211 protein-coding genes, 1 pseudogene and 1 riboswitch (2 of these 213 only partly in view) are annotated in these 225,442 nt (G+C 63.4%); of the genes and pseudogenes, 134 read left to right on the top strand and 78 right to left on the bottom strand.

The genetic code is table 11. From position 1 onward, the window contains the following. Positions 1–547, bottom strand: the 5' end (the start) of a protein-coding gene (locus E2I15_RS18875) for a TonB-dependent receptor (protein ID WP_246668477.1). It extends 1,667 nt beyond the left edge of the window; 547 of the gene's 2,214 nt are visible here — the first part of the coding sequence; its start codon is at positions 545–547; its stop codon lies beyond the left edge, outside the window. A gap of 163 nt (positions 548–710) precedes the next feature. Further along, a riboswitch (cobalamin riboswitch) is annotated at positions 711–908 on the bottom strand. 101 nt (positions 909–1,009) lie between these two features. On the opposite strand from E2I15_RS18875, the gene E2I15_RS18870 reads away from it, so the two are divergent. From E2I15_RS18870 to E2I15_RS18850, 5 genes are all read left to right on the top strand, one after another. Beyond that, positions 1,010–2,053 carry a FecCD family ABC transporter permease gene (locus tag E2I15_RS18870; RefSeq protein ID WP_137484058.1) on the top strand — a complete coding sequence of 348 codons (1,044 nt, stop codon included), beginning with the start codon at positions 1,010–1,012 and terminating at the stop codon, positions 2,051–2,053. Beyond that, complete coding sequence (locus E2I15_RS18865) at positions 2,050–2,823, top strand: ABC transporter ATP-binding protein (protein ID WP_137484059.1); 774 nt, start codon at positions 2,050–2,052, stop codon at positions 2,821–2,823. Before E2I15_RS18870 ends, E2I15_RS18865 begins: the two co-directional genes overlap by 4 nt. A 206-nt stretch (positions 2,824–3,029) precedes the next feature. After that, on the top strand, positions 3,030–3,845 hold the full coding sequence (locus E2I15_RS18860; RefSeq protein ID WP_137484060.1) for an ABC transporter substrate-binding protein: 816 nt from the start codon (positions 3,030–3,032) through the stop codon (positions 3,843–3,845). Positions 3,846–3,948: 103 nt separating this feature from the next. Then, complete coding sequence (locus E2I15_RS18855) at positions 3,949–4,359, top strand: helix-turn-helix domain-containing protein (protein ID WP_137484197.1); 411 nt, start codon at positions 3,949–3,951, stop codon at positions 4,357–4,359. Continuing rightward, positions 4,356–5,285 (top strand): IS3 family transposase, encoded by a 930-nt coding sequence (locus E2I15_RS18850; protein WP_137484199.1) that lies wholly within the window; start codon positions 4,356–4,358, stop codon positions 5,283–5,285. The genes E2I15_RS18855 and E2I15_RS18850 overlap by 4 nt, the downstream gene beginning before the upstream one ends. A 131-nt stretch (positions 5,286–5,416) precedes the next feature. Here E2I15_RS18850 and E2I15_RS18845 read toward each other — a convergent pair whose 3' ends face one another. Continuing rightward, positions 5,417–6,199 carry an IclR family transcriptional regulator gene (locus E2I15_RS18845; RefSeq protein WP_137483794.1) on the bottom strand — a complete coding sequence of 261 codons (783 nt, stop codon included), beginning with the start codon at positions 6,197–6,199 and terminating at the stop codon, positions 5,417–5,419. Positions 6,200–6,344: 145 nt separating this feature from the next. Between E2I15_RS18845 and leuC the strand changes: the two genes are divergently transcribed. Genes leuC through E2I15_RS18815 form a run of 6 tightly spaced genes read left to right on the top strand, consistent with a single transcriptional unit; the run spans position 6,345 to position 12,292 of the window. Then, positions 6,345–7,748 (top strand): 3-isopropylmalate dehydratase large subunit, encoded by a 1,404-nt coding sequence (leuC, locus tag E2I15_RS18840; protein WP_137483795.1) that lies wholly within the window; start codon positions 6,345–6,347, stop codon positions 7,746–7,748. Between the two features lie 3 nt (positions 7,749–7,751). Continuing rightward, on the top strand, positions 7,752–8,402 hold the full coding sequence (gene leuD, locus E2I15_RS18835) for a 3-isopropylmalate dehydratase small subunit (RefSeq protein ID WP_137483796.1): 651 nt from the start codon (positions 7,752–7,754) through the stop codon (positions 8,400–8,402). After that, positions 8,399–9,532, top strand: coding sequence for a 3-isopropylmalate dehydrogenase (gene leuB, locus E2I15_RS18830; RefSeq protein WP_137483825.1), 1,134 nt, complete (start codon positions 8,399–8,401; stop codon positions 9,530–9,532). Before leuD ends, leuB begins: the two co-directional genes overlap by 4 nt. Then, positions 9,532–10,593 carry an ABC transporter substrate-binding protein gene (locus E2I15_RS18825; protein WP_137483797.1) on the top strand — a complete coding sequence of 354 codons (1,062 nt, stop codon included), beginning with the start codon at positions 9,532–9,534 and terminating at the stop codon, positions 10,591–10,593. Before leuB ends, E2I15_RS18825 begins: the two co-directional genes overlap by 1 nt. Next, a complete protein-coding gene (locus E2I15_RS18820) occupies positions 10,590–11,423 on the top strand; it encodes an ABC transporter ATP-binding protein (protein ID WP_155262425.1) in 834 nt (277 codons plus the stop codon). Before E2I15_RS18825 ends, E2I15_RS18820 begins: the two co-directional genes overlap by 4 nt. Further along, complete coding sequence (locus E2I15_RS18815; RefSeq protein ID WP_137483799.1) at positions 11,420–12,292, top strand: ABC transporter permease; 873 nt, start codon at positions 11,420–11,422, stop codon at positions 12,290–12,292. Before E2I15_RS18820 ends, E2I15_RS18815 begins: the two co-directional genes overlap by 4 nt. 48 nt (positions 12,293–12,340) lie before the next feature. Here the strand turns inward: E2I15_RS18815 and E2I15_RS38770 are convergent, their stop codons facing one another. Beyond that, entirely contained in the window at positions 12,341–12,517 is a 177-nt protein-coding gene (locus tag E2I15_RS38770) for a hypothetical protein (RefSeq protein WP_162832403.1), read from the bottom strand. 529 nt (positions 12,518–13,046) lie between these two features. On the opposite strand from E2I15_RS38770, the gene E2I15_RS18805 reads away from it, so the two are divergent. Beyond that, a complete protein-coding gene (locus tag E2I15_RS18805) occupies positions 13,047–14,552 on the top strand; it encodes a CYTH and CHAD domain-containing protein (RefSeq protein WP_137483800.1) in 1,506 nt (501 codons plus the stop codon). Between the two features lie 28 nt (positions 14,553–14,580). Here E2I15_RS18805 and E2I15_RS18800 read toward each other — a convergent pair whose 3' ends face one another. The 7 genes from E2I15_RS18800 to E2I15_RS18770 all read right to left on the bottom strand — a co-directional run bounded on the left by E2I15_RS18800 (position 14,581) and on the right by E2I15_RS18770 (position 23,104). Continuing rightward, the gene (locus E2I15_RS18800) at positions 14,581–14,754 is read right to left on the bottom strand and encodes a hypothetical protein (RefSeq protein ID WP_338134508.1); all 174 of its coding nucleotides are present in this window, start codon (positions 14,752–14,754) and stop codon (positions 14,581–14,583) included. A gap of 93 nt (positions 14,755–14,847) precedes the next feature. Then, positions 14,848–16,389: a galactarate dehydratase gene (gene garD, locus E2I15_RS18795; protein ID WP_137483802.1), complete on the bottom strand. Its 1,542-nt coding sequence runs from the start codon at positions 16,387–16,389 to the stop codon at positions 14,848–14,850. A gap of 198 nt (positions 16,390–16,587) precedes the next feature. Beyond that, positions 16,588–18,036, bottom strand: coding sequence for an aldehyde dehydrogenase family protein (locus E2I15_RS18790; protein WP_137483803.1), 1,449 nt, complete (start codon positions 18,034–18,036; stop codon positions 16,588–16,590). Between the two features lie 18 nt (positions 18,037–18,054). Continuing rightward, positions 18,055–19,410, bottom strand: a complete 1,356-nt coding sequence (gene gudD / locus E2I15_RS18785; protein ID WP_137483804.1) for a glucarate dehydratase — start codon at positions 19,408–19,410, stop codon at positions 18,055–18,057. A gap of 43 nt (positions 19,411–19,453) precedes the next feature. Continuing rightward, positions 19,454–20,395: a 5-dehydro-4-deoxyglucarate dehydratase gene (kdgD, locus tag E2I15_RS18780; protein WP_137483805.1), complete on the bottom strand. Its 942-nt coding sequence runs from the start codon at positions 20,393–20,395 to the stop codon at positions 19,454–19,456. A 126-nt stretch (positions 20,396–20,521) separates the two neighbouring features. Further along, complete coding sequence (locus tag E2I15_RS18775) at positions 20,522–21,427, bottom strand: LysR family transcriptional regulator (protein ID WP_028333278.1); 906 nt, start codon at positions 21,425–21,427, stop codon at positions 20,522–20,524. A gap of 339 nt (positions 21,428–21,766) precedes the next feature. Beyond that, positions 21,767–23,104 carry an MFS transporter gene (locus E2I15_RS18770; RefSeq protein WP_137483806.1) on the bottom strand — a complete coding sequence of 446 codons (1,338 nt, stop codon included), beginning with the start codon at positions 23,102–23,104 and terminating at the stop codon, positions 21,767–21,769. A gap of 215 nt (positions 23,105–23,319) precedes the next feature. On the opposite strand from E2I15_RS18770, the gene E2I15_RS18765 reads away from it, so the two are divergent. Next, positions 23,320–24,351: an alpha/beta fold hydrolase gene (locus E2I15_RS18765; protein ID WP_137483826.1), complete on the top strand. Its 1,032-nt coding sequence runs from the start codon at positions 23,320–23,322 to the stop codon at positions 24,349–24,351. A 14-nt stretch (positions 24,352–24,365) separates the two neighbouring features. Next, positions 24,366–25,316: a fatty acid desaturase gene (locus tag E2I15_RS18760; protein ID WP_137483807.1), complete on the top strand. Its 951-nt coding sequence runs from the start codon at positions 24,366–24,368 to the stop codon at positions 25,314–25,316. A gap of 3 nt (positions 25,317–25,319) precedes the next feature. On the opposite strand, the gene E2I15_RS18755 is transcribed toward E2I15_RS18760, so the two are convergent. After that, positions 25,320–25,931, bottom strand: coding sequence for a TetR/AcrR family transcriptional regulator (locus E2I15_RS18755; RefSeq protein ID WP_137483808.1), 612 nt, complete (start codon positions 25,929–25,931; stop codon positions 25,320–25,322). A gap of 181 nt (positions 25,932–26,112) precedes the next feature. Between E2I15_RS18755 and E2I15_RS18750 the strand changes: the two genes are divergently transcribed. The 9 genes and pseudogenes from E2I15_RS18750 (at position 26,113) to E2I15_RS18715 (ending at position 32,686) form a co-directional block, all read left to right on the top strand. Then, positions 26,113–27,138, top strand: coding sequence for a histone deacetylase family protein (locus E2I15_RS18750; protein ID WP_137483809.1), 1,026 nt, complete (start codon positions 26,113–26,115; stop codon positions 27,136–27,138). Between the two features lie 236 nt (positions 27,139–27,374). Then, complete coding sequence (locus tag E2I15_RS18745) at positions 27,375–28,304, top strand: Gfo/Idh/MocA family protein (protein ID WP_155262424.1); 930 nt, start codon at positions 27,375–27,377, stop codon at positions 28,302–28,304. A gap of 2 nt (positions 28,305–28,306) precedes the next feature. Beyond that, on the top strand, positions 28,307–29,377 hold the full coding sequence (locus E2I15_RS18740; RefSeq protein ID WP_137483811.1) for an aldose epimerase family protein: 1,071 nt from the start codon (positions 28,307–28,309) through the stop codon (positions 29,375–29,377). 35 nt (positions 29,378–29,412) lie between these two features. Further along, complete coding sequence (locus E2I15_RS18735; RefSeq protein ID WP_137483827.1) at positions 29,413–30,291, top strand: SMP-30/gluconolactonase/LRE family protein; 879 nt, start codon at positions 29,413–29,415, stop codon at positions 30,289–30,291. Between the two features lie 59 nt (positions 30,292–30,350). Then, the gene (locus E2I15_RS18730) at positions 30,351–31,088 is read left to right on the top strand and encodes a TetR/AcrR family transcriptional regulator (RefSeq protein WP_137483812.1); all 738 of its coding nucleotides are present in this window, start codon (positions 30,351–30,353) and stop codon (positions 31,086–31,088) included. Between the two features lie 19 nt (positions 31,089–31,107). Continuing rightward, positions 31,108–31,503, top strand: coding sequence for a substrate-binding domain-containing protein (locus E2I15_RS18725; protein WP_246668457.1), 396 nt, complete (start codon positions 31,108–31,110; stop codon positions 31,501–31,503). After that, the gene (locus E2I15_RS39565; RefSeq protein ID WP_276487545.1) at positions 31,461–31,592 is read left to right on the top strand and encodes a hypothetical protein; all 132 of its coding nucleotides are present in this window, start codon (positions 31,461–31,463) and stop codon (positions 31,590–31,592) included. The genes E2I15_RS18725 and E2I15_RS39565 overlap by 43 nt, the downstream gene beginning before the upstream one ends. A gap of 31 nt (positions 31,593–31,623) precedes the next feature. Next, positions 31,624–31,818 (top strand): annotated as a pseudogene (locus E2I15_RS18720) (NAD(P)-dependent oxidoreductase); the annotation flags it as partial. An 85-nt stretch (positions 31,819–31,903) separates the two neighbouring features. Then, on the top strand, positions 31,904–32,686 hold the full coding sequence (locus tag E2I15_RS18715) for an SDR family NAD(P)-dependent oxidoreductase (protein WP_028333266.1): 783 nt from the start codon (positions 31,904–31,906) through the stop codon (positions 32,684–32,686). A 285-nt stretch (positions 32,687–32,971) separates the two neighbouring features. On the opposite strand, the gene E2I15_RS18710 is transcribed toward E2I15_RS18715, so the two are convergent. Next, positions 32,972–33,784 (bottom strand): enoyl-CoA hydratase, encoded by an 813-nt coding sequence (locus tag E2I15_RS18710; RefSeq protein ID WP_137483813.1) that lies wholly within the window; start codon positions 33,782–33,784, stop codon positions 32,972–32,974. A gap of 378 nt (positions 33,785–34,162) precedes the next feature. Between E2I15_RS18710 and E2I15_RS18705 the strand changes: the two genes are divergently transcribed. Further along, positions 34,163–34,816: a PilZ domain-containing protein gene (locus tag E2I15_RS18705; RefSeq protein WP_137483814.1), complete on the top strand. Its 654-nt coding sequence runs from the start codon at positions 34,163–34,165 to the stop codon at positions 34,814–34,816. A gap of 150 nt (positions 34,817–34,966) precedes the next feature. Here the strand turns inward: E2I15_RS18705 and E2I15_RS18700 are convergent, their stop codons facing one another. Continuing rightward, positions 34,967–35,707: a phosphotransferase enzyme family protein gene (locus E2I15_RS18700; RefSeq protein ID WP_137483517.1), complete on the bottom strand. Its 741-nt coding sequence runs from the start codon at positions 35,705–35,707 to the stop codon at positions 34,967–34,969. Between the two features lie 239 nt (positions 35,708–35,946). Then, positions 35,947–36,975 (bottom strand): hypothetical protein, encoded by a 1,029-nt coding sequence (locus E2I15_RS18695; RefSeq protein WP_137483516.1) that lies wholly within the window; start codon positions 36,973–36,975, stop codon positions 35,947–35,949. Between the two features lie 287 nt (positions 36,976–37,262). Between E2I15_RS18695 and E2I15_RS39260 the strand changes: the two genes are divergently transcribed. Both E2I15_RS39260 and E2I15_RS39255 read left to right on the top strand, forming a co-directional pair. After that, positions 37,263–37,505 carry a hypothetical protein gene (locus E2I15_RS39260; protein WP_246668431.1) on the top strand — a complete coding sequence of 81 codons (243 nt, stop codon included), beginning with the start codon at positions 37,263–37,265 and terminating at the stop codon, positions 37,503–37,505. A 73-nt stretch (positions 37,506–37,578) separates the two neighbouring features. Continuing rightward, positions 37,579–38,025 carry a DUF1214 domain-containing protein gene (locus tag E2I15_RS39255; RefSeq protein WP_246668430.1) on the top strand — a complete coding sequence of 149 codons (447 nt, stop codon included), beginning with the start codon at positions 37,579–37,581 and terminating at the stop codon, positions 38,023–38,025. Positions 38,026–38,367: 342 nt separating this feature from the next. On the opposite strand, the gene E2I15_RS18685 is transcribed toward E2I15_RS39255, so the two are convergent. Next, positions 38,368–39,042, bottom strand: a complete 675-nt coding sequence (locus E2I15_RS18685; RefSeq protein ID WP_137476253.1) for a helix-turn-helix transcriptional regulator — start codon at positions 39,040–39,042, stop codon at positions 38,368–38,370. A 235-nt stretch (positions 39,043–39,277) separates the two neighbouring features. On the opposite strand from E2I15_RS18685, the gene E2I15_RS18680 reads away from it, so the two are divergent. Together E2I15_RS18680 and E2I15_RS18675 are read left to right on the top strand one after the other, a co-directional pair. Continuing rightward, the gene (locus E2I15_RS18680) at positions 39,278–40,480 is read left to right on the top strand and encodes a serine hydrolase domain-containing protein (protein ID WP_137476254.1); all 1,203 of its coding nucleotides are present in this window, start codon (positions 39,278–39,280) and stop codon (positions 40,478–40,480) included. A 22-nt stretch (positions 40,481–40,502) separates the two neighbouring features. Further along, positions 40,503–42,092: an ABC transporter substrate-binding protein gene (locus E2I15_RS18675; RefSeq protein WP_137476255.1), complete on the top strand. Its 1,590-nt coding sequence runs from the start codon at positions 40,503–40,505 to the stop codon at positions 42,090–42,092. A gap of 7 nt (positions 42,093–42,099) precedes the next feature. On the opposite strand, the gene E2I15_RS18670 is transcribed toward E2I15_RS18675, so the two are convergent. The 9 genes from E2I15_RS18670 to E2I15_RS18630 all read right to left on the bottom strand — a co-directional run bounded on the left by E2I15_RS18670 (position 42,100) and on the right by E2I15_RS18630 (position 51,572). Continuing rightward, positions 42,100–43,503 (bottom strand): amidase, encoded by a 1,404-nt coding sequence (locus tag E2I15_RS18670; protein WP_137476256.1) that lies wholly within the window; start codon positions 43,501–43,503, stop codon positions 42,100–42,102. A gap of 86 nt (positions 43,504–43,589) precedes the next feature. After that, positions 43,590–44,351, bottom strand: coding sequence for an SDR family NAD(P)-dependent oxidoreductase (locus E2I15_RS18665; RefSeq protein ID WP_137476257.1), 762 nt, complete (start codon positions 44,349–44,351; stop codon positions 43,590–43,592). A 63-nt stretch (positions 44,352–44,414) separates the two neighbouring features. Next, on the bottom strand, positions 44,415–45,125 hold the full coding sequence (locus E2I15_RS18660; RefSeq protein WP_016845725.1) for an ABC transporter ATP-binding protein: 711 nt from the start codon (positions 45,123–45,125) through the stop codon (positions 44,415–44,417). Next, on the bottom strand, positions 45,115–45,834 hold the full coding sequence (locus E2I15_RS18655; RefSeq protein ID WP_137476258.1) for an ABC transporter ATP-binding protein: 720 nt from the start codon (positions 45,832–45,834) through the stop codon (positions 45,115–45,117). Before E2I15_RS18655 ends, E2I15_RS18660 begins: the two co-directional genes overlap by 11 nt. Before the next feature lie 3 nt (positions 45,835–45,837). After that, positions 45,838–46,911 carry a branched-chain amino acid ABC transporter permease gene (locus E2I15_RS18650; protein WP_137476259.1) on the bottom strand — a complete coding sequence of 358 codons (1,074 nt, stop codon included), beginning with the start codon at positions 46,909–46,911 and terminating at the stop codon, positions 45,838–45,840. A gap of 13 nt (positions 46,912–46,924) precedes the next feature. Then, positions 46,925–47,791 (bottom strand): ABC transporter permease subunit, encoded by an 867-nt coding sequence (locus E2I15_RS18645; RefSeq protein ID WP_137476260.1) that lies wholly within the window; start codon positions 47,789–47,791, stop codon positions 46,925–46,927. A gap of 94 nt (positions 47,792–47,885) precedes the next feature. Then, positions 47,886–49,100 carry an urea ABC transporter substrate-binding protein gene (locus E2I15_RS18640; protein ID WP_137476261.1) on the bottom strand — a complete coding sequence of 405 codons (1,215 nt, stop codon included), beginning with the start codon at positions 49,098–49,100 and terminating at the stop codon, positions 47,886–47,888. Positions 49,101–49,158: 58 nt separating this feature from the next. Then, positions 49,159–50,154: an acetamidase/formamidase family protein gene (locus tag E2I15_RS18635; RefSeq protein WP_137476262.1), complete on the bottom strand. Its 996-nt coding sequence runs from the start codon at positions 50,152–50,154 to the stop codon at positions 49,159–49,161. Positions 50,155–50,171: 17 nt separating this feature from the next. Next, a complete protein-coding gene (locus tag E2I15_RS18630) occupies positions 50,172–51,572 on the bottom strand; it encodes an amidase (protein WP_137476263.1) in 1,401 nt (466 codons plus the stop codon). Between the two features lie 423 nt (positions 51,573–51,995). On the opposite strand from E2I15_RS18630, the gene E2I15_RS18625 reads away from it, so the two are divergent. Together E2I15_RS18625 and E2I15_RS18620 are read left to right on the top strand one after the other, a co-directional pair. Further along, a complete protein-coding gene (locus tag E2I15_RS18625) occupies positions 51,996–53,159 on the top strand; it encodes a transporter substrate-binding domain-containing protein (protein ID WP_038379639.1) in 1,164 nt (387 codons plus the stop codon). Continuing rightward, complete coding sequence (locus E2I15_RS18620; RefSeq protein WP_137476264.1) at positions 53,156–53,743, top strand: ANTAR domain-containing response regulator; 588 nt, start codon at positions 53,156–53,158, stop codon at positions 53,741–53,743. Before E2I15_RS18625 ends, E2I15_RS18620 begins: the two co-directional genes overlap by 4 nt. Positions 53,744–53,752: 9 nt before the next feature. Here E2I15_RS18620 and E2I15_RS39705 read toward each other — a convergent pair whose 3' ends face one another. The 15 genes from E2I15_RS39705 to hutI form a co-directional block, all read right to left on the bottom strand. Further along, a complete protein-coding gene (locus E2I15_RS39705) occupies positions 53,753–56,041 on the bottom strand; it encodes a nitric oxide reductase activation protein NorD (RefSeq protein ID WP_137476265.1) in 2,289 nt (762 codons plus the stop codon). 14 nt (positions 56,042–56,055) lie between these two features. After that, positions 56,056–56,883 carry a CbbQ/NirQ/NorQ/GpvN family protein gene (locus E2I15_RS18610; protein WP_137476266.1) on the bottom strand — a complete coding sequence of 276 codons (828 nt, stop codon included), beginning with the start codon at positions 56,881–56,883 and terminating at the stop codon, positions 56,056–56,058. Positions 56,884–56,917: 34 nt separating this feature from the next. Next, complete coding sequence (locus tag E2I15_RS18605) at positions 56,918–57,937, bottom strand: alpha/beta fold hydrolase (protein ID WP_137476267.1); 1,020 nt, start codon at positions 57,935–57,937, stop codon at positions 56,918–56,920. Between the two features lie 34 nt (positions 57,938–57,971). Further along, entirely contained in the window at positions 57,972–59,306 is a 1,335-nt protein-coding gene (locus E2I15_RS18600; protein WP_137476268.1) for a purine-cytosine permease family protein, read from the bottom strand. A 95-nt stretch (positions 59,307–59,401) separates the two neighbouring features. Further along, positions 59,402–60,439 (bottom strand): aliphatic amidase, encoded by a 1,038-nt coding sequence (locus E2I15_RS18595; RefSeq protein ID WP_137476269.1) that lies wholly within the window; start codon positions 60,437–60,439, stop codon positions 59,402–59,404. 34 nt (positions 60,440–60,473) lie between these two features. Further along, positions 60,474–61,166, bottom strand: a complete 693-nt coding sequence (gene urtE, locus E2I15_RS18590) for an urea ABC transporter ATP-binding subunit UrtE (protein WP_018270839.1) — start codon at positions 61,164–61,166, stop codon at positions 60,474–60,476. Then, positions 61,159–61,911 carry an urea ABC transporter ATP-binding protein UrtD gene (urtD, locus tag E2I15_RS18585; RefSeq protein WP_018270838.1) on the bottom strand — a complete coding sequence of 251 codons (753 nt, stop codon included), beginning with the start codon at positions 61,909–61,911 and terminating at the stop codon, positions 61,159–61,161. The genes urtE and urtD overlap by 8 nt, the downstream gene beginning before the upstream one ends. Next, on the bottom strand, positions 61,908–63,047 hold the full coding sequence (urtC, locus tag E2I15_RS18580; RefSeq protein ID WP_137476270.1) for an urea ABC transporter permease subunit UrtC: 1,140 nt from the start codon (positions 63,045–63,047) through the stop codon (positions 61,908–61,910). The genes urtD and urtC overlap by 4 nt, the downstream gene beginning before the upstream one ends. A gap of 16 nt (positions 63,048–63,063) precedes the next feature. Further along, positions 63,064–63,933 carry an urea ABC transporter permease subunit UrtB gene (gene urtB, locus E2I15_RS18575; protein WP_092080021.1) on the bottom strand — a complete coding sequence of 290 codons (870 nt, stop codon included), beginning with the start codon at positions 63,931–63,933 and terminating at the stop codon, positions 63,064–63,066. 131 nt (positions 63,934–64,064) lie between these two features. Continuing rightward, the gene (locus tag E2I15_RS18570; RefSeq protein WP_057015919.1) at positions 64,065–65,315 is read right to left on the bottom strand and encodes a transporter substrate-binding domain-containing protein; all 1,251 of its coding nucleotides are present in this window, start codon (positions 65,313–65,315) and stop codon (positions 64,065–64,067) included. 127 nt (positions 65,316–65,442) lie between these two features. Beyond that, on the bottom strand, positions 65,443–66,084 hold the full coding sequence (locus tag E2I15_RS18565) for an ANTAR domain-containing response regulator (RefSeq protein WP_137476271.1): 642 nt from the start codon (positions 66,082–66,084) through the stop codon (positions 65,443–65,445). Next, positions 66,081–67,235 (bottom strand): transporter substrate-binding domain-containing protein, encoded by a 1,155-nt coding sequence (locus E2I15_RS18560; protein ID WP_028331424.1) that lies wholly within the window; start codon positions 67,233–67,235, stop codon positions 66,081–66,083. The genes E2I15_RS18565 and E2I15_RS18560 overlap by 4 nt, the downstream gene beginning before the upstream one ends. 339 nt (positions 67,236–67,574) lie before the next feature. Further along, positions 67,575–69,242 carry a urocanate hydratase gene (gene hutU / locus E2I15_RS18555; RefSeq protein ID WP_137476272.1) on the bottom strand — a complete coding sequence of 556 codons (1,668 nt, stop codon included), beginning with the start codon at positions 69,240–69,242 and terminating at the stop codon, positions 67,575–67,577. 57 nt (positions 69,243–69,299) lie between these two features. Next, a complete protein-coding gene (gene hutH / locus E2I15_RS18550) occupies positions 69,300–70,859 on the bottom strand; it encodes a histidine ammonia-lyase (RefSeq protein WP_137476273.1) in 1,560 nt (519 codons plus the stop codon). After that, positions 70,856–72,070, bottom strand: coding sequence for an imidazolonepropionase (gene hutI, locus E2I15_RS18545; protein ID WP_137476274.1), 1,215 nt, complete (start codon positions 72,068–72,070; stop codon positions 70,856–70,858). The genes hutH and hutI overlap by 4 nt, the downstream gene beginning before the upstream one ends. Before the next feature lie 85 nt (positions 72,071–72,155). Between hutI and E2I15_RS18540 the strand changes: the two genes are divergently transcribed. From E2I15_RS18540 to E2I15_RS18520, 5 genes are all read left to right on the top strand, one after another. Further along, positions 72,156–73,514 (top strand): formimidoylglutamate deiminase, encoded by a 1,359-nt coding sequence (locus E2I15_RS18540; RefSeq protein ID WP_137476275.1) that lies wholly within the window; start codon positions 72,156–72,158, stop codon positions 73,512–73,514. Beyond that, positions 73,511–74,254, top strand: coding sequence for a histidine utilization transcriptional repressor HutC (gene hutC, locus E2I15_RS18535; RefSeq protein ID WP_137476276.1), 744 nt, complete (start codon positions 73,511–73,513; stop codon positions 74,252–74,254). Before E2I15_RS18540 ends, hutC begins: the two co-directional genes overlap by 4 nt. A 134-nt stretch (positions 74,255–74,388) precedes the next feature. Further along, on the top strand, positions 74,389–75,333 hold the full coding sequence (locus E2I15_RS18530) for an ABC transporter substrate-binding protein (protein WP_026192569.1): 945 nt from the start codon (positions 74,389–74,391) through the stop codon (positions 75,331–75,333). A gap of 78 nt (positions 75,334–75,411) precedes the next feature. Then, the gene (locus E2I15_RS18525; protein ID WP_018270830.1) at positions 75,412–76,185 is read left to right on the top strand and encodes an ABC transporter permease; all 774 of its coding nucleotides are present in this window, start codon (positions 75,412–75,414) and stop codon (positions 76,183–76,185) included. Beyond that, a complete protein-coding gene (locus E2I15_RS18520; RefSeq protein ID WP_155262452.1) occupies positions 76,182–76,967 on the top strand; it encodes an ABC transporter ATP-binding protein in 786 nt (261 codons plus the stop codon). The genes E2I15_RS18525 and E2I15_RS18520 overlap by 4 nt, the downstream gene beginning before the upstream one ends. Positions 76,968–77,234: 267 nt before the next feature. On the opposite strand, the gene E2I15_RS18515 is transcribed toward E2I15_RS18520, so the two are convergent. Continuing rightward, the gene (locus tag E2I15_RS18515; protein ID WP_016847356.1) at positions 77,235–77,420 is read right to left on the bottom strand and encodes a hypothetical protein; all 186 of its coding nucleotides are present in this window, start codon (positions 77,418–77,420) and stop codon (positions 77,235–77,237) included. Between the two features lie 25 nt (positions 77,421–77,445). Between E2I15_RS18515 and E2I15_RS18510 the strand changes: the two genes are divergently transcribed. Continuing rightward, on the top strand, positions 77,446–77,628 hold the full coding sequence (locus E2I15_RS18510) for a hypothetical protein (protein ID WP_016847357.1): 183 nt from the start codon (positions 77,446–77,448) through the stop codon (positions 77,626–77,628). A 25-nt stretch (positions 77,629–77,653) separates the two neighbouring features. On the opposite strand, the gene E2I15_RS18505 is transcribed toward E2I15_RS18510, so the two are convergent. From E2I15_RS18505 to E2I15_RS18490, 4 genes are read right to left on the bottom strand one after another with little or no spacing between them, the layout of a single operon-like run. After that, on the bottom strand, positions 77,654–77,974 hold the full coding sequence (locus tag E2I15_RS18505) for a cupin domain-containing protein (protein ID WP_038379151.1): 321 nt from the start codon (positions 77,972–77,974) through the stop codon (positions 77,654–77,656). Next, positions 77,971–78,711 (bottom strand): YqcI/YcgG family protein, encoded by a 741-nt coding sequence (locus tag E2I15_RS18500; protein ID WP_229188818.1) that lies wholly within the window; start codon positions 78,709–78,711, stop codon positions 77,971–77,973. The genes E2I15_RS18505 and E2I15_RS18500 overlap by 4 nt, the downstream gene beginning before the upstream one ends. 40 nt (positions 78,712–78,751) lie before the next feature. Further along, the gene (locus E2I15_RS18495; protein WP_137478608.1) at positions 78,752–80,044 is read right to left on the bottom strand and encodes an MFS transporter; all 1,293 of its coding nucleotides are present in this window, start codon (positions 80,042–80,044) and stop codon (positions 78,752–78,754) included. Further along, positions 80,044–80,757, bottom strand: coding sequence for a hypothetical protein (locus E2I15_RS18490; protein WP_170991489.1), 714 nt, complete (start codon positions 80,755–80,757; stop codon positions 80,044–80,046). The genes E2I15_RS18495 and E2I15_RS18490 overlap by 1 nt, the downstream gene beginning before the upstream one ends. Positions 80,758–80,820: 63 nt before the next feature. Between E2I15_RS18490 and E2I15_RS18485 the strand changes: the two genes are divergently transcribed. From E2I15_RS18485 to E2I15_RS18475, 3 genes are all read left to right on the top strand, one after another. Next, positions 80,821–81,840: a GlxA family transcriptional regulator gene (locus E2I15_RS18485; protein ID WP_018272820.1), complete on the top strand. Its 1,020-nt coding sequence runs from the start codon at positions 80,821–80,823 to the stop codon at positions 81,838–81,840. Between the two features lie 165 nt (positions 81,841–82,005). Next, the gene (locus E2I15_RS18480) at positions 82,006–83,139 is read left to right on the top strand and encodes an alpha-hydroxy acid oxidase (RefSeq protein WP_137478606.1); all 1,134 of its coding nucleotides are present in this window, start codon (positions 82,006–82,008) and stop codon (positions 83,137–83,139) included. Positions 83,140–83,282: 143 nt separating this feature from the next. Next, the gene (locus E2I15_RS18475; RefSeq protein ID WP_018272818.1) at positions 83,283–83,486 is read left to right on the top strand and encodes a hypothetical protein; all 204 of its coding nucleotides are present in this window, start codon (positions 83,283–83,285) and stop codon (positions 83,484–83,486) included. Between the two features lie 13 nt (positions 83,487–83,499). On the opposite strand, the gene E2I15_RS18470 is transcribed toward E2I15_RS18475, so the two are convergent. Further along, on the bottom strand, positions 83,500–83,685 hold the full coding sequence (locus E2I15_RS18470; protein WP_018272817.1) for a hypothetical protein: 186 nt from the start codon (positions 83,683–83,685) through the stop codon (positions 83,500–83,502). Positions 83,686–83,904: 219 nt separating this feature from the next. On the opposite strand from E2I15_RS18470, the gene E2I15_RS18465 reads away from it, so the two are divergent. After that, a complete protein-coding gene (locus E2I15_RS18465) occupies positions 83,905–84,258 on the top strand; it encodes a phasin (protein WP_016847366.1) in 354 nt (117 codons plus the stop codon). Positions 84,259–84,285: 27 nt separating this feature from the next. Here the strand turns inward: E2I15_RS18465 and E2I15_RS18460 are convergent, their stop codons facing one another. Next, complete coding sequence (locus tag E2I15_RS18460; protein WP_038379158.1) at positions 84,286–84,546, bottom strand: hypothetical protein; 261 nt, start codon at positions 84,544–84,546, stop codon at positions 84,286–84,288. 206 nt (positions 84,547–84,752) lie between these two features. Between E2I15_RS18460 and E2I15_RS18455 the strand changes: the two genes are divergently transcribed. Next, positions 84,753–85,055, top strand: coding sequence for a hypothetical protein (locus E2I15_RS18455; protein WP_137478808.1), 303 nt, complete (start codon positions 84,753–84,755; stop codon positions 85,053–85,055). A gap of 100 nt (positions 85,056–85,155) precedes the next feature. Here E2I15_RS18455 and E2I15_RS18450 read toward each other — a convergent pair whose 3' ends face one another. Further along, positions 85,156–85,341 (bottom strand): hypothetical protein, encoded by a 186-nt coding sequence (locus E2I15_RS18450; RefSeq protein ID WP_137478605.1) that lies wholly within the window; start codon positions 85,339–85,341, stop codon positions 85,156–85,158. Positions 85,342–86,217: 876 nt separating this feature from the next. Here E2I15_RS18450 and E2I15_RS18445 point away from each other — a divergent pair. The 7 genes from E2I15_RS18445 to E2I15_RS18415 all read left to right on the top strand — a co-directional run bounded on the left by E2I15_RS18445 (position 86,218) and on the right by E2I15_RS18415 (position 90,674). After that, positions 86,218–86,472, top strand: a complete 255-nt coding sequence (locus E2I15_RS18445) for a hypothetical protein (RefSeq protein WP_137478604.1) — start codon at positions 86,218–86,220, stop codon at positions 86,470–86,472. A 339-nt stretch (positions 86,473–86,811) separates the two neighbouring features. Beyond that, the gene (locus E2I15_RS18440; RefSeq protein WP_092125851.1) at positions 86,812–87,048 is read left to right on the top strand and encodes a hypothetical protein; all 237 of its coding nucleotides are present in this window, start codon (positions 86,812–86,814) and stop codon (positions 87,046–87,048) included. A 4-nt stretch (positions 87,049–87,052) separates the two neighbouring features. After that, a complete protein-coding gene (locus tag E2I15_RS18435; RefSeq protein WP_196238905.1) occupies positions 87,053–87,346 on the top strand; it encodes a hypothetical protein in 294 nt (97 codons plus the stop codon). Positions 87,347–87,427: 81 nt separating this feature from the next. Then, positions 87,428–87,856: a GNAT family N-acetyltransferase gene (locus E2I15_RS18430; RefSeq protein WP_137478603.1), complete on the top strand. Its 429-nt coding sequence runs from the start codon at positions 87,428–87,430 to the stop codon at positions 87,854–87,856. Between the two features lie 394 nt (positions 87,857–88,250). Continuing rightward, positions 88,251–89,426, top strand: a complete 1,176-nt coding sequence (locus tag E2I15_RS18425) for an acyl-CoA dehydrogenase family protein (RefSeq protein ID WP_137478807.1) — start codon at positions 88,251–88,253, stop codon at positions 89,424–89,426. 10 nt (positions 89,427–89,436) lie between these two features. Next, entirely contained in the window at positions 89,437–89,991 is a 555-nt protein-coding gene (locus E2I15_RS18420) for a flavin reductase family protein (protein ID WP_137478602.1), read from the top strand. Beyond that, positions 89,988–90,674, top strand: coding sequence for a TetR/AcrR family transcriptional regulator (locus E2I15_RS18415; protein WP_018272811.1), 687 nt, complete (start codon positions 89,988–89,990; stop codon positions 90,672–90,674). Before E2I15_RS18420 ends, E2I15_RS18415 begins: the two co-directional genes overlap by 4 nt. A gap of 6 nt (positions 90,675–90,680) precedes the next feature. Here the strand turns inward: E2I15_RS18415 and E2I15_RS18410 are convergent, their stop codons facing one another. Next, positions 90,681–91,556, bottom strand: a complete 876-nt coding sequence (locus tag E2I15_RS18410) for a polysaccharide deacetylase family protein (RefSeq protein ID WP_137478601.1) — start codon at positions 91,554–91,556, stop codon at positions 90,681–90,683. Positions 91,557–91,568: 12 nt separating this feature from the next. Beyond that, a complete protein-coding gene (locus E2I15_RS18405; protein ID WP_137478600.1) occupies positions 91,569–92,666 on the bottom strand; it encodes an LLM class flavin-dependent oxidoreductase in 1,098 nt (365 codons plus the stop codon). Positions 92,667–92,835: 169 nt separating this feature from the next. Here E2I15_RS18405 and E2I15_RS18400 point away from each other — a divergent pair, with 169 nt between their 5' ends. The 8 genes from E2I15_RS18400 to E2I15_RS18365 all read left to right on the top strand — a co-directional run bounded on the left by E2I15_RS18400 (position 92,836) and on the right by E2I15_RS18365 (position 101,317). Continuing rightward, positions 92,836–93,717 (top strand): FAD binding domain-containing protein, encoded by an 882-nt coding sequence (locus tag E2I15_RS18400; protein ID WP_137478806.1) that lies wholly within the window; start codon positions 92,836–92,838, stop codon positions 93,715–93,717. Beyond that, the gene (locus E2I15_RS18395; protein ID WP_137478599.1) at positions 93,714–94,199 is read left to right on the top strand and encodes a (2Fe-2S)-binding protein; all 486 of its coding nucleotides are present in this window, start codon (positions 93,714–93,716) and stop codon (positions 94,197–94,199) included. The genes E2I15_RS18400 and E2I15_RS18395 overlap by 4 nt, the downstream gene beginning before the upstream one ends. After that, positions 94,196–96,586, top strand: a complete 2,391-nt coding sequence (locus tag E2I15_RS18390; RefSeq protein WP_137478598.1) for a xanthine dehydrogenase family protein molybdopterin-binding subunit — start codon at positions 94,196–94,198, stop codon at positions 96,584–96,586. The genes E2I15_RS18395 and E2I15_RS18390 overlap by 4 nt, the downstream gene beginning before the upstream one ends. A gap of 67 nt (positions 96,587–96,653) precedes the next feature. Further along, a complete protein-coding gene (locus tag E2I15_RS18385) occupies positions 96,654–97,907 on the top strand; it encodes an ABC transporter substrate-binding protein (RefSeq protein WP_137478597.1) in 1,254 nt (417 codons plus the stop codon). A 54-nt stretch (positions 97,908–97,961) separates the two neighbouring features. Beyond that, complete coding sequence (locus E2I15_RS18380) at positions 97,962–98,846, top strand: branched-chain amino acid ABC transporter permease (protein ID WP_137478596.1); 885 nt, start codon at positions 97,962–97,964, stop codon at positions 98,844–98,846. A 9-nt stretch (positions 98,847–98,855) separates the two neighbouring features. Next, entirely contained in the window at positions 98,856–99,842 is a 987-nt protein-coding gene (locus E2I15_RS18375) for a branched-chain amino acid ABC transporter permease (protein ID WP_137478595.1), read from the top strand. Beyond that, positions 99,839–100,609, top strand: coding sequence for an ABC transporter ATP-binding protein (locus tag E2I15_RS18370; RefSeq protein ID WP_137478594.1), 771 nt, complete (start codon positions 99,839–99,841; stop codon positions 100,607–100,609). The genes E2I15_RS18375 and E2I15_RS18370 overlap by 4 nt, the downstream gene beginning before the upstream one ends. A gap of 3 nt (positions 100,610–100,612) precedes the next feature. Then, positions 100,613–101,317 carry an ABC transporter ATP-binding protein gene (locus E2I15_RS18365; RefSeq protein ID WP_137478593.1) on the top strand — a complete coding sequence of 235 codons (705 nt, stop codon included), beginning with the start codon at positions 100,613–100,615 and terminating at the stop codon, positions 101,315–101,317. Positions 101,318–101,353: 36 nt separating this feature from the next. Here the strand turns inward: E2I15_RS18365 and E2I15_RS18360 are convergent, their stop codons facing one another. Next, the gene (locus E2I15_RS18360; RefSeq protein WP_137478592.1) at positions 101,354–102,505 is read right to left on the bottom strand and encodes a zinc-dependent alcohol dehydrogenase; all 1,152 of its coding nucleotides are present in this window, start codon (positions 102,503–102,505) and stop codon (positions 101,354–101,356) included. Positions 102,506–102,699: 194 nt separating this feature from the next. On the opposite strand from E2I15_RS18360, the gene E2I15_RS18355 reads away from it, so the two are divergent. From E2I15_RS18355 to E2I15_RS18335, 5 genes are read left to right on the top strand one after another with little or no spacing between them, the layout of a single operon-like run. Beyond that, positions 102,700–103,707, top strand: coding sequence for an ABC transporter substrate-binding protein (locus tag E2I15_RS18355; RefSeq protein WP_137478591.1), 1,008 nt, complete (start codon positions 102,700–102,702; stop codon positions 103,705–103,707). Between the two features lie 38 nt (positions 103,708–103,745). Further along, positions 103,746–104,561, top strand: a complete 816-nt coding sequence (locus E2I15_RS18350) for an ABC transporter permease (protein ID WP_137478590.1) — start codon at positions 103,746–103,748, stop codon at positions 104,559–104,561. A gap of 4 nt (positions 104,562–104,565) precedes the next feature. Continuing rightward, positions 104,566–105,351 (top strand): ABC transporter permease, encoded by a 786-nt coding sequence (locus E2I15_RS18345; protein WP_137478589.1) that lies wholly within the window; start codon positions 104,566–104,568, stop codon positions 105,349–105,351. Continuing rightward, positions 105,348–106,412 (top strand): ABC transporter ATP-binding protein, encoded by a 1,065-nt coding sequence (locus E2I15_RS18340; RefSeq protein WP_137478588.1) that lies wholly within the window; start codon positions 105,348–105,350, stop codon positions 106,410–106,412. The genes E2I15_RS18345 and E2I15_RS18340 overlap by 4 nt, the downstream gene beginning before the upstream one ends. Positions 106,413–106,415: 3 nt before the next feature. Beyond that, a complete protein-coding gene (locus E2I15_RS18335; protein ID WP_137478587.1) occupies positions 106,416–107,255 on the top strand; it encodes a phosphodiesterase in 840 nt (279 codons plus the stop codon). A gap of 218 nt (positions 107,256–107,473) precedes the next feature. On the opposite strand, the gene E2I15_RS39245 is transcribed toward E2I15_RS18335, so the two are convergent. Next, positions 107,474–107,626, bottom strand: coding sequence for a hypothetical protein (locus E2I15_RS39245; protein ID WP_246668025.1), 153 nt, complete (start codon positions 107,624–107,626; stop codon positions 107,474–107,476). Here E2I15_RS39245 and E2I15_RS18330 point away from each other — a divergent pair. Together E2I15_RS18330 and E2I15_RS18325 are read left to right on the top strand one after the other, a co-directional pair. Beyond that, positions 107,619–108,287, top strand: coding sequence for a Crp/Fnr family transcriptional regulator (locus E2I15_RS18330; RefSeq protein WP_233285806.1), 669 nt, complete (start codon positions 107,619–107,621; stop codon positions 108,285–108,287). The two genes, E2I15_RS39245 and E2I15_RS18330, sit on opposite strands and share 8 nt — an antisense overlap. Before the next feature lie 132 nt (positions 108,288–108,419). Further along, on the top strand, positions 108,420–108,689 hold the full coding sequence (locus tag E2I15_RS18325; protein ID WP_137478586.1) for a hypothetical protein: 270 nt from the start codon (positions 108,420–108,422) through the stop codon (positions 108,687–108,689). Positions 108,690–108,753: 64 nt separating this feature from the next. Here the strand turns inward: E2I15_RS18325 and E2I15_RS18320 are convergent, their stop codons facing one another. Both E2I15_RS18320 and E2I15_RS18315 read right to left on the bottom strand, forming a co-directional pair. Next, positions 108,754–109,848, bottom strand: coding sequence for an amidohydrolase family protein (locus E2I15_RS18320; RefSeq protein WP_137478585.1), 1,095 nt, complete (start codon positions 109,846–109,848; stop codon positions 108,754–108,756). A 103-nt stretch (positions 109,849–109,951) separates the two neighbouring features. Continuing rightward, positions 109,952–110,272, bottom strand: coding sequence for a hypothetical protein (locus tag E2I15_RS18315; protein WP_155262352.1), 321 nt, complete (start codon positions 110,270–110,272; stop codon positions 109,952–109,954). 23 nt (positions 110,273–110,295) lie between these two features. On the opposite strand from E2I15_RS18315, the gene E2I15_RS18310 reads away from it, so the two are divergent. Then, entirely contained in the window at positions 110,296–111,102 is an 807-nt protein-coding gene (locus E2I15_RS18310) for an SDR family NAD(P)-dependent oxidoreductase (RefSeq protein WP_137478583.1), read from the top strand. Here the strand turns inward: E2I15_RS18310 and E2I15_RS18305 are convergent. Then, on the bottom strand, positions 111,099–111,806 hold the full coding sequence (locus tag E2I15_RS18305) for a molybdate ABC transporter substrate-binding protein (RefSeq protein ID WP_137478582.1): 708 nt from the start codon (positions 111,804–111,806) through the stop codon (positions 111,099–111,101). The genes E2I15_RS18310 and E2I15_RS18305 overlap by 4 nt on opposite strands. Positions 111,807–111,845: 39 nt before the next feature. Continuing rightward, entirely contained in the window at positions 111,846–112,766 is a 921-nt protein-coding gene (locus E2I15_RS18300; RefSeq protein WP_422109837.1) for a tripartite tricarboxylate transporter substrate binding protein, read from the bottom strand. 205 nt (positions 112,767–112,971) lie between these two features. Between E2I15_RS18300 and E2I15_RS18295 the strand changes: the two genes are divergently transcribed. The 3 genes from E2I15_RS18295 to E2I15_RS18285 all read left to right on the top strand — a co-directional run bounded on the left by E2I15_RS18295 (position 112,972) and on the right by E2I15_RS18285 (position 117,125). After that, positions 112,972–114,042, top strand: coding sequence for an ABC transporter substrate-binding protein (locus tag E2I15_RS18295; RefSeq protein WP_246668024.1), 1,071 nt, complete (start codon positions 112,972–112,974; stop codon positions 114,040–114,042). A gap of 124 nt (positions 114,043–114,166) precedes the next feature. Further along, positions 114,167–116,266, top strand: a complete 2,100-nt coding sequence (locus tag E2I15_RS18290; protein ID WP_137478580.1) for a molybdopterin oxidoreductase family protein — start codon at positions 114,167–114,169, stop codon at positions 116,264–116,266. Between the two features lie 79 nt (positions 116,267–116,345). Next, complete coding sequence (locus E2I15_RS18285) at positions 116,346–117,125, top strand: enoyl-CoA hydratase/isomerase family protein (protein WP_137478579.1); 780 nt, start codon at positions 116,346–116,348, stop codon at positions 117,123–117,125. 225 nt (positions 117,126–117,350) lie between these two features. Here E2I15_RS18285 and E2I15_RS18280 read toward each other — a convergent pair whose 3' ends face one another. From E2I15_RS18280 to E2I15_RS18270, 3 genes are all read right to left on the bottom strand, one after another. Beyond that, a complete protein-coding gene (locus E2I15_RS18280; RefSeq protein ID WP_028343121.1) occupies positions 117,351–117,779 on the bottom strand; it encodes a GlcG/HbpS family heme-binding protein in 429 nt (142 codons plus the stop codon). Then, positions 117,772–120,750 carry an FAD-binding and (Fe-S)-binding domain-containing protein gene (locus E2I15_RS18275; protein ID WP_137478578.1) on the bottom strand — a complete coding sequence of 993 codons (2,979 nt, stop codon included), beginning with the start codon at positions 120,748–120,750 and terminating at the stop codon, positions 117,772–117,774. Before E2I15_RS18275 ends, E2I15_RS18280 begins: the two co-directional genes overlap by 8 nt. Before the next feature lie 132 nt (positions 120,751–120,882). After that, on the bottom strand, positions 120,883–121,635 hold the full coding sequence (locus E2I15_RS18270; RefSeq protein ID WP_137478577.1) for a GntR family transcriptional regulator: 753 nt from the start codon (positions 121,633–121,635) through the stop codon (positions 120,883–120,885). A 132-nt stretch (positions 121,636–121,767) separates the two neighbouring features. Between E2I15_RS18270 and E2I15_RS18265 the strand changes: the two genes are divergently transcribed. The 9 genes from E2I15_RS18265 (at position 121,768) to E2I15_RS18225 (ending at position 132,823) form a co-directional block, all read left to right on the top strand. Beyond that, complete coding sequence (locus tag E2I15_RS18265; RefSeq protein WP_137478576.1) at positions 121,768–122,970, top strand: pyridoxal-phosphate-dependent aminotransferase family protein; 1,203 nt, start codon at positions 121,768–121,770, stop codon at positions 122,968–122,970. Between the two features lie 159 nt (positions 122,971–123,129). Continuing rightward, positions 123,130–124,413, top strand: coding sequence for an MFS transporter (locus E2I15_RS18260; protein ID WP_137478575.1), 1,284 nt, complete (start codon positions 123,130–123,132; stop codon positions 124,411–124,413). 129 nt (positions 124,414–124,542) lie between these two features. Further along, positions 124,543–125,739 (top strand): pyridoxal-phosphate-dependent aminotransferase family protein, encoded by a 1,197-nt coding sequence (locus tag E2I15_RS18255; protein ID WP_137478574.1) that lies wholly within the window; start codon positions 124,543–124,545, stop codon positions 125,737–125,739. Between the two features lie 47 nt (positions 125,740–125,786). Beyond that, positions 125,787–126,584, top strand: a complete 798-nt coding sequence (locus E2I15_RS18250) for an enoyl-CoA hydratase/isomerase family protein (RefSeq protein ID WP_137478573.1) — start codon at positions 125,787–125,789, stop codon at positions 126,582–126,584. Positions 126,585–127,531: 947 nt separating this feature from the next. Beyond that, positions 127,532–128,518 (top strand): Bug family tripartite tricarboxylate transporter substrate binding protein, encoded by a 987-nt coding sequence (locus tag E2I15_RS18245; RefSeq protein ID WP_137478572.1) that lies wholly within the window; start codon positions 127,532–127,534, stop codon positions 128,516–128,518. Positions 128,519–128,653: 135 nt separating this feature from the next. Continuing rightward, positions 128,654–129,529 (top strand): S-methyl-5'-thioadenosine phosphorylase, encoded by an 876-nt coding sequence (locus tag E2I15_RS18240; RefSeq protein WP_137478571.1) that lies wholly within the window; start codon positions 128,654–128,656, stop codon positions 129,527–129,529. A 40-nt stretch (positions 129,530–129,569) separates the two neighbouring features. Then, positions 129,570–130,670 carry an S-methyl-5-thioribose-1-phosphate isomerase gene (gene mtnA, locus E2I15_RS18235; RefSeq protein WP_137478570.1) on the top strand — a complete coding sequence of 367 codons (1,101 nt, stop codon included), beginning with the start codon at positions 129,570–129,572 and terminating at the stop codon, positions 130,668–130,670. 76 nt (positions 130,671–130,746) lie between these two features. Beyond that, positions 130,747–131,289, top strand: a complete 543-nt coding sequence (locus E2I15_RS18230; protein WP_137478569.1) for a tripartite tricarboxylate transporter TctB family protein — start codon at positions 130,747–130,749, stop codon at positions 131,287–131,289. 22 nt (positions 131,290–131,311) lie between these two features. Beyond that, complete coding sequence (locus tag E2I15_RS18225) at positions 131,312–132,823, top strand: tripartite tricarboxylate transporter permease (protein WP_137478568.1); 1,512 nt, start codon at positions 131,312–131,314, stop codon at positions 132,821–132,823. A 56-nt stretch (positions 132,824–132,879) separates the two neighbouring features. Here E2I15_RS18225 and E2I15_RS18220 read toward each other — a convergent pair whose 3' ends face one another. After that, positions 132,880–134,073 carry a CaiB/BaiF CoA transferase family protein gene (locus E2I15_RS18220; RefSeq protein WP_038380817.1) on the bottom strand — a complete coding sequence of 398 codons (1,194 nt, stop codon included), beginning with the start codon at positions 134,071–134,073 and terminating at the stop codon, positions 132,880–132,882. Between the two features lie 286 nt (positions 134,074–134,359). On the opposite strand from E2I15_RS18220, the gene E2I15_RS18215 reads away from it, so the two are divergent. The 35 genes from E2I15_RS18215 to E2I15_RS18045 all read left to right on the top strand — a co-directional run bounded on the left by E2I15_RS18215 (position 134,360) and on the right by E2I15_RS18045 (position 177,315). Beyond that, the gene (locus E2I15_RS18215; RefSeq protein ID WP_137478567.1) at positions 134,360–135,913 is read left to right on the top strand and encodes a lipopolysaccharide biosynthesis protein; all 1,554 of its coding nucleotides are present in this window, start codon (positions 134,360–134,362) and stop codon (positions 135,911–135,913) included. A 2-nt stretch (positions 135,914–135,915) separates the two neighbouring features. Continuing rightward, positions 135,916–137,754, top strand: a complete 1,839-nt coding sequence (gene asnB / locus E2I15_RS18210; RefSeq protein WP_137478566.1) for an asparagine synthase (glutamine-hydrolyzing) — start codon at positions 135,916–135,918, stop codon at positions 137,752–137,754. Positions 137,755–137,757: 3 nt separating this feature from the next. Further along, entirely contained in the window at positions 137,758–138,852 is a 1,095-nt protein-coding gene (locus E2I15_RS18205; RefSeq protein WP_137478565.1) for a glycosyltransferase family protein, read from the top strand. 150 nt (positions 138,853–139,002) lie between these two features. Continuing rightward, a complete protein-coding gene (locus E2I15_RS18200; RefSeq protein WP_170991487.1) occupies positions 139,003–139,842 on the top strand; it encodes a methyltransferase domain-containing protein in 840 nt (279 codons plus the stop codon). Continuing rightward, positions 139,839–140,408: an acyltransferase gene (locus E2I15_RS18195; protein ID WP_137478563.1), complete on the top strand. Its 570-nt coding sequence runs from the start codon at positions 139,839–139,841 to the stop codon at positions 140,406–140,408. The genes E2I15_RS18200 and E2I15_RS18195 overlap by 4 nt, the downstream gene beginning before the upstream one ends. Further along, positions 140,398–141,249, top strand: coding sequence for a class I SAM-dependent methyltransferase (locus tag E2I15_RS18190; protein WP_137478562.1), 852 nt, complete (start codon positions 140,398–140,400; stop codon positions 141,247–141,249). Before E2I15_RS18195 ends, E2I15_RS18190 begins: the two co-directional genes overlap by 11 nt. Positions 141,250–141,252: 3 nt before the next feature. Next, complete coding sequence (locus E2I15_RS18185) at positions 141,253–142,182, top strand: NAD-dependent epimerase/dehydratase family protein (RefSeq protein WP_137478561.1); 930 nt, start codon at positions 141,253–141,255, stop codon at positions 142,180–142,182. Beyond that, positions 142,179–143,363 (top strand): glycosyltransferase family 4 protein, encoded by a 1,185-nt coding sequence (locus E2I15_RS18180; RefSeq protein ID WP_137478560.1) that lies wholly within the window; start codon positions 142,179–142,181, stop codon positions 143,361–143,363. Before E2I15_RS18185 ends, E2I15_RS18180 begins: the two co-directional genes overlap by 4 nt. Before the next feature lie 88 nt (positions 143,364–143,451). Continuing rightward, positions 143,452–145,347 carry an asparagine synthase (glutamine-hydrolyzing) gene (asnB, locus tag E2I15_RS18175; RefSeq protein ID WP_137478559.1) on the top strand — a complete coding sequence of 632 codons (1,896 nt, stop codon included), beginning with the start codon at positions 143,452–143,454 and terminating at the stop codon, positions 145,345–145,347. 8 nt (positions 145,348–145,355) lie between these two features. After that, on the top strand, positions 145,356–146,432 hold the full coding sequence (locus E2I15_RS18170) for a glycosyltransferase (RefSeq protein ID WP_170991485.1): 1,077 nt from the start codon (positions 145,356–145,358) through the stop codon (positions 146,430–146,432). Next, positions 146,429–147,646, top strand: coding sequence for a glycosyltransferase family 4 protein (locus E2I15_RS18165; protein ID WP_137478557.1), 1,218 nt, complete (start codon positions 146,429–146,431; stop codon positions 147,644–147,646). The genes E2I15_RS18170 and E2I15_RS18165 overlap by 4 nt, the downstream gene beginning before the upstream one ends. Positions 147,647–147,784: 138 nt before the next feature. Continuing rightward, positions 147,785–148,423 carry a winged helix-turn-helix transcriptional regulator gene (locus E2I15_RS18160; RefSeq protein WP_137478556.1) on the top strand — a complete coding sequence of 213 codons (639 nt, stop codon included), beginning with the start codon at positions 147,785–147,787 and terminating at the stop codon, positions 148,421–148,423. 5 nt (positions 148,424–148,428) lie between these two features. Continuing rightward, complete coding sequence (gene nusG, locus E2I15_RS18155; protein ID WP_137478555.1) at positions 148,429–148,938, top strand: transcription termination/antitermination protein NusG; 510 nt, start codon at positions 148,429–148,431, stop codon at positions 148,936–148,938. A gap of 111 nt (positions 148,939–149,049) precedes the next feature. Continuing rightward, positions 149,050–149,988: a Gfo/Idh/MocA family oxidoreductase gene (locus tag E2I15_RS18150; protein WP_137478803.1), complete on the top strand. Its 939-nt coding sequence runs from the start codon at positions 149,050–149,052 to the stop codon at positions 149,986–149,988. Beyond that, positions 149,985–150,578 (top strand): acyltransferase, encoded by a 594-nt coding sequence (locus E2I15_RS18145; protein WP_137478554.1) that lies wholly within the window; start codon positions 149,985–149,987, stop codon positions 150,576–150,578. The genes E2I15_RS18150 and E2I15_RS18145 overlap by 4 nt, the downstream gene beginning before the upstream one ends. Positions 150,579–150,583: 5 nt before the next feature. After that, positions 150,584–151,579, top strand: coding sequence for an NAD-dependent epimerase/dehydratase family protein (locus E2I15_RS18140; protein ID WP_137478553.1), 996 nt, complete (start codon positions 150,584–150,586; stop codon positions 151,577–151,579). Positions 151,580–151,621: 42 nt separating this feature from the next. After that, positions 151,622–153,493: an asparagine synthase (glutamine-hydrolyzing) gene (gene asnB, locus E2I15_RS18135; RefSeq protein ID WP_137478552.1), complete on the top strand. Its 1,872-nt coding sequence runs from the start codon at positions 151,622–151,624 to the stop codon at positions 153,491–153,493. A 30-nt stretch (positions 153,494–153,523) separates the two neighbouring features. Continuing rightward, positions 153,524–154,387: an ABC transporter permease gene (locus E2I15_RS18130; RefSeq protein ID WP_137478551.1), complete on the top strand. Its 864-nt coding sequence runs from the start codon at positions 153,524–153,526 to the stop codon at positions 154,385–154,387. Then, positions 154,371–155,693, top strand: a complete 1,323-nt coding sequence (locus E2I15_RS18125) for an ABC transporter ATP-binding protein (RefSeq protein ID WP_137478550.1) — start codon at positions 154,371–154,373, stop codon at positions 155,691–155,693. Before E2I15_RS18130 ends, E2I15_RS18125 begins: the two co-directional genes overlap by 17 nt. A 5-nt stretch (positions 155,694–155,698) precedes the next feature. Next, positions 155,699–156,517, top strand: a complete 819-nt coding sequence (locus E2I15_RS18120; protein ID WP_137478549.1) for a class I SAM-dependent methyltransferase — start codon at positions 155,699–155,701, stop codon at positions 156,515–156,517. Next, on the top strand, positions 156,514–159,057 hold the full coding sequence (locus E2I15_RS18115) for a GNAT family N-acetyltransferase (protein WP_137478548.1): 2,544 nt from the start codon (positions 156,514–156,516) through the stop codon (positions 159,055–159,057). Before E2I15_RS18120 ends, E2I15_RS18115 begins: the two co-directional genes overlap by 4 nt. 6 nt (positions 159,058–159,063) lie before the next feature. After that, positions 159,064–159,756 (top strand): metallophosphoesterase family protein, encoded by a 693-nt coding sequence (locus tag E2I15_RS18110; RefSeq protein ID WP_137478547.1) that lies wholly within the window; start codon positions 159,064–159,066, stop codon positions 159,754–159,756. Further along, positions 159,753–160,808 carry an ATP-grasp domain-containing protein gene (locus E2I15_RS18105; protein ID WP_137478546.1) on the top strand — a complete coding sequence of 352 codons (1,056 nt, stop codon included), beginning with the start codon at positions 159,753–159,755 and terminating at the stop codon, positions 160,806–160,808. Before E2I15_RS18110 ends, E2I15_RS18105 begins: the two co-directional genes overlap by 4 nt. A 37-nt stretch (positions 160,809–160,845) precedes the next feature. Next, positions 160,846–162,000: a class I SAM-dependent methyltransferase gene (locus E2I15_RS18100; protein ID WP_170991484.1), complete on the top strand. Its 1,155-nt coding sequence runs from the start codon at positions 160,846–160,848 to the stop codon at positions 161,998–162,000. A gap of 86 nt (positions 162,001–162,086) precedes the next feature. Continuing rightward, entirely contained in the window at positions 162,087–163,220 is a 1,134-nt protein-coding gene (locus tag E2I15_RS18095) for a DegT/DnrJ/EryC1/StrS family aminotransferase (RefSeq protein WP_137478544.1), read from the top strand. A 170-nt stretch (positions 163,221–163,390) separates the two neighbouring features. Beyond that, positions 163,391–164,698, top strand: coding sequence for a glycosyltransferase (locus E2I15_RS18090; protein ID WP_137478543.1), 1,308 nt, complete (start codon positions 163,391–163,393; stop codon positions 164,696–164,698). Between the two features lie 277 nt (positions 164,699–164,975). Next, a complete protein-coding gene (locus E2I15_RS18085) occupies positions 164,976–166,253 on the top strand; it encodes a glycosyltransferase (protein WP_210253711.1) in 1,278 nt (425 codons plus the stop codon). Between the two features lie 73 nt (positions 166,254–166,326). After that, complete coding sequence (locus tag E2I15_RS18080; protein ID WP_137478541.1) at positions 166,327–167,862, top strand: glycosyltransferase; 1,536 nt, start codon at positions 166,327–166,329, stop codon at positions 167,860–167,862. A 124-nt stretch (positions 167,863–167,986) separates the two neighbouring features. Continuing rightward, positions 167,987–169,111: a glycosyltransferase gene (locus E2I15_RS18075; RefSeq protein WP_137478540.1), complete on the top strand. Its 1,125-nt coding sequence runs from the start codon at positions 167,987–167,989 to the stop codon at positions 169,109–169,111. Positions 169,112–169,134: 23 nt separating this feature from the next. Continuing rightward, positions 169,135–170,988 (top strand): asparagine synthase (glutamine-hydrolyzing), encoded by a 1,854-nt coding sequence (gene asnB / locus E2I15_RS18070; RefSeq protein ID WP_137478539.1) that lies wholly within the window; start codon positions 169,135–169,137, stop codon positions 170,986–170,988. A gap of 22 nt (positions 170,989–171,010) precedes the next feature. Continuing rightward, positions 171,011–172,135: a class I SAM-dependent methyltransferase gene (locus E2I15_RS18065; RefSeq protein ID WP_137478538.1), complete on the top strand. Its 1,125-nt coding sequence runs from the start codon at positions 171,011–171,013 to the stop codon at positions 172,133–172,135. Positions 172,136–172,142: 7 nt separating this feature from the next. Continuing rightward, positions 172,143–173,021: an NAD-dependent epimerase/dehydratase family protein gene (locus E2I15_RS18060; protein ID WP_137478537.1), complete on the top strand. Its 879-nt coding sequence runs from the start codon at positions 172,143–172,145 to the stop codon at positions 173,019–173,021. A gap of 34 nt (positions 173,022–173,055) precedes the next feature. Beyond that, a complete protein-coding gene (gene wecB / locus E2I15_RS18055; RefSeq protein WP_137478536.1) occupies positions 173,056–174,102 on the top strand; it encodes a non-hydrolyzing UDP-N-acetylglucosamine 2-epimerase in 1,047 nt (348 codons plus the stop codon). 135 nt (positions 174,103–174,237) lie between these two features. After that, entirely contained in the window at positions 174,238–175,542 is a 1,305-nt protein-coding gene (locus tag E2I15_RS18050; RefSeq protein WP_137478535.1) for a nucleotide sugar dehydrogenase, read from the top strand. 399 nt (positions 175,543–175,941) lie between these two features. Continuing rightward, the gene (locus E2I15_RS18045) at positions 175,942–177,315 is read left to right on the top strand and encodes a D-glucuronyl C5-epimerase family protein (RefSeq protein ID WP_137478534.1); all 1,374 of its coding nucleotides are present in this window, start codon (positions 175,942–175,944) and stop codon (positions 177,313–177,315) included. Between the two features lie 263 nt (positions 177,316–177,578). Here E2I15_RS18045 and E2I15_RS18040 read toward each other — a convergent pair whose 3' ends face one another. Next, on the bottom strand, positions 177,579–178,940 hold the full coding sequence (locus tag E2I15_RS18040; RefSeq protein WP_137478533.1) for a hypothetical protein: 1,362 nt from the start codon (positions 178,938–178,940) through the stop codon (positions 177,579–177,581). A 471-nt stretch (positions 178,941–179,411) separates the two neighbouring features. On the opposite strand from E2I15_RS18040, the gene E2I15_RS18035 reads away from it, so the two are divergent. The 3 genes from E2I15_RS18035 to E2I15_RS18025 are packed head-to-tail and all read left to right on the top strand — an operon-like array spanning position 179,412 to position 182,053. Continuing rightward, positions 179,412–180,473 (top strand): Gfo/Idh/MocA family protein, encoded by a 1,062-nt coding sequence (locus E2I15_RS18035; RefSeq protein ID WP_155262450.1) that lies wholly within the window; start codon positions 179,412–179,414, stop codon positions 180,471–180,473. Further along, on the top strand, positions 180,470–180,937 hold the full coding sequence (locus tag E2I15_RS18030; protein WP_018272672.1) for an acyltransferase: 468 nt from the start codon (positions 180,470–180,472) through the stop codon (positions 180,935–180,937). Before E2I15_RS18035 ends, E2I15_RS18030 begins: the two co-directional genes overlap by 4 nt. 18 nt (positions 180,938–180,955) lie before the next feature. Next, positions 180,956–182,053, top strand: a complete 1,098-nt coding sequence (locus tag E2I15_RS18025; RefSeq protein ID WP_137480262.1) for a DegT/DnrJ/EryC1/StrS family aminotransferase — start codon at positions 180,956–180,958, stop codon at positions 182,051–182,053. A gap of 133 nt (positions 182,054–182,186) precedes the next feature. On the opposite strand, the gene E2I15_RS18020 is transcribed toward E2I15_RS18025, so the two are convergent. Together E2I15_RS18020 and E2I15_RS18015 are read right to left on the bottom strand one after the other, a co-directional pair. Continuing rightward, entirely contained in the window at positions 182,187–182,717 is a 531-nt protein-coding gene (locus tag E2I15_RS18020) for an HAD family hydrolase (protein WP_137480260.1), read from the bottom strand. A gap of 104 nt (positions 182,718–182,821) precedes the next feature. Then, positions 182,822–184,045 (bottom strand): phenylacetate--CoA ligase family protein, encoded by a 1,224-nt coding sequence (locus E2I15_RS18015; RefSeq protein WP_137480258.1) that lies wholly within the window; start codon positions 184,043–184,045, stop codon positions 182,822–182,824. 95 nt (positions 184,046–184,140) lie between these two features. Between E2I15_RS18015 and E2I15_RS18010 the strand changes: the two genes are divergently transcribed. Then, positions 184,141–185,292: an AGE family epimerase/isomerase gene (locus E2I15_RS18010; RefSeq protein WP_137480256.1), complete on the top strand. Its 1,152-nt coding sequence runs from the start codon at positions 184,141–184,143 to the stop codon at positions 185,290–185,292. A gap of 64 nt (positions 185,293–185,356) precedes the next feature. Here E2I15_RS18010 and E2I15_RS18005 read toward each other — a convergent pair whose 3' ends face one another. The 6 genes from E2I15_RS18005 to E2I15_RS17980 all read right to left on the bottom strand — a co-directional run bounded on the left by E2I15_RS18005 (position 185,357) and on the right by E2I15_RS17980 (position 192,564). Then, entirely contained in the window at positions 185,357–186,196 is an 840-nt protein-coding gene (locus E2I15_RS18005) for an ABC transporter ATP-binding protein (protein WP_137480254.1), read from the bottom strand. 167 nt (positions 186,197–186,363) lie between these two features. Next, entirely contained in the window at positions 186,364–187,647 is a 1,284-nt protein-coding gene (locus E2I15_RS18000) for an ABC transporter substrate-binding protein (RefSeq protein WP_038386955.1), read from the bottom strand. A gap of 60 nt (positions 187,648–187,707) precedes the next feature. Beyond that, positions 187,708–188,781: a branched-chain amino acid ABC transporter permease gene (locus E2I15_RS17995; RefSeq protein ID WP_057020451.1), complete on the bottom strand. Its 1,074-nt coding sequence runs from the start codon at positions 188,779–188,781 to the stop codon at positions 187,708–187,710. Between the two features lie 3 nt (positions 188,782–188,784). Next, positions 188,785–189,678: a branched-chain amino acid ABC transporter permease gene (locus tag E2I15_RS17990; RefSeq protein WP_028343071.1), complete on the bottom strand. Its 894-nt coding sequence runs from the start codon at positions 189,676–189,678 to the stop codon at positions 188,785–188,787. Positions 189,679–189,817: 139 nt separating this feature from the next. Next, a complete protein-coding gene (locus tag E2I15_RS17985) occupies positions 189,818–191,746 on the bottom strand; it encodes a long-chain fatty acid--CoA ligase (RefSeq protein WP_137480252.1) in 1,929 nt (642 codons plus the stop codon). After that, on the bottom strand, positions 191,743–192,564 hold the full coding sequence (locus tag E2I15_RS17980) for an ABC transporter ATP-binding protein (protein ID WP_016847995.1): 822 nt from the start codon (positions 192,562–192,564) through the stop codon (positions 191,743–191,745). The genes E2I15_RS17985 and E2I15_RS17980 overlap by 4 nt, the downstream gene beginning before the upstream one ends. 400 nt (positions 192,565–192,964) lie before the next feature. Here E2I15_RS17980 and E2I15_RS17975 point away from each other — a divergent pair, with 400 nt between their 5' ends. From E2I15_RS17975 to E2I15_RS17960, 4 genes are all read left to right on the top strand, one after another. Further along, positions 192,965–193,639, top strand: a complete 675-nt coding sequence (locus E2I15_RS17975) for a Crp/Fnr family transcriptional regulator (RefSeq protein WP_028343069.1) — start codon at positions 192,965–192,967, stop codon at positions 193,637–193,639. A 141-nt stretch (positions 193,640–193,780) separates the two neighbouring features. After that, entirely contained in the window at positions 193,781–194,881 is a 1,101-nt protein-coding gene (gene gmd / locus E2I15_RS17970) for a GDP-mannose 4,6-dehydratase (RefSeq protein WP_137480250.1), read from the top strand. Then, on the top strand, positions 194,862–195,806 hold the full coding sequence (fcl, locus tag E2I15_RS17965) for a GDP-L-fucose synthase (protein WP_155262440.1): 945 nt from the start codon (positions 194,862–194,864) through the stop codon (positions 195,804–195,806). The genes gmd and fcl overlap by 20 nt, the downstream gene beginning before the upstream one ends. Before the next feature lie 117 nt (positions 195,807–195,923). Continuing rightward, positions 195,924–196,901, top strand: coding sequence for a tripartite tricarboxylate transporter substrate binding protein (locus tag E2I15_RS17960; protein ID WP_137480246.1), 978 nt, complete (start codon positions 195,924–195,926; stop codon positions 196,899–196,901). On the opposite strand, the gene E2I15_RS17955 is transcribed toward E2I15_RS17960, so the two are convergent. Beyond that, positions 196,898–197,743: a uroporphyrinogen-III synthase gene (locus E2I15_RS17955; protein WP_137480244.1), complete on the bottom strand. Its 846-nt coding sequence runs from the start codon at positions 197,741–197,743 to the stop codon at positions 196,898–196,900. The two genes, E2I15_RS17960 and E2I15_RS17955, sit on opposite strands and share 4 nt — an antisense overlap. A 135-nt stretch (positions 197,744–197,878) precedes the next feature. On the opposite strand from E2I15_RS17955, the gene purU reads away from it, so the two are divergent. Continuing rightward, the gene (purU, locus tag E2I15_RS17950) at positions 197,879–198,742 is read left to right on the top strand and encodes a formyltetrahydrofolate deformylase (protein WP_137480242.1); all 864 of its coding nucleotides are present in this window, start codon (positions 197,879–197,881) and stop codon (positions 198,740–198,742) included. A 59-nt stretch (positions 198,743–198,801) separates the two neighbouring features. On the opposite strand, the gene E2I15_RS17945 is transcribed toward purU, so the two are convergent. Further along, on the bottom strand, positions 198,802–199,080 hold the full coding sequence (locus E2I15_RS17945) for a hypothetical protein (RefSeq protein ID WP_137480292.1): 279 nt from the start codon (positions 199,078–199,080) through the stop codon (positions 198,802–198,804). Positions 199,081–199,459: 379 nt separating this feature from the next. Between E2I15_RS17945 and E2I15_RS17940 the strand changes: the two genes are divergently transcribed. The 6 genes from E2I15_RS17940 (at position 199,460) to E2I15_RS17915 (ending at position 205,337) form a co-directional block, all read left to right on the top strand. Further along, entirely contained in the window at positions 199,460–200,641 is a 1,182-nt protein-coding gene (locus E2I15_RS17940) for an ABC transporter substrate-binding protein (RefSeq protein ID WP_137480240.1), read from the top strand. Between the two features lie 179 nt (positions 200,642–200,820). After that, a complete protein-coding gene (locus tag E2I15_RS17935) occupies positions 200,821–201,690 on the top strand; it encodes a branched-chain amino acid ABC transporter permease (RefSeq protein ID WP_137480239.1) in 870 nt (289 codons plus the stop codon). 7 nt (positions 201,691–201,697) lie between these two features. Then, complete coding sequence (locus E2I15_RS17930; RefSeq protein ID WP_137480236.1) at positions 201,698–202,729, top strand: branched-chain amino acid ABC transporter permease; 1,032 nt, start codon at positions 201,698–201,700, stop codon at positions 202,727–202,729. After that, entirely contained in the window at positions 202,726–203,478 is a 753-nt protein-coding gene (locus tag E2I15_RS17925) for an ABC transporter ATP-binding protein (protein ID WP_137480234.1), read from the top strand. Before E2I15_RS17930 ends, E2I15_RS17925 begins: the two co-directional genes overlap by 4 nt. Beyond that, positions 203,471–204,187: an ABC transporter ATP-binding protein gene (locus tag E2I15_RS17920; protein WP_137480232.1), complete on the top strand. Its 717-nt coding sequence runs from the start codon at positions 203,471–203,473 to the stop codon at positions 204,185–204,187. Before E2I15_RS17925 ends, E2I15_RS17920 begins: the two co-directional genes overlap by 8 nt. 31 nt (positions 204,188–204,218) lie before the next feature. After that, positions 204,219–205,337 carry a cobalamin-independent methionine synthase II family protein gene (locus E2I15_RS17915; RefSeq protein ID WP_016840262.1) on the top strand — a complete coding sequence of 373 codons (1,119 nt, stop codon included), beginning with the start codon at positions 204,219–204,221 and terminating at the stop codon, positions 205,335–205,337. Between the two features lie 126 nt (positions 205,338–205,463). Here E2I15_RS17915 and E2I15_RS17910 read toward each other — a convergent pair whose 3' ends face one another. Continuing rightward, the gene (locus E2I15_RS17910) at positions 205,464–207,191 is read right to left on the bottom strand and encodes a caspase family protein (protein ID WP_137480230.1); all 1,728 of its coding nucleotides are present in this window, start codon (positions 207,189–207,191) and stop codon (positions 205,464–205,466) included. Positions 207,192–207,388: 197 nt separating this feature from the next. On the opposite strand from E2I15_RS17910, the gene E2I15_RS17905 reads away from it, so the two are divergent. From E2I15_RS17905 to ahcY, 3 genes are all read left to right on the top strand, one after another. After that, the gene (locus tag E2I15_RS17905) at positions 207,389–208,744 is read left to right on the top strand and encodes a hypothetical protein (protein ID WP_038380758.1); all 1,356 of its coding nucleotides are present in this window, start codon (positions 207,389–207,391) and stop codon (positions 208,742–208,744) included. Between the two features lie 60 nt (positions 208,745–208,804). Further along, on the top strand, positions 208,805–210,001 hold the full coding sequence (gene metK, locus E2I15_RS17900; protein ID WP_028338318.1) for a methionine adenosyltransferase: 1,197 nt from the start codon (positions 208,805–208,807) through the stop codon (positions 209,999–210,001). Between the two features lie 127 nt (positions 210,002–210,128). Continuing rightward, a complete protein-coding gene (ahcY, locus tag E2I15_RS17895; RefSeq protein WP_137480228.1) occupies positions 210,129–211,556 on the top strand; it encodes an adenosylhomocysteinase in 1,428 nt (475 codons plus the stop codon). 344 nt (positions 211,557–211,900) lie between these two features. Here the strand turns inward: ahcY and E2I15_RS17890 are convergent, their stop codons facing one another. From E2I15_RS17890 to E2I15_RS17880, 3 genes are all read right to left on the bottom strand, one after another. Continuing rightward, on the bottom strand, positions 211,901–212,707 hold the full coding sequence (locus tag E2I15_RS17890) for an IclR family transcriptional regulator (protein WP_137480226.1): 807 nt from the start codon (positions 212,705–212,707) through the stop codon (positions 211,901–211,903). A 250-nt stretch (positions 212,708–212,957) separates the two neighbouring features. Continuing rightward, complete coding sequence (locus E2I15_RS17885; RefSeq protein WP_170991619.1) at positions 212,958–214,676, bottom strand: FAD-dependent oxidoreductase; 1,719 nt, start codon at positions 214,674–214,676, stop codon at positions 212,958–212,960. Between the two features lie 10 nt (positions 214,677–214,686). Beyond that, positions 214,687–215,889, bottom strand: coding sequence for an ABC transporter substrate-binding protein (locus tag E2I15_RS17880; RefSeq protein WP_422109857.1), 1,203 nt, complete (start codon positions 215,887–215,889; stop codon positions 214,687–214,689). Positions 215,890–216,242: 353 nt separating this feature from the next. On the opposite strand from E2I15_RS17880, the gene E2I15_RS17875 reads away from it, so the two are divergent. Beyond that, entirely contained in the window at positions 216,243–217,172 is a 930-nt protein-coding gene (locus E2I15_RS17875) for an aspartyl/asparaginyl beta-hydroxylase domain-containing protein (RefSeq protein WP_137480221.1), read from the top strand. A 90-nt stretch (positions 217,173–217,262) separates the two neighbouring features. Here the strand turns inward: E2I15_RS17875 and E2I15_RS38765 are convergent, their stop codons facing one another. Next, a complete protein-coding gene (locus E2I15_RS38765; protein ID WP_170991618.1) occupies positions 217,263–217,418 on the bottom strand; it encodes a hypothetical protein in 156 nt (51 codons plus the stop codon). 429 nt (positions 217,419–217,847) lie between these two features. Between E2I15_RS38765 and E2I15_RS17870 the strand changes: the two genes are divergently transcribed. The 4 genes from E2I15_RS17870 (at position 217,848) to E2I15_RS17855 (ending at position 221,948) form a co-directional block, all read left to right on the top strand. Beyond that, complete coding sequence (locus E2I15_RS17870; RefSeq protein ID WP_137480218.1) at positions 217,848–219,545, top strand: NAD-dependent malic enzyme; 1,698 nt, start codon at positions 217,848–217,850, stop codon at positions 219,543–219,545. Positions 219,546–219,826: 281 nt separating this feature from the next. After that, positions 219,827–221,191, top strand: coding sequence for an MFS transporter (locus E2I15_RS17865; protein ID WP_246668195.1), 1,365 nt, complete (start codon positions 219,827–219,829; stop codon positions 221,189–221,191). Between the two features lie 19 nt (positions 221,192–221,210). Continuing rightward, positions 221,211–221,588 carry an SPW repeat protein gene (locus tag E2I15_RS17860; RefSeq protein WP_246668194.1) on the top strand — a complete coding sequence of 126 codons (378 nt, stop codon included), beginning with the start codon at positions 221,211–221,213 and terminating at the stop codon, positions 221,586–221,588. 135 nt (positions 221,589–221,723) lie between these two features. Beyond that, a complete protein-coding gene (locus E2I15_RS17855) occupies positions 221,724–221,948 on the top strand; it encodes a hypothetical protein (RefSeq protein ID WP_137480215.1) in 225 nt (74 codons plus the stop codon). A gap of 67 nt (positions 221,949–222,015) precedes the next feature. On the opposite strand, the gene E2I15_RS17850 is transcribed toward E2I15_RS17855, so the two are convergent. The 3 genes from E2I15_RS17850 to galE all read right to left on the bottom strand — a co-directional run. Continuing rightward, complete coding sequence (locus E2I15_RS17850; RefSeq protein ID WP_137480213.1) at positions 222,016–222,717, bottom strand: fumarylacetoacetate hydrolase family protein; 702 nt, start codon at positions 222,715–222,717, stop codon at positions 222,016–222,018. A gap of 37 nt (positions 222,718–222,754) precedes the next feature. Then, positions 222,755–224,566: an ABC transporter ATP-binding protein gene (locus E2I15_RS17845; protein WP_137480210.1), complete on the bottom strand. Its 1,812-nt coding sequence runs from the start codon at positions 224,564–224,566 to the stop codon at positions 222,755–222,757. Between the two features lie 109 nt (positions 224,567–224,675). Next, positions 224,676–225,442, bottom strand: the 3' portion of a protein-coding gene (galE, locus tag E2I15_RS17840) for a UDP-glucose 4-epimerase GalE (RefSeq protein WP_137480208.1). The gene runs 247 nt beyond the window's last position; only the last 767 of its 1,014 coding nucleotides appear in the window; its start codon lies off the right edge, out of view — the gene reads right to left on this strand; the stop codon is at positions 224,676–224,678.

The following is a 225,442-nucleotide window of genomic DNA, read 5'->3' as shown; positions in this document are numbered from 1 at the left end:
TGATCTCGATCCGCTCGATGGAATCGAGCGGGATCGTGGTGAGGTCGAAGCCGGCCTTGTCGACGTCGTTGAGGCGGCGGCCGTTGAGCAGGAAAAGGGTGTTGTCGGTCGCGAATGCGCCGAAGCCGCGCAGGTCGACCGAGGTCTTGGCGCCATTCGGCCCGCCATAGGGCGTCTGCAGCTGCACGCCCGGCACCTGCGCGAGGATCTCGGGCAGCGACTGCACCGGCGAATGCGCGATGTCGTCGGCGGTGATCACGGCCGAGGAGGAGCCGACAATGCCGGCGAACTGGCGGCCGCCGCCGGTGCCACCCGTTCCGGTGGCCACGCCGGTCCCTGTCGTGCCCGATCCGCTGCCGCTGCCCGTATTGTTGCTCTGCGCGGTGCCCGGCGCCGGGCGGCGCGGCGCCGGAGCTTCGTCGGCGGCCGGCCTGGCGCGCGTGACGTTCTGGTCACCCGGCTTGGTGACTTCGATCGCCGGCAGCTGATCGGGAGCGGGCGCCTGCTGCGCCCGCGCGGTGGAGACAAGGATTGCCGGCGCGACCATCGTCGACGCGAGCAGAAGCGCGCGGTGCCGCCGATGGCTAGGGAAGGAGAGCATAAGCGAGGCCTCGGTAACGTCGGTGGCACGTCACCGCGAACCAGTCTCACCATCGTGCTTGCAGCATCAGGTGAAGCTCATGCCTGTACTCCCCGACCGGCATCCTCGCGTGTGACCACGGCTGACGGCAGGTCTCCTGGCTCGCGGGTCGTTACCCTTCGTCGCCTTCCCAGGACCGAGATTCCCAGTGGCCTGTGACGAAGGATTCACCGCATACAGTTGCGGGGGCAGCCGCGGCGTTGGGGGAGTTTCCCCGTACCGCATTCCCTTTTCATCTCATGAAAGAACCGTCATGTTCATCTAGGGTTCGGCCGGGCAGCAAAGTCAATCCGGCGGCAGTCGGGCGGCCACGGTTTTTGTCGAGTGTCGCTTGTCTGCCACGGCGATCGCTGTAAGAGCATGGATTCAATGAGCGTGCAGGATTTTGCCTTGGCGGCCGAGGTCGCGGCGCGACGCCGGTGGGGCGCCACCGCGGCGCTGCTTGCGCTCGTAATCCTGCTGTTGGTGATCTCGCTCGGCATCGGGCCGGTGCGGCTGTCGCCGCTCGTGGTGATCGAGGCGCTGTTCGGCGGCGGCAGCGATGTGGCGCAGGTGATCGTGCGCGAGATCCGCCTGCCGCGCACCATCCTGGCATTCGCGATCGGCGCTATTCTCGGGCTGTCCGGCGCGGCGCTGCAAGGGTTGCTGCGCAATCCGCTGGCCTCGCCGTCGCTGTTCGGCGCGCCGCAATCGGCGGCCTTCGGCGCGGTGCTGGTGATCGCGCTGGGCCTCGCCGATGTGCGCTCCTACGCGCTGCCGGTCGTGGCGATCATCGCCGCCTTCGGCTCGGTGTTCGCGCTGCTTGCGATCGCCGGCCGCAATGCCGGGCTCTTGATCCTGATCCTCGCGGGGCTCGCGATCTCGAGCTTTGCCGGGGCGGCAACCGCGCTGGTGATGAACCTCTCCAGCAATCCCTTCGTGGTGCTGGAGATCGCGTTCTGGCTGCTCGGCTCGCTGGAAGACCGCAGCTTCCAGCACGTGGTGCTGGCACTGCCTTTCATCGTCGCGGGCGCCGCCATCCTGCTCAGCCAGGCGAGCGCCTTCCGCGCGCTGACGCTCGGCGAGGAGGCGGCGCAGAGCCTCGGCGTCGATGTCGGACGGTTGCGGCTACTCGTCATCACGGGCGTGGCGCTCGGCGTCGGCGGCGCGGTCGCGGTGACAGGCACGATCGGCTTCATCGGCCTCGTCGCGCCGCATCTGATGCGTCCGCTGATCGGTCACGATCCGGCGCGGCTCTTGGTGCCGAGCGCGCTCACCGGTTCGGCGCTGCTACTCGCCGCCGATATCGCGGTGCGCGTCATCCCCTCGACATCGGACATCAAGGTCGGCGTGCTGACCTCGATCATCGGCGTGCCGTTCTTCCTCTATCTGATCATGCGCGAACGCCGCGCGCTCGGCGGAGGCGTGGCATGACGCTGCTCTCCGCCGCCGCTCTCAATGCCTCGCTCGGCAGCCGCAAGGTGCTGCACGATATCTCGCTGTCGCTGCCATCGGGCCACCTGGTCGCGCTGGTCGGGCCGAACGGCGCCGGCAAGACCACGCTGCTGCGCGCGCTGGCCGGGTTGATCCCGTCGGGCGGCGAGATCCGGATCGGCGGCGATGCGCTGGCCTTGCTGCCGCTACGCGAGCGTGCGAAACGTTTTGCCTATCTGCCGCAGGGCCACATGGTGCACTGGCCGCTGCCGGCGCGCGACATCGTCGCGCTCGGCCGCTATCCGCACGGTGCGACCGATCCGGCGCGGCTGCCGCCGACGGATATGGAGGCGGTGCTCCGCGCGATGCAGGCGGTCGACGTTACGGAATTCAGCGATCGCCGCGTCACCGAACTCTCCGGCGGCGAGCGCAGCCGCGTCGCGCTGGCCCGGGTGCTCGCGGTGGAGGCGCCGGTGATCCTCGCCGACGAGCCGACCGCCTCGCTCGATCCGCGCCACCAGATCGACGTGATGCAGAAGCTGCGCAACGTCGCCGACACCGGTGTGCTGGTGATCGTGGTGACGCATGACCTCGGGCTCGCCGCACGGTTCGCCAATCATGTGCTGGTGCTCGCGGACGGGCGGCTGGCCGCGCAAGGTGCGCCTGCTGAAGCATTGTCGGAGAGTGTCCTCGCCAGCGTGTTCCGGGTCAGCGCCTATCGTGCCGAATTTCAGCGCGAAGCCGTCATCGTGCCGTGGGCGGACGTGTGATGAGGCCGCGGGCTCACCACGAGCTCAGTTCACCTCTCCCGCTTGCGCGGGAGGTTGCTGCGCTCGAAGAGCGCAGCAGGTGCGGTCTCTCTCCACTCAAGGAGTGTTCATTGCGGCACGACCCCCACCCCAACCCTTCCCCGCAAGCGGAAGAGGGGGCGCTGTCTTCGCGCGGACGCTATCTTGCGTCATCCTGCCTTGCCCTGATGTTTTCACTTCTCGTGTGGCTCGCGTCAGCCGACACCGCGTCCGCCGCCGGACCGCGCATCGTCTCGATGAATGTCTGCAGCGACCAGCTCGTGCTGTCGCTGGCTGATCCGGACCAGATCATCGGCCTCAGCCGCTTCTCGCGCGATGCCTGGCAATCCTGGGCCGCGGAGAAGGCGCGAAACTTTCCGCGTCTGTCCGGCGAGGCCGAGGACGTGCTGCTGCTCAAGCCCGACCTCGTCGTGGTCAGCCTGTTCGACAAGCGCGCGACGCGCGACCTGTTGAAGGCCAACGGGCTGCGCCTCGTCGAATTCACGGTGCCGCGCACGCTGGACGAAGTGAAGGACCAGATCCGCGCGATGGGCGATGTGGTGCAGCATCCCGATCGCGCAGAAGCCGAGATCGCGCGCCTCGATGCGGCCACCGCCCGGGCGCGGGCGGCGGCAAGCGCGCATCATTACCGCGTGCTGCCGCTGGAGCGGCGCGGGTTTGTGCCTGGCGACGGCAGCCTGGTCAGCTCGCTGCTGGCGGCAGCCGGCCTCGCCAACGCCGCCGGCGAACTCGGCTTCAGTGCGGGCGGATTTGCCTCGCTGGAGGCGATCGTAAAACTGCGGCCGGATTTCATCCTGGTGTCGGAAGCCGGCGACCGCGCCGAGGATGACGGTCGCGCCTTCCTGCTGCATCCGGCGCTGGAGCGCTTCTATCCGCAAAGCAAGCGCATCGTGCTGCCCGAGCGGCTCACCGTGTGCGGCGGCGTGATGCTGGCGGATGCGCTGGACCGGCTGACGGAAGAGTTGCAGCGAGTGACATGGTGACCTTGTAGCCGGATGAAGCGAAGCGCAATCCGGGGGCACTTAATGGAGTGCCCCCCAAAAGTGAGACACGGGAAATTAGGGACAGTTCTCTAACGGAGAACGAATGCCCAACAAATCACCCCGTGTTTTCAGCCGAGAGTTCAAGCTTGAGGCGGTTCGCCGCATTCTGGCGGGCGAGCGGATAAGGGCGCTTTCAGACGAGCTGAAGGTGCTGCGCAAGGATCTCTACGCTTGGCGCGATCTGTTTCGTGCAGGCGGGGCGGCAGCGCTGCGGCCGCTGGGTCGCCCCCGCAAGGGCGAAGCGGTTGTTCCAGCAGCAGTGAGGAAGCGTGCGCGCGATATTGCGGCGGCCGACCCGGGCGCGCCGGAGCGGATTGCCGAACTCGAGCGCAAGATCGGCCAGCAGCAGATTGAACTGGATTTTTTTCGGCAAGCCTTGCGGCGGGTCAAGGAAGCACGCCGGCCGAGCAGCGGGCCTGGCGTGACGGGGTCTACGAGGTCATCCAGGCGATGACGATCCCCCCGCGGCAAGGCGAACTGACGATCGAACGGATGTGCGCCCTGGCTGGCGTCAGCCGGGCCGGTTACTACCGACATTGGGCGGCTTGCGCCCCACGTGCCGAGGAAACCGGCGTGCGGGACGCAATCCAGCGGCTGGCGCTTGCCTATAGGCATTACGGCTATCGCCGGATCGCCGCGCAGCTGCGCCGCGAAGGCTTTGTGGTCAACCGCAAGCGCGTGCTTCGCCTGATGAGAGAGGATAATCTGCTGTGCCTGCGGCAGCAGCCGTTCGTGCCTGTTACGACCGACTCGCGCCACCCGTGGCGGGTGGTACCGAACCTGGCCCGCGGTATGGTGCCGAGTGGCCTCGATCAGCTCTGGGTGGCGGACATCACCTACATCCGCCTGCAGGAGGAGTTCGCCTATCTCGCCATCGTGCTCGATGCCTTCAGCCGGCGTGTCGTCGGCTGGGCCTTGGAGACGCACCTAGAGGCGCGCCTGGCGATCGCGGCACTCTCCATGGCGCTGGCGGCGCGCCAACCGAGGCCCGGCAGCCTGATCCATCACTCCGACCGGGGTATCCAATACGCCTGTAGCGACTACACCGAATTGCTCCAGCAGCACGACGTCGCCCCGAGCATGAGCCGGGTCGGCAATCCCTACGACAACGCCAGAGCGGAGAGCTTCATGAAGACCCTCAAGCAAGAGGAGGTCAACGGCCAGACCTATCGCGATGCGCAGCAGGCGAGAAATGCGATCGGCGCCTTCATCGAACAGGTATACAATCGTCAGCGGCTGCACTCGGCTTTGGCTTACCGGCCGCCAGCCGAGTTCGAAACAAATCTACCGCATGGCGGGGCTGCTGCGCAGCAGCCCCGCCATGCGGCCCTAACCCATCAACCCGCCCCGCCGCCTCAGGCGCTCGGCACCTGTCCCTGATTATCGTGTCTCACATCAGGGGTGCAGTTCAGTCTCGCCGCTGCACAAGTCCCCGGATTGCGCTCCGCTTCATCCGGGCTACGGCTCCGTCATTCGCACGACACGCGCTACGCGTCCTGAGAGGTCTTTTCTCAAACGAATTTTGGCCCGGCTGCGTCTGTCAGCTCCTTCAGCCGGCTCTGCATCACTTCAATGATGTGCGCGCGCTTTGCCGCGATTCGTTCGATCGGGCCGCCGATGCCGATCGCGAGCGGAGCGCGTCGCTTCGGCAGGGGAACGAGCATGCCTATTGTGTTTGCGCCCGGCGTCGTGCGGCCGCCTGTCTCGGAAAAGCCGCGGCGGCGAATGCGCTCGACCTCTTCGAGAAAGGCGGATTCGCGAACGCGCGCCGACTGACTCGGCTCCTCGGCATTGTTGCGCCGGATAATGCCACGAATTTTGGTGTTCGGCATTTGGCTCAGTAGCACATGTCCGAGCGCTGTCCGCACCATCGGTCGTATTTGACCGGCTTGTGCCGTGTACTGAAGCTGAGAGCCGCCGGGGACAACGTGCAGATATTGCATCCCGGCGGCGCCGGCCTGTTGTCCGAGCATGACGGTTTCGCCGCCCGTCGCGGTCCAGAGTTCCTCCATCAGATCGGTGAGCTTGGTATCACGGAACGGGGAACGACGGATCCAGTCACCCAGCAGATTGACCCGGTAGCTCGGGATGAAAAGCCGGGTCTTTCGCTCGTATTCCAGGTAGTTCAATTCGACGAGACATCGAAGCAACACCGACGTGCTCGATTGGGGCATCTCCAACGCGGACGATATTTCGGTCACGGAAGCAGCCCGCTTTGTTTTCCGAAAGAACTCCAGAACTGCGAACGTCCGCATGGCCGATTTGACGATGGCCGTCTTGTTCGGATTCGGCATGGCTGGCTCCTCGGCGGGTCAAGTACCTCACCTCCATCACATATGTGATGTTAGGGCAAAACTGCTTCACTTGACGACAACTTTGGCCCAGATTGGCGTCAATAAGATCAAGCCGCATGGAAACGCACAGAGCAGGGGAAGGCGGATGCCCGGCCGAAGTTTGCTCGAGAAGATCTGGGACCAGCACGTCATTGCTCGCCTCAGCGAGGACACTGACCTCCTTCATATCGACCGCCATCTGCTGCACGATCTCGGCGGGTCGCGCGGTCTGCTCGATCTCAAGAGCCGGGGCCTCAAGGTCCACAATCCCGAACTGACCTTTGCAACGCCGGATCACGCGCTGTCGACGGCGCCCGGCCGCGCCGGAACCAGTAAGATCGGAATGGAATTGCTGGCGGCGCTGCGGGTCGAGACCTCGGCGAGCGGCATCACGCTGTTCGATGTCGATCAGCCCGGCCAGGGCATCGTCCACGTCATCGGTCCGGAACTCGGCTTGAGCCTGCCGGGCGCCACGATCGTCTGCGGCGACAGCCACACCTGCACCCATGGCGGCTTGGGGGCGCTCGCCTTCGGCATAGGGTCGAGCGAGCTCACCCATGTGCTGGCGACTCAGGCGCTGATCCAGCGCCGTCCGAAGACGATGCGCGCGCGCTTCGAGGGCAAGCTGCCGCTCGGCGTCACCGCCAAGGACATGATCCTGGCGCTGATCGGCCATATCGGCGCCGCCGGCGGCACCGGCTATGCGGTCGAATATGCCGGCAGTGCGATCCGCGCGCTGCCGATCGAGGGCCGGCTCACGATCTGCAACCTCTCGATCGAGCTCGGCGCCAAGATGGGCATGGTGGCGCCGGACGAGAAGACGTTCGAATTCCTGCGCGGCCGTCCCTATGCGCCGCAAGGCGCGATGTGGGATCTCGCGGTGAAAGCGTGGCGCGAACTGCCGAGCGATCCCGACGCGGTGTTCGATCGCGAGGTCGTGATCGACGTCAAGAAGATCATTCCGCAAGTGACCTGGGGCATCAGTCCCGAGCACGTCGTCGGCGTCGACGGTGTCATTCCCGATCCGAAGGCGGTCGACGATCCGTTGCGGCGCGCCGCGATCGAGACCGCGCTGGAGTATATGGGCCTGCAGGGCGGCGCGCCGATCGCGGGCACGCCGGTCGATTGGGTGTTCATCGGCTCCTGCACCAACAGCCGGCTCAGCGACCTGCGCGCCGCGGCCGAGATCGCGCGCGGCCGCAAGGTCGCGGCCGGGGTCCGCGCCTGGGTGGTGCCGGGCTCGGAGAACGTCAAGCGCGAGGCGGTCGCCGAAGGGCTCGACAAGATCTTCATCGACGCCGGTTTCGAGTGGCGCGAGCCGGGCTGCTCGATGTGCCTTGCCGCCAATGGCGAGGTGGTGGCGCCCGGGCAGCGCTCGGTCTCGACCTCGAACCGCAATTTCGTCGGCCGGCAAGGGCCGCGCGCGCGGACGCATCTGGCGAGCCCCGCGAGTGCCGCGGCATCCGCCATTGCCGGCGCGATCGCCGATGTCAGGATGATGGGACGCTAGAGCATGCCAAAACCGTTCGACAAGCTCACCGCAACCGCCGCGCCGATCATGCGCGGCAATATCGATACCGACGTCATCATCCGCATCGAGCGCCTGGTCGGCAACTCGATCCGCGGCACGCTCGGCAAATGGGCGTTCGGCTCGCTGCGCTACCTGCCCGACGGCTCGGAGAATCCGGAGTTCATCCTGAACCGCGAGCCGTATCGCGAGGCGGAGATTTTGGTGACCGGGCCGAATTTCGGCTGCGGCTCCTCGCGCGAGGGCGCGGTGTGGTCGCTGCAGGAGCGCGGCATCCGCGCCATCATCGGCTCCGGCTTCGGCGACATCTTCTTCGCCAACTGCTTCCAGAACGGAATCCTGCCCGTCATCGTCGACAAGGCGGTGGTCGATCAGCTGGCCGCCGACATCGAGGCGACGCAGGGCGCGGGCAAGGTTTCCATCGACCTCGAGGCCCAGACCATCGTCTCGCCGTCGGGCGCGCGGCATTCGTTCGAGATCGACCCCCGGCGGCGCGAGGGGCTGCTGAAGGGGCTCGACGAGGTGGCGTTGACGCTGCAACGCGACGACGAGATCCACGCATTCCAGGCCTCCGACTGCGCGGCGCGGCCATGGATTCATTCGACAACGACACCCGCTTCAAGGACACCGGCATGAGCACGCAATCCAACATGGTCAAGGTCGCCGTCGTCGGCGGTGAGGGCATCGGCCCCGAGGTCACCGCGCAGTCGCGCCGCGTGCTCGACTGGTTCGCGGCGAAGCGCGGCGTTCCGATGACGCTGCGCGAGGCGCAGTACGGCCTGATCCCGTATCTTGCGACCGGCAAGGTGCTGCCCGAGGACACCGCCGAGGCGATGGACGAGGCCGACGCGATCCTGTGGGGTGCGACTGGCGGACCGGAGACCACCGAGGTGCCGGCCGCCGCACGCAAGGCCGGCAGCTTGCTGGGCCTGCGCAGCAAATACGATCTCTACGCCAATCTGCGGCCGATCGTAGCGAGCCCGGCACTGTCGGCCTCGGCGCCGCTCAAGGCCGAGGTGCTCGACGGCGTCGATTTCGTCATCATCCGCGAACTGACCAGCGGTATCTATTTCGGCGAGCCGCGCGGCATCGAGACACTGCCCGACGGCCAGCGCCGCGGCTTCAACACCGAGCAATACACCACGAACCAGATCCGCCGCGTGGCGCGCTCGGCCTTCGAGCTGGCGCGGACCCGGCGCAACAAGGTCTGCTCGGTCGACAAGGCCAATGTACTGGAGACCAGCGTGGTCTGGCGCGAAGAGGTGATCAAGCTGCACAAGGAGGAATTCTCCGACGTGGAGCTGACCCATCTCTATGTCGATAACGCCGCGATGCAGATCGTGCGCGAGCCGCGGCAGTTCGACGTCATGGTGACCGGCAACATCTTCGGCGACATCCTGTCGGACTGCGCGGCGATGGCTTCGGGCTCGCTCGGCATGCTGCCGTCGGCATCGCTCGGCCCGGTCGATCGCTTCGGCCGGCGCAAGGCGCTCTATGAGCCGGTGCATGGCAGCGCGCCCGACATCGCGGGCAAGGGCATCGCCAATCCGCTCGGCTCGATCCTCAGCGTCGCGATGCTGCTGCGCCTGACGCTGAATCGGCCTGAGGACGCCGACCTGCTGGAGAAGGCGGTGCAGACCGCGCTTGCCTCTGGCGCGCGCACGGCCGATATCGCCGAGGCCGGGGCAAAAAAGCTGTCGACTGTCCAGATGGGCGATGCGGTGCTCGGCGCGCTCGACAAGATCTCGGCCACGGAGCACGCGTGATGGCGCGCCTCACCATGCCCCACATTTCGCGGCGATCGGCGCTGACGGTGATCGCCGCCGGTGGCGCGGCGCTGGCGACCGGGCGTGCGTTGGCGCAGGCGGCCACGGGTCGCGCAATCTATCCGGTCGCGGTGCCGGTCTATCAAACGCAATTTGTTGCCGACCGTATCGGCTACTTCAAGGAGGCCGGGCTCGACTGCAAGCTGGTGCAAGGTGGCAGCGGTGTGAAGACCCGCGAAATCATCGCCTCGTCGCAGGGCGATATCGGCATCGGCGACGTCACCCATCCGATGCAGCTGACCAATCACGGCCGCGCCGCGCGCGTGCTGTTGCCGGTCGACACGCGATCGAACTCGGTGATGTTCATCCTGCGCAAGGATCTGAAGGACCAGGGCATCAACTCGCTGGAGGCTTTCACGCAATGGAAGCGGCCCGACGGCCGCAAGCCGATCGTCTCGGTCTCCTCGCTCGGCGGCACCAACCATGTCTGGTCGTCCTACTACATGGAAACCATGGGACTCGACGACAAGGTGACCTGGATCGGCACCGGCAATGTCGACACCATGCTGGGATCGCTGAAGTCGAAGCAGGTCGATATCCTCGTCAGTTCGCTGTCGCTGTTGAACGAGGCGCAGCAGCAGGGCTGGGGCGAATTGCTGTTCGACGGCACCGACGAGGCGATCTGGAACAAGCATATCGGCGGCAAGGTGCCGGTGACCGCGCATTTCACGCTGCAGGCCACCATCGACAAGGACCCGGCCAAGATGCAGGCCTACGTCACCGCGCTGTGGCGCGCGTCGCAGTGGATCAAGACCCACAAGCCGACCGAGGTCTACGACGCCATCGAGCCCTATGTCGGCAGCACCTCGCGCGAGGCCAATCTGCTGGAGATCACGTCGATCCAGAAGGTCGCGGACTATGAGGGCACGATCGATACCGCAAGCTTCGCGCGCGGCGAGAAAGTCTGGTTCCGCGAGATGACCGGCATCAAGCCGCTCAAGATCGCCGACGTGGTCAACTCCAACCTGATCGAAGCGGCGCGAAAGGCCTATCCGGGTTGAGCGCGCTCGAGACAAGCGCAACCGTGTCGCCGCGCGCCCCGGCCGATCGCCGCGTCGAGGTCAAGGGCCTGAGCAAGTCGTTCCAGCTTGCCAAAACCACAATCGAGGCGGTGCGTGACGTGACCTTCGACGTGCGCCGCGGCGAATTCGTCGCGCTGCTCGGGCCGTCGGGCTCCGGCAAGAGCACGGTGCTCAACATGATTGCCTCGCTGATCCGCCCCACCGGCGGCGAGATCCTGATCGACGGCAAGCGCGTCGTCGCCGGCAAGGCGACGCCCGATGTCGGCTATGTCTTCCAGCGCGACACGCTGTTTCCATGGCGGACCGTCGGCGACAATATCGGCTACGGGCTGGAGCTGTCAGGCGTGCCGGCTCACGAACGGAAGGAGCGCATCGCCGAATGCGTCGCGCAAGCGGGCCTGAAGGGATTCGAGAACGCCTATCCGTCGGCGCTGTCGGGCGGCATGCGCCAGCGCGCGGCGTTGATGCGCACTTTGATCGTCGAGCCGCAGATCCTCCTGATGGACGAGCCGTTCGGTGCGCTCGACACCCACACCAAGATCGACATGCACGAGGTGCTGCTTCGGATCTGGGAGCGCGAGCAGCAAACCGTGCTGTTCGTGACCCATGATCTCGGCGAGGCGTTGACATTGGCCGACCGCATCATCCTGTTCTCGGCGCGGCCGGGCCGCATCAAGGACATGTTCGAGGTCGACTTCGCCCGCCCGCGCGATGCGGTGAAGGTGCGCGAGACCCCGCATTATGCCGAGCTGTTCCAGCACATCTGGCATTCGCTGGGCGAGGAATTCGTCAAGGGCCGCAGCGCATGAAGAGGTACGGCACGCTCGGCACGGTCGGCTGGCAGGTCCTGATCTGCGCCGTGGTGCTGTCGGTCTGGCAATGGGGCTACGACCTCCGCACCAGACTGCCCTGGCTGGTGCCCGACCTGCTCGATCCCTACTTCATCTCGAAGCCGTCGATGATCTTCGACAACTTCCTGATCCAGAGCTGTCTGATCTCGAAGCTCGGCGTCTTCAACAGCTGGTTCAACGGCGACTTCGGAAAGTGTCTGGCGCGCAACGAGAACAACCTCTGGGCCGCGACCGCCATCACCCTGAAGAATACCTTCTTCGGCTTCGTCACCGGCGTGGTCAGCGGCTTCGTCGCCGGGCTGATCCTGGGACGATCCGACCGGCTGAGCGCGATCTTTCAGCCCTTCATCACCGCGGTGAACTCGATCCCGCGGATCGCGCTGGCGCCGATCATCGTGCTGGCATTCGGGATCGGCGACATGTCGAAGATCGTGACGTCCTGGATCGTCGTCGTATTCCTGGTGTTCTTCAACACCTTCGAGGGCGCGCGCTCGATCGACGAGGGCTTCACCAATGCCGCGCGGCTGCTCGGCGCCAGCGAATGGCAGATCACGCGGACGGTGGTGATCCCCTCGACGATGGCCTGGGTGTTCGCCTCGCTGACGCCTGCGATCTCCTTCGCACTGATCGGCGTGATCGTCGGCGAGTTCATCGGCGCCGAGCGCGGCATCGGCCGCCTCATCATCGAATCGGAGGCGCGCGGCGAGGCCTCGGGCATGATGGTTGCTGTCGTGGTGCTGATGCTGGTCGGTGTGGTGCTGTCGGCGATTATCTGGCGGTTGCAGGCCTATCTGTTGCGCTGGCAGCGGCAGCGCAGCACCGAGTAGGCCGCGGGCCGTGGCGACGTCGTATTTGTCGCCACGGCCGGGCTGGATCTAGGCTGCATTTTCCGCTGGCGAAGTCTCACCGTCGAGCCAATCCTGTTCCTTTGCCAGCGCGCGCCAGGCCGCTTCCATTCGCTTGAAGCGCTTGTGGGTCGGCTCGTCGTCGGCACGCTCGGCAAGCTGCGCGCAGTTCTCCGCATTGTCGAGGAAGTGCTGTGACTGTTTCATGGAACGTCCTCCTGTTAGTTAAGGACGTGGGACATCAATTCAGGCTATTCAACGCGTGGAACATGGGGATTTCGCCACACAGATGAATGCCTGTTCAGCGAGTTCCCCGCGCGATGTTTTGCACAGGCGCGTGAGCAACTGCAGCACGGTCGGTACAGGAACGGTAGGTCGCACGCGACGTTGGCGTGAGGACGTATCTGTTGGCTGCGGCCATGGTGACCGCGATCGCATCGTCTGTGTTCGCCGATGATGTCGGTGTCCGCGTTGGCCCCGTCGCGCGGGCGTAACGGTTGGTCGGACGCCTGAGTATCGCGATCGTGATCGCACCACCGTGATCAGGGAGCGTGAGCCGCGCCGTGACCGGACCACGGTCATCAAGAAGCAGGACGAGTTCGGCAATCGCAGCACGACCGTGATCCACAACGACGACGATTGGCGCCAACTCAGACGATCTTGTGTTAGCATGAACGTCCGCCGCTGACCTCGTCACGGCGGACGTTTGCTTGGTGCCCCAGGCCACGGAGCGACGATGGCGGCTGAGACGGAGCTCAAATTCCGCGTTCCCGCGCGCAAGCTCAAGGGACTGACGAAACCGCGGATCGCCGGCAGCAAAAGCGGCGCACCATCCGTGAGCGATCTCGTCTCGACCTATTTCGACACGGCGAAGCACAAGCTCAGGCGGCACGGACTGACGCTGCGTGTGCGGCGGGATGGCGCCAACTATGTTCAGACCATCAAGTCCGGGGCGGGCCCACAGTTTGAACGGGGCGAATGGGAGACCGACGTTGCGGATGGACACCTCGACCTCGACAAGGCCGAAGGTACACCGCTCGAAAAGCTCGCGTCTGACAGGCTGCGTCACAAGCTGAAGCCGGTGTTCGCGACGTCAGTCCGGCGCATTACCGTGCCGCTGCGGACGAAACGCAGCGAGATCGAGCTGGCGATCGATCGCGGCTACACCACGGCCGGGCACCGTTCGCGCCGAATCGACGAGGTCGAACTCGAACTCAAGAGCGGCCGCCCGCTCGACCTGTTCCGGGTCGCCAGGGCGCTGGAGCAGAAGGCGGCGGCAGAGCTCGATCTACGCTCGAAAGCCGAACATGGCTATGAGCTCGCGGGTGGTGGCGAGCAAGTCGTGGTCTCCGCCGCGAGCATCGTGATCGACGCCGGGCTTACCGCCGGCGCGGCGTTCCGGGTGATCGCGCGCGCCGCGCTTCGTCACTTCTCGTCGAATGCCGACGCTGTCCGCGAGGGCGAGGCGGAAGGCATTCACCAGATGCGGGTTGGGTTGCGGCGGCTGCGCGCCGCGATCTCGCTGTTCTCGAAGATTCTCACCGTAGCCCCGACGGAAGACATCAAGACGCAACTGAAGTGGCTCAGCAACGCGCTCGCGCCGGCGCGCGAGCTTGATGTGTTCGTCAAGGAAGATATCGAGCCTGCATCGCATGACGCGCTGCTGCAGCGAGGCGGCAAAGCGATCCGGCAGGAATTCTCCGACCGCCGCGACCGTGCATTCGCCGGCGCGCGGCAGGCGGTCAATTCGCGGCGCTATCGGTCGATGCTGATCGACACGTTGCAATGGGTCGAGGCAAGGCAGACCATTGCCGCGGAGGACGAAGGCGGTCCGATCGAGGAATTCGCCGCCGCGCTGCTGCATCGCCGCATCAGGAAGCTGCGCAGGGATGGCCGGCGTCTCGACGAACTGTCGGCCCGGGAGCGGCACAAGGTGCGCATTAGGGCCAAGAAGCTCAGATACGCGATCGACTTCTTCGAAAGCCTGTTTCCGCGCAAGGGTGAGCGCAAGCAGCTCGCGCGGCTGTCCAGGCACCTGAAGCGGGTCCAGGATGCGCTCGGCTCGCTCAACGATTTTGTCGCGCACCGCAAGCTGGCGGTCGATGCGGCGCTGAAGGCCCCGCATCGGAAGGAGCGCGCCAGCGCCTTTGCCTCGGGCGTTGTGCTTGGCCGCGAGGAACAGGCGGTCAAGCCGCTGATCAAGGTCGCCGCCAAGGAAGTGCGAGGACTCGAAAAATTTTGACAAGCGTCTGGTGGCGAACTCCGGGCATCTATGCCGCTGGTGATGCCCCCGATTGCCTCTCTCGCTCGGCGGCTGCGATCTGGCTGCGACATTCCTCCGCGTAGGCACGCAGGCGCTCGACCGTCAACAAGTCCATGCCGGTGCGTGCCAGCCGCTCGGCGCGGTCGGCCTGATCTCTGAGATCATCGGTTGTCCGGGTCATGTGTGCCTCCATGCCCAGACAATTTGAATCGAATTGCGACGTTCCCCGGCGAGTCAGGACGTGGCTAACGGGTGGTTAAGGAGCCGCGGATGCTCAGGTCACCGGCGCCGGGTTGAACAGCGTCAGATCGTTGTGGATGCCCCAGCGGTCCGACCACGGCTTGGTGCGCCCGCTCGCGACGTCGAGGATCAAGCGGAACAGGTCCCAGCCGGTTTCCTCGATGGTCCTCTCGCCGGTGGCGATGCAGCCGGCGTCGAAATCGATCAGGTCCTTCCAGCGCCGCGCCAGCTCGCTGCGGGTCGCGACCTTGATGACCGGCGCGGCGGCTAGGCCATAGGGCGTGCCGCGGCCGGTGGTGAACACCTGCAAGGTCATGCCGGAGGCGAGCTGCAGCGTGCCGCAGATGAAGTCGCTGGCGGGCGTCGCCGCAAACAGCATGCCCTTCTGCCGCGCCTTCTCGCCCGGCGACAGCACGCCCGCGATCGGGCCGGAGCCGGACTTGACGATCGAGCCCAGCGACTTCTCGACGATGTTGGCAAGGCCGCCCTTCTTGTTGCCCGGCGTGGTGTTGGCGCTGCGGTCGGCGCCGCCGCGGGCGAGATAGGCGTCATACCATTCCATCTCGCGGATCAGCGCGCGGCCGACATCCTCGTTGATGGCGCGGCGGGTCAGCAGCTGGATCGCGTCGCGCACTTCGGTGACTTCCGAGAACATCACGGTCGCACCGGCGCGCACCAAAAGATCGGCGGCAAAGCCCACCGCGGGGTTCGCGGTCACGCCGGAGAACGCGTCGCTGCCGCCGCATTGCAGGCCGATCACGAGGTCAGCGGCCGGGCAGGTCTCGCGCTTGCGGGCGTTGAGCACCTTCAGCCGGGCTTCGGCCTGGGTCATGATGGCATCGACGATGGCGCCGAAGCCGTCGAAAGCCTCGTCCTGCATCCGCACGATGGCATCGCCGACGCCCTCGGGCACCAGCCGTTCCGGCGCGAGCTTCTCGCAGCCGAGGCCGACGACGAGGATCTCGCCGCCGAAATTCGGGTTGAGCGCGAGATTTTGCAGGGTGCGGATCGGCACCACGGCGTCGGGCGCCGTGATCGCGACGCCGCAGCCATAGGCGTGGGTCAGCGGCACGACGTCGTCGACATTGGGATATTTCGGCAAGAGCTCGGCGCGGATGCGCTTGACCGCATATTCCATCGTGCCCTTGACGCATTGCACGGAGGAGGAGATGCCGAGGATGTTCTTGGTGCCGACCGAGCCGTCGGGATTGCGATAGCCCTCGAAGGTGAAGCCTTCGAGCGGCGGCAGCGCCGGCGGCACGGCGGTCGCGATCTCGAGCTGATCGAGCGGCGGCGCGTCGGGCATGCGGATGCGTGCCTCGTCGACCCACTCGCCGGCCAGGATCGGCGACAGCGCCGTGCCGATCACCTCGCCATAGCGGATAATGGGTGCACCCTCGGCGATGTCTTCCAGCGCGGTCTTGTGGCCCTGCGGCACGAAGGCGCGCAGCGTCAGGCCCGAAGCGAAGCGCGAGCCGGCGGGCAGGCCGAAATCATTCACGACGATCGCGACGTTGTCGCGCTCGTTGAGCTTGATATAGCGGGGCTGCTCCTGCGCGCCGATCGACTGGTCCATGAGGCTTCTCCTGACTTTGCGTTACCTCTCCCGCTTGCGGGGGGCGGCACGCGACGAGCGACGCGAAGCGTCGTCCGGAGCGTGACGGGTGGGGGCTCTCTCCACCGAATGACTCGTGGAGAGAGCCCACCCCGACCCTCCCCCGCAAGCGGGAGAGGGGGCGCAGCGCTTGCGCGGCTGCAACTCGTTTCAACGCTCTCAACCCGGGAAGGTGTAAGCCGTCTTCACCGTGGTGTAGAACTCGCGGGCATAGGCGCCCTGTTCGCGTGCGCCGTAGCTCGAGCCTTTGCGGCCGCCGAACGGGACGTGGTAGTCGACGCCGGCGGTCGGCAGGTTGACCATCACCATGCCGGCCTCGCTGTTGCGCTTGTAGTGCGAGGCGTATTTCAGACTGGTGGTGCAGATGCCCGAGGCGAGGCCGAACTCGGTGTCGTTGGAGATCGCCAGCGCCTCTTCATAATCCTTGGCGCGGATCACGCAGGCGACCGGGCCAAAGATCTCCTCGCGCGCGATGCGCATCTGGTTGGTCGTCTCGGTGAACAGCGCCGGCTGCAGATAGAAGCCCGGCGTCTCGCGGTTGAGCAACTCGCCGCCCCAGTGCAGGCGGGCGCCTTCGTCCTGGCCGATCTTGATGTAGCGCAGGTCCTGGTCGAGCTGGCTCTGGTCGACGACCGGGCCGACATGCACCCCGCTCTTCAGCGCGTCATCCACCGAAAGCCCCTTCATGCGCTCGGTCATCGCGGCGACGAAGCGGTCGTGAATTCCCGCGGTGACGATCAGGCGCGAGGACGCCGTGCAGCGCTGGCCGGTCGAGAAATAGGCGCCGTTGACCGCGACCTCGACCGCGACCTTCACGTCGGCGTCGTCGAGCACGACTAGCGGGTTCTTGCCGCCCATCTCGAGCTGGAACTTCTTCATGGGGTCGGAGAGCACGCAGGCCTGCGCGATCTTGCGGCCGGTCTGAACCGAGCCGGTGAAGGAGATCGCGGCGACGTCGGGATGATCGAGCAGGGTCTGGCCGACCACCGACCCCGAGCCGACCACGAGGTTGAACACGCCGGAGGGAATGCCGGAACGCGCGATGATCTCGGACAGCGCGTGCGCCGAGCCCGGCACCAGCTCGGCCGGCTTGAACACGACGGCGTTGCCGTAGCAGAGCGCCGGCGCGATCTTCCAGGCCGGGATCGCAATCGGGAAGTTCCACGGCGTGATCATACCGACGACGCCGACCGGCTCGCGAGTGATCTCGACGTCGAGGCCGGGGCGCACCGATGCGCCTTTCTCGCCCATCAGCCGCAGCGCTTCGCCGGCGAAGAACGCAAAGATCTGCCCGGCGCGCGCCACCTCGCCGATACCCTCGGGGAGCGTCTTGCCCTCCTCGCGGGCGAGCAGGCGGCCAAGCTCTTCCTTGCGGGCGAGGATTTCGACGGAAATCTTGGTCAGCGCGTCGAAGCGCTCCTGCGGCGTCGAGCGCGCCCAGGCCGGGAATGCGGTCTTCGCCGCGGCGATCGCCTTTTCGGTCTGCGCCTTGTCGGCTTTGGCGTATTCGCCGACCACATCCTTGGTGTTGGAGGGGTTGATGTCCCGCGTGATGCCTGTTCCGTCGACCCATTCGCCGGCGATGAAGTTCTTCTGGTGAGCGGTCATGTTTCCAACCTTTCTTTTTTAGCGCACGAGGCAGGGACGCTTGTCGTCGAAGGTCCACCCCTGGATCAGGAACTGCATGGCCAGCGCGTCGTCGCGGGCGCCGAGACCATGCTGCTTGTATAGCGCGTTCGCGGCCTCGATGGCACCGCGATCGAGCTCGATGCCTAGGCCCGGCCGATCCGGGATCGCGATCTTGCCGCCCTTGATCTGCAGCGGCTGGCGCGTCAACGCCTGGCCGTCCTGCCAGATCCAGTGGGTGTCGATCGCGGTCACCTTGCCGGGCGCGGCGGCGCCGACATGGGTGAACATCGCCAGCGAAATATCGAAATGGTTGTTGGAGTGCGAACCCCAGGTCAGGCCGTTGTCGCGGCAGGTCTGCGCCACCCGCACCGAGCCCTGCATGGTCCAGAAATGCGGATCGGCGAGCGGAATGTCGACCGCGCCAAGCCGCAATGCGTGCGAGAGCTGGCGCCAGTCGGTCGCGATCATGTTGGTCGCGGTCGGCATCCCGGTGGCGCGGCGGAACTCGGCCATGATTTCACGGCCGGAGAAGCCGGCCTCGGCGCCGCAGGGGTCCTCGGCATAGGCGAGCACGCCATGCATGTTGCTGCATAGCCGGATCGCCTCGTCGAGCGACCAGGCGCCGTTCGGGTCGAGCGTCACGCGCGCCTTCGGAAAGCGTTTAGCGATTGCGGTGACGGCCTCGATCTCCTCTTCGCCCCTGAGCACGCCGCCCTTGAGCTTGAAATCGGCAAAGCCGTAATGCGCCTGCGTCGCTTCGGCGAGACGCACGATCGCCTCCGGCGTCATCGCCACCTGGTGGCGCAGATCGAACCAGTCGGGCTTGCCGGTCTCGCCCTCGACGTAAGGAAGGCTGGTCTTCCGGCGATCGCCGACAAAGAAGAGATAGCCGAGCGTCTCGACGCTGGTGCGTTGCTGGCCTTCGCCGAGCAGCGCTGCGACCGGGAGATTGAGATGCTGGCCGAGCAGATCGAGCAGCGCGGATTCGACCGCGGTGACCGCATGGATGGTGACGCGGAGGTCGAAGGTCTGCTTGCCACGGCCGCCGGCGTCGCGATCGGCGAAGGCCTGGCGCATCGAGGCCAGGATGTTGTTGCAGGCGCCGATGGTCTGGCCGACGACGAGGTCGTGGGCGTCCTCGAGCGTCTTCTTGATCTTCTCGCCGCCCGGCACCTCGCCGACGCCGGTGTGGCCGGAGTTGTCGGTGAGGATAACGAGGTTGCGGGTGAAGAACGGCGCATGCGCGCCGCTCAGATTGAGCAGCATGCCGTCGCGGCCGGCGACCGGGATCACCTCCATCGCCGTGACAACAGGTGCGCCGGCAAAGCCGGTGCGGATCGTGTCCTGGATCATCTGCTCCTCCCTTCGTCCTTCGCTGTCGTCTTGGCGGTTCCGCCTATTCTGCCGCTTGCCGCACCGCGGCCTGCGGCAGCTTGGCCACCAATGCCGCGAGCTCGGCGATCTCCTGCGCGGTGAGATCAGTTAGCGGCGGCCGCACCGGGCCGGAGTAGCGGCCGATCACCTTCATGCCGGCCTTGATGATCGACACCGCATAACCCTTCTTGCGGTTGCGTATCGCGATCAGCGGCAGGATGAAATCCTTCAACCCTGCATGGATGGTCTGATGATCGCGCCGGCGCACGGCGGCGTAGAATTTGGTGGCGAATTCCGGCACGAAGTTGAACACCGCCGACGAATAGGTGGTCACGCCCATGTCGAGATAGGGCAGGGCAAAGGTCTCCGCGGTCGGCAGGCCGCCGATATAGGTCAGGCGATCGCCGAGCCGGGTATAGACGCGAGTCATCAGCTCGATGTCGCCGATGCCGTCCTTGTAGCCGACGAGGTTCGGGCAGCGCTCGCAGAGGCGCGCCAGCGTATCGGGCTGCAGGATCGCATTGTCGCGGTTGTAGACGATGACGCCGATCTTGACCGACGCGCACACCGCCTCGACATGCGCGGCGAGGCCGTCCTGCTCGGCCTGCGTGAGATAGGGCGGCAGCAAGAGCAGACCGTCGGCGCCGGCCTTCTCTGCGCCAACCGCGATCTCGCGCGCGATCGCGGTGCCGTAGCCGGTGCCGGCCAGCACGGGAACGCGGCCCTTGGTCTCGTCGACCGCGATCTTCACGACGTGGGGAACTTCGCTCGGCGTCAGCGAGAAGAACTCGCCGGTACCGCCGGCTGCGAACAGGCCGGCAACGTCATAGCCGCACAGCCAGTCCATGTTGGCGCGATAGGTCGTCTCGTCGAACGAATAGTCCGCGTTGAACGGGGTCACGGGGAAGGACAGGAGGCCGCCACCGATTCTGGCGGCCATCTCCTGAGGGGTCATCTTGCTCATGGCGCCACTCCTTGAATGTTTCTGGGAACGGGATGCGCGAGCAGCGCGCGTCCATGACGGAGTCTCTAGGAGATGGTTCGATGCGCGTCCAAGCCAAACGCGGTATCGAGCGATGCTAACTCTGCATCAATCGCCGCGCAGATGCGGCGCTGCAATTTCGGTTGCGATCTCGATCAGTGACGGCAGCAACTGGTTCTCGTGATCGCGCCGCCACACCATGAACAGCTCGACCGGCACGGGTGATCGGAGCTTCAGCGGCTTCAGCTTGACCTCCGCGATCTTCAGGCTGGCGGCTGCTTCCGGCACGATCGCAACGCCGAGCCCGGCGCGCACCATGGCGAGGATCGAATGGATCTGGCTGAGATGCTGCACATAGCGCGGCAGCACGTCGGCGCGCGTGAACATCGACACCAGCAAATCGTGGAAGTAGCGCGCCTCATAGGGCGAATACATCACGAAAGGCTGGTCGTCGAAATCCTTGATGCTGACGGTCTCGGCCGCGGCGAGCGGATGCTTCTTCGGGATCGCGGCGAGCAACGGCTCGGCCACGACGCGCCGGCTGGCGAATTCCGGCCGCGCGATCGGCGGGCGCAGCAGGCCGGCATCGATCTGCCCGGTGGTGAGCGCCTCGAACTGATCGCCGGAGACCATTTCCTTCAGGGAAAAATCGACCTCGGGCAGGCGCGAGCGGCAGGCCGCGATCAGGTCGGGCAGGAAGCCATAGGCGGCCGCGGCGGTGAAGCCGATCTTGAGCGAGCCGGTCTTGCCGAGCGCGATGCGGCGGGCAACCTGCGAAGCGGATTCCGCGAGCTTGAGGATGCGCCGCGCCTCGGGCAGGAAGCTGCGTCCGGCCGGCGTCAGCCGCACCGAGCGGCTGGTGCGTTCCAACAGCGGCGCGTCGATGATGTGCTCGAGCACCTGGATCTGCCGGCTCAGCGGCGGTTGCGTCATGTTGAGCCGCGCCGCGGCGCGGCCGAAATGCAATTCCTCGGCCACCGTGACAAAGCAGCGGAGCTGGCTCAGGTCGAACATCGATGCAAGCCCGGAATGGATCGCGCGGGGATTTGTACGTTCTAGCATCGATGCCTCCCACTGGCCAAGAAGACAAAAAGCAGACAAACAATCGGACAAAGACGGCGGCCGAAGCCGCCGTTTGGTTTTCTACTCCCTCTCCCCGTTCTTACGGGGAGAGGGTTGGGGGGAGGGGCTCTCTCTGCGTAACGGCCGCGTCAATTTGCAGGCCTGATCCGAACGAGTCGGAAGGACTGTCTTTGCGGAGATGTGTTGCTTCGCCCCTCACCCGAAATTCGCTGTGCGAATTTCGACCTCTCCCCGCGGAAGGGGGGGAGGTGAAGCGCGTTCAGGCCTGGCTCAGGCCGCCTTCAGCTGCACCCGCTTGATCTCGCCGACGATGAACAGATAGGCGATCGCCGCGACCAGCGCGTTGGCACCGACGAACACCAGCGCGCCGTTGAACGAGCCGGTGGCGGCGAGGATGTAGCCGATGATGATCGGCGTGGTGATCGAGGACAGGTTGCCGAAGGTGTTGAACAGACCGCCGGAGACCCCGCCGGCTTCCTTCGGCGAGGTGTCGGAGACAACCGCCCAGCCGAGCGCGCCGATGCCCTTGCCGAAGAAGGCGAGCGCCATGAAGCCGACCACCAGTGCCTGGCCGTCGACATAGTTGCAGGCGATGATCGACATCGACAACAGCATGCCGCCGACGATCGGGATCTTGCGCGCCATGGTCAGCGAGCCGGTGCGGCGCAGGATGTAGTCCGAGATCACGCCGCCGAGCACACCGCCGATGAAGCCGCACAGCGCCGGCAAGGTCGCGACGAAGCCGGCCTGCAGGATCGAGAGCCCGCGCTCCTTCACCAGATAGACCGGGAACCAGGTCAGGAAGAAGTAGGTCAGCGTGTTGATGCAGTACTGGCCGATATAGACGCCGAGCATCATCCGGTTGGCGAGCAGCTGGCGGATGTGGTCCCAGCGCGGGCCGCTGTCATGGGCCTTGCCGTCCTTCGTCGCGTCCATGTCGACCAGCGCGCCACCCTGCTTGATGTAGTCGAACTCGGTCTCGTTGATCGCGGGGTGCTCCTTCGGCTCGTAGATGGTCTTGATCCAGGCAATGCCCATGACGATGCCGAGCGCACCCATCACGTAGAACACATGGCGCCAGCCATACTCATGGGCGATCCAGCCCATCAGCGGCGCGAAGATCACGGTGGCGAAATACTGCCCCGAATTGAAGAAGGCCGAGGCGGTGCCGCGCTCATTGCCGGGGAACCAGGAGGCGACGATGCGGGCATTGGCCGGAAATGACGGTGCCTCGGCGATACCGACCAGAAAGCGCAGGGCGAACAGCAGGACCACGGCCGCGCCGGCGGAGAGGAACCCGACCAGGCCTTGCATCGCGGTGAATATCGACCAGACGATGATGCTGATCGCATACACCCATTTGGAGCCGAAGCGGTCGAGCAGCCAGCCGCACGGCACCTGCGCGACCACATAGGACCAGCCGAACGCCGAGAACACGTAGCCCATCGCGACGGGATCGAGATGCAGTTCCTTGGAAAGGGCGGGGCCGGCGATCGAGAGCGTGGCGCGATCGGCATAGTTCACGGTGGTGACGAGAAACAGCATCGTCACGATCAAGAGCCGGACGCGGGATCGCCGCGTGTCTGCGGCGGACACAATTGCGCTCATTAGCGCCTCCTCGAAAATTTCCTCGGGGTCTGTCCTAGAGAGATGACGACAATGGGTCCAAGCCGAAACGGGTATTGATCCATACCGATTTTGAATGGATCGGCCTTGGTGTCATTCCACCTTCGCCGCTATTGCCAGGGCTTCGTATTTACTGTACTATTAGTACAGTAATTTTGGGCGCAGCGCTGCGCCCGGCTGCTTGAGGTCGAATGCCGATGACCACGCCGCGCGACTATGAGGTGTTCGAGGCCGGTGATGTGACGCTGCAGGGCGGTGCCGTGTTTCCGCAACTGAGGCTCGCTTACAAGACCTACGGCACGCCGAGCGCGGCGCGGGACAACGTCATCCTGTATCCGACGTCGTTTGCCGCACAGCACACCGACATCGAATGGCTGGTGCAGCCGGGCGGGGCGCTCGATCCCAAGCGCTACTTCATCGTCATCGCGAATCTGTTCGGCAATGGCCTGTCCTCCTCGCCGTCGAATTCGGCCGAGGTGCTCGGCGGCGCGCCGTTTCCCGCCTTCACCTACCATGACGCGGTCGCGATCCAGCGGCGGCTGCTGGTCGAGCGGTTCGGCGTGACCAGGCTCGCGCTGGTCTATGGCTGGTCGATGGGCGGCATGCAGGCCTATCATTGGGCCGCGCGATATCCCGACATGGTCGAGCGCGCAGCCGTGGTTTGCGGCAGCGCGCGGTGCTCGCCGTATAATCATGTGTTCCTCGAAGGAGTGAAGGCCGCGCTGACCGCCGACCCGGCCTACCGGGACGGCCGCTTCGCCACCAAGCCCGCGGCGGGCCTTCGTGCGATGGGGCGCGTCTACGCCGGCTGGGCGATGTCGCATGAGTTCTATCGCGAGGAAGTCTGGCGCGAGGCCGGATTTGAATCGCTCGAGCAGTACCTCGCGGGATCCTGGGACGGTGCCTTCGCGCGGCGCGATGCGAATGATCTGCTGGCGCAGATCGCGATCTGGCAGGCCGGCGATATCAGCCGTTGCGATCAATTCGGCGGCGACTTCGACCGGGCGCTGGCCGCGATCAAGGCGCATATCCTGCTGATGCCGGGGCGTACTGATCGCTATTTCGACCCGCGCGACAACAAGGATGAACTCGGCCGCCTGGTCAACGCGCGCTCGGCCGCGCTGCACGCGATCCCGTCGATCCACGGGCACCGGGCCGGCAATCCCGCCAACAACGCCGACGACCGCGCCTTCATCAACGCCGAAATCTCGGCGTTGCTGCAACATTGACAGGTGAGACGACCATGAGCACCGCAGAGACCAGTGACGCCGGACCCCGCCTGAAGCCGCTCAGCCCGCTGACCTTGCGCGATTTGTCGATCAAGTCGAATCTTGCCGGCACGGTGCGTGCGGCAAGCCACTACGGGATGATCGTCATCGTCGGCGCGCTGATCTTCCTGGTCTCGTCGCGCCACGGCCTGCCATGGGCGCTGCCGCTGATGGCCGTGCAGGGCTACTTCGTCGCGTTCCTGTTCATGGTGGTGCATGAGACCGCGCACAAGACGGCGTTCCGCAGTCCGGCGCTCAATCTTGTCGTCGGCAATCTGTCCGCCTTCATGATCGGACTGCCCTACCAGTATTACTGCCTGTTTCACTGGGATCATCACCGCTACACGCAGGATCCCGAGAAAGACCCGGAGCTGATCGTCGGCCCCAAGCCCGCGTCGGACACCCAGCTCGCGGTCGCCTATTCGGGACTGCTGCAGGTGTTGGTTCGCATCCGCCTGATGCTTTGGCATGCACTCACCGGACAGGTGACCGTGCCGTGGATCCCGGAACACAAGCGCGCCGCGATTGTGCTGGAGGCGAGGCTCTATCTCGCCGGCTACCTGCTGTTGCTCGCGGCATCTTTCGCGCTTCACAGTGCGATCCTGCTCTGGGTGTGGATCGTGCCGCTCCTGGCCGGTCAGCTTATCCTGCGCCCCTATCTCTATGCCGAGCACACCGGTTGCGAGCGGACGCGGAGCGCGTTCGAGAACACGCGCACCACGATGACCGGCAGGATCATGAAATGGTTCGCATGGAACATGCCTTACCATGTCGAGCACCACGCCTATCCCACGGTGCCGTTCCATGCACTGCCGAAGCTGAACGCGATCGTCGATGGCCACATCGTGTATCGCGGCAGCAGTTACCGGGCCGTCACGCGCGAGACCTGGGCCTGGTTCCGCCGTCAGCGCGAGCGCTCTGCTTGATAGTCAAGCGTCCGCGCGTGGCCGCAGCACCAGATTGACGAGATTGCGGGCGTAGGGCTGCGTCAACGGCTTGATGCCGAAGACGTAGCGGTAGAACAGGCTGCCATAGATCGCGTCATAGATGTCGGCGGGGACGCCCGGCGCGCCGATGCTGCCGTCCTTCTGGCCGGCGGCGATGATCTCCAGCATCTTGCTGCGGCGCAGGCCGAGGTAACGCTCGTAGAACAGCTCCGCGGTGCCGGTCTTCGAGATGCATTCCGAGATCACGGCGAGCTGCACCCGACCGAACTCGCCCTGCAACGCCTCGACATAGGTTGCGACGTGGCGGCGGACGCGGGCCACCGGACTGCCGGTTTCGGGCAGCGGCACGGCCCGCGAGGCCTGGTCGAGGAAGGCATCGATCAGCAACGCTTCGCGCGACGGCCACCATTTGTAGATCGTCATCTTCGAGACGTTGGAATGCCTGGCGATCGCGTCGATGGTGGTCGCGGCGAGGCCGGTCGTCGCCATCAGCTGATAGGCGCCTTCCAGGATCGCGGCCGTGGTCGCGGCGGAGCGCGGCCGCCCGCGCCGCCCGGTTGCCGCTTCCTCCGTCTCCGTCTTGCCGCTGGCCATGGCCGGACTTCGCGTCCTGCGTCTTTCAATCATTGCGCTGCATGCGGGCATAGCATGAAATCGCGCTCGGTTTCAGATCGTCGCCGTCGCTGATAGTGTACAACGCGCAAGCCAAAGCTTGCGTGCGGCACATTGCCCTCGCTCTGTCCAGCTCAGCCGCCGATCAAACAGGAGTGTCCCCGTGAAGGCCGTCTACAGTGATCTGCACCGCAGCCATGATCCACAATTCTTCCTGGTCCGCGGTGTGGTCCAGCGTACCACCGAACAGCCCGAACGCGCCGACCGCCTGCTGGCGGGCCTGAAGGCCGGCAATCACACGCTGATCGAGCCGACCAGATTCGGGCAGGGGCCGCGGGCGCGCGTGCACAGTCCGGAATATCTGAGCTTTCTCGCGGGCGCCTGGGACGAATGGTCGGCGCTCGGCAATGCCGGACCCGAGATGATCGCGAACATTCACCCGGTGCGCACTGCCGGCACGTACCCAGTTCATATCGTCGGCAAGCTCGGCTGGCATACGATGGACACCGCGGCCCCGATCGGTCCCGGCACCTGGGCCGGCGCCTGCGCCGCGAGCGACGTCGCGGCCACCGCCGCGCAGATGGTGCTGGACGGCGAGGACGCCGTCTACGCGCTGTGCCGTCCGCCCGGCCATCACGCCTATCGCGACCTCGCCGGCGGCTTCTGCTTCCTCAACAACAGCGCGATTGCGGCCGAACATCTGCGCCAGAAGCATGAGCGCGTCGCGATCCTCGACGTCGACGTGCATCACGGCAATGGCACGCAAGGCATCTTCTATGAGCGGCCGGATGTCTTCACCGTCTCGATCCACGCCGATCCGTCGTTCTTCTACCCCTTCGTCTGGGGCTATGCGCATGAGCGCGGCGCCGGAGGCGGCCTCGGCACCAATCTCAACATTCCCCTCGCCAAGGGCACCGGTGACGACGACTACATGAAGGCGCTCGCAGCGGCGGAGAAGGCGATCCGCTCCTTCGCCCCGACCGCGCTCGTGGTCGCGCTCGGTCTCGACGCCTCCGAGAAGGACCCGCTTGCCGGTCTCGCCGTCACCACCGACGGCTTCCGCCGCATCGGCGAGGGGCTGGCCCGCTTCGGGCTGCCGACGGTGCTGGTGCAGGAGGGCGGCTATCTCTCCGACATCCTCGGCGCCAATCTGACGGCAGTGCTCGGCGGGTTTGAGGCCGCACGCTAGCGCAATTTCGGGCGAAGCGGTGACCGGTCCGCCTGAAGAACGCCCGTCAAAACGGGAATCTGGCGCATCGACCTTGATTGATAAAAGCCGATGCCTCGGCCGCGAGGCCGCAACAGAGCGTCGTGGACTTGCGTGTCCGCAACCAAAATCACATCATGCCGTTGGTATTCGGCGCTGGCTTATGATTCTGCCTGGCGGCTTCAGCCGGCCAGGTGGACCGCAACGCGAGGACGGCCATGAGTGACCTGCTTCGCATCGCCATCGTCGGTTATGGCGAGATCGCGTGCCGGCAGCACGTGCCTGCGATCGCGAAGGCGTCAAGCGTGGCTCTCGTTGCGGTGGCTGATCCCGTCAAGACCCCGCCCGGCTTGCCGCATTTCCGCGATTTGCAGGAGCTGTTGTGCGACGGGCCGGAGATCGACGCGGTCGCGCTGTGTACGCCAGCGCAGATGCGCCACGCGCAGGCCTCCGCCGCGCTCGCGTCGGGCAAGCACGTGCTGCTGGAGAAGCCGCCGGGCACGACGGTAAGCGAACTCACGCCGCTGATCGCGACCGCGCAGGAGGCGGGCCGGACATTGTTTGCCACATGGCATTCGCGCTATGCGGCCGCGGTCGGCCCTGCGCGGCAATTGCTCGCGAGTCGCACCATCAACAAGGTGACCATCATCTGGAAGGAAGACGTGCGCGTCTGGCACCCGGGCCAGGCCTGGATCTTCGAGGCGGGTGGCTTCGGCGTGTTCGATCCCGGCATCAACGCGCTGTCGATCCTGACCGAGATCCTGCCGCGTGCGGTCTTCATCAGAAGCGCGACGTTGGACTTTCCCTCCAATCGCGAGGCGCCGATTGCGGCAGAGATCGAACTCTCCGACGCGAGCGGCTTGCCAATCCATGCCGAATTCGATTTCCGCCAGACCGGATCGCCGAGCTGGGACATCCTGTGCGAGACTGATGCCGGACCTGTGACGCTGTCGAAAGGTGGAAGGCAGCTGCGCGATGGCAACAGGCTGGTGGTCGATGCGCCGGATGACGAATATCCCGCGCTGTACCGCCGTTTCGTCGCGCTGGCCTCGGAAGGAAAATCCGATGTCGATCTCGCACCCTTGCGGCTTGTCGCCGATAGCTTCATGCTGGGGCGACGGCGCCTCGTCGAGGCGTTCGAGGACTGACAATGACATCAGCCAGCATCGGTCGCGCCCCCTTCGGCACGTTGCACGACGGCACCGTGGTCGAGCGCGTGATCTTGCGCGGCGAACACGGTTTTGAGGCCGCCATCCTTCCCTTCGGCGCCACACTGCAGGCGCTGCTTGCGCCGGATCGTGAGGGGGATTGCGACGACATCGTGCTTGGCCACGATGAGCTCGAGGGCTATCTCGCACAGCGCAAGTTCTTCGGTGCGACGGTCGGCCGTTACGCCAACCGGATCGCCGGCGCGCGCTTCGTGCTCGATGGCGAGACCGTGCAGCTCGACGCCAACAACGGTCCAAACGCGCTGCACGGCGGCCTGCAGGGCTTTGATCGCAAGCTGTGGCGGATCGTCGAACTATCGGACGATCCGGGGCCGGTGCTGGTGCTGGCGCGCGAGAGCCCGCATGGCGAGGAGGGCTATCCCGGCAACCTTCAGACGCGGGTGACCTACAGCGTGCGCAACCCGATGGAGCTCTCGGTCACCTACGAGGCGACGACCGACCGGCCGACCTGCCTCAACCTCACCAATCACAGCTTCTTCAATCTCGAGGGTGCGCGCTCGGGCATGCAGATCCTCGATCATCGCCTGACGATCGTCTCCGACCATTTCCTCGCGGTGGACGCCACGGCGATCCCGCTCCACGAGCCGCCGCGGCAGGTCGACGGTACGCCGTTCGACTTCCGCGAGCCCACGGCCATTGGTGCGCGGATCAGGATGAATGACGAGCAGCTGCGGCTCGGGCGCGGCTATGACCACAATTTCTGCCTGGCCTCGGGGATGGACCTTCGCCTTGCTGCGCGCCTTGAGGCGCCGCACAGCGGCCGCGTGATGGAGTTGTTCACCGATCAGCCGGGATTGCAGTTCTATTCCGGCAATTTCCTCGACGGCTCGACCGCCGGCAAGGGCGGTCGTCTGTACCGGCAATCCGACGCGCTCTGTCTGGAGCCGCATGCCTGGCCTGATACGCCGAACCGGCCCGACTTCCCGTCGGCGCGGCTCGATCCGGGGCAGCTCTATCGGCGCAGCATCGTCTACCGCTTCTCAACCGCGTGAGTGACGCCATGACCGACCGTGCCGCCGGGCCGCTGATGGAAGAGGTGCCGACATCGGTGCTGTCGGCGGAGCGTTGCCATCTCGGCGAAGGCCCGACCTATGATGCGGCGACCGACACCGCCTGGTGGTTCGACATCCGCGAGCGCCGCCTGTTCGAGCATCGATTTACATGTGGCAGCACTATGATCCATGAGTTGCCGAAAATGGCGAGCGCGCTGGCGCGGATCGACGGCGAGCGGCAGCTGATCCTCACCGAGGATGGACTTTATGTACGGTACATTGCCGACGGCCGCCTGGAGCTGTTCGCCGCGCTGGAGGCCGACAATCCGCTGACGCGCTCCAACGACGCGCGTGTGCATCCGTCGGGCACGTTCTGGCTCGGCACCATGGGGCGCTATGCCGAGCAGGGCGCCGGTGCGATCTATGCGCTGCACCGCAGCCGCATCGTGCGGCTGTATCGCGGGATCACCATCCCCAATGCGATCTGCTTTTCGCCCGCGGGCGACATCGGCTATTTCGCCGATACCGCGACCAACGTGCTGCATCGCGTGCCGCTCGATCCATCAACAGGACTGCCGGTCGGCGAGGCCGCCGAATTGATCAGGCATCGAGGCCGTGGCGGGCTCGACGGCGCGATCATCGATGCCGACGGGATGATCTGGAACGCGCGCTGGGGCGGCGGTTGCGTCGACGTTTACGATCCCGCCGGCCGGCATCTGCGTTCGCTGCGCGTACCGGCGAGGCAATCGAGCTGCCCGGCATTCGTCGGCCGCGACTTCTCGCGCGTGCTGGTCACCTCGGCCTGGCAGGACATGGATGAGGCGCAGCGTGCGGCCGATCCCGAGCATGGCCGGACGTTCCTGCTCGAGGCCGCCGCGCGCGGTCGTGCCGAGCCTGACGTCAAACTATCCTGACGGATGCGCGCCGCGCGGCGTTGTTGACGCGACCGGATTATTTGGACGATAGTACAAATATGGTCCGCAAACCTGCCAGGTCTGGCGTGAAGGCCGCCGCCGGCACCCGCAAGCCGAACATGCGCGAGGCGATCCTCGCCGCGGCGGAGGAATTGTTCTCGACCTACGGCTTCAACGCCGTCTCGGTGCGCGATATCGCGCAGGCCGCCGGCGCCAATCCAGGCAGCGTGACCTATCATTTCAGGACCAAGGACGGCCTGTTGCTGGAAATCTATCGGCGCCATTGCGGCCCGATGAACCGCCGGCGCTCCGAGCTTTTGGCGGCGGCGCGGCGGGTGCGCGATCTGCAGGACCGGCTCGAGGCGATCGTGCGCGCCTATGTGCTGCCGGCCTTTACGTCCGGCAGCGATCTTGCCGGCGGCGGAACGCGGTTCACGCGGTTGCGTGCGATCATGTCGGCCGAGGGCAATGAGGTCGTGCGCAAGATCATCGCGCAGACCTTCGACGACACCAGCCATGCCTTCATCGACGCGATCCATGAAAGCCTGCCGCATATTCCGCGTACCGATCTGGTCTGGCGCAGCCACTTCCTGCTCGGCGCGCTCTACTACACGCTGGTGACGCCGGAGCGCGTCTCGCGGCTGTCGCGCGGCAGCGCCGACGGCACCGATGCTGGCCACGCCATAGAGGAACTGGTGCGTGCCACCGTCGCCGCGTTGCAGGCCGCGCCGCTCGACGCAGGGGCGCCCGCGCCGCGCATGGCGCCGGGCGCAAATCCAGGGCGAGTGGTGACCTGAGCGTCCGGAGCCTGTCGCGATGGCGAAACTTCGGCTACGCGCCGTGCTCGGCAATCATCCGCACATCCGGGCGGTGAAGAACGGTGAGCTTCGCTCCGACCTGTTCGATCTCGACTTCACCGAATTCACGCCGACCAACGCCGCGTTCAAGCCGATGGTGCGCGAGCAGGCATTCGACGTCTGCGAGATGGCGATTGTGACCTATCTGATGGCAAGGGCGCACGGCAAACCGCTGGTGCTGCTGCCGGCGACGATGGTCGGCCGCTTCCAGCACGGCCACGCGCTGTGTCGCGCCGACCGCGGCACGCTCGTGCCCGCCGAACTCGAAGGCAAGCGGGTCGGCATCCGCTCGTTCACGACCACGACCGGGGCATGGATGCGCGCGTCGCGGCAAACCGCAAGCCGCTCGAACTGATGATCGACTATTGCGTGCAGCAGGCGTTGGTCCCCCGGCGCGTCACGGTCGACGAACTGTTCGACGACACAACACGGGACCTGAACTGATGACAATCTCGGGGCTGGAGGCCATGGTGATCGAGAGGTGGCCGAGACCGTGCGCGAGGCCGGGCTGACGCCTTGGTCTGCCTCCGGCACTGCCGAGCGGCAGGGCTGGATCGCCGACCTTGCCGATGAGGGCGTGTTCGAACCCAGAGGAACGCCGGACTTCGCCCGCAGCGCCGACGACTGGCGTACCGAGGCCGACCGGATTCTCGCGCGCATGAAGTCCTGAGGTCTCGTCCGGAGAATCCGCCGCGTTCCCTGCCGACGCGCAATGCGCTATTGCTCGGTGAACAGGTTGTTCTGGAGGCACTCCCATGAAGAATTCCGGCAAGGTCGTCGCCATCACCGGCGCGGCACGCGGCATCGGCAAGGCCTGCGCGGCGCGCTTCCTGTCCGACGGCGCCAGGGTCGTCATCTCGGATGTCGACGCTGCAGGGCTCGTCCACACCGCCCAGGAACTCGGACATATCGATCAGCTGCGGGCGGTCGAGGCCGACGTCAGCAAGCGCGCCGATGTCGATCGCATTGTCGCGACCGCGGTGAAGGAGTTCGGCCGGCTCGACGTCATGGTCAACAATGCCGGCGTCGCGCGCAACCGCGACTTCCTCGATATCAGCGAAGCCGAATTCGACGACGTCATGGGGATCAATCTCAAGGGCGCCTTCTTCGGCGTCCAGGCCGCCGCGCGCCAGATGATCGCGCAGGGCGGTGGCGGCGTCGTCGTCAACATGTCCTCGGTCAACGCGCTGCTCGCGATCCCCTCGCTCGCGACCTATGCGATGTCCAAGGGCGCGATGAAGCAGCTTACCTCGGTCGCCGCCGTGGCGCTGGCGCCGCACGGCATTCGCGTCGTGGCGGTCGGACCCGGCACGATCCTGACCGAGATGGTGGCGACGGCGATCTTCTCGTCCGAGGATGCGCGGCGCAGCGTGCTGTCGCGCACGCCGGCCGGCCGCTGCGGCGAGCCGAGCGAGGTCGCCTCCGTTGTGGCATTCCTGGCCAGCGACGATGCCTCCTATATCACCGGCCAGACCATCTATCCCGACGGCGGTCGGTTGATCCTGAACTACACGGTGCCCGTCAGCGAGAAAAAGTAGCGGGCAGGTCAATCGCGAGCGCACTGCCAAAATATCGAAAACAACCCCATGCAAAGTAGCCGGCGGCGGCGGGGGTTCGACCGGGCAACTTGACGCGTCGGGCAAATCGGCGGGTAATATTCCGTTATACGGAAATAACTCAGTGACCACCCGGTGTCATCACTCGCGCATGCGCATGCGGGTGATCCGGTATTCCAGAGGTGATCATGCTTGAGCCGATGGGCCGCGGCGTACTGGATCGTCCCGGATCGAATCGGGCGATGACAGGTGCGGATGAGGACGCCGCTACCGGCCCTTGAACTGCGGCTTGCGCTTCTCCATGAAGGCGCTGCGGCCTTCGCGGAAGTCCGCGCTGTCCATGCATTCGATGCCGATCTGCCTGATCGCGGCCATGTCGCGATCGGCGGGATCCTTCAGCACCTGCGCTATGGTGATCTTGGCGGCCTTGATCGCCAGCGGCGCGTTGCCCGAAATGGTGCGCGCGATCTCCATGGTCGCGTCCCAGAGCTCGGCGTCCGGCAGCACGCGATCGACGAGGCCGATCCGCAGCGCCTCGGCGGAGTCGATCCGCATGCCGGTATACATGATCAGCCGCGCCCAGGACGGGCCGACCAGCGACACCAGGTGGCGCAGCCCGTCATAGCCATAGGCGATGCCGAGCTTGGCGGCGGGAATGCCGAACTGGCCGCTGGCGCCTGAGATGCGGATATCGGTCAGCATCGCGACCTGCATGCCGCCGCCGAGGCAGAAGCCGCGGATGCAGGCGATGGTCGGCTTCGGATAGTCGGCGAGCAGGGCGCGCTGGGCGGCGCTGCGCCGTGAATATTCCTCGGAGGCCTCGGCGTTGTGCCTGGTCTTCTCGAACTGGCTGATATCGGCACCCGATACGAAGGCCTTGTCGCCGGCGCCGACCAGGATCACGACGCGGACGGCCGGATCGTCGCGCAACGCCCTCAGCGCCTCGCCGAGCCCCTCCCACATCTCCAGCGACATCGCATTGCGCTTGTCGGGATTGTTGAAGGTGATGACGCCGACGCCGTCGACGACGTCTTGCAGGATCTTGCCGTCGGCAAGCGATTTGTTCGACATGTTTGGCATATGAGGGGTCCGGTCTGATTTCGGCGAACGCTAGCACCCGGCCGACAGCCGGGGCAGGCGGTTTGGAGCACGGCGCGATTGCATTGCAGGGCGGTAACTCTCCCGGTAGTTGTACGGTTCGCAAAATAAACGGACGCGCAACGGTTGCGCCTTAGAGTGCGCCGCCGGCGCTCCGTCCCGGTTTAACTTTTTGCTAGTTTTTCGACGGTATGGATGTACGCACCTGCGCGCCAGGACCATTCCGCCACGCGCTGGGATGCGTGCCGCGGCTCCCCGCCGCCATCGCGTCGGTAGCGGACTTCCCCACCACCGGACCGGCAGTGAAGCCGGTCAATCCAGCCCTCCGTGCACTCCCATCGCCTCGGGCGAGGTTCAGTCGTGTCCGTCGAAAAATTTCTCAAGCAACGCGCGGTCAAGATCGCCGTCAACGGCAGCTACACGTTGCCGAACTGGTACGATGCCCAGGGCAGATTGCGCACCTTCGCCTGCCGCACCACGCGCGTCTCGCCGTTCCGGATGATCGTGGACGTGCCCGTCGTCGGCAAGGTCGGCGACCGGCTGACCTCGTATTTCGAGGAGTTCGGCAAGTTCGACGGCTGCATCACCGACACCATGAGCGGCAGCTTCCTGCTCGAACTCGAGATGACGCATGCCATGCGTGAGAAGTTCGCCGACAAGCTGACCTGGATCGAGAAGAAGCAAAAGGATCCGAGTATCCGCGAGGCGCGCAATAATCCGCGCTTCGTTCCGGTCGCGCCGCACGCCATGTTGACGCTGGCGGACGGCACCATCCAGAGCTGCTTCATCATCGACATGTCGCTGTCGGGCGCGGCGGTCTCCTCCGAGGCGCAGCCGCCGGTCGGCATGCCGCTTGCGATCGGCGCCTGCGTCGGGCGGGTGGTCCGGCATTTGCCGAACGGCTTCGCCGTCAAGTTCGTCGAGACCTACAGGCAGAGCGAGCTGGCCCGCCTGATCTCGCGCAAGTCAAAGGAATTGCTACTGGCGTCCGCCGATGCGGACCCTGTCGCCTGACGGGTGGGCTCCGCCGGCTTCTCTAAAGCGCGATGTGATTAGGTTGAATCGTCGTCGCGCTTTAGCTCTTTGTTTGAGCATGATCTCCGCGCAAACGCGTCCCGCGTTTGTCGCGAGGGAAAACCGCTTCGCACTTTTCCGGATCGTGCTTTAGACCGCTCGAATCTCGGCAAGCCGCTTGATCGCGTAGGCGTCGTCCCAGCAGACGGCGGCCTCCCACGCGGCAGACGCTTGCGCGGCGATGTCGTGCGCGCCGCCGTCGAGACCGGCAGCGTTGTGGGGCAGCACCAGGTCGAGGTCGGGGACGTCGACATGCGACTCGTCCCAGTCGATCAGCGCGACCCGATCTGCGGTCACGCGGATGTTGCGCGGGTTGGGGTCGCCGTGAACGACGCAGGTCTGACGTCCGGCGAGCCGCGCCCACGCGGCTCGGCATCGGGCAACGCCCTCAGGCGGCATCGCGCCGAGGTCGATCTTCGTCCCGGTCTCGGCGTGCAGCAGGTCGGTCGACGATCGCCAGCCCGGGCGCTGCGGCCAGTGCTGCGTCAACCGATGCAGCTGGCGGAGCGTGTCGGCCGCGCGACGCCAGTCGGCCTCCGTCTCGGGCGGTCCGCCCTCCACATATGTCATCACCACCAGACCGTCCGCGAACAGCCGGCCGTCCATCGTCGGGATCGGCACCGGCACGGTCAGACCTTCACGATCGAGGTATTGGAGGAGCGCGGTCTCCCACGCGAGATCATCGTCGCGCCTCGTACCGAGACGACCGACCGCGCGGTGCCCCTGAACGCGCACGCTCCACACGTCGTTGGCGACTCCGCCAGCGAGCGGTTCGATGCGAGTTACGTCTTCACCCCACTGCCGGAGAGCCTCCCATCCCGCTGACGACATCAAAGGCATTCCTCATCGCGTTGGCCGGCAAAAGACATTAAGCGGAAGTCACCTGGCCCAGAGCAGACATCACGGCGCGGTATGATGTCCCCGTGTCAGTGCACAGGTGCTCAAACTGCGCAAGCACATTGGCTAAGTCCAACTGAGGACATCGATGAGGACGAATTTGAATGCAAAACCCAGTCATGGCGACATTCGACGCCTGGAGTGATTTCCAGCTTCTGTCGGATCTTCGGATGCTAGCCGGGGAAGTCGCGGAACTCCTTGACGAGATTGAACGGAATTTTCCACCCGGCGCCTCCCGCGCGCATCAGCATCTTGATGTCTTCCGCCCTGTTTTCTTTTCCCGTTTTCGGATCGGTCTCCAGCGTGTGGCCTTGGCTGTCCCAAGGTTTGCTCGCGCTCTTCGAGTAGGAGCCGAGAAAATGCCCGGCTTCATGGGCAGACGTGTTAGGCCCGCGTTGCGAGCAGATGAAGGCAAGGTCCAACGATCGAGCAAATGAACCATTGGGGAAGGAGCCATTGGACAAAAGTTTATCGACGCAGAAAATGGTTAGATGGGCGCCCTGAACTTTGTGTTTGACGAAGAAGCTCTTCAGCTTTTCGACCTCGATCACATCGGGGAAGGTCGCCAGGCTCGCATCCTTCATGCCAGTGGCATTGGCGAGCTCCTGCTTGACGGCAGCCTGCGAGTCGTCGATGACCAGCCAGTCGCTTGGCACCCGCTCGAAACGGATGTTGGCCTGCGGCCGCCATATATTGTTCATCGTCAGCAGTTCATCTTGCTCGTTGCAGGGCTTCTTGGCGTGAAACGCCGGAGCGCTGCCGCTCCCCGGAACCATGACATTGCGGAACGCCACCTTAATCTTGATTTCTGGCAGCACGGCGACATGGAGCTTGGCTTCGATCTTCCGGCCGGCCGACCGAGCCACCACCTCCAGGCCGGGAAAGCCAATCGGCTTAATCCGGCCACTGATTTCGAAGAACCGTGCATCGCCATTGAAGGTGGCGGGAAGTGACGCCGCCCTCGGCTGCGGATCGACATCGGGTTCGGAGAAAGTTTCTCTGGCTTGCATGACGCGTCTAAGGGTATCGGCGCCATCGATCTCCTTGATCCCGAGGGCATGAGGGTTAGGATCGACCTTGAGCTTTCTTCCGGGGTCGATCAGCGCAACGATGTTGGAGCCCCCGAACGGCACCACCATCCCCGGTGGGCTGCGGCGCTCATCGATGCCGGAGCGGCGGAAAACCTCTTGAAAGGCGGCCATGTCTGGTTCTCCTGTCCTGGTTCGGACCGTCAACGCGAAATTTTGCGCGCGGAAATGAGAGCCTCCTTCTGCGGCGGCGAGAACACATCTGGCCGGCCCCCGCGGCGAGATGCGGAGAATTTCGGCGGCGAAGTTTCATGGCCTGTCCCTCCACAACAATTGGACACGGACGGCATAGGCGTAGCCTACTCCGTTTTCCGAAGAACGCGGAAGGCCAATCAATCTCCGCCAATGGCCCAAAGCTGAACTCGAACGGTTCTTGCCGATATTCGCCTTCGGGCTTCAGCATGACCGACAAGCCGCAGACGGTCATTCTTGCCATGGGAACGGAGGGGTACTTCAATCTGATGGCCAAGCTCATGGCTTCTACGGTGCCTGCCGCCGCGGCAGATGCACCGATGCTCGCAAGCATGGCGAAGATCGGGATCGGGCCCGGCAAGCCGTTCGAGATGAGCAAGCTCGATCCGGCAGTACAGGAAGCGCTGAAAGACATCCCCAATATCGCTCTGAAGAGAATCGAGGCCAACTAAGGAGAATCTGGGTGGGATCGTCGACGGCTGGTCGATCACGAAGGGGCTCGGCACCTACGGTCCCTCCGATTACATGAAGCGTGCGGTGGTGGCGGCCTTCGGTTGGCCCGCAAATCAGGAGCGTGATGCGGTCTATCCGAATACCGAGAAGGACTCGACAGGACAAAAGCTGAGCGGTGCGAACAAATACACATTGACGTTTGCAAAGGATGCGACACCGCCCGTCAACGGCTTCTGGTCGTTCACCATGTACATGATCGACCAGGGCTGGTGGTTCGTTCCCAATCCGCTGAACAGGTTCACCGTCAGCATGCGCGACAATCCGAAGTTCAATCCGGACGGCTCGCTGACCCTCTACTTCCGGAACGAGTCGCCCGGTGCTGACAAGGAGTCGAACTGGCTGCCGGCGCCCAAGGGCGATTTTGTCCTGATGCTGCGAATGTACTGGCCCAAGGACACTGCCCCCTCGATCATCGACGGAAGCTGGAAAGTGCCGCAGGTGATCAAGGTGGGCTCATAGCCGCGAATGGGCGATTGCCTTGCTCACGAGATGACTTCGGTCGGCGGGAAGCTGCGTGCGTCGGCACCCGGCTTTCCCTGCGCCCTCTGTTTGAGGAGAGGGCGGAACGAAGAGCAAGCCCGGACAGATCATGTCGCGAGAGCGCGGATGTATGACTCGCAGCCAGTGCAACACATTCGGTGTCGTCCCGGCGAAAAGCCAGGACCCATTACCCCAAATGGGAGTTGTTGCGCGACGCTGGGGCCACGATCCCGTTCGTGATCAAATGCGGTGGTTATGGGGTCCGGGCTTTTCGCCAGGACGACGTGCTGAAAGAACCGCGGACCCTAATCGGCCCGCGCCTCAATGCGGCCGCGACATCATCGCCACCACCGCGGAGCGGGTCTCGACGCCGAGCTTCTCGAAGATATGGATCAGATGCGTCTTCACCGTCGCGAGACCGATGTTCAGGCATTCGCCGATCTCGCGGTTGGTTCGGCCGCAGCACAACAGCTCGACGACTTCCATCTCGCGCGAGGTCAGGCCAAAGCGCGCCGGCTCATCGGCATTCGACGACAGGCGGCTGGTCAGGTTGAACTCGAGATAGTCGTGGATCTTCTCGGCGATGTGCATGCTGCCCTCGGGGATCGCGCAGCCCGGCGCCCACAGCACGCTCATTCCGGCGACGATGCGGTCGTTGCGGCGGAAGAAGAACTCGATCATGTCGGCGACGCCGCATTGGCCGGCGAAGGCGCGGTAGGTCGCCGCCTCCTGGGTCGCGCATTGGTCGAGAGCTGTACTCAGCCGGGCAATCGGCCGGTTGCTCGCCGAGCGTGGATGCAGCGGATCGAGCCGGTTCATGCCGGCAAGATACTGGTCGTGGAAACTCGGCGGCACGTTGCTGCTGAGCACGAAGCGGTTGAGGGTCAAATTGCCGTCGACCTGGTAGAACGCGGTCGCCGACCCCTCGAGAATGCCGCGCGCGAACTGAATGGCCTGCGTGGTTGCCGGATCCGGTCGGCCCAGAAGCGCGATCATGACCTACCTCCCCGATGTTTCCCGATGGCGAACGTCTGCGCGTCGCATGTCCGTCACGCTGGGGCAGCCGCGGGCCATAGTCAAGCAAATTGCGGGCCAAGCGCACGAAGTGCGCATCCGGGGAAATGGTTACGCCGAAGTAACCCAGCGGCCCCCTCCACCATCCGGTTGATTGCGAGCGACGCGAGCCATGCGGAACTTTCGCACATCATCCGATGTCATTGCTGGATCAAGAATGAATTCGCGTCGCATCATGGCTGCCTTCCCGTCGGCGGCCGACGAACAGGTCACGCTCGCCAACTGGCGTCAGCATCCCTTCAGCGAGTGGGCATTCCGCAATGTCCGCGAATTGCTGCCCACCGCGAATATCGCGCGCGCCGCGGCGCCGGCGCCGCTGTCCTTTGCGCCGCGCTATCTCGACGACGTCAGCTTCGCCAACCCGCGCGGCGAGACGGTCGGCGTCGGCGAGGCGCTGCGCGCCAGCCACACCGACGGCATCGTGGTGTCGCATCGCGGACAGGTCGCGTTCGAATGGTATGCCCATGGCCTCACGCCCGATACCCCGCACCTGATCTTCTCCGTCAGCAAGTCGGTCGCCGGAACGCTCGGCGGCATCCTTGCCGATCACGGCAAGCTCGATCCGGATGCTCCGGTGACGCGCTACATCCCGGAGATGGAAGGCTCGGTCTATGGCGGCAGCTGCACGGTGCGGCATCTGCTCGACATGAGCGTCGGCATCCGCTTCGACGAGGATTACATGGCGCGCGACGGCGACGTCATGAACTACCGGCGCTCGACCGGCTGGGAGCTGCCCGATCCGGCGATTCCGCCGAGCAATCTGCGCGACTATCTGCGCACGCTGCGGCCGAACGGCGCACCGCATGGAGAGACCTTCCACTACGTGTCGACCAACACCGATGTGCTCGGCTGGGTCTATGAACGCGCCTGCGGCTTGTCCTACGCAAAAATCCTCTCGCACTATCTGTGGCAACCGATGGGCGCCGAGCACGATGCCTACATCACCGTCGATTCACGCGGCGCAGGCCGCGTCGCCGGCGGCATCTGCGCGACACTGCGCGATCTCGCCCGCTTCGGCGAGATGATGCGCAATCACGGCATCAGCAACGGACGACAGGTCGTCCCTGGCTGGTGGATCGACGACATCAGGCAGAACGGCAATGTTGAAGCCTGGTCGCGCGGCGACCTGACGAAGGTGTTTCCAAACGGCAATTACCGCAACAAGTGGTACACGCTCGACCGGCGCGAAACGGCGTTTGCGGCGGTCGGCATTCATGGCCAGTGGATCTACATCGATCCGGCCAACGAGACCGTGATCGCACGCGTCTCCTCGCAGCCGCTGCCGATGGATCTCGATCTCGATCACATGTGGATGCGCGGCTATCGCGCGATCGCGGCCAGGCTTGCCGGCAAGAGCTGACCGATTGCGACAGGGGGACACCATGGGACCATCGATCAATCGGCGCCGTCTGTTGCAGATCGGTGCGGGAGCAAGCCTCGGCGTTCCGATGCCGCGCATCGCGCGGGCCAGTTCGAAGACGATCACGGCCGTCATGCACGCGCCGCTGCGCGCAACGGACCCGATCACGACGACGGCGTGGACCGCGCGCAACCACGGCTACATGATCTACGACACGCTGTTCTCGACCAATTCGAAATTCGAGATCAAGCCGCAGATGGTCGAGGCCTGGGAGGTCTCCGCCGACGGCCTGACCTACACCTTCCGGCTGCGGCCCGGCCTCGCATTCCACGACGGCAGCGCGGTGACGTCGGCCGACGTGATCCCCTCACTGCAGCGCTGGGCCAGGCGCGACACGATGGGCCAGAAACTGTTCGAATTCGTCGCCGAGCTGAAGGCGGTCGACGAGCGGACCTTCCGCATGGTGCTGAAGGAGCCGTGCGGCTTCGTGCTGGCGGCGCTCGGCAAGCCGACCGCCAACGTGCCCTTCATCGTGCCGGCGCGGATCGCCGCGACGCCCGCCGACCAGGCCATCACCGATCACCTCGGCTCCGGACCGTTCCGCTTCGTGACGGCGGAATTCCAGCCCGGCGTCAAGGCGGCCTACGAGAGGAATCCGGACTACGTCTCGCGCGACGAGCCATCCGACGGCACCGGCGGCGGCAAGGTCGTCAAGATCGGCCGCTACGAATGGATCAGTGTGCCGGACTTCCAGATCGCGACCAACGCGCTTGTCAACGACGAGATCGACTATTTCGAGGTGCCGCCGCACGACCATCATCCGATACTCGCGCGCGCTGCGAATGTCGAGCTGACCGATTACAACACGCTGGGTTTCTCCGGCATGTGCCGGATGAACTGGCTGGTGCCGCCGTTCGATCGGCCGGAGATCCGCCAGGCCGTGCTGCACGCGGTGAACCAGAAGGACTGGCTCGACACCCAGATCGGCAATCCCGATTACTACAGGATCACGCCGGCGATCTTCGTCGCCGGCACGCCGTTCGAAAGCGCGGTCGGATGGTCGACCAAGGCGGACACCGCGAAAGCCAGGGAGCTGCTCAAGCAGGGCGGCTACAAGGGCGAACCGATCACGATCCTGCACGCGACCGACGCCCCGATCATCACCGCGCTCGGCACGGTCACCGCCGAGGCGCTGCGCTCGATCGGCATGAACGTCAACCTGCTGGCGATGGATTGGGGTTCGGTGGTGGCGCGGCGCGCCAAGCAATCGATGCCGGCCGAGGGCGGCTGGTCGCTCTACCATTCGACCTGGGCCAGCGCCGACCTCGTCAATCCGATCGGCAATGCCTGCGTCAACGGCAAAGGCAAGAACGGCGGCTTCTTCGGCTGGGTTGAGGACGCCGAGCTCGAGCGGCTGCGCGACAGCTTTGCCCGCACCGCGGCGCCGCCGGACCAGAAGGCGCTGGCCGACAATATCCAGGCACGCGCCTACGAGGTGGTCACCCACGTCCCGACCGGGCAGTACAATCAACCGGCCGCGACGCGCAAGGCGCTGAAGGACATCGTCCGCGCGCCGGTGCCGCTGTTCTGGAATGTCGACAAGACCGGTTGAGGATCCCCTATTCGATCGGCGGCCGGCGCGTATGCCAATCCGTCACCGACTGGAACGCGGCGCCGGCGCGGACCAGCACGTCTTCGGAGAGATGCGGGCCGACCAATTGCATGCTGAGCGGCATCTGGTCCGAGGCCATGCCCATCGGCAGCGTGATGGTCGGGCTGCCGGAGAAGTCGAACACCGCCGTGAAGCGCAGAATGCTCAGGAGCACGCTGGGGTCGGCGCCGTATTCGCTCATTTTGGTGAGCGTCGGGATCGGCACCGGCATCGTCGGGATCAGCAGCAGGTCGATATCTTCGAACATGGCGGCGAGGCTGCCACTGAACTTCAGCCGCTCGTGATGGATCGCGGCAATATCGACGCCGCTCGTCGCCCGGCCCTGCTCGATCAGTTGTGCGAGGTCGGGTCCGTATTCCGACTTGCGCGACGGGTAGGTGTCCAGATGCGCCTCAGCCGTCTCCACCGAGCACATCGCAATCCACTGACTGACGAGCTTCTGATAGGGTGGGAAATGCACCTCGCGGATGTCGGCGCCGAGATCGGCGAGCGTGCGCTCGGCTTGCACCAAGGCGGCGACGACCTGCCGATCGATGCCCTCCTGGGTGTATCTGCGGTCAACGCCGATCCTGAGGCCCCTGATGCCGTCGCCGATGCCGGCCAGATAGTTCGGCACCGGAGCCCGCAGGGCGGTCGGATCGTTGATATCAGCTCCCGCAATGACGCCGAGCATCGCCGCGGCATCCGCAGCGCTGCGGCACATCGGCCCGACGTGATCGAGCGAATCCGCCAGCGGGAAGATGCCGTAGCGGCTGACCCGGCCCCAGGTCGGCTTGATCCCGGTCAAACCGCAGGTCGCCGACGGAAAGCGGATCGAGCCGCCGGTGTCGCTGCCGATCGCGCCGTAGCAGAGCCCCGCCGAAGTCGCGACGCCCGATCCGGTCGACGAGGAGCCAACCCAGTAGTTCACATTCCACGGGTTGAGCGGGGCCTGGATTGCAGGATGGTGGCTGGTATAGGCCCCCTCCGTCATCTTCAGCTTGCCGAGCGTCACCGCGCCGGCGACTTCGAGCCGGTCCACGATCGTGGCATTGAAGGACGGCACGAATTTGGCGTGGATCGTGGTGCCGCCCGCAGTCGGCGCAAACGAGGTGTAGCAGAGGTCCTTCAGCCCGATCGGAACGCCATGCAGCGGGCCGCGCCAGATGCCCTTGGCGATCTCCGCATCGTACTGCTTGGCCTGGGCCATCGCCCGCTCCGCAAGGACCAGCGCATAGCCGTGAAACTGTCCGTCCAGCTTCGCAATCCGGCCCAGCATCGCCTCGGTGATCTCCGAGGGCTTCGCCTCCTTGCGGCGAATGAGCTCGGAGATCTCGGTGATGGATTTGTAGTGCAATGGATCCGCTGACATCTGACGCCCCGCTGTTATCGGAATATGCCTGCCCGGACCGCCGCCGCGGGCGGCGACCTCGCGACTCTGCTGACGGCGCGCCCCGCCTAGAACTGGACGCCGCGCGTCAACGCGCCGTCCACCACGAGGTTGGTCCCCGTGATGAAGCTCGCCGCTCTGCTCGCCAGGAACACGGCGGCGTTCGCCATCTCCTGTGGCGTGCCCATGCGGCCGGTCGGGTTGAGCGCCAGTGCGGTCTTGTACAGTTCGGGATTGCCGTCCTTGATCATGTTCCAGACGCCGCCCTCGAAATAGGTGTTGCCCGGCGACACCGAATTGGCGCGGATGCCCTTGGCCGCGAGCTGGTAGGCGAGGCCCTGCGTGTAGTGGATGATCGCGGCCTTGAACGTTCCGTAGGGACCGCTGGCAAAATCGACCTCGCGCCCGGACACGCTGGAGATGGTGACGATCGCGGCCGCCGCACTCTTCTCCAGATGCGGCATCGCCGCGTTGACGAGGCGCACCGTCCCCATCATGTCGGTGGAGAATTCCTTCTCCCAGCTCTCCTCGTCCTGCCCGATCGACAGCGCGCTGACATTGGCGACCACGACATCGATGCCGCCGAGCTTGGACGCCATGTCGGCGACCCAGGCCTTCAGGGCCGGACCGTTCGAGACGTCGACGGCACTACCGAACGCCGCAACGCCCTTGGCCTTGAGCGCTGTCACCGCAGCGTCGACGTCGCCCTGGTTGCGCGCACAGATTCCGACATTGGCGCCTTCGGCCGCAAACGTGTCGGCGATCGCCCTGCCGATACCCTTGGTGCTGCCGGTAACGAGAACCTTTGCTCCCTTGAGTTCGAGATCCATGTCCATTCCCTCCGTTATTATCAATTATGCAACGCACAGATCCTCACCGCATGGCGCGGTCGATCACAGCAACAGCTGTGCGCGAACGTTGTCCGCGTTGACCTCCTCACCGGCCAGCGATCGCGTGATCTTGCCCTTCTCCATGATGTAGCAGCGCTGCGCGATCTCCAGGATGGTGTCGAGATTCTGCTCGACGAACACGATCGTGGTCCCGAGCTCCGCTCGGAACGATTTCAGCGCCTCGCAAATGTGCTGCACGATCGACGGCTGGATGCCCTCCGACGGCTCGTCGAGGATCATCAGCGCCGGATTGCCGATCAGCGCGCGGCCGATCGCAAGCTGCTGCTGTTCCCCGCCCGACATGGTGCCCGCGATCTGGCGCCGGCGCTCCCTCAGGCGCGGAAAATACTCGTAGACCAGTTCGGGCAGCTTCTTGCCTTCGGGGCCGCCGATCAACTCGCCGACCTGCAAATTCTCCTCGACGCTCATCTGCGGAAACACGTCGCGGCCTTGCGGGATGTAGCCGAAGCCGGCACGCGCCCGCGCATCGGCCTCGAGCTGCGTGACATCCTGATCCATGAAGCTGATGGTGCCGCGCCAAGTCTGCAGCAGACCGATCAGGCACCGCATCAGGGTCGACTTTCCGACGCCGTTGCGGCCGATCACGCCGACGATCTCGCCGCGCGAGACCGACATGCTGACGCCCTGCAGGATCGGCGTCGCGCCGTAACCCGCCCAAAGTCCCGACACCTCCAGAATGCGATCAGTGGGCATGAGTCTTACCCAGGTAGATTTCAGCGACTTTCTCGTCTTCCAGGATGGCCTCGAGGCTGCCGCGCGCGAAAATCTTGCCAAGATGCAGGACGGTGACGCGCTGAGCGACCTGACGCACGAACGCCATGTCGTGCTCGACGACGAGGACGGTCATGCCCTCGGCATTGAACGACTTGATCAGCTCGCCGGTCTTGAAAGTCTCCTCGGGCGACATGCCGGCGGTCGGCTCGTCCAGCAGCAGCAGCTGCGGCTGCAGCGCCAGCGCCATCCCGATCTCCAGCCATTGCTGCTGGCCGTGCGACAGCGCACCGGCGAGCTTGCCGCCATCATCAGCCAGATTGAGCAACGCGAGCAGCCGCTCCTGCTCGGCACGGCATTCCGCGCCCGAAATGCGTTCCTGCAGCGCGATCTGGATGTTCTGCCGCACCGGCAGTTCCTTGAACACGCTCGGCGCCTGCATCTTGATGCTCATGCCGCGCTGCACCCGCGCGTAGGGCCGCTCGGCGGTGATGTCGATCGAGTCGAAAAAGATGCTCCCCGTGGTCGGCGGATAGAGCCCGACGATCAATTTGAACAGCGTGCTCTTCCCGGCCCCGTTGGGCCCGATCAGGCAGTGCACCTCGCCGGCATTGACCGTCAGGTCGACGTCGGACACGGCGGTCAATCCACCGAAACGTTTCGATACGCCTTTTACGTCGACCAACGCCATGATTCAGGTCTCATCCGATTGCAGGCGGGCGGTATCGGCCAGCGCGGGGGCCTCCTCACGGCGCCGACGCCGCGTCCACCAGTCGACCACCAGCTTGCCGATGCCGAGCACGAAGCCCTGCGGCGCCAGCATCACGGTGGCGAGCAACAGCACGCCCATCAGCACCAGCGCCGCCTGCTGGCTGTAGACCGTGATGGTCTGGAACCCGAACAGCAGCAGGAACGACCCGACCAGCGTCGCGGTCAGATCGTTGCGTCCGGAGAACGCCACCCACACGATCGGCATCGCCGCCGCCGGCAGGCCGATGCTGGATGGCGTGATGAACTGCCCCCAGGACGTGTACAGCGCACCGCTGAGGCCTGCGAGGCCGCTGCCGATCACGAAGGTCAGAAGCTGATACTTGCGGACGTCGTAGCCGAGCATCTCGGCGCGCTGCGGATTTTCCCGCGTCGCCACGATCACATTGCCGACGCTCGAGTTCACCAGCATGCGCAGCGCGATGTAGACGATCACGATCAGCGCGATCATGACGTAATAGAGCGCCGAGCCCTCGATGTCGAAGTCGCCGACCGTGAGCGGGTCCATCCCTTTCATGCCGTTGAAGCCGTTCAGCCGGGCCGGACCGATATGCCATTCGGGCCCCGCCGTCTGCCCGAGGAAGAAGGCCAGCACCAGCGTCGCCGACAGCGTCACGATGCCGAAGAAGATCCCGCTGATGCCGCCCCAGATCATGAAGTAGCCGAGGATCCCGGCCGCGATCATCGCGATGACCACGGAGAAAACGAGCGCGGCGATCGTGGCCGTTCCCCCGCCCATATTGATGGCGAGCACGCCATAGCCGTAGCCGGCGATGCCGAAGAAGAAGGTCTGGCCGAATGACAGCATGCCGCCGTAGCCCCACATCAGGCAGAGACCGAGCGCCATGAAGATCCAGATCAGGAAGTAGGCGAAATTGCCGACATCATAGGAATCAGCGAACAGCGGATAGATCAGTGCCCCCGCCAGCACGGCGAGGAAGCAGGACCAGAAGATCTTCCCGCGTCCGAGCGTCTGCGGGCCCTCGAGCAGCTTCAACATCAGAAATTCCCGTCTAGCGCCCACGACGAACCAGCACGCTGGATAGTCCCTCGGGCAGCACACGTATGATCAGAATGACAGCAAACAGCATGCCGATCTGGCCGATGATCTGCCCGTAGCTGGCATTCAATGCCATTCGGATCATCGCCAGGAACACCGCGGCCGGCGCAGTTCCGAGCAGGACATTGGCGCCGCCGATCACCACGGTGACAAAGCTCTCGACCACGAAGGTCGCGCCCATGGTCGGGATCAGCGTCATGGTCGGCGCGTAGAGCGCGCCGCAGAGCCCCGCAAGCGCGGTGCCGATGCCGAAGCTGATGGAATAGATCCGCCCGGTGCGCGCGCCGAGCGCCTTCGCCATTGCCGCGTTCTGCATCGTGGCGCGCGCGATCACGCCAAAGCGCGTCTTCATGAAGATGATGTAGAGACCGGCCAGCACGGCCACAGCACAGCCGAACAGCACAAGGCGGTAGGTCGAAAACGTGTAGCCCCCGATCGCAAAGCTTCCTTCCGGCGTGCCGATGCCGCGCACGGCGGACCCGACGATCAGCAGCATCGACTGCGTCACGATCAGGCTGAGGCCCCAGGTGGCGAGCAGCGAGTCGAGCGGACGCCTGTAGAAGCGCCGCACGACGAGATACTCGACGATCATGCCGATGATCCCCGCGGTCAGCGCGGCCAGAATCTGAGCAATCGGAAGCGGGACGCCGAGGTTGACGAGCCCCACGGTGACGTAGGCGCCGCACATGATGAACTCGCCATGCGCCATGTTGATGACGCCCATCATGCCGAACACGATGGCAAGGCCCGCCGCTGACAGGATCAGGAACGCGAAGACATCGGCGAACTGATAGAATACCGAGAAGAGTTCAGCCGACATTCCGGTCTCCCTGATCGCGGCGCCGCATCATTGCGGCGCCGGCTCGGTTCGAAGTCGTGATGCACAACACGAGCAAGATTCGTGCCTGCGCGCGTCACGATTTGCTGGGGAGATGACTCGGCGTGTACTGATCCTTGTCGTTCTTCTTGGTGAGGTCGCAGCCGATCTCGCCAAGCCAGTACGGCTGGATCGTCCCGTAGTCCTTCTCCACCGTCACCTCATGCTTGGGCCCGACCGAGATCAGGCGCATGCGGTGCGACGTATGCTGGCTCTTCGGGTCGATGCAGACCTTGCCCTCGGGAGCGTCGATGCAGGCATCACCCGTCGCGATCACCTTGCGCATGTCCTCGAGCTTGGTCGACTTCGCCTTCTCGACCAGCGTCTTGTACATGTAGAGCGCGTTGTAGGCGTTGTAGCCCATGTCGTTGATGTAAAGCTCATCGGGGAATTTGGCGTGCCAGCGCTTCTTGAAATCGTTGGCTTCGGGCGTATCGATCTCCTCGAACCAGTTCGCGGTCGCATGCATGTTGTTGAGCGCCGGCGGCTTGAACCGTTTGTGCTCGAAGCCGAGCATGATCTTGATCGAAGAGCCCATCGGCAAATTGAGGTTGGCCGCAGCCGCCTGCTCGAAGAACGAGTCTTGCGCCGCGCCGACATTGATCGTCAGCAACCAGTCCGGCTTCGCCTTCTGGATGTTCTGGATCGTCTGCGCGAACTGCGACACGCCGAGCGGGATGAATTCCTCTCCCACGACCTCGCCGCCGAGGTCTTTCATGATCTTGCGGTTCCACTCCGCGGAGATCTGGCCGAAATTGTAGTCGGCCGCGATGACATAGACCTTCTTGCCGAACTTCTGGACCATCCAGGGGATCAGGGTCGAGAACTGCTGCTCCGGCACCGCGCCCATACTGATCATGCTGGCGTCGCAGACACCGCCTTCATACTGGTTCGTATAGAAGTACGGCGTGGTGGTGCGATCGACGATCGGGCGCAACGCCTCGCGCGACGCAGAAGTGATGCCGCCGATCAGCACGTCGACCTTGTCACGATTGAGCAGCCGGCGGCCGAACTCCTGATAGCGGGCATTGTCACCCTGGGGATCAAGGTGAATCAACTCGATCTGCCGGCCGAGAATGCCGCCGCTCTTGTTGATCTCCTCGACCGCCAGCTGCGAGCCGTGCAGCTTCGGCATACCCATGAAGGCGAGATCGCCGGAGATGTCTTCCAGCAAGCCGACCTTCAGCGGCGGTTCTGCCGCCTGGGCGGCACCTATTGCTGCGGTCCCGAGCATTGCACCAAGCAAAGCCATTCCGACTATACGCCCCGAATACATCGCGATGTCCTCTGTCGTTGAAGGATGTTTGAAGTCACGCCTTGAGGTAATTCTTCAGGATCGACGCCCCCATCGTGTATTTGGGGTCGACCATGTTGCCGAGCCGCATGCGGCCGGCCTGGCTGAGCAGCATGTAGGCGTCGATTTCATCGAAGCCGTAATCGGCGCTCATCCAGCGCACGAGCTCGCGATAGGCGATGCGCGCAGCGTCTTCGAGCGGGCGTGCGCTGCCGATCGTCATGATGAAGTCGCGCGTCTCGAGCCGCGGCCAGGCGAAGCTCCAGTTCTTGATCAGATCGATCTGCAAAGTGACAGTCGCGCGCTGCTCCAGCGCGACGCCCGAGAGCTCGCCGTCGCCCTGTGTGGCGTGGCAGTCGCCGACATAGAGCAGCCCGCCTTCGGCATGCACCGGCAGATAGATAATCGCGCCCGGTGCGACGTCGGGCAGGTCCATGTTGCCGCCGTGATAATCGGGCTGCAGCGAGGAGATCGCCTCGATCTCCGGCGAGACGCCGATCGTGCCGATGAACGGCTCATAGGGCAGCGTGATCTTGTCGTTCCAGCGCACGCCGTTGCGGTCGACATGCAGCTTCTTGACGCGTTCCGGCAGCGGCGGATTGAGCAGCGCCGTGGATGCGGTCCCGACCAGGCCGCCGAATTCCGGAATGATGCAGGTCGTTCCGGCCGGCTGCGCGCCGCGGGTCTCGACGTCGCGGATATAGACGGCGAGGCAATCGCCCTTCCTGGCGCCCTTGACCGCGATCGGCCCGCATTGCGGATTCAGATAGGGGAAGTTCAGCTTCGCCGTGGGGCTGTCGCTTTCGCTGGTGAGCACGCCGCCGAAGGCGTCTTCGGTCTCGACAACGACGACCCCGCCCGGATCGATCGACAGGGTCGGCTTGGCATAGGGCCCATAGACGTAATGGAAGCCGCCCTGCTGCTCGATCGTCAGGCTATGGGTCGTACCGGTCGCGCCCTTGGCAAGGGCGCGCTTGGCCATGATGGAACTCTTCAACCAATCTTCGGACATGCGAACGGCTCCTCGATTCAGATCGCGGGATGGCGCTTGTGCCAGTCGGTGACGCGCTGGAAGGCATCGCCCGCGCGAACGAGGCTTGCTTCGTCGAAATGACGGCCGACGAACTGGAAGGCGACCGGCCCGCCGTTCGGCGCGAAGCCGCCGGGAAGCGTCACGGTCGGGCTGCCGGTCATGTCGAACGGACAGGTGAAGCGCAGCAGCCCGGTAATCAGCGACGGATCCTCACCCAGCGCCGCCATCTTGGCCAATGTCGGCGCAGCGAACGCCTGGGCCGGAACGGCGATCAGATCGACCGTCTCGAACAACAGCCGCACCGCGCCGCGGAATGCTTCGCGCCGCAGCACGATCTTCTGATAGTTCATGCCGGATTGCGCCCGGCCGAGGTCGAGCAGGCCGGCGAGCGCCGGACCATATTCATCCTTGCGGGCCGGATAGGTCTCTTCATGCGCGACCGCCACTTCGATGCCGCACAGCGGGAACCAATCCTCGATCACGGCCTTCGGATCAGGAAACGTGATGTCCTTGATCTTCGCACCCAGATCGGCGGCAACGCGCAGCCCTTCGCTGAGCACCTTACCGGCGGCCTCGTCCGTGCCCTCGCTGGTCCAGCGCCGATCGACCCCGATGGTCATGCCGCGCAAATCGCCGGACAGGCCGGCGAGATAGTTCGGCACCGGCAGCGGCACGGAGGTGGTGTCCTTGGGATCCTGGCCCGCGATCACGGCGAGGATCGCGCCGCAATCGGCCGCGCTGCGCGCCATCGGCCCGATGTGATCGAGCGTCGCCGCGAGTTCGAACGCGCCATAACGGCTCACACGTCCCCAGGTTGGCTTCAGCCCGGTGATGCCGTTGGCGGCCGACGGAAAGCGGATCGAGCCGCCCGTATCGGTGCCAAGCGAACCGAAGCAAAGCCCCGCGGCGGTGGCGACGCCGGAACCGCTCGACGATGCGCCCGACCACAAGTCCGCATTCCACGGATTCTTCGGCGGATCGATCTTCGGGTGGTGGTCGGCATAGGCGCCCTCGGTCTGCTGCAGCTTGCCGAGGATGATTGCGCCGGCATCCTTCAGCCGCGCGACGACCGTGGCGTCCTCGCTCGGCCGGAAGTCGCGATGGATCGTCATGCCATGCGCGGCTGGCGCGCCCTTCGCCCAGCACAGATCCTTGACGGCGATCGGCACGCCGTGCAGCGGTCCCTTGATCTTGCCGGACGCGATGTCCTTCTCGGCTGCCGCCGCCTCGGCCAGCGCCGCCTCGCCCATCACATAGGCGTAGCTCTTGAGCTTGCCGTCGAGCTGCTCGATACGTCCGAGCATCGCCTTGGTCACCTCGACCGGCGAAAGCTTTTTCGCCTGGATTTGCTGCCCGATCTCAATGAGCCCGAAATAGTGAAGATCCGTCGTCGGCATCGTTTCTCATCCCCGCACTTGACATGACGCAAGCGCAGGCACCGCCCATCACCGCGCACGCGCCTCCGGCTTGGCGGCACGGACGTGTCGCCAATTTGTTGAGCGGCAAAAGCAAAAAGCCACCCGCCCCTCCGAAACGAAGGTGACGAATGGCCCAAATGCCGCGGCTATGAACTATCGCACGGGTCCGGCGTCGAACGGAGCACTCTGCGCGGCGATCGGGACGTCATCGGCCAAATCGACGCACGCAAGGTTCGACAGGAAGCCCTGTAGGAGAAAATTCTAAGGAGGTGTGCAGCGCGTTGTCAACGAGGCTGGCTGCACAAATTTCGCGAGGTGCATGCGCAGCAAATCGGCATGACCTCTTGCACCGACCTCTGCCAAGATGATTTTCTTGATGCGTCGCGCCGCCGAAAGTACTCAATGACCAAGCCCTCCATTCCAGTTGGCATCATCTGCTCGCAGCACGGGCCCTATCAGGCCATGGGACGCGAGATCCTGAAGAGCGCCATGATGGCGGTCGACGAAATCAACAATCAGGACGAGTTCGACTTCGCAATATCTGCGCATGTCCGCGATCCCCGCGGAATCATTTCCGAGTATCACACGGTCTGCGACGACCTCATTCGCAACGTCGGCGTCGAGCACATCATCGGCTGCTACACCTCGGCCTCGCGCAAGCAGGTGCTGCCGATCGTCGAGCGCACCGACCGCCTGCTCTGGTATCCGGCGCGCTACGAGGGGTTCGAATGCTCCGACAACGTCATCTATGTCGGCGCCTCACCCAATCACAACGTACTGCCGCTGGTGCGTTACGTGCTCGATAATCTTTCGCGCGAAATCTTCTGTGTCGGCTCCAACTACGTCTGGACCTGGGAAACCAATCGCGTCACCCGCGAGCTCGTGACGGCGGCCAAAGGACGCATTCTCGCCGAACGCCTGCTCGAACTTGGTGAAAGCGCGGTCACGCACATCGTGGACGAGATCGTGCGGCGCCGGCCGCCGGTCGTCTTCAACACCCTGGTCGGCAGCTCGAGCTACGACTTCATCCGCGCCTTTCATGCGGCGACCGCCGCAGCCGGCCTCGACATCCCGATGCTGAGCTGCAGCCTGTGCGAGCCAGAGCTCAAGATCGCGGGTCCCGCATCGGCCGGATGCATCACCTCGTCGGCCTATTTCGAAAGCATTCGCCTGCCCGAGAACCGGGCCTTCGTGGCACGCTGGAAGGCGCGCTACGGCGAACACAGCAGCCCGTCGGTCGACGGGCAATCCGCCTATGTCGCGGTCTATCTGCTGGCCCGCGCGCTGCAGCGCGCCGGCACATCCAATATCGGCGAGGTGCGGCGCGCCGCGGCCGGCCACCGCTACAATTCGCCGCAAGGTCCGGTCTGGATCGACGGCAGCAACAACCACTGCGTCCTGACGCCGCGGCTGGCCGTCTCGAACGCCGAAGGACAATTTGACATCTTCTGGGAAGCTGAAGCGCCGGTCAGACCGGATCCTTACCTGACGCAGCTCGACATCGCCGCCAGCCCGGCAAGGGACGGAACGTTGCCGAATGCGCCGCATTTGCGGGTTGTGAAATGAGCAAACCGTCTTCATTTTCGCTGCGGGGGCGCAAGGCGCTCGTCGCCATCAAGGATGAGCGCGATGCCTCGATCGTCAGGAGGCAGTTCGAGCGCCTCGGGATCGAGATCGTCACATGGGAGCCCGGTGCCAATATCGACTGCCGTCCCGACGTGACGCTGATCGATGACGAGTTCCTGCCGCTCACCTCGCCGGCGCATCGGACGTCGTTTGGGCGAAGCCCGGTCATCGCCCTGCTCGGCACCGAGACGCCGAGCCGTCTGAAGCTGGTGCTCGACCTAGATCCGGCGTCATTTCTGGTGAAGCCGCTGCGCTCGGCCGGCATCTATGCCGCGCTGGTCCTGGCCTTCGAGCGAAGCGAGCGCACCAGCGAGCTGAAGCAGCAGGTGCTCAAGCTGGAGCAGCGGCTGCGATCCCGCCGCGTCGTGCTCGCCGCGGTCCTTCAGGTCATGCACACCCATGCGCTGGCCGAGCCGGCTGCCTTCGCGCTGATCCGGCGGGCTGCCATGGAACAGCGCAAGACGATCGAGGAACTCTCGGCGGAGATCACCGCAAAGGGCTCCCTGCCCCGGGCAACGGGCTAGCAGCACCCGCTATTTCTTCAGTTCCGCATAGAGCTGCATCACCCGTTGCGGCAACACCTCGATGCGCGGCACGCGGAGCGCATAGCGCTCGCCGAAAATCCGATCGAGCTGGGGAAATCTGTGCTCGCCGATGCCAAAGGCGAAGATATCGGTGCCACGCCGCCGCAGCTGCTGGGCGGCACGGCGGGCGTCCTCGACGAGATATTGCGCATCCGGCACGTCGACGTCGGACGGCTCGCCGTCGGTCAGAACCAGCAGCACCTTCCGGAATGCGCGTCGTTCCGCGAGGTAGCCCCCGGCATGGCGCAATGCCGCGCCCAGCCGGGTGGAATGGCTGCTACCAAGGCCCGCGAGACGCGCACGAACCACTGCGTCCATTGGCTCCGCAAAGCCCTTGATGCGCAGATAGCGCACGCGCTCGCGGCCATCGGAGCTGAAACCATGCACCGCGATCGCATCATTGGCGGCCTCTACCGCGGCTGCCATGATCGCGGCCGCCTTGCGTTCAACGTCGAGGACCTTCCGGCCGCGGCGGTCACGGTCGGCGGTCGATTGCGACAGATCCAGCAGCAGCAGGACGGCGAGATCGCGCGGTCCGGGCGCATCGCGCTGGTAGACCCTGGGCTCGCTGATATTGCCGGTGCGCCGCTCGATCGTCAGGGCGATCGCTGCGTCAATGTCGAGCGCGTCGCCGTCGCGCTGGCCCTTGTGTCGGATACGGCGGCCGATCGACGCGTCGCGGGTCAACTCCGTGATCCAGCGCATCGCCTCGGCGTCCGTCGAGGGATCGAAGGGCTGCGCGGAAACGGCGGCATCGGCTTCCAGAATCGTGGTCCAATCCGGCCGCTCGGTACGCGCCGCATAGTCCCATTCCGGGTAGGTCGCGACCGGAAACCCATCCAGCAGCGTCACCGCACTGGCCTTCGCGCGCAACGTCTCGTCCGGCTTGGCGTTGTCGTCGGCCGATTGGCCACCCGCATCGTCGCGCCGCTCGAACCGCACGGAATCGACGGCAAGTTCGATCGTCTCGGCCGGACTGTCCGGCTGGTCGCCGAAATCCCACAGCGCCAGATTGTCGTCGCGATAGGCGGGTTCGACGACGTAGCTCTTGGCGTTGAACTGCAACCGCATCTGCCCGATGTCGTTGCCGAGCAGGCCACCGATCTCGCGGCTGATGGCAGGATCGCGCCAACGGCCGGCGGCAGCGGCAAACAGCGTCCGCCCCTTGGTCACCCACGCATCCGGATCCTGATAATCGGGATCGATCAGCGCCCGCGCCAGCCGCATCATCAGTCCGGCTGCGGTTGCCTGGCCGGCTGGCGTCGCGCTGTGAAATGGCAGCCACAGCCGGCGCAGCCCGGGCATTTCGCGGAGCGCCAGCGTCTCGACCCGGCCATCCTCGATCAGCGAGACCAGCGCGATCTGCAGCGCCTTCAGTCGCCCCACCGGGAAGCGGGCGGTGGAATGCACCAGATGCGCGCCGGCGTGCGCGACCGCCGCGAGATAGACGGAGTCCGCTTCCTCGCTTTCGAAGCCGGGAAAGGTCTGCGGCAGACCGATGACCCCGGCGGCGAGCGAGGTCCGCCGCGGCACCGGCGTCGGTGCAACGGCAAGTTTGCGGAAACGCGGCTTCCTGTTCCACAACGCGATCGTGGTTGCAGCGAGGCGTTTCTCCAGCCGCGCGAAATCATCCCCGCTCCGGCCGGCTGCGAACAGCTGCGCCGAAAGCTGATCGTCGAGCGCGAAATAGGCACGGCGGCGCGATGCGCGACCGCCGCTCGCGCGCAAGCCAGCGGAAATCCACGCCGCAAAATCCTCGCCGCCGGCATGCGCCAGAAACTGCCCCAGCCGGCCGATCGCGAGGCCCGCCGACTCCGGCCCGACGGCTGCGAGTTGGTCGAGCGCGGCGAGAACCGTGGTGAGTTCTCCTGCACCCGCAAGCCGCGACAGCACCCTGGACAATTCGCTCAGCAACGCATGGGCGACGCGGCTTCCGGCGCTGCAGCCGATGTCCCGGACCGCGCGGCCGATCGCGATCAGATCATCGGCCGATCGCTGCGCCGGCCATTGCTCCGATAGACGCAGAAAGCCCTGCACCACGGCTTGACCGAGATTGGCCTCGAACAGGGCGTGCACGGCCTCGTCCCAGACCGGCAGGTGGTCGAACCAACCGGTTCGCTGCAGAGCGGTGCGCGCCGCCTGCACGGCCGCAGCTACATCGTCGTGGCCGCGCAAGAGCGCCGCGAGCCGACGTCCGGACCGGAAGCTATCGAGCGAACTGATTTGCGCGACCGCCACCTGCAAACGTCCACTTAGCCGCAGGCCGAGATCACGTCGCGCAACGTGTTCCTGGTGTCCGCATCATCGGTCAGGGGCACGACGATCGTGGTCTCGCAGGCCTTTTCGAGGCTGATGCCGCATCCGATCAAGCGGCCGGCATTGACCAGCATGCGGGTCGACGCGCCTTCGTCGAGCCCCTGCCCCTTCAGGTTGCGGCTATGCTGGGCGATCTTCACCAGGAGATCGGCGAGGTTCGGTTCGATGCCGGCTTCGCGCGACACCACCTCGGTCTCGACCGGCCGATCAGGATAGCCGAAATCCAGCGCCGCGAAGCGCTGCTTGGTGGATTCCTTGAGGTCCTTGATCGCGCTCTGGTAGCCCGGATTGTAGGAGATCACGAGCTGGAAGTCGGAATGGGCGTGGATCAATTCACCGCGCTTTTCCAGCGGCAGTACACGACGATCGTCGGTCAAGGGATGGATCACGACCGTCGTGTCCTGGCGCGCCTCGACGATCTCGTCGAGATAGCAGATCGCGCCAAGACGCACGGCGGTGGTGAGCGGCCCGTCGCTCCACACCGTTCCCTGTGCATCGAGCAGCCAGCGCCCCACCAGATCGGCCGCCGTCATGTCCTCGTGGCAGGCGACCGTGATCAGCGGGCGGCCGAGTCGCCACGCCATGTATTCGATGAAGCGGGTCTTGCCGCAGCCGGTGGGGCCTTTCAGCATCACCGGCATGCGATTGGCATAGGCTGCGCCGAACAGTTCGACCTCATCCTTGAGCGGCCGGTAATACGGCTCCTCCCGGATGCGGTACTGGTCGAGCAGCAGGGCAGGATTGGACAAGCTCACGCCTCCCATCATCGCGCAGGCAGCCGTTCGCAACCGGTCGATATCACGATGCGAGCAGTTCCTTGAGCTTGCTGTCGATGAAGGCGACATCGACCGGATTGGTCCCGGGCCCGCCGGCGAAGTGGCCCCAGATCGACGGTACCTGCACGAGCCTGGCATTCGGCATGTTCTCGACCTCGAACGCGCTGTCCTCCGGTGGGAAATACAGATCGGTCTGCCCCGGCATGACATAGGCCTTGGCCTTGATCGCCCTCAGCGCGGCCTTGAAGTCGCTGTTGTAGATTTCGTTGTCGCTGATATCGCCGTGCTGCCAGGTCCACAGCATGGTCAGCAGGTTGTTGGGATCCTTCGGCAGGAAGAAGCCTTCCCAGAACGCCACCAGGAAATCCTCCAGCGACGAATAGCCCAGCGTCTTGATGTCGAGCTGCTCGCGATAGAAGGCCTGCGAAAAGCCCCAGCCGGCATAGACGCGCGCGGCGGCGCGCAGGCCGCGGGCCGGCTTGTCGGTGTACCAGCCCTCCTTCCACGCAGCATCCGCGGTGAGTGCCGCCTTCACGCCCTCGAGGAACACGAAGTTGTGGCGCGAGCATTTGGCCGAGCCGCAGAACGGCGCCAGCAAGTCCATCATATCCGGATACAGCGCACCCCAATGGAACGTCTGCAACGCGCCCATCGACCAGCCGACGACGAGACGGATGTGCTTGATGCCGAATTTCTCGGTCACCAGCCGATGCTGGGCGCGCACATTGTCATAGGCCGTCACCTGCGGGAAACGCGGTCCGTTATACGGTTCCGGCGTGTTGCTCGGCGACGACGACAGCCCGTTGCCGAGCATGTTCGGAATGATGATGAAGTACTTTGCCGGATCGAGCGCCCTGCCCGGTCCGATCAGCCATTCATTGTCGTAGTGCTGACCCGAGTACCAGGTCGGATAGACGATGACGTTGTCCTTGGCCGCGTTCAGCTGGCCATAGGTCTTGTAGGCGAGCTTGCAGTCGCGAATGGTCGCGCCGCGCTGCAAGGTCAAATTGCCGAGATCATGGGTCTGATAGTCGACGCTCATTGATGCACCCTTCTTGCTTGATCGAGCTGATCGCTTACGCCGGACGCGCCACCTTTTCGGTCGGAGACTCCACCCGTGCGATCGCCCCGTACACGATGCCTGCGACCACCGCGGCGGAGATCGCAGTGGACAGTCCCGGCATCAGGTTTTCAACCGCAAAGGCACACAGCGACCCGATGCCCCAGGCGATGAACGGCTTCGCACGCCAGTCGACGTCCGCGCGCGCCTCGGCCCGCAGCAGGTATTGGTCGACCAGGATGATCGCGCCGATCGGCGGCACCAGGATGCCGAGCAGCGACAGCCACTGGATGAAGAACGCCCAGACATTGCCGGCAGCGACCAGGATGCCGAGCGCGCCGAGCACCACTGCCATCAGCCGCATGTTGGTCCCGAGAATGCGCGACCAGCCGGTGGCCGCATTGTACAGGCAGTGCGAGCAGACCGAGCCGAGATTGGCGTAGAGGAAGATGAAAGCGAGGATGCTGAGCCAGGTGAGCTGCTTGCCGTTCATGTAGCCGAACATGTTGTCGACACCGAACGGATTGGCGTTCGGCACGGCGAGCGCCGCCGTCATCACGCCGCCGACCAGCATCGCCGCCAGGTTGGCGAACGGAAATGCGCTGAACGTCGCGAACAGCGAGGCCCGCGCGCTCGGCGCCCAGCGGTTGAAGTCCGCCGTCACCGTGCCGGCGTCGATGAACAGCGCGAGCACCACCGTGAGGCCGACGCCCATCGACATGCTGGCGACGCCATTGTTGCCGGCATAGGCGAAGATCGCCCCTGACGTCGTGGTCGAGGCGGCATCGGCCGCGACCCAGAGGCCGAGTACGACAAACAGCGGCACCGACGCCAGCCCGATCCAGTGCAATCCCTTCACGCCGACAAAAGTAATCCCGATATAGAGCACGCCGGCGACGATGGTCATCGCCACGTAATTGAGGCCGTAGGTCGAGGAGATCAGCGCGCCGGTGATGCCGGTCTGCACCGCATACCAGCCGAGCAGCAGGGTCGACAGCAGGCCCGACGCCAGCACATAGCCCTTTTTTCCGAACACGATGCTGGCGATCAGCGCGAAATTCATGCCGCGCCTGGTGCCGATCAGCCCGAGCGCGCCCACATAGGCGAACATGATCAGGTTGCCGACGATCATCGCCACCAGTGCATTCTTGAACCCCATGCCCAGCACCAGCAGCGAACCGGTCATCGCGCCGGTGATGATCATCGGAAATCCCAGCCACACCATCGTGACCGAGAAGGCGCTGCGCCGGGCGCTCATCGGCACCGGCTCGTGCTCGAATTCATGGCCGAGAAGGTCGTCGATCTGCCCTTCGGTCTGATGAACCAGCCCGCTGTTCGATTGACCGCTCATGATGTCCCCCCTGTTTCCTCCGCGAGGAAGTGTCCGCCGTTGCATCGAACCACGCCGGCGCGAAACATCGCGCCGGCGCCGATCATCGATGTCACCTAGCGATGTGCGACTTTCTGGTTCGGAATGCCCTCGATCGGACATTCATCGGTCCCGACGGTCGGACGGGTCATGGCTTCAACCATCTCCCGCGTCCCTTCGGGGTCCGTGATCCAGTTCTTGTAGAAGGTGTACGGGCAGACCGCGTGGCCGCGATCACCGTCGCCGGAGTTGATCAGGCCGGTATAGCCGCGGTGCATCAGCTTGAAGAGATGGTTCTGCGACTGCATGTTGCGGCGGGCGTCGCGGATCAGCGACACCGAGAGTTGCGCGTACTGGATGCCATTCTCCTCGGTGCCGCACTCCCCAAGGGTCCGGCCGTCGAAGCCGATGAGCGCGGAATGGCCGAAGTAGGAATAGACGCCGTCGAAGCCGGAGGCGTTGGCGACCGCCACGTAGCAGTTGTTGGCCCAGGCCATCGACTTCGAGATCTGGATCTGCTGCTCCTTGGCCGGATACATGTAGCCCTGGCAGCGGACGATCAGTTCGGCGCCGCGCATCGCGCAGTCCCGCCAGATCTCCGGATAGTTGCCGTCGTCGCAGATGATCAGGCTGATCTTCAGTCCCTTCGGCCCGTCCGAGACGTAGGTGCAATCGCCGGGATACCAGCCCTCGATCGGCACCCACGGCATGATCTTGCGGTACTTCTGGACGATCTCGCCCTTGTCGTTCATCAGGATCAGGGTGTTGTACGGCGCCTTGTTGGGATGCTCCTCGTGGCGCTCGCCGGTCAGCGAGAACACACCCCAGACCTTCGCTCTGCGGCAGGCGTCCGCGAAGATCCGGGTCTCCTCGCCCGGCACTGACGACGCGGTCTCGTACATCTCCTTGGAATCGTACATGATGCCGTGGGTCGAGTATTCCGGGAAGATCACGAGGTCCATGCCCGGCAGGCCGAGCTTCATGCCCTCGACCATCTTGGCGATGTTGCGCGCGTTATCCAGCACCTCGGCCTTGGTGTGCAGGCGCGGCATCTTGTAATTGACCACGGCAACGCCGACCGTGTCCTTGCTGCTCGATATGTCTCCATGCAACATGTCTCGACTCCCTTTTCCTGAGCGATAAGTCCCGCTACACGGCCATGTGCAGCTGGATGAGATCATCGGTGAGCTCACCGATCGTACCCTTGGCGACGACGCGTCCCTTTTCGAGCAACGCGAAGCGGTGAGACGCACGCCGCGCAAACGCGACATTCTGTTCGACCAGCACGACCGTGATTCCGCGCTCGCGATTGAGGCTGACGATCACGTCTTCGATCTGCTCGACGATGTTCGGCTGGATACCCTCCGTCGGCTCGTCCAGCAGGATGACCTTGGGCTTGGCCAGCAGCGCACGCGCGATCGCAAGCTGCTGCTGCTGGCCGCCGGAGAGATTGCCGCCGTAGCGATTGAGAAAGTCCTTGAGGACCGGAAACAGCTCGAGAACCCACTCCTCGATGCCGTTGGCCGATTTCGCGGCGAAGGTCCCGAGCGTCAGGTTTTCCCGCACAGTGAACTTCGGCAAAATCCCGCGGCCCTGCGGCACATAGGCGATACCGGCCTTGGCGCGCTGGTAGGTCCGCAGCGGCGAGATGTCGGCACCGTCGAGCGACAGCCGTCCGGTGCACCGGTCCATCAGGCCGAGGATGCTGCGCATCAGTGTGGTCTTGCCGACGCCGTTGCGGCCGAGCACCGAGAGGAATTCGCCATTGCCAACCGTCAGGTTGATGCCCTGCAGGGCGCGGCTGTTGCCGTAGAAGGCGTCGACGTCGGTCAGCTCAAGCATGGCTGATGCCTCCCGATCCGAGATAGGCGCGGCGCACTTCCGGATGCGCCTCGACTTCAGCGGCGGTGCCCTCGGCCAGCATCTGGCCCATATGCATCACCGAGATGATGTCGCCGATCGCCTTGACGAAGCCCATGTCGTGCTCGACCACGATCAGCGTGTGCTTGCCCTTCAGCCGAGCGAACAGTTCGGCGGTCTTGCGGGTTTCCTGCGCCGTCATGCCCGCGGTGGGCTCGTCCATCAGGATCAGCTCGGCGTCCTGGGCGACCAGCATGCCGATCTCCAGCCACTGGGTCTGACCGTGCGACAGATAGGCCGCCGGCCGGTCGAGCTGCTCGGTGAGCCCGACCAGTTCAGCGAGACGCTCGACATGCTCGCGCCCCGAGTTGCCGATATTCCAGCGCAGATTGCCGAAGACGCTCGTGCGCCGGGCTCGCGCCACTTCAAGGTTCTCGGAGACCGAGAGCTCGCGGAACACGCTCGGCACCTGGAACTTGCGGCCGACGCCGGCACGGGCGATTTCGTATTCCTCGAGATCCTGCAGCGCCGTTCCGTCAAAGCTCACCGTGCCGGCACTCGGCTTGACCTTGCCGCAGATGATGTCCAGCGCCGTGGTCTTGCCGGCGCCGTTCGGCCCGATCAGGCAGCGCAGCTCGCCTTTGCGCACGCTCATGTTGAGTGAATTGAGCGCCTTGAAACCGTTGAAGCTGACGGAAACGTCGCGGAGATCGAGATGGGAGCTCATGTGCTGCCCTCCGTCTGGCCGACGCCCTGCGCAACGCCGCCACTCGCGGTTTGTCGTCGCAGCACGATCCAGCGCAGGGCAGCTTGCGCGAGACCGGCGAGCCCCTTCGGCAGGAACAGGACCACGAGCACGAACAGCGCGCCCATCACCAGCGTCCAGGTTTCCAGGAACGCTGCGGACTCCGACAGCGCGCCCTGCATGCCCGCCACCAGTACCGCGCCAAGGAACGCACCGACCAGGCTCTGCCGGCCGCCGACCGCGCACCACACCACGACCGAAAGCGAAAGCTGCACGCCGAGGAAGGTCGGCGAGGCAAACTCCATCACCACCGTGTAGAGCATGCCGGCAAGGCCCGCGATCGCCGCCGACAGCGCGAACACGAAGATCTGGTAGAGCGCGACGTCGTAGCCGAAGTAGCGCACCCGGCTCTCATGGTCGCGGATCGCCTGCACGATCAAGCCGGCCTTGGTTCTTGTGAAGGCGAAGGCGACAAGCAGGCTGAGCAGGACACAGCCGGCCACGAGATAGTAGGTTGCACGGCCATAGGCATCGAACGCGACGCCGAAGATCTCGAGCTGGGCGAGATCGGTGATGCCGTTGAAGCCGCCGGTGTAGCTCTGCTGGTCGATGATCACGAGATTGATCACCACCATGGTGGCGAGCGTGATGATCGAGACATAGACGCCGGTGACGCGCCCCCGGAACATGAACCAGCCGAGCGCCGCCGCGACCAGCGCCGGCACGATCAGGCCGGCGGCGATCGCGAAGGTCAGCGAGCGGAACGGCTCCCAGAACCACGGCAAATGCTGGACATTGTTCCAGACCATGAAGTCCGGCAGTCCGCTCGCTCCCGTGTGCACCGGCACGGTCTTGAGCTTGAGCGCCATTGCCATGGCGTAGGAGCCGAGCCCGAAGCTCATCGCCTGGCCGAGATTCAGGATGCCGCCGAATCCCCAGGACAGCCCGAGCGACACCGTGAGGATCCCCAGCACCAGATAACGCGCGACCTTGTTGAGCAGGAAGTCGTTGTTGAGCAGCACCGGCAGCGCGAACACCACAGCGCAGACGATCAACAGAGGTGCCAGCTGCGCGATCAGGCGCTGCAATCCGTTGGGGTTGGGAACATGCGACGGCATAGATGAGCGATCTGTCTCAGGCCCGCACGCGTGCGGTGAAAAGCCCCTCGGGGCGGAAACGGATGAGCACGACGATGGCGAGCAGCACGATCGCCTTGGCCACCGTGTCGTTCTGCAGGAAGGCGATGCCGCCGGAGAGCTCGCCGAGGATGAAGGCGCTCGCCACGGTGCCGGCGAGGCTCTGCACGCCGCCGAGCACGACCACCATGAAGGCATCGACCACATAGCCGGTGCCCATATCGGGCGACACGCTCTTCAGCGGCGACACCAGCGCGCCGGCCAGTCCCGCCAGTCCCGCGCCATAGGCGAAAGTCAGCGCATAGACCCGCTTGGCGTTGATGCCGAACGAGGCGGCGACCGAACGGTCCTGGATGATCGCGCGCAGCTTCATTCCGACTGTGGTGCGATTCATGAGCAACCAGGTCGCCACGAACAGCGCGATCGACACCACGAACAGGAACACCCGATAGGACGATACCGGGATGCCGAACACGTCCATGCTGTCGGACAGCGCCGGCGGCAGCTGCACGTAGCGCAGTTCGCTGCCGACCATCAGCCGCACCGCCTGCTGCAACATGATGCCGACGCCCCAGGTCGCAAGAATCGTGTCCAGCGGCCGGTTGTTGAGCAAGCTCAGGACATAACGCTCGATGACCCAGCCGAACGCGGCGACCACGAGGAAGATCGGCACCAGGCTCGCCAGCAGGCCGAGCCCGAGATAGGTGTGGAACACCCAGGCCGCGTAAGCGCCGAGCATCACGAACTCGCCATGGGCGAGATTGATGATGCCCATCGACCCGTAGATGATCGACAGGCCCAGCGCGACCAGCAGCAGGATCGATCCGATGCTGAGGCCGGTGACGATTTGTTCGATGAATTGGTCCACGTCGGGATCCGCTTTTCGATGTTCGTTTTGTGCGCCCTGCCCCTCCCACCCGTTCGTGCGAGAGGCCGCATTCGTTTTGGGGATGCAGGCCGCCGGCGCCGCACGCCGACGGCCTTCGTCAGCCCCCGTCGTCAGCTTTTCTCGACCAGGCCCTTCTCGGTGCATGACTGACCGGGATAGGCCGCGTAAGGCACCGGCTTCAGCCACTCCTTGGCCTCGACAAGAATCTCGAACTGTCCGTTCGACTTCGCCTGCGCGATCTTGGGCCACAGCCAGGTGTGCAGGTTCTCCGGCTCGATCCGGACCTTGCCCTGCGGTGCAATCACTTCCTGGCCCTTGACGGCGTCGCGGATGTTCGGCGGCGTGAGGTCGCTGGTCGCGAGCTTCTCGACCGCCTGCTTGAACAGGTAGGTCTGGAAGTAGCAGGCCTCCGACACGAAATGCGTCACCTTGTCGGCGCCCCAACGCTTCTTGTAGGCCTCGACGAACTTCTCGTTCTCCGGCGACTTGTGCACCATGAAGTAAGGCGCCGAGGTGAAATGACCGGCGGCCGCCTCGCCGCCCATCGCAGCGACCTCGTTCTCGGAGGTCGTCAGGCTCGCCATCGGCATCTTCTCGGGATCGAGGCCGGCCGCCTTGTACTGACGATGCAGTGCGACCACGGAATCGCCGACCACGGTGGAGAAGATCACGTTCGGCTGCGTCGAGCGGATCTTGTTGATGACGGAAGAGAATTCGGAATGACCGAGCGGCACATATTCTTCCGCCACGACCTCGCCGCCGAGCTTCTCAAGCAGCTTCTTGCAGTAGTTGTTCTCTTCCTTCGGATAGATGTAGTTGGAGCCGATCAGGTAGAACTTCTTGCCGAACTTCTTGACCAACCAGGGCACGAACTCATCCTGCTGCTGGTTCGGCACCGCGCCGGTGTAGATCACGTTCTTCGAGCACTCGCGGCCTTCATAGAGCGTCGGATACCAATAGAGATTGTTCTGCCGCTCGAACACCGGGAGCACCGCCTTGCGGCTTGCCGAGGTGTAGGAGCCGAACACACTGACGCATTTGTCGCCGACGACGAGCTTGCGAGCCTTCTCCGAGAAGGTCGCCGGATCGGACGCGGGGTCCTCGACGATCGGCACGATCTTGCTGCCCTTGATGCCGCCTGCAGCATTGATCTCCTCGATGGCAAGCAGCGTCGCCTTGTTGAGCGATTCCTCGATGATCGCGGTCGTTCCCGTCAGCGAGAACAGCACGCCGACCTTGATCTCGCCGCCGGCGGCGTAAGCGAGGTCGGCGTTCTTGATCCAGATGTGCGGCAGTCCGGCGCCGGCAAACGCGCCAAGCGCCGCGGTATTCCTCAGCAAAGTCCGCCGTGAAATGCTCATCCCTAGCTCCCTTCAGGACTGAAAAAACAAAAAGCCCTCCCGATGCGCGCTTACGCGAGCATTGGGAGGGCTTTGTTGCCGGTTGTGTCGAAGGCGGCGCTGTCGCCGCCGGCCCCGCTATTGGGGCTTACTGTTGATGATCGTAGCCAAGCAGTTCGAACGAGTCAACAATCGCCGCGGCGACGGCACTTGCCGACACGCGACGATCCATCGCCTGTCGTCTGATGAAGCCATAGGCCTCGGTTTCCGGCATCTGCCGCGTCGCCATCAGGATCGCCTTGGCGCGCTCCACCGTGCGCATCGAGCGCAGATTGTCGTCGAGCTTCTCGATCTTGCTGCGGAGCCGCCGTTCGTAACCAAATTGACTGCGCGCCAGCACGAGGCTGGACAGCACTGCATTTTGCGTGAACGGCCGCGGCAGAACGGCGTTCGGCGTCGCATGACACAGCGCGTCGGCGTGCACGACCTCCGTCGCCGGCAGGATCACAACCAGCGCCGAGCGTGCATCGCCGGGAATCCATGGCAGGCGCCGCGCCAGGTCAGGAGAATATTCGCAGTACACTACGTCGGCATCGGCCGGCACGCTCTCCGGCATCGGCCAGACCTGCCGCACCCGCATCCGGAACCGCTGCAACTCGCGCAGCAACATGCCGACCTGATCGTCGACCGGCGCGACCACCACCGCCGACAGATCGGCAAGTTCCTGAACCATGGTCTTGCGTCCGCCGACGTCTCGGCTCAGCGACGGCTTACGCGACATTTCGTTCATTGGACGCTTCCTGTTTGCGTTGCACGACCATATCCGATCAGGAACGGATCCGCATGCACCGGCTCCTTCGACTGGCTGACGACATCGAACTGCCCCTGGCGGTTGGCGCGCCCGATGCGGGTCCAGAGGTCGGTATGACCCGACATTGGGTTGACGGTGACCGCACCTTGCGGTGCATCGAAGCTGGTGCCGAACACCATCGAGCGGAGCACCTCGGTGTCGAGCGAATTGACCTGCTCGAGCGCCTTCGCGAACAGATGCAGCTGGAAGTACGACGCCTCGGCGCACATGTTGGTCGAGATATCGGCGCCGAACCGCTTCTTGAAGCGCTGCACAAACGCATTGTTGGCGCTGCCCTCGACGCCCTGGAAGTACGATGCCGCCGTGACGTGTCCCTCGCCGACGTCGAAGCCCATGGCGGCGATTTCGGCTTCCGTCGTGGTCAGGCTGGCGATCGGCACCTGCTTTGGATCGAGCCCGACATTCGCGTAAGCCTGATAGAGGAACACCGTGCCCTCGCCAACGACGGTCGAGAAGATCACGTCGGGCCTGACACGCTTGATATCCTGGATGATCGGCACAAAATCCTGCCAGCGCGCATAGACATTGACATAGCGCTCGCCAACGACCGAACCGCCATTGCTCTTGAGCAGCTCCCGCATCACCCGGTTGGACTCGCGCGGATAGATGTAATCCGACCCCACGAAATAGAACCGTGTTCCGAACGTATCCATCAAATAGCGGCACAGTGCGAGGCTGTTCTGATTCGGCGATGCGCCGGTGTAGATGACGTTGGGCGACGCCTCGAAGCCTTCGTAAAGCGTCGGATACCAGAGCAGACCGTTCAGCCGTTCGACCACCGGCAGCACCGCCTTGCGGCTCGACGAGGTGTAGCAGCCGAAGATCGTGCTGACCTGATCCTCGATCATCAGCCGCTTGGCGTAATGGCCATAGGCGGCCGAGTCCGATCCGGGGTCATAGGCAACGGGAACCAGCTCGCGGCCGCAGACGCCGCCCGCTTCATTCACCTCTTCGATCGCGAGTTGCGTGCCCTGATACTGGGTCTCCTCGATCACCGACATGAAGCCGGTTCGCGAGAACAGCACTCCTATCCGCCACGGAGCGGATGTCGTTTGGGTAAGGTTCGACATGATCAGGCCCTCGACAGAATTGGAGGGACGAGAGGGATTATTGTTCTTGTTGCTCTCGAACAGCATTGCCGGCTGCGGAAGATTGCATGCCATCTGCCGCGAGACAAGGACCCTGGCCGCTCATCCTGTCAGCGAAGCTGACGCGAAACCAGGCAGATTAATGTGTCACCCGCGATGGATCACAGGCGCAGCACTCCACGGACCACCTATCTCCGGTAGCCGCAGCGCCGATTTCCCGCATCAAGGCATGTCCGGCCGGTCACCTCGCGTACATCAACCGGACGGTTGAGAGCTGCGACGAGATTGCGCCACGAACAGCTCCCGATCAGGAGGGTCCCATCAGCGCAGGCTGGGCAGATCGAGCCCGTTGGCGCGGGCGCATTCGATCGCCGTGTCATAGCCGGCGTCGGCGTGGCGCATGACGCCCGTGGCCGGATCGTTCCACAGCACGCGCTCGAGCCGGCGCGCCGCCTCCGGCGTGCCGTCCGCGACGATGACCATGCCGGCGTGCTGCGAATAGCCGATGCCGACGCCGCCACCGTGATGCAGCGACACCCAGGTTGCGCCGCTCGCGCAGTTGAGCAAGGCATTGAGCAGCGGCCAGTCGGACACGGCGTCGGAGCCGTCGCGCATCGCCTCGGTCTCGCGGTTCGGGCTCGCCACCGAGCCGCTGTCGAGATGATCGCGCCCGATCACGATCGGCGCCTTGAGCTCGCCGCGCGCCACCATCTCGTTGAAGACAAGGCCAAGCCGATGACGGTCGCCGAGCCCGACCCAGCAAATCCGCGCCGGCAGCCCCTGAAACTTGATGCGCGCCTTGGCCATGTCGAGCCAATTGTGCAAGTGGCTGTCGTTGGGCATCAGCTCCTTGACCTTGGCATCGGTCTTGAAGATGTCCTCGGGATCGCCTGACAGCGCTGCCCAACGGAACGGTCCCACGCCGCGGCAGAACAGCGGGCGGATATAGGCCGGAACGAAACCCGGAAAATCGAACGCCTGCTTCAGGCCCATATCCTTGGCCATCTGGCGGATGTTGTTGCCATAATCGAGCGTCGGGATTCCCTGCGCGTGGAAATCCAGCATGGCCTGGACGTGATCGACCATCGAGGTCTTGGCTGCCGTCTCAACGGCCTTGGGGTCGGCCGCGCGTTTGGCTTCCCAATCGACGAGCGTCCATCCCTTGGGCAAATAGCCGTTGATCGGATCATGCGCGCTGGTCTGGTCGGTAACGATGTCGGGGCGCACGCCGCGGCGCACCAGCTCGGGAAAGATCTCGGCCGCATTGCCGAGCAGGCCGACCGACGCCGGCTTCTGGCTCTTGACCGCTTCAGCAATGATCGCCAGCGCTTCGTCAAGCGTCGTCGCCTGGCGGTCGAGATAACCCGTGCGTAGCCGCATCTCGATGCGGCTCGGCTGGCATTCGACCGCGAGCATCGAGGCGCCGGCCATGGTCGCGGCCAGTGGCTGGGCGCCGCCCATGCCGCCGAGACCTGCCGTCAGGATCCATTTGCCGGCGAGACTGCCACCATAGTGCCGGCGGCCGACCTCGACGAACGTCTCATAGGTCCCCTGCACGATTCCCTGGCTGCCGATATAGATCCATGAGCCTGCCGTCATCTGGCCGAACATCATCAGGCCTTGCCGGTCGAGTTCGTTGAAATGATCGAGCGTTGCCCAATGCGGCACCAGGTTGGAATTCGCGATCAGGACGCGTGGCGCATCCGCGTGGGTGCGAAAAATGCCGACCGGCTTGCCGGATTGCACCAGCAGCGTCTGGTCGCCTTCGAGCTTGCGCAAGGAGGCGGCAATCCGGTCAAAGCTCTCCCAGTCGCGCGCTGCGCGGCCGATGCCGCCATAGACCACGAGCTCGCTCGGGCGCTCGGCGACGTCAGGGTCCAGATTGTTCATCAGCATGCGCAGCGGCGCTTCCGTCAGCCAGCTCTTGGCGCTGATGTCGGTGCCGCGGGGTGCACGGATGATGCGTTCGTTGTCCAGTCGGCGGTTCATGACGGATGTCCCTGCTAAGCAAGTCTTCTAAGTCAGAGTCTTCTAAGTCAGAGTCTTCTAAGTCAGTCTTGGAAATGGATCGGTCGGAAGCACCGCGATCGCAGCGGCGGGCAACGCGTCGGCTTCGATCAGCGATGCGGCCCGCGCGAGATCGTCGGCCATGTAGCGGTCGGCGGCGAGCGCGGGAACGTGCTGCCGCAGCGCGGCGATGACTGCCGCGAGCGGTGCGCTGGTCGCATGCGGTGCGCGCAGCGTGATGCCCTGCGCCGCGACCAGCAGCTCGATGCCGAGGATGGCGGCGAGATTGTCGGCCATGTCCGACAGCCGGCGCGCGGCATGCGCGGCCATCGAGACGTGATCTTCCTGATTGGCGCTGGTCGGCGTCGAGTCGATCGAGCAAGGCAAGGCGCGCTGCTTGTTCTCGGCATAGAGCGCCGCCGCCGTCACCTCGGCGATCATGAATCCGGAGTTGATGCCAGGCTCGGGCGTCAGGAACGGCGGCAGGCCGAAGTTCAAGGCGGGATCGACGAGGGTCGCGATCCGGCGCTCGCTGGTCGCGCCGATCTCCGCGAGCGCCAGCGCGATCTGGTCGGCGGCGAACGCCACCGGTTCAGCGTGGAAATTACCGCCCGACACGATCTCGCCAGCCTCGACCAGGACGAGCGGATTGTCGGTGACGGCATTGGCCTCAACCGTCAGCCCGCGGGCGGCTTGCGCGAGCAGGTCGAGCACGGCGCCCGCGACCTGCGGCTGACAGCGCAGGCAATAGGGATCCTGCACGCGCTCGTCGCCTTCGAGATGCGATTGCCTGATGTCGCTGCCGTCGAGCAGCGCGGTCAGGGCCGCGGCCGCGGCAATCTGGCCGTCATGGCCACGCAGCGCTTGTATCTCGGGGCGAAACGGCACCGTCGACGCCATCGCCGCATCGACCGACAACGCGCCTGTCACCAGCGCGGCACACGCCAGGCGATGCGCACGCAGCAGGCCGGAGATGGCATAGGCGGTGGAAAACTGCGTGCCGTTGATCAGCGCGAGCCCCTCCTTGGGTCCGAGCGTCAACGGCGCGAGGCCGGCAGTCGCAAGGGCTTCGCGGCCCGGCACGACCTTGCCATCAAGGAATGCCTGCCCCTCCCCGATCATGACCGCGGTCATATGGGCGAGCGGCGCGAGATCGCCGGAGGCACCGACCGAGCCCTGCTGCGGCACCAGCGGAGTGACGCCGCGCGCCAGCATGCCCTGCAGCTGCTCGATCACGTCGCGGCGCACGCCGGATGCGCCGCGACCGAGCGAAATCACCTTCAACGCCATCATCAGTCGCACGATCGGCTCGGGCGTGCTCGGACCGACTCCGCAGCAATGCGACAGGATGAGGTTGCGCTGAAGCAGCGCGGTCTGGTCGGGCGCGATGCGTGTCGATGCCAGCTTCCCGAAGCCGGTATTGATGCCGTAGACGGGAACGTCAATACGCGCCGCCTTCGCCACGATCTCCGCGGCCGCCTCGACACGCGGCCAGCACGATGGATCGAGCACGATGGGCGCGCCGGCGAGCACGCGCGCCAGAACGTCGAGGCCGACGGTTCCAGGCGTCACGACGACAGGCGCATCCCGATCGTTCATCGTCCCCTCCACACCCGGTTGTGCAGCGGGTTGAAGCCGATGCGGTAGACCAGTTCAGCCGGACGCTCGATGTCCCAGATCGCCAGATCGCACCACTTGCCGGCCTCGAGCGTGCCGGTCTCGGCAAGGATGCCGAGCGCACGCGCGCCTTCTCGCGTCACCCCTGTGAGACATTCGGCGACCGTCATCCGGAACAGCGTTGCACCCATGTTCATCGCCAGCAGGAGCGAGGTGAGCGGTGAGCTGCCCGGATTGCAATCGGTCGCCAGCGCCATGTTTACACCGTGGCTACGAAACAGCTCGACCGGCGGCTTGTGCGTCTCACGAATGAAATAGAACGCGCCGGGCAGCAGGACCGCGACGGTGCCGGCCTTCCCCATCGCCGCGGCGCCGGCTTCGTCGGTGTGCTCCAGATGATCGGCTGACAGTGCCGAAAACGTTGCGGCCAGCGCCGCGCCGCCGAGATTGGACAGCTGATCGGCATGCAGCTTGACGGGCAGTCCCAACGACCGCGCCGCCTCGAATACCCGCGCCGTCTGCTCTCCGGAAAACGCGATCCCCTCCATGAAGCCGTCGACGGCATCGGCAAGGCCGGCCTTGGCCACGGCCGGCAGCATCTCGTTGCAGACCAGATCGATGTAGCGGTTCTTGTCGCCATTGGCTTCAGGCGGCAACGCATGCGCTCCGAGGAACGACGTGCGGATCGCGACCTGCCGCAGGCGGGCGAGGCTGCGTGCCGCCGCAAGCTGCCGCATCTCGGTCTCGGCATTGAGGCCATAGCCGGACTTGATCTCGACGGTGGTTGCGCCCTCGCCGATCAGCGCATCGAGCCGCGGCAGCGCGCCGGCGACAAGCTCGGCCTCGGTCGCGCTGCGCGTCGCCGCGACGGTCGAGACGATGCCGCCGCCCGCGCGCGCGATCTCCTCGTAGCTCGCGCCTTTCAGGCGCAGCTCGAACTCGTGCGCGCGATTGCCGCCGAAGACGAGATGGGTGTGGCAATCGACCAGCCCGGGCGTGATCCAGCGGCCGGCGCAATCGATCCGCTCAACGGCGTCCGCATCCACAGGAAAATCCGACTGCACGCCGGCATAGACGATGCGGCCGTCGCGCAACGCGATCAGACCCCGCTCGACCTCGCCGAGATCGGTGCGGTCGCTGCGCATCGTGGCGAGCCGGGCGTTGTGCCAGATACGGTCGAAGCGCTCTGCCATGCGATCGTCCCCTCGATGTGGGATGCTTGACTTATATGTCTAGACATATAATCGTGTCTGGGTTCTGTCCAGCCGGCGTGGAAAAATGACACGACTGCATTTCGCATTCGCGCTGCTGCCTTCGGGCTGGGCCAATGACGTGCAGGTCGTCGTTTCCGATGGCGCGATCGCGTCGGTGACGGTGGGCGTCGCGCCTGCCGCCGGCGACGAACGTCACCAACTGGCGGTTCCGGGATTGGCGAGCCTGCACAGCCACGCCTTTCAGCGCGGCATGGCCGGCCTTGCCGAACTGCGCGGCGACACGACCGATACGTTCTGGACCTGGCGCGAGACGATGTATCGCTTCGCGCTGACCATGACGCCGGACGACGTCGTCGCCGTCGCAATCCTGCTCTACGTCGAGATGCTCGAGCGGGGCTTTACCCGCGTCGGCGAGTTCCACTATCTGCATCATGATCGGGACGGCGCGCCCTACGCCAATGCCGCCGAGATGGCCGTGCGCATCGCAGAGGCCGCCAACGCCTCCGGCATCGGACTCACGCTGCTGCCAAGTTTCTACGCCCACAGCACGTTCGGCGCCGCTGCACCGCATGCCGGGCAGCGCCGCTTCATTTGCTCGGTCGATCAGTTTGCCACGCTGATGACTGCCTCGCGTGAGGCAATCCGAGACCTACCTGGCGCCAATATCGGCATCGCTCCGCATAGCCTGCGCGCCGTGGCGCCGGATGAGCTGGCGGCGATCATCCTACTTGCCGGGGCGGACCCGATCCACATCCACGCCGCCGAACAGGTGCGCGAGGTCGAGGATTGCCTCGCCTGGTCGGGACAGCGGCCGGTGCAATGGCTGCTCGAACATGCGCCCGTCGATCAACGCTGGTGCCTGATTCACGCGACCCACATGACGGAGCAGGAAGTCACAGCGCTCGCCCGCAGCGGCGCGGTTGCCGGCCTTTGCCCCGTCACCGAAGCAAGTCTCGGCGACGGCATCTTTTCCGCGCGCGAATTCCTCGCGGCGGGCGGCCGGTTCGGCATCGGAACCGATTCCAATGTGCTGGTCGGGGTCGCCGACGAGCTGCGTCAGCTCGAATACGGCCAGCGGCTGAAGCACCGCGAGCGCAACGTGTTTTCGGGGCGTCCCGGCGCATCCACCGGCCGCGCCCTGTTCGATCACGCGCTCGCGGGCGGTGCGCAAGCTCTGGCACAGACCAAGGCCGGGCTCGCGCCCGGTGCGCGCGCCGACATCGTGTCTCTCGACACCGCGCACCCGTCCCTCGCGGGACGGTCGGGCGATGCGGTTCTCGACGGCTGGCTGTTTGCAACCGGCAGCGACGCGATCGATTGCGTCTGGGCCGGCGGCGACAGGGTCGTCGCGGGCGGACGGCACCGGTTGCGCGACAAGGCGCGCGAGCAGTTCAATGCCAGCGTGCGGAGGCTCGTCGCATGAGCCTCGCCTCCGACCAGGCCAAGCCGAATGCAGCCGGCAAGCCGACGCTCTACAAGCGCATCCGGCTCGACATAGAGACCCGGATCCTGACCGGCGAATGGCCGCCCGGGCATCGCATCCCGTTCGAGCACCAATTGATGGCGCGCTACCGCTGCTCGCGCATGACGGTGAACAAGGCGTTGTCGGAGCTGGCGCAGGCCGATTTGATCGAGCGGCGGCGCCGTGCCGGCACCTTCGTGCGCCGTCCACAGCATCTGTCGGCGGTGCTCAAGATCGCCGACATCCGCGCCGAGATCACCGCGCTCGGCCGCAGCTATGGCTATCAGCTGATTGATTGCCGGCGCCGTACCGCAACATCGGCCGATCGGGCCCGGCTCGGCATGGACAAGGCCGGCAAGGTGGTCGCGATCGCCTGCCGGCACAGCGCCGACAATGTGCCGTTCGCCGTCGAGGACAGGCTGATCGATCTCTCCACGGTTCCGGAGGCTGCCAACGCGGACTTCGCGCGCGAGCCGCCCGGCTCGTGGTTGCTGCATCATGTGCCGTGGACCGAAGCCGAGCATACGATCAGTGCCGTCGTCGCCGACGATCGCACGGCCGAGGCGCTCGACATCGCGGTCGGCGCGCCCTGCCTCGTGATCGACCGCTACACTTGGCGCAGCGCGCGCACGGTGACGGCGGTGCGGTTGCATTACCCAGGCGAGACGCATCGCCTGGTCGCCCGCTTCAAGGGAGGCTGAGGACGCCTTGCGCGGCATATTTCATGCAATGCATCATGGGCCATCATCCGCCGACATGCTTCGTGCGGCAATCCGCCGCGACTGACGTGAAGACATCAACCGGGTTCAATCCATCGTTCAAGAGGTCGACAATCATGCGTTCTTTCAAGCTATTTTCCGCAATCGCAGTGCTGCTCGCGTCCACCGCCGCGTCAGCGGATGACGTCAAGGTCGGCGTCGGCATCTCCGGATGGACCGGATTCGCGCCGCTGACGCTCGCCAAGGAAGCCGGAATCTTCAAGAAGAACGGCCTCGACGTAACCTTGAAGAAGATCCCGCAGAAGGACCGGCATCTCGCGATCGCCTCGGGCGACATCCAGTGCGCGGCGACGACGGTCGAGACGTGGATCTCCTGGAATGCCAACGGCGTCGCGACCAAGCAGATCTTCCAGCTCGACAAGAGCTATGGCGCCGACGGCATGGCCGTGCGCAACGACGTCGCCGCGATCAAGGACTTGAAGGGCAAGACCGTCGCGGCATCGGCGCCGGGCACCTCGCCCTACTTCGCGCTGGCCTGGATGCTGAAGAAGAACGGCCTCTCGGTGAAGGACGTCACGGTGGTGAATCTGGAGCCCGCCGCCGCGGCGCAGGCTTTCGTCTCCGGCCAGAACGATGCCGCGATGACCTACGAGCCCTATCTGTCGACCGTGCGCGCCGCTCCCGACAAGGGCAAGATCATCGCGACCACGCTCGACTACCCGATCGTGATGGATACCTTCGGCTGCACGCCGAAATTCCTGACCGACAATCCGAAGGCGGCGCAGGCGCTGGCCGACAGCTATTTCGAGGCGCTCGACATGATCGCCAAGGATCAGGCCAAGTCCTACGAGATCATGGGCGCCGACGTGAAGCAGAGCGGCGAGCAGTTCGGCAACTCGGCAAAGTACCTGCGCTGGCAGGACAAGGCCGCCAACCAGAAATTCTTCGCCGGCGACTTCCTCACCTTCAACAAGGACGCTGCCGAGCTCCTGCTCGAGGTCGGCATCATCAAGGCCGCGCCGAAGGTCGAAGACATCTACGACGCCAGCTTCATCAAGTAACGCAGCAACCATTTCTGCCGGTGCCGCCTCGCGACGCAGCGGACGGGACCGGAGCATGAGATACGCCTGGATCAATTGATGCGTCCTCTCGAGCCCACGACATCGAAGCAGCGCGTGGCCTATGGCCTCGCCTTCTTCGTGCTGTTCGTCGCCCTCTGGTCCTGGGCCACGTTCGGCGGCCACGTGTCGAAGACTTTCCTCGCCAACCCGCTCACCATGGTGCAGGAAGGCTATGAGCTGCTCGCCAAGCAAGGCTTTCTGTTCGACATCGGGATGACGATCTGGCGCGTGATCGGCGGGTTTGTGCTTGCTGCCGTCATCGCGGTGCCGCTCGGCGTGCTGATGGGGGCCTACAAGCCAATCGAGGCCTTTCTCGAGCCGTTTGTGTCCTTTGCGCGCTATCTGCCGGCGTCGGCCTTCATCCCGCTGTTGATCCTGTGGGCCGGCATCGGCGAGTTGCAGAAGCTGCTGGTGATCTTCATCGGCGCGGTGTTTCAGATCATCCTGATGGTCGCGGTCACCGTCGGTGCCACACGGCGCGATCTGGTGGAGGCCGCCTACACGCTCGGCGCCCGCGACCGCGGCATCATCCGCCGGGTGCTGCTGCCCTCCGCCGCGCCCGAGATTGCTGAAATCCTCAGGCTGGTGCTGGGCTGGGCCTGGACCTACGTCATCGTGGCCGAACTGATCGGCTCGTCATCGGGCATCGGGCACATGATCACCGACAGCCAGGCGCTGCTCAACACCGGCCAGATCATCTTCGGCATCATCGTGATCGGGCTGATCGGCCTGATCTCCGACTTCCTGTTCAAGGCCTTCAACGCTTGGCTGTTCCCGTGGAAGCTCGCATGACCGCGCTCAGGATCGATCAGGTCTCGCGAACCTTCCCCGCCCGTGCCGGCAACGCGCCGACGAGAGCGCTCGAGCCGACCACGCTCGATGTCGGCGACAACGACTTCGTCACCATTCTCGGCCCCTCCGGCTGCGGAAAATCCACCCTGCTCCGGATCATCGCCGGGCTCGACCGGCCGACCAGCGGGCGCGTTACGCTCGACGGGCGCGAGGTCACGGGCCCCGGCGCCGACCGCGGCATGGTGTTTCAGTCCTACACCCTGTTCCCATGGCTGACGGTCCGCGAGAACATCGCCTTCGGCCTGCGCGAGCGCGGCGTGTCGCAAGCGGAGCGCCACGACATCGCCAATGCCTTCATCCGCCGGGTCGGGCTATCCGGTTTCGAGAACCACTGGCCCAAGCAGCTGTCGGGAGGCATGCAGCAGCGCACGGCGATCGCCCGCGCGCTGGCCAACGATCCGAAAATCCTGCTGCTCGACGAGCCGTTCGGTGCGCTCGACAACCAGACGCGGGCATTGATGCAGGAGATGCTGCTCGGGATCTGGGAGCGCGACCAGAAGACGGTGCTGTTCGTCACGCACGACATCGAGGAAGCGATCTTCCTCGGCAGCCGCGTCATCGTCATGAGCGCCCGGCCCGGCCGCATCAAGGCCGAGATCACGGTCGATCTGCCGCATCCCCGCTCCTACAAGATCAAGACCACGCCCGAATTCGTCGTGCTGAAGGAACGGCTCGTGGAAGAGATCCGCACCGAGGCCCTGAAAGTCGCCGAACAGGCCTGATGATCAGCCACGCTTCTAGGGCCTTTTCCGTTCCGATGGAATCGGAACGGGGCTCCATATTCTGGTTTGACGCGTTTCCTTGACGAGAACCCGTATCCGCTTCGCTCGAAAACGCTCCGGCGTGCTCGGCCTGCACAGAGGATCAACTATTCGCAAACCAGCCTGACCGCAGGCGAGAGGAAAGCCTCTCGCCTCGCGAGATGTCTTTCAGGCGTCGCAGGCCCCGGCGCGTCGCCGGCGGCCCGGGAGCTGGTCCGTTTCGGGAACTCAGTTCGGCTTGCTGCGCAGGTTGTTCCTTGGCATACTTTCAACTTCCTCGGGCTCCGCCCGATCGATCTCGAGGCGTGCCATCCGGAGGATGAGGGTTGCCGTGGTGAGGCCGAGGCGTTCGGCCTCTTGTGCTGCGGTGTCGACCTTCTGGGCCAAGCCTTCACGTTTACCTGGGTATGCCATTCGTAATCCTCACTTAAGGTGCGAGATGAAAAATCCCACATACGTTGCAGAGCTGCAGAAGAAGCTCGGAGCTCCATCGAGCGAAACACTGGAAAGCCTGCGACTGTTGAAGGCCTTCCTTCGACTTGCGCCCGACCAGCGTTCCGAGGTCATCGAGCTGGTCGAACGTTTGGCGGTTGAGCCGCCGCGCGATCCCTCTCTGTCCTGAGGTGCTCGCAAATCTTTCCTGTGCGTCAGTTGTTCATCGGCTTGGCGGGCGTTTGCGTCGCGATCACATAGATTGCGCCGCCCTCGAGCGCTTCGGATTGATGCAGCGTGCCGGCTGGCAGCAGGATGGTGTCGCCGGCGCCAACCACCCGCTCGCCGCCATCCCAGATGAAGTGCAGCCGGCCGCTGATGATCATCAGGATCTCGTCGACCGGATGGGTATGGAATTGATGCACCTTGCCGGCCGCATCATGCTGCAGCTCGACCGAACCCTGGGCCGGAAGCAGGTTCAGGATCTCCGGGTCGATGGCAAATTCAGTCTTCGTGCCTGCGATGATCTGGGTCATGCTGCCTGCTCCTTGTTCGCGATCGGTGGCGTCTTGTTCTGCGCGAGCTTGGCGAAGGGGCAGCCCGAGCTCGCATTGTTGTCGTCGTGCAGGAAGTACTGCAGATACTCGCGGCCGTCGGTCGCACCGTAGCGGCCCAGAAGCGGAGAGGGGCTCGCGCTGTCGTACGGGATCAGGCGCTTGCGCACCTCCGCGAACGCGGCGTTCGCGGCCTTCTCCGTCCCGAGGATCTTCTCGAACACCCAGCGCGGCTGGAATGTGAGCATGAAGGCGCTGGACCGGCGGCTCTGGCGCATCACATGCGCGGGCGTCGTGCAGACCACGAAGATCGGCTCGCCCGCGAACGAGAACTCCCACATCGGGTGGTCGATCTGTTCCGGAATCTCCGATGGCCACGGGTTCTTGTCCAGCCGTGCGAGCTGGTCGAGCGTCAGCCACATCTTGCGATAATAGGCATCGAGCGTCTGTACCGGGCGGGGTCGCGTGAACACGATCAACGAGGTGTTGGGACCGAACGAGCGCGCCTGCGAGACATATTGCCCGAGTTGCTCGCCCAGCACCGCCACATCATATGGGTCGAGGAACAGGTAGCGGAGCTGATCCTGGCGATGTCCGGTCACGCCGAACACGCAAGGGAACGGCCTTGCCTCGCTGCTCATCTGCGCTTCAAACTCGGAGAACATCACGCTCTGCCAGCTGCTGACCGGAAAGTTTGACGCGACTTCGCCTTTTCTCAAGAACAAGCGCTCCATAACACCCCCTACACTCATAACGACACTAACGAGCTATCAACTTGCTTCTCATCAAGAGCGGCCCGGCAATGCCCGGCAGCGACATGAGAAGCAGAATGACAATCAAGGCGCTGTAGCCGCCGTCGCCGATCGCGGCCGTGTTGTGTACGGCGTCGGTCCCCGAGGCGTTGCTGGCGGCGAGCATCGCGAAGCCGATGATGGGCTGCGAGATGCCGGCGAAGATTCCGGCGGCTGTGGTGTTCACGGATGCGCCTACGCCGATCAGATCGGCGGTGTAGAGCTTCTTGACGCATTTCAGCACCAGCGGGACGGTGCCGCCGGCGACGAGCCCCAAGACAGTAAACACGACGGTGACGTAGGCGAGACCAAATGTCTGGGCGATCGGCGGCAGCAGCATCGCGATTAGCAGCATGCGGAGCACGCAAATGCCGATCAGCGCGCGGTCAAGCGCCGCCGCGGCGCGATCGGCGGCGTGACCCAGGAAGATCGAGCCGAGCGCATTGCCGATCATGAAGGCGAGCAGGGGCGTGCCGGCCGCCGTCGGGGAGATGTGGAAGAAGTGCGCGACCATCGGAATGCCCCAGACGCCCGACAGCGTCGTCACCACCGCGAAGTGCGACGCAAACGTCATTGCGCAACCCCAGTTCCCGACATGAGCCAGCGATCGCCGCGCGGCGAGCACCACGCCCTTCAACGTCTTGTTGCTGTGCGAGGCCGGATCCGGCTTGAGCGCGAGCTTGGCGAAAGCGAGGTTGGCCAATCCAATGCACGCGATGAACAGGAAGCAGGCCCGCCAGCCAAAGCCTGAAACCGCAGCTGCAAGCGGCGTGGTCGCAATTACGCCGCCGACATAGCCCGAGACCTGCGAAATGCCCGACATCATGCCGAACCGCTCATCCGTGAAGCTTTGTGCCACGAGCTTCAGGAGTGCGGTGAAGACCAGCGCATCGCCGCAGGCGACGATCAGGCGTGCAACAAAAACGTCGAGCAGGTTCGGTGCCAGCGCGAACGCGGCGCTGCCGAGCGAGGAGGCGATCATGCTGACGAGGACGACGCGCTTGACGCCGTAACGGTCGACCAGAAGGCCTGCCGGAATTTGCATCAAGGTGTAGCCCCAGAAGTAGCTAGAGGCGAGCATCGCAACGCCGGCCGCGTCGGTGTTGAAGTCGTGCATGAAACTGAGGCTGACCGACTGCGGCGATACGCGCTGCAGGAAGGCAATGGCGTAGGCGATGGCCACCGCAGTCCACGCGAGATAGGCGCGATCGGTGAAGCGCGACGTCGGGGCATAAACAGCTTGTTGTCCGAGCATCGACATCACACCCTCGCGTAACCCACCGAGAAAAGGGCATCCGCTGAATTCGGAATCTTCCGCAACATCGCGGCATCGACCAGCGACGCGGTGCCATGATAGGCCTGCCGATGGTGCTTAATGTGGCCGTAAGCGCCACGCATGATCATGTCGGGCAGTTCGAGCGGCTTGCCCGGATAGAGCGAGGTGCACATCTCGATACAGGCCGCCTGCAGGGCGAGATCCTGCGTGTCGTCGAGCAAAGAAGGAGTCACTTTTTCGCAAATTTTAGCGTTCGCTGCCCAGACGATCGGGTTGCGGGTTCGCCAGCCGTAGATCACGTTGCCCGCGGCTCTCGCGGCGGCCCCGGAGCATTTCAGGACTTCCGATGTGAAGAAGCCGTAGAAGCCGCGGCCCTGGTGCGCCGGGAGCACTTCCGTGCCGCTGCGATAGATGCCAAGTCCGGCCGACATCTCCAGGACGCGGTAGACGGAGAAGGCAATGAGGCCAGACCGATCGTAGACAAGGATCAGGCTATACTTCTTGTCGAAGGGCGAGGAGGTTGCCGTCCAGTGCGGCTCGGTGGCCTGCCAGTTGACGGCAATGATGCCGTTCATGGCGTCCATCAGCGGCTGACGGTCGCAGGCTTCCACCCGAGAGGCATCGGGTAGACTGTAGATCGCGTAATCCGTCCAAGGCGATTTGATCGCCTCGTATCCGCTGCCCAGATTTCGCGACATGGCAGAACTCCAGAATTCCATTGCGAGCTATACAGGGCAGCCTCGAATGGCTTAAAGGACAATATGCCCTCGAAAACTGCCAAAGCGCCCCGGCCTGAGCCGCGCGACAAGAAAGCGACGCGGCGGATCGCGATCGTTGCCTTTCCGGGTGTGACCTTGCTCGACATCTCGGGACCGGCGCAGGTGTTTGCAGAACTGGAAGCGATCGAGCTGCCGGGTCCGGACTACTCGCTGTCCTACCTGTCGACCTCCGGTGGGTTGGTGCCGACCGATGTCGGCATGATGATCGACACGGCGCCGATCGACAGTATTGCGCCCGCCGAGGTCGACACGCTGGTGATCCCCGGCGGGCCCGGCATCTGGAAGATCCGCAACGACGCGAAGCTGATGAACTGGATCGCGGAGGCGCTGCCGAAGGCGCGCCGTATCGCGTCGGTTTGCCTTGGCGCATTTGCGCTGGCCTGGACCGGAATTCTGGACGGCAAGCGGGCAGCAACGCACTGGCGTTATTGTCCCCGTCTGCAGGATAGCTTTCCGAATATCCGGGTCGAGCCCAACGCGATCTTCGTCAAGGACGGACGGGTCTGGTCATCGGCCGGGGTCAGCGCCGGCATCGATCTGGCGCTCGCCATGATCGAGGAGGATTTCGGCCACACCATCGCGCTTGATGTCGCGCGCAGACTTGTGGTGTTTCTGAAACGGCCGGGCGGTCAGAGCCAATTCTCGACCGTCCTTGCCGCCCAGGCATCGGACGTCGAGGGACGATTCAGCGCGCTGCACGCCTGGATCATCGAGAACATCACGAGCGACCTCAAGGTCGAGACCCTCGCCGAAAAGGCGGGCATGACGCCGCGCACCTTTGCCCGGACCTATGTCAGCCGCACCGGCATGACGCCGGCCAGCGGCGTCGAGGCGCTGCGCGTGGAGACCGCGCGCTTGCTGCTCGAAAGCCGCCAGATCGGCGGCGTGGTCGAGGTCGCCAAGCGCGCGGGATTTGGCGATGACGAGCGAATGCGGCGGGCCTTCCTGCGCCACCTCGGCGTATCGCCGACCGAGTACCGAAACCGGTTTTCGGGCAGCTAGCTCGCCTTGGGCGAGGCCATCCGGATGCGGACCGCTTCGCGTCGAAAGCCGATCTATCTCACGAGCGAATAGCTGGCCTTCGCTGGCCGGATTCGTGGCTCAAGGTGGTAGCTTTTCCGGTTTGTCTGCGGCTAATGTGCCGGCCAAATCGGGAGAAGAAACACCATGAATGACGGGACCCCCATTCGACAGGCGCGCAATGTCGAACTCGGCGCGAGCGGCGAGGAATTCCAGAACCTGCACGAATTCGCGCGAAAGGCCCGCGCCAAGCTGAATCAGAACGCCTGGGACTACATCGTCGGCGCCTCGGAGACCGAGACCACGATGCGCCGCAACAGAATGGCGCTCGACGAGATCGCGTTCCGGCCGCGCGTCCTTCGCAACGTCATCAACGTCGATTCTTCCACCGTGGTATTCGGACGCAAGCTCCGGCTTCCCGTGATGATCGCCCCGGTCGGCGCGCTCGAGATCTTCGATCCGGATGCGGGCGCGGCCGTCGCGCGCGGAGCGGGAACGTTCGGCGCGGCGCACATGCTGAGTTCGGTGTCCGAGCCAGGGCTGGAGAACACCGCCAAGGCGGCACAGGACGCGCTTCGCATCTTCCAGCTCTATGTGCGCGGCGACGATGCCTTTGTCGAGGATGTGGTCAGCCGCAGCATCGACAACGGTTACGCCGCGTTCTGCCTCACCGTCGACACCGCCCATTACAGCCGGCGCGAGCGTGACATAGCCAAGCGCTATGTCCGCGACAGCCGCATCCGCGCCACCGGCGGCGATTTCCAGAAGGGGCTGGAATGGCGGACGGTGAAGTTGATCAAGGACAAATTCAAGATTCCACTTATCCTCAAGGGGATCGCCACCGCCGAAGACGCCAAGATCGCCCTCGACCACGGGGTCGACTGGATCTACGTCTCCAATCATGGTGGCCGACAGCTCGACCATGGCCGTGGGTCCATGCATGTCCTGCCCGAGATCGTTCAGGCGGTCGCCGGTCGTGCCAAGATCATGGTCGACGGCTCGTTCTGCCGCGGCACCGACATTGTGAAGGCTGTCATTTCGGGCGCTGATCTTGTCGGCATCGGCCGCCTGCAGTGCTGGGCGCTCGCCGCGGCCGGCGAGGCCGGCATTGTCCGGATGCTTGAACTGCTCGAGGATGAGGTGATCCGCTGCCTCGGTCTGCTCGGCGTCACCAGCTTTGCCGAACTGGACAAGTCCTACCTGCATCCGGCGATGCCGACCAATTCGCCGAGCGTGTTCAGCGCATTCCCGCTTCTCGATATCGATCCCTACCGCTACTGAGTCGCTGCGAGCGATGCATGAAGTGCTGGCGCGATCGAGGCAATGTGCGCCTCGATCACGCTAGCCGCCATCAATCTGTGGTGTCCATGAAGCCGCCGCGGCAACGACAAAGTCTGATCCAAATGCCCCACTAGTCGAGGCGGATGGCAAATAATCCATTCGCGGAATTTTCACTCGAGCGCGCGATCGGCTTGCGCTGGACCTTGCGGGATATCCAGGCCGGCAGGCTCAAATTGTCACCGGTCAGCGATGAGGATCTGCACGTCCTCGCTGAGCTCGGTCTGATCGAACTGCATGACGATGAACCCGGGTTGACGGAGGCGGGAGCCGCCGTGCTGAGCGACTGAACGGGCGTCCGGCCTAGCGCGCGTTCAGGAAGCTTTCACCGGAATTGCAGGGCGTGCACTGATAGGTCAGCACGTCGTAGACTTGGTCGCGCGGCTCGATCAAGGCAAGCCGCATTTGCGTGCCGCACTTCATGCACGGCATCTCTATGCTGGTTTTGAACCGGGTGCAGGTCGGTGTTGGACGAACGGCGCGCAGCATCGGATCCCCTTATTCCCCAGAGACGCGAACGCGACCGACGAAGAAGCCGAATCACTATGCCACAGTGCTGACATGATTGGAATCGGCTGTTAGCTGCGGCTAGGTAATTTTTCCTCGATTGGCCGGAGCGGGTGAGGTCTTTTATAGCTCGCGATCCGGCGCTGACGCCGTCACAATCTATGCTAACCTCGCCAGACGCTTATTTCAGGGGGCGCGATCATGATTGAGCCAAAGCTTGAAGTTCCCGCCGAGTTGCGCGATCTCGCGGAAAAGACCATCGACCAGGCCGAACAGGCCTTCAGCTTGTTCTTTGATGCCGCGAGCAAGTCGATGACGTCGATGCCGGGCGCCGGGACCGAGATCTCCAAACAAGCGCTGTCGTTCACCGAGCAGAACATGAAGGCAGCGTTCGAGCATGCACGCAAGCTCGTGCACGCAACGGATCTGCAGGAGGCGATGCGGATCCAGTCGGAATTCCTGCGCAGCCAGTTTACCAATGCCGGCGAACATATGCGGCAGATCAGCGGTAGCGTGATGTCGGCGACCAAGGACGCGACGAAGGGCAAGTTCTAGGGACGGCTTTCGCGGCCTATCGACGCTTTAGCGCCGGCGCGCGACGGCAACGCCGAGCAGAAACGCGACGAACAGGCTTGCGAGCGGCGCTTCGCGCGTGACCGCACTCACGGTGGCCAGGGCTCCGCCCGGTCGGCGCGAGGTCGCGATGGCGTCGCCGAGGCGATCGGCGGCCGCTCGAAGTCCGTCCGACACCTCCGTGATCGTACGCGAAACGTCCGTCGCGGTGTCGATGGCCCGCTCACCGAGTGTGGGCTGAAGCGGGGACTCAGGTATTTCGGAGCTCATGTGCGGTGCCACGATTTGATTGATGACCGACGCCAAGTGACCGCCAACTTTGCTATCCGCACGTTTTGAACGGCGGTGGCGGCCACATATCCGAGAAATTCCGCAGCGGTGGATTGGTTCCACCGACATGCCTCGCTTTCACATCCGGGAACCGGAAACTTACGCGCGCGTCGCGGCTTGTTTCCGTGGAGGAGGCGATCATGACAATGCGGGCGCATGGCATTGCGGATGGCGGTTCGGTCAAGCATCGAAACCGGCATGGTGGCACGCCGCTGTTGGTCGCGGCCGTGGTTGCGATCCTCGGCGTGCTCGGCATGCTGATCGTGGATCACGGTCCGTGGAACAAGCCGAACGTGCAGCCGGCCGCTTCGGCCAACTACTCAACGACCGGTGAGGCGGCGCGCGCGGCTGGCGCAAAGGTCATACCGACCGAGCCCAAGGCGCCGATCGAGCCTGTTCCACCGGGCCCAAAGCCCGCTCATCCGGCAAACCCGAGCACGCCGCAATAGATGCGGGCGCTCGCGGGATCGCATCCCGACCTCGGCGCAGGAATTGACTCGTCGGGCAAATCAGCGGCACAAAATCATCGTCGGAAATATCGCGGGATGATCAGCGAACGCTGACCAGCATACCCCACGCTGCTGCAAATCCTGCACCGACGAGAACCAGCACCGGACTATCGCAGAACGTGCCGCCATACTGGCACATGGTGGCACCGAGAGAGCCGATCTGATGATGACCCGCGGCGTAGAACAGGCCGGACAGGACCGCGAGCACGGCAGCAACGAAATACATCGACGCTTCCTCCTTGCAATCAAATGCGGCGCGGGTCAGTTCGACCGACGCGAGCCAAAACTGTCTTGATGTCGATACAAATATTGTGAGCTGTCCGCTTGACGCGTCGGGCAACTCAGCGGCACACTGACATCATCGCAGTAAGCATAGGCGATTGGCGCCGGCTCGCATTGCGATTCCGGATCAATGCGCAAACTTTCGCTCAAGGCGGTTGCTCATCGTCGAAGCCGACGCATCGCATTTTACCGATCGCATTCAGCCCGAAAAAGGGTTTGACACGTCGGGCAACTCAGGGGCATAATCCGAAAATCAGAAATTGTAGAGCCCGCGCGGAGCAATCCGCGGCGGGCTTTTTCTTTGCCGTTTCACCAATCGGACGGCGGCCGCACCGTCACGACGCCACATCCTCCCAGCCCGTCGCCTGAGCGTCGCAAGCGCGCCGCCGTCCGAACCCTTTGAAAAGAGCAACGAATTGGCCGGTGCGCGCGAACGTGCCGGTCCTGCGGCGCGGCGCAAGCCGGCGCCGCCCGCGGCCCCACTTGTCAGGGATAAGGTTCGCGCCCCAAAAGATCGCCGTCCGCTGCGCGATCTGCCGCACATTCATTCCATGGTCGTCTTAGCGCGCCGACGGCCCATCAACGAGGTTGCATGACCGCTTATCTGATATCGCTCGCGCTCGCGGGCTTGATCGCCATTGCATTGTCGGAGTTTGCATGAGCGCAGAGATCATACCGTTCATCCCCCGTCCGCGTCACGCACGCGAACGAACGGATTTTCCCACGATCGCATTTCGCTCGGCGTTGCCCGATCCTGACACGAGTGATGTCGACACGGCTCCGAGCGAATATCTCCCGTCCGATTGGGAGGAGAAATAGCTTGGCGAAGACGATCACCCAGATCCGCTCACTCGCGCGGAGCCATACGAGAACCACACTCAACGCACTCGTCGGCGTGATGCGATCGACCAGCGCCACCCCGGCCGCCCGCGTCTCCGCGGCCAATGCCATCCTCGATCGCGGCTGGGGCAAAGCGCCGCAGGCGATCGAAAACGGCGATGGAGCGCTCGAACTTGTGCACCGCATCGAGCGAGTCATCGTTGAGCCCGAGGAGATTGACGGCGACGATACCTGAGAGCAGCGGCCGCAGTTCACCCGACCCATGGATGGCTTGAATTGCTTTGCCGCAAGTCCTTCCGATACGTTCAATTACGTCATCGAGAACTCGGACCGCTATCGGGGCCACTCGCGGCATCGTGTGCCCGGGTCTGCTGGGCTGCTCCTACCTACGTGCTAGCCGGCATGATATCAATCATGGCGTGTCAAGCAGAGCGCCGCCACGCAAGCGGGATTGGCCTTGTCATGGCTCGCCGACTTGATCAGAGCGCGCCCTCGTCAATGACCATTCAAGCGAGATGATCACCGCTCGGCGCCAGGCGGGCGTGCGAGCCGCTTTGCCCTATCGAGAGCAGCCTTGTCGATCCTGAAAATTCCGACCGCAAAGGTGTTCGAGCCGCTGCTTCGACCGGCGCGATACAAGGGGGCGTTCGGCGGCCGCGGATCTGGGAAATGCGTCGTGTGGGACAAGGTTCTCGGTCTTGGAACGACGCCGCAACTCGCGGGAGACGTAAGCACCTGGGCTGGCATGATCATGGGTTTCTATTTTGGAAAACGCACGTTCGAGAATGTCGCACGCATCATTCGACGGTGACCGCATGCACGAAGCTGATGTCAAGGCGATCGTGATGGAAACGTTGATTGAGCAAGACCGGGTACGACGAAGCGATATCGACGCCGTGGTGGTCAAGACTATTGCGACTGTCCTCACTTCATTCGGTTTCGAAGAGGGGGACCGACGCGAGCTGCGCGCGGATTTTCAGCATCTCCGGCGGTGGCGACGAAGCGTCGAGCAGGCGCAAAGCTACACATTCAAGGCGGTGATAACTGTGATTGCCACGGGTTTTCTCGGAGCCGTTTGGTTGGGCATCAAGGCCACGCTCGGAAAGTGACTCGCAGAGCGCGGAGCGGATTGATGTCCTTGCCCTAGATCTGGGCGTCTTGGCGGACAGCAGAATTATTGAGGCGCAGAAATGTATCGGATACGCGAGGTCGAAACCCAGGACGAAGCGGTGGCGGACTCGCTCGCCGAGCTTCACCAGCTGATATTCTGCGACGGGACCCGTGCACCGGACTTCGAGCAAGGATATTGGTGGATTGCGTTCCGTGGAGCGAAGCCAATCGCATTCGCGGGTGTCGTTCCTTCAACCCATGTTACAAATGCTGGATATCTGTGCCGCGTTGGCGTCGTGATGCCACACTGCGGCCACGGCCTGCAGGTGCGGCTTACTCGCGCGTTGGAAGCGCGAGCGCGGCGTGCCGGCTGGAGGGCGATCGTTTCGGATACCACCGATAACATTTTCTCGGCCAACAATTTTATCCGGCTGGGATATCGGCTCTTCGAACCTCTCTCGCCCTGGGCATGGCAGCACACGCTGTATTGGCGGAAGGAACTCGTCTAGGTCCTACGACCTGGTTCGGGTTGTTGCGAACAATTCGATGACGTGGAGCGCCCGGTGGCCTCGGCCACCGGGCTTTTTTGCGTTTCTGGTCATGGGAAGCGCCCCTTCGGCAAGCGCCGGTCATTGCCGGCATCGAATCTTGGGCGCGGGAATGCTAGAATGGGCTTATGCAATGCGAACGAAGCATCGCTGGAGGCGTTTCCGGCGGCAGTCGCGGATTCTGAGCGTTGAATTCGCGAAATGGAGGCTTGCGCATCTTGATCTCTGGTGATCGATCGATAAACTGAGTTGACGGCTCGATCGCACGCGCAAATCTCTTGGAGATCGAGCGAAGGAAGAGACCATGGTTGAGGTTGGCCGCGGGCTCGACACGCAGGTACAGCCAGGCCCGGATATGGATCGTTATTCGGTCATGGTCGCACGGGCCGGGGCGCTCGTTCCGGCTTTGCGCGAACGGGCATCGCGGACTGAAGAGTTGCGCAGATTGCCGCCGGAGACCGAGCGGGATTTGCTTGAAAGCGGCCTTTTCCGGATCCTGCAGCCCAAGCGCGTCGGAGGCAGCGAGCTCGACTATGTTGCACTGGTCGACTGCGCCGATGCCCTCGGGCGGGGAGACGCCTCGGTGTCCTGGAATTTTGCCAACCTTGCAAGTCACCACTGGATGCTGGGTATGTTCGCCCCCGAAGCGCAGAGCGCGGTGTGGGGAGAGGATCCGGATGCGCTGATCGCGTCTTCCTTTGTCTTCCCGGCAGGTCGTGCGAGGAAGGCAGGTGGCGGATATGTTCTGAGTGGTCATTGGCCGTTTTCGTCCGGGGTGGAATCCTGCGGATGGAACATGCTCGCGAGCGTGGTCGCCTCGGATGATGAGGCCGATGGTGTCGAGTATCGTCTATTCCTGTTGAACAGGCGGGACTACAGCATCGACGACACCTGGAATGCGGCTGGTTTGCGCGGGACGGGGTCGAACGACGTGCGGGTAACCGACGCATTCGTTCCCGAGCATATGACGGTTGCCGTCAGCGATCTTGCGGGAGGTGCGACGCCGGGCAGTGTCGTCAATCCAAATGCGCTCTACATGCTTCCGGTCTTTTCGTTGTTTCCCTATGTGCTGTCCGGGGTTGGTTTGGGAAATGCACAGGCTTGCCTTGATGACTATGTCGAGATCGCGCGACACCGCGCTTCGACATATAACCGGGCCAAGATCGGGGACCTGCAAAGCACACAGATCAAGATCGCCGAAGCGTCGGCGAAGATAGATGCCGCGCGGTTGATCATGCGCACCAACTGTGTCGAGGCGCTTGCGGAGGTCCGGCGTGGCGACATCCCGGGGATGGCCGCGAAGACGAAGCTCCGGCGCGACGGTGCGTTCGCGGTCAATTTGTGCACCGAGGCGGTATCTCTTCTATTCGCGGCGGGCGGCGCACGCAGCCTGTTTACCTCGGGAGCGTTGCAGCGCCAATTCCGCGACGCGCATGCGGTGAATTCGCATCTCGCGTTCAATTTCGACGCGGCGGGCACCAATTACGGGCGGGTGGCTCTGGGACTGCCGTCCGAAAACCTGACGCTTTGAGGTTAGCCGGATGTCCGACTCGCCCAAACATCCGCTGGATCCCGCCAGTGAGCTCGCAAGCGATAGCTCGGCGATCGATCCCCGTGATTTCCGCAATGCGCTCGGCACGTTCGCAACAGGTGTGACGATAGTCACCGCGATGTCGGCTGAAGGAAGGCCGTATGGAATTACCTGTAATTCCTTTGCATCAGTGTCGCTCAACCCGCCACTGGTGCTGTGGAGCCTGGGCATGTTTTCGCAGGGGCTGCCGATCTTTCAGAATGCCAGTCATTTTACGGTCAACGTTCTAGACGCGTCGCAGCAGGCGCTGGCGATGCAGTTTGCCAGATCGTCGGGTGACAAGTTCGCGGGCGTGAGCTGGACGCCGGGTCTCGGGAATGCTCCCGTGCTTGCCGATGTGGTCGCGAATTTCCAATGCCGTGCCGCCAACCGCTACTATGGCGGGGATCACGTCATTTTCCTGGGCGCGGTGGAAGCCTACGACTATAACCGGAACAATCCGCTGTTGTTCGCGCGCGGAGGTTTTGGCCGGTTCCTGGCCGACGGTGGTGACAAGACATCATGAATCGAAAGACGCCCGTCAAGCGCGTTCGTGCCAAGCAGAGGCGACTATCAGCTGTCGATCGTCGCAGTGAATTCGTTACCAAGGCAACCGAGCTATTTGCGGAGGAGGGATTTGGCGGCGGCACGCGTGCCCTTGCTCACAAGCTCGGCGTAACGCAGCCGCTGCTTTACCGCTACTTTCCGAGCAAGGACGATCTCATCAAGGAAGTCTACCGAAAGGTATATCTCGAACCGCTTGAAATCGGCTGGGAGAAGCTGCTCTCGGATCGGTCGCGTCCGCTCCGCGTGCGGCTTCAGGAATTTTACGAAATCTATACCGACGCGATCTTCAACCGAAGATGGCTCCGTATCTATCTCTACTCCGGCCTCAAGGGCCTCGATATCAATCGCTGGTATGTTGGCATGGTCAAGGACAAGATCCTGACGCGCATTCTCAGGGAATGCCGCCACGATGCCGGCCTTGCGACGCAAGGCAGGCCCAGCGCCGCAGAACTCGAGTTGGCCTGGGTGTTTCACGGCGGCATCTTCTACTATGGCGTACGCAAGTACATCTACGAAGCGCCTGTCCTCGAGGACAAGGCGCAAATGATCAGTGACGCGCTGGATATCTTCCTCGCGGGATTTGAGAGGATGGCGGAGAGCGCGACCGATCGTCGACGGGCGCCGATCAAGGTCGTCGGCTGAGCCGCGCTACATTATCGCCATCTGACCCCGATACCAGTCTCCGATCTCGCTTGCCGTCATGAGGGCGACGCCGTCATGGCCGATAACGTAATCGAGCAGGGCCTCGAGGTACTTGATACGATGAGGCACGCCAGTGATGTAGGGGTGCACCGAGATGGCCATAATCCGCGCGTTCTCTGCGCCCTCGAGGTACAGCCGATCGAACTGGTCAGTGCAGCGCGTCAGGAACTGTTCCGACGGAAGGTGTTGCAGCGCGTGAATGACAATGTCGTTGGTCTCGACCGAATAGGGAATCGTCGTCACGGTGCCGTGCGGCGTGACGATGTCCTGGGGAAGATCGTCGATCACCCAATCGGCCACGTATTCGATCCCGTTGAGGCGCAGAAGATCGAGCGTTTCTTCGGTTTCGGTCAGGCCCGGGCTTTCCCATGATCGCGGCGGCTTGCCGGTGAATCCAACAATCGTGTCGACCGCGCGCTTGATTGCGTCCGCCTGGTTCTCGACCTTGTGCATCGGGCCCTGAACGAACCCATGTCCCATGAATTCGAAGCCCGCCTCGCGCGCCGCCGACGCCACACGCGGATAGCTGTAGCAGACGTTGGCGTTTGCAGCCAGCGTCACCGGTATCTTTCGATCGGTGAGAGCTTTGAACTGCCGCCAGAAGCCGGCGCGCATGCCGTACTCATGCCACGACCAGTTCGGCACGTCGGGCAGCAGGGGCTGCCCCATCGGCGGGCTCAGCACGGTGCGTGGCATCGCATTCTCGATGCGCCATTCCTCGACATTGAGGATGACCCACACGGCAAGCTTCTTTCCGTCAGGCAATGTCAGTTTCGGTCGGTCAACCTGCGCCTGGTACGGAATGCGATCAGTAAGGGCCATGTCGAACCTCCTTCACGTCGATGATCCGGCAGCGGCGGCATTGATCCGCGGCAGGACTTTCTCGGCCATCAGGATCATCGATTGACGGCCAAGCTCGCGATCTTTCCAGTCCTTGCCGGCGTAAAGCAGGGTTCCAAAGGTACCAATCTCTTCCTGGAACGCCAGCAGCTGGTCAGCCACGCTTTCGGGCGTGCCGTAGATGATCAATTTGTCGCAGATCGATTCCAGTGTAACCTCAGCGTCGGGTTGATCCCGTCGCGTCTTGAACAACTCGAGCCGGCCACTGCGCCTCAGCTTCGTGAACAGTTGGTGATAATAGTACACGTAGGGACTATCAGGCGGTGTGGCATAGGCCTTCGCGGTTGCTGCATCCTTTGCCACGAACACGCTTTTGGCGACACGCCAATTGCCAGGTTCGGCTGCCCGGTTCACGCGCGCACAACCCTCGACATATTTCGGCCAGTGGCTCTTCACCCAGGCAGGCATCAGGAAGTTCGCCGAAATCGGATCCCAGCCGCGCGCCGCCGCCTCCGTGACGCCCTTTGAGAATGGCGCAACCGCGGTCACCACGATTGGCGGGTGAGGGGCCTGCAAAGGGCGAGCGACGATTCCCTGGCCGATGTCCTCGATCTGAGTTCTTTTGACTGAGATGTTCCAATATTTGCCCTGCAAATCATAGGGCGGCTTACCGGCCCATATATCAAGAACCTGATTGATGGCTTCGAGGAACATCGCATTGCGGTCGGCATCGAGATTGCCGAAAACCTCCGCATCCGACAGCAATCCACCAGGACTGATTCCAAGGATGAAGCGGCCATCAAGCATGTGATCGAGCATGGCGACGGCCGCTGCGACTGCTGCCGGATGCGTGTTTGGCATGTTGATGGTGCCAGTTCCAAGCTTGATCTGCTTGGTTGCGGCTGCAAGCCAGGCAATAAAGGCGATGCTTGAGGTGATGTTCTCGGCCTTGTCGGTGACGTGCTCGCCGACATACGCTTCGGTGAACCCGAGCTCATCCGCGAGCAGAAAAGCCTCACGATCTTCCCGGAGCGATTGCCGCCAATCCTTGTCGAGAGGATGGATCGGCATCGTAAAAAAACCGAGCTTCATGATCCGCCTCCCCGCGATTTGAACTTTGGTTGGCAAGGAACCTGCGTCCTTCCCGAGGCCAAGACAAGCCCTACCGCACAAATAATCACTCGATAAACAAGCTTGACCTTTGAAGACGGCGGCCCTCTAATCGGGCAAACCAAAATTGGGCCCGGGAGGCCACGCCCACATGAAAGCTGCGGCTTTCGCCTACGCCCGCGCGACCAGCGTCGTGAATGCGCTGGAGCTGCTCGCCATGCACGGCGACAAGGCGAAGGTTCTGTCGGGAGGTCAGAGCCTGATGCCGGCGATGAACCTGCGGCTCCTGTCGCCGGACATTCTGGTCGATATCGGCGGCCTCGCCGAGTTGCGCGGCATCACCGTGAGGGGAGACGTGCTGGTCGTTGGCGCGTTGACCCGGCACGTCGATCTGCTCAGATCGCCGGAGATTGCACTGCAGGCGCGGCTGTTGCGCGATGCCGTTGCCCACGTTGCCCATCCCGCAATTCGCAATCGCGGAACGATCGGCGGTAGCCTCGCTCACGCCGATCCTGCCTCGGAGCTGCCGGCCTGTGTTGTGGCGCTTGACGCCACCATCGTTGTTCGGGGCTCGGCCGGCGAGCGCCGGATTGCTGCGACGGAGTTTTTCAGGGGAATCTACGAAACGGCGCTGTTGCCGGACGAGCTGCTTGTCGCGGTCGAGGTGCCGATCGCAGGCCAAGGCTCGACATTTTTCTTTCAGGAGTATGCCCGGCGGCATGGCGACTACGCTGTCGTTGGTCTTGCTGCCCGTGCTATTGTTGCAGCCGGCAGATTCTCAGCTCTTCGGCTCGGCTTCTTTGCTGTTGGCGATCGGCCGTTGCTCGCGGCGGCCGCCGGCAAACTGATCAATACCACGGTAACTCCCGCCTTGCTCGCAGAGGCGGCGACCGCACTGGCGGATGAACTCGATCCACACGAGGACCAGCAGGCGACCGCAGCCATGCGTCGACACCTCGCGACGGTCTTGCTCCGGCGCTGCGTGGCAGAATTGCTCGCGCGGCCGGAACTGGAAACGGGAGTCGGCAAGTGAACGCTCCGGTAGCCGTCTCGCTTCTGGTCAACGGCGAACCCATCGATGCCTTCGTCTTGCCGCGGCTCAATCTTGCTGATTTCCTTCGGGAAAATCTCAAGCTGACAGGAACCCACGTTGGGTGCGAGCACGGCGTTTGCGGCGCCTGCACGGTCCGGCTCGATGGCGAGATCGTTCGCTCCTGTCTGATGCTGACGGTCCAGGCGCAGGGCGCGTCTGTTGAGACAATCGAGGGGCTGTCTGACAGCGGTGAAATAGCCGATCTTCAGGCAGCATTTCGCGAGCGCAATGCATTGCAGTGTGGCTATTGCACGCCTGGGATGCTGATAACGGCGCAGGACCTGCTGAAGCATGTGTCCGTGCCTGATCGCCGGGCGATCCGGGAGCATCTTTCCGGCAACTATTGCCGCTGCACAGGCTATCAGGCCATCGTGGATGCGGTGGAGGCGACAGCCAAGACGCGTGCGGAGCGGGCCGTATGACGGTGACGCGGGCGCGAACAGACACGCTTTCGGTGCTTGATCGCCCGAATTCCTACATCGGCAAGACCGTGCCGCGGCCGAACCTCGACAGGTTGCTGCAGGGGCGCGGCCAATATGTGAGTGATCTCGAATTGCCGCGAATGGCGCATGTGGTTTTTCTACGGTCCCCACATGCCCACGCCAAAATCGTAGCGATCGACGCCGACGCGGCAAGGCGCATGCCGGGTGTCATTTCCATCGTCACGGGTCGTGAACTTGAAGCGGTCATCACGCCGTGGGTCGGGGTGCTCTCGCACCTGAAGGGACTGAAGTCAGCGCCGCAGCACGCGATCGCGGTCGACCGCGTGTGCTGGCAGGGTGAGGCCGTTGCAGCGATTGTGGCGACCAGCCGTGCTGCAGCCGAAGATGCCATGGAGCATATTTCGGTCGACTACGAGGAGCTCGAGCCGGTCACGGACATGCGAGCTGCGCTCGATCCGGCAGCTCCCGTCATTCATGCTGCGCTCGGCGACAATCTTGCCTTTGAGCGGATGCTCGACGCCGGCGACGTCGATCATGCATTGTCGGGGTCCGAACTCGTCGAGGCCGACTTCGTATTCGGGCGCCACACCGGCGTGACACTTGAACCGCGGGCCGTCGTTGCCGACTGGTATGCGGCCGAGGCACGGCTCACGATCTATCAGGGCACGCAGGCGCCCCACATGGTGCAGAACATTGCAGCGCTGCATCTTGGGTTGAGGGAAGCGCAGGTCCGGGTCGTCTGCAAGGATGTCGGCGGCTCGTTCGGCATCAAGGTCCATATCTACGCCGACGAAATGGCCACCTACGCGCTATCCAAGCTGTTGCGCCGGCCGGTCAAGTTCGTGGCGGACCGCGTCGAGAGTTTCAACACGGACATCCACGCCCGCGATCATCGTTGCAGGGGACGGATCGGCGTCAGGCCGGACGGTACGATCACAGCCTTCGAGATCGACGATCTGACGGGGATCGGCCCGTATTCGATGTATCCGCGCACCAGCGCCATCGAGGCAAATCAGGTGGTCAATCTGGTCGGTGGGCCCTATGTCACGGCGAACTATCGGGCACGGGCGCGCGTCGTCTTCCAGAACAAGAACATGATGTGCCAGTACCGGGCGGTCGGACACCCGATCGCCTGTTCGGTCACCGAAGGCCTGGTCGATCTGGCGGCAGCGAAGATCGGCATGGACCCTGTCGAAATCCGGCGGCGCAATCTGATCGCCGACGATGCCTATCCGTGTGCATCACCCTCGGGCATGAAGTTCGAGCAGCTCTCGCATCACGCCTCGTTGACCAAGCTACTTCAGATGATGGATTACGACGCGTTGCGCGCTGAGCAAGCGGCCTTGCGTGCCAGAAACGTGCATCGAGGCATCGGAATCGCGAGCGTCATCGAGGTGACCAATCCCAGCGCTGCCTTCTACGGCGTGGGCGGCGCGAAAATCTCATCGCAGGATGGCGTTGCGGTCCGGCTCGACGCGCAAGGGTCGGTGATCTGCCAGACCAGCATCACGGAACAGGGGCAAGGGTCGGAATCGTTGACGGCCCAGATCGTCGGCAGCGTGCTTGGCGTTTCGATGGAACGCGTTCGCGTCATCCTGGGGGACACCGACAACACGCCCTATGGCGGTGGCACCTGGGCCTCGCGCGGTGCCGGCATCGGCGGCGAAGCTGCATTGCAGGCAGCCAAGGCCCTGCGAGAGAATATTCTGAACGTCGCCGCGGCCATCCTGCAATCGACGCCGGCCGAGCTCGATATCGTCGACAACGGCATCGTCAACACTGCAGACGGCGCGCCTCGCATTGAACTGCACGAGCTTGCGCGGATCGTCTATTTTCGGCCGGACACCCTGCCTCCCGGCATACAGCCCGAATTGATGGCGACCCGGCATTTCGTTCCGCGCCAATATCCCTTTGCGTTCACCAACGGCGTTCAAGCCTCATGGCTCGAGGTCGATACCGAGACCGGGTTCGTCAAGCTGCTGAAGCATTGGGTTGTCGAAGACTGCGGCACCATCATCAACCCGCAACTGGTCGACGAGCAGATCCGGGGCGGGGTCGTGCAGGGGCTCGGCGCGGCGCTGTTCGAGAAGTGCATCTACGACGAACGCGGTCAGCTGACCAATGCCAATATGGCGGACTATCTGGTCCCGATGTCCGGAGAGATGCCCGATATCGAGGTCGGCCACGTGGTGTCTCCGACGCAGGAATCGGAGCTGGGAGCCAAAGGGGCAGGGGAGGCGGGGACGGCCGGTGCGGCAGCGGCGGTTGCCAACGCAGTCAATGACGCGCTCCGGCCGTTTGACGCAACAATTACCGAGATTCCGCTCACGCCTCAGGTTATCCTGACCGCCTTGAGACGGATCTGAGCGGAGACGTTCCGGGCAACGATAATACGATAAGCAAAACGCAGACAGTTCTTGGGGAGGAATAGTCATGACGAAGAAGGTCACCAAAGCTGGATCGATATCACGGCGTCGTCTGCTGACGACGGCAAGCGCCGGCGCCGTTCTCGCCGTCTCGCCTTTTCGCATCAATCTGCTTCAGGCCCAGGAAGCGCCCATCAAGATCGGCTTCCCGGTTCCTTTGACCGGTCCATACGGCGCCGAGGCCCAGGACCAGGTGCGGGCGGGTCAGCTTGCTGTGGCCCAGTTCAATGATGCTGGCGGTCTCAACGGCCGCAAGGCCGAGCTCGTGGTGCGCGACGACAAGCTGAATCCCGGCGAGGCGGCGACGCGGACCCTGGAATTGGTCGAGAAGGAGAAGGTGAATTTCGTCGTCGGCAGTCTGTCCGCGGCGGTTCAGCTCGCGATCAACAACGTCACCAAGGAGCGCGGCGTCATCTTCAATTCGATCAGTCAGTCCGACGCCATCAACGAGGCGGCAGATTTCAGCAAATACACGTTCCACGAAGCGCTGAACCCGCATATGACGTCAGGGGCGGTCGGTCGCTACGCCTTCACCAAATTCGGCAAGAAGGTTGCGTTTCTCACGGCGGATTATGCTTACGGTCACGAGATGGTTCGCGGCTTTCTCGAGGTCGGCAAGCAATTCAACATCGAGAATCTCGGTGACATCCGCCATCCGCTCGGGACGACTGATTTCTCGACCCTGCTGCCGCGTCTCCAGGCGCTGAAGCCCGATATTCTATGCATCAGCAATTTTGGCCGGGACCAGCAAATCGCACTGAAACAGGCAACCGACTTCGGCATCAAGAAATCGATCCAGATCATCGCGCCGCTGCTGTCGCACGCCAGTCGCGTTGCGGCGGGCCCTCAGGCATTCGAAGGCGTCGTCGGCGGCTGCTCGTTCTTCTGGGGCATCGAGGACAAGTTCGCCTCGACCAAGGCGTTCAACGACGCGTTCCGCAAGATGTATGACGGCAAGTTGCCTACCGACTACGGCGCGCTCGGCTATGGCGGTGTTCGGACGGTGCTCGAGGCGGTCAAGGGCGCGGGCAGCGTGGAGACCGACAAGGTCGTCGCGGCGTTGGAGGCCCTGAAGTACGACTACTACAAGGGGCCGCAATACTATCGCAAATGCGATCACCAGTCGGTGCAATCGGTGCTCGTGATCAAGTCGAAGTCCAAGGACATGAAGAACGAGTCGGATGTGTTCGAGGTTCTATCGACCGAGGAGCCTGACGAGAAGAACCTGCGTACCTGCGACGCGCTTGGCCACAAGAGCTGAGTCATGCGTCGGCGCGCACCGCGGGGCGGGTGCGCGCCGTGCTGAGGGGGACAAATGGCGGGCCTGAGCTTTGACCTGATTGCATTGCAATTATTCGCCGGGCTGGCGCTCGGCGCGATCTACGTGCTGTTTGCGATCGGCCTCTCGCTGATTTTCGGGATGTTGACCGTCGTCAACTTCGCCCATGGCGCGTTCTACATGGTCGGCGCCTATGTCGGGCTGTACCTGATTTCGATCGGCGGCAATTTCTGGCTCTGCTTGCTGGCGGTACCACTCCTGATCGGGCTATTCGGCCTTGCCGTCGAGCGCGTGCTGATCCGGCCGCTTTACGGCCGCGGCATCGATTATCCGCTACTGCTGACCTTCGGGCTGAGCTACGTCATGGTCGAATGCGTGCGCATTGCCTTCGGCAAGACTGGTTATCCCTTCGATACGCCCGAGCTTCTGCAGGGGGCTGTCAACATCGGTGTCGGATATTTTCCACTCTACCGCCTGTTCGTGATCGGCGCGACGGCCGTCGTCTTGTTGGCGCTCTGGCTGTTCCTGGAAAAAACCAGCTTCGGGCTCATCATCCGCGCCGGCGCGCGCGATCCGCAAATCGTCCGCGTCCTTGGGGTCGACGTTTCCAAGGTCTGGTTGATCGTGTTCGGGATAGGCACCGCGATTGCGGGCTTTGCCGGGCTGCTGGCTGCCCCGCTTCAAGGCGTCATTCCCGAGATGGGCGGCACGATTCTCGCCGAGGCGTTCGTGGTGACGGTCGTAGGAGGCATGGGTTCGATCGGTGGCGCCGTACTGGCGGGCCTCCTCGTCGGTGTGGTGGTCAGCCTGACGTCGCTGTTTGCACCCGAGATGGCCAAGGTTTCGATCTTTGCCCTGATGGCGATCGTCCTGATCGTTCGTCCCCAGGGCTTCTTCGGCCGTGCCGGATTGATGAGCTGAGAGCCAGGGATGACCGGAGCCACCGAATCCATCAAACAGCCTCGTGCCACGACGGGCAGTTGGTACGAATTCGCAACGCGGCATCGCGCCAGCATTGCGGCCGCGGTGATCCTGATCTTCCCGTTGGTGATGCCGTTCACGGCCCTCGCGGTGAACATCCTGATCTATGGATTGTACGCCGTCGGCTTCAACCTCGTCTTTGGTTATCTCGGTCTGCTGTCGTTTGGTCACGCGGCGCTGTTCGGAACCGGTGCCTACCTCGGTGGCATCGCCATCGTGCATTTTGGCTGGCCATGGTATGCGGCCATCGCGGCCGGGATCGCCGGCGGCCTGTTGATGGCATCGTTGATTGGCGTGCTCGCGATCAGAACCCGCGGCATCTACTTCGCGATGGTGACGATGGCGCTGTCGCAATGTATCTACTACCTCTTCTATCAAGCGGTTGACCTCACTGGCGGCGAAAACGGCCTCCGCGGCATCAACGTCCGCACCATCGATCTGTTCGGCTTGCGGCTCGACTTCATCAATCCGATGATCCGCTACTATGTCATCGCGGCTTTCGTGATTGCCGCTTTTTTCGTGATGTCGCGCATTCTGGCCTCGCCATTTGGCGCCGTCATTGAGGCCGTGCGGGAGAATGAGATGCGCGCGCGCGCGTCAGGCTATGACGTCACCAAGACCCGTTTGCTGACCTTCGTTTTATCTGGCGGCTTCTGCGGTCTCGCAGGAGCCTTGCAGGCGCTGCATCTGTCGATCGTTCCGATCGAGATCCTGCACTACGAGACGTCGGGCCTGGTCGTGATGATCGCATTGCTGGGCGGTATGGGGACGTTCTTCGGGCCGATGATCGGCGCCGCGGTGTTCCTGGTCCTGGAGAATATTGTCTCGGTGTGGACCGTTCACTGGCAACTGATCGTGGGAGCCATCTTCATTGCGTGCGTGCTGTTCTTCCCCGCCGGCATCTGGGGCACGCTGATCGCGCGAGGCAGGCGATGAGTGCCGCGGAAGACCAAACCAAAGAAATCATTCTGCGCACCAAGGGCGTCGGCAAGACGTTCGGGAAGTTTGTCGCGCTGAACAATATCTCGGCGGAGTTCTCCAGAGGAGCGATCACCTCCATTATTGGTCCGAACGGGGCCGGTAAGAGCACCTATTTCAACCTGCTGTGCGGTGCGTTTGCGCCCACCAAAGGCAGCGTTGAATTCGAGGGCAGAGATGTCACCGGCCTGCCGCAGCACTGCTTTGCGCATATGGGCATCGCAAAGTCCTTTCAGATAACCAGCGTGTTTCCGCAGCTCACGACCCGTGAAAATATCCGCGTTGGTCTGCAGGCGCTGGTGTCGAGATACGACATCTGGCGTCCCCGCGCGCGCCTGACCGAGCTGGTCGAGCGGGCGGACGAGCTGCTGGCCCTGGTCGGATTGTGGGAGTCCCGGGAACGTGCCGCCAAGACGCTGGCCCATGGCGAGCAGCGGGCGCTGGAAATCGGCATGGCGCTTGCCAGCCAACCCCGCTTGCTGCTGCTGGACGAGCCGACGGCCGGCATGAGCCCGGAGGAAACCCGGATCATGATGGATCTGATCGTGAAGCTCGCGAAGGAACGTACGGTCATCCTCGTCGAGCACAAGATGAAGCTGGTGCTCGGGATCAGCGATCGCATCCTCGTGCTGCACCACGGAGAACTTCTCGCCGAAGGAACGCCGCAGGAGGTCCGGCAGAACGAGGCGGTGAAGCGGGTCTATCTCGGCCAACGGGAGCATTGACGGATGCTGCAGATCAGCAAGCTCAATGCCTGGTACGGCGCAAGTCACGCGCTGCAGGACGTCACGCTCGAGGTGACCAAAGGCGAGATCGTCTGCCTCATCGGTCGCAATGGAGCCGGCAAGACGACGACGCTGAAATCGATCATGGGGTTGATGGGACGAACGCGCGGCTCGGTCACCTTCAAGGGCGTGGAGCTGCTGAGCCGGCCGCCGCATGTGCGCTTCGCGCTCGGACTTGCCTACGTTCCCGAAGAGCGGCGGATTGTGCAGGGACTGTCGGTCCGGGAAAATTTGCGGCTCGGACTGGTGGCGTCGCCGGCGAAGAAGCGGGAAGCCGAGCTGATCGACGAGATGGCAGGAGTATTCCCACGGCTGGCCGAGCGTATGGACCAGGAGGCGGTCACGATGTCCGGCGGCGAGCAGCAGATGCTGGCGATCGCGCGGGCGATGATCGCAAAGCCCGACCTGATCATGCTGGATGAGCCTTCGGAGGGCATCATGCCGGTCCTGGTCGACGAGATGTTCGAGCTGTTCCGCAACATGAAGGCGCAGGGGACGACGGTGCTGCTGGTCGAGCAGAACGTCGAGCTCGCGCTTGGCATCGCCGATCGTGCCTACGTCCTTGATCAGGGGGCAGTGGTGCACCAGGCGTCGGCGCAGACCTTGCTGGCCGACGACGAGATCAAGGAACGATATTGTTCGGTGTGAGCGGGCTTTCCGGTCTCCCGCCGGCGCGATTAGACCTTACTCCGCGGCGCGCGCGATCGCGTCGGCCTTGCGAGTGGTGACGACGACCTTGATCGCGTCATCCACGCGATCCCGTGCATATCTGAGCGCCGTCGGCAGGTCGGCCAGCGGAAACGTATGCGTGTGGATTCTTGTTGCGTCGAACCGCTTCGCTGCCATCAATTCCATGGCGCGGTGAGTAGCGCTGCGGCCCTCACCGCGGATCCCGTAAGCGTAGATGTTGTTTCGCACGAGATGCGCGATATCCAGCGTCGCGGCCTCGTGCGGGAAGGCGGCCAGACAAATCTTGCCGCCACGGTTGGTCATATGAATGGCCTGGTTGAGTGTCGCTTCGGTGCCGGCACATTCGACGACATAGTCCGCGCCGATCCCCCCTGTTTGTTGCTTCACGACCGCAACGGCGTCTTCGTCGTTGATGTTGATGACGCGGTCGGCCCCCAGTTCCTGGCCGATCGCGAGCCGCTTGTTGCGCGTGCCGGTCAGAATCACCGGGCTTGCACCAAGCGCCTTGGCCACGGCAACTGCGAGAAGCCCGATCGGCCCCGGGCCGATCACCACGACGCTCTCGCCGGCCACCAATCCCCCCAATTCCGTCAAGCCATACATCGACGTCCCGGCGGTCACCACAAGCGTCGCCTCCGCGTCGCTCATGCTGTCCGGTACGCGCGCCAGCGTGTTGATGTGGTTGACCGCGTATTCGGCGAAACCGCCGTCGGTCGTGAAGCCGTTGGCGCGGTGGCCCTTCTCGGGCTTTCCATAGTTGAGACAGGATGTGTACATGCCCTGGCGGCAGCGTTTGCACTGGCCGCAACCGGCATGGATTTCGACGCTGACCCGCTCACCGATACTGAATTCGTCAACGTCCGGCCCGAGTGCGGCGACCGTGCCCATGTACTCGTGGCCCGGCGTAAAGTTTTTGTTGAAGGGCAGGCCGCCTTGAATGCTTGCCGGCGACCCGGCATGGATAATTTCGAGATCGGTGGCGCAGATCGCAACCGCGTCGATGCGCACCAGCACCTCGGCACGCGAGGGGACCGGCGTTGGCTTTTCGCGAAGCAGGAGCTGATCGGGGTCACCAAGGACCCAGGCTGCCATCAGGTCGGGGGCGGGAAGGTCGGGCGACGTCTTGACGCCGTGCGGCTGATACATGGGCGCTTCCTCTTTTGGTTGACAGCCTAGCGCGAAACGACCGGCAGTCGCGAGCATCCGATCGTTGGCATTGGAGCCACTGCATTTGCTGCACGGCAGCAAGCGCGTCGCAAAACGTTCATACGCGGCCTATACTTGGTCGCCCGGTTGATGTTGAAATCCTCATTGCATCCACTCCCAGACCGGAGCCTCCCATGAAGACCGTCCGCCTTGTCCTTGCGTTGCTGGCGCTGACGCTGATCGCGCCGTGGCAATCCGCCAGGGCGGCCGACGTGATCTGCTACAATTGTCCGCCGGAATGGGCGGATTGGGCGTCGATGCTGAAGGCGATCAAGGCGGACCTCAACTACGATATTCCGCATGACAACAAGAATTCCGGCCAGGCGCTGGCCCAGATCCTGGCCGAGAGGAGCAATCCGGTCGGCGATATCGGCTATTTCGGCGTGACCTTCGGCATGAAGGCCAAGGCCCAGGAAGCGCTCGAGCCCTACAAGCCGGCGCATTGGGATCAGGTCCCGGCCGGCCTCAAGGACCCCGATGGCTACTGGACCACGATCCACTCCGGCACGCTCGGCCTGTTCGTGAACAAGGATGCGCTCGGCGGCAAGCCGGTGCCGGCCTGTTGGAAGGATCTCCTGAAGCCCGATTACAAGGGGATGGTCGGCTATCTCGACCCGTCGTCGGCGGCGGTCGGCTATGTCGGCGCGGTCGCCGTCAATCTGGCGCTCGGCGGCTCGCCAGGCAACTTCGACCCGGCGATCAGCTTCTTCAAGGAGCTGCGCAAGAACGATCCGATCGTACCCAAGCAGACGTCATATGCTCGCGTCGTCTCCGGTGAGATGCCGATCCTGTTCGATTACGACTTCAATGCCTATCGCGCGAAGTACTCGGAGAAGGGTAACTTCGAGTTTGTGATTCCCTGCGAGGGGTCGGTGGTGTTTCCCTATGTCGTTGGTCTCGTGAAGAACGCGCCCGACAAGGAGAAGGCCAAGAGGGTGATGGACTATCTCTTGTCCGACAAGGGGCAGGCGATCTGGACCAATGCCTATCTGCGTCCGGCCCGCCCGATCGAGCTGCCGGCTTCCGTGAAGGGGAAATTTCTCCCCGACAGCGATTATGCACGCGCCAAGAGCGTCGACTGGGGCGAGATGGAAAACGTGCAAAAAGCCTTCGTCGACCGCTATCTCGCCGAGGTTCGCTGAGGCAATATGGTGCCCTTCGCCGGGGCACCATTCTTCCGATGTCGCAAAAATCCTTCGTTTGGCTCTGCCTGCTGCCGCTCGCGGTCGTGACCACGGCATTCTTCCTGCTGCCGATGGCACGGCTGGTGGTCGCGGGTGCCGAAGGACCGCACGGGCTCGCCGGATATCTCGCCATCATGACCGAAGCTCGTTATCGCGCGACGCTGATCAATACCGTGCTCCTGGCCGCGGCAACGACGGTAGTCACGCTGATCGTGGCGACGATAGCCGGAATGTTTCTGCAGCGGCACCGCTTTCCCGGGCGGGCCGTGCTAATCGCGATGCTGACCTTTCCGCTGGCGTTTCCCGGCGTGGTGGTCGGCTTCATGATCATTCTGCTGGCGGGGCGGCAGGGGCTGATCGGCGATCTGTCGAACCGGATCTTCGGCGAGAAGTTCGTCTTCGCCTATTCGATCTACGGGTTGTTCCTCGGCTACCTCTACTTCTCGATCCCGCGCGTCATCCTCACCATCATGGCGGCCGTGCAGAAGCTCGATGTCGGTCTGGAAGAAGCCGCGCGTTCGCTCGGCGCGAGCCCCTGGGCGGTGCAGCGTGACGTCGTGCTGCCCGCGCTGGCGCCGGCCTTCGTTGCGTCCGGCGCGATCGCATTTGCGACCGCGATGGGGGCCTTCGGGACTGCGTTTACGCTGGCGACGAATATCGACGTGCTGCCGATGCTGATCTACACCGAGTTCACGCTGGCCGCGAATTTCGCGACCTCGGCCGCGCTGTCGGTGGGACTTGGCCTGATCACCTGGCTCATCCTCGCGCTCGCCCGCTCGTTCAGCGGCAGCGCGGTCGCGGCGGCCGGGTGAACGCATGCGCGATCGCTTGATCTTCACCGGTCAGTTCATCTTCACGCTGCTCGTCGCCGGCTTCCTGGTGGTTCCCGCAGGGCTGTCGATCTCCGCCGGCGTGACCGTCAATTACTTCCGGGGCATCCAGTCCGGCGTGACCCTGCAATGGGTCGCACAGGTCTGGGAGCTCTATGCCGGCACCATCCTGGTCTCCTTCGTGATCGCATTCGCGACCCTTGCCGTCACGCTGCTCGCCGGCGTTCCCGCAGCCTATGCGCTGCACGCGCGGGGAGGCCGGCTTGCGCGCATCGTCGAGGAGATCATCACGTTGCCTTTGGCGATCCCCGGGCTTGCGATTGCGCTTGCACTGCTGCTCGCTTATGGCAGCTTCGGCGACTTTCGCCGTTCCTGGCTGTTCATCCTGGTCGGACATGTGATCTTCACCATGCCGTTCATGGTGCGGTCGGTGATGGCAGTGTTCGCCACCGTGGACATCAAGACGCTGGATGAGGGGGCGGCCTCGCTCGGAGCGTCGCCATGGCGGCGATTCCGCGACGTCATCGTGCCGAACGCACTGCCGGGAATTCTCGCCGGGGCGCTGATGGTGGTCACGCTGTCGCTCGGTGAATTCAACCTGACCTGGATGCTGCATACGCCGTTGACCAAGACACTACCGATCGGGCTCGCCGACAGCTACGCTTCGATGCGGCTCGAAGTGGCCTCAGCCTATACGCTGATCTTCTTCGTGATGATCATTCCGCTGCTGGTCGCGATGCAGCTGCTGGCCGACAGGGATCACAAGCGATGAGTGCGGCCGGGCATGGCGCAGCGGTGCGGATCGAGGCGTGTGGCAAGACCTTTGCCGACGGCACGCGCGCGCTCGATCCCGCGACCCTCGACATTGCGCGCGGCGAGACGATGGTGCTGCTTGGGCCGTCTGGTTGCGGCAAGACCACGATGCTGCGCATCATCGCAGGGCTCGAGCTGCCGGATGTCGGCGGCAAGGTTCTGTTCGACGGCAAGGACATGACCTCGGTCCCGATCGAGCGGCGCAATGTCGGGATGGTGTTCCAGTCCTACGCCCTGTTCCCCAACATGACGGTCGCGGACAATATCGCCTACGGGCTGAAGATCCGCGGTGTTGCGAGGGGCGAGCGCACCGCACGCGTCGCCGAACTGGTTGCGCTGACGAACATCACGGGATTGGAGAATCGCCGCATCGACCAGCTTTCGGGCGGCCAGCGCCAGCGCGTCGCGCTGGCGCGCGCCGTCGCGATCCGGCCCGGCATCTTGCTGCTCGACGAGCCCTTGACAGCGCTCGACGCCGCGTTGCGGGACCGGCTGCGGAGCGAGCTCAACCGGCTGTTGCGTGCGCTTGGCATCACGACGATCTATGTCACCCACGATCAGGCCGAAGCCATGGAATTGGGCGACCGGATCGTCGTGATGCGGAAAGGCGCAATCGCCCAGATCGGCACGCCCCGCGAGGTCTACTTCGCGCCGAAGGACCGGTTTGTGGCGGAGTTCATCGGAGCGGCGAACATTGTGGAGGCTCCGGTCGAGAACGGCGTATTGATCCTGCCCGGCGGGCGACTGCCGATCGAGGGTGCAGCGACGACCGCGAACGAGACCGTCATGATCCGCCCAGAAACCATTCGCGTGACGGAGGCGGGGACGGGTTTGCTCTCGGGAATCGTCGATTCCGTCAGCTTCATCGGCGACCGACAGCGGCTCGTCGTGAGCGGTGCATCGAGCAAGCCGCTCAATGTCGATGCTTCCAACACGATTCAAGCCAGGATCGGCGATCGTGTCGGGCTTTCGATTGCGCCCGACGCCGTCCGTCTGCTCCCCTCCGAACCACGAGATTGATCGATGCCGTCGAAACCGGTCCTCATCGCCCAGATTTCCGACCTCCATATCAAGCCGCCGGGAGCATTGGCCTATGGCCGGGTCGATACCGCGAAGGCGCTTGAGCGCTGCGTGGCCACGCTCAGTGCATTCGAGCCGGCGCCCGATTTCGTCGTCATCTCAGGCGACCTTGTCGATACGCCGTCGGTCGAGGAATACGACCATCTCAAGCGCCTGCTCGAGCCGCTGCGCGTTCCGTTTGCCGGAATTCCCGGCAATCACGACTCGCGTGCGTGGATGCGCGCCGCGTTTCCTGCCGCACCCTATGATCACGGAACAGGCCCGCTCGACCAGCGGATCGAGGTGAATGGGCTCGATCTGCTGCTGCTTGATTCAAGCGTTGCCGGGAAGCCTCATGGCATGCTCGAACCGTCGACGCTGCAATGGCTGGACGCGACGCTGGCGGCGGCAGCCGACCGGCCCGCGCTGCTTTTCCTGCATCACCCGCCGTTCAAGGGCGGCATCTGGCACATGGACCGCCAGGACCTTTTCAATGCCGCAGAACTGGCAGCAATCGTCAGGCGTCACCCGCGGGTGCGTTTGATTGGGTGCGGGCACGTCCATCGTGCCATGCTGACCTCCTTTGCCGGGATTCCCGTCACATTGTGCCCCGCGCCGAACCATGCGGTCGACCTGGACCTTGGACAGCTCCGCGAACCATCGTTCAAGGTGGAACCGCCGGCATTTCACTTGCACACGTGGTTTCCCGGGCCGGATTTTGGACAGTTGGTCACGCACCAGGTCGCGATCGGTCAGTTTGACGGGCCGCATCCGTTCTTTGGGCCAGACGGCAAGCTGCTGTGAGTTGGCGCGTTGACCCTTCGCACAGACGGGATTTTGACAAGCGAGATTGTCGTGGATGGGCCGGGCGTGTCAAATCAAGGGCAGCCCGCAGCTTGCAATTGAGCGTTGCATCGGCGCAGATTTATTCCAAATTGTACCTTGGATGTCCTCCATCCCAATGCGCCGGCTCGGACCTTTGTTGCTGTAGACCCCCGGGGGGGCTATACTTCCGTCTGCTTTCATTGATCGATGGCTTTGTCGGCGTCCGCTGTGCTGGCGGGCCGATTGAACGCAACACAATCAGTCTGGATCACGATGACCGGTGCGTCGCCCATAGAACGAACTTCCGGCGCGCCGTTGTTTTCGAACGACAGGCTGTCGGTGTTGCGCAAGCATCCCTATTTCGCCGATCTCGAGCCCGAGGCATTCGATCAGCTCTGCCGCTACGCCAAGCACACCACGCTGAAGCGGGGGACGACGATCTTTTCCAAAGGCGATCCAGGCACCAGCCTGATTGCGGTGATCTCGGGCACGGTCAAGATCAGCATCTCGTCGCCGGATGGTCGCAATGCGATTTTGAACCTGATCGAGGCCGGTGAGATATTCGGGGAGATCGCGCTGCTCGACGGCTTGTCGCGGACGGCCGATGCCACCGCCAACACCAATTGCGAGCTGTTCGTCATTGACCGGCGCGAGTTCATTCCGTTCGTGCGCAGCCAGCCGACGCTTGCGATGAAGTTCATCGAACTGCTTTGCGAAAGGTTGCGCCGGACCAGCGACCAGGTCGAGCAGGTCATCCTGCAGAACTTGCCCGGCCGCCTGGCCAGCGCGCTGCTGCGCCTGAGCGACAAGCACAAGCCGCAAGGGCGCACCATCTCGATCACCCAGCAGGAGATCAGCGAGATGGTCGGGATGACGCGCGAGAGCATCAACAAGCAGCTCCGCGCATGGGCGATACGCGGTTGGGTCAGGCTTGAGCATGGCGCGATCGTCGTGCTGAAGCCCGAGACGCTCCAGGAGCTGGTCGACGCTGGCGCGAACGACGGCGAGTAGTCGCGTCGGCTGCCCGGTCTGTCGCGCATTTCCCGAAACGGTGAGCTGAACGGGCCTGTGAAGCCATTCACATCGGCCTTGCGTGCGCTGCGGTAAGTGACGCGTCAGGGGGAGCACAATATGGAAGAATCCATGCAGAGCTCTTTCGATAAGCGACGGCAGGATGCACAGCACAACTACCAGAGCTTCAGCATCAAGCTTGTCGCGCTGCCGCTGCTCGTCATCGTTGCGTTGATCGGGATGCTGGTCAGTCATCCCGCGGCGGTCAGATGGATATCGGATGCGGCGCAAGCCGAGTTCGTCGGAACCGACGCCGTCTACACCGATCCGATACCTAATATCGCGCAGATGGCACCAACGGTTCGGCCGGGCAACGAGATCCGCACGGTGAAGGCCTACTGATCGTTGATGCTATCGTCGCGCGGCACGGCGCGACGATAGCTGCCTGTCCAGCAGCAAGCCGTCCTCACGCGGCTACGCCGAGCAGCTTTGCTGCGGTCCGCCCGAGAATATTGGCCTTGTCATCGTCGCTCAGCGACGACGAGGCGAAGATGTGGTCGACCGGTGCCAGTTGCCATGGATAGGGATAGTCGCTTCCCAGCACGATCTGACCGACGCCGACCTGGGCGGCGAGGTGCCTGATCGCCTCAGGCGTGAAGATCAGGGAGTCGAAATAAATCTGTTTGAGATATTCAGCCGGCGCCTTCTGGAGCTTGATCTCCGGATTGCATCCCTTGGGTCCAACCAGACAGGCATGGTCCGAGCGGTCGGCGTAAGAGCCGAGATAACCGCCGCCATGCGCGGCGATGATTTTCAGTCCCGGGAAGCGATCGAGCGTGCCCTCGAAAATCAAGTGAGAAAGCGCGATCGTGGTCTCGAGCGGATTGCCGATCGTGTTGCCAAGCCACCCATTGCCGGAGAGCCGCTTGTTGAGCTCGGGCACGCCCTGCGGATGGATGAACAAAGGGACGCCGAGTTCCTCGGCCTTGGCCCATACCGGATGAAACTTCGGATTTGAGAATTCGACGCCATCGACGACACCGCCGATCGCCGCGCCCTTCAGCCCCTGCTTCTTCACCGCCGTCTCCAACTCCTGCACCGCAAGGTCCGGTGCCTGCAGCGTCAGCGAGGCGAAAGCCGCGAACCGGTCGGGCTTCGAGGCACAGAGTTCGGCGAGCTTCTCATTCTGGATTTTCACGATCTGCGCGGCAAGGTCCCGGTCGCGGTCGTACCAGAACGGATTGATCGAAAGCACTTCCATGTCGACGGCCTGCGCGTCCATCGCGGCCAGCCGCTTGTCGATCTCGATGAAGGCTTCCGCGGCCCCGTTGACCGGCGGCAGTTGATATTTTCCGGCGTCTGCGCCGAGCAGCGCGCCCGCCTCGCGGAAATGGCAATGCGAATGGATGTCGATGGTCTTGACACGTTTGCCGTTGACCGTGACCGGCAGTTGCTGGCGCGATTGCTGCGCATTTGCGTTGTGGACGAGCCCGCAGCCGCAGAACACGATGCCTGCCGCCGCCATTGCTCCCGCTTTCAGGAAATCCCGCCTTGTGGTCATGACGATCGCCTCCCCGGTTGTTTTGTTATGGACGGGGAGCCTAGGGATGCTGGCTAATGCTCGCAAGATCACACGCTGTGCGTGTCGCGCAACGTTGATCTGCTCAGACCGGCTTGATCCCCGCCTTTGCGATGATGTCGCGCCATTTCGGCACTTCGTCTGCAATACGCCTGCGCATGCCATCGGGCCCGTTCGCAAGCACCTCGAGGCCGTCGTTGCGCAGCTGTTCGGCGATCTTCGGCACGCGGCGCGATGTGGCGCAGGTCGAGACAGATGCCCGGTACAATGCACTTTTCCAGCGGATATTCAGTGCGCGGGCGCGCTTCTGCCCACAATGCAGACGCGTTTGCCGCGCTTGTGCAAGATGGCGCTTGCCCTCGGTGTCGAACCTGAAGCAAATCGGGAAAGTGTTGCATTCCGGCATGCGTCGCCGAAGGGAGGATTCACGTGACCGACTATCGCAAGTTATTCGATCTCAGCGGGAAAACCGCCGTCGTGCTGGGAGCGGCCTCGGGAATCGGTAAATCCTCGGCCGAAGCGCTGGCGTCACTCGGCGCGCGCGTGCTCTGCGCCGATCGAGCACAGGAGGGCGCGGAGGCAACGGCTGCTGCAATCCGGCAGCAGGGCGGATCGGCAACATCAGCCAGTTGCGATGCGGCCGATCGTGCCGACGTCGAGGTGCTGGCGGCGAGGGCGCTCGCGGAATTCCAGCGGATCGACATCGCGGTGACGACGCCGGGGCTGAATATCCGCAAGACCATCCTCGATTACACCGAGGAGGATCTCGACCGCGTCATCAACCTCAACGTCAAGGGCACGGTGTGGTTCTTCCAGGCGTTCGGCCGCATCATGGTCAAGCAACAGGGCGGCAGCCTGATTGCATGTTCCTCGGTGCGTGCCGTGACCATCGAGCCGGGGCTTGCAGTCTATGGATCGACCAAGGCGGCGATCGGCCTTCTGGTCAAGGGCTTCGCGTCCGAGGTCGGGCGATCCGGCGTCCGCGTCAATGCGATCGCGCCGAGCATTGCGGAGACCGCATTAACCGGTCCGTTCAAGCAGCGGCCCGATATCTACAACCTCTATGCCGGCCATACCGTGTTCAATCGCTGGAGCCGCGCCGACGAGGTCGCGACCGCCGTCGCCTACCTTGCATCGGACGCGGCGAGTTATGTCAGCGGCAGCACGCTGTTCGTCGATGGCGGCTGGACCGCGGTCGATGGGCCGCCGACGGGGCTTACGCAGCTGGCGCGCTAGGTTGCGTCGGAAGAAAAGCCAGCCTGGTTGCGGAGCTCAGACGTTTCCGACGATGTCAGTAGCGCGATCAGGCGTTGCGCCTGCAACCCAGACGAAGCCTGCGTCGCAACCGCGGCGGTGTACGTGGTGGCGAGCCCGCATCCTGGCGGCAAGCTGCCCGACAGCACGACGCCCTTGGTGCTGATGATCTCGGTCGATTGCGTACAACCGATCGGCCGCCGGTCTCCGGATTCGGCCAGATGTCGCATCGCGGTCGCACCGTTCGGAAAGATCTTCAGGCGATCCGCGACGACATCAGCGATGTCGAGCTGCGTGAGCACCTTGGCGACATGAATTCCGGCCGTCGACGCCTTCGTATCGGGCACGAAGATCGCGTCCGCCGCGAGCAACGCCGCACGCAGGCTGGCCGCGTCGTCGGCGCTGACCGACGGATCGCCGGCCCGAACGGCAAGGGCGGTTTCCACGCGGCCGATGTCCGTTATCGAGCTGCGCAAGACCAGCCCTTCGTCGGCCAACTTCGCGATCAGCGCCGCAGTCAGGATGACAATGTCGGTTGCAACGCCAGTGCGTAACTTGTCGGCCATGGCGCCCACCGCGCCAAAATCACCGGAGATGGCCAGGCCGGTATCGGCTTCAAACGCAGGCGTAAGGCTGCGCACCAGGCCCTGCGCCGCCCCGCCACTCAGGATGTTCAATGTCTTCATGAGCCCTGTTCCTTCGCTCCCGGACTCGCCGTTGCGTGCTTATTGGGGCTTGTCCAATTTCTTGACGACGTCTGCCCACTTCACGATATCGGCGCGCAGGAATGCGTCGAATGCTTCCGGCGTCATGGTCATCGGCGCCGCGCCCTGCGCGGCCCAGAGCTTCTCGACCTCCGGCCGCCTGATCGCCGCGTCCACCGCCGCGTTGAGCTTGTCGATGATCGGCTTCGGCGTGCCCGCCGGGGCCATCAGGCCGAGCCAGATCGTTGCCTCATAGCCGGACACGCCCGCCTCGATCACCGTCGGAACGTCGGGCAGCACCGTCGAACGAGTCTTGCCGGTCGTCGCGAGCGCTCGCACCTGGTTTTCGGCGACATTCGGCGCCATCGCCGGCACGGCATCGATCATCATCTGGACCTGGCCGCCGATGACGCCGCCGCGGGCTTCGCCGCTGTTGCGGTAGGGCACGTGCACGACGTCGATCCCGGCCATGGCTTTGAACAGCTCGCCCGCCATGTGATACGGCGTGCCTTGACCTGACGACGCATAGTTCAGCTTTCCGGGCTGGGTCTTTGCGAGGGCGATGAACTCCTGCAAGGTCTTTGCCTGCACGGCGGGGTGGACCACGATCACGAGATCCGAGGTGTTCAACGCCGCGATCGGTGTCAGGTCGCGCATCAACTCATATTTGCGCTGCGGTACCAGCGATTCGTTCGCGGTCTGGGTGTTCGACATCATCAGAAGGGTGTAGCCGTCGGCCGGTGCCTTTGCGACCTCGAGCGTGCCGATCACGCCGCCGGCGCCGGTGCGGTTTTCCACCACGAAGGGCTGGCCGAGGCTTTCCTGCAAGATGCCGCCGATTTGTCGCGCGACGACGTCGGCCGGACCGCCGGGACCAAAGGGAACGATGATCCTGACCGGCCGTGCAGGATAGTCTTCGGCGTCAGCGTATGAGCCTGCCATGGACACGGTCAGCAACGCCGCGACAAACACCAAGGCGTATCGCAGGCTCGCCATTGACTGAATCCCCCAACTTTAGTCTTGTTTCTTGATCAGAAGTCTAGCTGCAACTTGAAGCTTCTGTCGACGACAGACTCCGTTTTCGCGCATCGGAATAAGTGCGGGGGGACGGTGTACTCAAACTTCGCCATCGCGTGCGGGGAATCATATGAGGAAACATCCTGGGCTATCGCGCCGCGACATGCTGAAGGGCTCGAGCGCGGTGCTGGCTGGGGCCGCTCTTTCAACGCGCGTGATGGCCGCCGCGCCACCTGCGGAGCCGGTGACGCCGACGTTGATCGAGGCGGCGAAGAAAGAGGGGCAGGTCGTCTATTACACGTCGACCGATCTGCCGGTTGCCGAGAAGCTGGCAAGGGCATTTGAAGCGAAATATCCCGATATCACCGTGCGCGTCGAACGCACCGGCGCGGAGCGTGTGTTCCAGCGGATCGGCCAGGAATATTCCAGCAACATTCATGCCGTCGATGTCGTCAATTCCTCCGACGCCGCACATTTCATCGTGTGGAAGCGCGACGGCATTCTCGCGCCCTATGTTCCGGAGGAGGTCGCGAAATACTATCCCGAGGAGCATCGCGACGCGGACGGGCAATTCGCAAGCTTCCGGGTCTGGCTTTCGATCATTGCTTACAACACCAATCTCGTGAAGGCCGAGGAGGCGCCCAGGAGCTTTGCCGATCTGCTCGATCCGAAGTGGAAAGGCAAGATCGTCAAGGCGCATCCCGGCTACAGCGGCACCATCATGACCGCGACCTATCAGATGCAGCGCGATCTCGGCTGGAGCTTCTTCGAGAAGCTCGCCAAGCAGAACATCATGCAGGTGCAGTCCTCGACGGATCCACCCAAGAAGCTCGATCTCGGCGAGCGTGCTGTCATGGCCGACGGCAACGAATACAACATCTTCCAGATGAAGGAGGCCGGCCGCCCGGTCGAGCCGGTCTACGCCACCGAGGGCTCGCCGATCATCGTCGGCCCCAACGGGATCTTCAAGGACTGTCCGCATCCGAATGCCGCCAGGCTGTTCCAGTCCTTCGCGCTCGGGCGCGAGGGCCAGCAGCTCAATGTCGAGATCGGCGGCCTCAGATCCGTCCACGCGCAGGCCAAGGAGAAGGCTGGACGCAGGCCGCTAAAGGACATCAAGACGATGAAGGACGATCCGGTGGCGGTGGAGCGGGAAGGGGAATCGATCAAATCGCATTACACCCGCATCTTCCGCGTCTGATGGGGCAGCTCGGCCAATAGCTGCCCATCCGGGCGCTAGCCGCATGGCACGTGCCCGGATTTCGCGCGGACTGGGTCAATAATGCCCCTCGGCGGAGGGGGCATTTGATGTTACCAATTTGGCCATGAACCAGCATGCCAAGGTCGATATCCGCCATTCCACCTGCCCGCACGACTGCCCCTCGGCCTGTGCGCTCGACGTCGAGGTGATCGAGGGCCGCTCGATCGGTCGAGTCAGAGGCTCCAAACAGCAGACCTATACGGCCGGCGTGGTCTGCGCCAAGGTGGCGCGCTATGCCGAGCGGATTCATCATCCCGAGCGGCTGATGTATCCGCTGCGCCGGACCGGCCCGAAGGGCTCCGGCCAGTTCGCGCGGATCTCCTGGGGCGAGGCGCTGGACGAGATCGCGGCGCGATTCGATGCCGCGGAGCGGGAGTTCGGCGCCGAGTCGGTCTGGCCTTACTATTACGCTGGCACCATGGGGCTGGTGATGCGCGACGGCCTCAACCGGCTGTCGCATGTGAAGAAGTATTCACGCTTCTACGGCACGATCTGCGCGACCATCGCGCGCATCGGCTTTGCCGCCGGGACCGGCAAGATCGCCGGCGTCGATCCCCGCGAGATGGGCGTCTCCGACCTCGTCGTGATCTGGGGCACCAATCCGGTGAATACCCAGGTCAATGTGATGACGCATGCATCCCGCGCGCGCAAGGAGCGCGGCGCGAAGATTGCGGCGGTCGACGTCTACAACAACGAGACCATGAAGCAGGCCGACATCAAGATCCTGCTGCGGCCGGGCACCGACGGCGCCTTCGCCTGCGCTGTGATGCATGTGCTGTTCGGCGAGGGATTTGCCGATCGCGATTATCTTGCGCGCTATACCGACTGCCCGGACGAGCTGGAGGCGCATCTGAAGACCCGCACGCCGGAATGGGCTTCAGCGATCTCGGGCGTGCCGGTCGAGGAGATCGAGGCATTCGCGCGGCTGGTCGGAACGACCAAGCGCTCGTTCTTCCGTCTTGGCTACGGGTTCACCCGCAGCCGCAACGGCGCCGCCCAGATGCACGCTGCGTCGTGCATTCCCGCCGTGACCGGCGCCTGGCAATATGAGGGCGGCGGCGCGTTCTTCAACAATGCCGCAATCTGGCGTTTCGACGAGTCGATCATCGAAGGCCACGACGCGATCGATCCCTCGACACGCGTGCTCGATCAATCCAAGATCGGCCGTATCCTGACCGGCGATGCCGAGGCGCTGCGCGGCGGCGGGCCGGTCAAGGCGATGCTGATCCAGAACACCAACCCGATGACGGTGGCGCCCGAGCAGGCTCTGGTGCGCCAGGGCTTTGCCCGCGAGGATCTGTTCGTCGCGGTGCACGAGCAGTTCATGACCGAGACGGCCCAGATGGCCGATATCGTGCTGCCGGCGACGATGTTCATGGAGCACGACGACCTCTATTACGGCGGCGGCCATCAGCACATCTCGGTCGGCCCGAAGCTGATCGATCCGCCCGGCGAGTGCCGTTCTAATCACGAGGTGATGCAGGGGCTCGGCCGCAGGCTCAATGCCGTGCATCCCGGCTTCGACATGACGCCGCGGCAGCTGATTGATGCGACCTTGAAGAAGAGCGGTCACGGCACGATCGAGGCGCTGGAGGCCGACATTTGGCGCGATCTGCAGCCGGATTTCCGCACCTCGCATTATCTCGACGGCTTTGCCCATCCCGACAAGAAGTTTCACTTCAAGGTCGATTGGGGCAAGGTGCCGGTCGGGGCGGGCGGGCTGATGGGCGCGTGGGACAAGATGCCCTCGCTGCCCGACCACTGGACCATCATCGAGGAGGCGGACGCGCAGCATCCGTTCCGGCTCGCGACCTCGCCGTCCCGCAGCTTCCTCAACACCAGCTTCAACGAGACGCCGTCGTCGCAGGCCCGCGAGGGCGTGCCGACCGTGATGATCCATCCCGACGATGCGGCCGACCTGTCGATCGCCGATGGCGATGCGGTGACGCTCGGCAACATGCGCGGCGAGACCACGCTGACCGCGAGACTGTTCGATGGCGTTCGCCGCGGCGTGCTGATCGCCGAGTCGATCCATCCGAACAAGTCCCATATCGGCGGGCGCGGCATCAACATGCTGACCGGGGCGGAGGCCGTCGCACCGCTCGGCGGCGCCGCATTCCACGACAACAAGGTCTGGATCCGGAAGGCATCGGCCGCCGCATAAATCCTGCTTGCAGTCGGCGCCGATCCTGCCGCAAATGTCCGCTGGCAACGGCGCACGGCTAAGAAAACAGGCAGGAAACATGACCGACAACAGCGTTCTTCTCGAAAAGCGCGGGCAGGCGTTCTGGATCACCATCAACCGCCCGGACAAGCGCAACGCGCTCAATGCCGGTGTGATCGCGGGCATCGCGAAGGGCTATCGCGAAGCGCATGATGACAAGGACGTCCGCGTCATCGTGCTGACCGGCGCTGGCGACAAGGCGTTCTGCGCCGGCGCTGATCTGCAGAACAGCGGCGCGGCATTCTCGATGGATTTCTCGCGCCCCAATGTCGACTATGCCGACTTGCTGCGGCTGTCGCAGAGCGCGACCAAGCCCGCGATCGCGCGGGTCGGAGGCGTCTGCATGGCCGGCGGCATGGGACTGTTGTGCATGACCGACATGGCGGTGGCTGCCGATGGCGTGATCTTCGGCCTGCCCGAGGTGAAGGTCGGCGTGTTCCCGATGCAGGTGCTGAGCCTGCTGCAATCGATCGCCCCGCCGCGCCTCGTCAACGAATGGGCGCTGACCGGCGAGCCGTTCGATGCCAGGGCCGCGCAGGCTGCGGGTCTGCTCAACTATGTGGTGCCGGCGGCCGAACTCGACGCCAAGGTCGATTGGCTGATCGGCCGCATCGTCGACAAGTCGCCGACGGCGATCCGCCGCGGCAAATACGCGATGCGGGCGATCGCCTCGATGTCGTTCGATGAAAGCATCGCCTACACCGAAAGCCAGATCGCGCTGCTCGCGATGACCGAGGATGCCAAGGAAGGTCTCAAGGCCTTCGGCGAGAAGCGCAAGCCGACCTGGACCGGGCGCTGAACGGCGGACTCTGCTTCATCTCGCCCACGTGCGGGGAGGGCTCATTGCCAAAATATCGAAAACAACCCCATGCAAAGTAACGGGGGGCTGCCGGCGTTCGACACGGCCACTTGACACGTCGGGCAAATCAGCGGCACTGTTCTATTATTCCGAAATCGCAAGCGCGCCTCGCCCCAGCCCTCTCCCCGGGAGAATGGGGTGAGGGAGCGCGATGCACATTGCGCGTTAGCCCGCGTTGGGCTTCAGGCCGGCGGCTTCGATGCCGGCCACGGCGCAGATCTCGTCATTGTCCGAGGTGTCGCCGCTGACGCCGACGGCGCCGAGCAGGGTCGTGCCGTCCATGATCAGGACGCCGCCGGGGACCGGCACCATCCGGCCCTGCGCCAGCGTGTTCACGGCGTCGACGAAATAGGCCTGCTCCTGCGCGCGCTGAAACAGCGCCCGCGATCCCATCCCGAGCGCCAGCGCGCCATAGGCCTTGCCGTGGGCGATCTCGGCCCGCATCAGGCTGGTGCCGTCCTGCGCGGCCGTCACCTTCACCGCGCCGCGCGCGTCGAGGATGGTGACGACCAGCGGCTTGAACTTCTTCTCGACCCCCTTGGCCAGCGCGGCATCCAGAATCTTGCGGGCAATTTCGAGAGTGAGCTCAGCCATGGGCCTCTTCCTTTGTCGGTAACAATCTGTCGGAATTCGATTTCGCACGTTTCAGGCTCATCGCCAATACGCTGGCGACATGCAGCGGCGTCCGCCCGCTGCCGTCCTTGATCTGGTGCCGGCATGAGGTCCCGTCGGCCACGATCAGCGTGTCCTGATCGGCGCTGCGGACCGCGGGCAGCAGCGACAGCTCGGCCATCTCGATCGAGGCCTGATAGGTGTCCGCGCCATAGCCGAACGCGCCGGCCATGCCGCAGCAGCTCGACTCGATGGTCTTGACGTCGAGGCCCGGCACCAGGCGCAGCACCTTCTCCACCGGCTTGAACGCGCCGAAGGATTTTTGGTGGCAATGGCCGTGCACGACCGCTTTTCCGGCGACCGCGCCGAGCGGCAAAGTGAGGCGCCCGGCCTCGGCCTCGCGCACCAGGAATTCCTCGAACAGCAGCGCGTGCGCGCTGACGGTCCTGGCGGCCTCATCCGAACGCAGCGACAGCAGCTCGTCGCGCAGGGTCAGCAGGCAGCTCGGCTCGAGACCGATGATCGGCACGCCGCGGGCCGCGAACGGGACGTAGGTCGCAACCAGCCGGTCGAGCTCGGCGCGGGCCTGCTCCACCAGTCCGGCGGACAGGAACGTCCGCCCGCAGCACGGCGGCCGCCCGCCCTCCGATGGCCTCGGCAGATGCACGCGATAGCCGCCGGCGACCAGCACCTCGAGCGCGGCGTCGAGATTCTCGCGCTCGTAGCCGCGGTTGAACGTATCGGCGAACAGCACCACTTCGCGGCCATCCACCGGGCCCAGCACCTCGGCGTCGGGCCGGAACGTGTCGCTGCGAAATTCCGGCAGCGCGCGCTTGGCGCTGATCCCGGCGAGCTTCTCGAACAGCGCGCGCAGCAGCGGGCTGCGGTTGCGCCAGTTCGCGATCGGGGCAAAGCGCGAGGCGAGATCGAGATAGCGCGGCAGGTAGCCGACCAGCCGGTCGCGCAGCGACAGACCGTGCGTCGCGGCGCGCGCGGCCAGCACCTCGATCTTCATCTTGGCCATGTCGACACCGGTCGGGCATTCATGGCGGCACGCCTTGCAGGAGACGCAGAGCTTCAGCGTCTCCATCATCTCGTCGGAGGCGAGCGCGTCCGCACCCAACTGGCCCGAGATCGCGAGCCGCAGCGTATTGGCGCGGCCGCGCGTGACGTCCTTTTCATTGCGCGTAGCACGATACGACGGGCACATCACGCCGCCTTCGAGCTTCCGGCAGGCGCCATTGTTGTTGCACATCTCGACGGCGCCCTGGAAGCCGCCGCCGGCGCCGGGATAGGCCGACCAGTCGAGCACCGTCTTCAAGTCGCCGACGCGATAATCCGGCGCGAAGCGGAACAGCGAACGGTCGTCCATCTTGGGCGGATCGACGATCTTGCCCGGGTTGAGCGTGTTGGTCGGATCGAAGCGCTGCTTGACCTCGCGGAAATCGGCCACGATGCGCTGCCCGAACATCGCTTCGTGGAATTCCGAGCGCACCAGGCCGTCGCCGTGCTCGCCGGAATGCGAGCCCTTGTATTCGCGCACCATCGCGAAGGCTTCCTCGGCAATGGCGCGCATCGCCCTGACGTCCTTCTCGAGCTTGAGATTGAGCACGGGGCGCACATGCAGGCAGCCTTCGGAGGCATGCGCATACATCGTGCCGCGGGTGCCGTGCCTGGCGAACACCGCATTGAGCCGCTCGGTGTAATCGGCGAGATGCGGCAGCGGCACCGCGCAATCCTCGACGAACGAGACTGGCTTGCCTTCCTGCTTCATCGACATCATGACGTTGAGGCCGGCGGCGCGGAAATCGGCGATGCCGTTTTGCAGCGCGGGCTCGACGATCTCGACCACGCCGCCCCATTTGCGCTGCGGCTTGTCCCAGCCGAAGCCGAGGTCGGCCATCAGCTCGCCGAGCTGCTTGAGACGGGCGAGATTGTCGGCCTGGTCCTCTTCGGCGAACTCGACCACCAGGATGGCGTCCGGATCGCCGCGCACGGCCGCCGAGATGATCGGCTGGAACATCGCGATCTCGCGACCCAGCGCGATCATGGTGCGGTCGACCAGCTCCACGGCAATGGGCCGCAGCTTGACCAGATGCTGGGCCGCATCCATCGCCTCGTAGAAGCTGCCGAAATGGCAGACGCCGAGCGCCTTGTTGCGGATCACCGGCCACAGCTTCAGCTCGACCTGCGTCGTGAAGGCGAGCGTGCCCTCCGAGCCGACCAACAGATGCGCCAGATTGTTCGGCGCGTTGCGCGGTACCAGCGCGTCGAGGTTATAGCCGCCGACGCGGCGCTGCACCTTGGGGAATTTGTCCGCGATCTCGAGCGCCTCGCGCTCGCCGAGATCGAGCATGTCGCGAAACAGCTTCAGTCCGCTGTCGGACGAATTGACCCGCGTCAGGTCGCGCGGCACCTCGCCGAAATGCAGCAGCGTGCCGTCGGCGAGCGCGGCATCCATCGACAACGTGTTGTCACGCATGGTGCCGTAGCGCAGGGAGCGGCCGCCGCAGGAATTGTTGCCGGCCATGCCGCCGATCGTGGCGCGCGACGCGGTCGAGACGTCGACCGGAAACCACAGCCCGTGCTTCCTGAGTTGCCGGTTGAGATCGTCGAGCACGATGCCGGGCTCGACCACGCAGGTCCGATCCTCGACGTCGAGCGAGAGGATCCGGTTGAGATGCTTGGACAGGTCGACGACGATGCCGTCATTGACGGTCTGGCCGCATTGCGAGGTGCCGCCGCCGCGCGGGGTGACGATCCGCCCGGCGTCGCGCGCGATCGCAAGCGCCCGCAGCGCCTCGTCGACGGTTCGCGGCACCACCACGCCGGCCGGCATGATCTGGTAGAACGAGGCGTCGGTCGCATAGCGGCCGCGGTTGAAGGCGTCGAAAAACACGTCGCCGGTCAGTTCGGACCGCAGGCGCTGTTCGAGCGAGGAGGCGTTCTTCATCCCAGATCCGATGTGATCCATGACGCGACCTTGGCTGCTCATGGATTATGCATTCTCTCGACGTGAGAATTACATTATGAATTCATAATGGGCAAGGTTGGCTGCCCTCCAGCCATCCTAGTGCCGGCCCCTTTAGTCGTTCTGAGGCGTCGTCTCCAGGCCGCTGTCCGGCCCCTCCGCGAGGTGATCGATGGCGGCGGCTCGCTTGTTGCGCAGGTGCTGGAACAGGACGTCGCTGAGCTCGCTTGCCGCGCGCCGGCGCAGCGCATCGAGGATCGCCTCGTGCTCGCGCATCGCCTCGGCCCAGCGCTGCCGCTTGCGGGCGAAATTGGCGGAATAGCGGACGCGGCGGATGCGGCCGGCGAAGTTGGCGTAGGTGGCCTTCAGCGTCTCGTTGCGCGCGGCCGCAACGATGCTCTCGTGGATTTGCTGGTTGGTCTGGAAATAGCCGTGCATGTCGCGGTGCAGATAATGGCCGTACATCTCGTAATGCAGCCGCTCGATCGCGACGATTTCCTCGTCGGTGATGATCTCGCATGCCAGTCGTCCGGCGAGGCTCTCGAGCCCGGCCATGACGTCGAACAATTCCTCGAGGTCGCGTGGGCTGAGCCGGCGCACCCGCGCGCCGCGGTTGGGCAACAGCTCGATCAGACCCTCGGCGGCCAGCACCTTGAGCGCTTCGCGCAGCGGCGTCCTGGAAATGCCCAGCATTTCGCAGAGTTGCCGCTCTGGAACGCGGGCGCCCTCGGGAATGTTGCCTTCCACCACATAGTCGCGGAGCCGCAGCAGGATCTCGCCGTGAAGTGAGGCCTCCTGGCGGTCGCTGCCATTGCCGGCGGCGGGCGGGGTAATCGGAACCCCGGCTTCGGGAATCGCGGATTTCATATTCTGAACAATAATTTGCCGGCGCGGCCGCGTCGACGCTTTCAATCGAGTACCAAAATTGGATTGAAAAGACAAAAAATGAATGCAAAATAGCTCGCCGAGAAGCCGAAATCCGGCGATTGGGAGGTTCTCATGCATCAAGGGCGCCATTTTCTGCAGATTCCAGGGCCGAGCCCGGTCCCGGATCGCATTCTTCGCGCGATGGACATGCCGGTCATCGACCACCGCAGCGCCGAATTCGCCGAGCTCGGCCGGGCCGTGCTCGAAGGCAGCCAGAAGGTGTTTCAGACCAAGGGGCCGGTGGTGATCTTCCCGTCGTCCGGGACCGGCGCCTGGGAGGCCGCGATCGTCAACACACTGTCGCCGGGCGACAAGGTCCTGATGGTCGAGACCGGCCACTTCGCCACCCTGTGGCGGCAGATGGCCGGCCGCTTCGGCATCGAGGTGGATTTCATGCCCGGCGATTGGCGCCGCGGCGCCGACCCCGCCCAGATCGAAGCAAGGCTTGCCGCCGACACGGTGCACAGCATCAAGGCGGTGATGGTCGTCCACAACGAGACCTCGACCGGCGCGACCAGCCGGATCGCGGACATCCGTGCCGCGATCGACCGCACCTCGCATCCGGCGCTGTTGATGGTCGACACCATTTCCTCGTTGGGCTCGGTCGATTACCGGCATGACGAGTGGAAGGTCGACGTCAGCGTCAGCTGCTCGCAGAAGGGCTTCATGCTGCCGCCCGGCCTCGGCTTCAACGCGATTTCGGAAAAGGCCCGCGCCGAGTCGCGCACCAACCGGATGCCGCGCTCCTATTTCGACTGGGAGGAAATGCTGAAGCCGAACGCCAAGGGCTTCTTCCCCTACACGCCGGCGACGAACCTGCTCTACGGGCTACGCGAGGCCATCGCGATGCTGCTGGAGGAGGGGCTCGACAATGTGTTCGCCCGCCATCAGCGGCTGGCTGCCGCCACGCGCGCCGCCGTCAATCAGTGGGGGCTCGAGGTGTTATGCCAGGAGCCTTCGGAATTCTCGCCGGTGCTGACCGCGGTGATGATGCCGCCCGGCCATGATGCCGATCTGTTCCGCAAGGTCGTGCTCGACAATTTCAACATGTCGCTCGGTGCCGGCCTGTCGAAGGTGGCGGGCAAGGTGTTTCGCATCGGTCATCTCGGCGAGTGCAACGAGCTGACGCTGCTTGGCGCGCTGACCGGCGTCGAGATGGGGCTGTCGGTCGCCGGCGTGCCGCATCGCTCGGGCGGCGTCGAGGCCGCAATGCGGCTTCTCGAGCAGCGCGACCAGCGCAACGCGTCGTCGCATCTGAAGGTGGTCAGCACTTAGAGCGTTTTCGAGCGAAGTGGACGCCGGTTCGCGTGAAGAAAACGCGTCAACAAAAATCCAGAGCTTCGGTTCCGATTCAATCAGAACCGAAGCTCTGGCAGCCACGGCATCCGCAGCGCAACGAACTCAGAACAATCGCGGATCGGGGGAGGGGATGATATGAGGCTTCGGTTCAAGGCCACCCATGTCGTGTTGGCCATGCTCTGCGTGATGTACTTCATCACCTATGTGGACCGGGTGAACATCGGCACTGCGGCCGGCGAAATCCAGAAGGAGCTCGGCCTGTCCAACACCGAGCTCGGCCTGGTGTTCTCGGCCTTCGCCTATCCGTACCTGCTGTTCCAGGTGATCGGCGGCTGGGTCGGCGATCGCTTCGGGCCGCGCCAGACCCTGTTCTGGTGCGGCATGATCTGGGCGGCCGCGACCATCATGACCGGCTTTGTCCATGGTCTTGCCGCGCTGTTCGTCGCGCGTTTCGCGCTGGGGTTCGGCGAAGGCGCGACGTTTCCGACCGCGACGCGCGCGATGCAGTACTGGACGCCGGCGAACCGCCGCGGCTTCGCACAGGGCCTGACGCATTCATTCGCGCGGCTCGGCAATGCCATCACCCCGCCGGTGGTCGCGCTCCTGATCCTCTGGCTGACCTGGCGCGGCGCATTCGTCGTGCTCGGCGTTGTCAGCCTGATCTGGGGCATTGCGTGGGTCTGGTACTTCCGCAACGAGCCGAGGGACCATGGCTCGATCACCGCGGCAGAGCTTGCGACATTGCCGCCGCGTCCGCAGGGCGAGCGGCCGAAGGTGCCGTGGGGACCGCTGCTGCAGCGGATGTGGCCGGTGACGCTGACCTATTTCTGCTACGGCTGGTGCCTGTGGCTCTATCTCAACTGGCTGCCGCTGTTCTTCAAGAACAACTACAGCCTCGATCTCAAGAACTCGGCGCTGTTCGCATCCGGCGTGTTCTTTGCCGGCGTCGTCGGCGACAGCATCGGCGGCGTCATCTCCGACCGCATTCTCGAGCGCACCGGCAATGTGCGGCTGGCGCGACTCAGCGTGACGGTCGTGGGCTTCGCCGGCGCGCTGCTGTCGCTGATGCCGATCCTGTTCGTTCACGACATCACGGTGGTGGCGCTCTGCCTGTCGGCCGGCTTCTTCTGTGCCGAGCTCGTGATCGGGCCGATGTGGTCGATCCCGATGGACATCGCGGCAAAATATTCCGGCACCGCGGCCGGAATCATGAACACCGGCTCGGCGTTCGCGGCCATCGTCTCGCCGCTGGTCGCCGGCTTCGTCATCGACGCCACCGGAAACTGGTACCTGCCGTTCCTGATGTCGATGGGCCTGCTGCTGGTCGGCGGCTTCTCGGCGTTCCTGATGCACCCCGAGCGGCCGTTCGAGGAGACCGGCGAACCGGTGGCGCCGGGCAAGGTGGTGGCCGCCGAATAAGGCGCTGCCGGCCCCGGCGGAGCGCCGTCAGATATGCATGACGGACCCCCGCCGGGCCTAGGACAAACCCGGCGAATAATGATATGCGAGCGGCTCACCACGACCAAGACGAGACCGGGAAAGACGCTCATGACCGTGCATACTGGAAGGCATTTTCTGCAGATTCCGGGACCGACCAACGTGCCGGACCGGGTGCTGCGGGCCATGGATATGCCGACCATGGACCATCGCGGTCCCGAGTTTGCCGAGATCGGTTTTGCCGTGCTTTCTGCGATGCAGCGTGTGTTCCGGACCAAGCAGCCCGTGATCATCTACCCGTCGTCGGGGACCGGCGCCTGGGAGGCCGCGATCGTCAACACGCTGCAGCCCGGCGACAAGGTTCTGATGTGCGAGACCGGCCAGTTCGCCGTGCTGTGGCATGGCATTGCCGACAAGTTCAAGCTCGACGTCGATTTCATCGCGGGTGACTGGCGCCACGGCGCCGACCTCGAGCAGATCGAGGCCAGGCTGTCCGCCGACAAGTCGCACAAGATCAAGGCCGTCTGCGTCGTCCATAACGAGACCTCGACCGCCTGCGTCACCTATCCGCGCGACGTCCGCAAGATCCTCGACACGCTGAAGCATCCGGCGCTCTTGATGGTCGACACCATCTCCGGGCTCGGCTCGCTGGAATACGAGCATGATGCCTGGGGCATCGATGTCTCCATCGCCGGCTCCCAGAAGGGGCTGATGCTGCCGCCCGGCCTCGGTTTCAACGCCGTGTCGGAGAAGGCGCTCGCCGTGGCCAAGGCCAATCCGGGTATGCGCTCCTATTGGGATTGGCAGGAAGTCATCAACATCAACAAGGCCGGTACCTGGCCGTATACGCCGGCGACCAACCTCCTGTTCGGCCTGCGCGAGGCCGTGAAGATGCTGGAGGAAGAGGGGCTCGAGAACGTCTTCGCCCGCCACAAGCGCCACAGCGAGGCGACGCGCGCGGCGATCAAGGTCTGGGGCCTCGAGACGCAGTGCCAGGAGCAGGGTGCGCACTCGCCGGCGCTGACCGCGGTGCGGGTGCCTGACGGCCACGACGCCGACCACTTCCGCAAGGTTGTGCTGGAGAATTTCGACATGTCGCTCGGCACCGGCCTCAACAAGGTCAAGGGTAAGGTGTTCCGGATCGGCCACATCGGGCACTTCAACGATTTGATGTTGATGGGCACGCTGTCCGGCGTCGAGATGGGCCTTGATCTGGCCAAGGTGCCGCATCGCGGCGGCGGCGTGCTGGCGGCGATGGAAGTCCTGAAGGGACGCGAAGCTTCGCAGGCGTCCAAGGCAGTGGCCTAGAGAGCCGTCGCCTGAAATCGAATCGCAAACAACAGAAAGAGCGAGACATGAACGCGCCCGTCACTCCGACCGAAGACCTGATCTATTCCGTCGAGGACGGGATCGCGCGCATCACGTTCAACCGGCCGCAGGCGCGCAATGCGCTGACCTTTGCAATGTACGAGCAGATGGCGGCGATCTGCGAGAACATCAATCAGGATCACTCCATCAAGGCGCTGATCATGACCGGTGCCGGCGACAAGGCGTTCGCCTCGGGCACCGACATCTCGCAGTTCCGCGCGTTCAAGACGGCGCAGGATGCGCTCGACTATGAGGCGCGGATCGATCGCGTGCTGGGTACGCTCGAGCAGTGCCGGGTGCCTGTGATCGCGGCGATCGCCGGCGCGTGTACCGGCGGCGGCGCCGGCATCGCTGCCTGCTGCGATATCCGGATCGGTACCGAGGCGACGCGGATCGGCTTCCCGATCGCGCGCACGCTCGGCAACTGCCTCTCGATGTCCAACATCTCGCGGCTGGTGTCGCTGATCGGTCCGGCGCGGACCAAGGATCTGATCTTCAAGGCGCGCCTCGTCGAGGCACCCGAGGCGCTGGCGCTCGGGCTGTTGAACGAAGTCGTCCCCGATGTGGAAACGTTGCAGCGCCGCGCCACCGAGACGGCGAAGCTCGTCGCCGGCCATGCGCCGATCACGCTCGAAGTAACCAAGGAAGCGGTGCGCCGCATCCGCCGTACGCTGTCGCGCGAGGAGGGCGAGGACCTGATCCTGCGCGCTTATATGAGCGAGGATTTCCGCGAGGGCATGGACGCCTTCCTCAACAAGCGCGCGCCCAACTTCAAGGGCAAGTAACGGCTGCGCTCAATCACTGAGTTGCCCGACGGGTCAAGCCCCCGAAGCAGAAATATTTCGCTTTATCCGAAGACTAGCTCAGGGCTATAGAAATAGCCGTCTCACCCGACCGAGGGCGCTGCGCATCGTCACGGGTGTTGCGGTGAGATACGGTGGACGCCGAGTGTGCAACTGACGAGTTCGCATGCGGCGGACGGCGAAGTCGCGCAGACCTGACGCCCTAGCGGCAGGTGTCTTTTCACAAAACGCGAGTGCGTCTTGTGAAGACGGTGACAAAAAAGCCCAGTCTCACCGGGGCGAGCACGTATAAGCCGAAACCATCGCGCAGGGAAAGCCGGGTTGTATCCGGTTACACCTGTGGTCCTACCCCCGAACTTTCTATCCTATGCTCCCATGGGTGCGATCGGCACCCGGCTTTCCCGGCGCCCTCTTCAAAGTGAGAGGGCGAAACGAGAGCAAGACTCGGACGGTTCATGTCGCGAGGATGCGGAAGCATGACTCACAAGCGGGCCGGGCAGGCTTGCGTCCGATATTCTTTCTTCTGTTTGGTGTGAGAGGTCTTGAAGAGTTGGAGGCCCGCACCGCGCTATCCGCCGCGATCACCTCGTCCAACATCTCTGGATACAGTGTCGCTTGATAGCGCGACTGCCCGACGACGTGTCCCATCCGGCCCTCCGAATCAGCCTCTCCCTCCAAAATCCAGCATCACAGCGTGGTTTTTGCACGGCCTGTTTCGCCGGGACGACGATTGGAGAAATCGCGAGTTCAACTCCGTCCTGGGCACTTTGGCGCGTCCGGCGGCTCGCAAACGACACCCCGCCTCATTCCAAAGTCATAGGCCATGCGGCAGTTCGCGACTTGAACTCACCTTCATTCTCGGCACAATGACGCGAGCCCGCCACCTCGCAGGTTTTGCCAAGCCGAACAAAGAGATAGGGAAGAAACACGTGGGACAGTTTGTAAAAACCACGGCTGCAGTCGCGGCCCTGCTGCTGAGCACGCCAGCCTTTGCCGGCTGGGAGCCGAGCAAGCCGGTCGAAATCGTGGTCGCGGCCGGTGCCGGCGGCGCGTCAGACCAGATGGCGCGCATGATGCAGGCGGCGATCCAGAAGAACAATCTGATGAAGCAGCCGATGGTGGTGTCGCTGAAGGGCGGCGCGTCGGGTGCGGAAGCGCTGATGTACATGAAGTCCAGCGAGGGCGATCCCAACAAGGTGCTGATCGCCTATTCGCTGATCTACATGCTGCCGCTGTCGGCCAAGATTCCGTTCAACTGGCGCGACCTCACCCCGGTGTCGGTGATCGCGCTCGACCAGTTCGTGTTGTGGGACAACGCCTCCGGCCCGAAGACCGTGAAGGAGTTCATCGGGGCCGCGAAAGCGGCGAGTGCGCCGTTCAAGATGGGCGGCACGGGCTCCAAGCGCGAGGATCACGTGCTGACCGTGTTCATGGAGCAGAAGACCGGCGCAAAATTCTCCTATCTGCCGTACAAGTCCGGCGGCGAGGCCGCGACCCAGCTGGTCGGCGGCCACACCGAGTCCAACGTCAACAATCCGAGCGAGAACCTCGAAGTCTGGCGCGCCGGACAGGTTCGCGCGCTCTGCGTGTTCGACAAGGAGCGCATCTCCTACAAGACCAAGGTCACCGACACGCAATCCTGGAACGACATCCCGACCTGCAAGGAGGAGGGGCTCGACGTACAGTATCTGATGTTGCGCGCGATGTTCCTGCCGGGCAAGGTCACGCAGGAGCAGCAGGCGTTCTATGTCGACCTGTTCCAGAAGGTGACGCAGACGCCGGAATACAAGGACTACATGGAGAAGCAGGCGCTGAAGCCGATCTTCCTCACCGGCAAGGACATGGTCGAGTTCCTCGAGGATGACGACAAGCAGAATGCCTCGCTGATGAACGCGGCAGGGTTCGTCGCAAAATAGCGGTCGCGGTCCGGAATTGCCTTGCAAGCGGCGGCGGCGCAGTGATTACTGCGCCGCAGTATGGCCGAACGTCCGGCGAGCCCGATCGGGCTGGGTCACCCCTCCGGCGCCGTTGCGGGACCGTGAGGAGCGATCATGACCAAGGCCGTGTTGGGGATCATCGGTGGATCCGGCATCTACGATCTGCCGGGCCTGGAAAACGTTCGCGATGAGGCGATCACAAGCCCCTGGGGCGAGCCGTCCGCGCCGCTCCGCCGCGGCGAGATGGCGGGACTCCCGATCGTGTTCCTGCCGCGCCACGGCCATGGGCACGCGCTGTCGCCCTCCGACATCAACTATCGCGCCAATATCGATGTGCTGAAGCGGGCGGGGGTCACCGACCTCGTCGCGCTGTCCGCGTGCGGCTCGTTCAAGGAAGAGCTGCCGCCGGGCACTTTTGTATTGGTCGACCAGTTCGTCGATCGCACCCACAAGCGCGAGAGCTCGTTCTTCGGCAGGGGCTGCGTCGCGCATGTCTCGATGGCGCATCCGGTGTCGCCGTTGCTGGCGAGGCATCTCGCCGCCGCGGCCGAGGCCGAAGACATCGCCTTCGCCCGCGGCGGCACCTATCTCTGCATGGAGGGGCCGCAATTCTCCTCGCTCGCCGAAAGCCTGACCTACAAGGCGCAGGGCTATTCGGTGATCGGCATGACCAACATGCCGGAAGCCAAGCTCGCCCGCGAGGCCGAGATCTGCTACGCCAGCGTGGCGATGGTCACCGATTTCGATTGCTGGCATCCGGCGCATGATGCCGTGACGGTGCAGGATATCATCCGCGTGCTGAATTCGAATGCCGAGAAGGCAAAGGCGCTGGTCGCGCGGCTGGCGCGGGATTTCCCGCGCGCGCACGAGCCGTGTCCGGTCGGTTCGGATCGGGCGCTGGACACCGCGCTGATCACGGCGCCCGCGGCCCGCGATCCGCAGCTGCTGGCCAAGCTCGATGCCGTCGCCGGACGGGTGCTACGGTCGTGAAGAAGTCCTCTAGCGAGCGCGCGACGCGAAGGGCGTGGGCATGAAAGTCGATGGACGACATTTTCGCAGCATCTGGCTCGAGCCCGACGGCTGGTCTGTCGGCGCGATCGATCAGCGCCGGCTGCCGCATGAATTCATCGTCGCCAAACTCACCACCGCGGACGAGGCCGGCGAGGCGATCCGCTCGATGCTGGTCCGGGGCGCGCCGCTGATCGGCGCGACCGCCGCCTATGGCATAGCGCTTGCGATGCGCGCCGATGCCTCCGACGCGGCGCTCGAGCGCGCCGGCAAGATGTTGCTTGCGACCCGGCCGACCGCGGTCAATCTGAAATGGGCTGTTGACGAGATGCAGCGCGCGCTGGCGCCGCTCGCGGCTTCGGCCCGCGCCGAGGCGGCCTATGCCCGCGCGCGCGAGATCGCCGACGAGGATGTCGAGATCAACCGCGAGATCGGCCGTCACGGGCTCGGCCTGATCGAGACGATCGCCGCGACCAAGAAGCCGGGCGAGGTGGTGAACGTCCTGACGCATTGCAACGCCGGCTGGCTTGCAACCGTGGATTGGGGAACGGCGACTTCGCCGATCTACCAGGCGCACGATCGCGGCATTCCGGTCCACGTCTGGGTCGACGAGACGCGTCCGCGCAATCAGGGCGCCTCACTCACCGCCTGGGAACTCGGTCACCACGGCGTGCCGCACACCGTGATCCCCGACAACACCGGCGGCCATCTGATGCAGCATCGCATGGTCGATCTCGCGATCGTCGGGACCGATCGCGTCGCCGCCAATGGCGACGTCTGCAACAAGATCGGGACCTATCTGAAAGCGCTCGCGGCCCACGACAACAGCGTGCCGTTCTATGTTGCGCTGCCGTCGCCGACCATCGACTTTAGTATCGATGACGGCGTCAGGCAGATTCCGATCGAGCAGCGCGCGGCCGCCGAGGTGACGCACCTCACGGGACGCACGGCGGATGGCCGGATCGAGACCGTGCGCGTGGTTCCGGACGGCTCGTCGGTCGCTAATTTCGGCTTTGATGTGACGCCGGCGCGGCTGGTGACCGGATTGATCACCGAGCGCGGCGTTCTCAAGCCGGAGCGTGTTGCACTTGCGAGCGCCTTTCCCGAACGTTCCACTGTTTAGCTGAAGGCTGCATTGACGGTGGTTGCATCAGCACGCTATCCCAATCGTTGCCCTCGCAACCCAGACCGTCTCATCCATGTCCAACACCGAACTTGAGATCGTCGTCGACGATCCGACCGCACCTGAAGATAACTCGCCGGCGGTCGTCAGCACCGGCGTCGTCGACGTCGTCGTGTCGCTGCTGTTGCTTGCGCTCGCCCTGGTGCTCGGCTGGGACAATTGGCGCACCGGCGCGTCGTGGGACTCGACCGGTCCGCAGCCGGGCTATTTTCCGTTCTACCTCTCGGTGATCCTCGGCGGTGCCAGCCTCTATGGTCTCGGCGCGGCCTTTCTTTCGCGCCGGGAAGCGGCCGAGACCTTTGTCACCCGGGCGCAGCTTCGCCGGGTGATGGCGGTGTTCGTGCCGACATTGCTGTTCTGCCTCGCCACCCAATATCTCGGTCTCTACGTCGCGAGCTTTCTCTTGATCGCAGGCTTCATGCGCCTCGTCGGCAAGATCGCGCTGTGGAAGTCGCTGCTCACCGCCTTCGTCTTCACCGCCGCGATGTTCATAACGTTCGATGTCGCGTTCGACGTCATCATGCCAAAGGGGCCGCTTGAGTCGGCTCTCGGCCGCTAGTCAACCGACAGGATTTCGAAACATGGAAGCCTTCGGTCTCCTGCTGCACGGCTTTGCCGTCCTGCTGACGTGGAAGACGCTGCTGTTGATGATGGTCGGCCTGGTGCTCGGCATCTTCGTCGGCGTGCTGCCCGGGCTCGGCGGCCCCAACGGCGTCGCGATCCTGCTGCCGCTGACCTTCACCATGGATCCGACCTCCGCGATCGTGATGCTGTCGTGCATCTACTGGGGCGCGCTGTTCGGCGGCGCCATCACCTCGATCCTGTTCAACATCCCGGGCGAGGCCTGGTCGGTCGCGACCACCTTCGACGGCTATCCGATGGCGCAGCAGGGCAGGGCGGCCGAAGCGCTCACCGCGGCGTTCACCTCGTCCTTCGTCGGTTCGCTGGTCGCGGTGCTGCTGATCACCTTCCTGGCGCCGATGATCTCGTCATTTGCGCTGAGGTTCGGCCCGCCGGAATTCTTCGCCGTCTATCTCCTGACCTTCTGTTCCTTCGTCGGCCTCGGCCGCGAGGCCAAGCACAAGACGGTGATCTCGATGTCGCTCGGGCTGCTGCTCGCCGGTGTCGGCATGGATACGGTGTCCGGGCAGCTGCGCATGACGTTCGGGTCCGCGGAGCTCTTGCGCGGCATCAACTTCCTCGTCGCTGTCATCGGTCTGTTCGGCATCAGCGAGATTCTGCTCACGATGGAGGAGCGCCTCGCGTTGCGCGGACACGCCGCCGGCATCAGCCTGCGCGTCGTGCTCTCGGTGTGGAAGGACCTGCCGAAATACTGGGTGACGCTGCTGCGCTCGTCGGTGATCGGCTGCTGGCTCGGCATCACGCCGGGCGGCGCGATCGCGGCCTCCTTCATGGGCTACAACCTCGCCAAGCGCTTCGCCAAGGATCAGGAGAGCTTTGGCAAGGGCCGGATCGAGGGCGTGTTCGCGCCGGAGACCGCCGCGCATGCCTCGGGCACCTCGGCGCTGCTGCCGATGCTGGCGCTCGGCATTCCCGGCTCGGGGACCGCTGCGATCCTGCTCGGCGGCCTGATGGTATGGGGCCTCAACCCGGGGCCGCTGCTGTTCGTGGAGCACAAGGATTTCGTCTGGGGCCTGATCGCCTCAATGTATCTCGGCAATGTCGTCGGCCTGGCGCTGGTGCTGACCACGGTGCCGATCTTCGCCTCGATCCTGCGCGTGCCGTTCGCGGCGGTAGCGCCGATGATCGTGGTGTCCTGCGCGATCGGCGCCTATGCGATCCAGAATGCGATGTTCGATATCTGGCTGATGCTGGGCTTCGGCGTCGTCGGCTACGTCTTCAAGAAGATCGGGATTCCGCTCGCGCCGTTCACCCTGGCATTGGTGCTCGGCAACCGCGCCGAGGATGCGTTCCGCCTCTCGATGATCGGCTCCGGAGGCGACTTGAAGGTGTTCTGGTCGAACGGCCTGGTCGGCACCATCACGACGCTGGCGATCGTGCTGCTGTTCTGGCCGGTGATCGACAAGGCGTTCGTCGGGCTCGGACGAATGCTGCGGCCTGCACGGGCGTAGTGGCGGTCCGGGATCTGGCGACCTCGAACCGCTAGGGCGTTGGTGGTTTGATACCGTCAGACCACCTTGCGCTGACGGAGCTCGGCGATCTCATCCTTGCCGAAGCCGAATTCGGCCAGCAGCTCTTCGGTCTGCTCGCCGAACTCCGGCGGCCGGGCGGCCATCCTGCTCGGCGTCCGCGACAGCGTCACCGGCTGGCTGACTAGCTGGATCTGCCGGTTCTCGTCATTGGGCACGTGCTGGGCCATGCCGAGATGCTTGACCTGGGCATCCTCGAACATCTGGTCAATCGAGTAGATCGGCCCGCACGGCACGCCGGCGGCGTTCAGCTCCTGCACCCAGGTCTCGGTCGATTTCTTCTCGGTCAGCGCGCCGATCCTCGCGTTCAGCGCGTCGCGGTTCTTCGAGCGCGCCGGGGCGGTCGCGTAGTCGGGGTCGGTGATCAGCTCGGGCGCGCCGATCGCCTGTGCGCAACGCTCCCAGATCCGCCCTCCCGTCGTGGCGATGTTGATGTAACCGTCGGAGGTCTTGAACACGCCGGTCGGGATCGAGGTCGGATGGTTGTTGCCGGCCTGCTTGGCCACTTCCTTTTCCATCAGCCAGCGTGCCGCCTGGAAATCAAGCATGAAGATCTGGGCCTGCAGCAGCGAGGTCTGCACCCACTGGCCTTCGCCGGATACGTCGCGTTCCAGCAGCGCGGTGAGGATGCCGATCGCACAGAACAGGCCCGCGGTGAGGTCGGCGACGGGAATGCCGACCCGCATCGGTCCGCCGCCGGGCGCGCCGGTCACCGACATCAGCCCGCCCATGCCCTGGGCGATCTGATCGAAGCCCGGGCGCTTGTGATAGGGGCCGTCCTGGCCGAACCCGGAGATGCTGCCATAGACGATCCGCGGGTTGATCTTGCGGATGCTCTCGTAATCGATGCCGAGCTTGGCCTTGACGTCCGGCCGGAAGTTTTCGACCACGACATCAGCCTGTTCGGCCAGCCGCTTGAACACCTCGAGCCCCTTGGGGTCCTTGAGGTTCAGCGTCATAGCGCGCTTGTTGCGGTGCAGGTTCTGGAAATCGGACCCGCCGCGCGGGCCACCCGGCTGCTCGCCACCGCCGTCCTCCAGAAGCGCATCGATCTTGACGACATTGGCACCCCAATCGGCGAGCTGACGTACACAGGTCGGCCCAGACCGGACCCGGGTCAAATCCAGCACGGTGAATCGGGAAAGAGCTTGGGATGCGCGGGGAAAGGGCATTTAGACACCTCTTGTTGGGCGGGCCGCCCGGGGGCTTCAGCCCATCTGCCATAGACAATTTGGCAGGCCTTTCCAACTGTTACCCGGATCACAAACAGGACTGGAAACAGCCAGCGATGGTTCCGTGGAGATCGGCTCCTGCCTTGTCCTTGCCCTGCGATGCCTTGCCGTCCGCCAACCCTCGACAATCACTGCGCCGGCTGCTAGCCCGTCGCCAGGCCGAATGGGTTTTGCCCTTACGGAAGAGGCACTTGGGGCGTATCGGAGCGATGGACCGAAAGTGGGCATGGCGGTGAAAAAGGGTCCATCCCATCTGCTCGGTAACTCGGCATGGAACGCGACTGCCTTCGCGGTCGCGGTGCTGCTCAACCTCGCGATCCTGCCGTTCGTGATTTTCCGGCTTGGTCTCGCCGCGTTCGGTGTTGCGGGTCTGGTGACGGCCTGTGTCGCGCCGGCGCTGATGTTCAGCAATGCGCTTGGTCTCTCGACGGCGCGCGAGCTCGCGCAAAGGCTGGAGCCGTCCGATCGCGACCTGGCACGGCGATTTTTCGCGACCGCTCTCGCGCTCGCCATCGTCCTTGGCGGCCTGATCGCGGCGTTGCTTGCCTTTGCAGGAGCGCCACTCGCACGACTGGGATTTCACCTGGGCGGCCCGGCCGCCGACGACCTCGGGCTCGCCTTCGCATTGGCCGGCGCCGGTTGGCTGCTCCAGTGCTTGTTCGCCGTCTTCCTCTCGCTGTTCACGGCGCGCCAGGACTATCGGCGGATCGCGTCGATCAGCATCACGGGCACGGTGGTGACGACGATCTCGATGCTGCTGCTGATTCCGTACGCGCCGCGGGCCTCGACGTTCCTCGGCTGTCAGGCCTTGGGCTTTGCGACAAATCTCGTGATGGCGTTCGCCTGGTCGCGCCACGCCATCAGCGACTGGCTGGCGCGGCCGGCGCTCGATCGCGGCGCGCTGCGTGCGCTGGTCAAGCTTGGCGGTTGGCAGTTCGCGGCGCAAAGCGGTGCGCTGTTCGCGGGGCAGGCGGACCGCTATCTGCTCGGCGCGCTGCTGCAGCCGCAATTCGTCGGCTTCTACAGCGTCGCGCAGCGGCTGGAGGAGGCGGTCTACATCGGCGTGTTGAAGATCGGCGAGATCTTGTTCCCGTTCTTCAGCACCCTGCAGAGGGAGGATGACGATCGCAAGGTCGACCTCCTCCTTCGCTCGTCCTGGATTCTCAATGTGCTTGCCGCGAGCGCGCTGGGCGGCCTGATCCCGGTCGCAGGCGCATTGCTGCACCGATGGACTGGCGCCGAGGTCGCCGCCGAGGCCCAGCTGGTGCTGGTGGTGCTCGCGATCAGCGGAATATTGGGGTCCAGCGCCAATGTGTTTGCGTTCTATCTGCTGTCGCAGGGCCGCTCCAGTTCCAACGCGCTGATCTCGCTCGTTACGGGCATCTTCACGCTGGCGACCAGCGCCGTCGCGTTGCCGTATTTCGGCTGGCAGGCGGCCGGTTGGAGTTCCTGCGTCGGGATGGTCGCCCAGATGGTGATCACCGTGCTGTTGCTGCGGCGAACCTTCCGCCTTTCAGATATGTGGTCACGGATGTTGCATTTCGTATTGATCCCGCTCGGCACGGGAGTAGCCATCGCGCTGGCGCTGCGTTCGCAGTTCGGCCACGCGTCATTCGACCACGCGCCGTCATGGTGGTATGTGGTGTCGCTCTACGGCGTGTCGGCTGCGGCGATCTTTGTCGCCGCCGTCGCGATGTCGCAGCTCGGTCCCTATCGCGCCGTTTGCTGGCGTGATCTCCACGTCATCAGCAGTCGCTTCCTGCCCTTCAAGGCTATCTAGACATGTGCGGCATCGCAGGCATCGTCAATCTGCGCGGCGCTCCCGTGGAGCCGGCCGACATCTCGCGGCTCACCAATTTGATCGCGCATCGCGGTCCGTTCGGCGAGGGCACCTGGTTCAATGCCAAGCGAAACGTCGCCTTCGGCCATCGCCGGCTCGCCATCATCGATCCCGGCGAGGGCGGCTATCAGCCGATGGTGTCAGGCGATGGCCGCCATGTGATCGTCTACAATGGCGAGATCTACAACTTCCTCGAATTGCGCCGCGAGCTCGAGGCCAAGGGCGCGGTTTTCCGCAGCCAGTCCGATACCGAAGTGATCCTCGCCGCCTGGCAGGCATGGGGCGAGGACATGCTGCTGCGCTTCAACGGCATGTGGGCGCTGGCGATCTACGACACCGTTACCGGTGATCTGTTTTTGGCTCGCGATCGCTTCGGCATCAAGCCGATGCTGTATGCGTTGTCATCCGAGCGGTTCGTGTTCGCGTCCGAACAGCGGGCGCTGGCGCGGAGCGGGCTGGTTGAGACGTCGCTCGATATCGACGTGGCGCGGCGGCTGTTGCTTGACCCGTTCGGGATCGAAGGCAGCGAGCGAACCCTGTTCGCGCAATTGCGCCGCCTGCAGGGCGGCCACTGCATGTGGTTGCGCCAGGGGCGTATGCAGGTGCGCCGCTGGTGGCGGACCGTGGATCACCTGCCGGCGATTCCGGATACCGAGGCCGAACGCGTCGAGCGCTTTCGCGAACTGTTTCAGGATTCCGTCGCGCTGCGGATGCGCAGCGATGTTCCGATCGGGACCTGTCTGTCCGGCGGCTTCGATTCGTCCGCGGTGATCTGCGCCATGGCGACCCATGAGAAGGCCGGCATGGGACCGCGGGACTCGACGGCCTGGCGACACGCCTTCGTCGCGACGTTTCCCGGCGCCAGCAATGACGAACGGCCGATGGCTGAGGAAGCGGCCGCGTGGGCCGACGTAGCACCGAGCTTTCTCGAGATCGGGCGCTCCGACGCGCTCACCGACCTTGACCGGATTCTCGACGACAATGACGACGTCTATATCGGGCTGCCGAGCGCGCCGTGGCTGATCTATCGCGAGCTCCGGCGCCAGAACGTCACCGTGTCGCTCGACGGCCACGGCGCGGACGAATTGATGGGCGCCTACCTGCAGGAAGGGCAGTCGGCCGCATTCCGGATCCGGAACGCAGCAGCCGCGCTCACCTCACGATCGCAGCTGGCGCAGCGCGGCATCGACTTCCTGCGGGCGCAGATGATCAGACGCGAGGGGCACTACTTCCTGCGTGGAGGCGCTGCGGCCGCTCCTGCGCCGCTGCCGCTGGTCGCCGAGGATGACGAATTGCCTGATACATGGGGCGCGTTGAACCGGCGCCTCTACCGCATGTTCCATTCGACCACGCTGCCTACCATTCTGCGCAATTTTGACCGGCTCTCGATGGCGCATGGGATCGAGGTCCGCATGCCGTTCATGGACTGGCGGCTGGTCACCTACACGATGGCGTTGCCCGAAACGAGCAAGTCGGCTGATGGCCTGACCAAGGTGGTGGCGCGGCAGGCGATGGCGAACCTGATGCCCGAAAGCATCCGCACCGCGCGCCGCAAGGTAGGCTTCAACTCGCCGATGCCGGAATGGCTGAACGGGCCATTGGCGGGCTGGACGGCAGAGCTGCTCGAGCGGAATGTTCCGGCATTCGCCGAGTTCGTCGACGAAGCACCCCTTCGAAACGCGGTCGGCCGCTTGACGACGTCGCAGAGCTGGGATTGGAAGAGTGTCGGCCGGATCTGGCCCTATTTGAACATGAAATGGATGTTGGCAAGGTCCGCGTAACCAATGCGTCTGTTCCAGAATAGTGGTCTCTATCCGTCCTATTTGCCGAGGCTGAACCAGCTCGCGGCAAAGGCGTCAGGTTTCGACGCGCGCCGCGACGTGTTCCTGCATGATCGATTTGGTGCCGCGCATTTTCTCAAGCCCGTGCTCGACGGCGCAGCTGAAGCCTTCTTCACGAATGGCGACGACGAGGTGCTGCAGCGCCAGTGGGCACGTGAGCAGGGCATGAAGGAATCGCCCGCGCTCGAGGCCATTCTGCTCGCGCAGATCGAGCATCACAGGGCCGAGGTGTTCTACAATCTCGATCCGGTGCGCTATCCGAGCGCGTTCGTCGCCAAGCTTCCCGGCTGCGTGAAGAAGACGCTGTGCTGGCGTGCCGCGCCCTCCGGAAATGCCGATCTCACAGCCTATGGCGCGGTGCTTGGAAACTTCCCCTCGATCCTTGAGGCGTGGCGCAGCAAGGGGTGCCGGGCGGAGCTCTTCTTTCCCGCGATCGACCCCGTCATGGAGCAGTACGGTCACGGCGAACGGCCGATCGATGTGGCCTTTGTCGGTGGATATTCGCGGCATCATAGTGCGCGGGGCAGGACGCTCGAACAGGTCGCCGCCCTGGCGGTTGATCGCAAGATCGTGTTCTGCCTCGATGCGTCGCGGCTGACGCGCCTTGCCGAAAGCGCGGTCGGTCGATTGCTGCCGCTGCGCAAGCACCGGCGGCCCGACGTCATCGCGCGAATCGCGAGGTTGCCGCTGTTCGGCAGGGACCTCTACGAGCTGTTCGGATCGGCGAAGGTCGTGCTCAACGGCGCAATCGACATGGCTGGCAACGACCGCGGCAATATGCGCTGCTTCGAGGCGATGGGTTGCGGGGCGCTACTCGTGTCGGATGCCGGCAACTATCCGGAGGCGATGCAGGACGGCGTCACGATGCGCACCTACGACGCTCCCGAGCGGGCCGCCGAGGCGATCTCACGCAGCCTGCAGGATTGGCCTCAATGGGCCGGGATCGCCGCCTCCGGCAGGAGCCGTGTGCAGGAGACCTACAGCAAGGCTTCGCAGTGGGCACAGTTTATCGATCTCGTCGCGCGGATTGAGCCGTGATAGAGCGTTTTCGAGCGAAGTGGGCGCCGGTTCGCGTGAGGAAAACGCGTCAAAACAACAATCTGGAGCCCCGTTCCGATTCCATCGGAACGGAAAAGGCTCTAGACGGTGCACAGGGCCGGCCAGCGGGCGGGCGATCGGGCCGAGATGATGTCTGCAAGTGACTTGATCCACCAGCTGAAATGGGCGGCCGACGGGCTCGCGGTGCCGCTGTTCAGGTTGCGGCCGCGGCCGTTCGGTCCGGGCTATCAGACGGTCAAGCGCGATACCATCACCGCGGCGATCGATGCGGGCCTGCTCCAGGCAGGAAAGGAGCTTCCGCCCGGCTACGGCGTCGCGATGGACGAGCGCGTGGTGGAATATCCCTGGGCCTATGCCCGATTGAACAATGTCGGCAAGATGCTGGACGCGGGATCCACGTTCAACCACGATTTCCTGCTGCAGCGGCCGCCGCTGCGCGGCGCGGATCTCACCATCATGACGCTGGCGCCGGAGAAGCGGTGCTATTGGCACGACGGCTACTCCTATGTGTTCGGCGATCTCCGCAAGACGATGTTCGGCGATCATGTCTTCGACACCGTCGCCAGCATTTCGACGATCGAGCACATCGGCCTCGACAATCAGATGCTGTACACGGGCGACCCGCGCGACGCCGAGACCGATCGCGACGGCTTTGTTCCGGCGGTGCGGGAGTTCAAGCGCGTTCTCAAGCCCGGCGGGACCTGCTTGATCTCGGTGCCGTTCGGCAAGCGCGACAATCTCGGTTGGTATCAGGTGTTCGATCTTGCCATGATCGAGCGGATCATCGAGGCATTCGGTGCGGCATCCTATCATGTCGACTATTTCGGCTATTCGCGGCAGGGCTGGTCGCGGCAGAGCGCCGAGGCGCTCGCCGACGCAACCGTTTTCGACATCCATACCGGCAAGGGGCAGGGCAATGACCTTGCGGCGTCATCGCGCGCCGTCGCTTGCCTGCAGTTGACGGCATGAATGTCGATTACCTGATCCAGCGCCTGATCGGTCGCGCGACTTGCCGGCTGCAGCCGGACGCGGCGCTCGGCCGCTATGCCAGGATCAGAAACATCCGCGGGGATTCCGATAAGATCGTCGTGGGCCGCAATAGCCGCATTCTGGGCGAGCTGTTGACCTTCGCGCATGGTGGCGAGATCAAGATCGGCGAATGGTGCTACGTTGGAGAAGGAACCCGGATCTGGTCGGCGGCCTCGATCGAGATCGGCAACCGCGTCCTGATCTCGCACTCGGCGAATGTTTTCGACAATCTCACGCACCCGCTGCGGGCGGCCGAGCGGCACAAACAGGTCCAGCAGATTTTCACACGCGGGCATCCGAACGATATCTCGCTTGATGAGAGTCCGGTCAGAATCTGCGATGATGCCTGGATCGGCGCGGGTGCGATGGTCTTGCGCGGTGTGACGGTGGGCCGGGGCGCTATCGTCGCGGCCGGCGCGGTCGTGACCAGGGATGTCGCGGCGTTTTCGATCGTTGCGGGCAATCCGGCCGTATTGGTGAGGGAGCTTGGGCCCGATGAACGGTGAGCGCAAGTTTACCACCTGGGAAGACGCGGTGGTCTGGCTGCGCAATCAGCCGGACCAGCGCCAGCTTGTGCTCGATGCATTCTACGACGATCCGCTGGCCGCCGCTGCCGAACGCTATTTCCATAGCTCCGAGTGGCAGGCGGTCGCTTCGCTGCTCGCGGGCCGGTCCGGCGCCGCGCTCGATGTTGGCGCCGGCCGCGGCATTGCCAGTTACGCGCTCGCCCGAACCGGCTTTGCCGTGACGGCGCTCGAGCCGGATCCCAGCGCGATCGTGGGAGCGGCGGCGATCCGTGATCTGGCAGGGCAGACGCAACTGCCGATCCGGGTGGTCGAAGAGTTCTCCGAGCGGCTGCCGTTCGCCGATGCGGCGTTCGATCTCGTCTTCGCCCGCGCCGTGCTGCACCACACGCGCGATCTCGAGGGAGCATGCCGGGAGATGTTTCGCGTGCTGCGGCCCGGCGGCATGCTGATCGCCGCGCGCGAGCATGTCATCAGCAAGGAGGCGGACCTTCCCCAGTTCCTCGCGCAGCATCCGTTGCATCATCTTTACGGGGGCGAGCATGCCTTCCTGCTCGATCGCTATACCGGCGCGCTGACCGCCGCAGGCTTTTCCGCGATCGACACGCTGGCGCCGCTGCAAAGCCCGATCAACCTGTTTCCCCATACGGTGGAGACCCTGAAATCGGCGATCGTGACCAGGTTGACGCAAAGGGTTCCGGTCGCGCCGCTGTGGCGAACCGCGTTTGCGTCACGCTTTGTGTTCGGCTCGCTGCTGTCGATGGCCGAACGTTTCGACAATCGACCGGGCCGACTCTACTCCTTTGTCTGTCACAAGGCGTGAGCGATGATCGTCTGGGTCACCGGCGCGAATGGGTTCATCGGCCGCCATCTCGTGCATGAGCTGGCGGGAGCGGGCCATGCGGTGCACGGCGTCGGGCATGGGGCGCTCGATGCAGCGGAAGCCCGGCGGCTTGGTTTGCAGAGCTGGATCAACGGCGAGATCGACGCGGCCAATCTCAACGCGCTTGCCACCGTCCACGGGCTGCCGGCGCAGATCTTTCATCTGGCTGGCGGATCGTCGGTCGGCATCTCGATCGAGCGGCCGTTCGAGGACTTTTCGCGGACCGTGGCGAGCACCGCGCGGCTGCTCGAATGGCTGCGCGGATCCGCGCCGACCTGCGCCGTAATCGCGGCGTCAAGTGCGGCCGTCTATGGAGCCGACCATGTCGGCCCGATCGCTGAAAGCGCGATCGCAACTCCGATGTCGCCCTATGGGCAGCACAAGTTGATGATGGAGCAATTGTGTTGGAGCTACGCGCAGTCGTTTGGCATCCGCTGCGCAATCGTGCGGTTGTTCTCGGTCTATGGACCCAATCTGCGCAAGCAGCTGCTCTGGGACATCTGCTCGCGGCTGGCGGCCAAGGAGCAGGTGCTCACGCTTGGCGGGACCGGCAACGAAATACGCGACTGGACCGACGTGCGCGATGTCGCAAGGCTGCTCGCAACCGTCGCAGCGCCGTCGTCGCCGGCGGCCTTCCGGGTCATCAATGGCGGGTCGGGCCGCGGGACCAGCGTTGCCGATATCGCAGCCGGTCTCATCCGGCAGTGGGGCGGCAATACCGTTGTGCGGCACTCGGGCGTAAGCCGGCCCGGCGATCCCCTGAGCCTGTTGGCCGACGATGCCGTGCTGCGCCAGATCGGGTTCGATTGGCGCATTCCGCTCGATCGGGGCCTTGCCGATTACGTGGCCTGGTTCAAGGGGCAGGCTTCGTGACGCCCCGCCCGTTGCGGTTCGCGTTCAGTCACATTTCGCGACGGCTTTGGGCCGGCGGCTACAATTATCAGCGCAATCTGTTTGCGGCGCTTGCCAGGTTCCTGCCCGACGAATTCGTTCCGATCGTCTTTGCCGGGAACAGGGCCGAGCAGAATGAGCTCGCGGAGCTTGCCGCAATACCGGGTGTCGAGGTCGTTCGATCGGAAGCGTTCGATGGACAGCCAGGGTTGGCCGCGGCACTCGGGCTTGGTCTGGATCGCGGAGCCGCGGCGGCGTTTCGCGGCGCCGGGATTGATGTCGTCGTCGAGTCGGCACGTTTCTTTGGTTGGCGGCTCGCGCATCCGGCAGTGGCCTGGATTCCGGATCTGCAGCACCGCTCTCTGCCGCAACTGTTTCCAACGACGGCACGCTGGCGCCGCGAGCTTGGCTTTCGCATGCAAATCGCCTCAGGCCGCACCATCATGCTGAGCAGCGAGAGCGCGCTGCGTGATTTCAAGGCCTACTATCCTGGCGCAAGAAACAAGGTCTGCGTCGTTCGCTTCGCGACCGAGCCGCCGGCTGCGTTCCTGAACACCGACCCGTCGGACGTGATCGCGGCATATAATCTGCCGGCGAACTATTTCTACCTGCCCAATCAGTTCTATCGCCACAAGAACCACCGGCTCGTCGTCGACGCCTTGACGATCCTGAAGGGGCGGGCGGTCGATGTGGTGATCTGTGCATCCGGCAGCAAGGAAGATCGGCGCGAGCCGGGCTATTACGATCTGGTCAACTCCGAGATCGAAAAGCGCGGCCTTGAAGCGCACTTCCGCCACCTTGGCGTTATCCCGCTGCCGCATGTCTATGCGCTGCTGCGCGCTTCAATCGCACTGATCAACCCATCGCGTTTCGAGGGCTGGAGCACGACCGTCGAGGAGGCGAAGTCGTTTGGCGTTCCGATGATCCTGTCGGACATCGACGTACATCGGGAGCAGACCGCGGGCAGCGCCCGCTATTTCAGCGTCGACGATCCGGTCGCCTTGGCCGATCACCTGATGCAGGCCGCGCAGCAGGCGCACGGGCCCATCATTCGGAACGTCGTCCCGCACCAGGACGACAACGTCAGCGCGTTCGCAGCGAGTTTTGCGGCGACAATGCGACAGGCCGCAGGTCAGGATGTCGGTGAACCGATCGGAAGATAGGCGTTAAGTCAGCTCGCGCGAGCGCTCCTTCACCCGGTGAGGTTGACGTTCATCGCGTGAACGGGTTAGAGGTGAGCTCGGGCGCCGGATGGGATTTCAAGCCATGGCGGCTCGAATGCGTTTCCTGTCGCATTGTCCACGAAACCCAAGGGATATAGGTCAGTCACTCGTGTGCGGCATATTCGGCCTAGTCGCCAAGAACGGGCTCGTTGATGCTGATCAAGTCGATCGACTGACCGATCTCGTCGCTCACCGCGGTCCGGATGGGCGCGGAGTGAGGGTCAATGGCGCGGTCGGGTTAGGGCACCGGCGGTTGGCCATCATCGACTTGACCGACGACGGCGCGCAGCCGATGCGCGATCGACTGCTCCCGATCTGGATCACCTACAACGGAGAGATCTACAACTATCTCGAGCTTCGCACAGAACTCGAAGCGCTCGGTCACGTCTTTCACACCGCCTCCGACACCGAGGTCTTGCTGGCGGCCTATGTCCGCTGGGGCGAGAAGTGCCTCGACCGTTTCAACGGCATGTGGTCGTTCGCGATTCACGATGAGCGCGACAATACGCTGTTCTGCGCGCGCGATCGTTTTGGCGTAAAGCCGTTCTACTTTGCAAACACGACGACGCAGTTCGCCTTCGGCTCGGAAATTCGCCAGCTGCTTCCCCTGATCGGGCGTTCGATCGCGGACGACGATCTCGTCAGGGATTTTCTCGTCTGCGGTTTGAGCGATCACACCAGCCGGACCTTCTTCAAGGGTATCGAGAAGCTGCCGCCCGGACATAAGTTGCGCGTCGACGTGTCGACGGGACGGATCGAGATCGAGCGCTATTACTCGCTGGCGCCTCGTTCGACTGTGGGGAACGAACAGGATGCGGCCAGGTTACTGGCGGAACTGCTCGACGACGCGACGCGCCTGCGCCTGCGCTCGGATGTTCGCGTCGGAACCTGCTTGTCGGGAGGTTTGGACAGTTCGAGCGTCGCGACGCTGGCCGCAAGGCACTACGCGTCGTCCTCCAATGGTCGTTTCTTTGCCGTCACTGCGGTGAGCGAGCAGGCGGCGAACAACGAGGAAGCGTACGCGGCCGACGTCGTGGAAAAGGCCGAGCTGAACTGGTTGCGCACCAAGCCGAGCTACGAGGATTTCGCATCGACTGCGGAAGCCTTGCTCGAGGTGCAGGAAGAGCCGTTCGCTGGCCCCTCGATCATGATGCAATACGAGGTGATGAAGACGGCGCGCGCGAACGGCGTGATTGTGCTGCTCGACGGTCAGGGGGGCGATGAGACGCTGCTGGGCTATCATCGCTACTATGCGGCGTGGCTCCGCGATCAGCTGGATCGATCCGGTGTAAGGGGATTTTTCTCCGCCTTCCGCGCGGCCACACAGGCCGGCGTTTCGGCTCAACGCTTGCTGATGTACCTGTTTGGCGCCAGCTCGGCGGTGCTAAGGGCCGCATTCTACCGCTGGCGATACGCCTTCCTGAAGAACCCGGACCTGCCGGAGTGCCTCCGCCGTTTTGCGCGGGAGACGAGGGACGCGCAGGAAATGCAGGTACTGGAGATCACGGAGACCAACCTGCCGATGCTACTCCGTTTCGAGGACAAGAACTCGATGCGGTTTGGGATCGAGACGCGATTGCCATTCCTGGATTACCGATTTGTTGAGTTTGCGCTGAGCTTGCCAACGCGCATCAAGTTGAACAACGGGTGGACGAAGTGGCCGCTCCGTACAGCCATGCAGGAGGTTCTTCCGGCCAGCATATCCTGGCGCAAGGACAAGATCGGTTTCGCCGCGCCCGATCAGCTATGGCTCAATCGACACTCGCCTGCGATGTATGAAAAGGTGGCCGGCAGCGCACTGCTTGCCCGGTACGTGGACATGGCTGCGGTGAAGAGGAAATTTCACCGGCTCGACCTCGGAATGCGCTGGCGGCTCTATTGCGTGGCGCTTTGGGCTGAGCGCTTCGGGGTTGAAGCTCCATGAAGATTTGCATGTTGTCGAGTGTCCATTCGGCCGATGACATTCGAATCGTCGAGAAGGAAGCACGGAGCCTCTCCGAGGCCGGTCACGACGTGACTGTTGTGGCGCGATCACCCCGTCCGAGCGATCCAGGTCGCATTGAATTCAAGTTGATCGAGGTGCCGCCCGTTGCACGATGGAAGCGCCCGTGGGTCGCGGGGAGAGCGGCGATTGCGCTCGCCCGGGCGACCGGCGCGGATGTCGTGCAGTTTCACGATCCCGAACTGATACCCTTCGCGCTGTTGCTCAAGAGCCGCGGCTGCAAGGTGATTTACGACGTTCACGAGGATGTGCCGGCAGACATTTATTCCAAGAGATGGATACCTCGGTGGATGCAGCCGATTGTCGCATTCGGTATGGAATTGGTGGAGCGGAAGACGGCGTGTCGGTTCGATGCCATCATCGCGGCGACACCGGCGATTGCGCAGCGTTTTCGTGACTTTGGCGCGGCCGTGACGCTAGTCCGAAATAGCGTTCGGTTGAATGAGTTTATCGAGCCGACTGACAACGCGCCGAGAAAGAGACAAGCGGTCTATGTAGGGCATGTGAGCTTTAATCGGGGGCTTGTTGAAATGGTCGAAGCCTGTGAAGCGGCTCGTTTGCCGCTGGTCCTGGCGGGGAGTATCGGGGTGGCCGAAGCTGACTGGTTGAAGTCGGTGTCTAGTGACGTCGTTCACCGTGGAAAATTGGATCGATCCGAGATCGCTACTCTGCTTAACGAGAGTCTCATCGGACTATGCCTCTTCCATCACGAGCCCAATCACCTTCATGCCATGCCAACGAAGATCTTCGAGTATATGGCTGCGGGAACGGCGGTCATTACCAGCGACTTGCCAAGATCGAAAGAAATCGTCGAGGCGGCCGGCTGCGGATTCTCGGTGTCTCTGGATGACAAAGATGAACTAGTGGAGCGTATCGCATTGCTAGCGGGAGAACCTGAACGAGCGATCAAAGTGGGGCAAGCAGGTAGAGTAGCCGTTGTCAGAGACTACAATTGGCAGCATGATGCGGCCGAACTGAAAAATCTCTACGAGAAGCTCGCGTCATGAACATTTGGCTGCTGCATCCCTTTGCAGGGGGGCCGGCCCTGGGGCGGCATTGGCGTCCGTTCTGGCTTGCAGACGCGTGGCGAAAGATGGGGCATCGGGTGTTGGTGGTCAGCGCCGCCTTCCATCATCTGCACAGGCAGCCGCGCGTACCGGGACCGCAGCGGATCAATGACGTCGACTTCTGGTTTCTGGATACACCGCGTTATGCCGGCGGCAGCCTGGGGCGGCTTCGGAACAACCTGAGCTTTGGGCCGGCTTTCCGCTCGGCAGCGTCTGCAATCGCCGCGCAGTTCGGTAAACCGGATCTGATGATTGCGTCGAGCCCGCATTTGTTCTTCATCTCGGCGGCAGATCAGATCGCGCGGCAGTTCGGTGCCAGGTTCTGGCTGGAGGTCCGCGACCTCTGGCCGGAGAGCATCGTGGCGCTCGGAATGACGCCCGCCTGGCATCCGCTGATGAAGGTGCTCGGCTGGAAAGAGCGCTCGGCCTATCGCGCGGCAGATCGCGTGATCTGTCTGCTGGCCGGAGCTGAAGCCCATATGCGCGCGCGTGGCCTGCCGTCTGGTAAGTTCACGTGGATCCCCAACGGAGTGTCCGACGCTGAAATACAGAGCGCGCTGACGATCGAAAATCTGGCTCACCCTCTGATCGATCGCATCAATCTGTTGAAGCGGCAGGGCAGGCGCGTCGTTCTCTACGCCGGCGGCATGGGCCCGCCAAATGCCGTGGAGGCCATTCTCGACGCGGCTTCCATCCTCGGTAAAGCAAACCCCGAAATCCATTTCGTGATGATCGGTTCAGGCACCTCGAGGGAGGCGTTGAGACAGCGGGCGGCCACGCTTGCCAATGTGGAGTTTCACGATGAAGTCGATCGATCGGTTGTGCACGGCATGCTGCATGCCTCCGATTGCGCGGTCGTGGCCTTCCACAACAACGCGCTCTATCACCATGGCATCAGCCCCAACAAGCTGTTCGACTACTGCCTGTTCGCGCCGCGCAGCGTCATTGCCTGCGAAGAGCGGGCGCTTGCCGGCCTCGAGGATTTGGTGACCGCACGATGCGCGCCGAACGATCCCGGTGCGCTCGCTGCGTCCCTGCGCGCCGCCCTGGATGGTCCAGCGCGTCCACTTGGCGATCGAATAGCTGTCGCGCGGCAATACAGTTATTCAACGCTCGCGGCGCAATATCTGGCCACCCCCTCTGATCGGGCCTGAAGTGTGGCCATTGCGACACATTGGCTTGATTAAAAATTCCTTTGCAATCAGCTAGTTGCGGCGTTCATCGTATGAACGATTTCACTTGACGTTCATTGAGTGAACGCGCTATCAGCCTCTCCAGTGGGGATAGGTGTGATGGCAGGCATTCTACCGACGGATGAGAATGACAGCGACCGACTCGTGCTCGGCCTGCTCACCTCCCTCGAGGCGGATGGTGCGCAATCGCAGCGGCGGATCGCAGCCGAACTGGGCGTCGCGCTCGGCCTAGTCAACGCTTACCTGAAGCGGGCGGTCAAGAAGGGCTTCGTCAAGGTCGGGCAGGCGCCCGCGCGGCGATATGCCTACTACCTCACGCCGCAGGGCTTCTCCGAGAAATCGCGGCTGACCGTTCAATTCCTTTCGGACTCCTTTTCGCTCTTCCGCAAGGCGAAGGACGAATATGGCCGGCTGTTTGAACGCGCGCAGGCGCGTGGCTTCAGGCGGGTTGTGCTCGCCGGACAATCGGACCTTTGCGAAATCGCGATCCTGTGCGCCGTCGACGGGCCAATCTCGATCCTTGCTATCGTTGATCCCGATGCAACCGCGACGCGGTTCATCGGCGTCAAGGTGGTTACCTCCTATGCGCTGGTGGACGAGCCGTTTGATGCGGTCGTTGTGACCCATTTGACGGGCGCTCGAAGTGTATTCGACCAGGCCGTCAGCAATTTCGGGGCAGAGAAAGTGCTCGCGCCAGACCTGCTGGGCTTGCGTCCGAAGCAGTCGCTGGGAGCGTGATCGCCATGGAGTCCGGTTCCCGCTGGTACGTCGTGCGGACACAGGTCAATGCCGAGGCAAAAGCGGCGGCTGGCCTCGTGCGGCAGGGCTTCTCCACATACCTCCCCCGTTATCAGAAGCGCCGCAGTCATGCGCGGAAGGTGGAGTTTGTGCCGCGACCGCTATTCCCGCGCTACCTCTTCGTCGCGATCGACATTGCGGCCCAGCGGTGGCGCGCGATTCAATCGACGCTCGGGGTTTCACATCTCGTGTGCGTGGGAGACCGGCCGGCCGCGGTGGAAAATGGCGTCATCGATGCCTTGAAATCGCGCGAGGATGAAACCGGATTCGTCGCCCTTGCGCGCAGGCCGGCGTTCTCGCCCGGCGACACGGTGCGAATCGTCGAGGGTGCATTCGTCGATAGTCTTGCGCTCGTGGAAGATGCCAGCGATCACCATCGCGTGGCGGTTCTGTTGAACTTGTTGGGCCGAAAGGTTCGCGTTCTCGTCGGGGCGGATCTCATCGCTGCGGCTTGAGTGCGTCTGCCGCCTGGCAGGCGTGATGGATTATTTTTGCTTGGGTGTGACGCTCGATTCACCCCGAGTGCGGTAGCTTGCCTAAATCAGAAGCTCGAAGAGAGGAATTTCATGACGATCTACGCGCTGATCGGTGCCGCCGGCTACATCGCGCCGCGACACATGCGGGCAATGGCCGATACCGGCGGAAAGCTCGCTGCGGCCTACGATCCAAATGACTCTGTGGGAATCATGGACAGCCATTTTCCCGATGCCGAATTCTTTACGGAGTTCGAGTTGTTTGATCGTCATGTCGGTGCGTTGCAGCGCGACGGCAAGAAGATCGACTACATGACGATCTGCTCGCCGAATTACCTTCACGACGCGCACTGCCGATTTGCGCTTCGCTCCGGGGTGGATGCTATCTGCGAAAAGCCGCTGGTCCTCAATCCCGGCGACATCGACGGGCTGGCGGCGATCGAGCGCGATACCGGCCGGCGCATCTCCACCATCCTGCAGCTGCGGCTGCATCCGGCGATCATCGCGCTTCGGGATCGCTTCGCGAAATCACAGAGGCGCCACAAGGTCGAGCTCACCTACATCACGTCGCGGGGACGCTGGTATCACGCCTCCTGGAAAGGTGCCGAGGCGAGATCCGGTGGCGTCGCCACCAATATCGGGGTGCACTTCTTCGACATGCTGAGCTTCGTGTTCGGACCCGCCAGCCGCAACGAGGCGCATCTGCGCGAGGCGGAGCGGGCGGCCGGCTCACTGGAGTGCGAGCGCGCCGATGTCAGCTGGTTCCTGTCTCTGGACCGCAACGACCTGCCGGGCAGCGTGAAAGGCAAGAAGACGACTTTTCGCTCGATCACCGTCGACGGTGAAGAGGTCGAGTTCTCCGAAGGCTTCACCGATCTCCATACCAGAAGCTACGAGGAAATCATCGCCGGCCGGGGCTTCAGCCTGGACGAAGTCCGCCCCTCGATTGATATCGTCTCCACCTTTCGGACGGCGCCGATCGTTCGCAGCAATGGCGTTCACGCGTTTGCCCAGAAGGCGATGCACAAATGAGCGGGATGCGCGAAGATCCGCGCTTTCCGGGCGTATTGATCCATCAATCCAGCTACGTCGACGACGGCGCAGTGCTTGGACGCGGCACCAAGATCTGGCACTTCTGCCACATCCTGCCGCGCACGATCATCGGTGAGAACTGCTCGATCGGTCAGAACGTGATGATCGGCCCCAATGTCAGGATTGGAAACGGCTGCAAGATCCAGAACAACGTCTCGATCTATGACGGCGTCGAGCTCGCCGACGACGTGTTTTGCGGTCCGAGCTGCGTCTTCACCAATGTCAACAATCCGCGTGCCGACGTTTCGAGGAAGGATGAGTTTCGCAAGACGCCGGTCGGGCGCGGGGTGAGCATTGGCGCCAATGCGACCGTCGTCTGCGGACATTCCTTGGGTGACTACTGCTTCATCGGGGCCGGTGCGGTGATCACGAAGGATGTCCCGGCACTTGCGCTGATGGCGGGTAACCCCGCGCGACGAATTGGCTGGATGAGCAGAGCAGGCGAGCGGCTGGGCAGCGATTTGGTGTGCCCGCGCACTCACCGTCGCTATGAACTTCGAAATGAAGCGTTGGTAGAAATTGAGGGTTGAAGAGAATGGACATTCGCGGAAAGAAGGTAGTCGTTATCGGGGGCGCCGGACTGATTGGATCGCATGCGGTCGATCAGCTGACGAAGACCGATGTCGGCGAGATCGTCATTTACGATAATTTCGTACGCGGTACGCATGAAAACCTTGCCGTCGCGTTGCGCGACCCCCGCGTCAAGATTTTCGAGGCCGGCGGCGATATTACCCAGACCGATATCCTCGATGCTGCCCTGAAAGGAGCCGACGGCGTCTTCCAATTCGCGGCGCTCTGGCTGCTGCAATGTCACGAATTTCCGAGGACGGCCTTCGACGTCAACGTCAAAGGAATGTTCAACGTCCTAGACGGCTGCGTCCGCAACGGTGTGAAGCGGCTGGTCTGGTCATCGTCGGCGTCGGTGTATGGCGACGCCGTCGAGGAGCCGATGACGGAAGATCATCCCTTCAACAACAAGAACTTCTACGGCGCCACGAAGATCTGCGGCGAGGCGATGGCTCGCGCCTACCACTTCCGGTACGGCCTCGACTATGTCGGACTTCGCTATATGAATGTGTACGGCCCGCGGCAGGATTATCGCGGCGCCTATATCGCGGTCATCATGAAGATGCTCGATGCAATCGACAAGGGAGAGGGGCCGACGATCCTGGGCGACGGATCGGAAGCTTTCGATTTCGTCGCGGTCGAGGATTGTGCGCAGGCCAATCTTTGCGCGATGCAGGCGACCGCCACCGACCGCTTCTACAACGTCGGTACGGGAAAACGCACCTCGCTGAAGGAGATTGCCGAAAAATTGCTCAACCTCACTGGCTCCAACCAGCCCGTCAACTACGCGCCCCGTAGTCAGGCGACGCTGGTTCGCAACCGCATCGGCTCGCCGAAGCGCGCGCAGGAGGAGATCGGCTTTACCGCCGCAATCGACCTGGATGAGGGCCTGCGTCGGCTGATCGACTGGCGGAAGCAGCACATCGATCAGGTCGAGCAGCGTCGTGCAAAAGCACAGATCTGAACTCGCGGACCTGAATTCGTTGAATAGATCGGCGAGCGACACATGTGCGGCATAGCCGGAATTCTGCACCGCGACGGGCGACCCGCTTCGATCGCCGCGCTGACCGCGATGACAGACGTCATCGCGCATCGCGGGCCGGACGGCCAGGGGCAGTACTGCAACGGTCCTGTCGGACTTGGTCATCGGCGGTTATCCATTATCGATTTGACGGACGCGGCGCGTCAGCCGATGGAGACGCGCGACGGCAGGTTTGTGCTGACCTACAACGGGGAGATTTATAACTACAAGGAACTAAAGCTCGAGTTGTCGTCCCGAGGACACACGTTCAACTCGTCGGGCGACAGCGAGGTCCTGCTCCAGGCGTTTGCCGAGTGGGGGCTCGATGCCCTGCTCAAGTTCAACGGCATGTTCGCGTTCGCAATCTGGGATACCAAAGAGCGCAGGCTGACCATCGCACGCGATCGGTTTGGCGTGAAGCCGATCTACTATGCAGAGATCAACGGCACGTTCCTGTTTGCCTCGGAGCACAAGGCATTCCGAGCATTTCCCGAATACGTCTCCCGCCTGGACGTCGAGGGACTTGCTGAATACCTTTCATTTCAAAACTTCTTCACGGATCGCACGCTCTTTTGCAACGTGAAGCTCCTGCCGGCGGGCTGCTACATGCAGCTGGATCAGACCAGAAAGAAGGCCGAGCCGGTCCAGTATTGGGATTTTCATTTCGAAGAGCCTGAAGGCAATATCGGCGAAGCCGATGCGCTCGACGAACTCGACCGGCTGTTTCAACAGGCGGTCAATCGGCAGCTGGTCAGTGACGTCGAGGTTGGGTCGTACCTCTCCGGTGGAATGGATTCCGGTTCGATCACTGCGCTGGCTGCCGCGCAATTGCCGTTCATGCGAACATTCACCGTGGGCTTCGACCTTAGCTCTGCCTCGGGCGTCGAGCTTGGCTACGACGAACGCTCGAAAGCCGAGTACATGTCGTACCGCTTCAAGACCGAGCACTATGAAATGGTGCTCAAGGCCGGCGATATGGAGCGTGCTCTGCCGACCCTCGCCTGGCATCTCGAGGAGCCGCGCGTCGGACAGTCGTATCCAAATTTTTACGCGGCGAAGCTGGCCTCGAGGTTCGGCAAGGTCGTCTTGAGCGGGACGGGAGGAGACGAACTGTTCGGCGGGTATCCCTGGCGATACTACAGGGCCGTGGTGAACGATGACTTCGACCACTACGTCGAGAAATATTTCGGCTTCTGGCAGCGCATGGTTCCGAGCGGAACGCTTCCGCGATTGATGGCTCCGGTGTGGAGCAATGCGAGCCGCGCGTCGCCGATCGAGATTTTCCGGAGCGTCTTCAAGGACCACGCTCCGCAGCTGACGCGTCCAGAGGATTACGTCAATCACTCGCTTTATTTCGAGGCCAAGACGTTCCTTAACGGGTTGCTTGTGGTCGACGACAAGCTTGCAATGGCACACGGGCTTGAGAGCAGGGTGCCGTTTCTCGACAACGATCTCGTCGATTTCGCAATGAAGCTTCCGGCCAAATTGAAGCTCGGAAACCTGACCGAGGTTGTTCGTCTCAACGAGAACGAACCAGGCGGCAAGGCGCAGCGCTATTACGAGCGCACAAGAGACGGCAAGTTGATCCTGCGCAGGATGATGAGCCGGCACATTCCTGAAGAGGTTGCCGAGCGCGAGAAGCAGGGTTTCTCCGCACCGGATGCAAGCTGGTTCAAGGGCGAGAGCATCGACTACGTCAAGCGCAGGCTCTTCAGCAACAGCGCCCGCATCTACGATCTGGTCGACCGGAAGACCGTCCATTCACTCGTCGACGATCACCTGGAGGGGCGCGAGAACCGGCGGTTGCTGATCTGGTCCCTACTCAATCTCGAGCAAATCATGGAAAGCTACTTTTAGTCACGTGCAAATGAGAGCTGACGTCAGAACATGAGCGGCATTTTTCCGGCAGCGAGATGGGTACGGGTCGGCTTGTCTCCGTACCGCAATTCCCAAGCGCTATGGATCAGCATCAAACAGATCCGGCGATATCGCGAGCTCTTGCGAGAGATGGTGCATCGCGACCTAAGCGCCGCCCATGCGATGCATGGTTTTGGTGCCTTGTGGATATTCATACATCCCCTGGTCATCGTCGCGACGTACCTGCTTATCTTTGGATTCGTGTTGGGCAGCAAGTTGGCGATTAACGCTGATTTCCCCGGCGATTATTCCGCCTACATCCTGGCCAGTCTTGTCCCGTGGCTGATGCTGCAAGCTGCGATCGTTCGCGGTCCCGGGGCACTGCTCGCAAGCGCAAATCTCGTCAAGCAGGTCGTGTTTCCGATCGAGGTGCTGCCGATTGCAGCGACGATCGCCGCAACGATCCCTCATCTGCCTGCGCTCGCGCTGGTCATTCTCTACAAGGCCTACGTTGGTGGTCTCAGCTGGATGGTGCTGCTTCTTCCGGTGGTGCTGGTGGTGCATGGCATTCTGGCGATCGGCTTGAGCTTTGCTCTTTCTGCGATCACGCCTTTTTTCCGTGATTTGCGCGATATCGTCACGGTCTTCACCTCTATTGTCATGTACTTGATGCCGACAGTGTATCTCCCGGATTGGATGCCAAGTGTCCTTCGCCCGTTGATCTATTCGAATCCGTTCAGCTACGTCGTCTGGGTGTATCAGGACGTCCTCTTCTTCGGCACGTTCAAGCATCCCTACGCCTGGGTGGTCACTCTCCTGTTTGCGTTGCTGAGCCTGGGGCTCGGATACCGCACGTTCGAAAAGTTGAAGCCCTACTATGGCAATGCTCTCTGACAATCATCTGGCCGGCGCGCTAAATCCGCTGATCGGCTCATCGGTGCCCGGATACGCCATTCGCGTCACCGGTCTGGGAAAGGCCTACCGGCTCTACCAGCAGCCGTTGGATTTCCTGAAAGAAGTCGTTACGGGCAAGCCTCGACACGTCGAGCACTGGGCAATTCAGAATGTCTCGTTCGAAGTGCCGCGGGGCTGCGTGGTCGGCATCATCGGGCCCAACGGAGCCGGGAAAAGCACGCTCCTGAAGATCATCGCCGGGTTGCTGGACGCCACAACCGGGCGCGTCGAGGTGGCTGGCAAATTGTCCGCGATTCTGGAGTTGGGGACCGGCTTTCATCCGGATGTGTCGGGCCGCGACAATATCGTCCTTGGCGGCATGTGCCTGGGAATGTCGCGGGCGGAAATAGAGGCGAAGGTTTCCTGGATCATCGATTTCAGTGAGCTTGGAGATGTCATCGATCAGCCGTTCCGGACCTACTCCAGCGGGATGCAGGCTCGACTCACGTTCGCCACGGCCATCAGCGTCGATCCAGAAATCTTCATCGTCGACGAGGCTCTTGCGGCCGGCGACGCGGCGTTCGTTCACAAGTGCATGAAGCGCGTTCGGGAGATCTGTGAAAGCGGAGCTACGGTCTTGTTCGTCTCGCATTCGAGTGGATTGATCGGCGAGTTGTGCGACGAGGCGATCTGGATCGACAAGGGGCGGGTCCTGATGCAAGGCAATGCTCAGCGCGTCAGCAAGGCGTATGAGCAGAGTGTCTGGGATCTTGAGGAAGCGCGCAATCTCAAGGCAACGCAGAAGCTAAGCCAGGCGGTCGAGAGCACGTCCGAAACCGGCAAATATGAGCTTGGCGGCGATACGCTGCGTATTGCCTCGGTCGAGGTGATCGATGCCGAGGGTCGGGCGGTGGGCCTGGTAACGAACGGTCAGCCGCTTCGGGTGCGGATTTCGTGGTCAGGAACAACGGAGCACAAACAGATCTACGCCAGCTTGCGGATCGATAGCGGCCGCCTGCAAGCCGTCGCGGGGATTGAGGGCTATGACGGTGGCATATTTCTGGACGCGGACGGCGTTTTGCCGGCGCGCGGGAGCATCGTCTACGAAATACCGGAACTCGCCCTCGGCGAGGGCCAGTACTTCGTTTCCGCGGCTCTCTGCCGTCACATGCTGCCGAAGGGATCGGAAGCCATTCTCCACTACGTGGAAAAGGCCGCTCAGTTCTCGGTTGCCCGGAATTCCCTCTGGCACTTCAACTATATCTATGACCCGAAATTCACATGTCGGATAGAGAGCGCTGAATAGCACAAATGACAGATCGTGATTGGCAGGAAAAGCTTGAGGCGTTCTTCGAGCTGCGCGCGAGACAGATTTCGGAGGTTCCCACGCTGGATGACCTCTGCTATCTCGCTGGCAGAAATCCGCTGCTCTGGACCGACCAAGACCTGCTTTCCGATCTCAAGTCACATGTCCTTGATCTGATGCAGCTTGATCAGACTTCCACGGTGCTGGAAGTCGGGTGTGCGGCTGGCCTCCTGGCATCCCTGATTGCGCCGAAAGTTGGTAAATACGTCGGGATCGATCTTGCAGAGACGCCTCTCAATGTCGCGCGGCGGCTAAGGCTGGGCAATGCCGAGTTCCGGAAAGGTGACGGACAGAACCTGCCATTTGGAGATCGCGAGTTCGACGCTGCATTGTGCTACGACGTGTTCTCCAATTTTCCGGCGTTTGAGACAGGCGAGAAGATCATCCGCGAAATGCTGCGCGTGGTGCGAAGCGGCGGACGCGTGCTGGTCGGTTCTATCCCAGATCGGAACGAAATCGAGCAGTCACAGCAAATCTCGGCTCGATTGGCCGCCGGATTTGGCACGCAACAGAGTCGTCCCCCCCTGCAAACCTTGGTCAAGGCCGAGAAGGCCGGCCCTCTTGCAAGACTTTCGAGCTATTTGGGATTGACCGACAAGGATGCCGTCCGAGAGATCAAGCCGGAGATCGTGTCGTATTATTTTTCCAAAGACGACTTTGTCCAGCTCGGAAGGCGTCTTCAAGTTGAGACCCGAATTGCGGACATTCATCCGCGCAATCCGTATGCCGGCACTCGGTTCAACGTCATATTCACCGCAAAATGAAGATCCTCAGGTTTCACGAACTCAGTCCTGATCGCTGGAACCTGCTGGCCGCGTCCTCGGCTGAGGCGTGGTTGAACCACGACGCTGCGTGGGTTGCGATCGAGGAGCGGTTCTTCGTGGGAGGCAACTTGTCGTTTGCTCTCGTTGAAAACGACGAAGTGCTCGGAATACAGCCGCTCTATCTGGACGAGGGGGCAAGGGTACCGTTCGGCGAACGACTGCTTCATTCGGGAATCCATCGGCATGCCGGCTTGGCGACAAGCGAAGCAATCGATCGGAGCACCAAGAGGGCCGTGCGCTCGGCGGCCATGGAGGAAATATTCAGGCTTGCCGAACTGTACGACGTCGATCGTATTCAGTTGAATACTCATAACCTCGCGCCGGTCAATCGCTCGACTTCACGCGAGGAAATTCCTTTCTGGGTGAGCGACTTCGGATTCCAGCTGGGAATTGCTTTTGGTCCGAATGGAATGATGCCGTTTCCGGGCCTTTCGACGGTTAATGCCGATCAGTTGATCGATCTTGATCGATCCGAGAATGATCTGTTCGCGAGTTTGGATGAGGGGTGTCGCAGGGCGGTTCGAAAGGCCATCAAGGCGGGTCTCGAATTCGAGCCTGCCAACGATCGTTCCGCGTTGCGAAGCTATGTGGAGATCGCCGAGGAATCCGCCACAAGGACCGGTGAGGTACTCCCGCCCATAGACTATTACGAAGCGGTCCTGGACCAATTCCTTCCCCAGGGCCGCGCCCACCTGCTGTTCGCGCGTACTCCGGCTACCCGAGCGGCGGGCCTGATCCTGTTGAGTGACAAGAATGCCGTGCATTTCTTGGCTGGGGTTTCTCGGCCCGATGAATTGAAGCTCAGGCCAAACGATTTTCTCCACTGGAGCGCGATGGTATGGGCGAAAAGCGCTGGCTTTCAAACCTACCGATTGGGGCCGTGGTTTCCTGAAGTGCCGCGAGACTGGCCAATTTCCAAGGTGTCGCGCTTCAAGACCAAGTTCGGATCGAAGTCTCTGCCCATCATTCAGGGCAGCCTGTTTCGACGCCCCGAGAAATACATTCAACAGCTTCCCGCAATCCGGAATGATTTGAAGATTGGACATGGTGCTGCATCGTTCTCGGCATCTGCGCGAACCGGAGGCGAATTTGCTGCTCACCTTCTCGGGATTTTTGGCTTTCCCCGGGCCTCGGCATCCATGGACGGAGTGCCTGTCGTATTGTATCGCCCTCGGAAGGAGACCGTAGCCGAGGCGCGCGAAGTTCTTGCTCGCGGGGGGACGGTCGTGGCGATGCTGCCCGCGCTCGAATTTGCTGAAGCATTTGCCGTCGTCCTGCAGGCAAGAACCACCGGCTCGCCACAAGTTCTGCAAGCCGAGATGGCGGGGTCCAATGCCTGGAGAAGGCTGCGAACCTTGCATTCCTACATGCGCTTTTCCTCGGCGGATGGCGTATCGATCGTATCCGACGACCAGGGATGCGCCGCTTGGCTTTACCTCGACGTGGTCGCGGGAGGCCGGATCCTATTCATCGGAACCGACCTCGTTTCGGACGTCGTTCGCTATCGCCAGGGCGATCCAGCCGCGGCCGCAAGGCGGCCAACGGAAGCGCAGTGGGGCTACGCCGGCGAGCGGCCAAACTACCTGTTCGAATCCCAGCTTGCCGGCGAAGACGCTCGTGCACGGCCGGCGGATTGGTGGTGTGAAGCGCTGGCCGATGCGTTGGAAAAGCTCTGCGGTCTGGTCAGATCACCGATGTTGCCGAATGGTGCACCCGGCGCGATCGTTGTGACCGGCGATGACGACCAGGCGCCGCTGCATCGCTATGCTCAGCAGCGAGAGGCGTTGGGGGCGATGCCGATCACCTATTTCCTTCATCCGCTCACGAAGCACGACAAGGCTTCGTTGCAGCAGCTTGGAGAGGGCCGGCGCGTTGAGCTCGGGCTTCATCCGGATGCGCTTGATCGTCCCGACCAATACAGAGAGCTGTTTTGCGAGCAGGCGGACTGGTTCAGGCAGTTGACAGGCGAGGACGCGCGCACGATTCGAAACCACGGCTTCCTCAATGACGGCTATTGGGGGCATGCGGCAACGTGGAACGACCACGGTGTCGAAGGGAGCTCCAATCTGCCGGGATTGGATGGCCGCATCATCAATGGCTCGCTCCTCCCGGCGCGACTACTACTTGACGATGAACTGACGGAGCACTGGAGCATCCTTACCGCCATCGGAGATGGGATCGTCTTTGTGCACGGTTGGGACGATGTCCAGTCGGCGGCGTGCGTACTGGATCTAGCCGACCGGATTCGGGCGAGCGGCGTCCCTGGGGTGATCGTCATCAATCTCCATCCCGAGAACATCGACAAGACGCGAGGAATGCACCAGGCGGTCCTTAAGGTTGTCGAGGACGGATTCCTGCCCTGGACGATGAGTGAGTGCTTCGAATGGTTCGGAAAAAGTGCATCGCGAAGTGCCACGGCAGTTGCTTCAGGTCGTGGGCGCAGCTCCGTTCTCGAAAAGGTTCGCCATCTGCTGAGTTGAACCGAGATGCTGCTAGGTGTTCTGTCAGATGCTCACGGAAATGTGGAAGCGTTTCAGCTTGGATTGAATCTGTTGGCGGAAGCCGGCGTCGACGCCGTCTATTTCCTCGGCGACGCCGTCGGATACATTCCGGATGCCGGCGTGGTGTCCCTGCTTCGTCAGGGTGAAATCCGTTCGATCAGGGGAAATCACGACGACATGCTGGTGCGACGAAGCGCGACCGCCGACCTCGACAAAGTCTACCGCCACAGCGAGACTTTTGCGAAGCTCAGCGATGACGAGCGAGATTTCCTGATGACGCTACCGTCACAGCTCAGGCTCAGCAGGCCGGGAACTGATATTCTGTTTGTTCACGGCAGTCCGTCCGATCCCCTGGCCGGTTACGTGTATCCAGACACCAGCCTGACCGATTTTATGAACGTGAATGCAGATGTCGTGTTCATGGGCCACACGCACCATCCGTTTGTTCGCCGGCAAGATGAGAAGCTATTTGTGAATGTCGGCAGTTGTGGCCTGCCAAGAGGACAGGACGTTCGCGGAACGGTCTGTATCTTCAATGTCGATCAGCGGGACGTTGAGATCATCAGGTACGACATCTCGGCATGCTGTGAACGCGTACTTTCGCGCCATTTGCTATCACCGTCGGTTGCCGCACTGTTGGATCGATGTTCTCGGCATATGACGGGAGAACAAGCATGAAGACTCGGCGCGCAAAAGTCTTGCTGACGGGAATTGGCGGCGGAGGGCACGGCGAGCAGATTTTGAAGGCGCTTCGGCTTGGCGAGATCGAATACGATATCGTCGGGACCGATACCAGCGATGCCTGCGCGAACCGCAATCGTGTCAATAAGTTCGTCCAATTGCCGCGGGCAACCGATCCGAAATATCTCGATGAGCTGCGATCCCTGGCCCAATCGGAGAAATGTCTTGCGATCTTTCACGGCTCCGAGCCGGAGATGGCGGTCTTCAGCCGATCCAAGCCGTTGCTGGAAGCTGATGGACTCTATGTGCCCGTCAACCCTCCCGCGGTCCTCGAGATCTGCCAGGACAAGTTCAAAACGATGGCGCACCTGACCTCTCGCGGCTTTCGTACCCCGAAATTCATCGAGGTGCGCAAGCTCGAGGATACGGAAGCGTGGCACCAACTGCCGGCCATCTTGAAACCGTCGGTCGGCGGAGGCGGCTCTGCGAATGTCTTCATCGTGCAGTCGAGGAACGAATTGCTAGCGTTCTCGCAGTACCTGTTAGGGATATGCGAATGCTTCATATTGCAGGAGTATGTTGGTAGCTCTGACGAGGAATACACCGTCGGAGTATTGTTCGGAAGAGATGGCTCGTTCATCAACTCGATCGCGATAAGGCGCGTCATAAACAATGCATTGACGATCCGAACGCAGGTACCGAACCGGACCTCGCGCGGCGAACTCGGCTCTCGATTGATTGTATCGACGGGTATCTCACAGGGACATGTCGCCGATTGGCCTCAGGTTCGAGAAGCGTGCGAGGCAATCGCCTCGTCCCTTGGGCCCACAGCTCCCGTGAACGTCCAATGTCGCGTGGTGGATGGTGCGGTCATTCCGTTCGAGATCAATCCGAGGTTCTCCGGAACCACCTCGCTCAGGGCAATGGTCGGCTACAATGAGCCCGACGTCTTGATCCGCAGAGATGTGTTCGGCGAGAGTATCGCGCCGCGTTTTCCATACAGGGAAGCGATGATCCTGCGCGGTCTTGAAGAGCATGCCGTCGCTTAACCTGGATTTCCCGGTACCCTCGAAGGAGAATGAACCGATGTCTGTTCGCTGTCCGGTCTGTAGTTCCGATCAGTTGCATGATCTCTATCCGTCGTTTTCGGGCACCTGTATCACGTCCGATATGATGGTGCTGCGTAATGCTTCGCTGGACAATCGGCTCTGCTCGGACTGTGGGCTGATATTCAACGCCGGCGGCACGCGTGGCTGGAGTGAGGCCTTCTACAAGGACAGCTACAGCTTGATGATGAGAAGCCCGAACGCGGCCATTCAGAGCTTTTCGGGCCCGGCGCCGATTTCGCAGGCGGAGCGCACACATCAGATATTGAGAGAGATGAGCGAATTGCCTTCGCAGGGAGCGATCCTGGAGGTGGGGGCCGGAAAAGGCGATTTCCTGGGACACTTCCTCGAGCAATCGACGGAATGGCGGGCCACCGCGTTTGAGCCGAGTTCGGCTTTCGATGTGCTGAAGCAACGGTTTCCGAGCGCCTCAATTCATCACTGCGATTACAAGGAGTTCGATGCCGGCGCGGCGAAGTTCGATTTGGTCGTGGCACTCGGCGTCTTGGAGCATGTGGAGAACCCGCTCGACATGCTTCGATGGGGGTACGAGCGTCTGCACGAGTCCGGGTTGTTCTACATTCGTGTTCCCAATTTCGCACGCAATCCGAACGACCTGTTTTGCGCGGATCACCTTTCGAAGCTTACGATCCACAGCCTGACGTCGTTGGCGAAAGCTGCCGGATTTGATGTGGTCGCGTCGAAGGAGGCGGGTGTCCCGATCTTCGTGCTGCTTAGAAAGAACGACCATCCGACAGCTTCGATCGAGAACGTAGCGGCCGTCAACCGGAGCGTGCTGGACCAGAATTTGCCTGTTGCTGGGAATGCGATGGAGGCGATCAACCGTTGCCAGACGGCAGCGCGTGCAGCGGGAGAGCCGTTCGCGATCTTTGGACTGGGACCCTCGGGCCTGTTCGCTCCGTTCTATTTCGGATTCGATGTGGCGGAGATTTCGGCGTACCTCGATGAGAACCGATCGACGTGGGGAAGCGGCATTCATGGTCGCCTGGTGGGCGGACTGGACAAGATCGACGAGCTGGGCATCCGCCACGTAGCGCTCGCCATAAGTCCGGTCTACTTCGACCAGGTGAAGGCAAAATTGGCCGGGCACAAGGTTCAAGTGTATTCGGCCTAAAGGTCAATGATCGTCCCGATAACTCACCAGCGAACTACGGAGTAGTTCGTAGGAGGTGGGATATCTGCATCAAGAGTAACAGTTAGATGAACATCACAGAGCCAAGTTTCGACGAGACTGAATTAGAGTTGCTTCGGGAATGTCTCGGCTCGAAATGGGTCACGCAAGGCCCGTTCACCGAGCGGTTCGAGCGGCTTATCGCCGAGAAGCAGGGCGTGAAACACGCGCTCGCCTGCACGTCATGCACCGCCGCCCTGCATTTGGCGACGATGGCGCTCAAGCTCGGTCCTGGAGACGAGGTTATTGTTCCGGCGTTCACGTGGGTGACAAGTGCGCATTCGGCCGAATACGTTGGCGCAAAACCGGTATTCGTCGACATCGACCTATCGACCTTCAACATCGACCCGGATGCCCTTCAGGCGGCGATTACGCCGCGAACAAAGGCAATTGTCGCCGTCCATCTGTTCGGCCTTGCCGCACCGATGGATGAAATAAAAGCCATTGCGGAGCGTCAGGGCATTGCCGTGATCGAGGATGCTGCCTGCGCGATCGGCACCACCTACAGGGGTGCACCGGTTGGCGCGATCGGCGATATAGGTTGCTTCTCGTTCCACCCGCGTAAGGCGGTTACGACGGGAGAGGGAGGGGCTGTAACCACGAACCGCGATGATCTGGCCGAGCGCGTGCGATCGCAACGAAACCACGGCTCCACGGGCGCGCCGGATTCGTCGATTGAGCCGCATGGTCCGTGGACGATGGCGACGTTCGACAACCTTGGCTTCAATTTGCGCTTATCGGACATTCAGGCGGCTGTCGGAGTTGCACAGATGGGGAAGCTCGACCGTCTGCTATCGGAGCGCAGACGTCTCGGACGTCGCTATTCCGAGCTGCTAGCGGGAAACAATTCGATCGGGCGACCGCTGGGCGGGGACGTCGATGGACATACATATCAGTCCTACGTCATTCGCCTCGCCGAGGGGAACCGAGTGCGCCGTAACGCGGTGATGGCGGCGTTGGCGGCCGCGGGAATCCAAACCAGACCGGGCACCCACGCGGTACATCGGCTCGGCTATTACAAAAGCAAGTATGGACTCAAGGCCGAGCAGTTTCCAAGGGCGGCACTTGCGGAGGACACCACGATTACGCTGCCCATTTTTCCCGGCATGACCCAGCAGGATCAGGAGTTCGTAGCCGATACCGTAAATCGAGCCATTACTTGAGGCGCCCCGTTGTGTTTGCGCTAAGGCTGGCTCGGTCGGTTCGAAATCTGTTTGGGATCGATTCGGACTTTCCCAATCTCAAGCGGTTCGCAAGACGAAACGCGAGTTTTCGCGAAGCTTCGCGAAAGCTGTTCCCAAATAGCTCACTTGCAAAGATAGGCGAGAACCTCTTGCAAACGGCAGATCGAATTGCTGTTGAGAAGGACTATTCACAGGTCATTCTTCTCCTGGATGTCTTGCGGCCCTTCCTCAATCCAGATCAATCTACCGACGCGCAGGATTTCTGGAACGCCTTTGTTGGCGATTGCCGCAAGATCTCCGAGAAGCGAGTCCTGGCCGGCCATCCCAACTCGCTATGGGGGGTCACGCCAATCGTCAGTCTTCGCGCGTGCGTCGCGGCGGATCGTGCTCTGAACGTGAATGCGAGTTCAGTCGTATTTACCACTTATCACACGGCGTCGGATTTTGATTTCGTCTTCGCCGGGATACAGTCGCGGCTCGCCGCCGAGCGCAGTGAGGACGTTTATTTGTTTAGGTGGATCATATTGATCTGGGCCATTGCGAATTTCGATTTCTTTCACCTGTACAATGACCGGGGAATTATTGAGCCTGCGGGCGGTTACGGCAGCCCGCGCTTTGGAATCGCAGTGCGGGAGATGGAGCTCTATCGAGAGGCGGGAAAGCGTCTCTACACGTATGCGTATGGCGCTGACCACCGAACGCGCAATAAGACTCTAGCCTTGGGAAAATGGAGCTTCTGTTCGGAATGTCCTGAGCCAGGCCAGTATTGTGTCTGCGACGATGCCGGGGGGGCGAGCATGTTGGGGACCATCGGAGAATATTCGACGGCGGTTGTTGCGCACGGTCTTGCCGTAAAGCTGATTCCCGGCGCCAGGAATGTTCCGTATCTTACGGTGGATGTTGCCAAGTTTAACCCGCGAAAACTTGTGGGGCGCCGGGTTGGGGAATTGCTCGTCGGTCACTTTCCAAACCATCCCTATTTTAAGGGATCCAAGTATCTTGAGAAGGCTGTGCTTGAACTGCAGTCGGAGGGATATCGTGTTGAGCTCCTGCAGCTCAGTGGAAAACCAAATGACGAGATCCTGGCTGCAATGCAGACGATCGACGTCCTTGTTGATCAACTTGTGAGCGGATCGTTTGGGCTGACCGCTGTCGAAGCGATGGCCTCGGGATGCCCCGTGATCTGCTACTTGCACGCAGGAGTAAGTGTTGCAGATCTCGACACCTGTCCAGTGATCTACGCCGATCCGGATACGATCAAGGATGTCCTGAGAGATCTTGTCTCGGACCGCACGCGGCTCTCTGTGGCCGAAGCGGCCGGGCCAATTTATGTCAAGCGAAACTACTCGATAGAGGCACTCGCGAGACATTTGGCGAGCCTGTACGTGGAGACGGCAGATCTTCCCGAGCTCGAAGCAGCCAAAATGGATCAGAGAGCCAAGGCTCTCGCTCTATAGGCCGTGCCATTGAACGCGAGCAGCTTCCCGGTTCGCATTGGGCGCCAAGGAAGCGTGCGCTGTGTATCCATGCGAATGCGGCGGTGTCGAGAACGAAAGGGGCAAGAGCTTGTTGAATGCTATGACAACCGTGGTAGCGCGGTATCCCAGGCTGAAGAAGTGGTTGCGCCCTGTTTGGCGGTTCGTCAACTCGCGGCGACCGAAGCTGGCGCGTAAATCGGAATTCCCAGCGCGGGTCGTCCGTGGCGTGCGGTCGAGATATCTGCGTATCAGCACCATGTTTTTGCAGAACGCGGAATTGATGCGTCAGCGCCTTCCGTTGCTCCGGGCGGCTTCGCGGCAAGGTCCTTTCTCCCGGATCGGCACGAATGCCAGCGGGACGGAGGTCGTCATGCTTGTAGTATCCGATCTCCGGATCGATCCTCGCGTGGAGCGCGAGGCTCGCGCGCTGGCCGAGGCGGGATATGAGGTCACGGTGCTTTGTCCGGAACCGTCCGACGGGGCTGGAGAAAGCTTCAAGATCGATTGGGGGCCGTCGGTGTCGATCAAATGGCTGAATTGGACGGCAGCGTCATTCGTCAGCGAATCTCCCGGATATGTCGGAAATCAGCTCTATGCCGCCGCCGTCACGCTGAAGCCATTTGCGTTTCATGCACACGATCTCAATACGGCCTATGTCGCGCTTGCCGCAGCCAACGTCACCGGCGCCCATTTGATTGTGGACTTTCATGAATGGTTTTCAGAGAACGTGCATTGGGACTCGGGGCGCAAGGAGTATTTGCCATATCCGCAGCCTTGGAAGCGGCAATTGCAGAAGCTGGAAGCTCGCTGTTTGCGCGAGGCGTCCGCCACGGTCACGGTTTGCGATTCAATCGCCGATGCCATGAACGCGGAATTGGGAGGCAAGCGTCCCCTGGTGGTGCGGAACATTCCTAACATTCACCGCAGCCCGACGAAGAAATATCCGCCGCTCAAGGAACAGCTGAGTCTCGATCAATCGACCTTCGTCCTGCTCTGGCAGGGCGGAACGGGGCCCACCCGCTTGATAGAGCCGATTATTCAGGCTTTGGAATACGCAACGAAGTGCGTGCTCGTCATTAGAGGGCCTTCGCTTGATCTGTTCGGTGAGGGGTATCGTAAGCTGGCGGCCGAGATCGGTGCTGAAGGCCGGCTCATTCTCTTGCCTCCCGTGCCCTCCCACGATGTCGTAGCGGCCGCGCGGGGCGCTGATGCGGGCATTTGGACCTTGCCGGCTCTGTGCAGGAATTTTACGTTTGCCCTGCCCAACAAGATCTTTGAATACCTCGCTTCGGATCTGCCGGTCCTGGCCGCCGATTACCCGGAAGCAAGACGTCTCGTGTCAGGTAACCAGGTCGGGTTGATGTTCGACCCGTACGATCCGAAGTCGATTGCCCGTTCCATCAACAAGCTGATCGAGCAGGCGGATCTGGCTGCCAGGCTCCGCGCCAACATAGGGATAACGCTCGCAAGTCTTGATGCAGGGCGTGAATGGCAGCGTCTGGTGGAAGTCTACAAGCAGCTGCCACGGCGATGATGCAACGTGTCATCCGCGATAACCTGCTTCCGTTCATGGCATGCCGCAATACGGCATTTCGGCGACATGCCGCATGGCTAGATTCGTTTTGGCCAACGACGGCCCAATCCTAAGAACATTTGTCTCTGCAGGTAATTTCGCTATGTATGACCGGTTAAGAGCGGCCTCCAGGCTCGTGCTCCCCGTAACAGTCCGCAGATGGCTGCTTACTGTCTGGTCGATTGCGCGTTCACCAGATCGGAACACCCTGATTCTCTACCAGCTGAGAGCGCTTAGTCGAAAGCTCGCTCGCCTGGTCTTCATCCCGCCGGCCGGCACCGCAGTCTCGAAGGCAATTTTGGATGCCGCCATTTGGCTCAGTCCAAGATTCGGCGCCATGCGGTTAAGGTTGGGCCGCGTTCGAACGCTGTGGGGCGTAACACCAATTTTGACGCTGCCACTGAAAGCCAAGGCGGATCGAGCGCTCGGGTTTCGCTCAACGTCTCTTGTTTATGTCACCTACATCATAACCTCGCAGTTCGACATCAATCTCAGGCGTCCCTATGCATTCGCCTGTTCGTTCGGCCTTGGCCTTGCGTTTCAGCGGCTGGTTCTTGCTTGGGCTCTGCTGCGGTATGATGTGTTTCATTTTTTTGCGGATCGCGGGCTGCTGGATTCGACGACCCGCTTGCAGATCAATTTCGAGGAGCTTGCCGCGCTCCGGCGCGCTGGCAAGCGGGTCTATGTCTACGCCTATGGCGCGGACGTTCGCACCAGGCAGGCAACATTGGCGCTGGGCAGGTGGAATTTCTGCGTCGATTGCACCGAGCCGCCCAAATACTGTACGTGCCATGATGCCGATGCTCAGCGGTACGTCTCCGAATTGGACAAGACGGTGACGGCCTTGGTTTCGCTGGGCGACATGCTGACCTACATGCCGACAGCGAGACATATCAATTACTGGCCGCTTGACCTGGATCCAGCGAGGGCATCCGGTCCCGGCACCTCGTCTGGCTCACTTCGGATCGCTCATGCTCCAAATCACACGCATTTCAAGGGATCAACGTACCTTGAGCAAGTGATCGAGAAGCTGCGTGCTCAGGGGCATCAAATCGAATACTTCAAGATACAGGGCGTTCGTAACAGTCAGGTGCTCAGCCTGTTTGCCGAGAGCGACGTCGTTGCCGACCAGTTTATCGGGGGCGCATACGGCTATACTGCCCTAGAAGGAATGGCGCTCGGCAAGCCGGTGCTGAGCTTCGTGAGGAGCAAAGCTCTGGTCGATGCACCGGACGAATGCCCGATCATCAACACGACCCCAGACGAGCTCGAGCAGGTCCTGCTTTGGATGATGGATAACCGAAGCCGTCTTCGACTGATCGGCGAGCAAGGACGGCGCTACGTGGAACGGTGGCACACGGTTTCGGCCGTTGCTACCCGTTTGGGGCAACTCTACGAAGATACCGCAGAATTCCCGGCCCCAGTGCTGAGCCGGATAAGGAAAATGCGCGCGCAGGAGGAGGCACGGCGAAATTCCATTCCCGTAGCCACCGGCTGGCAGCATCCGTTTCAGGTCTCAAGACAATGTGGCGCCGAACAACTTGGCGCTACCGGGGCATTCGACACATGACGTTCGTGAGAAAGCACCGCCATCGGCGCAAACAACGAGCGACCGGCCTCGGGCCGAGGCTTGTCTTCGGCCAGGCTGATCGTCGCGATCCCGGATTGGTTGCGTCAGAAGGGATGGACGCCCGATGAGAATTCTTCACGGCCCCTTCAACATCGGCAATCAGCCGTGGTCGCTCTCGCGCGCGGAACGGCGCCGCGGCAACAGCAGCGACCTGGTGGTAAGAAGCGGCACATGGTTCAAGTATCCGGCGGACCGGGTCTTGTACGACGACAGCACTAGCCGCTTTCAAAAGACGCTTCGCAGTGCCGCTTTTGGGCTGTTGGCGCTGTTTCGCTACGATGTTCTGCACTACTACTTCGGCTTGACGTTCCTGTATCCGGGATTTCCGTTCCCTAAAACCACTCGAAGGGGCCGCCTGCTCAATCTTCTGGCGACAATTGATCTCAGGATAGCCAAGCGTCTCCGCACCAAGAGATTCATGACGCTTCAGGGATGCGACGCGCGACTGGCAGGAGAGGGTAACAAGCGAAATCAGTGGACCATGTGCAGCAAGGGCCGCTGTTCAGCGTACGAGACCTGCATCAGCATGCTGGACGCGCGGCGTCGACACCTGATCGACCACGTTCTGCCGCTATTCGACCGCGTGTTCTATCTCAATCCGGAACTCGGCCACCTCGTCCCGACGGGGCAGTTTCTGCCCTATGCCAATGTCGAAATCGACAAATTTGCGCCTCAGTACCCATCGCCAAGAGGCAAGCCCAAAATTGTGCATGCTCCCAGCGACGGGAGTATCAAGGGTACTCAGCTCATTCTCGATGCTCTGGAGCTCTTGAAATCGAGATTTGAATTCGAGTTGATCCTGGTCGAAAAAAAGACCCACGAGGAGGCGCTGGCCATCTACCGGTCGGCCGATCTTGCCATTGACCAGGTGCTTGCAGGTTGGTACGGCGGCTTTGCCGTTGAGATGATGGCGATGGGGAAGCCTGTGGCATGCTACATTCGGGAAAGCGACCTGAAATTCGTGCCTGAAGCGATGAGGGACGATTTGGCGATTCTGAACATCGATCCCGGACGGCTTGCCGAGGATATCGCTGCAATTCTGGAACGCCGAGACGAGTGGCCCGAGCTGGGAAGAAAGGCCCGTCGTTACGTCGAGCGCTGGCACAACCACGATCATATCGCCGATGCGATGCTTGCAGCCTATCACGATACGCACAGCTTGTTTGTGCTGACCCCCGCCGGTTCCTGATCCGTCGCGCTGGCCAGACTCACATGTGCGGTATCTCCGGCATTTTGCATTTCGGTTCGTGTTCGGACGCGGAGCTACGCATTCGGCGAATGACATCAAGTATTGAGCATCGGGGCCCCGACGACAGCGGCTATTATTCCTCACCGGACGTCGTGCTCGGTTTTCGCCGCCTTTCGATCGTCGATCTTGCGACAGGCCACCAGCCGATGCGCAACGAGGATGGGACCGTCTGGGTGATATTCAACGGTGAGATCTACAATCACCGTGAACTGCGCAAGGAGCTCGAGGCGGCTGGCCATCGCTTTATGACGGATCACTCGGACACGGAGGTCCTGGTCCATGGCTGGGAGCAATGGGCGACGAATTTGTTCTCGCGGCTCAACGGTATGTTTGCCTGTGCGATCTGGGACGAGAAGCAAGGCGAACTTGTCGTGGCCCGCGACCGCTACGGAATCAAACCGCTTTACCTCTCAAACTTGCCTGGCGAGGGTGTGGTCTTCGGTTCAGAGGTTCGCTGCCTGCATTCCAGCGGTCTGGTCCAGAAGGCCTTTGATGCGTCCGCAACGCTCGAATATTTTACACTGATGAATAACTGGAAAGGGCGTACTCCGTTCCGCGACGCCCGGCTTCTGCAGCCCGGCACTTTCGAGCGTTTCGCGAGAGGCCGCCACTCCCGCGGAACGTACTGGTCGGCGTCCTACAACCGCGTTTACTCGCCCAGCCTGCCGCAAGCCTCCGGCGAATTCGCCGAGATCGTTCAGGCTGCGCTGCGGCGACAGTTGGCCGCCGATGTTCCGGTGATGACCTATCTTTCGGGCGGGATCGACAGTTCGGCCATCACGTCCGCCGCCCACCAGATCGATCATAATGTGCGGGCGTATTCGTGCATTTTCGACCTGGAGAATGTCGGGGCGGATAGCTTCGTCGACGAACGGGATTTCTCCCGTGCCGTTGCCAAGAGCTTGGACATCGAGCGCATTGAGTTGACGGTGCCGCAGGATGCGTTGGCAACCAATCTGGACTCCACGGTCGCCGCGCTCGAATATCCCCGGATGGGCATGGCTTATGTGAACTATCTGATTGCGCGCAGGGTCGCCCAGGACGCCAAGGTCGTAATGTCAGGCACGGGCGGTGACGAGGTTACGGGAGGCTATGTAGGGAGGTACGCTATCGTGTCTCGGCCTGCATCGCTGATGCTGCGGGCAGCTCGATGGCTTCGTTCGGTCAGGTATCGAAGGCCGTCGCCGACAGATCCTTTTGCCTTGTACAAGGCCAATTTGAACGTTCCTGTTTCGGCCCAACAAATCGGAGACGCGTTCACGCCGGAGTTTCTCCGGGCCGCGGCCGGATTTGATCCAGTCGCGGCGATCAATGACGCGATCAATGCGGCGCCGTCACGAGATCCGTGGGACGTCGTGATGCACGTGGATTTTACGACCTACCTGCCAGGTCTGCTGGTCCTAGAGGACAAATTGTCGATGGCGCACTCTTTGGAAGCGAGGGTGCCGCTCCTGGACAACGAGGTTGTGGACTACTTGCTCAACGTCGATTGGAAGCTCCTGTCCGATGGCGTAACCGGAAAGATTCTGTTTCGCGAAGCTGTTCGGCCGCTCGTGCCGGAGGTCATATACCGCAAACCGAAAATGGGCTTTGGACCGCCGGATGCTTCCTGGTACAGAGGAATCCTTCGTCCATGGATCGAGGACCAGCTTTCGGAATCCCGAATCAAGCGGAGAGGCGTACTGCAACATGCATTTGTCCGCCGGATTCTTGACGAGCATTTTTCCGAGAAGGCTAACCATGTCGCCTTGATATGGAGTCTGTTGAGTTTCGAAGCTTGGTGCCGACAACACGGCGCCTACGGCGGTCCCGTCTGATAGCGACACGAGGTATTAATTCATGCGACCTGTCGACAGTTCTCTGCTGCGGCCTGCCGGCCAGGCCTTGAACCTGGAGGTTTTCTCTCAGGTCGATGGTCATGTGCTCGAGGGTCTGCTTCGGACGCATAAGCCGTCGGTTTGGTATCCGATCTTGCAGGGAGTTCCGTGCTTCCTGGGTGGGCCGATGAAACCCGACCTGACGGACTTCTGCGCGCGCCACGGACTGAAGGAACCGGTGACGACTCCAACACGACCGGAGGCCAGCGAACAAGCCAAGACCAACGAAACCTTTTCCGACAAGTGGCGGCGTTTCAAGCAGTACGGCTTGGAGCCCGAGCACAAGGAATTTTTGTTCGGCTGGTACTGTAAGAAGCTCGGTCTGCCGGATATTGACGCGCTTCAGGATTTCTATCGCGCCAAGCGGCGCGTGTTGGAGGTTGGGCCGGGCTCTGGGTTCAACACTCGCTTCATCGCCGAGAACTGTCCTGGCGAGGTGTTCGCACTTGACGTTTCGGATGCGGCGTTCACGACCTTCGAGAATACCCGCGATCTGCACAATTGCTGCGTGGTTCAGGCCGATCTGATGGAAGCACCGTTTCCTGACGACACATTCGATTTCATTATTGCAGACGGGGTGCTGCATCACACGCCGAACACTCAATTGGCTGTGGAAGCGCTTTACAAGAAGGTGCGTCCGGGCGGACAGTTCTTCTTCTATGTCTACCGGAAAATGGGCGCTGTCCGCGTATTTACCGACGGCTACCTGCGCGAAAACTTCATGCCGCTTTCGGCGGAAGAGTGTTATGCGGCTTGCGAAGGCATCACCGAGCTCGGACGCGAATTGTCTCGCCTGAATGCGACCATCGAGCTCAAGAAACCCATTCCCGCGCTGGGAATTCCTGCAGGCAAGCACAACGTTCAACGGCTGCTCTATTACAATTTCCTGAAATGCTTCTGGAACGAAGCCTTCGACTACGAGACCAACAATATGGTTAATTTCGACTGGTATCATCCTCACAATGCCTGGCAGCATACGGAGGAGGAAGTCGAGGGCTGGCTGAAGGGGCTGGGTGTAGAGACCTACAGCTTCAACGACTCTAATCCGAATGGGATCTCCGTCCTTGCGACGAAGCCTTTAGCCTGATTTGAACATGCGGATATTGCTGACAGGGGCCACCGGGTTTGTCGGCTCTACACTTGGTCCTCGGCTAGTTGCCGCGGGTCACGAGCTCTTTTGTGTTTGCCGGCCCGAATCGCCGGTCGCTTTCGGCGACAAGGTGATTTGGGACGGGCGGGCGAAAATCGACTTCCCCAAGCTGTTTGGCAAGGTCGACGTCGTCATTCATCTCGCGCAGTCGCGCAACTACCGTCATTTTCCGGCGGATGCGGGCGACATGTTTGCGGTCAACGTGGCGATGACGATGTTCCTGCTCGAATGGGCAGCGAAATCCAAGGTCAAACAGTTCTGCCTGGTGTCATCCGGAGCCGTATACGAGCCGTTCGTCGGCTCCCTGAAGGAAGACAAATCGCTGGCTCCCGCCGGCTTTTTGGGGGCGAGCAAGCTTGCGTCGGAGATCATCGCAAGGCCGTTCGCCAGCGTCTTCGCATTGAACATCTTGAGACTGTTTTTTCCCTACGGACCCGGTCAACATGGTCGTCTCATCCCGGAGCTCATACGTCGAGTTCGTGACGGCACGGCGGTTCACTTGACCGACAACGGCGAGGGCGTTCGTCTGACGCCGACTCTTGTCGATGATGTCGTCGAAGTCATCCTTGCAAGCGTCACGCACGGCTGGACGGAAACGCTGAATGTTGCGACGCCAGAGATGCTGACGATTCGTCAAATTGCCAATATGATCGGCAGGCAGCTCGGTGTTGAGCCGAAATTCGAGCTCGTCAAGACACCGTCGGCCAGCATCGTTCCCGATCTCGGTCGGCTTGCAAGCCGGTTTCAGCTCGATCGTTTCACGCGATTTGAGGACGGCTTGCGCAAGACCATAAGCACTGATCTTCCACGCAGCACCACATGACGATCAACCCTGTACCAGTCTCTAGGGAGTACCCGTGAAGATCCTCACTGTCGTCGGCGCGCGGCCGCAGTTCATCAAAGCGGCGGCCATCAGTCGCGCAATTCGGGAAACCGGCGGGCTTACCGAGGTGATGATCCATACCGGTCAACACTTCGATGCGAACATGTCTGCGGTGTTTTTCGAAGAACTAGACATTCCGGAGCCTCGCCATCACCTCGATATCAACGGCGGTGGCCACGGAGATATGACCGGACGGATGCTGGCGGCCATTGAGCCGATCCTGCTCGCAGAGAAGCCCGACTGGGTCGTCGTCTACGGCGACACGAACTCCACACTAGCCGGGTCGCTCGCGGCCTCCAAGCTGCACATCCCGGTGGCTCACGTAGAGGCAGGGCTTCGTTCGTTCAACCGGCGCATGCCCGAGGAAATCAATCGGCTGGTCACCGACCATCTCTCGACGATGCATCTTTGCCCAACCGCGACCGCCGTCGCAAATCTCGCGGCCGAAGGCGTCACCGACGGCGTTCATCACGTCGGCGACGTCATGTATGACGCCACGCTGTTCGCTATCGACAGGGCTGCAAAGAACTCGACGATACTTTCTGATCTGTCCCTGTCGCCGAAGGAATATGCCATCGCTACGGTGCATCGCGCGGAGAACACCGATGACCCGCGGAACCTTCGCGCTATCGTGCACTTTCTGCAGGAGCACGCGAAGCAGTACCAGATAGTCGTGCCATTGCACCCGCGGACCCGGCAGGCCGCAGTCCGAATGGGAGTGAGCCTGGATGGGCTAAGGGTTATTGATCCGATCGGCTATCTAGACATGGCGAAACTGTTACACCACGCTGTAGAGGTCTATACGGATTCCGGCGGACTTCAAAAGGAAGCCTATTTCCACCGTGTACCGTGCACGACACTCCGTGACGAAACCGAGTGGACCGAGACGATTGAGAACGGGTGGAACCGGCTCTGGAAGGGGCCGGCGCGTGCCGAACGCCGAGAGATCGGGGAATACGGGCAGGGGCGGGCAGCCTTCGCGATTTCCGGTCTGCTGAAAACCGGAATCCAGATGCAGTGATCTAAGTTCGACGAAAACTGCCCTCTTTGGGGTTGTTCGCCGACCAAGGCTAGTCTAGGAAACCGGTGCAGGCTGTCCTTTTCTGCGCATCCATTAATCCGAAATGCCGCTATGCCCGGCTCACGAGTCTCAACAATGAACTCCGACCTGATCGAGAAGCTCGACCGTAAAACGGCGAAGATTGGCATCGTTGGCTTGGGCTATGTCGGCCTCCCGCTGTTGCTTCGCTATTGCGAGGTTGGCTACCAGGTCATCGGCTTCGACATCGACCAACGCAAGGTTGATCAGCTTCAAGGCGGCCACTCCTACATCGAGCATATTCCGGCTTCGAGCGTGAAGGCTGCAAACGAGCGTGGCTTTGAAGCCACAACGGATTTTTCCAGAGCCAAGGAAGTGGACGCGCTGATTCTTTGCGTTCCTACTCCACTCAATAAGTATCGCGAACCCGATCTTAGCTTCGTGTTGAGTACGACGGAGTCGTTGCTGCCCTATCTGCACCAGGGCATGATCATATCGCTTGAGAGCACGACCTACCCCGGCACGACTGAAGAGGAGTTGAGGCCGCGCGTCGAGAGCCGTGGGCTAAGGGTAGGAAGCGACGTATTTCTGGTCTTTTCGCCGGAGCGCGAAGATCCCGGCAATCAAAACTTCACGACGCGATCCATTCCGAAGGTGTGCGGCGGCTGTACGCCGGCGTGCCTCGAGGCGGGCATCGCGCTCTATCGGCAGGTGATCGACAAGGTTGTCCCGGTGAGCTCGACTCAAGCCGCCGAACTCACCAAGCTCCTGGAGAATATCCACCGTTCGGTCAACATCGGCCTCGTCAACGAGATGAAGATGGTCGCCGACCGGATGGGCATCGACATTCACGAAGTGATCCGCGCCGCAGCAACCAAGCCGTTCGGATTCGTGCCCTATTATCCCGGCCCGGGAATTGGTGGTCACTGCATTCCGATCGATCCGTTCTACCTGACTTGGAAAGCGCGCGAATTCGGTATGCACACGCGCTTCATCGAGCTTGCTGGTGAGATCAATTCGTCGATGCCGGACTATGTGGTTTCGAAACTCTCGCTTGCGCTCAACCAGCGCAACAAGTCGATCAACGGCAGTTCGGTGCTTGTACTGGGGATTGCATACAAGAAGAATGTCGATGATGTTCGCGAGTCACCATCCGTGTTGCTCATGGAGAGGCTTCGGGATCTCGGCGCCAAGGTGGCGTATAGCGACCCGCACGTGGCTTCATTCCCGAAAATGCGCGCGCATTCGTTCGACCTGTCGAGCGTGGCGCTGACTGCCGATAACCTGCGGCGTTTCGATTGCGTCCTGCTCGCAACTGATCACGATAAGTTTGACTATGAGTTGATTCGGGCACAGGCACCGCTGATTGTCGATTGTCGCGGCAAATTCATTCAGTCGGCCGACAACGTGGTTCGCGCGTAAACGCGAGCGAGCGGGCGCCGGCTGTTTTGGTGATCGAGCCGAGAGCCGCCTAATGGCATCATCAACCGGGCCGGTCGTGGCGCGGACGCTGCGATGATCGCTGCCGTCGTCCAGGCGCTGAAGGCGACGAGGTGATCGGCCCGTCCGGAGCAGTTTGGGTGACGGTAGCCACCAAGCCGGTCAACTTCCGCAAGGGAACGGAGGGCTTGCGATGCTGGTGCGCGAGCACAGCCGCCCAGCCGCGCCTTCACAGCGCGTCTTCGAATCGCAGGCAGATTGGAAGCGTGTGGGGCGGTCATGGCACGTTGGGAGCGGTCATGGATTGCCGATCTTGGATGTGTGGTGTTGGCACGACCTTCCCCCGGGGGTCTACGACTTTGTGCGACTTGAGGAATTCAAATGACTAGAACGACCGCCGCTCTGTTCACGGCAATCTTTATCATTGGAGGCGCCGCCAGAGCTGAACCAATGCAGTCGACGACGACTGAATCGTCTCCCTATCTCGGCATTCCAGCTCTCGTCGAACACAAGAACGCGCAATTCCTGCGACCTTACTTCGCTATAAGGGCCGGCTTGCGAGTGCGCTACGTTAAGAATATCTTCTCGACCTACCAACCAGACATGATGTGGTTCCCCTCGATCGAGAACGGCAGGCAGATTCTCGCCTGGCAGACATTTGACGGATCGGCCGGCCTTTACGGTGTGTTCCCTGGTAGTGAGCTTGAGCTGGTCGATGACACTTTGTACGATTTCGGGGTTGGCACGCTCTTCGTTAAGGTCAAATCGAAGGATAAGCCGGAGAGTTACCTTCCATTAGAAACGCTTGTCGGGGAGACAGAGCCCGCAAACTCCGCGTTGTTGGCTGCTTCTGATGGGTCTCAGTTTTACAGGCATGCGTCGGTAGAGTTTGATGGCATAAGGCTCTACGAACAAACCGTCAGTCATGATCGGAAACAGTTCGAGAAGTTTGTTAGTCTGCTCGCTCGCCCAGAAGACTACGCCACTCAACTTTCCGGCGGACAGCTTGGCGGCGTTCACCCGTTGTTCGCCGCCTCATCGGTACGCGGAATGCTCTTCACTGCTCTATCGGACGGGATAGCGCCTGAGCAAAAGGCCGACGCGATCGCCTCAGCCGAGATCTTCGCCAAGCATTATATCAGTTCGGCAAAAAGAGAGGTTGCGCCCGGCGTCTTCGCTTGGCCATATAACTTCGAATGGACCATGAACTGGGGGATTAAACTGAGCCCGCCCTGGTATTCCGCGTTTGCGAATGGTCAGATCCTGAGTGTGTGTGCTCTCCTTTACCGGCTGACCGGAAAAGATGAATACAAAACGCTCGCAGGCGAGGCCTTCAGCTTCATTAAAACGCCGATATCGTCTGGCGGCTCCGAATATGATGTCTCAGGGTTCAAGCTTCCGGCGGAGTACGTATACCCAACTCCACCTACGCCAAATGTTCGCGTGCTCGACGGAGAACTTGCCGCTTCGATTGCAATCTACAATGCGTCCCGCCTCTTGGGAGATTCCGAGATGCTACGGGTTTCCTTTCGATATTTGGCGAGTCTGGCCATGCAGCTGGATCTCTATACGACTGCAAATGGAGACTTGCGGTTTTCGATGTATGGCGGATCCATGCCGGATGGCTATCGTTGGCCAATGTGGGCCATGTTGCAGGAAGCGGCGATCATCACGAAGGACCGACGGTTTACTGAAGCGGCCCGCAAGCTTACACCGTTCATCGGTAAGGCTTGGTGCGATCAGTACGGTTGCTGACCGCGTTGGCTCTTGTTAGCGTGGCTCCAACACTTCAAGTGTGTCGGAACCAATTCATTTGAGCGCTAGCAGTACGCTCAACCTGTGCCTCATTGCGGCTGGTTTGCTACGCCCTAAGCCTCGGCCCCGATCGGCAGTAGTCACTTACGGTGATCCGCAAGTCTCCTCGTTTCCGAAGGATGCAGGCGCATTCGCTCGATCTGTCGAGTGTTGCGCTCACTGGGGACAATGTGCGTCGCTTCGATTGCGCCCCGAGCGGCGCGCTAGCCGGCACTTGCCGCTTGCAAATGTTCGCTCATAGCAGTCGTCGACGCTGCCGTCTGGTCGAACGCTGACCGCGGCGTAATGTACCAGAGCAGGAACAGGAGCCCGGTGCCGTTCGTCAGCAAGGCTGTCGAAAGCGGTACATTGAGGAGAACCTGGGGGAGGAGCCCCGCGGAGAGCAACACGAATTGCGACGGCAGACCGGACGACAGGCGATTGCCGAGGGCAATGATGAGGCCGCAGCCCAGCGCGGATACCGGGGCGGGCACGAGGCCGACCGAAGCGACGCCTTCGGTGGCGAACAGCGAAGCGTTGAAGGCGCCGAGATCGTAGGCCTTGGCCATCACGGCCCATATCGGCTCGTCATAGGCGCACGCAACCACGAGCTTCAACGCGTTGATCTGGCAGAAATGGGTCAGCGGGTGCGCCGAGAAGTAGTTGTTATAGACTTCAAGTGCGAGCGACGGGATCGCAACCATCCTGGTGTTGACGGTGCCGAAATAAACCAGCGCGGGCTTGAGTGGCAGCACCTCGGCCTTGACCAGGAAGAACAGGATAGTGCCGATCAGGATAGGCAGGAAAAACGACAGGATCGTCGTGACCCTGGCCTCGGCCAGCTTGCAGATCAGCGCGAGAAACAGCAGCCAGACCGGAGCAAACAGCGCCATCTTGGTCAGCATGATCGGGTAGAACATAAGCATCAGAAGCAGGGCGGCCCCTGCCTGCCAGATCCGCTTGCTGGCGACGAAGCAGGCAAAGGCGAACGGCAACAGGGCGTTCGAGACGATCCAGACCGCATATCGCAGGACGCCCGGCAACGCGAGTTCCGCGCGATATTTGTAGATCTCGGCGAGATCGACCAGCTTGAGGTTGTAGAGAGACCCGATGCCGATGATTGCGGCCGAGGCAATCAGGATGACGGAAGGCATCATGTGAAAGGCGCGCACCGGGATGACGACGGCCTGCCGCACCGGCGCCGTGATGAACAGCACGGGGGCGAGGAATGCGAGCGCCGAAAGCACGATCGAGGCGAGCGCCAGGCGGTGATCGTAATCGAGCACCGAAAATTCGATCAGCCAGAGATACCCCAGGACCATGATGTAGAAGTAGAAGCCGACGAGATAGCCAAAGCTGAAGCGACTGATTGCGAACAGGATGACGACCGGACTGAACGCCAGTACGTTGACGATTGCGGACGCCAGGTGCGCCTTGTCGAAGGCGATGACACCCGGGAAGGAATCGATGATCGTGATGCAGTACAGCGAGATGCAGCACACCACGACGTGGGCATAGGCAAGCAGGGCAAGCTTGGCCTGGCGCCATCCGAAACCAGGCTCCAGCTGACTAACGCGATCGTTCATTCTCACCTACCGCCGTATCGGGCTGTGCGTTTGGACCGTCTCGTGGATAGTCATCGTATTCGGCAGACTAGCCAAGCGATCGCCAACCGATGCCGCCTTTTTGAGCCAGGGGCATGGCACGACGCCGATAAGACGACAAGAACAATGCTGGTCCTTCATCCTATTATTCCTGGTTAATAACGCAAATGCCGCTTGTTGCTCCGGGGGTAGGGCAGCGGTTGTCCCGGATCGGATCGCTGTTGCCCGGCGAGGCTTGTCGCAAGGACCTTTGCCACGCTCACAGAGGCCAAGCGCGCCGAGGCCGCGCGAAATCGTGGTGCCGCGGCCGCGCCGCCTGGCTGGTGCATGGCCTTGCCTTAACCCGAGTTTTCTGGGTAATGGACGTTGTCGCGCGGCTCGCAAGGCCGCTTGTTCCCTCGGCTCTTCGGCCGGCTGCAATGGCCGGCCACGAGACAAGACAGGGCCTGTTGCATGATCAGATTTGGCCTGCTCGGGTGCGGGCGTATCGCCAAGCGTCACTCGGATCTCCTGGGTGGCAATCACATCGAGGGAGCGAGCCTGGTCGCAGTCTGCGATCCGATCCGCGCGCGCGCCGATGCGGTTGCAGGGAAGTTCGGCGTTGCGGCCCATTACGACATCGACGAATTCCTGGCGCGGAAGGACATCGATGCGGTCGCCGTGCTGACGCCGAGCGGGCTGCATCCCGCGCACGTGATCGCCTGCGCCAAGGCCGGCAAGCACACCGTGGTTGAGAAGCCCATGGCGCTGCGGCTGCAGGACGCCGACGACATGATCCGGGCCTGCGACCAGGCCGGCGTCAAGATGTTCATCGTCAAGCAGAACCGCTTCAACGTGCCGGTGGTCAAGGCGCGCGAGGCGCTCGACGCCGGCCGCTTCGGCAAGCTCATCCTGGGGACGGTCCGGGTGCGCTGGTGCCGCGACCAGGCCTATTACGACCAGGACGATTGGCGCGGCACCTGGGCCTATGACGGCGGCGTGCTGACCAATCAGGCAAGCCACCATGTCGACATGCTGGAGTGGTTCTTCGGCGACGTGGTGAGCGTGCATGCGCGCGCGGCAACGGCGCTGGCCAATATCGAAACCGAGGATACGGCCGTCGCAACGCTGAAGTTCCGCAACGGCGCGCTCGGGATCATCGAGGCGACCACTGCGGCGCGCCCGACCGATCTCGAGGGCTCGCTCTCGATCCTGGGTGAGAAGGGCACCGTCGAGATTTCGGGCTTCGCGGTCAACCAGATCCGGCACTGGCGCTTTGTCGACGAGCTGCCGTCGGACAAGGACGTCGTGGAGAAGTTCTCGGTCAATCCGCCCAACGTCTACGGCTTCGGCCATCAGGCCTATTATCACCATGTGGTCGATTGCCTGGAGAACCAGCGCGCCGCGCTGGTCGACGGGCTCGAGGGCCGCAAGAGCCTGGAGCTGATCTCGGCCCTCTACGAGTCGATCGAGACCGGCGAGGAGGTTGCGCTGCGCTTCACGCCACGGTTGAGCCGGCTGGGCGTCGTTTCGTGAACCGGCCGGAGGTGCATCAGGCCAGCGTGCGCGATGTCGCGTTCGGCGAACGCGTCAAGATCGTCGAGCCCTGCAACCTCTATGGCTGCAAGCTCGGCGACGACTGCTTCGTCGGCCCCTTCACCGAAATCCAGAAGGGCGTGATCGTCGGGGCGCGCACCCGCGTGCAGTCGCATGCCTTCGTCTGCGAGCTCGTCACCATCGGCGAGGATTGTTTCGTCGGACACGGTGTGATGTTCGTCAACGACACGTTCTCCACCGGCGGCCCGGCACGTGGACGCAAGGAGCTGTGGCGCGAGACGGTGATCGGCAACCGGGTGTCGATCGGCTCCAATGCGACGATCATGCCGGTCAGGATCGTCGACGACGTCGTCATCGGCGCCGGATCGGTGGTGACCAAGGACATCACGATATCAGGCACCTATGCCGGCAATCCGGCGCGCCGGCTGCTGACGAGCCAATAGGGCAATAGGGGAACATCGATGGCGGTGCCGTATGCCGACCTGCAACTGCAATACCAGTCCATCAAGGGCGAGATCGACGCTGCGATCGCCGGCGTGGTCCGCGACAACGCCTTCATTCGCGGCAGCTATGTCGACGCCTTCGAGCGCGAATTTGCGGCGGCGGCCGAGGTCGTTCATTGCGTGTCCTGCGCAAACGGCACCGACGCGCTGTACCTTGCCATGCGGGCGCTGAAGGTGAAGCCGGGCGACGAGGTGATCACGACGGCGCATTCCTGGATCTCGACCGCGGCGATGGTCACCCATTCCGGTGCCACCGTCGTATTCTGCGACACCGACGAGGCGACGTTCACGATCGATCCGGCGGCCATCGAGGCCGCGATCACGCCGCGCACGGTCGGCATCATTCCGGTGCACCTGTACGGCCAGCCCGCGGATATGGACGCGATCATGGCGATCGCGCAGAAGCACAAGCTGTGGGTGATCGAGGATTGCGCCCAGGCCCATCTGGCGCGCTACAAGGGGCGCATGGTCGGCACGTTCGGTGCGGCCGCGACCTATTCATTCTATCCCGGCAAGAATCTCGGCGCGATGGGCGATGCCGGCGCGGTCGTCACCAGCGACGCGGTGCTCGCCGAGCGGATGGCCATGCTGGCGCGCCATGGTGGACTGGTGAAGCACCAGCACCACATCGAGGGCATCAACAGCCGGCTCGACGGCATGCAGGCGGCGATCCTCTCCGCCAAGCTGCCGCATCTTGCCGCCTGGACCGAGGCGCGGCAGGCCGCGGCCGAGGTCTATGATGTCGGCCTCAACCAGATCGAGGATGTCGTGGTGCCCGAGGTCGCGCCGGCACGCAGCCACGTCTATCACCTCTACACGATCAGGCATCCGCGCCGTGACGCGCTCGCCGCCCATCTCAACGCCAACGGCGTGCAGACCGCGATCAACTATCCCACCGCGCTGCCGTTCCTGCCGGCCTATGCGCGGTTCGATCACCGGCCGGAGCAGTTCCCCAACGCGCATCGCGATCAGGGCCGGATTCTCTCGCTGCCGATGTTCGCAGAGATCACGCGCCAGCAGCAGGACGAGGTGATCGAGCTGATCCGGAAGTTCTGATCGAGATCGCGGCCTCGCGCCTAGAGCATGATCCGGAAAAGTGCGAAGCGGTTTTCCGAAAAGATCATGCTCAAACAAAGAGCTAAAGCGCGACGATTGAGCCCGATCTTATCACGCTTTAGCGCTATGGTCTTCAGCTCCCGAGCAGCAGAGGCCTCAGAAACAGCGCCAGATTGGAGCCTGAGAACAGGTAGCCCTTCAGCCCGGCCGCACGTGCCGCCTCGAGATCCGTCGGCTGATCCCCGACCAGAAAGCTGCGTTCGACGTCGACCGGAAAGCGTTCCAGCAGGTCATTGATCATGCCCGGCGACGGTTTGCGCCGGTGGCTGACCTGCCGATATCGTTCAACCGTCCCTTCAGGATGGAACGGGCAGTATTCGAAGGCGTCGATATGCGCGCCGATCCTGCCAAGCTCATCGGCCATCCAGTCGTGAAGCTGCCGGACGTGCGTCTCCTCATAGAGACCCCTCGCGACGCCTGACTGGTTGGTCACGACAAACGCAAAATAGCCCATGTCGTTGACGGCCTTGACCGCCTCGCGCGCGCCGTCGATCCAGACCAGCCTGTGGCTTTCGAACAGGTAACCGATGTCCTGGTTCAGGACGCCGTCCCGATCGAAGAACACGGCCGGCCTTCGCGGCTGATCTCCGGAAGCGCTGCTCATGAGGTGATGATCCGTCCGTCTCCACGACGCATGAGCTAGCTCAATAGTTCACAACGCCGCGCGCGACAAATCTGGACCGATCACGCCCCGTGTAGTCTCGACGGTTATCGCTCGTCCGCAATCACCTTGCCGTCGTTCGGCAGCGAGCCGGTGCCGACGAACTCGACGGTGCCCCCCAGCTTGGTGACCGCACGCAGCGTCGCTGCAACTTCGCTCAACAGGGCATCCGGCGCCGAGGCACATTCGGCTCTCAGCGTCATCGCGTCGGCCTCGCCGGCCCGCGTGACGACGAGGCGCAGCCGTCCGAGCTCGGGATGGCGCTTGCCGATCTCCGCGATCTGCTCGGGGCGAACGAACATCCCCTTCACCTTGGTGGTCTGGTCGGCGCGGCCCATCCAGCCCTTGATTCGCATGTTGGTGCGTCCGCACCGGCTCGCGCCGGGCAGGGCGGCGGTCAGGTCGCCGAGCGCGAGGCGAATCCAGGGATGGTGCGGATCGAGCGAGGTCACCACGATCTCGCCGACGTCACCCGGCGCAACGGGATCGCCGGTGCCGGGCTTGACGATCTCCAGGATCAGGTCCTCGTTGACCGTCATTCCCTCGCGCGCCGGCGTCTCGAACGCGATCAGGCCGAGATCGGCGGTGCCGAAGGCCTGATAAGCCTCGACGCCGCGCGACTTCATCTCCTCCTGCAGCGATTTCGGAAATGCCGCGCCTGACACCAGCGCGCGCCTGATCGAGGATACGTCGCGGCCGGCGGTGGCGGCGGCGTCGAGCAGGATCTTCAGGAAGTCCGGGGTGCCGCTATAGCCGACCGGGCGATAGGCCTCGATCAGCTCGAATTGCTGCTCGGTATTGCCGGGGCCTGCCGGGATCACCGCACAGCCGAGCGCCCGCGCCGAGGCGTCGAAGATGAAGCCGCCCGGGGTGAGGTGATAGCTGAAGGTGTTCAGCACCACATCCCCCTCGCGAAAGCCTGCCGCGAACAGCGCCCGCGCCCCGCGCCAGGGGTCCGCCTGGCGGCCCTCGGGCTCGAAGATCGGTCCGGGCGAGGTGAACAGCCGGGCGAACGCGCCGGGCGTGTCGGCCACGAAGCCGCCGAACGGCGGGGCGGCCTTGTGCAGGGCCGGCAGTTCCGACTTGCGCAGCACGGGCAGCCCCGCCAGCGCCTCCCGCCTGGTGATGGAGGCGGGATCGGTGCCTCTCAGCAAATTGGCATAGGCGGGCGCTGCCATCGCCTTGCGCAGCACCTCGGGCAGCCGGGCGAACAACGCGGCCTCGCGCTCGGCCGGATCGCGCGTTTCAAGGGCGTCGTAATGGTCGGTCATGGCAGGTCCTTGAGAGGATGTGCGCGGGTTGCGTGCCGGTCCACCCGTGCTATCAGACGGTGACCGCTGACATTGGGACGGTTCCAGGGAGCACGATGGCTGAGGCAGAGAGCGTTGCGGCGGACCGGGCCGCCGACGTCGTCGCGAGGCTGAAGCGCCGCATCGTTGGCCAGGCCCTGCCGCTGTGGTCGACCGCAGGCTGGGACAGCACCGCCGGCGGCTTTGTCGACCGGCTGCACCAGGACGGGACAGCGGACCGCGCTGCACCGCGCCGGATCATGGTGCAGGCGCGCCAGATCTATTGCTACGCCAAGGCGGCCCAGCTCGGCTGGTATCCGGAAGGGCGCGCGATCGCGCTGAAGGGGCTGGACTACCTGCTGGCCAAGGCCAAGGCGCCGGACGGCCGGCCCGGCTTCGTCTACAGCCTGACCGCGGAGGGCGGCGTGCACGATGCGCTGCGCGACACCTATAGCCACGCCTTCGTGCTGCTCGCGCTCGCGACCGCTTATGGCCTCGACCAGGATGCCCAGATCCGCGCCGAGATCGACGCGCTGCTGGCGTTCCTCGATACCCAGCTGCGCTCGCCCCATGGCGGCTTCCACGAGGGCCTGCCGCCGTCGATGCCGCGTCGGCAGAACCCGCAGATGCATCTGTTCGAGGCGATGATCGCCTGCTTCGACGCGACCCACGATTTGTCGTTCCAGAACCGCGCCGGCGATTTCTTCGCGCTGTTCCTGGCCAGCCTCTACGACAAGCAGACGCGAACCCTCGGCGAATATTTCGAGGAGGACTGGTCGAAGATCCCGCCGGTCAGCGTCGAGCCTGGGCACCTCGCGGAATGGGTCTGGCTGCTGAAGGGATTCGAGCGCATCACCGGCTGCCCGACCGGGCGCCCGCGCGGCGAGTTGCTGGCGTCGGCGCTGCGCTATCGCGATGCGGCCACCGGCTGCCTGGTCGACGAGGGCGACGCCGAGGGCAACATCCGCCGCCACACACGGCGGCTGTGGCCGCAGAGCGAGCTGGCGAAGGCGTGGATCGCGCAGGCCGAGTCGGGCGAAGCCGGCGCGGCGGACGAGGCGCGTGCGGCGCTGGTGCTGCTCGAGCGGCACTATCTCGGCCATGCCGTGACCGGCGGCTGGTACGATCAGTTTGACCGCGACGGCAATTCGCTGGTCGCCACGATCCCGGCGTCGTCGTTCTATCATGTGCTTTGCGCGGTCACTGAAGCCGAGCAGGTGCTCGGATAGAACCGCCTTCCTGGTCTGACGCGTCTTCTGCACACGCAACTCCGCCTGAAAACGCTCGATATCCTCATAGCCAGCGCTTGCGCCGCTTGAAGCTCTTCAGGTTCTTGAAGCTCTTGCGCTGGTCGCCGGCGCCGCCAAGGTAGAATTCCTTGACGTCCTCATTGTCGCGCAGCTCGTCGGCGGAGCCGTCGAGCACCACCTTGCCCTGTTCCATGATGTAGCCGTGGCTCGCGACCGACAGCGCGGCGCGCGCATTCTGCTCGACCAGGAGGATCGTGACGCCGAGGTCGCGGTTGATCTCCTTGATGATCGCGAACACTTCCTTGACGAGCAGCGGTGACAACCCCATCGACGGCTCGTCCATCAGGATCATCTTCGGGCGGGCCATCAGTGCGCGGCCGATCGCGAGCATCTGCTGCTCGCCGCCGGAGAGATAGCCGGCGAGGCCGGTGCGCTCCTTCAGGCGCGGGAAATATTTGAATACCATGTCGATGTCATCGGAGACCTCGCCGTCGCGCCGGGTGAAGGCACCGAGCCGCAGGTTCTCCAGCGACGTCATGTCGGCGACGATGCGGCGGCCTTCCATGACCTGGAAGATGCCGCGGCGGACGATCTTGTCCGGATCGATGCCGTTGATGCGCTGGCCCTCGAACAGGATCTCGCCGCGGGTGACCTCGCCATCCTCGGTCTTGAGCAGGCCTGAAATCGCTTTCAGCGTGGTCGACTTGCCGGCGCCGTTGGCGCCAAGCAGCGCAACGATCGCACCCTTCGGCACCTCGAGGCTGAGGCCGCGCAGCACCAGGATGACGTCGTCATAGACGACCTCGATGTTGTTGATGCTGAGCAGCGGCGGCGGCAGGACTGCCGTCGGTCCCGGGCGGGTGGCTTCGAGGGTTTCGTTCATGGCCTGTGTTACCCTTCGATGTCATTGCCGGGCATAGCCGTCCGAAGGATGGCGTCGCTTCCGCTCTCCTATGACCCGGCAATCCATCGATCGGAATACGTCTTCGCTTGACGGATGCGCGGGTCGAGCCCGCGCATGACGATTTGTGGACGTGATCGGCTGCCGCCTCACCACCCAAACCATTCCGGCTTGCGCGGCAGGTCGACGGTCTTCACCTTCTCGAGCTTGATCGTGCCCTTGCCCATCAGGTCGTTGATGTCGCCATCGGTCGCGCCCGAGATCTTCGAGCGATACAGGTCGACCTTCGTGGTCGGGCGGTGATCCTTTTCGGTCCAGGTCGAGGGATTGCAGACGCCGTCCATGCCGGCCGGCACCCAATCCTTCTTCTGGTAGAAGCCCTTGGCGACGTTCTCGCCGGTGGCGCCGCCGTTCTTGGCGGCCCAGTCGAGCGCTTCCTTCAGATAGAGCGCGCTGCAGACCGCGGCGATGTAGTGCACCGGCCGATAGACCTTGCCGGACGGGTCGGACATCTTGGAGATTTCCATCACCGTCTTCATGCCCGGCGCGTTGCCGCCCCAGCTCACCGCCGTGCGGAGCGGGAAGATCACGCCGTCGGCTGCATCGCCGGCGGTCTTCGCCGCATTCTCGTCCATGCCCCAGACATTGCCGAGGAACTGGACATCGACGCCGGCGGTCTTGCAGGCCTTCAGCACCGAGATGTTCGAGGCCGCCGTGTTGCCGAGATAGGCATAATTTGCGCCCGAGCTTTTCAGGCTGAGACACTGCGCCGAGTAGTCGCCGGGCGACAGCGCAAACACCAGCGGCGGCAGCACCTCGAAGCCGAGCTCGGTCGCCAGCGCCTCGCCGGCAGCCTTCGGCGCGTTCGGATACGGATGGTTGGCGCCCATGTGGACGAATTTCGGCTTGCCGGGCTTGCCCTTGGCCTTCCAGTCCTCCGCGGCCCAGGTCAGCATCGCGCGCATCGAGTCCGAATAGCTCGGGCCGTAGAAGAAATTGTACGGCGCGGGCTTGGCCTTGCCGCTGGTGCCTTCCGGATCGGTCAGCGCGGCGGCGTAGGAGCCGGAGATGTCCGGGATCTTGTCCTGCGCCAGGAAGCCGGTGAGGGCCTCGGTATCCGCCGTGCCCCAGCCCATGATCGCTGCGACCTTGCCGTCGGGCGCCGACCATTTCTTGTACAGCGCGATGGCGCGCGGCACCTGGTAGCCATAGTCGTTGCTGTCGACATTGAGCTGCTTGCCGCCGATGCCGCCGTTCTTGTTGACCCAGGCGAAGGTGTCCGCGACGCCCTGGCCATAGGGGGTGCCGACGTCGGACGTGCCGCCCGAGAGGTCCTGCAGATGGCCGATGGCGATCTGCGCCTGCGCGGTGGCGGCAGCGCTGCTGATCAGCAGCGCAAGGGAGACCGAGCTCAAAAGGGATCTAATCGTCATTTTTTCTTTCCTCCTGCTTATTCGTTGAACCGAATTTTGAGTTGCGTTCCGTGCCTTGCGTCAATGCGAGAACGGGTAGAGCTTCCAGTAGGCCTTGATCTGCCGCCAGCGATGCGCGAGGCCGTCCGGCTCGAACATCAAGAAGCCGATGATGATCAGGCCGATCGCGATCTCGCGCAGGAAGGTGATGTTGTTGTTGAGCTGCAGCGCCTTGTCGATGGCGCCGCCCTTCAGCCAGGCGCTCAGCCATTCCATCGATTCCGGCAGCAGCACCACGAAGGCCGTGCCCATCAGCGTGCCCATCACCGAGCCCGTGCCGCCGATGATGACCATGGCGAGGAACAGCACCGAGCGCTCGATGCCAAAGCCTTCCTGCGAGACCACGAGTTGATAGTGTGCGTAGAGCGCGCCGGCGATGCCGGCAAAGAAGGCGGCAAGCCCGAACGACAGCGTGCGGTACTTGGTCAGGTTGATGCCCATAATCTCGGCCGAGAGATAGTGATCGCGGATCGCGACCAGCGCGCGGCCGTCGCGGGTGCGCATCAGATTGGTAACGAGCAAATAGCTGATCACCATGTAGGCGAGCACGACGTAGAAATACTGCCGGTCACCACGCAGGGTGTAGCCGAAGATCGAGAACGGGTTGGCGCTGGCCGGCACCGAGCCGCCCGAGAACCATTCGGCGCGCGAGAAGAAGTCGAGCAGGATGTACTGCGCGGCGAGCGTCGCGATCACGAGATAGAGCCCCTTCAGCCGCGCCGCCGGCACGCCGAAGATCAGGCCGACCAGCGCCGTGACGACGCCGGCGAGGGGGATGGCGAAGAACACCGGGATCGGCGCGTTGTTGGAGATGTAGGCCGAGGTGAACGCGCCGAACAGGAAGAAGGCGGCGTGGCCGATCGAGATCTGGCCGGTGAAGCCGACCAAGACGTTGAGGCCGAGGGCCGCGATCGCGAAGATGCCGATCTGGATCGCGATCGAGAGCAGGTAGTTGGACAGCAGCATCGGCGCGAAGCAGGCGAGCACGATGCCGAGGATCGCGAAATTGCGGCTGGTTGCGGTCGGGAAGATCGTGGTGTCGGCCGCATAGCTGGTGCGGAAGTCGCCCGAGGGGATGAGTGTGCTTGTCGCCATTGATCAGACCCGCTCAATATCCTTGGTGCCGAACAGGCCGTACGGCTTGATCATCAGGATGATGATAAGGACGTAGAACGGCGCGATCTCGTAGAGGTTGCCCCAGTGCAGGTACTGGCTGTCGACATACTGGGCGACGTTTTCCAACAGCCCGATGATGATGCCGCCGAGCACGGCGCCGCCGACCGAGTCGAGCCCGCCCAGGATCGCGGCGGGAAACACCTTGATGCCGTAGGCGGAGAGGCCGGACGACACGCCGTTGACCACGGCGACCACGACCCCGGCGACCGCCGAGACGGTGGCCGAGATCGCCCACGCCATCGCGAACACGTTCTTGACGGAAATGCCGAGCGACTGCGCGACCTGCTGGTTGAAGGCGGTGGCGCGCATCGCAAGGCCGTATTTGGAGGCGCGGAAGAACCAGGCCATGCCGACCATCATGGCGAGCGAGACCACGAGGCTCATGACATAGACGGTCTGGATCTGCAGCCCGAACAGGCTGACCGACTGGCTCTGGAACACGCGCGGGAACGGCTGCGGGTTGACGCCGAAGATCCACTTCAGCGCGGCTTGGAACACCGTCGACAGGCCGATCGTCACCATGATCACGGAGATGATCGGCTCGCCGATCATCGGACGCAGGATCACGACCTGGATCGCGATGCCGAAGATGAACATGAAGACCAGCGTGATCGGCATGCCGACCCAGAACGGCACCTGATACTTCGTCAGCAGCGCCCAGCACACCCAGGCGCCGACCAGCAGCAATTCGCCCTGCGCGAAGTTCACGACCTGCGTCGCCTTGTAGATCAGCACGAACGACATCGCGACCACGCCGTAAAGCGTGCCGACCACGAGACCGTTGACGATCAGCTGAATCAGGAACTGGGTGTTCATGGGGTCTCGCCGAATTTGTGGCTCGTCATCGCCGGGCTTGACCCGGCGATCCATCGCGCAAGAAAGCCGTCCCTGCGAAGAGGATGGATGCGCGGGTCAAGCCCGCGCATGACGATCGGGTATGCCGTTATCGACGGTGTCATTCCGCGGCCTCCGCGAGCACGGCGCGGCCGAGGTCGACGACCTCGAGCGTGGTGCGGACGCGCTGCGTCGAGCCGTCCTGGAAGCGGATCACGGTGTCGACGGGGATGCTGGCCTTGCCGCGGTAGATCGCATCGATGATGTCGGCGTATTTCTCGTTGATCACGCCGCGGCGGACTTTTCGGGTCCGGGTCAGCTCACCGTCATCGGCATCGAGCTCCTTGTAGAGCAGCAGGAAGCGCGAGATGCGTTGCGCCGGCGGCAGGGTGGCGTTGACCGTTTCGACCTCTTTCTTGAGCAGCGCATAGACCTCGGGCCGCGAGGACAGGTCGGTGTAGGTCGTGAACGAGATCCGGTTCTTCTCCGCCCATTTCGAGATGATCGAGTAGCGGATGCAGATCATCGCGGCGAGCGCGTCGCGGCCGGCGCCGAGCACGACAGCTTCTGCGACATAGGGCGAGAACTTCAGCTTGTTCTCGATATATTGCGGCGAGAAGCGCTCGCCGCGCGAGGTCTCGGCGAGATCCTTGATGCGGTCGATCACCACAAGCTGCCGGTTGTCGTTGTAGTAGCCGGCATCGCCCGAATGCATCCAGCCGTCCTTGATATCGGCGACCGAGGCTTCGGGATTCTTGTAATAGCCGTGGAACATGTTGGGATGCCGCACCACGATCTCGCCGACGCCGTTGACGTCGGCATTGTCGATGCGGATCTCGATGTCGTCGGCCATCGGCACGCCGGTGGTGTCGGGATCGACCTTGCCTTCGGGATGCAGCGTGTAGGCGCCGAGCAGCTCGGTCTGGCCGTACAGCGTGCGCAGCGGCACGCCCATCGCCTGGAAGAACTTGAAGGTATCCGGCCCGAGCGCCGCGCCGCCGGTCGCCGCCGAGCGCAGCCGCGAGAAGCCGAGCCGGTCGCGCAGCGCGCGGAACAAGAGCTGGTCGGCGAAAACAGAACGCTTGCCCTCGGCAAGCGCCGCCAGCCCGGTCTTCATGCCGAGGTCATAGAGCCGCTGCTTGAACGGCGAGGCGTCCATCACCCCGGCGCGGACATCGGCCGCGATCGATTCCCAGACCCGCGGCGCGAACAGCACGAAGGTCGGCGCGATCTCGCGGAAGTCGTGCATCATGGTGTCGGGCTCTTCGACGAAGTTGACCTTCATCCGGGAGAGCAGCCCTTTGCCCAGCGCGTAGATCTGTTCCATGATCCAGGGCAGCGGCAGCACCGAAACATATTCGTCGTCCGGCCCCTTCGGATCGAAGGCGAGATAGGTCGCGCAGTGCCGCAGCACGCGCCCGGCCGAGAGCATCGCAAGCTTTGGATTGGCCGTCGTGCCCGAGGTGGTGCAGAGGATCGCGATGTCCTCACCCTTCGTGGCGTCGACCAGCCGTTCGTACAGGCCGGGCTCGCGCGCGGCGCGATCGCGGCCCAGCGCAACGAGCTTGCTCGCCTCCATCAATCGCGGATCGTCGTATTTGCGCATGCCGCGCGGGTCGGAATAGACGATGTGCTTGAGGTGGGGCACGCGATCGGCAAGGCTGAGCAGCTTGTCGACCTGTTCCTCGTCCTCGGCGAAGACCAGCTTGGCCTCGCCATAGGTCAGGAGATAGGCGGCCTCCTCGTCCAGCACGTCGCGGTAGAGGCCGAGGCTCATCGCGCCAATCGCGTGGGCCGCGATCTCGGCGGCGACCCAGTCCGGCCGGTTGTCGCCGATAATGCCGATCACGTCGCCGCGGCCAAGCCCGAGCTCGACCATGCCGAGCGCGAAATCATGGGTGCGGGTATGGTAGTCATTCCAGGTGAATTCGCGCCACAGCCCGAAATCCTTCTCGCGCAGCGCGATCTCTTGGCCGTGTTCCTTCGCGTTCAGGCGCAGCATCTTGGGAAAGGTGTCGGCCTGCGCGGCGCGACCGGCATAATCCATCATGCCGCACTCTCCCGCACCGCCGGCTTGTCGTCGGGGTCGACCAGCACTTCGTCTTCCTCGCCGAGATAGGCGCGCTTGACATGGGGATCGGCGAGCACGGTGGCCGGATCGCCCTCGGCGATCTTGCGGCCGAAATCGAGCACCATGACGCGGTGGGAGATGTCCATCACGACGCCCATGTCGTGCTCGATCATCATCACCGTCATGCCGAACTCTTCGTTGAGATCGACGATGTAACGCGCCATGTCCTCCTTCTCTTCGAAGTTCATGCCGGCCATCGGCTCGTCGAGCAGGATCAGTTGCGGCTCGAGCGCCATCGCGCGGGCGAGCTCGACGCGCTTGCGCAAGCCATAGGGCAGGGTGCCGGCGGTGGCCTTGCGCACCGACTGCAGATCGAGGAAGTCGATGATCTCCTCGACCTTCCGGCGGTGCTCCAACTCCTCGCGGCGCGCACCGGTCAGCCAGTACAGCGATCCCGTGATGAAGTTGTTCTTCAGGAGGTGATGGCGGCCGACCATGATGTTGTCGAGCACGCTCATGTGGTGGAACAGCGCGAGATTCTGGAAGGTTCGGCCGATGCCGAGCCGGGGCCGCGCGTTCGGGTTGAGGCCGGTGATGTCCTGGCCGCGATAGAACAGCTGGCCTTCGGTCGGCCGGTAGCGGCCGGAGATACAGTTGACGATCGAGGTCTTGCCGGCGCCGTTCGGGCCGATGATGGAGAACAGCTCGCCCTCGTTGACGCCGAAGCTCACTTCGGTCAGCGCGCGGACGCCGCCAAAGCGCAATGAGACTCCGCGCACCTCGAGACTATTAGCCACCCTGTTCCCTCCAGATACGGGCGCTTTGGCGCGCTCTTTATCTTCTCTTCGATCTTGCACTTCGATCTTACATGGGCCGCCGAAGGGAGACCATCCGACTATTGATGCCGGCGTTCGGGAGATCGCTCGCCCCGATCGCCTGCGTCATGCGCGGTAACGCCGCACCCCGCCTGCAAGCCCGTCTCTCGCGTCGTCCGCCTTCAGCGATCCATCGTGGAGCTGCGCGACGTTACGCGAGGTGGCTCTGAATACGAGAAAGCGATAGGTTGAATTGTCATGTGCCCGACATTTGGTCAGGAATTTTCGCTGGCATTCCAGGCCCCGGGTCCCTGGCTTCGCGCACGGCTTTGCTGCGGTGCAATATGGTTGCAGTGTCTTGGGGTGGGATGCCGTCGCTAGAATGATTGCTGCTGATTACCTGAGGCGCATCGCGGCCTGGTCGCGCGAACTGAGCGAGCAAGAAATCGAAATCGCGCGCGCCGGCATTTCCGAGAAGTCCTACCGCGCCAACGAATTCATCTTCATGCGCGGCGACAATTTCCAGTACTGGACCGGCATCGTCACCGGGCTGGCGCGCATGGGCATCGTCTCGCGCGGCGGCAAGGCGGCGAGTTTCGCGGGCCTCACCGCAGGCGCGTGGTTCGGCGAGGGGACCGTGCTCAAGAATGAGCCCCGGCGCTACGATGTTGTCGCGCTGCGCGATACGCGCCTTGCGATGATGGATCGCCGGACCTTCGTCTGGCTGTTCGAGAACAGTGTCGGCTTCAACCGATTCCTGGTCGGCTCGCTCAATGAACGGCTCGGCCAGTTCATCGCGCTGCTCGAATATGGCCGCACGCTGGACGCCACGGCGCGACTGGCGCGCTCGATCGCCTCGCTGTTCAATCCGATTCTCTATCCCGACCTGACGCTGCACCTCGAGATCACCCAGGAGGAGATCGGGGCGCTGTCGGGAATCTCCCGGCAGAATGCCAACCAGTGCCTGAAGCGGCTCGAGCGGGAAGGGCTGTTGCGGCTCGAATATGGCGGGGTGACCATCCTCAACCTCGACCGGCTGCGCCACTATGGCGAGTGACGGGTTCCGGGCGCATTGAGCCGTTTTCGCAGACCTAAAGTCCTGATTCCAAACGATTAAGCCATTAGACTTGGGGCAGGCTGGATGCTACAGACCGGCCTTCGTCGGGATCGCGCGGTTTTCGCGCTCTCTGGAGATGACATGGCGGTTAAGGATTCGGCGGCTCAGGACTCAAAGCGGCGCGTTGCGCTGATCACCGGCGTTACCGGGCAGGATGGCGCGTATCTCGCCGAATATCTGCTCGGTCTCGGCTACACCGTGCACGGGATCAAGCGCCGGTCGTCCTCGTTCAACACCGCGCGCGTCGACCATCTCTACCAGGACCCGCATGCCGGCAACGTGCCGTTCCTGATGCACTACGGCGACATGACGGATTCGACCAATCTGATCCGCCTGGTGCAGCAGATTCGGCCGACAGAGATCTACAACCTCGCCGCCCAGAGCCACGTCCAGGTCAGTTTCGAGAGCCCGGAATACACCGCCAACGCGGACGCGATCGGGGTGCTGCGCCTCCTGGAGGCGATCCGCATCCTCGGCATGGAAAAGGAGACGCGGTTCTACCAGGCCTCGACCTCGGAGCTTTACGGGCTCGTGCAGGAGGTGCCGCAGAAGGAGACCACGCCGTTCTATCCGCGCTCGCCCTATGGCGTCGCCAAGCTCTACGGCTACTGGATTACGGTAAACTACCGTGAGGCCTATGGCATGTTCGCCAGCAACGGCATCCTGTTCAACCATGAGAGCCCGGTCCGCGGCGAGACCTTCGTGACGCGGAAGATCACCCGCGCCGTCGCCCGCATCGAGGTCGGCCTCGAGAATAAGCTCTATCTCGGCAATCTCGATGCCAAGCGCGACTGGGGCCACGCCCGCGACTATGTCGAGGGCATGCACAGGATCCTGCAGGTGGACGAGCCCGGCGACTTCGTGCTCGCGACCGGCGAGACGCGGTCGGTCCGCGAGTTCGTCGAGCTGGCGTTTGCCGAGGTCGGCCGCAGCATCGAATGGCGCGGCAAGGGCGTCGAGGAGGTCGGTGTCGACAAGGCGTCCGGCAACACCCTGGTGCAGATCGATCCGACCTATTTCCGCCCGACCGAGGTCGATCTTCTGATCGGCGACGCCAGCAAGGCGCGCGCCAAGCTCGGCTGGGCGCCGAAGACGCCGTTCGCGCAGCTGGTGAAGGAAATGGTCGCCAGCGATCTCGTCGAGGCCAGGCAGGACGCGGCCAATGGCAAGCACGGCGTTTGAGCTGAAGGGCAAGACGGTCTTCGTTGCCGGCCATCGCGGCATGGTCGGCTCGGCGCTGATGCGCCGGCTGGCGCGCGAGGAGGCCGATCTCCTGACGGTGTCGCGCAGCGAGGTCGATCTGCGCGACCAAACCGCGGTGAATGCCTGGTTTGCCGCGAAGCGGCCGCAGGCCGTGTTCCTCGCTGCCGCCAAGGTCGGCGGCATCGTCGCCAACAACACGCTGCGGGCCGAATTTCTCTACGACAATCTGGCGATCTCGAGCAACGTGATCCAGGCGGCGCACGCCAATGGCTGCGAGAAGCTGATGTTCTTCGGCTCGTCCTGCATCTATCCGCGCCTGGCGCCGCAGCCGCTGCGCGAGGATTCGATGCTGACCGGCCCGCTGGAGCCGACCAACGAGCCCTATGCCATCGCCAAGATCGCCGGCATCAAGATGGCCGAGGCCTATCGCAGCCAGTACGGCGCCGATTTCATCAGCGTGATGCCGACCAATCTTTACGGCCCCGGCGACAATTATCACCCCGAATACAGCCACGTCGTCGCCGCGCTGATCCGCCGCTTCCACGAGGCCAAGGTTTCCGGCGCCGGCAATGTCGTGGTGTGGGGCACCGGCACGCCGCGCCGTGAATTCCTCTATGTCGACGATCTCGCCGACGCCTGCATCCATCTGATGAAGACCTATTCCTCGCCCGAACTGGTCAATATCGGCACCGGCGAGGACATCACCATCGCCGAGTTCGCGCGCGTCGTCGCGGCCGCCGTCGGCTATCGCGGCGAGATCAGCTTCGACACGTCGCGCCCGGACGGCACGCCGCGCAAGCTGCTCGACGTCGGCCGGCTGGCCAGGCTCGGCTGGCGCGCCACCACCTCGCTCGAGGATGGCATCGCCCTCGCGTACCAGGCCTATCTGCGCGAGACGAAGTGACGCGGTGAACCTCCCGCCCTCCGACTGAGAATATCTGTCGGCTTGGCGACGCCGTGCGGCTAGGATGCGCGTGCCCAAGCGTGCCGCAAGAGCCGCCAGTGCGTCGGAGGAGACATCATGAAGGTTCTACGCCGCCAGTTCCTGCAACTTGCAGCCGCTACGGCTGCGCTTCCGCTCACATTTGGAAAAGCGATTGCCGAGGCCTATCCGGCGCGGCCGGTTCACCTCGTGATCGGCTATACTCCCGGCGGTTCGGCGGACCTGACGGCGCGCCTGATGGGGCAGTGGCTGTCGGAAAAGCTCGGGCATTCCTTCATTGTCGAGAACCGGCCGGGCGGCGGGACCAACATCGCCACCGAGCAGGCGCTGCGCGCGGCGCCCGACGGCTACACGCTGCTGCTGGTCGCGCCGGCCAATGCGATCAATGCGACGCTTTACCAGAAACTGCCCTTCGACTTCATGCGCGAGATGGAGCCGATCGCGGGCATCATTCGCTTTCCCAACGTCGTGGTGGTGCACCCCTCGCTGCCGATCAAGTCCATTCCCGAACTGATCGCCTATGCAAAGGCCAATCCCGGCAAACTCAACATGGCGTCCTCAGGCAACGGTTCGACGATCCACATGTCGGGCGAACTGTTCAAGATGCTGACCGGCATCAACATGCAGCATGTGCCCTACCGGGGCGGCGCGCCGGCGCTCACCGATATGCTGTCCGGCGTGATGCAGGTGATGTTCGACAATCTTCCGACCTGCGCCGAGCACGTCAAATCAGGCAAGCTGCGCGGACTTGCGGTCACCAGCACGACCCGTTCGGACGTGCTTCCGGACCTGCCGCCGGTCGCCGACTTCCTGCCGGGCTACGAGGCGAGCGCCTGGTACGGCCTCGCGGCGCCGAAGAACACGCCGCCTGAAATCGTCGACAGGCTCAACAAGGCCGTCAATGAAATCCTCGCCGATCCCAAAGCCAAGGCGCGGTTCACCGAGATCGGCGCGATCATGCTGCCGGGCTCGGCCGCCGACTTCGGCAGACTGGTGGCCGACGAGACCGAGAAATGGGGCAAGGTGGTCAAGTTCGCCGGCGCCAAGGTCGATTAGCTTTGCGCCGTCGCGCGCGGCGGATTCTTGGAAAGCGCCGCCGCCATCGCCGAGATCAGCGGCCGCATGAAGAAGGTGTCTTCGGCCGGGTAGATGTCGGTGCGCAGTCCGTGGGACTTGAGTTCGTCCGATACCGCCGGTCCGACGGATGCGATCGGCGTGCGCTCGAACCCCTGGCGTAACCTGTCCTCGCAACCGCGCGCCCGTGCCACTTCGATGAGGCGGCGGACCTGGCCGAGATTGGTCAGCGCGATCGCATCGATGCGGCCCTGCGCCATCTCCTCGATCGCGGTGACGATGTTGGCGTCGGCGGCTTGCGCGTCATAGACATAGGGCAGCACCGTATCGACCTCGGCGCCCTGTGCCCTGATCGCGCCGATCAGGGTGGCGTGATCCTTGTCCGGATAGAGCTGCAGGCCGAGCCGATGGCCGGTCAGCTCGAGCTTCGACAGCATCTCGGCGACGCCTTCCGACGTCGGCTTCTCGGTCGTCATCTGCGGTTCCAGGCCGATCTCGCGCAGCGCCCGGCCGGGCTTTGGGCCGCGGGCGAATTTGCGCGTCTTGGCGAGGCTATCGACAAACTCCCGCTCGACACCGATCCGGCGCACGACCTTCATCAGCCGGCGCAGGCCTTCGCCGGTCATCAGCACGAGGTCGTCGAGCGGCCGTTCGATGGCGCGGCGAATCCAGGCCTCGATCGGCACCGCATCAGGCGCATCGTGGATGGTGAACATCGGGCATTGCAGCACGTCGGCCCCCTGCTCGGCGAGCAGGCGGGAAAACTGCGCCTCCTCGCGCGTCTCGAGGATCAGGATGCGGTAGCCGTTCAGCCGTTCAGCCATGATGGTCCCTAACAAACATTGTCGTCATTTGTTCGATTTGACCCCCGCGCCGGGATTGGCGCAAGGCCGCCTGCGGTGTAGACGAGGGCCGAAAATGACCGTTCCACCAATCTGCTCAAGCTTTGGTCAATTGGCATGCCCGACCATCAATTCGTTTTGACCCTGTCCTGTCCGGACCGTCCGGGAATCGTCTCGGCGGTCTCGACGTTTCTTGCCCATAACGGCCAGAACATCCTGGATGCCCAGCAGTTCGATGACGTCGAAACCGGCAAGTTCTTCATGCGCGTGGTGTTCACCGCTGCCGACCTTGCGGTCGAACTCGCGGCGCTGCAGACCGGCTTTGCCGCGATCGCCGAACGGTTCGGCATGGAATGGCAGATGCGCGATCGCGCCACCCGCCGCCGGGTGATGCTATTGGTGTCGAAGTCCGATCACTGCCTGGTCGACATCCTCTACCGCTGGCGCACCGGCGAGCTCGAAATGATCCCTACCGCTGTTGTCTCCAACCATCCGCGCGAGACCTACGGCTCGCTCGATTTCGGCGATATCCCGTTCCATCATCTGCCGGTGACGAAGGAGACCAAGCGGCAGCAGGAAGACGCGGTGTGGAAGCTGGCCCAGGACACCAGGACCGACCTCGTCGTGCTGGCCCGCTACATGCAGATCCTGTCGGACGAGATGTCGGCGCGGCTGTCGGGCCGCTGCATCAACATCCATCATTCCTTCCTGCCGGGCTTCAAGGGCGCGAGGCCCTACCACCAGGCGCATGAGCGCGGCGTCAAGCTGATCGGCGCCACGGCGCATTACGTCACCAGCGATCTCGACGAGGGCCCGATCATCGACCAGGACGTCGAGCGCATCAGCCACCGCGACACGCCCGAGGATCTCGTGCGCAAGGGGCGCGACATCGAGCGCCGGGTGCTGGCGCGCGCGATCCGCTACCATCTCGCCGATCGCGTCATCCTCAACGGACGCAAGACCGTGGTGTTCGTCGACTGATCCGCGCTTCGCCCGGCCCGCACCAGGCGATGCGGGTTCTGGGCCGGCCGACCGTGCGCTCAGTGGGCCGCGTCCTGCGGTGCCGTTGCCGGCTTCGCGTCGTCGCCGCGCTGGGCCGCAGGCGCCAGCCGCTTGCGTTCCCGATCCTGCATGAACTTGTCGTATTCGGGGGTGCCCGGCCGCGGCGGCGCATCCGCCGGCAGGCCGCCGGCCCAGGCTGGAATGGTGTCGGCCATGCCGGCCGAGAGCTTCTGGTTCATGGAGCTGCATCCCCCGAGCGCGCCGGCCGCGAGCGCGAGGGCAGTCAGGACAGCGATGGGACGCGTGACGATTGGCATGGGAGGAAGGATACAGCCCTGGTCTTTATGGATGATGATCTCGGGCGCGACCGTTCGGCTGCAATTGTGCTTGTTTGTTGACATTGTCGCTGCGTTTGTACGATCGTACAAATGAATCGAGCCGGCGGCGGCCTTGAATGCGCGAGACCGCTTCTCGCAGAGGCATTGAGTCTTGTGGAGCGATGTTGGTATCCTGATACTTGTCTCTGCAGTCAGACCCGATCGCGTCGCGTGTGGCACACGTCCATCGTCCGATTGACAGAGGGCACGCGGAGACGCCTTGTCGCGTTGCGGCTTGGCCGTGCATGCTTGAGTTAAAACAAGGCAAGAGCCGGGGACCAAGGCTCGATGCAGAAGAACGGAAGGGGGAGGGACGTCGATGTTCAATCGTCGCAAAATGTTGCTGTGGGGCGCCGCTTCGGCCGTGCTTTCCGGGTTGTGCGCCAGCGTGCCGGCGCGGGCGGACGACGCCGTCAGGATCGGGCTGATCCTGCCGATGACCGGCGGTCAGGCGTCGACCGGCAAGCAGATCGATAACGCCATCAAGCTCTACATGCAGCAGAAGGGCGACACCGTCGCCGGCAAGAAGATCGAGATCATCCTGAAGGACGACGCCGCGGTGCCGGACAACACCAAGCGGCTCGCGCAGGAGCTGATCGTCAACGACAAGGTCAATTTCATCGCGGGCTTCGGCGTGACCCCCGCGGCGCTCGCAGCGGCGCCGCTGGCGACGCAGGCCAAGATCCCCGAAGTCGTGATGGCGGCCGGCACCTCGATCATCACCGAGCGTTCGCCCTACATCGTGCGTACCAGCTTCACGCTGGCGCAGTCCTCCACCATCATCGGCGACTGGGCGGTGAAGAACGGCATCAAGAAGGTCGCGACGCTGACCTCCGACTACGCGCCCGGCAACGATGCGCTGACCTTCTTCAAGCAGCACTTCACCGCCGGCGGTGGCGAGATCGTCGAAGAGGTCAAGGTCCCGCTCGCCAATCCGGACTTCGCGCCGTTCCTGCAGCGCATGAAGGATTCCAAGCCCGACGCGATGTTCGTATTCGTGCCGGCCGGGCAGGGCGGCAACTTCATGAAGCAATATGCCGAGCGCGGGCTCGACAAGAGCGGCATCAGGGTGATCGGACCCGGCGACGTCATGGATGACGATCTGCTCAACAATATGGGCGATGCCGCGCTCGGCGCGGTGACGGCGCATCTCTATTCGGCCGCGCATCCGTCCGCGATGAACAAGGAGTTCGTCGTCGCCTACAAGAAGGCGTTCGGCAACCGCCCCGGCTTCATGGCGGTCAGCGGCTATGACGGCATCCATCTGATCTATGAGGCGCTGAAGAAGACCAATGGTGCGACCGACGGCGACAAACTGATCGAGGCGATGAAGGGCATGAAGTGGGAGAGCCCGCGCGGCCCGATTTCGATCGATCCGGAAACCCGTGACATCGTGCAGAACATCTATATCCGCAAGGTCGAGAAGGTCGACGGCGAACTCTATAATGTCGAGTTCGCGACCTTCGAGGCCGTCAAGGATTCCGGCAAGACCAAGAAGTGACGCTGTCGCTGTCGCTGTCGTTCTCGGCGCGCGCCGCCTCCCGTGCGTCATGCCCGGCCTTGTGCCGGGCATCCACGTCTTTCCCACCGCCGCGAGAAAGACGTGGATGGCCGGGACAAGCCCGGCCATGACGATCTGTTTGCGCGACGCAATGGCACCTTCTCGGCTAAGCTGATCCGATGGCCTCAATCCTCACCAACCTGTTCGACGGCGTCGCCTACGGCATGCTGCTGTTCGTGCTCGCCTGCGGGCTTGCGGTGACGCTCGGGCTGATGAATTTCGTCAACCTCGCCCATGGCGCCTTCGCGATGGCCGGCGGCTATATCTGCGCCGTGCTGGTGAATAATTCCGGCTGGCCGTTCTTCGCAGGCCTGCCGCTCGCCTTTGTCGGCAGCGCCGCGATCGGCATCGCGCTGGAGCGCACGCTGTACCGCCATCTCTACAGCCGCAGCCATCTCGACCAGGTACTGTTCTCGATCGGTCTGGTGTTCATGTCGGTCGCGGCGGTCGACTACATCATGGGATCGTCGCGGGTCTTCATCAGGCTGCCGGCGGCGCTGGAAGGCCAGATCGACCTGTTCGGCGTCGGCATCGGCCGTTACCGGCTGATGATCGTGGTGATCTGCGGCCTGCTCACGCTGGCGCTGCAGTTGATCCTCGCCAAGACCCGGTTCGGCAGCCGGCTGCGCGCCGCGGTCGACGATCCGCGCGCCGCGATCGGGCTTGGCATCAACGTGCCGCAGGTGTTCGCCTTCACCTTTGCGTTCGGCTGCGGCCTTGCAGGCCTCGGCGGCGCGCTGAGCGCGGAGATCCTCGGGCTCGATCCGTATTTCCCGCTCAAATTCATGATCTACTTCCTGATCGTCGTCACCGTCGGCGGCTCGTCCTCGATCACCGGACCGTTCCTCGCGTCGCTTTTGCTCGGCATCGCCGACGTCGCCGGCAAGTATTACGTGCCGAAGCTCGGTCCGTTCGTGATCTACACGGTCATGATCGTGATCCTGCTCTGGCGTCCGAACGGCCTGTTCGGCCGTACCGCGGCACGGTGAGGCGGTCATGACGGCGCTATCCGACGTTTGCACTCAGGCGATGGCCAGCGCCCGCTGGCGGGTCAGCGAGGTCGCGTTCTGGGCGCTGGCGCTCGCCTGCGCCTTCCTGTTCCCGTCGCGCTATCTGATCATGACCGACATCGTGCGGTTCGGCTTGTTCGCGCTGTCGCTCGACCTGATCCTCGGCTACGCCGGCATCGTTTCGCTCGGCCACGCGGCCTTCTTCGGCGTCGGCGCCTATTCGGCCGGCTTGCTGGCGCTGCACGGCATCATCAACGAGCCCGTCATCGCGCTGGTTGCCGCCGGTCTGGTTGCGGCGCTGCTTGGTTTCCTGACCAGCTTTCTCGTCATCCGCGGCGTCGACCTGACACGGCTGATGGTGACGCTCGGCATCGCGTTGCTGCTCGAGGCACTCGCCGAGCGCTTCTCCAACATCACCGGCGGCACCGACGGGCTGCAGGGCATCGAGATGCAGCCGATCCTCGGGCTGTTCACCTTCGACATGTTCGGCAGGACCGGGTTCTTCTACTCGCTGATCGTGCTGTTCATCTTGTTCCTACTCGCGCGACGCGTGGTGCATTCGCCGTTCGGCCTGTCGCTTCGCGCGATCAGGAACAATCCGCTGCGCGCGGCCGCGATCGGCGTGCCGGTCAACCGCCGCCTGATCGCGGTCTATACGCTCGCCGCCTTCTATGCCGGGATCGCCGGCGCGCTGTTCACCCAGACCACGGCGCTCGCCTCGCTCGACGTGTTTTCCTTCGAGCGCTCCGCCGACCTGATGCTGGTGCTGGTGATCGGCGGCACCGGCTATCTCTATGGCGGGCTGATCGGGGCCGTCGTGTTCAAGATGCTGCAGGAGCTGTTTCAGAGCATCACCCCGCAATACTGGCTGTTCTGGATCGGCCTCGTGCTGGTCGTGATCGTGCTGGTCGGCCGCGCGCGCATCCATCGCTGGGTGCTGTTCGTGCCGAACCAGATCATCCGCCAGTTCGCCGGCCGCAGGGCTGCCGTCGCGGTGCCGGAGAGCGACGCGTCATGACGATCGCGCTGGAAACACGCGGCCTCGAGAAATCCTTCGGCGCCCTTCGCGTCACCCGCGACCTTTCGCTGAAGGTGATGCAGGGCGCCCGCCACGCGCTGATCGGGCCGAACGGGGCGGGCAAGACCACGGTGATCAATCAGCTGACCGGCGTGCTGACGCCGAACAGCGGGCGCATCCTGCTCGAAGGCAGCGACATCACCGGTCTGTCCGTGCACAAGCGGGTGCTGCGCGGGTTGTCGCGCACCTTCCAGATCAACCAGCTCTATCCCGACCTGACCCCGCTCGAGACCATCGGGCTTGCGGTCTCCGAACGGATGGGCCGCGGCGGCGACTGGTGGCGGCGGATGGGAACGCGTGGCGACGTCAATGCAGAGATCGCAGAGATCCTGTCGCGCTTCCATCTGCTCGACGTGATGACGGAGCTCACCTCGACCTTGCCCTATGGCAAGCAGCGCCTGCTCGAGATCGCGGTCGCGATCGCCGCCAGGCCGCGCGTGCTGCTGCTCGACGAGCCGGCGGCCGGCGTGCCCGAGAGCGAGCGTCACGACATCCTCGCGGCGGTCGCAGCACTGCGGCGCGATGTCACCGTGCTCCTGATCGAGCACGACATGGACCTCGTATTCTCCTTCGCCGACCGCATCTCGGTGCTGGTCAATGGCGGCCTGCTCACCGAGGGCGCGCCCGACGAGGTCGCGCGCGATCCGCAGGTGAGGGCGGTCTATCTCGGCGAGGCCGCCGATGCCTGAGCTTCTTTCCATCCAGGGCCTGCGTGCCGGATACGGCGAGGCGGTGGTGCTGCCCGATATGTCGCTGGCGCTTGCGGAGGGCCAGGTGCTCGCGCTGCTCGGCCGCAACGGCACCGGCAAGACCACGCTGATCAATTCGATCGTCGGCATCGTCAGGCGCTTCGGTGGCAGCGTCGCGCTCGCAGGCCGCGACATCACGGCGATGCGGCCCGACCAGCGCGCCCGCGCCGGGATCGGCTGGGTGCCGCAGGAGCGCAACATCTTCCGCTCGCTGACGGTGGAGGAGAACATGACCGCGGTGGCGCAGCCCGGGCCGTGGACGGTCGAGCGGGTATACGAGATGTTTCCGCGGCTGCAGGAGCGGCGCCGCAATTTCGGCAACCAGCTGTCCGGTGGCGAGCAGCAGATGCTGGCGATCGGCCGCGCGCTGACGCTGAATCCGAAAGTGCTGCTGCTCGACGAGCCGACCGAAGGCCTCGCGCCGATCATCGTTGAGGAATTGTTAAAAGCGATCGGAACCATCACGCGCTCAGGCGGCATCTGCTCGATCATCGTCGAGCAGAACGCGCAAAAGATTCTGGGGCTCGCCGACCGCGTTGTGATATTGGAACGCGGCACGATCGTGCACGATGCCGCAAGCAGCGCGCTGAAGGCGGATCCCGCCGTCCTCGAGCGCCACCTTGGCGTCTCCGGGGCCAAGGCGCATTAGAAGGCACACTAGAAACGTCTAGGAGTTGACCATGCAGCGAACCAAGCCTCCGTTCCGCGCCGACGAGGTCGGCAGCCTGTTGCGGCCGCCGAAGATCAAGGAAGCCCGCGCCAGATTGGAGAAGGGCGAGATCTCGGCCGACGAGCTGCGCAAGGTCGAGGACATGGAGATCGAGAAGGTCGTGCATAAGCAGGCCTCGGTCGGCCTGAAGCTTGCGACCGACGGCGAGTTCCGCCGCTCCTGGTGGCATTTCGATTTCCTCAGCCATCTGACCGGCTGCGAGCTGTTCCATCCCGACATGGGCATCCAGTTCGCAGGCGTGCAGACCCGGCACGATGCCATCAGGGTGATCGGCAAGCTGGATTTCTCCGATCATCACCCGATGCTCGATCACTTCCGCTTTCTGAAGAAGTACGCCGACCAGGCGCATGTCACGCCGAAGATGACGATCCCCTCGCCGGCGGTGCTGCATTTCCGCGGCGGCCGCAAGCTGATCTCGAAGGAGGTCTATCCGGACCTCGAGGAATTCTATCAGGATCTCGGCAAGACCTACCGCAAGGCGGTCAAGGCATTCTACGATGCCGGTTGCCGCTATTTGCAATTCGACGACACGGTGTGGGCCTATCTGTGCTCGCAGGAGGAATTGCAGAAGTCGCGCGACCGTGGCGACAATCCGGATGGCCTGCAGGAGATCTATGCCCGGGTCATCAACTATGCGATCGCCGATCGTCCGTCCGACATGGTGATCACGACCCATGTCTGCCGCGGCAATTTCCGCTCGACCTGGATCTCCTCAGGCGGCTACGAGCCGGTCGCCGAGACCCTGCTCGCCGGTACCAACTACGACGGCTATTTCCTCGAATATGATTCCGACCGCGCCGGCGGCTTCGAGCCGCTGCGCTTCCTGCCCAAGGGCAACAAGGTCGTGGTGGTCGGCGTCATCACCTCGAAGTTCGGCGAGCTCGAGAAGAAGGACGACATCAAGCGGCGGCTGGAGGAGGCATCCAAATTTGCCCCGATCGAGCAGCTCGCGGTGTCGCCGCAATGCGGCTTTGCCTCGACCGAGGAAGGCAATATTCTCTCCGAGGAGGAGCAGTGGGCCAAGCTGCGGCTCGCGGTCGAGGTCGCGAACGAGGTGTGGGGGAAGTGACGCGCTGATGTCATTCCGGGGCGATGCGGCGCATCGAACCCGGAATCTTGAGATCCCCGGGGGCGCAATTGCGCCCCTGAGGTTCGCGCTGCGCGCGCCCCGGAATGACGGTGCTCAAGCGCACCGTCATTGCTCCGCCAGATAGACCTCGCCGAGCAGAGACGAGTTCGACCACGGCACCTGCTTGCCCTTGGTCGCGGCGACGACCTCGGCGCGGACCCGTGTCAGCATCTGCTGCACCTCGAGGCCGGGCGTGCCGACATGGCGCGACAGCGCCGCCGAGAACGGGCTGTTGGCGCCTTCGCCGTCGAGCGCGACCTGGCCCGGCGCGGTCGCAAACGCGATCAGCGTGCCGGCGCCGAGCGTCGAGCCCGATCCGAGCGAGGCGGGCGCGGCAAGGCCGGAGCCCGCTTCGATGCCGCGGCTTGGACCCGCGGTGGCCAGCTGCGGCGCCATCGGATTGTTGCGGCAGGCATCGAGGATCAGGATGTTGGTGCGGATCTGGTCGTCGAGCCCGGCCATGATGGTGTCCATGTCGACCATCGCGTCGGTGGCGCGGCTGCCCGCCTTGAACTCGATGTCGACCGGCACGAGATAGTTGCGGCGGTCGACCTGCACGCCGTGACCGGCATAGTAGACAACGGCGATCTGCGACCGTGCCGCCTCGCGCAGGAAATCGTTGATCGTCTTCTGCATCGTGCCGCGATCGAGATCGAGCCCCTCGGAGACGGTGAAGCCGATGTCGCGCAGGCTCCTGGCGATGGCGCGCGCATCGTTGGGCGGATTGGGCAGCGCCTTGAGATGTGCATAGGCGCCGTTGCCGATCACCAGCGCGACGCGCCGGCCGGTTGCTGCCGTCCGGGCCGGCGCGGCGGGCGGGGCCGATGCCGTGACGGAAGCGGCCGGTGGCGCGGCCGGGCTGCTCTCGGCGGCCGGCGCCGCCGCGGCCTTGCGCGGTGCCGCGTCGGCCTCCTTGAGCAGCGCGAGCCGCACCTTCGCGGTGGCCTGGTTGGCCTTGCTGCCGGCATCGGACGCCACGCCTTCGAGCACCGAGGCGTAATCTTCCTTGGCGTGCGCAGCATCGCCCTTCGCTTCATAGCTGAGGCCGCGCTGGGTATAGGCCGAGATCAGCACGCTGCCGGGCGGCGTCATGATGTTGACGGGCGCCTTGGCCTTGGCGAGCCGGATTGCCTCCGACGTGTCCGCAATCGCGCGCTCGATCTCGCCCTTGGCGCGCCAGATCACGGCGCGGCTGATCAGCGGCTGCGGCAGCGACGGGTCGATCCTGACGGCCTCGTTGATGTCGGCGAGCGCGCCGTCGAGATCGCCGAGCGCCCGCTTCGAGGCGCCGCGGTTCTGATAGGAGAAAGCTGACTTCGGAACGGCCTTGATCGCGGCGTCATAGTCGGCGATCGCCTTGGCGTAGTCGCCCTTGCTGCGATAGGCGTTGCCGCGGTTGTGGAAGATGATGCCGCTCGGCGGCCCCATGCGCAGCGCATCGTTGAAGTCGGCGATCGCGATGTCGTACTCGCCCTTGTCGAAATAGGCTGAGCCGCGGAGGTTGTAGACGGCGGTGCCAGGCTTGAGGCGCAGCGCCTCGGTGGCGTCGGATATCACCTGGGCGTAGTTGCCCTTCTTGTTCCAGCCGACCGCGCGCCAGAAATAGATGGTTGCGAGCTTCTCGCCGGAAAACACCTTCAGCGCGATGATCTTGGTGCAGGCGTCGATCATCTGGTCCGCTGGCGTGGTCTCGGTCGTGCAGAGCGGGCCGAGCTGGGAGCGCGCCTGTGCGAAACAGGGCGCCGACCAGAGCAAAGCGGCCAGGAGGGCGGGGATCAGGAGCAGGCGGCGCATCGGTCATCCGGGAGTAAAGCCGTCATCGCGATCAACGACGGCAGGGCGGTCCAAGAGACCGTCCAGGAGGCGGTCCATGACTGTTTGGTGATCGGGCAGCAGAGGGGGTTCAACTGGTGGGAAAATGGTGATAAGACGCTGCCAGTCATCATTTCTGCCCACTCTCGTCCCACTCGCCGCTGTCCAACCCAGGCGCCATGAAGAACGACGAAATCCTCAGCCAGATCACGGATTTCTGCCGCCGCTCCGACATGGCGGAGACGACGTTCGGCCGCCGTGCCGTCAACGACGGCAAGCTGGTGCACCGGCTGCGCGAGGGCAAGCGCATCACCATCGACACGCTCGACCGCATCAACGGCTTCATCGCGACCTCGACCCCGGGCGGCGTGGCTCCGCCGCGCGGCCTCGTTGTGCCGCCGGAAAAGCGCGATCCACGGGGCAATTTCCGGTTCTTCGAGAACCGCCAGCGCTATTTGCTGTTCGTCCACACCTGCAGCGAGAAGCGAGTGATTGCCGACCGGGTTGCGCTGGAACTGGCGGCCATCCACCCGCGGCCCCCGGCGCTGCGGGTGTTCGATGCCGGGATGGGCGACGGCACGGTGCTGGCGCGGGTCCTGCGTGCCATGCATGGCCGCTTCCCACATATGCCGTTCTATGTCGCCGGCAAGGAATTGAGCCTGGAGGACGTCCGCCTGACCCTCGACAAGGTCCCCGACCGCCTGTTCGAGCATCCGGCCAGCGTCTTCGTGTTCACCAACATGTATTACGCCGAGGCGCCGTGGCTGACGCCCAAGAACTCCGCGGCGGCCGCCAGCATGATCTGGCACGAGGTGCCGCTGCGCGGGGCGTCCTCGGGTGAGTTCGAGGCCCAGATCGCCGAACTCGGTCCGTTCCTGGAGCAGAACTGGCGCGCCAATCTTAGCCCCGGCAATGCGATGCCGATCTATGAGCGGCCGGTGGCGCTGGTCCTGTACCGCGACGATCACCGGTTCCTGCTCGATTCCATCATTCCGCGGGCCGGCCGCACCGAAGCCAATTTCGACCTCGTGATCGCCTCGCAACCCTACCGTGCCAAATCCTCGGTGAACTTCCGCGCCAAGCGGATCATCGCGCCGCTGGCCCGCGCGCTGCGCGGCGGCGGACGGCTGATAGGAATCCACTCCCACGGCGGCGATCCCGGGCTTGAAATGATTCAAGCCGTGTGGCCCGGAGAAAATCCTTTCGCCGTCAGCCGCCATGAGATACTGCGCGCGGTGAAATACGAGTTGGGCTCCGCCGGCCGCGAGCTGAACTTCAACGCCTACGCCGATAACCGTTCGATCTTCCGATATGATATGGAAGCGCTGCCCAATGAGGTGACCGGCTCGATCGGAACCTCGACGGCCTTTGCTGCGTGGAATGCGGCGGTGTATGTCGCGCAGATCGAAGATGAGCGGTTGACCGAAACGACCGAAAACGGACGAGCTCTCGAAGCCACACGCGAAGTTCTCCGCAAACACAACGGGCTGTGGTTCTACGACGAATCCTACGTCATCTCGCGGCGACGAGACTGACATGCCGGGGACATATTCACCAACCAACGTCGGACTTCGACTTAACAAGGGGTTTGCTTGATGCGCGCGTCTTACCTGTTCACCAGCGAGTCGGTCTCGGAAGGCCATCCGGACAAGGTCTGTGATCGAATCTCGGATGAGATCGTCGATCTGTTCTATCGCGAGGGACCGAAAGCGGGCATCGACCCGTGGCAGATCCGCGCGGCGTGCGAGACGCTCGCGACCACCAACAAGGTGGTGATCGCCGGCGAAACGCGCGGCCCGAGCTCGGTCACCAACGACCACATCGAGAGCGTGGTTCGCTCTGCAATCAAGGACATCGGTTACGAGCAGGACGGCTTCCACTGGAAGAACTGCGACATCGAGATCCTGCTGCATCCGCAGTCGGCCGACATCGCGCAGGGCGTCGACGCGCTGCAGCCGGGCGAGGTCAAGGAAGAGGGTGCCGGCGACCAGGGCATCATGTTCGGTTACGCCACCAACGAGACGCCGGACCTGATGCCGGCGCCGATCTTCTACGCCCACAAGATCCTGCGGCTGATCTCCGAAGCGCGCCACTCCGGCCGCGAGAAGGTGCTGGGGCCGGACTCCAAGAGCCAGGTCACGGTGCAGTACGAGAACGGCAAGCCGGTCGGCGTCCGTGAGATCGTGGTCTCGCACCAGCATCTGGTCGAGGACCTCTCGTCCAAGCAGATTCGCGACATCGTCGAGCCCTATGTGCGCGAGGCGCTGCCGAAGGAGTGGATCAGCGACAAGACGATCTGGCATATCAATCCGACCGGCAAGTTCTTCATCGGCGGTCCCGACGGCGACTCCGGCCTGACCGGCCGCAAGATCATCGTCGACACCTATGGCGGCGCGGCTCCGCACGGCGGCGGCGCGTTCTCCGGCAAGGATCCGACCAAGGTCGACCGCTCGGCCGCCTATGCCGCGCGCTATGTCGCCAAGAACATCGTCGCGGCCGGTCTTGCCGACCGCTGCACACTGCAGCTCGCTTATGCGATCGGCGTGGCGCGTCCGCTGTCGATCTACATCGACACCCACGGCACCGGTAAGGTGTCGGAGGATCAGCTCGAGAAGGCGGCGGCCAAGGCGATGGATCTGACGCCGCGCGGCATCCGCAGCCATCTGGATCTCAACCGTCCGATCTACGCGCGCACCTCGGCCTACGGTCATTTCGGCCGCACGCCCGACAATGAGGGCGGCTTCTCCTGGGAGAAGACCGATCTCGTCGAGCAGCTGAAGCGCGCGCTCTGACACTTGCGTCATTCCGGGGGCGCTCGCGGGAGCGAGCGAACCCGGAATCCTTAATCGTCACCTCGAGATTCCGGGTTCGCCTCTTCGAGGCGCCCGGGAAAGACCCGTTCAACAACAGGACGCTCAAATGAACGCCCCCACGAAGCCCGGCTTCACCGACTACATCGTCAAGGACATTGCGCTCGCCGATTTCGGCCGCAAGGAGATCTCGCTGGCCGAGACCGAGATGCCCGGCCTGATGGCCACCCGCGAGGAGTTCGGCCCCAAGCAGCCGCTGAAGGGCGCGCGCATCGCGGGCTCGCTGCATATGACGATCCAGACCGCGGTGCTGATCGAGACGCTGGCCGCGCTCGGCGCCGACATCCGCTGGGTCTCCTGCAACATCTACTCGACCCAGGATCACGCCGCGGCCGCGATCGCGGCCGCCGGCATTCCGGTGTTCGCCGTCAAGGGCGAGACGCTGACCGAGTATTGGGACTACACCGCAAAGCTGTTCGACTGGCACGGCGGCGGCACGCCGAACATGATCCTCGATGACGGCGGCGACGCCACCATGCTGGTGCATGCCGGCTACCGCGCCGAGCAGGGCGACACCGCCTTCCTCGACAAGCCGGGCTCGGAGGAAGAGGAGATCTTCTACGCGCTGGTCAAGCGCCTCCTGAAGGAGAAGCCGAAGGGCTGGTTCGCCGAGATCGCCAAGAACATCAAGGGCGTCTCGGAAGAGACCACCACAGGCGTGCATCGCCTCTACGAGATGGCCAACAAGGGCGCGCTGCTGTTCCCGGCGATCAACGTCAACGACAGCGTCACCAAGTCGAAGTTCGACAACCTCTATGGCTGCCGCGAGTCGCTGGTCGACGGCATCCGCCGCGGCACCGACGTGATGCTGTCGGGCAAGGTCGCGATGGTCGCCGGCTTCGGCGACGTCGGCAAGGGCTCGGCCGCCTCGCTGCGCCAGGCCGGCTGCCGCGTCATGGTCTCCGAGGTCGATCCGATCTGCGCGCTGCAGGCGGCGATGGAAGGCTATGAGGTCGTGACCATGGAAGACGCCGCGCCGCGCGCCGACATCTTCGTCACCGCCACCGGCAACAAGGACATCATCACCATCGAGCACATGCGCGCGATGAAGGATCGTGCCATCGTCTGCAACATCGGGCACTTCGACAACGAGATTCAGATCGCCGCGTTGCGCAATCTGAAGTGGACCAACATCAAGCCGCAGGTCGACGAGATCGAATTTCCCGACAAGCATCGCATCATCATGCTGTCGGAAGGCCGGCTGGTGAACCTCGGCAATGCGATGGGCCATCCGTCCTTCGTGATGTCGGCCTCCTTCACCAATCAGACGCTGGCGCAGATCGAGCTGTTCGCCAACAACAAGGACGGCAAGTACGCCAAGAAGGTCTACGTGCTGCCGAAGACGCTGGACGAGAAGGTCGCCCGCCTGCACCTCGCCAAGATCGGCGTCAAGCTGACCGAGCTGCGCAAGGACCAGGCCGACTATATCGGCGTCAAGCAGGAAGGTCCGTACAAGTCGGATCACTACCGCTACTGATCCGCGCCCGCAGCGATCGATCACGTGAAGAGCCCCGGCATCGCCCGGGGCTTTTTGCTGGGATGTTTTGCAGACGGACCTCTCCATTCGTCGGGGCGACACCGATAGTGTGGCGCGGCCTGCATCTACAAGCCGTCGTTCCGGCGAAGGCCGGGACCCATACGCCGCGACGGATGTTGTCCGCGGGACTCGTCATTCCAGCATCGCGCAACAATGAACTTCGGTGGTTATGGGTCCCGGCCTTCGCCGGGACGACGATGAGGATGGTTCTGGTTCATGATGTCAGCCAAGCTCTCGGTGCAATCGCCCGCGCATGCGCATGAGGGAGCGGCCGAACACTCTGATCACTTCACCGCAATATCGACACCCCGCGCCGTGCCGTGCCCCAGCTGCCGCGAGATATCGCCGGCGCAGCCGCGCAGCGCAGTTGCGATCGCGCTGTCCCAGCTGGCGTCGAAGGTGCCTTCCGGTCCCATCGCGGTGATCACCAGCGCGACGTGGCCGGCGTGATCGAACACCGGCGCGGCGAAGGCGTTGACGCCGGGCAGGGGATCGCCGATCGCCCGCGCCAGCCCGCGGCTGCGAACCTCGGCGAGGATCTCGGCGGTCTTCGCGTCCGCCGGCGGACGTTTCGGATTGTAGCCGACGCCGAGGCGATCGAGGCCGCTCTCGAGCGCGGTCCTGATCGCGTTCGGCGGCATGAAGGCGGCGAAGGCGCGGCCGGTCGCGGTCTCGAGCAGCGCCACCACCGATCCGACGCGCATCGCGATATGCACCGGATGGCTCGGCTCCTCGAGCCGCACCACGGTCGCGCCGTGGGTGCCCCAGACCGACAGCGACACCGCGTGATTGATGCTGTCGGCGAGCGCTGCGATCCGCGGCGTTGCGATCCGCACCGCCGACTGCCGGCGCAGGCTGATCAGGCCGAGCTCGAGCGCCAGCGCCCCGATCTCGTAACGGCCGGTGACCTCGTCCTGCTCGATCAGGCCGATGCGGGAAAAGCTGACGAGATAGGGATGCGCCTTGGCCGGCGGCATGCCGGCTTCGCGCGCGAGATCGCGCAGCATCATCGGTTCGCCGCTGCGGGCCAGCGCGCGGAGCAATTCTCCGCCGACCTCGATCGACTGTATGCCGCGGCTTTCTCTCGTCATGTGGTCCTGTTTGGGTTCCGGATTCGCAATTAGCAGGAAACTACACTGTCCGCGAGACGCCGATATGTGCGGTGCAACCGCGGAATGAAACGCGGCATGTACCGACTACCGTCATCCCGGCGCAAAGGCTTCGCCTTTGTCGCTGGAGGTGCGAGCTCTTGCGAGCCTCGAAGGATGAACGGCCCGGCTGGTGGCCGTCGACCCTTCGAGACGGCCGCGTTGCGGCCTCCTCAGGGTGACGGGACTTCGTTCATGCGGCGCCTCTCTCTGTCGCGGCGCCCGCAATGTGCTTGCCCGCGATATAGCCGAAGGTCAGCGCTGGCCCGAGCGTGATGCCGGCGCCGGGATAGTTGCCGCCCATGATGCTCGCCATGTCGTTGCCGGCGGCATAGAGGCCGGCGATCGGCTGGCCGTCGGCGTCGAGCGCGCGGGCGTTGGCGTCGGTCCTTATGCCGGCATAGGTGCCGAGATCGCCGATCACCATCTTGATGGCGTAGAACGGACCGCGCTGGATCGGCGCGATGCAGGGATTGGGCCCGTGCAGCGCATCGCCCTGATAGCGGTTATAGGCACGCGAGCCCTTGCCGAAGGCGGGATCGCGGCCCTCCGCCGCTGACGTGTTGAACTCCGCGACGGTCGCTTCGAGCGCCCTTGCGTCGATGCCGGCCTGCGCGGCGAGCTCCGCCAGCGTCGCGCCGCGTTTGAGATAGCCGGTCTTCAGATGATGGCCGAGCGGCATCGGGCGCGGCGGCACGCAGCCGAGGCCGTATTTGCGCAGCGTCTCGTGATCGCAGATGAGATGCGACGCGATCTCCTCGCCGGGCTTTGCCGCCTTGATCATCGCCTGCACGAAGTCGTGGTAGGAATTGCCTTCATTGGCAAAGCGCCTGCCGTCGGCCATCACCGCGATCACGCCCGGCTTGGCGCGATCGATGAAATGCGGCATCACGCCCTTCGAGCCGTCCTTGCGCGTCGTGACCGAGACCGGAACCCAGGCCGCGGCATTCGGCAGCGAGTCGTCGACGCGGCCGCCGGCGGATTCCGCAAGGCGCAAACCGTCGCCGGTGTTGCCGGTCGGGCCCGGCGAGTAATGCTCTTTTCCGGTCGGGGCGTGCGGAAACATCTTCTGCCGTCGCGCGACGTCATGCGGAAAGCCGCCGCAGGCGAGCACCACGCCACGCTTCGCATTGACGCGGATCGTGCGCCCTTCGCGCACAACGATTGCGCCGCGCACCGCGCCGTTCTCGACGATCAATTCGCGCACCGGCGAGTTGAGCCAGAGCGGGATCTTGAGGTCGAAGGCGGATTTCGCCAGCCGGCCGGCGAGCGCGTTGCCGTTGGTCAGCGTCATGCCGCGGCCGTTGCGCATCACGTCGATGGCGTGTTTCGACAACCGTTTGGCGACATAGGCCGCCGAGGTCAGCGATCTCGTCGCGCGCATGAAATGCACGATCTCCTTGCCGGAGCCGAGCATCATGCCGAACACGGTGAGCTCGGGCAGGGGGCTGCCGAGATCCTTGAGGGCGTCGCCGAGCTGGTGGGCATCGAACGGCCGCGTCACCATCGAGCGGCCGCCTTGCGCGCCGCCCGGCGCTTCAGCATGATAGTCGGGGAAGGTCAGCGGCATGTCGAAGCGTACCGCGGTCTTCGTCGTGAAGAAGTCGATCGCCTTCGGCCCCTCGGTCAGGAACGCATCGACGCGGGCGGCGTCAAAGCTGTTGCCGGCCTCGTGGCGCAGATAGGTTTTGGCCTGATCGGGGCTCTCCTCGATGCCCCAGGCCTTGGCCAGCGAGGTGCCGGGGATCCACAGCCAGCCGCCGGAGCGCGCGGTGGTGCCGCCGAACCGCGGCTCCTTCTCGACCACCAGGACCTTGAGGCCGTGATGGCCGGCGGTGACCGCCGCCGACAGCCCGGCGCAGCCGGAGCCGACGACCAGCGCGTCGCAATCATAAGCTTCTTCGTTGGCCACGCGATCGATCCTATTTCTTGAGCAGCGGGCACTTCGACTCGGAGACCGGACGATAGGCATCCTCGCCCTTCACCGTCTTGACGATGTCGAGATAATCCCACGGCTCCTTGGACTCCGAAGGCTTCTTCACCTTCGCCAGATACATGTCGCGGATCACGCGGCCGTCCTCGCGCAGCTTGCCGCCATGCACGAAGGTGTCCTCGATCGGCAGCTCGCGCATCTTGGCCATCACCGCCTTCGGATCGTCGGTGCCGGCGGCCTGGATCGCCTTGAGATAATGCAGCACCGAGCCGTAGACGCCGGTCTGGATCATGGTCGGCATCACATTGGCGCGGGCGTAGAACTTCTTCGACCAGGCGCGCGTCTTCTCGTCCATGTTCCAGTACGACGCCGTCGTCATGTAGGTGCCCTGCGCGGCGTTGAGGCCGATCGCATGCACGTCGGTGTCGAACATCAGAAGGCCGACCAGCTTCTGGCCACCCTGCACGAGGCCGAACTCGCCGGACTGCTTGATCGAATTGTCGGTGTCCTGGCCGGCATTGGCGAACGCCACCACGTCGGCCTTCGAGCTCTGCGCCTGCAGCGCAAAGGAGGAGAAGTCGGCGGTGTTGGTCGGATGCTTGACGCTGCCGAGCACCTTGCCGCCCATCTCGTTGATGAAGCGCGTCGCGTCCCGCTCGAGCTGCTGGCCGAAGGCGTAATCCGCGGTGACGAAGAACCAGGACTTGCCGCCTTCCTTGATCACCGCCGAGGCCGTCACCTTGGACAGCGCGTAGGTGTCGTAGGCGAAATGCACCGTGTTGGGGCTGCACAGTTCGTCGGTCAGCGAGCTCGCGCCGGGACCGGAGAGAAGCGCGATCTTGTTGCGCTCGCGCACCATGTTGTGCACGGCGATCGCTATGCCGGAATTCGGGATGTCGACGACTGCGTCGACCTTGCCGTTGTCGAACCAGCCGCGCACGATCTGCACGCCGACATCGGTCTTCATCTGGTGGTCGGCGGAGATGATCTCGATCGGCTTGCCGAGCACAGTGGAGCCGAATTCCTCGACCGCCATCCTGGCCGCCTCGACCGAGCCCGGGCCGGAATTGTCGCGGCCCCAGCTCGACAGGTCGGTCAGCACCCCGATGCGCACGACGTCATCGGAAACCTGGGCGTGAGCGACCGTGGTCATCGCCGCGACAATGGCTGCCGCCAGAAACTGTCTCATCATTCCTCCCATTGGATGTCCGCGCTCTTCGGCGGGTCATCTCACGATTAGGAATTGTCTAATCAGTTTGTCAATGGCAAATTCAGTGTGTGAATGGTGCCACAATGTTGGCACCCGCGCGGCACGGCGCTTCACATTTGGTGAGCGAACGCTTACATGGCTCGTCCGGGACGGCACCGCGGCAAGGCTTCCGGCTCATTTGCCTGACCGCGCCGCAGTGCCAAGTCACTATGAAACAGGGGAATTTTCGCGGACGGCGACGCGTTTCGCCGCCCGGACTGGGCCACCCGTGAAGGGCAAGGCTCCTGCGGGGCGGGGCATGAAGGGCGTCGGCGGGCAGCGATCATAGACGGATCATGTTGAGACAGCTCTTCGCGCCGCAGCTCGTCATTCTTTACGTGCTGGTGGCCTCTACGCTTTACGTCCACTTCCGCGGCAAGCAGCGGTTGCGCTTCGCTCGCCAGCTCGGCGATCACTCGACCTACCTCGCGCCCTACAATGTGCTGATGTATGCTGGCTCCGCCGTGCCCAACACGCCGGTGATTCCGGTCGAGCAGTTTCCCGAGCTCAAGAAACTCTCCGACAATTGGGAGACGATCCGCGACGAGGCCACGCGCCTGTTCGACGAAGGCTTCATCCGCGCCGCGGCCAAGAACAACGACTGGGGCTTCTATTCCTTCTTCAAGAGCGGCTGGAAGCGCTTCTATCTGAAATGGTACGACGACTTCCTGCCCTCGGCGCGGACGCTGTGCCCGAAGACAGTGGAGCTGCTCAACTCGATCCCGAATGTGCATGGCGCGATGTTCGCGATGCTGCCGCCGGGCGGCAAGCTCGGGGCGCACCGCGATCCCTTCGCCGGCTCGCTGCGCTATCACCTCGGCCTCGTGACGCCGAACTCGAACCAGTGCCGCATCCTCGTCGACGGCGTCGAATGCGTCTGGCGCGACGGCGAGGCCTTCATGTTCGACGAGACCTTCATCCACAGCGCCGAGAACAAGACAGACGTCAACCGCATCATCCTGTTCTGCGACGTGGAGCGCCCGATGAAGTACGGCTTCATGACGGCGATGAACCGCTGGGTCAGCCACAACATCGTCAAGGCGTCGGCGACCCAGAACGTCGACGGCGAGCATGTCGGCGCGCTGAACAAGGTGTTCGGCAAGCTCTACGAGATCCATCTCGCCAGCCGCAAGGTCAAGGAGTGGAATCGGAACGTGTATTACACGCTGAAATATTCCGCGACCGCGCTGATCCTCGGCCTGATCGTGATATCGGCGCTGCACTGATTGCAGCGGCGTTGCCGCGTTGAAAGCAAAAGCCCCGGAGCATGCTCCGGGGCTTTTTGTCTGGGACGCGAGCTGTGGGGCGCAACAGCATCAGTCGCGTTCGAAAACCTTGGCTCCGGGGTAGACTCGCCTGGCGTAGGCGACGACCCACTCCCGGTCCTGGGTCTCCAGGAACGGAGTTCGGATCTTGCACGACCCGACGATAAGGTGCCACAGGCCGTTCAGCTTCTGAATGTTGACGATCATCTGAGTGTTCCTCGAAACCCGCATGCGTGACGGTCTTGCTATTCACGAATCGGAGCAGTGATCCTGATCACAGATTCGAGAGCACAACTCGCGCCCTCCGTAGAACGAGGATCGCTACTGTTAGTCGCGCCTCCGAGGAGTGAAGTTCGGAGCTATTTGTACGTCCGCTGGAGTAGCCCCGAGCATAAAATGGCCTCTCCATCGCTCAATTGTACGAGCGTCAGCACAGGTCATGACAAGGAATAGAGAAGTTATACCAACGTATGTCTGTCCGCAGGCGTAGCGGGAGTGGGTTGCCGGAACCTGGACGACCGTTCATCGCCTCTTGGCCAACATTCCGCTTGGCGCAGCACGACGCCCTTCACTCTCGATCCGTTACACTGAAGTGATACAGTCGTATCCGGCGTTTCGCATTGAGGGGACCTTGTCATGTCGGAGTCATCAGGTGCTTTTGCGACCACTGCGCTGAGCGGCTACGAGCTGCTGGCCGATCCGCAGCTGAACAAGGGCACGGCGTTCTCCGAGGCCGAGCGCGAAGCGTTCGACCTGCACGGCCTGCTGCCGCCCAATATCCTGACGCTGGACGAGCAGGTCTCGCGCCGCCTCGAGGCGCTGCGCGGCTATGAGACCGACATCGAGCGCTATGCCTTCCTGCGCGAGCTGCAGGACACCAACGAGACGCTGTTCTACGCGCTCCTGGTCGGCAACCTGGAAGAGCTATTGCCGATCGTCTACACGCCGACCGTCGGCGAGGGCTGCCAAAAATTCAGTCGGCTGTTCCGCAAGCCGCGCGGGCTGTTCCTCAGCATCCCGCATCAGCACCGGATCGACCGCATTTTCGCCCATCCGCGCTTCGATCACGTCGAGGCGATCGTGGTGACCGACGGCGAGCGCATCCTCGGCCTCGGCGACCAGGGCGCCGGCGGCATGGGCATCCCGATCGGCAAGCTCGCACTCTATACCGGCTGCGGCGGGCTGCATCCCGCAACGACTTTGCCGATCATGCTCGACGTTGGCACCGACAATCCCGATTGCCTCGCCGATCCGCTCTATGTCGGATGGCGCAACGAGCGCGTCCGCGGCCAGGCCTATGACGACTTCATCGAGGCGTTCGTCGCGGCCGTGGTGAAGCGCTGGCCGCGCGTCCTGCTGCAGTGGGAGGATTTCGCCAAGAACAATGCGACGCGGATGCTCGAGCGCTATCGCGACCGGCTCTTGACCTTCAACGACGACATTCAGGGCACCGCCGCGGTGGCGACCGGCGCCTTGCTCTCCGCCATCAACGTCACCGGCGTGCCGCTGACCGAGCAGCGCGTCGCCGTGCTTGGTGCAGGGTCCGCCGGCTGCGGCATCGCCAGCTTGATCCGCGCCGCGATGATCGATGCCGGCCTGCCGGAGAGCGAGGCGGCGAAACGCTTCTTCATGGTCGACCGCGACGGGCTGCTGCTCGAGGGCATGAGCGGGCTCGCCCCGTTCCAGCTGCCGTTCGTGCAGAACAGGCAGGCGATCGCGGGCTGGCAGCTCAGCCACCCCGACAAGATCGCGCTGCTCGACGTCGTGCGCAACGCCCGGCCGACCGTGCTGATCGGCGTCTCCGGCCAAGCCGGCGCGTTCTCCGAACCGATCGTTCGCGCGATGGCCGAGTGCAACAAGCGGCCGGTGGTCTTCCCGCTGTCCAATCCGACCTCGCGCGAGGAGGCGACACCGGTCGACATCGAGGCGTGGACCGAGGGGCGGGCGCTGATCGGCGTCGGCAGCCCGTTCCCGCCGATCATGCGCGACGGCGCGCGCTTCAAGGTCGACCAGACCAATAACTCCTACATCTTCCCGGGTGTCGGCGTCGGGGCGCTCGCGGTCGGCGCCAGCCGGGTCAGCGACGGCATGTTCATGGCCGCCGCCAAGGCGCTCGCCAGCGTCTCGCCGGCGCGCGACAACCCGAAGCACAATCTGCTGCCGCCGGTCAGCGCGCTTCGCGATGTCTCGCAGACCGTGGCGCTTGCGGTCGCGCTGCAGGCGCACAAGGAGGGATTGGCGAGGGACGTTCCGATCGACCAGGTCGAGGCGCGGATTCACGCCAAGGTCTGGACGCCGCGCTACGTGCCGTACCGCCGCAGCGATCGGGCTTAGAGCTCGGACGGGCTCGACCTCGCTTGCGTCTTCTTGACGGCGTCGCCCGGCGGCTGCCGGGTGCATCCGGCAGCCATGTGGGAGGCATGGTTCGACACTCGGTGCGGGAGACGGACGACGCCTTCGGCGGACCGGACGGTTGCGATTGTCGCTCGCCGTGGCCGACTAAAGTTCAAGCCTCGACGGTCCGTTCCGGTGGAACTTTCCGGGGCGTGTTATCGTTCGTACTCAAACGAACCACCGTCAATATCCGTCCGGGGGCCTGCGAGGGAGACACCCCCATGGCAAGATTTGGCCCAACGCTTCGTCCAACCCCTGGCCTCGACGCCAACCAGCTCACGTCATCCGAGCATCAGCTCCAGATGCGCCGCGCAGTGATCGCCTCCACGGTCGGGACCGCGATCGAGTGGTACGACTTCTTTCTCTACAGCACCGTCACCGGCCTGGTTTTCGCGAAACTGTTCTTTCCGCATTCCGATCCCTGGGTCGGCACGCTCGAGGCCTTCGCCATCTATGCCGTCGGCTTCGTCGCGCGGCCGATCGGGGCTGCGATCTTCGGGCACTATGGCGACCGCATCGGCCGCAAGTCGACGCTGATCGCGACGCTGCTGTTGATGGGACTGGCGACCGCGGCGGTCGCATTGGTGCCGACCTATTCCAGCATCGGCATCTGGGGCGCGGTGATCCTGACCGTGCTGCGCTTCATCCAGGGCGTCGGCGTTGGCGGCGAATGGGGCGGCTCGGTGCTGATGTCGATGGAATGGGCGCGCAACGATCGCTCCCGCGGCCTGATCGCGTCATGGCCGCAATTCGGCGTGCCCTGCGGGCTGTTCCTCGCCAATCTCGCCGTGCTAGCGTTCAGCCAGATGTCGGGCGACCAGTTCCTGGCGTGGGGCTGGCGCGTTCCGTTCGCGCTCAGCATCGTACTGGTCGGCGTCGGCCTCTACATCCGGCTCGGCATCCTGGAAACGCCTGTCTTCACCCGGCTGCTCGCCGAGCGTCAGCTCGACCGCACGCCGATGCTGACGGTGATCCGCGATCATCCGAAGGAGATCCTGCTGTCTGCCTTCGCGCGGATGTCCGAGCAGGCGCCGTTCTACATCTTCACCGCCTTCGTGTTTTCCTACGGCACCGGCACGCTGCACGTCTCGCGCGATTTCCTGCTCACTGCGGTGCTCGCGGCCTCGGTGCTGTCGTTCGTCTCGATCCCGGTGTTCGGTCACCTTTCGGACCAGATCGGCCGCAAGAACATGTACATGATCGGCGCGTTGGTGACCGGCATCTTCGGCTTCATCTATTTCGCGATGCTCAATACGGGATCGGCGTCGATCATCTTCCTCGCGATCGTTCTCTCGCTCATTCCACACGATATGCAGTACGGGCCGCAGGCCGCGCTGATCGCCGAAAGCTTTACCGGGCGCTTGCGCTACAGCGGCGCCTCGCTCGGCTATCAGCTGGCGTCCGTCATCGCCGGCGGTCCGGCGCCGCTGATCGCGGCGTGGCTGTTCGGCACCTATCATTCGTGGATCGCGATCGCGGTCTACATCGCGCTCTGCGCCGTCATCACGCTGGTCGCAACCGCGCTGATGACCGACTTCACCGGCAAGGACATCAATGCGGCCGGCGCGCATGAACGCCGGGCCTGAGACAGCAAGGGAGCAGCAGATGATGAAATGGCGAAAGGAATCGGCGCTCGATCTCTATAACCTCGTCGCAGCGATCTTCCTGCTCGCCGCGCCATGGCTGTTCGTGCAGGCCAATCCGACCGCGGCGATCGATCTCAGGATCTGCGGCGCTGCGATCGCGATCATGTCGCTGGCGGCGATCGTCGCGTTCTCGATCTGGGAAGAATGGATCAACCTGGTCGTCGGGTGCTGGCTGATCGTCTCACCCTGGCTGCTCGGCTTCACACATACCCGCGCGATGCATTTTGCCATCGCCGCGGGCGCGGTGGTGGCGTTCATGGCGCTGCTCGAGCTGTGGCTCGAATACGAGAAGACGCATTTCGGCCCGGACACGCCGCAGGCTGCCGAAAGGCAGTAAGCTCCCGCTCCATCTGATGTGATCAGGCGCTCGCGGCGCGGTGATCGCGCGTGATGAAATAATTACCTGGCGCCCGCGGTCCTTGATCACAGGAGCCGAGCTAGGTCGGCTTCAGCCACCGTACGGAGAAATCCCATGACCAAATTGACCCTCGCGGCGCTTGCGCTGGTTGCGGCGGCCGCCTGTTCGGCCCAGGCGTCCGCCGCCGGCAACAACGCTGCGGTGCGGCGCGCCCATGCTGCGATGACGACAACGCCGGTCAGCAGCAAGTCCAACGATTGCGTGCGCGCGCCGAAGGTCGGATCGTTCGCGACCGCTCCCTTCACCGAGCCTCCCTGCATGCCCGGCACGATGCGCTGACAGCGCACAGCAAAAAGCCCCGGACCTGAGGTCCGGGGCTTTGGGCCTGGCCTCGTTCCTGAGGCGGTTATTCCGGCTTGCCGATCGTCACCGCCAGCTTGCCGACGCCGTCGACGCCGCATTCGAGCTTGTCGCCCGCCTGCAGCTGCGAGACGCCGGCGGGCGTGCCGGTCATGATGATGTCGCCGGCGGCGAGCTTCACCTGCTGCGAGAGCTGCCAGATGATTTCAGGCACGTTCCAGATCAGCTCGGTGAGGTCGCCCTTCTGCGCTTCCTTGCCGTTGACGGTGAGCCAGATCTTGCCCGCGGTCGGGTGGCCGATCTTCGCGGCCGGCTGGATCGCCGAGCAGGGCGCGGAATAGTCGAACGACTTGCCGATCTCCCAGGGCCGCTCCTTCTTGCGCGAGGCGATCTGCAGGTCGCGGCGGGTCAGGTCGATGCCGACGGCATAGCCGTAGACATGCTCGAGCGCCTTGTCGGCGGGAATGTTCAGCCCGCCGCTCTTCATCGCCACCACCAGCTCGACCTCGTGATGCAGGTCCTTGGTCAGCGGCGGATAGGGGATGGTCGCGCCATCGGGCACCAGCATGTCGGCATGCTTGCCGAAGAAGAACGGCGGCGCGCGCTCGTCATTGCCCATCTCCCTGATATGCTCGAGATAGTTGCGGCCAACGCACCAGATGCGGCGGACCGGATAGGTACCGGATTCGCCGACGACGGGAAGCGAGGGCTGCGGGGGAAGCGGAATGACGGTGGAGGCGGCGTTCATGCGGGGTCTCGCTGCTCTTGAGGTGAATTCGAGTGGTCTAGCCGGTGGCGCTGATCGGCGCCAGCGCCAGCGGCGACGGGTCGTGGTGGTGCTGCAGGCGGAAGAACGAGGCGTAGCGGCCGCCACGGCGCAGCAGCTCCTCGTGCCGTCCGCGCTCGACGATCTCGCCGCCCTCGACCACCAGGATCGCATCGGCATGCATGATGGTGTGCAGGCGGTGCGCGATCACGATCGTGGTGCGGCCCTGGCAGAGATGCTCGATCGCTTCCTGCACCTGCTTCTCGGATTCCGAGTCGAGCGCGGCGGTGGCCTCGTCGAGCAGGATGATCGGCGCGTTCTTGATCAAGGCGCGGGCGACCGCGATGCGCTGGCGCTGCCCGCCGGACAGCTGGGTGCCGTGCTCGCCGACCGGCGTGTCATAGCCGAGCGGGAAGCTCATGATGAAGTCGTGCGCGCAGGCGGCCTTGGCGGCGTCGACGATCTCTTGCTCGCTAGCGCCCTGCTTGCCGAAGGCGATGTTGGCACGAATGGTATCGCGGAACAGATAGACGTCCTGTCCGACATAGGCGGTCTGCTGCCGCAGCGACTTGCGCGACACCGACGAGATCGGTTGTCCGTCGATCAGGATGTCGCCCTCGCGCGTCTCGTAGAAGCGCAGCAGCAAGGCCAGCACGGTCGATTTGCCGCCGCCGGAGGGGCCGACCAGCGCGGTCACCTTGCCGGGCTCGGCGACGAAGCTCATGCGGTTCAGCACCGGCTCGCCCGGCCGATAGGCGAAGCTGACGTCGCGCAGTTCTATCCGCGCGTCGGAGAGTTTCAGCGCCGGCTTGTCGTCATCGGTCTGTTCGCTCGCCGGGCTGTCGACCACCTCGAGCAGCATCCGTGCGCCGACCAGCTGGCTGTTGAGGTCGATGTTGAGCCGCGCCAGCCGCTTGGCCGGCTCGGTCGCCATCAGGAAGGCGGTCAGGAACGTGAAGAACTGGCCCGGCGTGGAACCGAGCGCCACCACGCTGTAGCCGCCATACATCAGGCAGCCGGCGACCGCGAAGCCGCCGAGCATCTCCATCAGCGGATTGGAGCGGTTGGCGACGCGTGCCATCTTGTTGGCATTGCTCTCGACGGTTGCGATGTGCTCGTCGATCCGCTGCTGCATGGTGCCTTCCAGCGTGAACGCCTTCACGGTGCGGATGCCCTGCAGCGATTCCTGCATCGTCTCCATGATGTCGGCGGTGCCGGTGAACTGGTTGTAGGCGAGCCCCTTGATCCGCTTCACCAGCTTGCGCAGCATCAGCATCGCCGGCGGCACCGCCACAAGCCCGATGAACGACATCAGCGGGTCCTGCCAGACCATGACGGCGACCATGCTGATCAGCATCAGGAAGTCGCGGCCGATCGCGTTGACCAGCATGTTGAGTACGTCGGTGATCGACTTGGCGCCGGCGGTCAGCCGCGCCAGGAATTCCGACGAGTGCCGCTGCGAGAAGAAGCCGATGCTCTCGCTCATCAGCTTGGCGAAGAGCTGCCGCTGGTTGCTGGCGAGGATGGCGTTGGAAATCTTGTTCAGGATCACCATGTGGCCGTAGGTCGCCACGCCCTTGATGAACAGCAGCACCACCGTGATCCCGGCGAACATGGCGATGCCGGGGATGTTCTTGTCGACATAGGCCTGGTTGATCACCTGGCCGAGCACGTAGGTGGCGCCGGCCGTCGAGCCGGCCGCAACGGCCATCAGGGCGAACGCCGTCAGATAGCGCCGCCAATAGGTAATCCCTTGTTCCATGACCAGGCGGCGAATCAGGATCGCCGCGCCATAGGGATCGTCGGTAATTTTCTTTGGAAACTGGGCCATCCGCGTTCCATTGACGGCGGGCAGCGCCGGCCGTCAGGGTTGCGGGACCTCCTTGCCCGCTTGGCGGGGCTTTTTCAAGCACAATAACTGCTTGATAACGGTTTGTTTTTTAGGCCGATTCCGCCTGTCGCGCGGAGCCGGCGCGCTCCCGGAACAGCTTCTCCTCCCAGGCCAGTGCGTGGCTCGCGATGGTCTCGAGATCGTCGAAGCGCGGCGTCCAGTCGAGCAGCGAGCGGATCCTGGTCGTGTCGGCCACCATGGTCATGATGTCGCCGGGCCGGCGCGCGGCGTAGGCGACTGCGAAATTGCGCATCGAGACCCGGCGCACCGCCTCGATGGTTTCGAGCACGGAATAGCCGCGGCCATAGCCGCAATTCATCGTCACCGATTGCCCGCCGGCGCGCAGATAGGACAGCGCCGCGCGATGCGCCTCGACGAGGTCGCTGACATGGATGAAATCCCTGATGCAGCTGCCGTCCTGGGTCGGATAGTCGGTGCCGAACACGTCGATCTTGGCGCGCTGGCCGGTCGCTGCCTCGACCGCGATCTTGAGCAGATGGGTGGCGCCGATGGTGGCAAGGCCGACGCGGCCCTTCGGGTCGGCGCCGGCGACGTTGAAGTAGCGCAGCACGACGTAGCTCATGCCATGAGCGGACGCGACGTCGTGCAGCATGATCTCGGTCATCAGCTTCGACGAGCCGTAGGGCGACAGCGGACGGGTCGGTGCGATCTCCGGCACCGGCACCTGGTCCGGGTTGCCGTAGACGGCCGCGGTCGAGGAGAAGATGAAGCGGCTGACGCCGCCCTTGACCGCGGCGTTGAGCAGGCTGCGCGTCGTCATGGTGTTGTTGCGGTAGTAGCCGAGCGGATCGCGCA

Origin of the sequence: Bradyrhizobium sp. BR2003, from assembly GCF_009720285.1 — a bacterium.
Classification (GTDB): Bacteria; Pseudomonadota; Alphaproteobacteria; order Rhizobiales; family Xanthobacteraceae; genus Bradyrhizobium; species Bradyrhizobium elkanii.
The sequence above is the reverse complement of the archived record's forward strand: the minus strand, read 5'-3'. Positions and strand labels throughout refer to the sequence as shown.

Excerpts from the sequence above, each read along its gene's own strand:
- E2I15_RS18380 (WP_137478596.1), top strand. The coding sequence starts at position 97,962 with ATGGCGGGCCTGAGCTTTGACCTGATTGCATTGCAATTATTCGCCGGG.
- E2I15_RS39255 (WP_246668430.1), top strand. The coding sequence starts at position 37,579 with ATGAAGCGTGCGGTGGTGGCGGCCTTCGGTTGGCCCGCAAATCAGGAG.
- E2I15_RS17955 (WP_137480244.1), bottom strand. The coding sequence starts at position 197,743 with ATGGCTGAACGGCTGAACGGCTACCGCATCCTGATCCTCGAGACGCGC.
- E2I15_RS18390 (WP_137478598.1), top strand. The coding sequence starts at position 94,196 with ATGACGGTGACGCGGGCGCGAACAGACACGCTTTCGGTGCTTGATCGC.
- E2I15_RS18220 (WP_038380817.1), bottom strand. The coding sequence starts at position 134,073 with ATGCCCTTTCCCCGCGCATCCCAAGCTCTTTCCCGATTCACCGTGCTG.
- E2I15_RS18035 (WP_155262450.1), top strand. The coding sequence starts at position 179,412 with ATGATCAGATTTGGCCTGCTCGGGTGCGGGCGTATCGCCAAGCGTCAC.
- hutU (WP_137476272.1), bottom strand. The coding sequence starts at position 69,242 with ATGAACCGCCGACTGGACAACGAACGCATCATCCGTGCACCCCGCGGC.
- E2I15_RS38765 (WP_170991618.1), bottom strand. The coding sequence starts at position 217,418 with ATGATCGTCAACATTCAGAAGCTGAACGGCCTGTGGCACCTTATCGTC.
- E2I15_RS18630 (WP_137476263.1), bottom strand. The coding sequence starts at position 51,572 with ATGCCGACGACGGATCTTCACTATTTCGGGCTCATTGAGATCGGGCAG.
- leuC (WP_137483795.1), top strand. The coding sequence starts at position 6,345 with ATGCCCGGCCGAAGTTTGCTCGAGAAGATCTGGGACCAGCACGTCATT.
- E2I15_RS18140 (WP_137478553.1), top strand. The coding sequence starts at position 150,584 with ATGGACATTCGCGGAAAGAAGGTAGTCGTTATCGGGGGCGCCGGACTG.
- E2I15_RS18335 (WP_137478587.1), top strand. The coding sequence starts at position 106,416 with ATGCCGTCGAAACCGGTCCTCATCGCCCAGATTTCCGACCTCCATATC.
- E2I15_RS18540 (WP_137476275.1), top strand. The coding sequence starts at position 72,156 with ATGACACGACTGCATTTCGCATTCGCGCTGCTGCCTTCGGGCTGGGCC.
- E2I15_RS18865 (WP_137484059.1), top strand. The coding sequence starts at position 2,050 with ATGACGCTGCTCTCCGCCGCCGCTCTCAATGCCTCGCTCGGCAGCCGC.
- E2I15_RS18015 (WP_137480258.1), bottom strand. The coding sequence starts at position 184,045 with ATGACCGACCATTACGACGCCCTTGAAACGCGCGATCCGGCCGAGCGC.
- E2I15_RS18400 (WP_137478806.1), top strand. The coding sequence starts at position 92,836 with ATGAAAGCTGCGGCTTTCGCCTACGCCCGCGCGACCAGCGTCGTGAAT.
- E2I15_RS18040 (WP_137478533.1), bottom strand. The coding sequence starts at position 178,940 with ATGAACGATCGCGTTAGTCAGCTGGAGCCTGGTTTCGGATGGCGCCAG.
- E2I15_RS18520 (WP_155262452.1), top strand. The coding sequence starts at position 76,182 with ATGACCGCGCTCAGGATCGATCAGGTCTCGCGAACCTTCCCCGCCCGT.
- E2I15_RS18660 (WP_016845725.1), bottom strand. The coding sequence starts at position 45,125 with ATGCCCACTGATCGCATTCTGGAGGTGTCGGGACTTTGGGCGGGTTAC.
- E2I15_RS17940 (WP_137480240.1), top strand. The coding sequence starts at position 199,460 with ATGTTCAATCGTCGCAAAATGTTGCTGTGGGGCGCCGCTTCGGCCGTG.
- E2I15_RS18415 (WP_018272811.1), top strand. The coding sequence starts at position 89,988 with ATGAATCGAAAGACGCCCGTCAAGCGCGTTCGTGCCAAGCAGAGGCGA.
- E2I15_RS18305 (WP_137478582.1), bottom strand. The coding sequence starts at position 111,806 with ATGAAGACATTGAACATCCTGAGTGGCGGGGCGGCGCAGGGCCTGGTG.
- E2I15_RS18765 (WP_137483826.1), top strand. The coding sequence starts at position 23,320 with ATGACCACGCCGCGCGACTATGAGGTGTTCGAGGCCGGTGATGTGACG.
- E2I15_RS18190 (WP_137478562.1), top strand. The coding sequence starts at position 140,398 with ATGAACGGTGAGCGCAAGTTTACCACCTGGGAAGACGCGGTGGTCTGG.
- E2I15_RS18870 (WP_137484058.1), top strand. The coding sequence starts at position 1,010 with ATGAGCGTGCAGGATTTTGCCTTGGCGGCCGAGGTCGCGGCGCGACGC.
- fcl (WP_155262440.1), top strand. The coding sequence starts at position 194,862 with ATGGCAAGCACGGCGTTTGAGCTGAAGGGCAAGACGGTCTTCGTTGCC.
- gudD (WP_137483804.1), bottom strand. The coding sequence starts at position 19,410 with ATGATCCAGGACACGATCCGCACCGGCTTTGCCGGCGCACCTGTTGTC.
- E2I15_RS18295 (WP_246668024.1), top strand. The coding sequence starts at position 112,972 with ATGAGGAAACATCCTGGGCTATCGCGCCGCGACATGCTGAAGGGCTCG.
- E2I15_RS18735 (WP_137483827.1), top strand. The coding sequence starts at position 29,413 with ATGGAAGAGGTGCCGACATCGGTGCTGTCGGCGGAGCGTTGCCATCTC.
- E2I15_RS18095 (WP_137478544.1), top strand. The coding sequence starts at position 162,087 with ATGAACATCACAGAGCCAAGTTTCGACGAGACTGAATTAGAGTTGCTT.
- E2I15_RS18085 (WP_210253711.1), top strand. The coding sequence starts at position 164,976 with ATGTTTTTGCAGAACGCGGAATTGATGCGTCAGCGCCTTCCGTTGCTC.
- E2I15_RS18680 (WP_137476254.1), top strand. The coding sequence starts at position 39,278 with ATGAATTCGCGTCGCATCATGGCTGCCTTCCCGTCGGCGGCCGACGAA.
- E2I15_RS18100 (WP_170991484.1), top strand. The coding sequence starts at position 160,846 with ATGTCTGTTCGCTGTCCGGTCTGTAGTTCCGATCAGTTGCATGATCTC.
- E2I15_RS17975 (WP_028343069.1), top strand. The coding sequence starts at position 192,965 with ATGATTGCTGCTGATTACCTGAGGCGCATCGCGGCCTGGTCGCGCGAA.
- hutI (WP_137476274.1), bottom strand. The coding sequence starts at position 72,070 with ATGGCAGAGCGCTTCGACCGTATCTGGCACAACGCCCGGCTCGCCACG.
- E2I15_RS18205 (WP_137478565.1), top strand. The coding sequence starts at position 137,758 with ATGCGTCTGTTCCAGAATAGTGGTCTCTATCCGTCCTATTTGCCGAGG.
- hutH (WP_137476273.1), bottom strand. The coding sequence starts at position 70,859 with ATGAACGATCGGGATGCGCCTGTCGTCGTGACGCCTGGAACCGTCGGC.
- E2I15_RS18405 (WP_137478600.1), bottom strand. The coding sequence starts at position 92,666 with ATGAAGCTCGGTTTTTTTACGATGCCGATCCATCCTCTCGACAAGGAT.
- E2I15_RS18470 (WP_018272817.1), bottom strand. The coding sequence starts at position 83,685 with ATGCTGCGCGCCGTTCGTCCAACACCGACCTGCACCCGGTTCAAAACC.
- E2I15_RS18250 (WP_137478573.1), top strand. The coding sequence starts at position 125,787 with ATGAACGCGCCCGTCACTCCGACCGAAGACCTGATCTATTCCGTCGAG.
- E2I15_RS18045 (WP_137478534.1), top strand. The coding sequence starts at position 175,942 with ATGACTAGAACGACCGCCGCTCTGTTCACGGCAATCTTTATCATTGGA.
- E2I15_RS18195 (WP_137478563.1), top strand. The coding sequence starts at position 139,839 with ATGAATGTCGATTACCTGATCCAGCGCCTGATCGGTCGCGCGACTTGC.
- E2I15_RS18160 (WP_137478556.1), top strand. The coding sequence starts at position 147,785 with ATGGCAGGCATTCTACCGACGGATGAGAATGACAGCGACCGACTCGTG.
- mtnA (WP_137478570.1), top strand. The coding sequence starts at position 129,570 with ATGAAAGTCGATGGACGACATTTTCGCAGCATCTGGCTCGAGCCCGAC.
- E2I15_RS17875 (WP_137480221.1), top strand. The coding sequence starts at position 216,243 with ATGTTGAGACAGCTCTTCGCGCCGCAGCTCGTCATTCTTTACGTGCTG.
- E2I15_RS17925 (WP_137480234.1), top strand. The coding sequence starts at position 202,726 with ATGACGATCGCGCTGGAAACACGCGGCCTCGAGAAATCCTTCGGCGCC.
- urtE (WP_018270839.1), bottom strand. The coding sequence starts at position 61,166 with ATGCTTGAGCTGACCGACGTCGACGCCTTCTACGGCAACAGCCGCGCC.
- E2I15_RS18255 (WP_137478574.1), top strand. The coding sequence starts at position 124,543 with ATGACCGTGCATACTGGAAGGCATTTTCTGCAGATTCCGGGACCGACC.
- E2I15_RS18755 (WP_137483808.1), bottom strand. The coding sequence starts at position 25,931 with ATGGCCAGCGGCAAGACGGAGACGGAGGAAGCGGCAACCGGGCGGCGC.
- E2I15_RS18860 (WP_137484060.1), top strand. The coding sequence starts at position 3,030 with ATGTTTTCACTTCTCGTGTGGCTCGCGTCAGCCGACACCGCGTCCGCC.
- E2I15_RS17860 (WP_246668194.1), top strand. The coding sequence starts at position 221,211 with ATGATGAAATGGCGAAAGGAATCGGCGCTCGATCTCTATAACCTCGTC.
- E2I15_RS18650 (WP_137476259.1), bottom strand. The coding sequence starts at position 46,911 with ATGTTGAAGCTGCTCGAGGGCCCGCAGACGCTCGGACGCGGGAAGATC.
- E2I15_RS18480 (WP_137478606.1), top strand. The coding sequence starts at position 82,006 with ATGAATGACGGGACCCCCATTCGACAGGCGCGCAATGTCGAACTCGGC.
- E2I15_RS18145 (WP_137478554.1), top strand. The coding sequence starts at position 149,985 with ATGAGCGGGATGCGCGAAGATCCGCGCTTTCCGGGCGTATTGATCCAT.
- E2I15_RS18355 (WP_137478591.1), top strand. The coding sequence starts at position 102,700 with ATGAAGACCGTCCGCCTTGTCCTTGCGTTGCTGGCGCTGACGCTGATC.
- E2I15_RS18080 (WP_137478541.1), top strand. The coding sequence starts at position 166,327 with ATGGCTAGATTCGTTTTGGCCAACGACGGCCCAATCCTAAGAACATTT.
- E2I15_RS17865 (WP_246668195.1), top strand. The coding sequence starts at position 219,827 with ATGGCAAGATTTGGCCCAACGCTTCGTCCAACCCCTGGCCTCGACGCC.
- E2I15_RS39260 (WP_246668431.1), top strand. The coding sequence starts at position 37,263 with ATGACCGACAAGCCGCAGACGGTCATTCTTGCCATGGGAACGGAGGGG.
- metK (WP_028338318.1), top strand. The coding sequence starts at position 208,805 with ATGCGCGCGTCTTACCTGTTCACCAGCGAGTCGGTCTCGGAAGGCCAT.
- E2I15_RS17960 (WP_137480246.1), top strand. The coding sequence starts at position 195,924 with ATGAAGGTTCTACGCCGCCAGTTCCTGCAACTTGCAGCCGCTACGGCT.
- E2I15_RS18410 (WP_137478601.1), bottom strand. The coding sequence starts at position 91,556 with ATGGCCCTTACTGATCGCATTCCGTACCAGGCGCAGGTTGACCGACCG.
- E2I15_RS18670 (WP_137476256.1), bottom strand. The coding sequence starts at position 43,503 with ATGTCAGCGGATCCATTGCACTACAAATCCATCACCGAGATCTCCGAG.
- E2I15_RS18725 (WP_246668457.1), top strand. The coding sequence starts at position 31,108 with ATGGCGAAACTTCGGCTACGCGCCGTGCTCGGCAATCATCCGCACATC.
- E2I15_RS18710 (WP_137483813.1), bottom strand. The coding sequence starts at position 33,784 with ATGCCAAACATGTCGAACAAATCGCTTGCCGACGGCAAGATCCTGCAA.
- E2I15_RS18525 (WP_018270830.1), top strand. The coding sequence starts at position 75,412 with ATGCGTCCTCTCGAGCCCACGACATCGAAGCAGCGCGTGGCCTATGGC.
- E2I15_RS18385 (WP_137478597.1), top strand. The coding sequence starts at position 96,654 with ATGACGAAGAAGGTCACCAAAGCTGGATCGATATCACGGCGTCGTCTG.
- E2I15_RS18005 (WP_137480254.1), bottom strand. The coding sequence starts at position 186,196 with ATGAACGAAACCCTCGAAGCCACCCGCCCGGGACCGACGGCAGTCCTG.
- E2I15_RS18325 (WP_137478586.1), top strand. The coding sequence starts at position 108,420 with ATGCAGAGCTCTTTCGATAAGCGACGGCAGGATGCACAGCACAACTAC.
- E2I15_RS18060 (WP_137478537.1), top strand. The coding sequence starts at position 172,143 with ATGCGGATATTGCTGACAGGGGCCACCGGGTTTGTCGGCTCTACACTT.
- E2I15_RS18805 (WP_137483800.1), top strand. The coding sequence starts at position 13,047 with ATGGCGGCTGAGACGGAGCTCAAATTCCGCGTTCCCGCGCGCAAGCTC.
- E2I15_RS18620 (WP_137476264.1), top strand. The coding sequence starts at position 53,156 with ATGAGCAAACCGTCTTCATTTTCGCTGCGGGGGCGCAAGGCGCTCGTC.
- E2I15_RS18350 (WP_137478590.1), top strand. The coding sequence starts at position 103,746 with ATGTCGCAAAAATCCTTCGTTTGGCTCTGCCTGCTGCCGCTCGCGGTC.
- E2I15_RS18075 (WP_137478540.1), top strand. The coding sequence starts at position 167,987 with ATGAGAATTCTTCACGGCCCCTTCAACATCGGCAATCAGCCGTGGTCG.
- E2I15_RS18570 (WP_057015919.1), bottom strand. The coding sequence starts at position 65,315 with ATGAGCATTTCACGGCGGACTTTGCTGAGGAATACCGCGGCGCTTGGC.
- E2I15_RS18800 (WP_338134508.1), bottom strand. The coding sequence starts at position 14,754 with ATGACCCGGACAACCGATGATCTCAGAGATCAGGCCGACCGCGCCGAG.
- E2I15_RS18120 (WP_137478549.1), top strand. The coding sequence starts at position 155,699 with ATGACAGATCGTGATTGGCAGGAAAAGCTTGAGGCGTTCTTCGAGCTG.
- E2I15_RS18475 (WP_018272818.1), top strand. The coding sequence starts at position 83,283 with ATGGCAAATAATCCATTCGCGGAATTTTCACTCGAGCGCGCGATCGGC.
- E2I15_RS18610 (WP_137476266.1), bottom strand. The coding sequence starts at position 56,883 with ATGGGAGGCGTGAGCTTGTCCAATCCTGCCCTGCTGCTCGACCAGTAC.
- garD (WP_137483802.1), bottom strand. The coding sequence starts at position 16,389 with ATGGACCAGTCGATCGGCGCGCAGGAGCAGCCCCGCTATATCAAGCTC.
- E2I15_RS18430 (WP_137478603.1), top strand. The coding sequence starts at position 87,428 with ATGTATCGGATACGCGAGGTCGAAACCCAGGACGAAGCGGTGGCGGAC.
- kdgD (WP_137483805.1), bottom strand. The coding sequence starts at position 20,395 with ATGAGCAAGATGACCCCTCAGGAGATGGCCGCCAGAATCGGTGGCGGC.
- urtD (WP_018270838.1), bottom strand. The coding sequence starts at position 61,911 with ATGAGCTCCCATCTCGATCTCCGCGACGTTTCCGTCAGCTTCAACGGT.
- hutC (WP_137476276.1), top strand. The coding sequence starts at position 73,511 with ATGAGCCTCGCCTCCGACCAGGCCAAGCCGAATGCAGCCGGCAAGCCG.
- E2I15_RS18685 (WP_137476253.1), bottom strand. The coding sequence starts at position 39,042 with ATGATCGCGCTTCTGGGCCGACCGGATCCGGCAACCACGCAGGCCATT.
- E2I15_RS18655 (WP_137476258.1), bottom strand. The coding sequence starts at position 45,834 with ATGGCGTTGGTCGACGTAAAAGGCGTATCGAAACGTTTCGGTGGATTG.
- asnB (WP_137478559.1), top strand. The coding sequence starts at position 143,452 with ATGGGATTTCAAGCCATGGCGGCTCGAATGCGTTTCCTGTCGCATTGT.
- E2I15_RS18025 (WP_137480262.1), top strand. The coding sequence starts at position 180,956 with ATGGCGGTGCCGTATGCCGACCTGCAACTGCAATACCAGTCCATCAAG.
- E2I15_RS18515 (WP_016847356.1), bottom strand. The coding sequence starts at position 77,420 with ATGGCATACCCAGGTAAACGTGAAGGCTTGGCCCAGAAGGTCGACACC.
- asnB (WP_137478539.1), top strand. The coding sequence starts at position 169,135 with ATGTGCGGTATCTCCGGCATTTTGCATTTCGGTTCGTGTTCGGACGCG.
- E2I15_RS18740 (WP_137483811.1), top strand. The coding sequence starts at position 28,307 with ATGACATCAGCCAGCATCGGTCGCGCCCCCTTCGGCACGTTGCACGAC.
- E2I15_RS17855 (WP_137480215.1), top strand. The coding sequence starts at position 221,724 with ATGACCAAATTGACCCTCGCGGCGCTTGCGCTGGTTGCGGCGGCCGCC.
- purU (WP_137480242.1), top strand. The coding sequence starts at position 197,879 with ATGCCCGACCATCAATTCGTTTTGACCCTGTCCTGTCCGGACCGTCCG.
- E2I15_RS18770 (WP_137483806.1), bottom strand. The coding sequence starts at position 23,104 with ATGAGCGCAATTGTGTCCGCCGCAGACACGCGGCGATCCCGCGTCCGG.
- E2I15_RS18200 (WP_170991487.1), top strand. The coding sequence starts at position 139,003 with ATGTCTGCAAGTGACTTGATCCACCAGCTGAAATGGGCGGCCGACGGG.
- E2I15_RS17845 (WP_137480210.1), bottom strand. The coding sequence starts at position 224,566 with ATGGCCCAGTTTCCAAAGAAAATTACCGACGATCCCTATGGCGCGGCG.
- asnB (WP_137478566.1), top strand. The coding sequence starts at position 135,916 with ATGTGCGGCATCGCAGGCATCGTCAATCTGCGCGGCGCTCCCGTGGAG.
- E2I15_RS17850 (WP_137480213.1), bottom strand. The coding sequence starts at position 222,717 with ATGAACGCCGCCTCCACCGTCATTCCGCTTCCCCCGCAGCCCTCGCTT.
- E2I15_RS18760 (WP_137483807.1), top strand. The coding sequence starts at position 24,366 with ATGAGCACCGCAGAGACCAGTGACGCCGGACCCCGCCTGAAGCCGCTC.
- E2I15_RS18640 (WP_137476261.1), bottom strand. The coding sequence starts at position 49,100 with ATGGCTTTGCTTGGTGCAATGCTCGGGACCGCAGCAATAGGTGCCGCC.
- E2I15_RS18020 (WP_137480260.1), bottom strand. The coding sequence starts at position 182,717 with ATGAGCAGCGCTTCCGGAGATCAGCCGCGAAGGCCGGCCGTGTTCTTC.
- E2I15_RS18855 (WP_137484197.1), top strand. The coding sequence starts at position 3,949 with ATGCCCAACAAATCACCCCGTGTTTTCAGCCGAGAGTTCAAGCTTGAG.
- leuB (WP_137483825.1), top strand. The coding sequence starts at position 8,399 with ATGAGCACGCAATCCAACATGGTCAAGGTCGCCGTCGTCGGCGGTGAG.
- E2I15_RS18290 (WP_137478580.1), top strand. The coding sequence starts at position 114,167 with ATGAACCAGCATGCCAAGGTCGATATCCGCCATTCCACCTGCCCGCAC.
- E2I15_RS18105 (WP_137478546.1), top strand. The coding sequence starts at position 159,753 with ATGAAGACTCGGCGCGCAAAAGTCTTGCTGACGGGAATTGGCGGCGGA.
- E2I15_RS18530 (WP_026192569.1), top strand. The coding sequence starts at position 74,389 with ATGCGTTCTTTCAAGCTATTTTCCGCAATCGCAGTGCTGCTCGCGTCC.
- ahcY (WP_137480228.1), top strand. The coding sequence starts at position 210,129 with ATGAACGCCCCCACGAAGCCCGGCTTCACCGACTACATCGTCAAGGAC.
- E2I15_RS18420 (WP_137478602.1), top strand. The coding sequence starts at position 89,437 with ATGTCCGACTCGCCCAAACATCCGCTGGATCCCGCCAGTGAGCTCGCA.
- E2I15_RS18435 (WP_196238905.1), top strand. The coding sequence starts at position 87,053 with ATGCACGAAGCTGATGTCAAGGCGATCGTGATGGAAACGTTGATTGAG.
- E2I15_RS18450 (WP_137478605.1), bottom strand. The coding sequence starts at position 85,341 with ATGTATTTCGTTGCTGCCGTGCTCGCGGTCCTGTCCGGCCTGTTCTAC.
- E2I15_RS18010 (WP_137480256.1), top strand. The coding sequence starts at position 184,141 with ATGGCTGAGGCAGAGAGCGTTGCGGCGGACCGGGCCGCCGACGTCGTC.
- E2I15_RS18845 (WP_137483794.1), bottom strand. The coding sequence starts at position 6,199 with ATGCCGAATCCGAACAAGACGGCCATCGTCAAATCGGCCATGCGGACG.
- E2I15_RS17880 (WP_422109857.1), bottom strand. The coding sequence starts at position 215,889 with ATGATGAGACAGTTTCTGGCGGCAGCCATTGTCGCGGCGATGACCACG.
- E2I15_RS18320 (WP_137478585.1), bottom strand. The coding sequence starts at position 109,848 with ATGACCACAAGGCGGGATTTCCTGAAAGCGGGAGCAATGGCGGCGGCA.
- E2I15_RS18825 (WP_137483797.1), top strand. The coding sequence starts at position 9,532 with ATGGCGCGCCTCACCATGCCCCACATTTCGCGGCGATCGGCGCTGACG.
- E2I15_RS18490 (WP_170991489.1), bottom strand. The coding sequence starts at position 80,757 with ATGTCGCGAAATCTGGGCAGCGGATACGAGGCGATCAAATCGCCTTGG.
- E2I15_RS18625 (WP_038379639.1), top strand. The coding sequence starts at position 51,996 with ATGACCAAGCCCTCCATTCCAGTTGGCATCATCTGCTCGCAGCACGGG.
- E2I15_RS17910 (WP_137480230.1), bottom strand. The coding sequence starts at position 207,191 with ATGCGCCGCCTGCTCCTGATCCCCGCCCTCCTGGCCGCTTTGCTCTGG.
- E2I15_RS18715 (WP_028333266.1), top strand. The coding sequence starts at position 31,904 with ATGAAGAATTCCGGCAAGGTCGTCGCCATCACCGGCGCGGCACGCGGC.
- E2I15_RS18370 (WP_137478594.1), top strand. The coding sequence starts at position 99,839 with ATGAGTGCCGCGGAAGACCAAACCAAAGAAATCATTCTGCGCACCAAG.
- E2I15_RS18485 (WP_018272820.1), top strand. The coding sequence starts at position 80,821 with ATGCCCTCGAAAACTGCCAAAGCGCCCCGGCCTGAGCCGCGCGACAAG.
- E2I15_RS18510 (WP_016847357.1), top strand. The coding sequence starts at position 77,446 with ATGAAAAATCCCACATACGTTGCAGAGCTGCAGAAGAAGCTCGGAGCT.
- E2I15_RS18730 (WP_137483812.1), top strand. The coding sequence starts at position 30,351 with ATGGTCCGCAAACCTGCCAGGTCTGGCGTGAAGGCCGCCGCCGGCACC.
- E2I15_RS18665 (WP_137476257.1), bottom strand. The coding sequence starts at position 44,351 with ATGGATCTCGAACTCAAGGGAGCAAAGGTTCTCGTTACCGGCAGCACC.
- E2I15_RS18455 (WP_137478808.1), top strand. The coding sequence starts at position 84,753 with ATGCGGGCGCATGGCATTGCGGATGGCGGTTCGGTCAAGCATCGAAAC.
- E2I15_RS18505 (WP_038379151.1), bottom strand. The coding sequence starts at position 77,974 with ATGACCCAGATCATCGCAGGCACGAAGACTGAATTTGCCATCGACCCG.
- nusG (WP_137478555.1), top strand. The coding sequence starts at position 148,429 with ATGGAGTCCGGTTCCCGCTGGTACGTCGTGCGGACACAGGTCAATGCC.
- E2I15_RS17870 (WP_137480218.1), top strand. The coding sequence starts at position 217,848 with ATGTCGGAGTCATCAGGTGCTTTTGCGACCACTGCGCTGAGCGGCTAC.
- E2I15_RS38770 (WP_162832403.1), bottom strand. The coding sequence starts at position 12,517 with ATGAAACAGTCACAGCACTTCCTCGACAATGCGGAGAACTGCGCGCAG.
- E2I15_RS18635 (WP_137476262.1), bottom strand. The coding sequence starts at position 50,154 with ATGTCCGAAGATTGGTTGAAGAGTTCCATCATGGCCAAGCGCGCCCTT.
- E2I15_RS18150 (WP_137478803.1), top strand. The coding sequence starts at position 149,050 with ATGACGATCTACGCGCTGATCGGTGCCGCCGGCTACATCGCGCCGCGA.
- E2I15_RS18185 (WP_137478561.1), top strand. The coding sequence starts at position 141,253 with ATGATCGTCTGGGTCACCGGCGCGAATGGGTTCATCGGCCGCCATCTC.
- E2I15_RS18115 (WP_137478548.1), top strand. The coding sequence starts at position 156,514 with ATGAAGATCCTCAGGTTTCACGAACTCAGTCCTGATCGCTGGAACCTG.
- E2I15_RS18340 (WP_137478588.1), top strand. The coding sequence starts at position 105,348 with ATGAGTGCGGCCGGGCATGGCGCAGCGGTGCGGATCGAGGCGTGTGGC.
- E2I15_RS17990 (WP_028343071.1), bottom strand. The coding sequence starts at position 189,678 with ATGAACACCCAGTTCCTGATTCAGCTGATCGTCAACGGTCTCGTGGTC.
- E2I15_RS17930 (WP_137480236.1), top strand. The coding sequence starts at position 201,698 with ATGACGGCGCTATCCGACGTTTGCACTCAGGCGATGGCCAGCGCCCGC.
- E2I15_RS17890 (WP_137480226.1), bottom strand. The coding sequence starts at position 212,707 with ATGACGAGAGAAAGCCGCGGCATACAGTCGATCGAGGTCGGCGGAGAA.
- E2I15_RS18595 (WP_137476269.1), bottom strand. The coding sequence starts at position 60,439 with ATGTTGCATGGAGACATATCGAGCAGCAAGGACACGGTCGGCGTTGCC.
- E2I15_RS18360 (WP_137478592.1), bottom strand. The coding sequence starts at position 102,505 with ATGTATCAGCCGCACGGCGTCAAGACGTCGCCCGACCTTCCCGCCCCC.
- E2I15_RS18815 (WP_137483799.1), top strand. The coding sequence starts at position 11,420 with ATGAAGAGGTACGGCACGCTCGGCACGGTCGGCTGGCAGGTCCTGATC.
- E2I15_RS18850 (WP_137484199.1), top strand. The coding sequence starts at position 4,356 with ATGACGATCCCCCCGCGGCAAGGCGAACTGACGATCGAACGGATGTGC.
- E2I15_RS18265 (WP_137478576.1), top strand. The coding sequence starts at position 121,768 with ATGCATCAAGGGCGCCATTTTCTGCAGATTCCAGGGCCGAGCCCGGTC.
- E2I15_RS18240 (WP_137478571.1), top strand. The coding sequence starts at position 128,654 with ATGACCAAGGCCGTGTTGGGGATCATCGGTGGATCCGGCATCTACGAT.
- E2I15_RS18425 (WP_137478807.1), top strand. The coding sequence starts at position 88,251 with ATGGATCGTTATTCGGTCATGGTCGCACGGGCCGGGGCGCTCGTTCCG.
- E2I15_RS39565 (WP_276487545.1), top strand. The coding sequence starts at position 31,461 with ATGGATGCGCGCGTCGCGGCAAACCGCAAGCCGCTCGAACTGATGATC.
- E2I15_RS18275 (WP_137478578.1), bottom strand. The coding sequence starts at position 120,750 with ATGAAGAACGCCTCCTCGCTCGAACAGCGCCTGCGGTCCGAACTGACC.
- E2I15_RS18645 (WP_137476260.1), bottom strand. The coding sequence starts at position 47,791 with ATGTCGGCTGAACTCTTCTCGGTATTCTATCAGTTCGCCGATGTCTTC.
- E2I15_RS18345 (WP_137478589.1), top strand. The coding sequence starts at position 104,566 with ATGCGCGATCGCTTGATCTTCACCGGTCAGTTCATCTTCACGCTGCTC.
- E2I15_RS18230 (WP_137478569.1), top strand. The coding sequence starts at position 130,747 with ATGTCCAACACCGAACTTGAGATCGTCGTCGACGATCCGACCGCACCT.
- E2I15_RS18215 (WP_137478567.1), top strand. The coding sequence starts at position 134,360 with ATGGCGGTGAAAAAGGGTCCATCCCATCTGCTCGGTAACTCGGCATGG.
- E2I15_RS18695 (WP_137483516.1), bottom strand. The coding sequence starts at position 36,975 with ATGGCCGCCTTTCAAGAGGTTTTCCGCCGCTCCGGCATCGATGAGCGC.
- urtC (WP_137476270.1), bottom strand. The coding sequence starts at position 63,047 with ATGCCGTCGCATGTTCCCAACCCCAACGGATTGCAGCGCCTGATCGCG.
- E2I15_RS18130 (WP_137478551.1), top strand. The coding sequence starts at position 153,524 with ATGAGCGGCATTTTTCCGGCAGCGAGATGGGTACGGGTCGGCTTGTCT.
- E2I15_RS18170 (WP_170991485.1), top strand. The coding sequence starts at position 145,356 with ATGTTGTCGAGTGTCCATTCGGCCGATGACATTCGAATCGTCGAGAAG.
- E2I15_RS18280 (WP_028343121.1), bottom strand. The coding sequence starts at position 117,779 with ATGGCTGAGCTCACTCTCGAAATTGCCCGCAAGATTCTGGATGCCGCG.
- E2I15_RS17920 (WP_137480232.1), top strand. The coding sequence starts at position 203,471 with ATGCCTGAGCTTCTTTCCATCCAGGGCCTGCGTGCCGGATACGGCGAG.
- asnB (WP_137478552.1), top strand. The coding sequence starts at position 151,622 with ATGTGCGGCATAGCCGGAATTCTGCACCGCGACGGGCGACCCGCTTCG.
- E2I15_RS18675 (WP_137476255.1), top strand. The coding sequence starts at position 40,503 with ATGGGACCATCGATCAATCGGCGCCGTCTGTTGCAGATCGGTGCGGGA.
- E2I15_RS17995 (WP_057020451.1), bottom strand. The coding sequence starts at position 188,781 with ATGGCGACAAGCACACTCATCCCCTCGGGCGACTTCCGCACCAGCTAT.
- E2I15_RS18745 (WP_155262424.1), top strand. The coding sequence starts at position 27,375 with ATGAGTGACCTGCTTCGCATCGCCATCGTCGGTTATGGCGAGATCGCG.
- E2I15_RS18495 (WP_137478608.1), bottom strand. The coding sequence starts at position 80,044 with ATGTCGATGCTCGGACAACAAGCTGTTTATGCCCCGACGTCGCGCTTC.
- E2I15_RS17935 (WP_137480239.1), top strand. The coding sequence starts at position 200,821 with ATGGCCTCAATCCTCACCAACCTGTTCGACGGCGTCGCCTACGGCATG.
- E2I15_RS18110 (WP_137478547.1), top strand. The coding sequence starts at position 159,064 with ATGCTGCTAGGTGTTCTGTCAGATGCTCACGGAAATGTGGAAGCGTTT.
- E2I15_RS18225 (WP_137478568.1), top strand. The coding sequence starts at position 131,312 with ATGGAAGCCTTCGGTCTCCTGCTGCACGGCTTTGCCGTCCTGCTGACG.
- E2I15_RS18790 (WP_137483803.1), bottom strand. The coding sequence starts at position 18,036 with ATGACCGCTCACCAGAAGAACTTCATCGCCGGCGAATGGGTCGACGGA.
- E2I15_RS18700 (WP_137483517.1), bottom strand. The coding sequence starts at position 35,707 with ATGTCGTCAGCGGGATGGGAGGCTCTCCGGCAGTGGGGTGAAGACGTA.
- E2I15_RS18000 (WP_038386955.1), bottom strand. The coding sequence starts at position 187,647 with ATGACGATTAGATCCCTTTTGAGCTCGGTCTCCCTTGCGCTGCTGATC.
- E2I15_RS18565 (WP_137476271.1), bottom strand. The coding sequence starts at position 66,084 with ATGAACGAAATGTCGCGTAAGCCGTCGCTGAGCCGAGACGTCGGCGGA.
- E2I15_RS18165 (WP_137478557.1), top strand. The coding sequence starts at position 146,429 with ATGAACATTTGGCTGCTGCATCCCTTTGCAGGGGGGCCGGCCCTGGGG.
- E2I15_RS18260 (WP_137478575.1), top strand. The coding sequence starts at position 123,130 with ATGAGGCTTCGGTTCAAGGCCACCCATGTCGTGTTGGCCATGCTCTGC.
- E2I15_RS18600 (WP_137476268.1), bottom strand. The coding sequence starts at position 59,306 with ATGAGCGGTCAATCGAACAGCGGGCTGGTTCATCAGACCGAAGGGCAG.
- E2I15_RS18465 (WP_016847366.1), top strand. The coding sequence starts at position 83,905 with ATGATTGAGCCAAAGCTTGAAGTTCCCGCCGAGTTGCGCGATCTCGCG.
- E2I15_RS17915 (WP_016840262.1), top strand. The coding sequence starts at position 204,219 with ATGCAGCGAACCAAGCCTCCGTTCCGCGCCGACGAGGTCGGCAGCCTG.
- E2I15_RS18375 (WP_137478595.1), top strand. The coding sequence starts at position 98,856 with ATGACCGGAGCCACCGAATCCATCAAACAGCCTCGTGCCACGACGGGC.
- leuD (WP_137483796.1), top strand. The coding sequence starts at position 7,752 with ATGCCAAAACCGTTCGACAAGCTCACCGCAACCGCCGCGCCGATCATG.
- E2I15_RS17985 (WP_137480252.1), bottom strand. The coding sequence starts at position 191,746 with ATGATGGATTATGCCGGTCGCGCCGCGCAGGCCGACACCTTTCCCAAG.
- gmd (WP_137480250.1), top strand. The coding sequence starts at position 193,781 with ATGGCGGTTAAGGATTCGGCGGCTCAGGACTCAAAGCGGCGCGTTGCG.
- E2I15_RS18285 (WP_137478579.1), top strand. The coding sequence starts at position 116,346 with ATGACCGACAACAGCGTTCTTCTCGAAAAGCGCGGGCAGGCGTTCTGG.
- E2I15_RS18605 (WP_137476267.1), bottom strand. The coding sequence starts at position 57,937 with ATGAGCGTCGACTATCAGACCCATGATCTCGGCAATTTGACCTTGCAG.
- E2I15_RS18300 (WP_422109837.1), bottom strand. The coding sequence starts at position 112,766 with ATGGCAGGCTCATACGCTGACGCCGAAGACTATCCTGCACGGCCGGTC.
- E2I15_RS18065 (WP_137478538.1), top strand. The coding sequence starts at position 171,011 with ATGCGACCTGTCGACAGTTCTCTGCTGCGGCCTGCCGGCCAGGCCTTG.
- E2I15_RS18460 (WP_038379158.1), bottom strand. The coding sequence starts at position 84,546 with ATGAGCTCCGAAATACCTGAGTCCCCGCTTCAGCCCACACTCGGTGAG.
- E2I15_RS18775 (WP_028333278.1), bottom strand. The coding sequence starts at position 21,427 with ATGTTCGACCTGAGCCAGCTCCGCTGCTTTGTCACGGTGGCCGAGGAA.
- E2I15_RS18125 (WP_137478550.1), top strand. The coding sequence starts at position 154,371 with ATGGCAATGCTCTCTGACAATCATCTGGCCGGCGCGCTAAATCCGCTG.
- E2I15_RS17905 (WP_038380758.1), top strand. The coding sequence starts at position 207,389 with ATGAAGAACGACGAAATCCTCAGCCAGATCACGGATTTCTGCCGCCGC.
- E2I15_RS18560 (WP_028331424.1), bottom strand. The coding sequence starts at position 67,235 with ATGTCGAACCTTACCCAAACGACATCCGCTCCGTGGCGGATAGGAGTG.
- E2I15_RS18365 (WP_137478593.1), top strand. The coding sequence starts at position 100,613 with ATGCTGCAGATCAGCAAGCTCAATGCCTGGTACGGCGCAAGTCACGCG.
- E2I15_RS18270 (WP_137478577.1), bottom strand. The coding sequence starts at position 121,635 with ATGAAATCCGCGATTCCCGAAGCCGGGGTTCCGATTACCCCGCCCGCC.
- E2I15_RS18050 (WP_137478535.1), top strand. The coding sequence starts at position 174,238 with ATGAACTCCGACCTGATCGAGAAGCTCGACCGTAAAACGGCGAAGATT.
- E2I15_RS17945 (WP_137480292.1), bottom strand. The coding sequence starts at position 199,080 with ATGCCAATCGTCACGCGTCCCATCGCTGTCCTGACTGCCCTCGCGCTC.
- E2I15_RS18315 (WP_155262352.1), bottom strand. The coding sequence starts at position 110,272 with ATGCCGGAATGCAACACTTTCCCGATTTGCTTCAGGTTCGACACCGAG.